A 166,284-nucleotide genomic window follows, 5' to 3' on the forward strand; every position below is an offset into this window, starting at 1 on the left:
TGTGCAACGATCGCGATCCGCTGAGACGACAGTTCGTCCCAGGCCTTCCGCAAGGCCGCCGGATCGGGATGCGACACCAGCATGGCTTCCAGCAGCGTGGCCTGCGCAACACGCGCGGCCAACAGGTCGCTGAGCGCATCGGTCACTGCGCGCATCCATTCCTCGTTACGAGTGTCCATTCCAAGCGTACCGCGAGCATTGAGAGTGCCGCAGCGTAGCGCCTGTACGTCAACGGCAATGTGCAGTGCGCCTGATCAGTCACCGGCCGCGCAATGGCCTGGGCGATGAACACCAGAAATCCAGCGCATTGTCAGTCGGTTTTTCCCTGACAGCGCGGGACAAATACCGGCTAAACGCGAGCTCGGCCGCAGGATTTCAGTTCTGTGGTGGTTGGTCGCTAACCCGTTGCCGAGCCATCACGCGTACTTCACGCGCCCGCGGGTCGGTGCCTTCTTTATGGACACCAGGACCACCCACATGACTGCTTATTTGCAACGCTATAACGTCGGCCGCCGCCTAGGCGCTGCATTTGGAATCCTGATCTTGCTGTCGAGCCTGCTCGTGGCGATCGGCCTGGTCACCATGGCCAACGCCAAGCAGCAATTGGACTTTATCGTTCTGGATCGCATGGCCAAGATCCAGATCGGCAACGGCATGCTGGACGCGAACTCCACAATTTTGATCGCGCTGGGCACGTACGCGATGGCAACCAGCGCGGAGCTCGACGCCGAAGCGCTGGCGACCATCAAGGAGCAACGCCAGCGCTACAGCGACCTGCGCGCCAAGCTCGACACGCTGCCCAGCTCGGAGGAAGGCCGCAAGATTCGCGCAGTGCTGGACGAGCGGCGCACGATCTCGGCCAAGATCAACGACGAGGTCATGAAACTGGCGGCCGCAGACGACAATGCACCGGCGCAGGCGCTGCTGAGTGCGAAGGCACGCCCGGCCACCATGGCGTGGCAGGACAAGATCCGCGAGCTGGTTACCCGCCAGGAAGATCAGAGCCATCAGGCCTATACCGAAGCGGTTGCATCGATGAAACGCGGCAAGCTGCTGATCAGCCTGGGCGGCATCGCTGTTGTGGCGATCAGCAGCCTGCTGGCCTGGCTGATCACCCGCAGCCTGACCCAGCCGCTCGCGCGTGCGACCAAGGCAGCCGAGGCCATCGCCAATGGTCAGTTGGATAACAACGTCCAGACCGATGCAAAAGACGAAACCGGCCGCCTGCTGCGCGCCATGAGCGGTATGCAGACACAGCTGCAAGCCTTGCTCAGCGCACAGGGCGACATGGCCAAGCGCCATAACGAAGGGCAGATCAGTTTCCGCATCGATGCCAATGCATTTCCCGGCGACTACGGCCGCATGGCGCAGGACACCAACACCCTGGTCGCCTCGCATCTGGCCGTGCAGACCACGCTCGCGCGTATCATGGGCCGCTATGCCATCGGCGACCTGAGCGAAAGCATGGACGCGCTGCCCGGCGAAAAAGCCGTGCTCACCCAGACCATGAACGAGGTCAAGGCCAACCTGTCGGCGATGAATACCGAGATCAAGCAGCTGGCGCAGTCGGCGGCCAACGGCGATTTCAGCGCGCGCGGCGATGCCGACCGCTTCCAGTACGACTTCCACATCATGGTCGACAGCCTCAACCAGCTGATGGCTACCGCCGATGGCAATCTGCAATCGCTGTCGTCGCTGCTGCAATCCATCGCCGCAGGCGACCTGACCGCACGCATGAGTGGCGACTTCAAGGGGGTGTTCGCACAGATGCGCGACGACGCCAATGCCACCGCCACACAGCTGGCCGAAATTGTTGGGCGCATCCAGCACTCGGCCGTGTCGATCAATTCGGCCGCCAGCGAAATTGCCGCCGGCAATCAGGATCTGTCGCAACGTACCGAGCAGCAGGCCGCCAACCTGGAAGAAACCGCCGCATCGATGGAAGAACTCACCTCCACCGTGCGCCAGAACGCCGAACATGCGCGCCAGGCCAATCAGCTGGCGATCGGTGCCGCAAGCGTCGCCTCGCAGGGCGGCGACATCGTCAGCAAGGTCGTGGGCACCATGACCGGCATCGAAGCCTCGTCCAAGAAGATCGCCGACATCATCAGCGTCATCGACGGCATCTCCTTCCAGACCAACATCCTGGCACTCAACGCAGCGGTCGAAGCCGCACGCGCCGGCGAACAAGGCCGCGGTTTTGCGGTGGTCGCCAGCGAAGTGCGCACCCTCGCCCAGCGCTCCACCGCTGCGGCCAAGGAGATCAAGAGCCTGATCGACGATTCGGTCGAGCGTGTGGCCGAAGGCTCGGCACTGGTGCACAGCGCCGGCACCACGATGGCCGAGATCGTGGCCAGCGTGCAGCGCGTCACCGACATCATGGGCGAAATTTCCGCCGCTTCGCAGGAGCAGTCGGCCGGTATCGAACAGGTCAACCTCACCGTCACCCAGATGGACGAAACCACCCAGCAGAATGCCGCGCTGGTGGAAGAGGCCACCGCCGCCGCTCGCTCGATGGAAGAGCAGGCCGTGCAGCTCAGGCAGGCGGTGTCGATCTTCAAGATCGAAGCCGAACGCCCGTCAGGTGTGCGCGCAGCTGCACCGACCGTGCTGCATCCCAAGAAGCCGGCCGGCGTTGCCGCAGCGAAGCCACGCGTTGCCGCGACATCGATCAAGCGTCCAGCCAGACCGGCGGTGGTCGCCAGCGCGTCCAGCAATGGTGCGGATTGGCAAGAGTTCTAAGACGGCGTTTTTAGCAAGAAATGGCGCAATACGAAGGCCGGCTGCGTGAGCAGCCGGCCTTCTGCATTGCATCCGATTGCCCTCCAGTCAATGACGACGAGACAGCGATCAGCTCCACTCGGCCAGCAACTGCGCCATCCGCGCCAGACCCAGCTCCAGTTCCGCAGGCGACACCCCGCCCGCCCCCAACCGCAGGTGCTGCGGGCATGCATACGCACCACCGGACATCACAAATGTCTTAAACGGCGGCGCAAGCAACCGGCGACTGAAGGCATCGGCGTCGATCGGCAAATTGAGATGCGCAAGACCGAGCAGGCCTGCCTGCGGCCGCTGCCATGTCAGTGCCGGCTGCTCGGCGACAAAGCGATCCAGCAGATCAATTCGCGCGCGCCCCATCGCACGCGAGTGCTCGACCGTCGCATCGAAATGTTCCGGTCGCAACGCGACCTCGGCGATGCGCTCCCCCAGCACGTTCATGATCTCGCTGGTGTTTTCGCGCAGCACCATCGCCGCATTGAGCAAGGCTTGGTCGCGCGTCACCATCCAGCCGGTCCGCAAGCCCTGCAGGCCGAGCAGCTTCGACACGCTGCCGGTACTCACTCCGCGGTCGTAAAGGGTTGCGATGCGTGGCGTCTCTTGCCGGTCCCACTCCAGGCCGCGATAGACCTCGTCGGAAAGGATGTAGGCCCCGACACGCTCTGCCGCAGCCACAATGCGCTGCAGCGTCGCCAGGTTCTCCACGCGTCCAGTCGGATTGTTGGGATTGCACAGGAAGATGAGCTTGGTCTTGGGCGTGACCAACGCTTCGAGCTGGTCGATATCCAGTGCCCAGCCGGATGCCTCCGAACGCGTTACCAACTTGGGCACCGCACCGATTTGCTGTGCCAGCACCAGCGGTTGCTGCCACCCCGGTGCATCGATGACGAACTCATCGCCGGCAGCGAGTAACTGCGTCAGCACCAAATAGTTCGCCTCCTGCGCGCCGGCGGTGATCAGCACATCCTGCAACCCGCATGTGCTGGCATACCCATACTGCGCCAGCACCCGTTCGCGCAGCAGTGGCAAGCCTTGATAGTCCTCGCCGGTCCAATCCAGCGACTGCGCAGGATCCAGCTGCGCCAGATAGCGCTGCAATGGCGGCGAAGGCGACAACGAATAGGTGACGCAGGCATCGGGCTTGGCACGATGCGCGGTGAGCCATTGCTCCCAAAAACTGTTTGACGGCACAGGCATGCGTAAGACTCCCTTATCCCATGACGGCCGGGCACACGCCCAGCCCAAGCGAAGCATCGATCACCGCGCCACGTAGAATGCGTGCCTCATCGCGGCACAGGTAAAAGCACAGGTCGGCAATCTCCCGCGGCGCGATCAACCGCCCGCCGGGCAGCGATGCTTCAAGCGCCTGGCGTTGTTCGGCCGACAAGGCATTCAAGGTACTGGCCTGAAACATCGGCGTGTCGGTGGCGCCAGGACAGACAGTGAAGACATCGATGCCTGTGCAGGCGTAGGTGGCCGCAAGTTGACGCCCCAGAAACGCTACCGCCGCCTTGCTCATGCCATCAGCAGCGCGAAAGCGCGGAAAGTGCGTGATTCCGCCGTCCACCGAGCTCATGAACACGATCTTGCCGTGTCCGCGCGCCAGCATGCTCGGGATCACATCCTCGCTGAGCCACAGCGGCCCCAGCGTATTGACCCGGAAAAACACCTCGTCCTGTTCCTTGTAGCTGGCCGCAGCACGTTCAACGGTCTTGGTGCCGACGCCAGCGTTATGGATCACGATGTCCAGCGGCAGAGACAGTGCCTGCATCAGTTGCGCGTGGCTCTGCTGGTCGCCCACATCCAGCTCCAATGCGTGCACGTACTGATCGCCGACCTCATCGAGCAGCGCCTGCGCCCGTTGCCGGCTCTCCTCCCCCGGGCGGTAGGTAAAGCTCACCCTGTAACCGGCCTGCGCAAAAACGTGCACCAGCTCGACGCCGATACCTCCTGCACCGCCGGTAATCAGCACATGTTGACGATCGATCTCGATTGCATTCATCGCGCAACTCCCGCAGTGACGGCCTGCATCAGCGCATCTCGTTCGTCCAGCGCAGCAAAGGCGCCTTGCAACGCATCGCCCAGTCGGACCACATCCTCCATCGCGGCATATACCTGCATGGAAACGCGCAGCACGTAGCTCGCGTTGTCTGGCCAGGCGTTCACTGCCACGTCGATGGCATGGGTGTCGTACAGCCAGTCCTGCAGCGCGGCCGCATCGGGATATGCCGCGCAGAGGCGAGGCGGCAACGCGAACGCCACCATGCTTCCCATGTGTTCGTCGGTGGCCAGGCGTTTCAGCGGCAATCGCGCCGTCAAGTAGTGCGCACAGCGCAGCGCCAACGCATGGTGATGTGCGAATAATGCAGGTATGCCGCCAGGCAGCACGTTCTGCAGGAAAACGATCGCTTCGGGAATGCACAGCAACGGCGTCGGGTCGGAGGTACCCAGCCAATCGAATTCCAGATGCAGCCGCGGGCGAGCGCTGCTGTTGTCGCCATAACCGCGACTGATCACCGGCGGATGCACGCCCGCCTGACGATCGCGACGCACATGCAAAAATCCCGCACCACGCGGGCTGCACAGCCATTTATGGCAATCGCCCGCGTAATACGCCGCTCCGATCGCCTGCACGTCCAACGGCAACATACCTGGTGCATGCGCACCATCGACCACCGTATCGATGCCACGTTCGGCCAGCGCCGCGACAAGGGCTTTGATCGGAAATACGATCCCGGTGGGGCTGGTGACGTGATCCAACACGGCAAGCCGCGTGCGCGGGGTGACTCGTTCCAGCACGGCCTGCACGACATGCTGCGAGTCCGACACCGGCACGCCGACCTGCGCAACCACCACGGTGGCCCCGGTGTTGCCGGAGACAAAGTCGAGCAGATTGCGTGCAGACAAATACGCATGGTTGGTGGTCAGAATCTCATCGTCGGGCCCAAAAGAACGCGAGCGCAGCACCGCGCTCAATGCGGTGGTCACATTGGGCAGCAACACCAGGTCGACTGGATCGGCGCCGATGACCCCAGCCAGCGCCTCGCGCGAGGCATCCAGTAAGCGCGGTAAATCGCGCAGGATGAACACAGATGGCAGCCGCTCGATCTGCGCACGAAACGCCGTCTGGCGTTCCAGTACAGCGTTGGGGCATGCCCCCAGCATGCCGTGATTGAGACAGGCGACGCCTGGATCGAGCGAAAAACGTTGCTTCATCCGCACAGCCGGTGCGTCGGATTCCCACGGTGATTGCATCAGACACGTCCTCTCGGCAACGGCAGATCAGGAAACAAGGGTGGGCTCGGCCGCGACGCGGTGCTGAGCGATCAGCTGCAGCAGTGCCTCTCGCGAAGGTGCGGCCGGCGATGGCACGGGATGTGTCGCGGCAAGACTGCGCACCCGCGTTACGACGTCGTGCCGATTGAAAATTGCAGACGGGTCTTCAAGCATTCCCATGCGCCGCGCCAATGCATGCCAGACCACTGCATCATGGCGCGCAGCGGCAGCGATGTGCGGCAAACCGATCGCATCCGGGTACTGAAATGCAGGCGGTTCGCCGGCCCACAGCGCGCTGCGCGTGCGGTCTTGCGCCACGCTATCGACGTACCAGGGCCGCACAAGACGCTCTGCAAGCGCGTCGGCATCGACGGCAAACCGCAGCGGGTCATCCAGTCCTTCGCGATGCGCAAGATCGGCGACGGCATATGCATAGCGCATCGCCAAGGACATACCGCGCGTATAGGTCGGATTGGTGGTGCACAACGCATCGCCGACCGTGATGGTTCCAGCCACGGTCGGCGCGCCGCTCGCCACCGCGGACCGATAGCGGTTTTCGCACACTGGCCAGCGCAGCACATCCGACACCGGCTCGCAGACGCCAGCGTCGAGCCAGGGCGCGATGCCGGCGTGTGCGCATGCGGCTGCAGTGAACACCGCTGGCTCAACCATGGCATGCCATGCGCTATCGCCATGCGGTGCCATCAGCGTGATGGAGACATAGCCGTTATCGGCGGGACACACGATGCAGCCACTGGACGCGGCATAGCCACCCACCGAAAAACCCGCAGTGAGTTGCACATTCGGCCGCTGCCGGCAGCGATACCACCGCGTGAAATATGCGAGCCCGCAGTTGTCCACCAAGGTATCGGGCGTCTGCACACCAGCCTGTCGCAACCATTTTCCGAACGCCGAGCCACGACCCAGCGCATCGATGGTCAGCGCCGCGCGCAGCTCACCGCGCGAGCTGCACACCCCTTCCACCAATGGACCATCGTCGGTGCGAACCAGCAGGCCATGAACGCTGGTCGCGTCGTGCACCTTGATGTTCGGCTCTGCCAGCACCGCCGCACGAACGACGTCCTCGATCAACGAGCGGCGCGTCGACAGACCGAACAATTCCGGATCGTCGTTGCGAGGCACAGCGCCACCTGGCGCAAGCGTTGCGCCGAACGGCATCTCGACCGCACCGGCATCCAGCAACGCCTGCCAAATATCCGGCGCGCGTTCGCGCAACACCAGCCGCCCCAGCGCGGCCAGCGCATGCGTATGACGCGCGTGCGGCACGCCTTTGCGCCACCAGCGCGGTGTGGGCAGATGGGCATCGCGCGCCAGCGATGACGCGCCGACGACCCCGTCGCGTTCAAGCACGGTCACCTGGTAGCCGTGTCTGGCAAACGCCAGTGCGCTCATCAAGCCGGCGATGCTGCCGCCGACCACCAGCACCTGCGACGTATCGGTCATGGCGCACACCCTGCGCCCATATCGATCAGGCATGGCGACAGGTCGTACACAAACAGCAAACGGGTGGCGACGACAAACCCCGGCATCATCGGCCGCCCTCCATCGCGAATCCATACCCATCCGGGTTGTCGAGCACAGGCACGCTGGCGGTGCGCAGCAACAACGAGCGCGCCGTCCACAGTTCGGCAAAAATTCGGTAGCGCAGCGCGGTCTGATCCAGGTAGTCCACACCGGCGGAACCGCCGGTGCCAACGCGACGGCCGATGAAGCGCTCCACCATGCGCGCATGCCGTTGCCGCCAGATCAACATCGCCTGTTCCAGCTCGACCACGCTTTCCAGCAGTTCGCGCGGCCACGCAAGCTGCGGCAACTCACGATGACTTTCGACAAACACCAAGGCCGCACGTACCGCACGGTGTGCGTCGTGGGCGGGCGCGTCGAGCTGCGCGTGCTCGTCTGCCAGCAGGAATGCTTGGGCGCTCTCGTCTTCCGCCGCATGCCGCGCACGCAGCCGCTGCAGCTCTTCTATGCTGCTGCCACGCTCAGCGGCCAGACGCCAGCGACGCTCGCTGTCGGCGCGCATCGCCTGGATGTAGCGCCGTGCGAAGCGCTCCTTCGCTGTTGGCGTCGTGGCGCCATCGATCGGTAGCCGAGTCAACCATGCATACAAAGACTGCTTGAGGGATGGGCCGGCCTTGGCGCGTGCTTCGACACGTTGCGCAGCAGTCGAGGGACTGCCATCCGGCAGTTTGAGCGCATCGCGATAGGAGCCCGCGCCGATGGAAATACGTTGTGCATCTTCAAGACCCAACAGGATCTCGATCTCGCGCAGTTGCGCCGATTGAAACCCGCTGGCTGGCGTCAACCGCTCGCGAAACTCCAGAAAGTCGCGCGCCGTCATCGTCTCCATCAGTCGAAAATGCTGATTCGCCTGCTCGAATACCGTGATTGCACGACGGAGCGAACGCACCCCGGCAACCACCTGATGCCCGGCCACGTCCGGTGCATTGAGCATGTCACGGGTCAAGGTCAACTCGCGCAGCACCAGCTTGAACCACAGCTCGTGGACTTGGTGCACGCTGATGAACAAGGCCTCGTCGTTGCTGACCGCCGACTCATCGTCGTCAAGTCCTCCCTGCAGGGCCAGCAGCTGCTCGACCTTGATGTAGTCCCAGTAGTTTGCCGTGACCGCCCGCGCGCCTTTCTGGTGCTGCGATGCCAGGTCGGGCTCTGCACTCAACCGGCCAGCATCATCCAAGCAAATGCTCCCTTTTCAGTTGCGTCCACGCGGCAAGATTGGCGTAAGCCATCTTCTCCAGATCGTCCCAGATGGCCGTTTGCGCCACCTCCGGCTTGACGATCAGCTCCAGGCGATGCCCATTCGGGTCGCGGAAGTACCACGACTTGGCCAATTCGGCATGCCGTCCATCCCCGGCCACGTCGTGGATCACCGGCCCCTCCACCTCGACGCCGCTGTCGCGCAAGCGGGCGCAGAGTGCGTCGGCCCGCTCGCTGTCGCGTACTTCAAGGGCAAGATGCTGCGCCCAGTCCTCCTCGACCGGCACCAGCGGCAGCGCACTGCCAAGCACCTCGAAGAAACAGATATAGCTGCCGTCTTCCATTTCAAAGAAGACATTATTATTGGTGGCCTTCAGACCACTGGAAGGAACGTGGTCAATCAATGCCGCCGCAAACTTCAAACCCAGGGTATCTGCATAGAAACCCACTGTTTCTGCCGCATCCCGGCAGCGATAACCTACATGATGAAGTTTACTCAACATACCGCACTCCCATATTCCGCCCATAGAAATTCAACTTTCAATTAAATGAAAGGTCTTCAACACATATTTTCTAGCCAGCGACAACACGCAGCCACGCTTGCGCACAGCTTTATATAGCGACTGCAGCTGTCGGACGCAGTTACCCCTTGCAGCCCATCCACCAGCGATGCTGGCGAAGAGCCGACTGACTGCAAGCGTTCTCATCCACAACGAGATGGAACTTAACACTTATAGCGGGAGATTTTTAGTAATACCTCAACGATTTTTCGAAGGCATTTGCAATCGATCGCGAGTTTTTCCGAGGGCGCCGTAGATCGCTACCGATGGGAAAATTCAACTTTTCACGAGAGTTGCAGGTGAGCACGCAGATCCGTCGAGACATGCATCACAAAGTGGTCCTCTGCAGATCTTCCGAAGATCATCGGAGGTACCTGCAGAAACTTCGAGATTTACATCAATTTCTCGAGACAGATCTCATTCCAGCATAATCACCACATGGTTACTTAAACGGAACCATTATCTATCCCAGATTTCGCGGCAGCCATAAAGAGGCGTGGACTGTCACTGAGATGACATCTTAGAAGCGGATGCATGGCTACTTCACCAGACGACCTCCGCACAAGAATCGACTACGCGTGGCCACGACACCCCGCACGATCATCGCAAGCGGCGCTGGCCCGATTTGCAGCGGATGTCCAACACGGAGCCCGGGCACCCAACCCGCCGCTCTGACCCCATTGGCAGCGCTCCCCTTGTGCGTCTGCCCAGGCGTGCAGCGCTGCACCCTGGATCGCGGTTCCGGCCCGCTCGGCTTAAACTTGTCTTCCCCCGGTCGACCCGACCACCGCAGCCGCCGCACGCGGCGCACCGCAGGCCATTGCCGCACGCCCTGCACGCCATCGCCTGCCCGCCCCTCACCGCGCCCAGATTTCGGAAGACGTTTCTTGCAAAGCACTGACACCAAAGACAAATCCAAGCCCAGCAGCGGGGTTCCCGAGCACACCCCGCTGATGAAGCAATTCTTCGCCGCCAAGTCGGACTACCCCGATCTGCTGCTGTTCTTCCGTATGGGCGACTTCTACGAGCTGTTCTACGACGATGCGCGCAAGGCGGCGCGGCTGCTCGATATCACGCTGACCCAGCGCGGCAGCTCCGGTGGCGCGCCGATTCCGATGGCCGGCGTGCCGGTGCATGCCTACGAAGGCTATCTGGCGCGGCTGGTGGCCTTGGGCGAGTCGGTGGCGATCTGCGAGCAGATCGGCGACCCGGCGCTGGCCAAGGGTCTGGTCGAGCGCAAGGTGGTGCGCATCGTCACGCCGGGCACGGTCACCGACGAGGCGCTGCTGGACGAGCGACGCGACACCTTGTTGATGGCAATCTCGCGCAGCAAGCAAGGTTATGGCCTGGCCTGGGCCGATCTGGCCGGCGGACGTTTTTTTGTCAATGAAGTAGACAGCGTCGACGCGCTGGAAGCGGAGATCGCGCGCCTGGAGCCGGCCGAACTGCTGGTACCCGACGAAGACAACTGGCCGGAATTTTTGCGCGGGCGCATCGGCGTACGTCGCCGGCCGCCATGGTTGTTCGATGCCGATAGCGGGCGTCGTCAATTGCTGGCGTTCTTCAAGCTGCACGACCTGTCCGGCTTCGGCATCGACGACAAGCCGTGCGCCACCGCTGCCGCCGGCGCACTGCTCGGCTATGTGGAAGAAACCCAGAAACAGCGCCTGCCGCATCTGACCTCCATCGCCATGGAAGTGGCCAGCGAAGCGATCTCGATGAACGCTGCCACGCGCCGGCATCTGGAGCTGGACACGCGCGTCGATGGCGATACCCGCAATACCTTGCTCGGTGTACTCGATAGCACGGTCACGCCGATGGGCGGCCGGTTGCTGCGACGTTGGCTGCATCGCCCATTGCGCTTGCGCGATGTGCTGATGCAACGTCACCACGCGGTCGGCAGCCTGATCGATTCCGGCGCCGATGCCGACGTGCGCGAGGCCTTCCGCGCGCTTGGCGATCTGGAACGCATTCTCACGCGCGTAGCATTGCGCTCGGCACGCCCGCGCGATTTTTCCACCCTGCGCGACGGTCTGGCGTTGTTACCGAAGGTACGCACCATCCTGGCGCCGCTGGATTCGCCGCGCCTGCAAACCTTGTTCGCCGAACTGGGTGAGCACGACGCCACCGCGCATTTGCTGATCGGCGCGGTAGCCGAACAACCGCCGCTCAAGCTCAGCGATGGCGGCGTCATCGCCACCGGCTACGACGCCGATCTGGATGAGTTGCGACGGCTGTCCACCAATGCCGATCAATTTTTGATCGATCTGGAACAACGCGAACGCGCCAGCAGCGGTATCGCCACGCTCAAGGTCGGCTACAACCGCGTACACGGGTATTACATCGAGATCAGCAAGGGCCAGGCCGACAAGGCGCCGCTGCATTACAGCCGCCGCCAGACCCTGACCAATGCCGAGCGCTACATCACCGAAGAACTCAAGAGCTTCGAAGACAAGGTGCTGTCGGCACGCGAGCGCTCGCTGTCGCGCGAAAAGCTGTTGTACGAGGGGTTGCTTGATGCGCTGGGCAGCGAGCTGGAAGGCCTCAAGCGCTGCGCCAACGCACTGAGCGAGCTGGATGTGCTGGCCGCCTTCGCCGAGCGCGCGCAGGCGCTGGACTGGGCGCAGCCCGAACTGGAAAGCGCGCCATGCCTGCGCATCGAACGCGGCCGCCACCCGGTGGTGGAAGCGGTGCGCGACCAACCGTTCGAGCCCAACGATCTGGACCTGCACACCGACCGCCGCATGCTGGTCATCACCGGCCCAAACATGGGCGGTAAATCGACCTATATGCGACAGAACGCGTTGATCGTGTTGCTGGCGCATATCGGCAGCTTCGTGCCGGCCAGCCGCGCGGTGATCGGGCCGATCGATCGCATCCTCACCCGTATCGGCGCTGGCGACGACCTGGCGCGCGGGCAATCCACCTTCATGGTGGAAATGGCCGAAACCAGCTACATCCTGCATCACGCCACGCCGCACTCGCTGGTGTTGATGGACGAGATCGGCCGGGGCACGTCCACCTACGACGGTCTTGCCTTGGCCGATGCGGTGGCGCGCCATCTGGCGCACACCAATCGTTGCTACACGCTGTTTGCCACGCATTACTTCGAGCTCACCGCGCTGGCCGACGAATCGCATGCCGGCGGCGCCAGCGGCATAGCGAACGTGCACCTGGATGCGGTGGAACACGGCGAGCGTCTGGTGTTCATGCATGCGGTCAAGGACGGCCCGGCCAATCGCAGCTTCGGTCTGCAGGTGGCCGCACTGGCCGGCTTGCCCAAGGCGGCGGTGACACAGGCGCGGCGTCGCTTGGCCGAGCTGGAGCAACGCGGCGGCGAAAGTCATAGCGCACACATGGCACCCGCTGCCCTGGATGCCCCGCAACAGTTCGGGCTGTTCACCGCACCCTCCTCCGCGGCGCAGGAAGCACTGCAGGCACTGGACCCGGACGAGCTCACCCCCAAGCAGGCGCTGGAAGCGCTGTATCGGTTGAAGGCATTGCTGTGAGGGCGGGGATTGGGGAGTCGGGATTAGGGATTGGGGAGTCGGGATTAGGGATTGGTTAGTCTGAGAGCGGGATTGGGGAGTCGGGATTAAGGATTGGTTAGTCTGAGAGCGGGATTGGGGAGTCGGGATTAAGGATTGGTTAGAGCGGAGTTGGGTGGTTTTATTTTTCGACGCACGGTGTGCAAATACCACAACTCCGCTTCATGACCAGATGCGTTCGCTTCGCCACTTGGCACTGATCGCCGGCAGCCGCCTTGGATCACGCTTCGCGCGCGCCGGTCCGCAGGTGGATTGCTCTGACGCTGCGACAGGCGCACCCTGCCGCAACGCTTTGTCCAACAGGGAACCCGACGCATGACCACCTCTGCCTCGCTGACCGATCAGCTGGCCGCGCAATTGCAAGGCCCGCAGTTGCAACAACTCGCCAGCCGCCTGGGCATTGCGCCCGAGCAGGCCCAATCGGCGGTGCAGACCGCGCTGCCGCTGTTGATGGGCGCGCTGGGGCGCAACAGCCAGCAAGCCGGCGGCACCGATGCCTTGCTGGGCGCCCTGCAGCGCGATCACGCCGCCAGTCCGGACATCGGCAGCCTGTTTGGTGCGTTGCTGGGCGGCTCGGCTGGCGGGCAGCAAGCCAACGGTGCCGGCATCGTGAGCCATCTGTTCGGCGACAAGGCACCGCAGGCGGCGGCCGGCCTGGGCCAAGCCACCGGACTCGAACCCAGCAAGGCCGGCCAACTACTGCAGCTGCTCGCCCCCATCGTGATGGCGTACCTGGCCAAACGGTTTCTTGGTGGCGGTGCGGCAACCAGCACTCAGCTCGGCCCCGCCCTGGCGCAGGAACATCAGCAGGTCCGCAGCACTGGCGGTGCGGGCGGTTTGCTGACCAGCGTGCTGGATCAGGATGGCGATGGCCAGCTGGGTCTGGGCGATGTCATGAAGTTGGGCGGCAGCCTGTTCGGCAAACGCTGACCACGGGGCGATGCACCGAGTGGGCACCGCCGTGCTATCCATAGTGCGACGCTATCGATATGGTTGAATAATTCGAATTCACCAAATGATCGATGCTCTTTATCGTGTGCCAACGCCGCCATGATGAGTCCGCCTGAAGTATCCGCCTGTCTGTTGCGTCTTCCGTCAGCCAGATCGCACTTGCGACGCCAGGCAGCCGCTAGCATCGGCAGGGCCGGCAGCCGTCGTGGAGCGGCTGCCGCATTGTTTTCGTCATCGATGACCCCGCCTCACGCACTGCTCCACTTCGATTCCACCAGCACGTGTCGCGCATCGGCACGCAGCTCCCCAAGTGCTCACGCACATAGGTATTGCCATGACCACCGAAGCAAAGTGCCCGATCAACCACGCCGTCGTCGGCGCCGGAACCACCAATCGCGATTGGTGGCCGCAGCAATTGCGCGTGGATCTGCTCAGCCAGCATTCGACCAAGTCCAACCCGCTGGGCCAGACCTTTAGTTACGCCGAGGCGTTCAAGCGCATCGACCTGCCCGCGCTCAAGCAGGAACTGCGTGCGCTGATGACCGACTCGCAGGACTGGTGGCCGGCCGACTTCGGCCATTACGGCCCGCTGTTCGTGCGCATGGCCTGGCATAGCGCCGGCACCTACCGCATCGGCGACGGTCGCGGCGGCGGCGGTCGCGGCCAGCAGCGCTTCGCACCGCTCAACAGCTGGCCGGACAACGTGAGCCTGGACAAGGCGCGCCGCCTGCTGTGGCCGATCAAGCAAAAGTACGGCCAGGCCATTTCCTGGGCCGACCTGATGATCCTCACCGGCAACGTCGCGCTTGAATCGATGGGCTTCAAGACCTTCGGCTTTGCCGCTGGCCGCGAAGACACCTGGGAGCCGGATCAGGACCTGTACTGGGGCCGCGAAACCAAGTGGCTGGGGGGCGACGACCGCTATGCGCACGGCTCGCCGGGCGTGGACGAAGCGCACGGCGTGCTGGTCAAGGACGACGACAGCCAGGTCAAGCACACCCGCGATCTGGAAAATCCGCTGGCCGCCGTGCAGATGGGCCTGATCTACGTCAACCCGGAAGGCCCGGACGGCAAGCCCGACCCGGTTGCCGCCGCGCACGACATCCGTGACACCTTCGCGCGCATGGCGATGAACGACGAAGAGACCGTGGCGCTGATCGCCGGCGGGCACACCTTCGGCAAGACCCACGGTGCCGGCCCGGCCGATAACGTCGGTGCCGAGCCGGAAGCCGGCGAGCTGGAAAGCCAGGGCCTGGGCTGGCACAACCGTTACGGCAGCGGCAAGGGCGCCGACACCATCACCAGCGGCCTGGAAGTCACCTGGACCACCACGCCCGCGCAGTGGAGCAACGACTTCTTCGATCACCTGTTCAAGTTCGAGTGGGAACTCAGCAAGAGCCCGGCCGGCGCGCACCAGTGGGTAGCCAAGAACGCCGACGCCATCATTCCCGATGCGCACGACGCGGCGAAAAAGCATCGCCCCACCATGCTGACCACCGATCTGGCGCTGCGTTTTGACCCGGCGTATGAAGCGATCTCGCGCCGCTTCCACGCCCACCCGGACCAGTTCGCCGATGCGTTTGCACGCGCCTGGTTCAAGCTCACCCACCGCGACATGGGTCCGCGTGCCCGCTACCTGGGTCCGGACGTGCCGGCCGAAGAACTGCTGTGGCAGGACCCGGTGCCGGCGGTCGATCATGCACTGGTCGATGCGCAGGATGCCGCTGCGCTGAAGCAGACCATCCTCGCTTCCGGCCTGAGCGTGGCGCAGCTGGTCACCACCGCCTGGGCCTCGGCATCCACCTTCCGCGGCTCGGACAAGCGCGGCGGCGCCAACGGTGCACGCATCCGCCTGGCACCGCAAAAGGACTGGCAGGCCAATCAACCCGAACAGCTGGCCAAGGTGCTCGGCACGCTGGAGCGCATCCAGGCCGACTTCAATGCCGCGCAATCGGGTGGCAAGAAGATTTCGCTGGCCGACCTGATCGTGCTTGCCGGTAACGCGGCGGTGGAACATGCAGCGCACGCCGCAGGCCACAGCGTCACCGTGCCGTTCGCGCCGGGCCGCACCGATGCCTCGCAGGAACAGACCGATGTCGAATCGTTCGCCGTCCTCGAGCCGGTGGCCGATGGCTTCCGCAACTTCGCCAAGCGCCGCTACGCAGTGCCTGCCGAAGCATTGCTGATCGACAAGGCACAGCTGTTGACCCTGACCGCACCGGAGTTGACCGTGCTGGTCGGCGGTCTGCGCGTGCTCGGTGCCAACGCAGGCGACTCGAAGAATGGTGTGTTCACCACCCGCCCCGGCGTACTGAGCAACGACTTCTTCGCCAACCTGCTCGACATGCGCACCGAATGGAAAGCGACCTCGGATGCGAAGGAGCTGTACGAAGGCCGCGACCGCAGCAGCGGCGAACACAAATGGACCGGCACACGCGTGGATCTGGTGTTCGGCTCCAACTCCATCCTGCGAGCGGTGGCCGAGGTCTACGCCAGCGCCGATGCACAGGAAAAGTTCGTGCACGACTTCGTCGCCGCCTGGACCAAGGTGATGCAGTTGGATCGGTTCGATCTGGCCTAAGCGCAGCTAACACACCGACTGTGCTCGCCGCGAGGCAAGCCCAGTCGGTGCTCGGAACCGGCATGGACAATCCATGATGGTTCCGAGTGCGCTGTCCACAGCCAACTGACGACTGCTCGCTATGGTTTGTCAGCCGCTCCAAGCCGCAGCAGTAACGCAAACGCCCCGGATATCCGGGGCGTTTTGTTTTGCGGCACTGCAGCCGCAGTGCCATGCGTTCCGACTGCCGTGATGCTGTTGATCAGATGCGTTGCTGCTCAGCATCGCCATCATCCCGAACAACAGCGAGTTTCCTTCGACCGGAGCGCAGGTTTTCAGCTGAATCGCACGCCCGAATAGCCACAGCAATGGTGTGCCATGGTCGGATATGTGCACCGCATGCGTCCCGCATCCACTGATTTTTTACAACGCGTCGATATCGCCCAACGCGTTGATCAACCGGCGGGCACGCTTGTCTGGTTTTCCTTCCGGCGCGCGGTAACCGGTGCGCTCGGCAGCGCGCTGCAGCCGCCATTGCGAACGCGCCTCGCGTGAGGCATCGCCCTCCATATACAGCGCCTGCGCAACCGGCGCGGGGCCGCGCACGTCGCTGAGTGCAGCCACCGTGACCTCAAAGATTTCACCGCCACGGTCGATGCGCAATTGCTCGCCGCTGCGCAGCGTGCGCGACGGCTTGGGTCGCTGACCGGCCACATCTACCTTGCCGGTCTCCACCGCCGTCTTGGCCAGGCTACGCGTCTTGAAAAAGCGCGCGGCCCACAGCCACACATCCAGCCGGACCGTCTTGCCCTGTTCCAGCTCCAGATTCATGCGTCTTGCTGTCTCGTTCTATCAGGTAAGCAATGTTTGGGCAGCCATTCGGGAACTCAAGCTGGACCGTCAACCCTGCGATGCTGATCGATTGCCAGGTCGATGGTCGGCGCGCACCCCCATCCGCCCTGCGGGCACCTTCCCCCGCAGGCGGGGGAAGCGACCTGTTGTGCGTGTGCAACGCCGATCCATCAAACGCTCGCAAACCCCGGACCTTCTCCCGCCTGCGGGAGAAGGTGGCGCGCAGCGCCGGATGAGGGACACGCCCCTGCTCTGCAGCGCATCCCAAACAGCAAGCACAACATCTTGCAAAGGCGGTCACCGCTGGTATCGAACGTGGAGCGTGTCCCAACCCGACATCTGCAGCGCAAACCAAATGGCACTGCATCGGATCTCACCCAGCAATGCTAGTGTGCGCAGCTTCTGCGCGACGATACGCCTGCGATGCCCAAATCCGCTGTCCTGACCGAAGGCCCGATCGGCAAGAACCTGCTGTTGTTCGCGCTGCCGATCATGGCCGGCAACATCGCCCAGTCGCTCAACGGCTCGGTCAATGCGATCTGGATCGGCCGCTATCTCGGCGAAGAAGCGCTGACTGCGGCAGCCAACGCCAACAGCATCATGTTCTTCCTGATCGGTTCGGTGTTCGGCATCGGCATGGCCTCCACCATCCTGATCGGCCAGGCCATGGGCGCGCGCGACATCGCGCAGGCACGCAAGGTGATGGGCACCAGCGCGAGTTTCTTCGGCGGGCTGTCGGCGGTGATTGCCGTGCTCGGCTGGTATCTGGCGCCGCACCTGCTCACCGCCATGGGCACGCCGGCCGCCTCGCAGACGCTGGCCGAAGAGTATCTGCGGGTGATCTTCCTGGCGATGCCAACGCTGTATCTGTTCGCCTTCCTGTCGGCGGCGTTGCGCGGTACCGGTGATGCGCGCACGCCATTCCGGTTTCTATTGTTGTCGGTGCTGCTGGATATCGTGTTCAACCCGTTGCTGCTGTTTGGCATCGGTCCGTTTCCTGCACTGGGTATTGCCGGTGCGGCCTGGGCCACGCTGATCGCGCAGGTCGTGGCACTGGCCGGCCTGCTGCTCTATCTGCGCAAGAAACGCCACGTGTTGTGGCTGGGACGGCGCGATCTGCATCTGTTCCGCATCGACCCGGCCATCCTGCGCGCGCTCATCGTCAAAGGTGTGCCGATGGGCCTGCAGATGGTGATGATCTCGCTGGCGATGATCGCAATGCTGTCGCTGGTCAACGGCTTCGGCACCGACACTGCGGCCGCGTTCGGTGCCGGGCTGCAGCTATGGAATTACGTGCAAATGCCGGCAATGGCCGTCGGCGCCGCCTGTTCGTCGATGGCCGCCCAGAACGTGGGGGCCGGCCTGTGGTCGCGCGTGGATGCCATCGCTCGCACCGGCATCGCCGCCAACTTTCTGATGACCGGCCTGCTGATTGCGCTGTTGATCGGATTCGATCGCTGGACCCTTGCCCTGTTTCTGCCCGAAGGCAGCGCCACGTTGGAGGTTGCGCGGCATCTCAACCACATCGCGATCTGGTCGTTCCTGCTGTTCGGTGTCAGCTTTGTGGTGTCGGGCGTGGTGCGCTCCACCGGCGCGGTGATCCCGCCGCTGTTGATCCTGGCGTTTTCGCTATGGGGCGTGCGCGTGCCGTTAGCCAACGTGTTGCTGCCGCATCTTGGGGCTGATGCAGTGTGGTGGAGCTTTCCGATCAGCTCGACCTGCTCGATGCTGCTGTCGCTGGCGTATTACCGCTGGGGCGGCTGGCGCAAGGCGCGCATGCTGGCCACACCCACGCATCCGTCAGCACTGGCCGCCCCGGCTGAAGTACCCGCACATCCCGCTTCGCCGGTCGCCGATACCGCACCCACCGCCGAGCAGACGCAGACACGATCGCACTGAACGTGCACGTCAAGCGCAGCCAAGCCGTGCGATCAATGCCGGTGCGCGGATGCGTTGATTGGTTTCAAGGTGTCGCGCAGACCCAACGACTGACACGTGATAAATCCAAGCGGCGTCATGCTGTCCGCCGGATGTCGTTATTCGTCGTCATCCAGCAACGCCTGACATCCTGACGACCAAGCAGCATCTGCGCTGCACTTGGCCCGTGCCTGAAACAGTGCAGCGGTTTTACAGCGCAGTGAGTGAGCAGATCCGTGGATTGCTGCATCCATCGCGCGCCCTCTATGTCCCAGACACGTAGAGTGGATCGACATGCGATTGTTTGCTGACGTGCATCCACTCCAGGGACCGGATGCAGCGAGATGCCTTACATCTGCGTCGATCCATCTGAGTCGATGACGGCTAGCGATCTGCACAGCGCGCAATCCGCCACTGCGATGGCATCAGCATCAGCGCATCACCCACTGAGCGCACCATAAAAAAACGCACGCCCTGAGCGTGGTCGACATTTCCCATTCCACAAATTCCATCCCACAAACGCAAACGGCCGCCCGAAGGCGGCCGTTTGGCAAAGGCAGATCTTAACGACCTGCCAGTGTGGCTTACTCGGCGGCCTTGGCAGCAGCCTGGCGAGCGGCCTTGGCCTGTGCAGCGGCGGCCAGATCTTCCTTGATGCGGGCAGCCTTGCCTTCCAGACCACGCAGGTAGTACAGCTTGCCGGCGCGGACCTTACCGCGGCGCTTCACTTCGACCGAGTCGATGATGGCGCTGTGGGTCTGGAACACGCGCTCGACGCCGAAGCCGTGCGAGATCTTGCGCACGGTGAAGGCGGAGTTCAGGCCGGCATTCTTGGTACCGATCACGACGCCCTCATAGGCCTGCACGCGCTCGCGGTTGCCTTCCTTCACCTTGACGTTCACCACAACGGTGTCGCCCTGGTTGAATTCCGGCAGCTTGCGCTGAATCTGGGCGGCTTCGAAGTCAGCCAGGATGGTCTTGTTGAGTTTGCTCATGATGGGCACCGCGTGTCTGGTGATATTGGACCGGCAGTCGCCGCACGGCGATTGCTCGAGGTTCGTAAAGAGGGCCAGACGCAAGGCTGACCAGCAAGCCGCATATTGTACCCCAATCAATCTTGCAAGAGCTAGGGGTGAGCCCTTATTTCTCGTTACCGGGTTTATCGTCGCTTGGGGCGAGTTCGCGGCGAAACTCGTCCAACAGACGGCGATCGTTCTTGTCCAACCCAGCCTCGTCCAACAGGTCCGGGCGTCGCAGCCAGGTCCGGCCAAGCGACTGCTGCCGGCGCCAGCGCGCGATGGCGCCGTGGTTGCCGGAGCGCAACACGTCCGGCACATCGCCCCAGGCATGGGTCGATGGATGGCTGTAGTGCGGGCAATCCAGCAGGCCTTGCGGGCCTTCGAAACTGTCCTGCGCGGCAGATTCGGCGTCGTTCAACACACCGTCCTGCAGCCGCGTCACCACATCCACAAGGACTGCAGCGCCCAACTCGCCACCGGACAACACGTAGTCGCCGATGGAGATTTCCAGATCCACTGCCTGCGCCAGGAAGCGCTCGTCCACACCCTCGTAGCGCCCGCACAACAAGATCATGCGCGGCAACTGTGCCAGCTCGCGTGCGAGCGGCTGGGTGAGCGGCCGCCCTTGCGGGCTGAGGTAGATCACCGGTGCCGGCCGTGCATCGGCGGCTTGCACCGCATCCAGACAGGCCCGCAACGGCTCGATCAACATCACCATGCCGGGCCCGCCACCGAACGGGCGATCGTCCACCCGGCGGTAATTGCCCTGCGCATGGTCGCGCGGATTCCAGCCTTGCAGCTCAAGCAAGCCACGCTCCTGCGCCCGCCCGACCACACCGAACGCCGCGCATTGCGCGATGAACTCCGGGAACAGGCTGATGACGTCGATGCGCACTTAAGAATCGGGAATCGGGATTGGGGAATAGGTAGAGCAAGAGCGAAGCCGAGGCACCGCTTCGATCAGAAATCCGGATCCCAGTCGACCACGATCAGATTGGCCTCGAAGTCCACCGATTTGACGAACTCCGGCAGCACAAACGGGATCAGCCGCTCGCGATCGCCGCGCACGACGACCACGTCGTTGGACCCGGTGGAAAACAGATGCGAGACCGTCCCGAGCTTGACGCCCTCGACGGTTTCCACCTGCAATTCTTCCAGATCCACCCAGTAGTACTCGTCGGGCTTTGGTGGCGGCAAGACGCTGCGGGAGACATAGATTTCGGTCCCGTGCATGGCCTCGACCGTATCGCGGTCGGTCACGTCCGGGAACACCGCAATCAGGTTCTTGCCCTGATCGCGCCCACGTACGCCGCTCACAACCGTTTCCTGTCCCGATGGCGTGCGCACGATCCACGGCTGATACCGAAAGATCGCACTGCGCGGCTCGGTCCAGGATTCGAGCTTGAGCTCGCCCTTGACACCAAAAGCGCCGACAACCCTGCCTAACAGGATGCGGCGCTCGGTCGGCTTCATCTGCGTCGACTCTGGGCCAGGCGGCGACGCCAGGCCCTCAAGATCAGGCCGCAGCGGCCTGGGACTTGGATGCTTCGCGATACAGGTTACGCACCTTGTCGGTCAGCTGCGCGCCCTGGCCGACCCAATGGTCGACGCGTGCAACGTCCAGCACGATGCGCGGTTCTGCACCCTGTGCAACCGGGTTGTAGTAACCCAGACGCTCGATGTTGCGGCCATCGCGCGCGCTGCGCACGTCGGTCACGATGATGTGGTAGAACGGACGCTTCTTGGCGCCGCCGCGGGTCAGTCGAATCTTGACCATGGTGTTGTTTTCCTGAGTTGCCCAGTCGCCAGAGTGGCGCGGTAAGCCGGCGATTATAGCGGGCTCCGGCGGCGAAGCCAAGTCAGCCGGCGCCGGCACACCAGATCGCTCAGATCGCTTGCCAGGCATGGGTTTGCAGGGCCCGCTCCAGCAGCGGCAACTGTGCGGCATGCGGCCCCCAACGCGCCGGCCCCAGCGCCACGATGGCCTGCTGGCCACGCGCGTTGCAGGCGAATGCGCCATCGAAGCGGTTCAGCTCGCTGAACTCCACCGGGCGACTGACCTGCGTGACGCCCAGCGTTTTCAGGCCGGACTGCAGCAACTGCTGCCGGGTGCCCAACAGCGACGCCCCTTGCGGCCAGACCAACCCGCCGCGCTCCCACAGCCCCAGATTCCAGAACGCCCCCTCCAGCACCCTGCCCTGACGGTCCTGCAGCACGACATCGTCATGGTCGGCCTGCATGGCCAGCCGGCGCAGATGCAACAGCGGGAACGTGCCGACATGCTTGAGTTCCGGCCGCTCGCGCACGTAATCGGTGACCTGCACGCGGAGCCCGGTCTCGGGCATGTCCGCCGGCGGCGAGATGGCGACCAGCACATCCAGCGCGACTTCGCGCAACGGGTTGCGAAAATCGTAGTCGGGCGCGAACACGGTGACGCGCAGACTGGCATCGACCATGGCCGATGCCACCAGCGCAGCGTGCAACTGCGCTCGCAGCTGGTCCGCTTCCAGTTCCTGCCCGAACAGCGCGCGGCTGCCCTCTTGGAGGCGCTGCAGATGCAGATCCAACCCCAGCGCTGCTCCGTTGCGCACCTGCAACGTGGTGAAGTGGCCGTAGTTGATCAGCGCGGCGGCACCGAGCTGTTGCGCGCTCGCCGGCGCGCCGTTGCAGAAGATCAGCGACATAGCAGTGCCTGCGCCTGCGTCCACCACTGCGTGACCAGCTCACCGGCCGGCTGCACTGGCGCCATCCACGCCGATTGGCCCGCCCAGGCCTGCATCGACGCCAGACGGTTGTCGCGCGCTGCCGCCTGGCGCATCGGCGCAGTCAAGCCGCGCTGCACCGGATACGGCGCCGGCGGCGCTGCATCCGCAGCCGCCGCCGCACGCACATAAGGCGTGAGCAATGCCCGTCCCAGGCGACCTGAAAACGCGCGGGTTGGCTGGGTGTGTTCCGGCTCGGCGGCCGCAAGCGCATCGGCCCAGGCGCTGGGCAGTGCTGCTTCGGGCGTGCGCAGCAGGCCGGTGCCGATCTGCACCGCGCTGGCGCCCAGCGTCAGAGCCGCGGCAATGCCGCGCGCATCGGCGATACCACCAGCAGCGATGACCGGAATCTCCAGCCGATCGACAAGCCGCGGCAGCAACGCGAACAACCCGGTCATCTGCTGCGCTGCCTGACTGGCATCGAACGCGCCGCGATGGCCGCCGGCTTCAGCACCTTGCGCAACCACCGCGTCGGCACCGGCAGCCTGCGCCGCACGCGCTTCCTCCAGGGTGGTGACGCAGGCGAACCAGGCGATGCCGGCCGCCTTCAGCCGCGCGACCTGGTCGGGCCGGAACACCCCCATGATCGAGGAGGCCACCGCCGGGCGCGCGTCGAGCAAGGCCTCGAACTGTGCATCGAAGTCGGCTGGGGTGGCATCGCCTGCGGTCTCGGCCACCGGCGGGCCCCACTGCGCAAGAAACCCGCGCAGCCGCGCTTCTGCCTCTGCATCGCGCACAGGCGCCGGATCGGGAATCCACAGATTGACCTGCGCAGGCCCGGCACTCGCTTCACCAAATGCGGCCATCCACGCAACGATGTCCTGCGGCTGCGATAACACCGCCCCCATCGCGCCCATACCACCCGCATTGGCGACAGCGACCGACAGCGGCACCGGGCAAGCGCCGGCCATGGGGCTGAGCAGGATCGGGACGCGCAAGCCAAAGCGCTCGCAGAAAGCGTCGACGCTTGAGTACGGGCCATCCAACGCGAGCGACTGTGTCATGACACCCTCAGCGATAGCCTTCGAGCAGTTGCACGATCCTGGGCCACTGCATCTGTCGCGCCAGGTCCAGCGCGGTGTTTCCCGAGGGCGTGCGTAGCGACGCATCGGCGCCGTGCTTGAGCAACAGCGAGACCGGCTGATAATTACCGGCCAGGGCATCGCGCTGCAACAGCGTCCAGCCAGCGTCGTCGCGGAAATGCACCATGTCGGGCTGATCGCGCAGGCCCTGATCGAACTTGGCACCCATGTTCTCGCTCATCGGGTGCTCGCACTCCGATGGGTCCTGCTGCGCTGCGGTGGGCTGAGCCGGCTTGCTGCCGAACAGCTTGCCGAACAAGCCGCTTTTGCGCTCCTGAACGCGCGCAGGCACCAGGCGCACGGCACCCGGACCACCGAAATCCAGGCCCCACGCGGCATCGTGTTCGGCGCGTTCGTCCTGCGGCATCGCGCGACGCATCGCATCGATGGTGTGGCCGCCGTAAGCCAGCCCATCGATGACATACATCCAGTCTTCCAGTTCGCCGATCGGCGCAGAGACGGCGTCGCCGGCGGCCAGCTCCGAGATCCATGCCGGGTCGTTGAGCAGGCTGCCGGACAGCTGCTCGCCATCGAACTGCACGTCCGATACCCACATGTGCTCGTGTGACGGCGCACCAACTGCGGATGCGTCGGTGGCAAACGGTAACTTGATCGCTGCCAGGGACAACGCCGGCACGATCCGACGATATTCCCAGGACAGCTCACGCCAGAAAAACTTGAACGTCGCGCGTGCATCGACATACGCCGCCAACATCGCAGCGTCGTCCTGGGCGGGATACATACGGCTTTCTGTCACGGTTACCTCGACTAAGAGCCGGCAACAAAACTACTTCACGCCAGTCTACTGCAGGCCGGCTGATCTACTGTCTGGCTGCAGGGCCCTTGCGCGCCCACCATCGCGGGACACGCTGCAAGGACGTCCTTGTAAGCGCTTACGTGGCATCCATGCCGCGTAAGGTCCCGCAACGGTGGGCGGGCAAGGACTGGTCGAGATAGTCGGTGCGCATACTTTTGAACAAAGCAACCGACCAACTTTCTGGTGCGGTGCCCTCGCCGCTTGCGGGACCGTGTGGCGGCATGGATGCTGCCACCGAGCCCCCAGGGACGGGTTTACGGCGTGTCCCGCGAGCGGTGAGGACACTGCGCCCTCGACCCACGCAGCGTTTGATATGGACCTCTGACTGCATCCACGCAATCGCACCTGCATCTGCGCGATGCCCTACATTGCCAGTGCGGCGCCGCACTGGCCGCGTCAGCGCATCACTGACCTCAACGGAACGGCATGCCGCCGCGGCCGCCCATGGCGCCCATCATGCCCTTCATGTTGCGCATCAGGCCCTTCATGCCGCCGCCGGCCAGCTTGCCCATCATCTTTTCCATCTGCTGGTACTGCTTCATCAGCTTGTTGACGTCGGCCGGCAACATGCCCGAGCCACGCGCGATGCGGGCGCGGCGCGAGCCGTTGAGCAGGGCCGGGTTACGGCGCTCTTTCTTGGTCATCGAATTGATGATGGCGATCATGCGCGGCACTTCCCTGCCGGTGACCTGCTGCTTGACGTTGTCCGGGATCTGGCCCATGCCCGGCAGCTTGTCCATCAGCCCATGGATACCGCCCATGTTCTGCATCTGCTCGAGCTGTTCTTTCATGTCGTTGAGGTCGAACTTCTTGCCCTTGGCGACCTTGGCGGCGAGCTTGGCGGCCTTTTCCTGATCGACGCTCTGCTCGACCTGTTCCACCAGCGACAGCACGTCGCCCATGTCCAGGATGCGGCTGGCCACACGGTCCGGATGGAATACGTCCAGGCCGTCGGTCTTTTCGCCGGTACCGACAAACTTGATCGGCTTGCCGGTGATGTAGCGCACGCTCAGTGCGGCACCGCCGCGGGCATCGCCGTCGGTCTTGGTCAGCACCACGCCGGTCAACGGCAGCGCCTCACCGAACGCCTTGGCGGTGTTGGCCGCGTCCTGGCCGGTCATGGCATCGACCACGAACAGGGTTTCGGTGGGATTGATCGCGGCGTGCAAGGCCTTGATCTCGTCCATCATCGCTTGATCGATCGCCAGACGGCCGGCGGTATCGACCAGCAGCACGTCGGCGAAGGACTTGCGCGCGTCGCTGATGGCCGCGCGCACGATGTCGACCGGCTTCTGCGAGGCATCGGAGGGGAAGAACAGCACGCCGACCTGTTCGGCCAGGGTCTTGAGCTGCTCGATCGCGGCCGGGCGATAAACGTCGGCCGAGACCACCATGACCTTTTTCTTGCGCTTTTCCTTCAAGTGCTTGGCGAGCTTGCCGACCGTGGTGGTCTTGCCCGCACCCTGCAGGCCCGCCATCAGGATGATGGCCGGCGCCGGCACGTTGAGGTTGAGGTCGGCAGCGGCGGCACCCATCACGGCGGTGAGCTCGTCACGCACGATCTTGATCAGCGCCTGGCCCGGGGTCAGCGACTTGAGCACTTCCTGGCCGACCGCACGCACCTTGATGCGCTCGATCAGCGCCTGCACCACCGGCAATGCGACGTCGGCTTCGAGCAGTGCGATGCGCACTTCACGGGTGGCTTCGCGGATGTTTTCCTCGGTCAGGCGGCCGCGTCCGCGCAGGCGCTCCATGGTGCCGGAGAGACGTTGGGTTAGGGACTCGAACATGCGCAAAGGACCGCGTAAGGGGAAACGGGCACCGATTATAGCGGCACAGGCCAACCGCCCGTCCCGCCGCCCGACCGGCAAAGCCAGACCAGGAAGAAGCCACCCCAACACTCGGCAATGTGCAGAGCCAACCCGCGCGCCAGCGCACCCGCACCAAGAACGGCAGCTGCAGCGCCGACCGGCAAGTCTCCCTGACCCGCTCGCGCGCCGGCCCCACCTGCCAGCCCACCTCCAGCCCCGCAGCTCGCAACCCTGCTTTCCCGATTCCCGATTCCCGATTCCCGATTCCCGATTCCCGAATCACCAATCCCGACTCCCCGCCGCCAATATGCGAAACTTCCACGATGACAATCGTTCTCATCGCGTTCGCCTTGTATCTGCTGGCCGCGGCGCTGCTCACCCAGGCGGTGCTGCGCGATGGCAACCAGGCCCCTGCGCGCTGGCTGGCACCGGCACTTGCCGCCGTTGCGCTGCACGCCGGATATCACGTGCTGGTGGCGTTCCGCACCGCCGGCGGGCCGGACATGCATTTCTTTGCGGCGTTGTCGCTTTGTGGCCTGGGCATGGCCGCGCTAACGGCGGTGTTCGGCGGCCGCGGGCGGATGGCAGCGGTGGGCGTGGTGGTGTTTCCGCTGTCGGCGATCCTGCTGGCCAGTTATCACGCCTACGGCCACGAACCGAGCGCTGACCTGGGCTGGCGGCTGGAGTTGCACGCCTGGATGGCCTTGCTGGCCTACGCCACCCTGGGCATCGCCGCGCTGCTGGCGATCATGCTGTGGCTGCAGGAGCGCGCACTGCGGCGGCGCGACTTCCACACCTGGCTGCGAGCGCTACCGCCGTTGACCGAGCTGGAAACCTTGTTGTTCCGCACGATCACGGTCGGCTTCGTGTTGCTGAGCCTGACCCTGCTGACCGGGCTACTGTTCGTGCAGGACTTCCTGGCGCAACGGCTGTTGCACAAGACCGTGCTCAGCATCCTGTCGTGGATCGTGTTCGGCGCGCTATTGATCGGCCGCTGGCGCAATGGCTGGCGCGGCAGCAAGGCGGTGCATTGGACGCTGACAGCGATGGCGCTGCTGGTGCTGTCGTTCTTTGGCAGCAAGTTCGTGATCGAGCTGGTGCTGGGGCCGCGTTGATGGCGGTGGGCGTGCAACGGTCTTGCACGTCATCTGGGCGGGACGCATGCCAGAGGTGTTACGACGTGGGTCACTGCATGTTGGTGCCAACGAAGTAAATATCGAGCGTCTGCGCGAATACGCGAGCGATGCGCTTCAGAGCGCAGGCCTGGAATTGCCTTGCCACTGCGGCGTTTATCAACAGTCAGGCTGACCTGACTGCTGTGTGGATCGGCGTGCAGTGTGCGCCTGCCGATGTCGCCGCGTCGCTTGCGCCCAGCTCACGAGCGCACTCCATGCTTGCGCGGTGACCAGACGCAGCAACGCCTGTTTCCAGCAGCGGCCGCGCAGCCCCATTGCCTCCCATTGCCCTCACGCATCCAGCGCCGCACTGACCACATCCCATGGCTGGTCCAGGCCGGGGCTGGCGAAGCGATAGACGATGCGGCGGCGGTAAGTCTCGCCAGGGCGCAGGATCGTGGAAGGGAAGTTGGCGTGGTTGGGCGCGTCCGGGTAGTCCTGCGGCTCCAGGCAGACACCGCGCCCCAGTCCGGGATGATGGGCGTCCAGATGCTGCCCTTCGTAGAGCTGCACCGCCGGCGCATCGCTGCTGATGCGCAGCGCCACGCCACTGTGCGGCGAGTACAGTTCGGCCACGCGGTCTGCGCCGTCTGCCAGCACCAGGCACTGGTCGTAGCCCTTGCCGAGCACCACCTGCGGATGCGCAGAGTCGATGCGGTCGGCCAGCGCGGCAGGCGTGCGGAAATCGAAGGGCGTACCCGCGACCGATGCGATCTCGCCGGTCGGGATCGACTCGGCATCCACCGGCAGATAGCGGTCGGCAGGCACCCGCAATACCTGCGCGGCCGCACGCGTCTGCGGGTCGCCCGACAGATTGAAGTACGGGTGATGGGTCAGGTTCAACGGCGTGGCGGCGTCGCAATGCGCTTCGAAGTCCAGCTGCAGGCTGCGCCCGTGCAGCGCCAGACGCGCACGCACCTGCAGATTGCCGGGGTAGCCTTCTTCGCCATCGGGCGAGTCGTAACCCAGCAGCACCTGATCCGAGGTCTGCTCCAGCACGCTCCACACGCGCCGACCGAACCCACGCAGGCCGCCATGCAGCTGGTTGCGCCCTTCGTTGGCCGCAAGCAGGTGCGTCACCCCATCCAGGGTGTAGCGCGCACCGGCGATGCGGTTGCCGAAGCGGCCCACCAGGATATTGAGGCTGTCGCCATCGGCCGCGTAGGCAGGCAGGTCCGGCAAGGCCAGCAGCAACGGCACCACGCCGTGCGCGGTGGTCAGCCGCAGCGCATGCAGGATGCCGCCATACGTCAGCACCTCGACCTCCAGCCCGGCATCACTGCGCAGGGTAAGCGCGTGGACCTCGACACCGTCTGGCAACTGCCCGAACACTCGCTGCATGAATGGCCCCGCCACTGATGGAAGCTGGCGAGCATAGCGGTGTCGCGCATCTGACGACCATGCCCTTGCGCACATCTCCACGTGCGGCACGCGCAGCCGCAGATCGGTGTCCGCGGCCGTGCTCGCCTGCGGCGGTCGCGCTGCAGCACGACAACCGGCCGCGCCACGCACTACGCTAAGCCAGCGCCGCTCCTACAGCAGCGCGTGACCAACCCGACGACCAACACAGGAGCGCCCAGCCCATGCAGTGGATTTCCCTCACGTTGCGGACTTCATGCGAACGGCTGGCGCAGACCGTCGTTGCCGCCGCCCTGGCGACCGCCGTCTGCAGCGTGTCGGCGGCCGAGGTCAAGGTGACCGGGACGCTGCGTGCGGACCAACCGGGCGCGCAGGTCTCGCGGCAGCTCTTTGGTCAGTTTGCAGAGCATCTGGGTACGGGCATCTACGGCGGCGTGTGGGTGGGCGAAGACTCCCCGATTGCCAATACGCGCGGATACCGCAACGACGTGCTCGCCGCGTTGAAGGCGATTGCGGTGCCGAACATCCGCTGGCCGGGCGGCTGCTTTGCCGACGAATACCATTGGCGCGATGGCGTGGGTAACCCGGCCAAACGCCCGATCCGCGTGAATACGCATTGGGGCGGCGTGGAAGAGTCGAACCGGTTCGGCACCCACGAGTTCATGGACTTCACCGAACTGCTCGGCACCCAGGCCTATATCGCCGGCAACGTGGGCAATGCGGCGCCGGACGAGATTGCGCAGTGGACCGAATACATGACCGCGCCCACACGCTCCAGCCTGGCCAACGAGCGCCGCGCCAACGGCCGCGATGCGCCATGGAAGGTGCCCTACTTCGGCGTGGGCAACGAGCTGTGGGGATGCGGCGGCAATATGCGGGTGGAATACGCGGCCGACGTCTATCGGCGCTACCAGACCTTCGTCAAGGCGCCGGCCAACCAGCCGCTGCTCAAGATCGCGCCCGGCCCCAATAACGACGACTACCACTGGACCGAGGTGATGATGCGCGAGGCTGGCACGCTGATGGACGGCCTGAGCCTGCATTACTACACCGTGCCCGGCGGCTGGCCGCCGCGTGCCTCATCGACCGACTTCGACGAGCGCGCCTGGATCGACACGCTGTCGCGCACGCTGGTGATGGACGAGCTGATCACCAAGCACAGCGCGATCATGGACAAGTACGACCCGCGCAAGAAAGTCGCGCTGGTGGTCGACGAATGGGGCACTTGGTACGCAGGTCTGCCCGATGCGAATCCGGGATTTCTGCATCAACAAAACAGCCTGCGCGATGCGCTGGTTGCGTCGCTGAACATCGATATCTTCAGCACGCATGCCGAGCGCGTGCGCATGGCCAACATCGCGCAGATGGTCAACGTGTTGCAGGCGATGATCCTCACTGATGGCGACAAGATCGTACTGACGCCCACCTACCACGTGTTTGCGCTGTACAAGCCCTACCAGGACGCCACGCATCTGCCGCTGCAGCTGCAGACACCGGAGTACCGCCACGGCGACACGCATGTGCCGGCGGTGCATGGCTCGGCAGTCAAGGCGAAGGATGGGCATGTGTATGTCGCGCTGACCAACCTGGATGCCACTGCCGCGGCAAGCGTCAGCGTAGACGTGCAAGGGCTGTCTGCACGCCGCGTCGACGGGAAGATTCTGACCGCGCCGGCGATCACTGCCCACAACACCTTTGTGCAGCCGCGCGTCGTCGAACCGAAGCCATTCAACGGCGCCCGTTTGCAAGCGAAGGTGTTGACGGTGGCGCTGCCTGCGCACTCGGTGGTGATGCTCGAGCTGCAGTAAGCCAGCTATCGCGGAGTTATCGCTTCAAGAACGCGCAACAAAACCATTGCGCGACCACCATGCAAGCCAGGCCGTTGCTGGAAGTCAGCATGTCACGTGCGCACGTCAGGGTGCGTACGCCACCCACACTCGCTTGGCCGGTCGCTGCGTTTGATTGGCCGATCTAAACCGATGTAGGCACCGATGCCGGTAGCGGATCCGGCTCAGCAACGCGCCACTCTAGAGGCAAGCGTTCCAGTACGTGCGCCATGAAAACGCGCACTTTCGGGGTAAAATCACGGCGGTCGGCCACGCAAAGAAACAGACGCAATGGCTCGACGGCGGCCTGCGTTGCGTCGCTGCCATCGGGCACAAACAACGCTTGCAGTTGACCGCGCTGCAGGTAGGGCTGCACCACGAAGGCGGCCAGGCGGGTAATGCCGCCGCCAGCGACGGCCATGGTGGCCAGCGCGTCGACATCGTCGCTGACCATCGCCTGGCCAAGTTGCGGCTGAAACCGCACGCCGTCGCGCACGAAGTTCCAACGCAAAAAGCGCCCGTCCACCGGGTAGCGCAGCAATAGACAGTCGTGATATTTGAGCTCGTCCGGGTGCTTGGGGGTGCCGCAGCGGGCCAGATACTCGGGCGCGGCGCATACCACGAACGGCACATCCGCAATGGGCCGTGCCACCAGGCCATCTTCCAGCTGCGCTTCGATACGCAAACTGACATCCACGCTCTCCTGCGCGTGCTGCACCACTCGGTCGGTGCACAGCAGTTCGATCTTCAACTGCGGATATTGCTGACGCAGCGCAGGCAGCATCGGCGCGAGCACATGGCGTGCGAACGCGGCGGTGCTGGCCACACGCAATCGTCCCGCCAGCGCCTGCTGCGGGCCGGCCACCAGTTGCCGCGCACGCTCCAGGTCGCGCTCCAGTTGCCGCACCTGTTCGAAGTACAGCGCACCGCGTTCGGTCAATGCCAGGCTGCGGGTGGTCCGGTGCAGCAAACGCACGCCCAGGTGCTGCTCGAGCCGCGCGATGTTCTGGCTGACCGCGGCGGCGCTGACGCCCAGCAATTTGGCTCCACCGGCAATGCTGCCGGCATCCACGGTGCAGACGAAACTGCGAATCGACTGAAGAATATTCATTAATTGAGCAAGTATTCCCGAGCGATTCGTAAGATTCTCTTACGTAAGCCGCAAGGTTACGCGATCTACCCGAGCTGCGACGCTCGCCCTAGAGTTGCGCCATGCCGCTGGTTCGCGGCAAGCGAGGCCACCCTATGTCGTCATCCCCCCCCTCCTCCGCACTGGCGCGCTCACGTTGGAAGCTCGGCGTACGCGCCACGCCGTTCGTGTTTGCGTTTTACATGGCCGCGATCATGGCGTTGCTGATGTGCGTCGTGATCACCGGCGCCAATACCGGGCTGACGCCGGGATTCGGATGGCGCGTGCTGGATGCCTACCGCATTGCGATGCCCACCGCGTTTTGCTGCGTGCTGGTGGTGCGGCCGCTGGTAAGCCGCCTGGTTGCGTGGACCGTGCATGCGGGTCAGTGACGAACGCAGGCACGTGCAACGCTGGTGATCGACGGGCGCATCCACATGGCAGTACCTGCGCGCGTACGGCGTAGATGGCACCGCCATGCTGCAAGCGCTTCCATGCATCCTCGACACGTTTGAGGTCTGACTGGCTCGCGCATGCCAGCCGCTGTGCGGCAGTGGAAATTCCCCGAGCATGGGCGATCGCATCAGGCTGCTGCCGCGCAACATGCGGCAGCCGACGTTTGCGACCGTCGTCATACCAATGATTGATTATTCCGGAATGAACACCACGGAACGGAAACACGCCGAACAATTGCTTTGACTCTGAACCAGGCGCTGCGCAGCGTCGTCTCTCCACGGACCCGGGTCCATCATCGGAGAGGCGCATGAGCGTCGTACGCAGCGTCACCATGCAGTTCGCTGTTTTGCTGGGCATCGCACTGGCCCCCTGCACGCAAGCGCAGACCCTGGTGTGGGAAGACAACTTCAACGGTCCATCGATCGACGGCACCAAGTGGACGTACGACGTCGGCAACGGGTGTCAGATCAGCTTGTGCGGTTGGGGCAATGGCGAGATGCAGTACTACACCAGTCGCCCCGACAACGCGCGCATCGAAAACGGCCGGCTGGTGATCGAAGCGCGCCGCGAAGCGTTTGGCGGCATGCCCTTCACCTCGGCACGGCTCAAGACCGAAGGCCGCATGCATTTCACCTACGGCACGCTCGAAGCGCGCATCAAGACGCCGGTGGTCGGCAATGGGCTGTGGCCGGCGTACTGGATGCTGGGCACCATCGGCGTGTGGCCCGGGCGTGGCGAAATCGATCTGATGGAAGCCGGCATGGCTGCGGCGATCGCCAACGGCACCGCCAATCGCCGTATCGGTGCTGCAGTGCATTGGGACTACAACGGCTCGCAGGCCGACTACGACACCAGCTACACCAGCCCGGTGAATCTGCACACCGATTTCCATGTGTACCGCATGACCTGGGACCCGCAGTTCATCCGCATCTCGATCGACGGGCAGCAGTACTTCGAATTTGCGATTTCCAATATCGAAGGTGCCTCGCTGCACGAGTTCCATCAGCAGCAGTATCTGCTGCTCAATCTGGCGGTGGGTGGCACCTACACCGGGGTGACCTCACCGGCCGCGGTGACCGCGCCGCTGCCGGGCAAGATGGAGATCGATTACATCCGTCTGTATCAAAACCCCGGTTCGCAATTGTATGTGGGCAGCCAACACGCCATGCCGGCCGGACGCTTCGGTGTGTTCACCGACCAGGCCGATACCAGCGCGCGATTGACCTTCGGCCAGGATGCCGAACTGTATCTCTGGAACAACCTCACCCCGATCGCGCAAGCGCCGTTCGAAGGGGCCAATGTCATGTCGTATCGCGCCAACGCGGGGGCCTGGTATGGACTGGAAATCCAGAGCGATTACCGCAATCTGGCTGCCTACGCAGGCGGCGCGCTGAAGCTGCAGGTAAAGACCACCACCGCATCGACATTCAAGATCGGCATCAACACCAGCTTCGGCGATAGCTGGGTAGATTTTGCGGCCGGCGGCAACCAGTACGGCCTGGTGCGCGATGGCGCCTGGCACGAGGTGAGCATTCCGTTCAGTGCCTTCTACGACCTGGATCTGCAGGCGGTCAAACAGCCTTTCATGCTGGTGGCCGATCCGCCGGGCGCGCCGGTGGAGATCGCCATCGACAAGGTCTACTACCAGAGCCGTTGACGCCGCAGCGGATGCAACCTGCGGCCAGCGCTCAGGCGTTGGCCGCAACGCCCTTCAACATGTCGATAAGCTGACGCAAGCGATAAGGCTTGGGCAGGAAGTCGACCCCAGCCGGCAGCGGCGGCAGCTGCGCTTTCGCAAACCCCGAGGCCAGGATGACGCGCGCCTGCGGCAACAGCTGCGCCACCTGCTCGCTCAATTCGATCCCCGACATACCGTTGGGCATGCGGATATCGCTGAACACCACATCGTAGGGGCCGCTGTCGCGCAGCATGCGCAAGGCGTCATGGGCATCATCGGCGGTGTCGACGGTGATGCCTGCATCGCGCAATGCCTCCCCGATCAACTCGCGCAATTCTTCTTGGTCTTCCACCATCAGCAGGCGCAGGGGTTCAGTCATGCTCGGCCTCCTCGATGGCCGGGAGAAACAGGGTGACGGTGGTGCCGCACCCAGGTGCGGTCTCCAGATCGACAAAGCCACCGGATTGGGACGCAAAGCCATACACCTGGCTCAATCCCAGGCCGGAGCCTTTGCCGACATCCTTGGTGGTGAAAAACGGCTCGCTGGCGCATTGCGCCACCTGTGCCGACATGCCGGGGCCATTGTCGCGCACTGCGATGCTGACGTAACGACGCGTGGCGCCCTGCGGCGCAGACGGTGCAACGCGCTGCTGCACGGCGGTGATCACGGTGATGGCGCCACCGGCCGACATCGCATCGCAACTATTGAACACCAGATTGAGCAGCGCCGCTTCCAGTTGGCCGGGGTCCACGCATACATCGGGCAACGCATCGGCGAAGTCCAGCGAGAGCGTTACCGCGGTCGGGCAGGCGCGGCGCAATAGTTCAAGCGTGCGCGTCACCACCGCATTGGCGGCATGCCGCTCCGGAACCAGGCGCTGCCCACGTGCGAAGGCGAGCAGCTGGCGTGTCAGCAAGGTGCCGCGATCCACCGCGGTCTGCGCCGCTTCCACCAGCATGCGCGTGCGCGCATCGTCGCCGGCACGCAGCGCGATCAGATCTAGGCTGGTCACCATCACCGTCAGCAGATTGTTGAAGTCGTGCGCCATGCCCAGCGTCAACCGACCCAGTGCCTCGACTTTCTGCGAATGCAACAGCGCGTGCTGCGCCTGCTGCAATAGACGTTGCGCGTCATGGCGGTCGGTGACATCGCGGGTGATCTTGGCAAACCCGACCAGCACGCCGAACTCCAGTACCGGTTCGATCACCACGCTGGCCCAGAAGCGGCTGCCGTCCTTGCGTACGCGCCACCCTTCAGCAGCAAGACGCCCCTGCCGCTTGGCAATGTCCAGGTTCTGCATGGGCTCGTCGCGTTGCACATCTTCGGGCAGATAGAAACGCGAAAAATGCGAACCAAGCACGTCAGCAGCGGTATAGCCCTTGATGCGCTCACCGCCGGGATTCCAGCTGCGCACATAGCCGCCGGTGTCGAGCATATAGATCGCGTAATCGGAGACGCTTTGCACCAACAGCTGGCACTGCCGGCTGTCGTGCGACAGCGGCCCTGCGTTGTCGATGGTCGTTTCCGTCTCCATCGCACGATGTTCCCCCGGAAAAGCGCGCGACCATAGTGACGTTGCCGTGAAGGCTGCGTGCAAGCCAACCCGGCTGGAAAAGCGTCAAAAACCCGGCGATTGGCGCGTGAAAGTTATCGGCTACCATGACCGCCCTCTCAGTTTGGTGCGCGCGCCTCATGCAGAACATCTCGACCACACGCGACCGCTGGATCTGGGTCATCGCGGGGGCCTTGATGGCTGGCACGTTGAGCGTGGAGTTGGTCACGCCGCTGGGGTATGCGGTATGGCTAACCTACTTCGTGGCGGTCGGCGTGACGGTCTTTCAGAACCGCCCGCAGGCGCCGCTGGTAGTCGGCGTGCTGTCGTGCGTGCTGCTGGCGATCGGTTTTCATCTGGCGCCGCCCAGCACCAATTCGAGCTTCTCATCGATCAACCGCAGCATTGGCGGCGTCTCGTTTCTGGCGATGGCGTTGGTGGTGACGCAGGCGATCCGCGCACGTCGTCAGGCCGAATTGGCGTTGTGGCTGCAGCAGGCCGAAAACACGGTCGAAGCCAGCCTGCGTGGCGATCAAAGCCCGGAAAACTTGGCCGATGCCGCGCTGCGCGCGCTGTGCGACACCTTGGGCGCACAGGTCGGTGCGCTGTACCGCATCGAAGGCGAGCGCCTGCGGCTCACCGGCGGCGCGGCGCTACCGGTCGACATGCCCAAGACGCTGCCCAGCAATGCCGGCCAATGGGGTGAGGTGTTGCAGCGTGGCACGGTGCGCCGCGTGCGCGGCGTGGATGCCGGGCATCTGCAGATTGCCTCCGGCCTTGGTCAAAGCGCCTGCCAGGAATTGCTGCTGGCCCCGGTGACTGCCGATGGCCGGGTAATCGGTCTGCTGGAACTCGGTCGGGTCACCGACGCGCAGACATCCGGATCGCGCGAGCAAGAATTGCTGGCACGTTGCGGTGAAAACATCGGCCTGGCGCTGCGCACCGCGCTGCTGCGCGCGCAGTTGATGGCCCTGCTGGAAGAAACCCAGCGGCAGAGCGAGGAACTGCAGACGCAGCAAGAAGAACTGCGCGTGGCCAACGAAGAACTGGAAGAACAAAGCCGCAGCCTGCAGCAATCGCAAAGCGATCTGGAACAGCAGCAGGCCGAGCTGGAACAAACCAACGTCCAGCTGGAAGAACGTACCCAGGCGCTGGAAGCGCAGAAGCAGGCGCTGCTGGTCGCGCAAGGCCAGCTGGTGCGCAATGGCAACGAACTGGCCACCGCTTCGCGCTACAAGTCGGAATTTCTGGCCAACATGTCGCACGAGCTGCGCACTCCGCTCAACAGCGCGCTGATCCTGGCCAAGCTGCTTGCCGACAACAAGGACGGCACGTTGAGCGCCGACCAGGTGAAGTACGCGCAGGCGATTCTGTCGTCCAACAACGACCTGCTCGCGCTGATCAACGACATCCTGGATCTGTCCAAGATCGAAGCCGGGCACGTGGAACTGACCGACGATACCGTCGCCACCAGCTCGGTGCTGCAGCGACTGCGCGACACCTTTGAACCGCTGGCGCGACAGAAGGGCCTGACCCTGGAGATCGGAACCGAGGCCGACGCACCGACGCAGCTGGTGGTCGACAACCAGCGTCTGCAGCAGATCCTTAAGAACCTGCTGGCCAACGCGATCAAGTTCACCGAACGCGGCACGGTCAGTCTGTCGATCCAGGCGAGCGCGCCGGGACGGGTGCTGTTCAAGGTCGACGACACCGGCATCGGCATCGCACGCGAACAGACCGATGTGATCTTCGAAGCGTTCCGGCAGGCCGATGGCAGCACACGGCGTCGCTATGGCGGCACCGGCCTGGGCTTGTCGATCTCGCGCGACCTGGCACAACGCATGGGCGGCGGCATCAGCGTGGACAGCGAACCCGGGCGCGGCAGTTGCTTCACCCTGGAATTGCCGACCGACGGTGCACCAGCAGAAGCGATGCGCGCCGCCGAGGCGACATCGACGTCGAGTGCAATCAACGCGCCCGCGCTATCGCGTCACCACACCGGCATGACGATGACAGCGCGGCCTGGCAAGCACACCGGCGTTGTCTCCGCTGCAGTGCCGCTGCCGATTCCTGCGCCCAACGCGGCGCCACAGCAATGCGCACAGGACGACCGCGATCAGCGCACCCGTCCCGGCCGGCTGATCCTGGCGGTGGAAGACGACACCCGCTTTGCGCAGGCCCTGGTGGACCTGGCGCACGAGTTGGATTTCGATTGCGTAGTCGCCCCCAGCGCCGAAGAAGCGCTGCGATTGGCCGCCGAGTTGCGCCCCAGCGGCATCCTGCTCGACATCGGCTTGCCGGATGCCTCCGGCCTGAGCGTGCTCGAACGCCTCAAGCGCGACCCTGCCACCCGTCACATCCCGGTGCACGTGGTGTCTGCACTGGAACGCAGCCAGATCGCGTTGGAATTGGGTGCGGTGGGCTATCTGATCAAGCCGGCAACGCGCGAGTTGCTGGCCGGTGCGATCCGTCAACTGGAAGACACCAACGCGCGTGCGGTGCGTCGCCTGCTCATCGTCGAAGACGACAGCGCCTTGCGCGAAAACCTGCAGTTGCTGCTGGCGCGCGACCAATTGGACATCGTTGCGGTGGGCAGCATTGCCGAGGCGATGGCGCAGTTGGCCGGCTCGACCTTCGACTGCATGGTCACCGATCTCACCTTGCCCGATGGCAGCGGCTACGACCTGCTCGAACGCATGGCCGGCAACGACGCAGTGGCGTTCCCGCCGGTGATCGTCTACACCGGCCGCGCGCTCACCCGCGACGAAGAACAGCGCCTGCGCCGGTATTCCAAGAGCATCATCATCAAGGGCGTGCGCTCGCCCGAACGGCTGCTCGACGAAGTGACCCTGTTCCTGCACAGCGTGGAAGCCTCGCTGCCCAGCGACCAGCAACGCTTGCTGCGTGAAGCACGTCGCCGCGATGCGGTGCTCGATGGCGCCACCGTGCTGCTGGCCGAAGACGACGTGCGCAACATCTTTGCGCTGTCCAGCGTGCTCGAACCGCTGGGCGTGACCCTGGAGATCGCACGCAATGGCCGCGAAGCGCTGGAACGCCTGGCCGAGCGTGAGGTGGACCTGGTATTGATGGACATCATGATGCCGGAGATGGATGGCATCACTGCGATGCGCGAGATCCGCGCCAATCGCCAGTGGCAGGATCTGCCCATCATCGCGCTGACCGCCAAGGCCATGGCCGACGACCGCGAACGCTGCCTGGAAGCCGGTGCCAACGACTACATCGCCAAGCCCATCGACGTGGACAAGCTGGTGTCGCTGTGCCGGGTCTGGTGCTCGCGGCAATGACGCCGGTTGAACTCTTCGATCTGGAGTTGCGGGTGCTGCTGGAAGCGGTGTACCAGCGCTATCACTACGATTTTCGCGATTACGCGGTGTCGTCGTTACGGCGGCGCATGCGCCATGCCATGGCGCGTTTCGAGTGCGCCCGCGTGGCCGATCTGCAGCATCGGCTGCTGCACGAACCGGAGACGTTTGCGCAGGCGATGCAGTTCTTCACCGTGCAGGTGTCGGAGATGTTTCGCGACCCGGCGTACTTTCGCGTGTTGCGCGAGCATGCGGTGCCGGTGTTGCGCACCTATCCGTCGATCAAGTTGTGGGTGGCCGGCTGCAGTACCGGCGAAGAGGTCTGGTCGCTGGCGATCCTGCTGCACGAAGAAGGCTTGCTGGAAAAGGCCGTGATCTACGCCACCGACATCAATCCCGAAGCGTTGAACATGGCCGAAGCCGGCGCGTACGGCATCGATCGCATCGCACAGTTCAGCCGCAACTATCTGGATGCCGGTGGCCGTGGGTCGTTGTCGGACTACTACACCACCGCCTACGACGGTGCGGTGTTCGACCGCCGCTTGAAGCGCAATATCGTATTCGCCGATCACAGCCTGGCCACCGATACGGTGTTCTCCGAAGTGCATCTGGTGTCGTGCCGCAATGTGCTGATCTATTTCAACCGCGGCCTGCAGGACCGTGCCGTGGGCCTGTTCTTCGACGCGCTGGTGCACCGCGGGTTTCTGGGCCTGGGCAGCAAGGAATCGCTGCAATTCGGCGCACATGCGCAGGCCTTTGAAACCTGCGCACGCGAACAACGCCTGTATCGGAAGGCCGCATGAGCAGCACTCCTGCGTACCGGCAGTTCGACGCCATCGTGATCGGCGCCTCCGCCGGTGGCGTGATGGCGCTGCAGGCGCTGTTGTCCCACCTGCCCGCCGATCTGCCGATGCCAGTGCTGGCGGTGCTGCATCTGCCGCGCGACCGCACCAGCCATTTGGCCGAGCTGATGGACGCGCGTTGCGCGTTGCCGGTGCGTGAGGCGGACGACAAGCAGCCATTGCGCCCCGGCACCGTGACCATCGCCCCGCCCGACTATCACCTACTGGTGGAAACCCGCGACAGCCTGGCCCTGTCGATGGATGCGCCGGTGCTGTTCTCGCGCCCGGCGATCGACCCCTTGTTCGAATCGGCTGCGGACGTGTTTGCCGAGCGTCTGTTGGCGATCCTGCTCACCGGCGCCAGCAGCGATGGCAGTGCCGGCGTGGCCGCAGTGCGCGCAGCAGGCGGCACCGCCTGGATCCAGCTGCCCGATGATGCCGCGTCTCCGCTGATGCCCGCCTCTGCCCTTGCTCACGCCGGTGCCGATGCGGTGCTGACCCTGCAGGCGATCTGCAACCGACTGGAAGTCTTTCACCCATGAATCTCACCACGACCGGCCTTGCTGCGCACGGCGACGAACCCGCCAAGCTCCTGATCGTGGACGATGTGCCGCAAAATCTGGTGGCGATGGAAGCGCTGCTGCAGCGCGATGGTATCCAGGTGCTGTGCGCATCCTCCGGCGCGCAAGCGCTGGAACTGCTGCTCGAACACGATGTGGCGCTGGCCCTGCTCGACGTGCAGATGCCGGAAATGGACGGCTTTTCGCTCGCAGAACTGATGCGCGGCTCGCAGCGGACCCGGCATGTCCCGATCATCTTCCTGACCGCATCGCCAAACGATCCGATGCGCGCGTTCCAGGGCTACGAAAGCGGTGCAGTGGATTTTTTGCACAAGCCCATCGAGCCCCACGTGATCCTGAGCAAGGTCAATGTGTTCATCGAGTTGTACCAACAGCGCCGGCTGCTCAAGGCGCGCAATGCCTCGCTGGAACGCGCGCTCACGCTCAACGAAACCATGATGGCGGTGCTCACCCACGATCTGCGCACGCCGCTCTCGGTGATCCTGTTGTGTGCGGACAAACTGAGCCTGGACGTCGATGGCGACGGCTCGGCCGCACGCACGCTCGGACATTTGGAAACCAGCGCGCGGCGCATGGCGCGCATGGTCGAACAACTGCTGGATTTCTCGCGCCTGCGCACCGACGGGCTGTCGATGCAGTTCGGCCCGTGCAATCTGGGCGAAGTGGCGCACAGCGTGGTCGGCGAGGTGGCGCAGGCCAACCCGCTCACCACCATCGACCTGCGCACCGAAGGCGACCTGGACGGCGACGGCGACGGCGATCGGCTGGCGCAGGTGGTGTCCAACCTGGTCGGCAATGCGGTGCTGCATGGCGGCAATCATCCGGTGCAGGTGCATCTGGACGGCCGCGAGCGCGACGTGCTGCGGCTGTCGGTCCGCAACACCGGGCACATCCCCGACAGCTTGATGCCGCGCTTGTTCGAACCGTTCAAGGCCAGCTTCCATGCCAGCCAGGGACTGGGGCTGGGATTGTTCATCGCCGATCAGTTCGTCAAGGCGCACGGCGGCACGCTGCAGGCGCGCAACGAAGCCGGCGATGTGGTGTTCGAAGCAACACTGCGGCGGCACAACCTGGCTGCATGATCGCAGCACGCGCGGGCGGCCAGGCAACGCGCTGGCGGCCTGCGACAACGCATGTGGCCACGCTGCGCTGTGCGGCTCGACGTCCGCGCAATGCCCGGCGCAGGCGCACGGCGCACCCCGCACCGCTCACCACCAGCCCATCTGGGCGTTGCAGCATCGCAACCGCACCTGGCGTGCGCATCCAACGTGGATCGCACGTCATCGGCGCGCCCTGTGACGCATCGCCGGACTCAACCGCAGCCGATGGGGTCATGCGAGCGCAAGCAGTGCCAGTCGCCGAAATGCACCGTATGCTCCGCTCGATGCCCTGGTGCCACGCGCCTGAACACGGCTCTCTACGTTCTTCGATCGCACCAACATCTGTTCGTCATCATCAGGCGCACGCCGTGCGTCATGTCAGCGGAGGCGGTTATGTCGTATGTCGATGGGTTTGTCCTTGCAGTGCCCAAGGCCAACAAGGACACGTTTCAGGAGTACGCCCGCATGGGCGATACGATCATCATGGAGTACGGCGCACTGCGCGTGATGGAGTGCTGGGGCGACGATGTCCAGCAGGGCCAATGGACCGACTTCCAGCGCGCGGTAGCGGCCACCGACGACGAGATCGTGGTGTTTTCGTGGATCGAATGGCCGGACAAGGCCACCCGCGATGCGGGCATGCGCAAGATGATGGACGACCCGCGCATGGACCCGGCCGTCAACCCGATGCCGTTCGATGGCAAACGCATGATCTACGGCGGCTTTGTCCCGATCGTGGCGCTTGGGCAATCGGCCTGAGCGAAGCAGCGCGCGATTGCCCGCGCGCTGTCGCCTGGCCGCCGCAGGCATCATGCGCGGCGGCCGGCCTCCCGACACAGGGCCTTCTGCCGTGGTCGCTACACTGACCACATGCAGCCGCATGTGCCGTCGGTGATGTCCGGGCGTCGCGACTGCATTGCCTGTCCACCGGAGACCACCGCATGACCGACGCACCGCTCCTGATCGCCTGCCCGAACTGCGCCGCCATGAACCGCGTTGCGCGCGCACGCCTGCACGATGCGCCCAACTGCGGCAGTTGCCATCGGCCGCTGTTTCTGAGGGCGCCGATAACCTTGTCGGCAGCGGATTTCGACAAGCATGCCGTGCGCAGCGAACTGCCGCTGGTGGTGGATTTCTGGGCGCCGTGGTGCGCGCCGTGCCTGAGCATGGCACCGCAATTTGCGGCCGCCGCCGCGACGCTGGAGCCGCAGGTGCGGCTGGCCAAGGTGGATACCGATCTGCATCCTGCGCTGGGCACGCGTTTTGGCATCCGCAGCATCCCCACCCTGCTGGTCATCCGCGGCGGCCATGAGATCGGCCGTCATTCCGGCGCGGTGAGCAGTGCGCAGATCGTCAGCTGGGTGCGCTCGGTGCTGGACGGTCGCTGATAAAAAAGCCAGCTGCGCATGCACGCAGCTGGCCTTCTTCGATACAGGCGCGGCTGCGACGCGTACGCCGCAGCCCACCGATCAGCTGGCGATCACTGCCAGTTGACGTTGACCGACACGCCCACGATGCGCGGCTCGTTGTACACCGCCGCCATGTAGTTTTCGATCACGCCCTTGACGTTCTTTTCGTTGGTGATGTTGCGCGCGAATGCCGCCACTTCCCATGCACCGTAGCCGCCGGTGTAGCCCAGCTTGAGGCCACCTTCGAAGTTGCCGTCGGCACGGAACTCGGTGGAGTCGTACAGCACAAAGCTGGTCTCGCCCTGCTTGTTCCAGTCGGTGGACACGAAAAACGCGCCGTCGTTGCCCATCGGAATGTCGTAGCGCGCGGCCAGGTTGAGGTTGTACTTGGGCGCGTTGGGCAGCGGGTTGCCGTCGATCTGCGCGAAGGTGTTGGCGCCGACGCGGATGGTGGGGTCGTTGACCGTGCACACCACCACGCCATTGAGCGCGCAGGCCTGCGCAAACACGCGTTTGTCGTTGATTTCGCTATGCAACAGGCTCAGGCCCGCGGTCAGCGACAGGTTGGAGATCGGGCGCCAATCCAGGTCTGCTTCCAGACCGTAGGCCTTGGCCTTGTCGGCATTGAACAGCACGCCATTGCCGTCCGAATCGTTGCCGTTGAGCTGGATGTCATCGACGGTGTAGGTGAAACCGCTGACATTCAGGCGTAGCCGGTTCTGGAACAGGCTGCTCTTGATGCCGGCTTCCCACGACAGAATGGTTTCCGAATCGGCAGTGGTGAAATCCGAATTGAACACCGCGCTGCGGCCCTGGATGGTGGGACCGCGGAAGCCGCGTGCCACGCGTGCATACACGCTCAGGTCCGGGTTGAGTTCATACATCGCGCTCAGATCCCAACTGGGCTGGGTGTCTGACATGCGCACATCGCGACGGCCGCGGTAGGTCACCGCACCGGCCGCGGTGTCGGCGGTCTTGAGCAGACGGGTTTCCTTGGTGTCCTTGGTCTGGCGGATGCCGGCAGTCAGCGTCAGCGCATCGGTGGCTTTATAGCTGAGCTGACCGAAGCCGGCCCACGAGGTATTGGTGTTGCGCAGCCGTACCCAATTGTTGGGATTGCGCGCAGCAGTGCGCAGGAAATACGCACGCTGATAAAAATCGGTGGTGTCGCGGCCATCGAAATAGAACGCGCCCACCTGCCACTGCAGCGCGTCGTCGCCCTCGCTGGCCAGACGCAGTTCCTGGGTGTACTGATCCAGATCGCGAATCTGCCCCATCGATTGGCCGAACCCGTTCGGCACGCCATTGACCGGGTAGTTGGCCGCCGCACCGCCATCGGTGTCGCCACGGCTATAGCCGGAGGTGGTTTCGTAAGCGGTGATCGAGGTCAGCGAGACGCCGCCGAAATCGTAGATCGCCTTGATCGAGCCGCCATCGGTCTTGTAGGCCTGCGGGTTGTCGTTGGCTTCGTCGTAGGCCACGCGATCGCGCGGCACGTCGACCTTGTCGCTGCCGCGCGTCACCGCATTGCGCAAGAACAGCGTGGAGGTGCCGTCGTAATCGCGGGTGTGCACCGAGCCCAGCAGCGAGAACACATCGTTGGGCTTCAACAGCACCTGCAGGCGCGCATTGCGGTCGTTGTAGCCGCCCATTGCATCCTTGCGCGGGGTGCGCGTGCCATCGGCGCTGCTGCCGGCAAAGGTGTTGTCCACCCAGTCGTCGCGGTGCTGGTACAACGCCGACACGCGGAACGACAGCACGTCGTTGATCGGCCCGCCGAAGCCGCCATCCAGCGACACCGTGTTGTAGCTGCCGTAGCTGGCGTCGACGCGGCCGGTGTAGGTATCGCCGGGCTTGACGGTGTCGAACTTGACGATGCCGGCGGTGGTATTGCGGCCGAACAAGGTGCCCTGCGGGCCGCGCAGCACTTCGACCTGGTCCACGTCGTAGACCGGGTTGGACTTGAGCACCACGTGCTCCAGCACCACGTCGTCCTGGATGATGGAAACCGGCTGCGAGGCACCCAGATAGAAGTCGATATTTCCCAGGCCACGGATATAGAAGCGCGGGAAGATGCGCCCGGTGGTGGTCTCGGCGTAGAAGCCCGGCACGCGGCCGGACAGCGCCAGCAAGGTGTCGTCGCCGCCGGCGGTGTACTCGCGCATCGCCGTGCCCTGCACCACGCCCACCGACACCGGCACCTCCTGCAGGTTCTGCTCGCGGTGCTCGGCGGTGACGGTCACCGCATCCAGCGCAGTAGGGCTGCCCTCGTCCTGGCTGGCCGGCGCTTGCTGGGCCGATGCGGCAGCGGCCATCGAGGCGAGCAGCAGACCGGCGCAGGCGCGTGCCAGCGGCGTACGTTGCGGTGCACGCGCATCCAGATGCGCAACAACGGACCTCAGCGACGGAGAAACAGACGAGTACAACGACATGCGGGTTGATCCTTGGGTAAAGACGCGAAGATGAGTCCGTTCGGCATGGGTCTGCCAGAAGGGGGCGCCGCATGGCGCCGCGCGCACGATATGTCAGCAATGTTGCAGCGAAGTGGCAGGCGTGCCGATCCGCGCCCATCGGCCACGTTGCGCACAGCCATGCCACCACACGCGTGCGGCATGGCAAAACGGCATGCCCTGCCCGGCGGCGAGCTGTCATGCTGCCGCGAGGCTGGCGCTACGCCAGTAGCGCGCATCGGGGGACCTGTCGTGAAACCAATCGGATGGATGCTGGGCCTGATGGCCGCGGTGAGTTGTCAGCTGGCCTACGCCGGCAGCGCACTGATCACCCAGGTGGATTACCAGGGCGATGACGGCGGCCCGTTGCCGACCGAGGCGCAGTACCGCAATCCGGTGGTGGCCGGGTTTTATCCGGACCCGTCCGCGATCCGGGTCGGCGACGACTTTTATCTGGTCAATTCCACGTTCGGCTATTTTCCCGGCCTGCCAGTGTTCAAGAGCAGCGACCTGGTGCACTGGAACCAGATCGGCAACGCGATCGATCGCGCCGACCAAGTCGACTACGGGCGCGACGAACTGACCCGTGGCCTGTTCGCCGCCAGCATCAGCCACCACGACGGCACCTTCTACATCGCCAACACCTGTTTTTACTGCGATGGCGGCAACTTCCTGATCACCGCCACCGATCCGGCCGGGCCGTGGTCCGATCCGATCTGGCTCGACGCCAAGGGCATCGACCCGTCGCTGTTTTTCGATGACGACGGCAGCGCCTGGCTGGTCAACAACGATGTGCCCGCCGGCAAGTTGCGCTACGACGGACACCGCGCCATCTGGCTGCAGCAGCTGGACCTGACCCGCATGAAGCTGGTCGGCACGCGTCAGGCGATCGTGGATTCGGGCTTTCAACCGGCCACCAATCCCGAGCACATCGAGGGCCCGCATCTGTTCCGCCGCGATGGCTATTACTACCTCACCGCGGCCGAAGGCGGCACCGGCGAGCAGCATGCGCAGATGATCTACCGTAGCCGCCAGATCACCGGCCCCTACGAGCCCTGGAGCGGCAATCCGGTGCTGACCCAGCGCGACCTGGACCCGAGCCGCAGCGCACCGATCACCTCCACCGGGCACGCGCAGTTCGTCGAGCTCAAGGACGGCACCTGGTGGGCGGTGTTCCTGGGCACCCGCCCGTATCAGGGCAACCACTACGCGCTTGGCCGCGAAACCTTTTTGTTGCCGGTGCAATGGCGCGACGGCTGGCCGCAGGTAGTGCCGCACGGCAGTGCTGTGCCGCCGGTGGCCACGCGTCCCGCATTGCCGAGCGGCACCCAGACCCTGCCCACCAGCGGCCCGATGCAATGGAGCGAGCGCTTCCAGGAAGCGCGCGTGCCGATGCAATGGATGACCATCCACCCGCCCACCCAACCGTGGTACCTGCCCGGCCCGCAGGGGTTGCGCATCACCCCATCGCAGGTCGCGCTGGGCGACATCGGCCGCGGCCAACCCGCGTATCTGGGCCATCGCCTGCAGCATCACCACGCCACGCTGGCGGCCAGTGTCGATGGCAGCGCGCTGGCGGCCGGCGAACAGGCCGGTCTTGCACTCGTGGCCAAGGAGAGCCACTTTCTGGCAGCCATGCTGGTGCGCGATGAGGCTGGCGCGTCGGTGGTGCTGTATCGCCGCGCCGGCCTGCAGGACCCGAGCACCGGCACCGTGCTGGCGCGTGCGCCGCTGCCCGATGCAACGCAACCGGTGCAGCTGCGCTTTGCGCTGGACGGCGCGCGCGTGCATGTGGATTACGCGGTGGGCAGCGGCCAGTGGCAGACGCTGCTCGAACAGGGCGACGCCACCCTGCTCAGCACCGAGACGGCCGGCGGTTTTCTGGGCGCCACGTTCGGGCCGTACGCGTATTCGCGTTGACTGCCGACACACTTACACCGCACTGCCGTGCAATCAGCTCCATGCAGTGCACGCGAAAACTGGCGCGCTCTGTTGCTTGCGGTGTCTGCGCCTGGCGCAGGCCTGATCGAACGCGCTACTGCGGATGCGATTTATTGCATCCAGTGCCGCAACAGCAGCGTCGTGCCGCAGCGTCGTCGTATCCGACGTCGCATCCACCCACACCAACATGCAAATCACTGCGCCTTATGCGCGCGCCAGCACGCTGCTGTCGAGCATCTGCCCCACCGTATTGAGCAGATCGTTGAGGCTGAAGGGCTTGGGCAGCAAGGCCATGCCGTCGGCCAGGAACTCCTGCCGCGTGATCGCGTTTTCGGCGTAGCCGGTGATGAACAAAATCGGCAACCCCGGACGCAACGTACGCGCCACGTCGGCCATGTCGCGCCCGTTCATGCCCGGCAGGCCGACATCGGACACCAGCAGATCGATCTGCACATCGGTACGTAACTGCTCCAGTGCACCGATGGCATCTTCGGCTTCGATCACCTCATAGCCGGCGTCGCTGAGCACCTCGCTCACCATCATGCGCACCACGTCGGTGTCGTCCACCAGCAGGATGCGCGCGTTGCGCGCCCGCGGCGTTGTCGGCGCCGGTGCCGGCGGCAACGCGCTTGCCGACAGTCCGCGCGGCAGCAACAACGCCACCGTCGTGCCCTTGCCGATCGCACTGGTGATACGCGCGGTACCGCCGGATTGGCGCGCAAAGCCGTAGGTCATCGACAACCCAAGGCCAGTCCCTTCGCCGATGGGTTTGGTGGTGAAAAACGGCTCGAACACCTGGTTGAGGACGGCAGGTTCGATGCCGCTGCCATTGTCGATGACGTTGACCGCCACGTATTCGCCATCGTCCAGTTCCGCGTCGTTGTGCGCGGTGTAGGCCGCGGTCTGCACACAGATCGTGCCCTGCCCGCGCAAGGCGTCGCGGGCGTTGATCACCAGGTTGAGCACCACGTTCTCGAGCTGGTTGGCATCGGCAATGGCCACCAGCGAGGTATCGGCAAGCTCCAGCTCCAAGGCGATGTTCTCGCCGATCGAGCGTTGCAGCATGTCTTCCAGCGAACGCACGCGAAGATTGACGTCGAACGGCTGCGCATCCAGCGATTGCTTGCGCGCAAACGCGAGCATGCGCTGGGTCAGCGCTGCAGCACGATGCGCAGAGCCGGTGGCAATCTCGGCCAGGCGCGGCACACGTTCGATACGGTTGGATTCCACCGCCAGCTGGATCATGTCCAGGCCGGAAATGATGCTGGTCAACAGATTGTTGAAGTCGTGCGCAATGCCGCCGGTGAGCTTGCCCAGCGCTTCCATTTTTTGCGCCTGCAGCAGCTGGATTTCGGTGCGCTGGCGTTCGGCGATCTGGTGCGCCAGTTCGGTGGTGGCGGTATCCAGCTCCTGGCGCTGCTCGCGCTCGCGCTCGCGCCGCTCGGTGACGTCTTCCACCATCAGCAGGCCCAGATCCGGCTCGCGGTACGGCGACACCCGCCATTCGGTTTCGCACAGCTTGCCATCGCGCAGGATCGACAGCGTGCCGCTCCAGCGCTCGCGCTGCGCCAATGCGCTGGTCAGCGCCTGCACGGTGGCCGTTTGATCCAGCCCGGCGGCATGGATCGCATCGCCCGGCGTGGCGTCGCCGATCAGGCGCTGAAACGCCGCGTTGAGTTCATGCGTGTGCAGGGCGGCATCGACCACCGCGATCGGCGCGCTGATGTGCTCGAAGATCTCGCGGAAGCGGGCCTCGCTGACACGCAATGCTTCTTCGGCATTACGCGCGCGCAACAGCGTACGCAAGGTGGCGACCAGCACATTGGGGTCGACCGGATGAATCAGGTACGCATCGGCGCCGGCATCCAGGCCGGTGATCATGTCGCCGGTGGCGATCGATGCGGCAGACACGTGTACCACCGGCAACAACGCGGTGCGCGGCTCGGCGCGCAAGCTGCGCACGATGTCGAAGCCGCTCATGTCCGGCAGGTTGACGTCCAGCACCACACCGGCAAAGGTCTGCGTCGCCAGCTTGCTCAGGCCTTCGGTACCGGTGCCGGCTTCGTCGACCACAAAACGGTGATGCTCAAGCACGCGCCGCACCGAATAGCGCGTCACCGCGTTGTCATCGACGACCAGAATGTGCTGCTTACTGCTCAAGTGCCTTCTCCGCTGCCAGCGTCACCGGCAGGACTACGAAAAATTCCGAGCCTTGCCCGACCACGCTGTTGATGCCCACCCGTCCGCCAAGCAATTCGGCAAACCGCTTGCAGATCGCCAACCCCAGCCCGGTGCCGGTCAGGCGCTTCTGCAGCGGCGAGTCCACCTGTACAAAATCTTCGAACAAAGCATCGTGAAGCTCGGGCGCGATCCCGATACCGGTGTCCTGCACACTGAAGCGTACGTGCTCGTCGCCTTCCAGCTGCGCCAGCACGCGCACCTGGCCCTGCGGGGTGAATTTGAGCGCATTTGAAATGAAGTTGCGCAGGATCTGCGCCAGCTTCTTGTCGTCGGTGTAGAGCATCGGCAGCACCGGCGGATCTTCGAAAATCAAGGTCGTGCGGCTGGCATCGGTCAGCGGGCGGAACATCCCGCGCAACGCTGCGAACAGGTCCATCAGATCGAACCAGCCCGGCGAAATGGTGACCCGCCCAGCTTCGATCTTGGCCAGATCCAGCAGGTCATCGACCATCTCGGTGAGCTCGCGCGCCGACGCGCTGACAAAGCGTACCTGCTTGAGTTGCTCGTCGTTGAGCGGTCCGTCCATGCCGTCCTCCAGCAGCCGGGTGATGCTCAGGATCGAACCCAGCGGCGTGCGGAACTCATGGCTCATGTACGACAGGAACCGACTCTTGAGTTCGGATACCTCGCGCAGCTGTTCGGCCTGCTGGTCGAGCTCGGCATACAGTGCCAGCACGCCCTGATTGGTTTCTTCCAGCTCCTGGCGCAACGCCTGGTTCTGCTGGCGCAGGGTTTCAAGTTCGGCGATCGAAGCGCTGCCGGGCGCTGCATCGGATGCGTTCATTGCATGCCTCCCAGGCGCATGACGAAAACGCACGCATCGTCGCGGCCGCGCGCATAATCGCGCAGCAGCACCGCCGCAATGATGCGTGGATGGCGCGACAACAGCCCGGCGTGATCGCGCAGGTTCCAGCGTGTCTGCAGACCGTCGCTATGCATGACCAGCAGCTTGCCCGCAGCCTGCGGAAAATCGAAAGGGTTGGCCTTGCGAAACTGCACGCCGACGATGCCCGGGTGCGACGGCATGCCGCGCACACCATCGCCGTCGCACAGCATTGCGCCGATATTGCCAACGCCGGCAAAGCGCACCTGCCCACTGCTGCGGTCGAACTGCATCACCGCCGCAGCACCGCCACGGCTACCGGACATGCCGGCATGCAGTCGTGCGACACGTTCATCGGGGTAGCCACTGGCAGTGGCGGCAACGCGGGCGCCGGCATCGGCGGCATCGGCCGCGCCCGGCCCGTGGCCCAGGCCATCGATCAGGGTGACGGTGACGCGCTGCGCATCGATTGCCAGATGCCAGGCATCGCCACACACCACTTCGTTATGCAGCGGCAGCCGGATCGCGCCATAGGGCAGATCGCGCGTGGCGCGTGCATCGGCATAGACGCGCGCCAACACGACCGCCCCGGTGCGGTCCGAATACGCATCCAGCAGCGCCGCATTCCGGTGCACCGTACCCAGGCCGTTGCCTGGCGTGCTGCCGGTGGAATAGCCGTCGGGCAAACAATCGGCGAGTACAAAGCCCGGGCCCTGGTCTAGCGCACACAGCTCCACGCCGATGCCGTCGCGACCGGCCACGCTGCACAGCTGGATCTGCCCGCCGCCACCGTGGTTGAGCAGATTCGTACACAGCTCGGTCGCAACCAGGGCAACGCGGCCGCAAGCGTATTCGTCGAACCCAATGGCCTGCGCAAGCGCCACCGCATCGCGGCGCACCTGCCCTACCTGGCTCACTTCCTCAACGCGGATGACCTGGGTGAGTGCGCCGGCGACATTCACTTCCATTTGGTGATGGTGATGCGCGTGCCCTTGCCGGCCGCAGTGTCCAGCACAAAATCGTCCACCAGCCGTCGACTGCCGGACAGGCCCAGCCCCAGCCCGCTGCCGGAGGTCCAGCCGTCGGTGAGCGCAAGATCCAGATCCGGGATGCCCGGACCTTCGTCGCGAAAGGTCAGCTGCACGCCCTTGCGGATACCGCTTTCCACCAGTGCCCAATCCATGTCGCCGCCGCCGCCGTAGATCACGGTGTTGCGCGCCAGCTCGCTGGCTGCGGTGACCAGCTTGGTCTGGTCCACCAAGCGCAGCCCGCACTGCACCACCAGCTTGCGCACGGTCTGCCGCGCCATCACGACGTCCTGCTCGGTCCGCACCGGCTGCGAGCCGGTGGTCATGATGCGGGGTCGGGTTGCTGCAACAGCCGCATGCCGCGTTCGACGTCGAGCGCCGTACGCACAGAGGGCAAGGTCAGCCCCAGTTCCACCAGGGTGATCGCCACCGCCGGTTGCATGCCTACCACCACGGTGCGGGCGCCCATCAGCGTCGCCAACCCGGAGATGGTGCTGATCATGCGCCCGATGAACGAGTCGACGATATCCAGTGCGGAGATGTCGATCAGCACCCCACGCGCGGAGGTGACGCTGATCTTTTCCGACAAGTCTTCCTGCAGCTGCAGCGCGAGCTGGTCGTGCATGTCCACCTGGATGGTGACCAGCAACAGATTGCCCATCCGCAGGATCGGGATGCGCTCCATGTCAGCCTGCCTTGTTAACGGTCACGCCGGTGCGCTTGAGCGCCAGCGCCAACGCATCGGCCAGGTTGGCCTTGGTCACGATGCCCTGCAGATCCAGGCCCAGATGCACGATGGTTTGCGCAATCTGCGGGCGCACGCCGCTGATGATGGCATCGGCGCCCATCAGCCGGATCGCGGTGACGGTCTTGAGCAAATGCTGCGCCACCAGCGTGTCCACGGTAGGCACGCCGGTGATGTCGATGATGGCGATCTCCGAGCCGGTGTCGACGATGCGCTGCAGCAGCGATTCCATCACCACCTGGGTGCGCTGTGAATCGAGGGTGCCGATCATCGGCAATGCCAGCACGCCGTCCCACAACTTCACCACCGGCGTGGACAGCTCCAGCATTTCTTCCTGCTGCCGCACGATGATGTCTTCGCGGGTCTTCTGGAATGCCTTGACGGTGTACAGCCCCAGGCGGTCCAGCAGTTCGGACAGCGCCCACAGCTGCTGGGCGAGGTCTTCCGGCGTGCTGGCGTATTCGCGCTGCACCAGCTCGAACAGCACGCGCTTGAGCGAAAAGATGAAGTTGGCGGTTTCCTGCGAATCGAAGCCGCGGGTGGCGCGGTCGCGCGATAGATTTTCCAGGAAGCGACGCACTTCGCTCCACTCGGCACTGTCCAGACTGCTACCGTCGTCCTTCAAGGAAGCGACCAACAGCCGAAGAAAGTCCGCGCCCTGGGCCTGCAGATCCTGCCGGGAGATGCGCGCATCGTTGCCGAGGCCTACGTCCAGCCATGCGGCCAACAACGCGGCTTCTTGGCCACGGATCGCGTCGATTGAGCGCTGCTGCAATGCCACCATGAGATCACCCGCCAAAGTTAAGAGGAGACACTGGGCATGCAGGTTGGCCTGCGCCATGACTGACGCGGCGCCCCCACGCCGATGCGCAGCAGAGTAAAGCAATTCAGATTCGGCAACCAGCGACCAAACCTGTAGCAGTCAGAGGACGCTACTGGCGGCAGTTTGACATTGCAGCGCAAGCGCCGAACGTGCACCGGGACACGTCGTTGGAATTGGGAATTGGGAATTGGGAATTGGGAATTGGGAATTGGGAATTGGGAATCGGGAATCGGGAATCGGGAATCGGGAATCGGCATTAGGGTGCTTGGTGTTGGTCGGGAGTGCGCAGGCGCGGACTGCATGTGTGTGATTGGCTGCTGATATGTGTGCCTGAGCAACCGCGAGTGCCGGTCTCTTGCAAGCTGCATGTCCCGGGCTGCTAGGGCTGCTACGGTTGCTACGCGTTGTCGCGCGGGTCTTGCGTGTGCGCGCACGCGCCGGGAGCGCGCGCGTGGCGCCATTGCGCCGCGCATCTGCCCTTTGCTTCTGCACCCACCACGCCATGGCACTCAAGCAACCGCTACCGGCCTCGGCGGTGCATCCCCAAGCCGCTGCAACGCGGTGTGCTACTGGCAGTGTTTTGATCCGGCCGTCGGCGTGGTCTGATCGCCAACCGCTTTTTCCAAGGTTCCTTCCCCGCAATGTCGTCGCTTTTTTCGCCTTACCAGCTCAAGGATGTCGCGCTGCGCAATCGCATCGCGATCCCGCCGATGTGCCAATACACCGCCGTCGACGGTTTTACCAACGACTGGCATCAGGTCCACTACGCCAGCATGGCGCGCGGTGGCGCCGGGCTGGTCATCGTCGAGGCGACCGGCGTATCGCCAGAAGGTCGCATTACCCCAGGCTGTCTCGGCTTGTGGAACGACGCGCAGGCCGAAGGGCTGGCACGCATTGCCGCCTCGATCACCGCAGCAGGTGCGGTGCCCGGCATCCAGATCGGTCATGCCGGTCGCAAGGCCAGCGCCAACGCACCGTGGGAAGGCGACGACCATATCGCCGACGGCGATGCGCGCGGCTGGGACACGTTGTCGCCGTCCGCAGTCGCCTTCGGTGGCGGCCTGTCCAAACTGCCGCGGGCAATGACGCTGGACGACATCGCCCGTGTGCGTGGCGATTTTGTCGCCGCCGCGCAACGTGCACGCGATGCAGGCTTCAAGTGGCTGGAACTGCACTTCGCCCACGGCTATCTGGCACAGAGTTTCTTCTCGGTGCACGCCAACCACCGTGAGGATCGCTACGGTGGCAGCGTCGAAGGCCGCGCGCGCTTTCTGCTGGAAACGCTGCAGGCCGTGCGCGCGGTGTGGCCGGAACATCTGCCGCTCACTGCACGCTTCGGTGTCATCGAGTTCGACGGCCGCGACGAACAAACCTTGGCCGAAGCGATCGACTTGACCCGCGAGTTCAAACGCAGCGGCCTGGACCTGTTGAACGTCAGCATGGGCTTCAGCACGCCGAATGCGCAGATTCCATGGGGCCCGGCGCTGCTGGCACCGATCGCCGAACGCGTCAGCCGCGAGGCGCAATTGCCGGTCGCCTCGTCCTGGAACATCGACGCCCCCATCGAAGCCAACCGCGTGGTCGCCGATGGGCAGATGGAGCTGGTGATGGTCGGACGCGCGCACCTGGCCAACCCGCATTGGCCGTACCAGGCGGCACTGGCACTGGGCGAAGCGCGTCCGTCCTGGTTGCTGCCGCCGTCATACGCGCATTGGCTGGAGCGCTACGGCAACCGCAGCTGATCGCACACGGACGGCGACGTTGCCGCTAGCGCGACAACGTCTTGCTCAAACAAAGACATATCCCGCCCCGCCACGATCGTTGCAAGCACGGGAGGGACAGTTACCTCGCACGTCCGCGCAGACTGCACGGACGGCACGCAGAACAGCACGACGATCCCGAATTCCCAATCCCTGCGGCGACCAGCGACACACCGGTCGCACGAAGCATTGGGACGGCGCGCTAAGAACCGAAGTGTGCGAGTGGCACAGGACCACGCTCAGTAGCGTTGCACGCGCGAGAACCGACGCACCTTCGCACGTCACCGCAGACCGCATAGACGGCGTACAAAGCAGTACGCCAATCCCGAACTCCTAATCCCCAACCCCTGCGGCATCAGCCGCTCTAAAGCCCGTAGCGCTCCACCGCCTCCAGATGCGGACGCGTGTCCTGCTCGCAGGCTTCGGCCAACCGCAGCCAGCACATCGGATGCGACCAGCGCGAGGTCGTGCACCGCAGTACGCGATGCAGTTCCTGCGGCGCGACGTTTTCCGGAAGCGCCACGGTGAACAACACGCCTGGCAGCCCGGACGTCGCATCCTCCGGGTCGAATGCATCCGGGTGCTCCGGGTCGACCACGCGATAGTCGTCGCGACTATGCAGCCACGCCTTCCAGCCGCGCGTTTCCATATCTGCACGCAGCGCCTCGATCACCTCGTCGCCAGGGTGGACGCCGTCCACCAGCCAGCTGCTGCCATAGCCACCTGTCTGCAGCACATGCACCTGCGCATAGGTCGGTACGAACCGCGCACGCTCGGCCTCGTCCTCCGGCGCCGGATACAGCAGTTCCGCATCGAACACCACCCAGTCGCCGACATGCTGACGGCGGTGGGCCGGTGCGTTTTCGATGATGCGTGCAGTCACCGGACCGGTGCGACGCGCGTAGTACTCGCCCACTTCGCCGTCGTCCACGCACCGCACGATCACCCAGCCCCAATCTTCTTCGACAACCCCGCTGGTGCTGCTCAGCTCCATGCCGATCGCGGCTGCCGACACCCGCACCGCATCCCAGTCCTGCGCGGCACTGGCGGCGGTCATATGGTCCCAATGCGCCGAACGCGGCTCGTCCATCAGCGCGATCAGTTGGCGGTAGACATCGGCCGCTTCGGCAAAGCGGCCGGTGTTGAGATACATGCGCGCCAGCAGCCCGCGCGCGCCGTGCGAGCCGGGCGAGAGCTCCAGTAGCGCGGTACAGGCCTGTTCCAGCGCCGGCCAATCGCCCAAGCGTTGCGCAAGCTGGGCCTCGCACCACAACGCCGCCACCGGTACCTGCGGGCGATACAGCAACGCCAGTCGGCGCACGCCAGCGTCATCGCCGCGGCCCAGCAACAGATTCATCAGGCGGAAGGTGGGGCTGGTTTCGCGGTCGGCATGCCGCTGCACGAAATCCCACAACAGCGCGATCGCCTGCTCGTCTGCCGCGCAGGCACTCAATGCCGACGCCGCGGTATCGACCAGCTCGGCATCGTCCGGACGCTCGGCCACCGCCTGCAGCAACCATTGCGCTTCGCGCTCGGGATTGCGCACCGCCTCCTCGCCCTGCGCGTTCAACCATTCCAGCAACTGCGCCGCAGGTACAGGCGCGTCCTCGCCCGCCGATGCGGATGCGATGCGCGCAGCCCACCCATCCAGCGCCTGCGTGGCGCCACGGTCCTGCCGCAACTTGGGCGCATGCGCGCGCGCCAGTGCCAGGTGCCGGCGTGCGGTCCACACCGCACCGCGCTGCAGCGCCAGATCCATCGCGAGCTCGGCGGCCTCGATCAGGATGCGATGCGCACCGACCTGCGCGTAATGATCCAGCATAACCTGCAGGCGGCTGCCCAGATCCCAGGTGTTGCGCTCGGGTGCGCGCGAGGTCAGCACCGCCACCGCGCGTAGCCAATGCAGGCGATAGCGCGGCGCCACTTCGCGCCACGGCAGCAATGCCTCCATCGCTTCGTCATCGCGCTGCAACAGCGCCAGCGCGCGTGCCTTCTGCAGGCGACGCGGCTGACTGCAGTTGGCCCACTCCGCGCCCTCGCGCGCGGCCTCGACTTCGCGCTGTTCGATCAGCGCCAGGGCATCGGCTGCACGCCCCAACGACAGCAGGATCGAGATCCGCATGTCCGGCACGCCGTCGTAGATCTGGCCGCCGTGCGCCACGATGGTCTGCGACTGCTGCTCCAGATAGCTCAGCGCCGCGTCGCCACGGCCGTCGTCGAGCAAGGCATCGGCTTTTTCGCAGCTCAGGCACTGGTAGCACGACCAACTCGGGTCGATGCGGCCCAGGGTTTCATCGCAGACCTCGATGCGCTCTTCCACCCAGCCCGGGCCATCGATGTTGGCGTAGCACGCCGCCAGATCCTGGGTGACACACACCGATTGCGGGCACTCCACCGCATCGGCGCGATGCGCGCGCTCGAACAGTGCCACCGCATCGCCCAGCGCGCGCTCGCCTTCGCATAGATTGCCGACCCGGTTACGCATTTCCCAATGGCCGACGAACACCTCCAGCCAGGGGTTGGCCAGCGTCTTGCCCAGCGCACGCGCCTCGGGCAACAAGGCTTCGGCACGCTCGATCTGCAGATCGCAGATATGGTCGGTCAGGCGTGTCAGCAGCTGCGCATTCTGCGGTTGCCCGGCTTCGCCCAGGTCGTCCTGCAGCTTCTCCACCCAGTTCCAGATTTCCATTGCGTTGTTCCTTGAATGCGGCGCTCAGCGCGCCAGCAATTGGGTCACGGCCTCGGCAAGATCGCCGAAGGCCTTGTTGAGATCCGAACCGCCCGACTCCGCGCCACCCGCCTGCGGCTGCGCGCGCCCTTGCGCAGAGACAATCACCTTGAGCGAGCGCAGCAAGCGCGCGGCGACCGCGGCCTGCGGGTTGCCGGCACGTTGTGCGGCCAGCAATGCCTGCAGCGCGGGATTGTCGAGATTGAGATACAACCGCTGAGTCTGGCGCGCTTCGATCCGCGCAGTGAACTGCCGCGCCAGGCGCAGCGCTGCAGTGGACACCCGCTTGTCGTTTTCGTCCTGCTCCAGCCGGCGTTTGAGTTCCGCCTCGCGGTCGGGCACCACCACCAACGGCAGCTCTTCGGGGCTGAAGCGCGCCGGCACCAGCGCTTCGCCATCGCCCAGATGCTGTTCCAGCCACGCCAGTTCGTCGGCCGGCAACGTATCGAGATGGAACAATTGGCGGTTGCCATGCTCGGTGCCCAGCTCGACCAGGCGCACGCCCTTCGCCTGCGCCCACCGACGCAAAAACGGCACTACCGCGTAGCGGTTTCCATACGCCACCGGCACGCCCATCGCGCGGAACAACATTTCTTCGAAACCGCTGTCGCTGTCCAGGATCACATGCACCGCGCCACGCGCCGGTAGCTGCTGGGCCGGCAGATCGCCTTGCGAGGTCGGCACGCGCACATGTTCCAGCAGCAAGTCGAACAGACGCTCATCGCACAGCGCCGCACCCAACAAGGCCTCGTTATGCCGCAACAGAATGCGACGCCAGGCTTCGGGCTGTTGCCGCGCCACCTCCGCCAGGCCCTGCACCAGGGCTTCGGACAAGGCGTGCTGCACCGAGCTATAGACCGTATCGCGCTGCAGATCCTCGCGGCTCGCGGTCGGCGTCAACCGGTTGGATTCGATCACTCCGCCGATGAAACCGGCCCACGGCGGCAGCAATTCGCGCGCATTGTCGTCCAGCAACATGCCGCGCAAGAACACCGACAGATTGCGGTTGTCGCTGGTGCCGTAGGTGGCCCCGTCCTGCACCCATAACAGGCCGACCGCATCGCTGCCGTCGGCCGCACGCACCGGCATGCAGCACAGCGGTTCGAAATTGCGTTCGAAGCGCGCCGCAAACTCGCGTTGCCGGCGCCATGCCTGCACCGGATGCAGCGGCACTGCGTCGTCCATGCGCCACGGCGGCGGCTCCGGATTGATCGGCTGCGCATCGGCACCGACCCAGATCGGCTCGCGCAACAAGGCGCAGTAGCGCGACAGAATCTCGTGCAGGCGCGCGTCCTGCGCCAACGACAGATACTGGTCGTGCAATTCCAGCACCACCTCGGTGCCCACCTGCGCGCGCGCCGGGATCGGGCTGACCGTGTACTGCTCGGCATTGCTGGAGATATAGCAATGCCCCAGCGTCGGGCTCTGGTACGAGGTGGTGCGCACGGTGACGCGCCGCGCCAGTACGAAGGCCGACAAGAAACCCAGCCCGAACATCCCGATCAGGCCGCTATCTTCGTGGCCTCCCTGGCGCAGCCCGCGGGTGTAACCCACGCCTACGGTGGCCAGATAATCGTGAATTTCCTGCTGGGTGAGCCCGGCCCCGGTATCGGTAATGCGCACGATGCCCTGCGCCGGATCGGCATGCACATGGATGCGCGCTTCGCCTTGCCAATCGGGCTGTTCCAGGCGGCGCCGCAGGATTGAGTCGTGCGCGTTCTGCACCAGCTCGCGCAGCGCGACCACCGGCGTGGAATACAGATGCTTGCTGAGAACGGACATCAGTCCATTGAGATCGACGCCGGCGCGGCGGATCTGTGAGGCGTCCGTCGCCTCGGAGATATGATCTTGCATGATCGTCGTCGTTTCCTTGGCGGCCACGCCCGTCCTCGGACGCGCCTCCTGAGTGGCAGTGCGAGCCGGCAAGGATAGCCGCAAGCCATCCTGGACGCACGTCTCACTTCGGCTTCTGCGCCAGCGTGCGTACAGCTGCATACGTCCCGCGACCAGCCCGTATCCAGTCGTCGGAAACGACGCGCCACGGCCCGGCGTACATGCCGGGCCGTGGCGCTGTCGGCTAACGTTGCAGGGTTTCCATCGGCGCTTCATTGAAGTGCTGGCGATAGCCTTTGGCCAGCGCTGAACGACTGCCAACGCCCCAGCGGCTGGCCGCCTGCAACACGCTGCCGCAGCCGCCTTCGGCCAGCAGCTCGTCGCGGATGCTCTGCATGCGATAACGCCGCAGCACCTGGGTCGGCGACAGCCCGGTGGCCGACTTGAACGCCTGCTGCAAGGCACGCCCGGTCACACCGATCTGCGCGGCCACTTCATTGATCGACAGGTCCGAGCGGTGGGCATTGGTGATCATGTAGCCGTAGGCACGGCGGTACTTGGCCGGCAGGCGCGCGGAGATATCGTCGCTGACGTGCGCCGGGGTGCCGCTTTCCAGCAGACGCGGTGCCTGCACTTCGCTGCGCAGGCATTGCACCGCACCCAGCGCGTAGCGGTTGTACAGCAGCAAGGCCTGTTCGGTACGGCCCAGCGCCTGGCTGATCTTGGCCTGGCAGTACTCGAACTCCAGATTCCAGCGCGGCGCATGATGCCGGCCGGCCCCGGCTAGGGCACGCTCGGCCAGATCGGCGCGGCCTACCGCCAGTGCAGCCAATGCCAGCTCCACCTGCGCATCCTGCCGCGCGCAGGGCGGGCAACCGGTTGCCGCAGCCGGCAGCGCATCGATCTGCGCGTCGAACCCAAAGGTGTCGCCGCCAGCGATCCGCAGCAGGTTGCGCACGTGGCGCATCCGCTGCGCCAGCACCGGCATGCTCTCGGCCAGATCGGCGATACAGGCGCGCAGTTCGCTGGGCTCGAAGGCATGCGCGGCGTCTTCCTGGCGCAGCGTGGCCTGCCAGAACACGTGGTCGCTCATGCGGTCGGCGCGACGGATGCGCAGCTGCGCAATCATGTCCAGGCGCAGCGCGGTGGCAATGCGCAACCAGTCCGAGGCACCGGTTTCCAGCTCGGACAGCGACTCGCGCGCACGCTCCAGCGTCTGCAGGGCCAACGTGCTCTGGCCGAGGTGAAAGTGGGTCAGCGCCTTGCCAAGCAGACCTTCGCCGCATAGGCAGGCCGGCGTATCGCGGTCCATCGCAAGCTGCGCGAAGCAGTTCAACGCCGCACTCAGACGACGCTGGCTCAGCATCAACCAGGCGGTATTGCGGCACGAGAGCAGCCGCAGCTGCCGCTGTTGGCCGCGCATTGCCTTCAGCGCATGGCGGTATGCATCTTCGGCTTCTTCCTGGTATTCGAGAATCAATAGGGCATCGCCGCTGGCGCCCAGCAGGCTGACCTCATCGTCGGGGCCATCGGGTGTTCCCTGGCCATCGCGGCGTTGTTGAAGATGTTGCAGACCTTGCGGCCAGGCACCAACCAGCATCCTGCTTGTATAGGTAGGAAGACGATCTGCGTAAGACAACGCAGAAATCGCTGCGAAGTAGGTTGAAAGGATCATGCCGGGCTCTCTCTTGGGGGGACGAGCAAAAACAAACAATGCGCAGCTCTCACTGGCGCAAACGATTGTATGCAGCGGATCCAATGGAATTTCCCACCTGCAAGCACCGCAAAAATCAAAAAACCTCACTCTGTCTTCCAACGCTTCTGCCGTGCGTTTTGCATATGCGGCATTCTTTTCTGCAGAGCGTGCGCATTGTCTAGCGCAGGACATTTCCCACCATCCGAACACGTACGGACGTCGCGCTGCGCCCGGACAGCGCAGCGCCGTCCTGCAACGTCTGCCAACGCACGGTCTCGATGCGGATTCTGGGGTGTTTGAGTCGATTTCGGCATGCGCGACAGGCGCACCGTAGTCACGCCGCTGCGGGCACGTCCCGCTCATAACAAAAGTAACTTTCGTGTTACCTGCCCAGCTGAACCTATTCCCTAAGCGCGGCGGCTTCGCCGTAATCGCAATACCTTGGTCTAGACCTTTCCAAACCAATTTTCTACTGCCCATCCGGACAAACATGTCCAGACACGGCGCGTGGATATGCATGCATCGGCTTATACATACCCAATATGTAAGAGCTGCGTTGCGTATAGATGAGCGCAAGCTAAAGCGCACCGACCCAAACCCGAAGAAAAGTGCGTAGCAGTGAAACTTTCTGCCGCTGGAATGGTACATACCATTCGTCCGACCTCGGTCAGACCCTCCCCCCCCCCCCCTTCGCAGCCGGATGGTATGGCAATGCACTTATCTCTCTCTGTGGATTTTGTGGCGACGCCTGCGGCCCGTGATCGGCACCGCACGCACGACTGGTACGTGTGCCGTCATGGGAAGGCTGGCTGATGCACGGTAATCCTCCCGGCAAGCATGGATCGGCTTTCCTGTTGACGCAGGACGCGCGTCTGGCATCGCAGGTCAACGCGAGCCTTGCCCCGCTGGGGCCGCAATTTGCAGTGTTTTCCGATGAGCTGGAGCTGTTGCGCTCCTTGCGGCATTCGCCCTGCGAACTGCTGATTTTCGATGCGACCTGCGTCGCCTCGGACGATAGCTCGGTCCTGGCCTGGCAGCGCTGCCACAGCGGTCATCCCACGCCGCTGATCGTGCTGGGACGTTTCGACTGCCCTGACGACATCCTGGCCTGGTACCAAGCCGGCGCACAAGAAGTGTTAGCGCTCCCATTCAATTCGTGCGAACTCCAGGTGCGCGCGGCATTGGCGATTACCCCTGCACCCCAGACCTGCCAGGAATCGCAGCACCTCACCGTCGGCCCGTATCAGCTGATACGCGAAGAAAACACCGTCTATCTGCACGGCAAGCCGATCGTGCTCACCGCGCGCGAGTTCTCGATTGCCTGGATGCTGTTTTCCAGCCCCGGCGTCTGTTTCCGCCGCTGCCAGCTCGCCAAGGCGGTCTGGGGTAGCCACACCGAGTTCACCGATCGCACGATGGAGCAACACATCTACAAGCTGCGCAAGAAATTGCAGCTGTGCAACCACAGTGGAGTGGTCCGCATCAGAACCGTGTATTCGCATGGCTACAAGCTTGAGCTCGCGCTGCAGGACAGGGACCCGCCAATGCTTGGCAAAAGCGTGGGTTCGAGTACCGGACATCACGCCGCCGCCTGCTGAACGCTGCTCTCGGAATCAGGCCAGACCGATGCACGTATCGAAGTAACAGCATTGCGGATAGCGACGGTAGCGACGTGCATTCACTAGCGACGGCGTCATGCGGTCTTAGTTGCGATTTTCAGCGCACTTGAGTTATCCGATTAACTTCATTTTCGAACTATTTAGGCTGACTTAAACAGGAACCGACAGGGTTCCATCGGCGCAGATAGACTGCAGGCCGCTGCGCTGCTCATGCGCTACCCCACGCTGGAAATCAGCCAAGTGAGGCGCTTTGCAGGCTTGCTGCCTTGTCCTCTTGTGGAATGCAGTTCGCCCGGTTGCATGCGCAATAAGCACCTGCATTGGCCGAGGTACAACCGATTGCGCTTAGGGCCGCTCCGCTGGAGCAGCTAGCCCAGTGCAGACGCCAAAGGGCAGCTGACAGAACGACTGCACAACCATCGGGCGGCAACCGGCTCGATGCGGCCACAGCGCGTCGCCGTGATTGCGCCCGGCGATGGCGTGCTCGGTACGCCATGCGATCAACGCGGCAGCGCAGCCCGTGCTAGAGATCGGCAGGTACCACGCGACATTGCGACTTCTTCGCGCCGTCCAAGCGAACTGACCTGAGCACCGCTCGCGACGCTTGCCTGGTCGCTCCAAGCCGCATAAACGACGATGGCGCAGGAATTCCTGCGCCATCGCTCAATCCACTTTGTGCAAAGCGATTACTGCTTCGGGCTCTCGCCGTACTGGTTCGGGCCCGGGGTACCGTCCAGACACATGAACACGAGCACGACAAAGCCGCCGACGTAGGGGACGAAGCTGATCAGGTAGAACCAACCCGACTTGCCCTGGTCATGCAGACGGCGCACGGTCACTGCAATGCTGGGCACGATCAGCGCCAGCACGAAGATTGCCATGATGGCGCCGACCACCCATGCCAGCGGACCGGGGCCGTTCTCGCCCCCCATCACCGCCGCTGCGATACCAAACATGATGCCCAGCACGACCAGAACGATCACCTGCAGCAGCATGAACATCCAGTATTCCTTGCGACGCGAACGACCTTCGAAGTCGGCGTAACGCTTGAGCGGCAACAACATCCATTCCATCGTGGTTCTCCAGTACGAGCAGTCAGCAGTGTTTGTGATCCGGTGCACAGTGCAACGGGCCGCGCATGGTGCCATAGCCGTACTCTGGTGAAAACGTTTTCTTCACGCCCACATGCAAATTGCCGGGCGCCAGCCGACGGACGGTCGCCGGCTCCGCTGGGGAGCGTCAGGCGATGGCAATGTTTGACGCTGCCTGCTGGCAGCGCCCACTGCGCGAACCCCGCGCTTGGCCGGACAGTCTGCCCCGTCCCTGCCCCCCGGCGCAGTCGCAGTCGCACACCTCAGTCGGCCGCGGCCTCCAGCGCCTGACTCAGCCGCTCCACCGCGATGATCTCCATCCCCTTGATGCTGGCCGTCTTCGGTGCGTTGGCACGCGGCACGATTGCGCGCTTGAAGCCATGGGTGGCGGCTTCCTTCAGACGGTCCTCGCCATTGGGCACCGGACGGATCTCGCCGGACAACCCGACTTCGCCAAAGGCAATCGTCTTCTCGGACAACGGCCGGTCGCGCAGCGAGGACAGCACCGCCAGCAACACCGGCAGATCGGCCGCGGTCTCCTGCACGCGAATGCCGCCGACCACGTTGACGAACACGTCCTGGTCGCCCACCACGATGCCGCCATGCCGATGCAGCACCGCCAACAACATTGCAAGCCGGTTCTGCTCCAATCCCACCGCCACCCGGCGTGGATTGGACAGCGGCGAGGCATCCACCAGCGCCTGCACCTCCACCATCAGCGGCCGGGTGCCTTCGCGGGTCACCATGACGCAACTGCCGGGCTGCTGGGTACTGCCGCCAGACAGAAAGATCGCCGACGGGTTGGAGACCTCCTTGAGGCCCTTCTCGCCCATCGCGAACACGCCCAGCTCGTTGACTGCGCCGAAGCGGTTCTTGAACGCGCGCAGCAGGCGGAACCGGCTGCCGCTTTCGCCTTCGAAATAGAGCACCGCATCGACCATGTGCTCAAGCACGCGCGGGCCGGCGATGCCGCCTTCCTTGGTCACGTGCCCGACCAGGAACACGGCCGTACCGGTCTCCTTGGCATAGCGCACCAGCCGCGCCGCGCTCTCGCGCACCTGGCTGACCGACCCAGGTGCTGCGGTCAACGATTCGGTCCACAAGGTCTGTACCGAGTCGGCCACGATCAGTTTCGGCCGCGCCACGCTGGCGTGCTGCAGGATGTTTTCGATGCCGGTTTCGGCCAGGGCGTTCAAGCCTTCCAGCGGCAGATCCAGCCGCACCGCTCGCCCGGCTACCTGCGCCAGCGATTCCTCGCCGGTGACGTACAGCACTGGCAGCGTTGAGGCCATGCTGGCCAGCGCCTGCAACAGCAGCGTCGACTTGCCGATCCCCGGGTCGCCGCCGATCAGCACCACCGCACCTTCGACCAGGCCACCGCCCAGCACGCGATCGAACTCGCCGATGCCGGTGGACACGCGCGCTTGTTCGGACTGCTGCACATCCTTGAGCGCAGTGATCTTGGGTGCCTCGGTCTTGCCGGCCCAACCACTGCGACGCGACGCCGCAGGCGAGGCCTTGCCGCCAGGGGTGGCACTTTCCAGCACGATTTCGCTGAGCGTATTCCACACACCGCATTCGGTGCATTGCCCCTGCCATTTGGAGTACTCGGCGCCGCACTCGCCGCAGACATAGGCCGTCTTCGCCTTCGCCATCGTCGTCTTGCCTGTTGTCGTTGATGCGACAGGATAGTGGCTGACGGTCTCAGCATGCGCGACGGCGCCGCAGCGCGCGGCCGACCTGCGATCGGGAAGTTCTGATTCTGCAGCACAAAAAAGCCGCAGGATCGACGTCCGTCGTCCCTGCGGCTGCGTTGTCGACATGCGCCTACGCGCACACATCAGCCATGCACTTACCTGGCCTTGTACAACTCACTCAAACGGTCAGGCGTGCCGGCGATGCGTTCCAGATGCGGATACAGCAGACCACCGTGGTAATCGATGCGCACGGTGTCGTAACGATCGCCGCGCTTGACCAGCAACTCGATCGGCGCGGTGGTGCCCTTGGCCGCCTTGATCGCGTCCTTGATCACCTCACTGCTGAAGGCGCGGCCGTTGACCGCCACGATCGTGTTGCCGGCGATCAAGCCGGCGTTGAAGGCCGGGCCGTCCCACAGCACATCGCTGATATCGCCTGAGGCCTTCAAAGACAGTCCAAGCGAATAGGTCAGGCTGGCGTCCTTGTCGTCGCTCTCGTCGGCCTTGGTAGCCAGATTCGGCTCCTCGTTGTAGACCAGCTTCCAGCCGTTGGCTTCGATGCCGCCGTTCAACGAACCATGCCCGTCCATGCGACTGCGCAACAGGCTCGCCCAGTCGTAGGCGGCCACGCCGTTGAGGGTGGCGACGATGTCGTCGAAGGTGTACGGATTGACGTCCCAATCGCCGTTCTTCATGCCGAAGAACGCCTTGCCGAAATCGTCGATGGAGCGCTTGTTGTTGGTCAGCGCGCGCAGTTTGCTGTCCACTTCCAGCCACATCATCTGGCCGCCGGAATAATAGTCTTCGGCCATCTGATAGCTGCGGTATGCCTTGGGACGGCGCATCGACATGGTCGGGTCGTTGGTGGTGTCCTGCACCGTACGCCAGGCCATGCCGGGGCGGCCGCGCTCATAGCTCGCCGCCACGCCGGCCAGCATCTCGCGCGCCTGATCCTGCGTCCACAGGCCCGAACGTGCGGACATCACTTCGCCCCAGAACTGGGTCTGGCCCTCGTACAGCCACAGCAGGCTGTCGCCCATTGGCACGTTGAAGTTGGGCGTGGCCAGATCGGCGCCGCGGCGGTACTTGCCGTTCCAGGAATGGTTGAACTCGTGTGCGAGCAGGTCGCGTCCGGTCCAGCTCTTGTCCCACTCGGTGAAGTAAGTGGGCACGCCGCTGTTTTCGCTGGAGCGGTGATGCTCCAGGCCGATGCCGCCCAACCTCTTGGTCAGCGCCAGCAGGAATTCGTAATGATCGAAATGCCGCGCGCCGTACAGCTTGTCCATCTGCTGCACTAGTGAGGCATGCGCCTTGATCTGCTCGGGCTTGGCGTCCAGCGACTTGGCTTCGTCGGCGAACACGTTGAGGTAGACCGGCTGCTTGCCGGCGCTTAGCTCCACGCGCTTGTAGTACTTGCCGGCGAACATCGGCGAATCGACCAGATCATCGAAATCGATCGGCTTGAAGGTCACCGTGTCGCCGACGCGGCGCTCGGTTTCCAGCGCCGTGGCATAGCTCCAGCCAGCTGGCAGCGTCACGCTGGCCTGCGCCTTGATGTTGCGTGCGAAAACGCCGGCCGGATACAGCGCCGTAGTGTTCCACTGCAGGTTGAGCATCTCCGGGGTCATCATCACCCGGCCCTGGTTGGGGGCCTGCGGCGAGAGGAACTTGAACTCGGCCACCAGCTCGGTGGCGCCCTGCGGTACGTCCACCTTGAACGCATAGACGTCGAATTGGTCGCGAGTCCATGGCACCACCTTGCCATCGACCTTGATCACCAGACCGGCCAGCTTGTCGATCGGACCGGTGGGCGAGTGGTTGCCGGGAATCCACTGCGGATACAGCAGCGTCATCGGGCCCGGCTTTGCCGGCATGGTGGTCTTGACCTTGAAGATGCGGTGCGCCAGGTCGGTGGCATCGACGTCGATCTTCAAGGTGCCGTCGAACGGCACGTCCTGCGGCGGCGCGGTTTGCGCGGCAGCGGGCAACGACAGTGCTGCCAGCAACGACACGGACAACAGGGTGGGCATCTTCATCGCAACTCCGCGGGTGACCTGAAACAGGCAAGCCCACGATGCTAAGCGCCCACCACGGCTTCCCCGTATGCCATTGGTCATGCCGCAGGCAAATTCATGCGCAAAAAAAAGCCGCCAATCGCTGGCGGCCTTCTTCATAACAGCATGACGCGATCCGGCGTGGCGCCGTCTCAATGCATCATGTTGACGTTCATGTTGTGCAGCACCCACAGCGAACCGACGATCACGATGCCGATGATCAGCAGCGAGAACAGGCCCACCTGCACGTTGGAGCGCTGCTCGGGTGTGCGATCCATATGCAGGAAGTACACCATGTGCACCAGCATCTGCACCGCGGCCATGACCGAGATCACGACGATGGTGACGCCCTTGGAGAACGCCCCGCTCATCACCATCGCAAACGGGATGACGGTGAGGATGACGGCCATGACGAAGCCGATCAGATAGGACTTCAAACCGCCGGCATGCGCATCGGCCGCGGTCTCGGTGTGGTGGTGATTGGCCATTACAGCGCTCCCAGCAGATAGACGACGGTGAACACACCGATCCAGATGATGTCCAGGAAGTGCCAGAACAGGCTCAGGCAGGCCAGACGCGTACTGTTGCGCGCAGTCAGGCCGTTCTTGGAGATCTGGATCACCAGCACTGCCATCCACAACAGGCCCGACGCCACGTGCAAACCGTGGGTCCCGACCAGGGTGAAGAAGGCGGACAGGAACGCGCTGCGCCCCGGGCCGGCACCTTCATGGATCAGGTGATTGAACTCCCAGACTTCCATGCACAGAAAGCCGATACCCAGCAGCGCGGTCACGCCCAGCCAGCCATACAGGCCGGTCATGCTGCGCTTGTGCGCAGAAATCATCGCAAAGCCGAAGCTCAAGCTGCTGAACAACAGCAGGAAGGTTTCCACCAGCACGAACTTCAGATCGAACAGCTCCTTGGCGGTCGGCCCGTCCACCGTGGCGCCGGAGAGCACCGCATAGGTGGCGAACAGACCGGCAAACAGCAGGCAGTCGCTCATCAGATAGACCCAGAACCCGAAGACGGTGTTGCCACCGCCGTCGTGATGCTCGTGGTCGTGATCGTGGCCGCCCGCGTGGGCGGCGTGGTCAAGCGTGGTCGAGGAAGCCATGGTCATACCACCTTCGCGGCCTGCGCCGCCTGTTGCTGTTCGAGCAGGGCGAAGCGCGCGTTTTCGATGCGCTCCACTTCATCGGCCGGCACCCAGTAATCGATGTCGTCGTCGAAGGTGCGCACGATGAAGCTACCGATCATGCCCACCAGGCCGAGGATGGCCAGCCACCAGATGTGCCAGATCAGACCGAAGCCCATCAGCACGCTGAAGGCACCCATGTACACGCCTGCACCGGTATTGCGCGGCATATGGATCGGCTCGTACTTGGACGGACGCACCCAGCCCTTGCCATTCTGCTTGTCGGCCCAGAACTGATCGCGGTCGTCGATGTGCGGCAGCACGGCGAAGTTGTAGAACGGCGGCGGCGAAGAGGTTGCCCACTCCAGCGTACGGCCATCCCACGGATCGCCCGTGTAGTCCATGTGCTCCTTGCGCTTCCACACGCTGTAAACGATCTGCAGCAGATTCAGGAAGATACCCATGCCGATGATCGCAGCACCGGCCGCAGCGACATACAGCCACGGCGCCCACTCGGGATGGTTGTAGGTGCTCATGCGACGGGTCATGCCCATGAAGCCGAGCACGTACAACGGCATGAAGGCCACGAAGAAACCGATGATCCAGCACCAGAACGAGGCCTTGCCGATCTTCTCGTTGAGCTTGAAGCCGAACGCCTTCGGGAACCAGTAGGTCAGACCTGCCAGGTAGCCGAACACCACGCCGCCGATGATCACGTTATGGAAGTGCGCGATCAGGAACAGGCTGTTGTGCAGCACAAAGTCCACGGCCGGAATCGCCAACATCACGCCGGTCATGCCGCCGATGGTGAAGGTGATGATGAAGCCGATGGTCCACAGCACCGGTGAGGTCATGTGCACGCGACCGCGGAACATGGTGAACAACCAGTTGAAGATTTTCACGCCGGTCGGAATCGAGATGATCATCGTCGTGATGCCGAAGAAGGCATTGACGTTGGCACCCGAGCCCATGGTGAAGAAGTGGTGCAACCACACCACGAACGACAGCACGCCGATGCACGAGGTGGCGTACACCATCGAGGTGTAGCCGAACAAGCGCTTGCGGCTATAGGTGGCGATCAACTCGGAGAAGATGCCGAACGCCGGCAGGATCAGGATGTAGACCTCCGGGTGACCCCAGATCCAGATCAGGTTGACGTACATCATGGCGTTGCCGCCACCGTCGTTGGTGAAGAAGTGCGTGCCCAGGTAACGGTCGGCACCCAGCAGCGCCAGCGCCACGGTGAGGATCGGGAACGCAGCGATGATCAGGATGTTGGTGATCAACGCGGTCCAGGTGAAGATCGGCATGCGCATCAGGGTCATGCCCGGCGCGCGCATCCGCATGATCGTCACGAAGAAGTTCACACCGGTCAGCAACGTGCCTAAGCCGGAGACCTGCAACGCCCAGATGTAGTAGTCGACACCGACCCCTGGACTGTATTCCAGCCCCGACAACGGCGGATACGCCAGCCAACCGGTCTGCGCGAATTCACCGACGCCGAGCGAAATGTTGATCAACGCTGCGCCGGCCACGAACAGCCAGAAGCTCAGCGAGTTCAGGAACGGAAACGCCACGTCGCGTGCACCGATCTGCAGCGGCACGATCAGGTTCAACAGGCCGGTCATGAACGGCATGGCCATGAAGAAGATCATGATCACGCCATGCGCAGTAAAGATCTGGTCGTAATGGTGCGGAGGCAGCACGCCTTCGCCACCGTTACCCGCCAGTGCCTGCTGGGTACGCATCATCGCCGCATCGGCAAAACCGCGCAGCAACATGACCAGCGCCACGATGATGTACATCACGCCGATGCGCTTGTGATCCACCGAGGTGAACCACTCCTTCCACAGGTAGCCCCACAGCTTGTACTTGGTGATGGCGCCCGCGATTAGCAGGCCGAGCAGGCCTGCACCACCCAGCGCGATCATGATGATCGGCTCGTGGTACGGAACCGCCTCGATGGTAAGTTTGCCTAGCATCACTTGTCTCCAGAAGTGCACATGGCGACCGGCTCTACAGCCGATGCCTCATGGTCGCCATGGCCCTTGCTATGGCCCGGACCATTCATGTATTTGTCGACCAGCGACCGGAACATGCCGTCCTGCACCGACGAGTAGTAGGTGACCGGATACTGTTCTTTGTCGTTGCGATTGGCAGCCAACACCTGATATTCGGCGGCATTCAAGGACGTCGGCGATGCCTTGACCTTGGCCACCCACGCGTCGAAGCCGGCCTGATCGACCGCATGCGCCTTGAAGCTCATCTTCGAAAAGCCGTGACCGCTGTAGTTGGTCGACAGGCCGAAGTATTCGCCGGGCTCGTCGGCCACCAGATGCAGCTTGGTTTCCATGCCCGCCATTGCGTAGATCATGGTGCCCAGGTGCGGAATGAAGAACGAGTTCATCACCGTATCGGAGGTGATCTTGAAGTTCAGCGGCGTGTGCACCGGGAACGCGATCTCGTTGACGGTGGCGATGTTCTGATCCGGGTAGATGAACATCCACTTCCAGTCCAGCGACACCGCTTCGATGTTGAGCGGCTTGACGTCCGAATCCAGCGGCCGGTACGGGTCCAGCGCATGCGACGAGCGCCAGGTCAGCACCGCCAGCACCAGGATGATCACGCACGGGATCGACCACACCACCACTTCGATGGCGGTGGAGTGCGACCAATCCGGCTCGTAGCGCGCCTTCGTGTTGGATGCGCGATATTTCCACGCGAACGCAATCGTCATCACGATCACCGGGATGACCACGATCAGCATGAGCACCACGGAGGTGATCAGCAGTTGCTTCTCGTCGTGGCCAATCTGGCCTTTCGGATTGAGGATGGCCGAGTTGCACCCTGCCAACAGCAGGAAGGGCAACATCAGACCTGGACGAAGTAAACGCCCGAGATGTTTCAGCGGAATCATCGGTCGATCCAAGTGCGAAGGAACGCCAGCCGCGCGCATCGTCTCCGGCAAGGGAGATGTCCGACGATGCCCTTCCCTGTTGAAGGCGGGCCCGCGCAGACCGAAGACACGAGTTAGCGCGCTAATTTTAGTCTTTGCTGCACCTGCACGAAACCCATTGGCAATGATCTGCCGCAATAAATGCGCGCAAAATCGTGCGACATGTTGTCGCAGCGCAGCGTAAGCCAGGATGGGTGCCGTGATGGCCGTCGTTGCGGCCTGCAATCGCACTGAAATGCATGCGACAACTGGGTGAAATTGCGCCTACAGAGGCCAAAAACGCAACTGGGCCGGCCAAGGGCCGACCCAGTGCTGAAGCGATGGTGCCGGAAATAGGAATCGAACCTACGACCTACGCATTACGAATGCGCCGCTCTACCAACTGAGCTATTCCGGCGAGCCGTGCATTGTAGGAGCGGAGCCGGGGGCTGGTCAATCGCCCCAGGGGCGGGCGGCTACCGTGGCCGGCGCCAGTGACGTGGCGGTACCCAAACGCTGCTCACTCTGCCGCGGGCAACATTGGCCACCGCCGCGCAGTCAGCTGACCAGACGCAGCCGCAGTTCCTTGGGCAGTGCGAACACCATCGATTCGGGCTCACCTTCCAGTTCGGACACGCTACCCGCACCCAGCTCGCGCAACCGGGCCAGCACGCCATCGACCAGTACCTGCGGCGCAGACGCACCGGCGGTGAGGCCAATATTCTGCTTGCCGACGATCCAGGCCGGATCGATCTCGCTGGCGTTGTCGATCAAGTACGACTCCACCCCGTCACGGCGGGCGAGTTCGCTCAGCCGGTTGGAATTGGAGCTATTGGGCGAGCCGACCACCAGCACCAGATCGCACTGCCGCGCCAGATCGCGTACCGCGTCCTGGCGGTTCTGGGTGGCGTAGCAGATGTCGTCGTGCCGCGGCCCCTGCATCGCCGGGTAGCGTGCGCGCAGCGCCTCGATGATGCCCATGGTGTCGTCGACCGACAGCGTGGTCTGGGTGGTGTACGCCAGATTTTCCGGCTGATTGATCTGCAGCGTAGCGACCTGATCGATGTCTTCCACCAGATAGATCGTGCCCGGGCCGCGCTCGCGGCTCCACTGCCCCATGGTGCCTTCCACTTCCGGATGCCCGGCATGGCCGATCAGCACCACATCGCGGCCGGCCCGGCAGTGCCGCGCGACCTCGAAATGCACCTTGGTCACCAGTGGGCAGGTGGCGTCGAACACCTTCAAACCACGGCGCTCGGCCTCCTGGCGCACCGCCTGCGAGACGCCGTGTGCGCTGAAGATCACCGTGGCGTTATCGGGCACCTCGTCGAGTTCTTCGACGAAGATCGCGCCACGTTGCTTCAGGTCGTCGACCACAAAGCGGTTGTGCACGACTTCATGGCGTACATAGATCGGCGCGCCCAGCGTCTCGATCGCGCGCTTGACGATCTCGATCGCACGGTCGACACCGGCACAAAAACCACGGGGATTGGCGAGCAGGACATCCATGGCGAGCATTCTACGGGAATGGAGAAAGAGGGTCGGAGCAAGCGGGGCGCGTCGGCAACCGGGCTTCAGGGGCGATTCCCGATTCCCGGCTCGCGCTTACTGCCCTTGTCGAACAGCCCGAACACGGCAATCCCGATGGCACCGCCCACGATGGCCGAGTCGGCGATATTGAATGACGGCCAGGTATGGCTGCCGATGTACCACTGAATGAAATCGACCACGTGGCCGTGCATCAGCCGGTCGATCACATTGCCGATCGCCCCCCCGATCACCAGCGCGTAGGGCAGCGCACTGCGCCATTCGCCGCGGGCGGTGCGCGACAGCCAGAACGCCAGCAGGCCGCTGATGCCCACCGCCAACGCGGTGAAGAACCACAGCTGCCAGCCGCCGGCATCGCTCAAGAAGCTGAAGGCTGCGCCGGTGTTATAGGTGCGGTACCAGTTCCAGAAGCCGTCGATGACCGGAACCGGGGTGTACTCGGGCAGGCTGGACAGCACCCAGGCCTTGCTCCACTGGTCCAGGCCGATTACGACGGCCGACAGCACGAGCCAGATCAAGGCAGAGGGTTTGGGGCGTGGACTCATGTTGAAAGATCGCAGTTGGGGTTGCTTCTCCTGCGAAGGAGAAGATGCCTGGATGGCAGATAGAAATGGTGATGAGACGCAAGCATGGCAGGGGCGATGACTCCATCCGCCCCTGCCATGCCTTGCTCTGCCGCGCGCGGCATGTCTCAGCAAGCGAACGTCCGCAGGTGAGTGCTGAGCGCAGCAACGTGACAGCGCGCTGCTGACGGCGGCGGCGAAGCCCGCCACGCCGTGCAGCCGGTTCACACCGGAGGAATGGCAACACGCGGCGGACATTCTCCGCCACGCGCGGTCAACGCCCCCTCCTCAGAACCAGCGACGCTCCTCGCCAGGGCCTTCGATATTGCTGACGCAACGGCTGCACAGTTCCGGGTGACGCGCATCGCTGCCCACGCTGGCCTGGTGGTGCCAGCAGCGCACGCACTTGGCCTTGGTGGTCGGCTGCGCGCTGACGAAGATGTCGTCGGTACTGGCCGCAGTCACGGTGACGTCGCCACTGATGAACAAAAAGCGCAGCTCCTCGGCCAGCGGCTGCCAGCGCGCGGCGGTCTGCGCATCGGCGGCCACGGTGATCTCCGCTTCCAGCGCCGCACCGATGGCGCCATTGGCACGCATCGGCTCCAGCACCTTAGATACCTGCTCGCGCAGGGCCAGCAACTTGTCGACATCCGCACTGGTGAGCGCGGCAGCGGCAGGCAGCGGCGCCAGCCCGTCGTACCAGGTGGCGAACAACACGTTGCCGACATGCTCGCCCGGCAGATACGCCCACAACTCTTCGGCAGTAAAGGTCAGCACCGGCGCCACCCAGCGCACGAACGCTTCGGCCACGTGATACATCGCGCTCTGCGCCGAGCGGCGACCGCGTGCGTCTTCGGCCATCGTGTACAGACGGTCCTTGGTGACGTCCAGGTACAACGAGCCCAGGTCCACGCTGCAGAAATTCAGCAGCGCCTGCACGATCTCGGCGAAGTCGTAGCGCGCATAGGCAGCGACGATCTTTTCCTGCAGCTCATGCGCGCGATGCACGATCCAGCGGTCCAGCAGCACCATGTCGTCCAGTGCCACCAGATGCTGCAAGGGGTCGAAGCCATGCAGATTGCCGAGCAGGAAGCGCGCGGTATTGCGCAGGCGGCGATACGCATCGGCGTTGCGCTTGAGGATCTCCTGCGACAGCGACATCTCGTTGCTGTAATCGGCCGATGCGATCCACAGGCGCAGGATGTCCGCGCCGAGGGTCTTCATGATCTCCTGCGGTTCGATGCCGTTACCGGACGACTTGGACATCTTGCGGCCGTGCTCGTCCACGGTGAAGCCATGGGTGAGGCACTGCTTGTAGGGCGCCGCCTTGTCCATCGCCACGCCGCTCAGCAGCGAGGACTGGAACCAGCCGCGGTGCTGGTCGGAGCCTTCCAGATACAGGTCGGCCGGCTTGGGCAGGCCGCGGTCCACCAACACTGCTTCATGCGTCACGCCGGAGTCGAACCACACATCCAGGATGTCGGTGATCTTGTCGTAGTCGGCCGCTTCATCGCCCAGCAGTTCGGCCGCGTCCAGCGTGTACCACACGTCCACGCCGCCCAGCTCTACGCGGTCGGCCACCTGACGCAGCAGTTCGGTGCTGCGCGGATGCGGCTCGCCGGTTTCGCGGTGCACGAACAAGGCGATCGGCACGCCCCAGGTGCGCTGGCGCGAGATGGTCCAATCCGGGCGGCCTTCGACCATGCCGGCAATGCGCGCCTGGCCCCACGCCGGGTACCAGGTCACCTGCTCGATGGCCTTGAGCGCATCGGCACGCAGGTTGGCCTGCTCCATCGAGATGAACCACTGCGGCGTGGCGCGGAACGCGATCGGCGTCTTGTGGCGCCAGCAATGCGGGTAGCTGTGCTCCATCTTGCTGGCCGCCAGCAACACGCCGGTGTCGCGCAGCGCCTCGATGATGACGTCGTTGGCCTTCCAGATATGCAGACCGGCCAGCACGGTGTCGCCCAGCGGCGGCGTGGAGGGCAGATACACGCCACGCCCGTCCACCGGATTGATCTGCGCGGCGCTGTAGCGCTCCAGCAGGCCGTACTGCTTGGACACCTGATAGTCCTCCTGACCATGACCGGGGGCGGTATGCACGGCGCCGGTGCCTTCCTCGGCAGAGACGTGCTCGCCCAGCAGCAGCGGGATCTCACGCTCGGCATAGAAGGGGTGATTGAGGAGCATCTGGTCCAGCACCGCGCCCTTGGCATGGCCATGCACCGTCACGTCGTCCACGCCATAGCGCGCCAGCACCCTGGCCGCCAGGGCCTCGGCCACCACCAGCCAGCGCGGCTGACCGCGATCGGCCGGGCCTTCGACCAGCACGTAATCGAGCTCTGCGCCCAGGCTCACCGCCAGCGATGCCGGCAACGTCCACGGCGTGGTGGTCCAGATCGGCACCGCCACGCTGGTGCCTGCCGGCAGGCTGGCGCCGAACGCAGCAGCGACCGCCGCCGGATCGCGTGCCGGATAGGCCACATCCACGGTCGGCGACACCTTGTCGGCGTATTCGATCTCGGCCTCGGCCAGTGCCGAGCCGCAATCGAAGCACCAATGCACCGGCTTGACGCCGCGGGTCAGATGGCCGTTATCGACCACCTTGGCCAGCGCGCGGATTTCGTTGGCTTCGAAGCGGAAATCCAGCGTCTTGTACGGGTTGTCCCAATCGCCGACCACGCCCAGGCGCTTGAAGTCGCGCCGCTGCAGATCGATCTGCTCGGTCGCGTATTCGCGGCACTTCTGGCGGAACTCGGCCGCGTCGAGCTTGACGCCGACCTTGCCGTACTTCTTTTCGATCGCAATCTCGATCGGCAGGCCGTGGCAGTCCCAGCCGGGGATGTACGGCGCATCGAAGCCAGCCAGATACTTCGACTTGACGATGATGTCCTTGAGGATCTTGTTGACCGCATGGCCCAGATGGATCTGGCCATTGGCATACGGGGGGCCGTCGTGCAGCACGAACAACGGGCGCCCTGCCGCGTTGGCGCGCAGCTGCGCATACAGCCCCTCGCGCTCCCAGCGGTCCAGCATCGCCGGCTCGCGCTTGGGCAGGTCGCCGCGCATCGGAAATTCCGTCGCAGGCAGATGGAGAGTGGCTTTGTAGTCTTGGGTCACAGGAATCTACCGTTGCGCTGCATGAGGTGATGGACGGGGATGGTGCGAGGGAGTGGCATCGGCGGCGTCTGCGTCTACAGAGCGGTGCGAAGAACCGCCGTGCTGCCCCTCCATGGAAAGACCTGCGGAGCGTGCAACGCTTTCATCGGCAGCACGCAGTCGCGAGGGGCTCGCCTTGAGCACGGCGCGCGCCTGCTCGGCATCGCGGTGCATCTGCACGGTTAGCGCATCGAGCCCATCGAACTTTTCTTCGTCGCGCAGCTTGGCGACGAATTCGACTTCGATATGCCGGCCGTACAAATCGCCCTGAAAATCGAACAGGTGCGCTTCCAGCAACGGCTCCACACCGGCCACGGTGGGCCGCGTTCCGAAGCTGGACACCGATGGCCACGGCCGCTCGGCTACGCCATGTACCCAGGTCGCGTAGATGCCCGACAACGCCGGGGTGCGCGGAAAACGCAGATTGGCAGTCGGGTAGCCCAGCGTGCGCCCCAGTTGCTTGCCGCGCACCACCCGCCCACCGATGGCATACGGGCGGCCGAGCAATTCGCCGGCAGGAACGAACTCGCCGGCACCCAGCAGCTCGCGAATGCGCGTGGCAGAAATCCGTTCACCATGCAGGTGCACCGGCGTGATTTCGCCAGCCACAAATCCATGCTGCTCACCCAGCGCACGCAGCAAAGTGATATCGCCGCCACGCCGATGACCGAAACGGAATTCCGGGCCGATCCACACTTCGCGCGCACACAGCCGGCCAACCAGTCCCAGGCGTACGAAATCTTCTGCACGCATGGACGACAAGCGACCGTCGAAACGGATCAGGCCAACGCTGTCGGCACCGAAGTCGTACAGGCCTTCGATCTTGGCGCGCGCCAGGGTCAGGCGCGGCGGCGGCGCGGCCGGGGCGAAAAACTCACGCGGCAGCGGCTCGAAGCTCAACGCTACCGCTGGCACGCCCAGCGCACGCGCACGCGCGACGGCGTGCTGCACCAACGTCCGATGCCCCAGGTGCAGGCCATCGAAGGCGCCGATGCAGACCACGCTTCCGTGCGGGAACAGCGTCCCGCCCTCGACGTCTCTAAACAGCCTGCTCATTCCTCGATCCAAACAGATGCCGGCTTGGCGGCCGACCCTCGCTGATACATAACCTGTAAGTATAGCCGTGCCTGTCAAGCCGCATGGCTCGCACCGAGCGAGCGCAGCGTTACCAACACGCGCGGCCTAGGCAGGCGGCGGCTGGCAATCGGTCCCTGGCCGCAATGTCGGCGCAGACCGCGGCAGACCTGCCACGGCTGTGCGGCCCTTGCCGACTGCAGACACCGGCGGCACTCGCCCGCGGGCATTGAAGCGTTCGACATCTGCGACTCAGCTCTCGCGCAGATGCCGCGGCCGCAAGCCCAACGCCAGTTGCGCGACCACATAGGTCAGCCCGCCACTGCCGACCAGCACCGCCAACCAACCGATGCGATCCCACTTCTCCATCACGGTGAACGATGGCAGCCACCACAGCAGGCCCAACAGCACCGTCACCATCGCCGCGCATGCCAGCAGCAGGCGTGCTGCATAGCCGCCCCACCCTGGCCGGCGCTGGTACACCCCGGACTTGCCGAGCCAGTACCACAGCAAACCCAGGTTGAGATAACTCGACAGCGCGCTCGCTATGCCCAGCGCCAGGTGCAGACCCGGCTGCTTGCCCAGCGCCTGCATGACGCCCTGCGCCTTGAGTTCGGGCGGCACCATGATCTGGTAGACCACCGCCAGCAACGCAAAGTTGAACACCATGTTGGCGATCAGCGCCGCCACGCCGGCACGCACCGGGGTGCGGGTGTCCTGGCGGGCGTAGAACGCCGGCAGCACCACCTTGAGCATGGCGTAGGCCGGCAGACCAAAGCTCAGGCCGTAGACCGACATCGCGGTCATCCGCGTATCGAAGGCGGTGAACTGGCCGTACTGGAACAACGTCGCCACCAGCGGCTCGGCCAGCAGCAGCAAGCCGAGCATTGCCGGCACTGAGATCAACAACGTGGTGCGGAAGCCCCAGTCCAGCGCACCGGAAAACGCGCTGCGGTCGGTCTTGACGTGATGCCGCGCCAGCGCCGGCAGGATCACCGTGCCCAGCGCCACCCCGAATACACCCAGCGGCAGCTCCAGGAACCGGTCGGCCAGCGACAGCCACGACTGCGAACCATCGGTCAGTTTGGCGGCGATGACGGTGTCCAGCAGCAGGTTGATCTGCGCGATCGATGAGCCGAACAGGGTCGGCACCATCAGCGTCAGCACCTTGCGCACGCCTGGATGTTGCCAGCCCCAGCGCGGCAGGGTCAGCAGGTTGATGCCTTTCAGCGAAGGCAGCTGGAACAGCAACTGCAGCATGCCTGCCGCCAGCACCGCCCAGCCCAGCGCGAGGATCTGCTTTTCCGGCGTGCCGCCCAGCTTCGGCGCCAGCCACACGGCGCCGGCGATCATGCACAGGTTGAGGATCACCGGGGTCAGCGCCGGCATGGCGAACTTCTGGAAACTATTCAGTGCCCCGCCGGCCAGCGCGGTCAGCGAGACGAAGAGCAGGAATGGGAAGGTCAGACGGAACAGATCCACCAGCAGGCCATGCTTGGCCGGGTCGGTGTCCACGCCGCTGGAGAACAGCGTGGCCAACTGCGGCGCGAAGATCAGCGCCAGCGCGGTGACCAGCAGCAGCACTCCTCCCAGGGTACCGGCCACGCGCGACATCAGTTCGCGCAGATCGGCATGCGGCCGGGTTTCCTTGACCTCGGTGAACACCGGCACGAAGGCGGTGGCGAAGGAGCCTTCGGCAAAGAGCCGACGCAGGAAATTGGGGACCCGGAACGCCGTCCAGAACGCATCGGTGATCGCATTGGTGCCGAAAGTGGTGGTGATGACCTGGTCGCGCACCAGCCCCAGCACCCGCGACACCATGGTCATACTGCTGAATGAGAGCAGGCCTCTCAACATGCCAGGCTTGCTCACGCTGCATCCCTCTTGACAACTGACTTGACGTACATATCTAGGTCCATCATACTTTCGCGCTTGCTTTTTCCACCATACCGATTCTTCAGGAACCCACCACCGTGGCCAATATCAAGTCCGCCAAGAAGCGCGCCAAGCAGACCGTTGTGCGCAATGAGCGCAACACCGGACAGCGCTCGATGCTGCGCACCGCCGTCAAGAAGGTGATCAAGGCCCTTGACGCCAACGATGCTGCAGGCGCCGAAGCTGCTTTCGCCGTTGCTCAGCCCATCCTCGACCGTTTCAGCGCCCGTGGCCTGATTCACAAGAACAAGGCTGCGCGTCACAAGAGCCGTCTGACCGCTCGCATCAAGGCCATCAAGGCCGCGTAAGCGATCAGCTGCGACGTTACCGGAAGCCTGGCTTCCGGTAGCACAGAAAAACCCGGCCTCGGCCGGGTTTTTTGTGTGCCTGTCCGTGCACTCAGCCCGCATTGCGCGCCTCGAGCTCGTCCTCGCGCTGGCGGTCGAAAAATGCCATGACGTCCTTCATGATCGGGAAGGTGCCATCGCGACCCAGCGCGGACACCAGGTACCACGGCGCGGTCCAGCCCAGTTCGGCCACGATGGTTTCGGCAGCGGCACGCGCCTCGTCCTCGAACATCAGGTCGGCCTTGTTGAGCACCAGCCAACGTGGCTTCTTCAGCAGCTCGGGGTCGTGGCGCTCCAGCTCACGCTCAATGGTGCGCACCTGATCCACCGGCGACGCATCCACACCGCCATCCATCGGCGAAATGTCCACCAGATGCAGCAGCAGGCGCGTGCGCTGCAGATGGCGCAGGAACTGCGTGCCCAGGCCGGCGCCGTCGGCGGCACCTTCGATCAGGCCCGGCACGTCGGCGATCACAAAGCTGCGGTAGGCCTCGACGCTGACCACACCCAGATTCGGATACAGCGTGGTGAACGGATAGTCGGCCACCTTCGGCGTTGCCGAGGACACCGCGCGGATCAGCGTGCTCTTGCCGGCATTCGGGAAACCCAGCAGGCCGACGTCGGCCAGCAGCTTGAGTTCCAGCTTGAGCAGGCGCTCTTCGCCCTCTTCACCGGTGGTGGACTGGCGCGGCGCACGGTTGACCGAGCTTTTGAAATGCATGTTGCCCAGGCCGCCCTTGCCGCCCTTGGCGACCAGCAGGCGATCGCCGTGCTGGGTCAGGTCGCCGATCACTTCATCGGTCTGCACATTGACGACCATGGTGCCGACCGGCACTACGATGACGCGATCCTCGCCACCCTTGCCATAGGCCTGGCGGCCCATGCCGTTCTCGCCGCGCTGCGCCTTGAAGGTGCGCTCATGACGGAAATCGACCAGGGTGTTGACGTTCTCGTCAGAGACGATCCAGACGCTGCCACCGGCACCACCGTCGCCACCGTCGGGCCCGCCAAGCGGAATGAACTTCTCGCGGCGAAAGCCGACACAGCCATTGCCGCCGTTACCAGCGGTCACCAGGATTTCTGCTTCGTCGACTAACTTCATGAGCTTACAACCGGGAATTGGGAATAGGGAGTGGGGAATCGGCCAACGAAAAGCGGCGTGACTCCTGCCAGCGAGCGCACTCACCGGCACGACAGCAGAGAGCGAAACGGAGTCAGGAGCCGGCTTTTCCGATTCCCCATTCCCCATTCCCGATTCCCAGCCGTCAAACGAAAAACCCCGCCGAAGCGGGGCTCTCCGTGTCGTTCGCAACCGCGCTGGCGCGGCTACGAACTGGCCTGCATGGAGCGGGCGATTACGCCTCGGCAACCACGCTGACGGTACGACGCTTCTTCGCACCCTTGACCGAGAACTCGACCTTGCCGTTGACCAGCGCAAACAGCGTGTGGTCACGACCCAGGCCGACGCCGGCGCCCGGATGGAACTGGGTGCCGCGCTGACGCACGATGATGTTGCCGGCGTCGATGGCCTGGCCACCAAAGATCTTCACGCCGAGGTACTTCGGGTTGGAATCGCGACCGTTGCGCGAGGAACCTACGCCTTTTTTATGTGCCATGACTGGTTCTCCTTACTTCTTGTCGCCACCGGCGATGCCGGTGATCTCGATTTCGGTGTAGTACTGACGATGTCCCTGACGCTTCATGTGGTGCTTGCGGCGACGGAACTTGATGATGCGCACCTTGTCGGCGCGGCCATGAGCCACGACCTTGGCGGTGACCGAAGCGCCCTTCAGCGCATCGCCCAGCTTGATGCCATCGCTATCGCCCAGCATCAGGATGGTGTCGAACTTGATCTCGTTGCCTGCTTCGACTTCGAGCTTTTCCACGCGGAGCGTTTCGCCCTGCGCGACGCGGTATTGCTTACCGCCGGTTACCAGAACTGCGTACATGACCAGGTTTTCCTCTGTAGTTATTATGGTCGCACTGACGTGCCCTAGGGCAGACAGGAGCGGGATTGTACTGGCTTAGCCGGTTTCGGGTCAACCTGCAAGCAGGTCAACCGCCGCGCACCGGAATCGGGCCGGTGCAACGCATCATCCGGTCGCCACAACGGCCCGGTCAGACTGGCATTTGGGGCAATTGCCCTCACCTAGGTCGGCGGGTAGGCTGATCGACTGCCACTCATTCCTGCTGAGCACGCTCGCACCACTGCCGGTTCGCCGGCCCGACATCGGATCCCCCATGGCGATGGATTTCATCCGCATCCGCGGCGCGCGGACGCACAACCTCAAGAACATCGACCTCGACCTGCCTCGCGACAAACTGATCGTGATCACCGGCCTGTCCGGCTCGGGCAAGTCGTCGTTGGCGTTCGACACCATTTATGCGGAGGGCCAGCGCCGCTACGTCGAGTCGCTGTCGGCGTATGCGCGCCAGTTCCTCAGCGTGATGGAAAAGCCGGACCTGGACCATATCGAAGGGCTGTCCCCGGCGATTTCGATCGAACAGAAGTCCACCTCGCATAACCCGCGCTCCACCGTGGGCACGATCACCGAGATCTACGACTACCTGCGCCTGCTGTATGCACGCGTCGGCCAGCCGCGTTGCCCGGATCACGGCTTCCCGCTGGAAGCGCAGACCGTCAGCCAGATGGTCGACCACATGCTCACCCAGGATCAGGAACAGCGCTACATGCTGCTGGCGCCGGTGATCCGCGACCGCAAGGGCGAGCATGCCCAGGTGTTCGAACAACTGCGTGCGCAGGGCTTCGTGCGCGTGCGCGTGGATGGCGAGTTGTACGAGATCGATGCGGTGCCGGCACTGGCGCTGCGCCAGAAGCACACCATCGAAGCGGTGATCGACCGTTTCCGTCCACGCGAAGACATCAAACAGCGGCTGGCGGAAAGTTTCGAAACCGCGCTCAAGCTCGGCGAAGGCATGGTGGCGGTGCAGTCGCTGGACGACCCGGCCGCAGCCCCGCATCTGTTCTCGTCCAAGTACAGCTGCCCGGTCTGCGATTACTCGCTGCCGGAGCTGGAACCGCGACTGTTTTCGTTCAACGCACCGGTGGGCGCCTGCCCCAGTTGCGATGGTCTGGGCGTGGCCGAATTCTTCGACCCGGACCGGGTGGTGGTGCATCCGGAACTGTCGTTGTCTGCGGGTGCGGTACGCGGCTGGGATCGGCGCAATGCCTACTACTTCCAACTAATCGCCTCGCTGGCCAAGCACTACAAGTTCGACGTGGATGCGGTGTGGAACACGCTGCCGGCCAAGGTGCGCCAGGCGGTCTTGTTCGGCAGCGGCGATGAGGTGATCAGCTTCACCTACTTCACCGATGCGGGCGGGCGCACCACGCGCAAGCATCGCTTCGAAGGCATCCTGCCGAATCTGGAACGGCGCTACCGCGAAACCGAATCGCCGGCCGTGCGCGAAGAGTTGACCAAGTACGTCAGCCAGCAGCCCTGCCCTGCCTGCAACGGCACACGCCTGAATCGCGCTGCGCGCAACGTGTTTGTGGCCGACCGCCCGTTGCCGGAGTTGGTGGTGCTGCCGGTCAACGAAGCGCTGAACTTTTTCCGCGGCTTGTCGCTGCCGGGTTGGCGCGGCGAGATCGCCAGCAAGATCGTCAAGGAGATCGCCGAGCGCCTGGGCTTCCTGGTCGATGTCGGCCTGGATTACCTCACCCTGGAGCGCAAGGCCGACACTTTGTCTGGCGGCGAAGCGCAGCGCATTCGTCTGGCCAGCCAGATCGGCGCCGGCCTGGTCGGGGTGATGTACGTGCTCGATGAGCCGTCGATCGGCCTGCATCAGCGCGACAACGAACGCCTGCTCGGCACGCTGACGCGGCTGCGCGACCTGGGCAATACGGTGATTGTGGTCGAGCATGACGAGGACGCGATCCGGCTGGCCGATCACGTGCTGGACATCGGCCCCGGCGCCGGCGTGCACGGTGGCGAAATCTGCGCACAGGGCACGCTGCAGGACATTCTGGATTCGCCACGCTCGCTGACCGGCCAATACCTGTCCGGCAAGCGCCGCATCGAAATTCCCAAGCAGCGCCACAAGCCCAACCCGAAGATGATGCTGCATCTGCGCGGGGCGACCGGCAACAACCTCAAGAATGTCGATTTGGAGATTCCGGCCGGCCTGTTGACCTGCATCACCGGCGTGTCCGGTTCGGGCAAGTCGACACTGATCAACGATACCTTGTTCACGCTGGCCGCCAACGAGATCAACGGCGCCTCGCATACGGTGGCACCGCATCGCGAAGTAGAAAATCTGGACCTGTTCGACAAGGTCGTGGATATCGACCAGTCGCCGATCGGGCGCACCCCGCGCTCCAATCCGGCGACGTATACCGGTATGTTCACCCCGCTGCGCGAGCTGTTCGCACAGGTGCCCGAGTCGCGTGCGCGCGGCTATTCGCCGGGGCGTTTCAGCTTCAACGTGCGTGGCGGCCGCTGCGAGGCGTGCCAGGGCGACGGCATGATCAAGGTGGAGATGCACTTCCTGCCCGACGTGTACGTGCCGTGCGATGTCTGCCACGGCAAGCGCTACAACCGCGAGACGCTGGAGATCCGTTACAAGGGTTTCAACATCAGCGACGTGTTGCAGATGACCGTCGAAGACGCGCTGCGCTTGTTCGAGCCGGTGCCCTCGATCGCGCGCAAGCTGGAAACGCTGATCGATGTGGGGCTGAGCTACATCAAGCTGGGCCAGAGCGCGACCACGCTGTCTGGCGGTGAGGCGCAGCGTGTGAAGCTGTCCAAGGAACTGTCGCGCCGGGATACCGGGCGCACCTTGTACATCCTCGACGAACCGACCACCGGCCTGCACTTCCACGACATCGAAGCGCTGCTCGGCGTGCTGCACAAGCTGCGCGACGAGGGCAACACGGTGGTGGTGATCGAACACAATCTGGACGTGATCAAGACCGCCGACTGGATCGTGGATCTGGGCCCGGAAGGCGGCCATCGTGGTGGCACCATCCTGGTGTCCGGCACACCGGAAGACGTGGCCGCACACGAGGCGTCCTACACCGGGCAGTTTCTGGCCAAGATGCTGCCGTCGGTCAAGGCACGCGAGACCCGCCCGGCCGCAATGGCCAACAAGCCGGATGCGCGCCCACCGCGCAAGGTCAAACCGGAGAAGGTGGCCAAGGTCGCCAAGTCCGCCACCAAGAAAACTGCAAAGAAGAAGGCAAGCTGATGAGCGAACACAAGATCCTGGCACGCATCCCGATCAGCGTGCGCTGGCGCGACATGGACAGCATGGGCCACGTCAACAATGCCAAGTACATTTCGTATCTGGAAGAAGCGCGCGTGCGCTGGATGCTTGGCGTACAAGGCGTCTCGATGACCGACCGCATCGCGCCGGTCGTTGCCGCCACCAACGTCAACTACAAACGCCCGCTGGTGTGGCCCAACGACATCACGGTGGAGTTGTTTGTCGAGCGTCTGGGCAGCAGCAGCATCACCATCGGCCATCGCATCGTCGACCAGAAGGACGAGGGCGTGCTGTATTCGGACGGCAACGTGGTGGTGGTGTGGATCGATACGCAGACCGGCAAGAGCGCCGCGCTGCCGGAGCCGGTGCGCGCAGCGAGCAGCTGACGCAGACTTGCGAAGACGCAGGTCAGTGATGCACGGCGGCTTCGTTAGCGGAGCCGCCGTTTTTTGGTGGCGTCCACGGCTGCGAGTGACTGCAAGCCTTGGGGCTCTGGATGCGACGTGGGCGCGTACGATTTCGTCGGCGCCTGGCTTTACTTCGCGCTGCACTTACGTACTGCAAGCACACAGCGCAGGTTGCTGTGCAGCGCCCGATCCGCAACTCGGGGCGAGACGGTTACTACTTCGGCGCGCGCGTCCGTGCCTGTAGCGTGGCCTGTACCTGCCGGCCATCCTGCAAGAGAAATACCACCGGCACCTGTGCGCCCTCCTTCAGCGGCGCCTGCGCCTGCGTCAGCATCAGGTGCAACCCGCCTGGCGCCAGCGTCACCACCGCACCAGGCAACAACAACAACTCGGGCACGGCACGCATGCGGCTGACCCCATCGGTCTGCAGGGTCTGGTGCAGCGACACCTCGCCAAAGGCGGCGCTCTTGATCCCGGTCATCCGCACTGCATGCGGGCAGTCGTTGTGAGAGCTGCCAAATCCTGCCGCCATGCCCATAGCACCGGGCGGCGGAATCCGCACCCAACCGTCCTTGAAGGTCGGCATGCATTGCGCAGATGCGCCTGCACTGACCAGTAGCGCCAATGCACCAATGACGCTGCGCCGCACGCGCCGCCCGCTGTCACTGCCGTCTATCATGACCCGACCTCCAGGAGCCCCGAATGAGCATCCAGATCTTAGACCACGGCCGAATTCGTGAAATCCGTCTGGCGCGCCCGCCGGTCAATGCACTGGATACCGCGCTCTGCCAGGCACTGAGCGCGGCCGTGCAGCAGCTGGATGCCACGGTCGACGGCGTGGTGCTGTCGGGCAGCGCACGCATTTTTTCCGGTGGCATGGATGTACCTCACCTGCTGTCGCATGGCGCCGACCGCGCTGCACTGCTGGCCAGCTGGACCGCCTTCTTCAATGCGGCACAAGCACTGGCCAACTGCCCGGCGCCGGTGGTCGCGGCAATCGGCGGCCATGCGCCGGCCGGTGGCTGCGTGTTGGCGCTGTGCTGCGACTACCGGGTGATGGCGCGCAGCGCCGATACCGCCCGGCCGTACACCATCGGCCTGAACGAAGTGCAAGTGGGGTTGGCGGCGCCGGAAGGGATCCAGCGGCTGTTGCGCCGCGTGGTCGGTGCGCATCGTGCCGAACGCTTGTTGATTTCCGGGCAATTGCTGCCTGCCGAACAGGCCGCCCAGATCGGCCTGGTGGACGAGCTGGTGGACGGCGAACTGGTCACCGCGCGCGCGGTGGCGTGGCTGCAGGAGCTGCAACAGTTGCCGCGTCAGCCGATGCTGGCCACGCGTGCGGTGGCAAGAGCCGATCTGCGCGCGGCGCTGGCGCCGGAGCTGATCCAGCTGGAGCGCTTCGTCGACGGCTGGTACGCGCCCGATGCCCAGGCCGCGTTGCATGGCTTGGTCGAACGCCTGCAAAAGGCCTGAACGGTGGTACGCAGGCGGCCCGCTATAATCGTGGTCCGTCGCACGCCCAGGCCAGCCCCTTGTCCGCCACCGCCGAACCCGTCGTCTCCGAACTGATCAGCCTGCTATCGCTGGAGCGCCTGGAAGACAATTTGTTTCGCGGCCAAAGCCGCGACATCGGCACCAAGTACGTGTTCGGTGGACAGGTGCTGGGCCAGGCCCTGTCGGCCGCGCAGGCCACGGTGGAAAACGGCCGCCAGGCGCATTCGCTGCATGCCTATTTTCTGCGTGCCGGCAATATCGACCACCCGATCGTCTACGACGTCGACCGCACCCGCGATGGCGGCAGTTTCTCGGTCCGCCGGGTCACTGCGATCCAGCACGGCAAGGTGATCTTTTTCTGCGCGGCCTCGTTCCAGGAACACGAAGACGGTGCCGAGCATCAATCGGTGATGCCAGTGGTGCCGCCGCCGGAAGACATCGAACCGGCCGCACCGCTTGCGCCGGAGGTGCTGGCGAACCTGCCGGCCAAGGTGCAGCGCTGGCTCTCGCGCGGTGGCCCATTCGAGTTTCGCCACGTATTTCCGCGCGACGAACTCAAGCCACCCAAGCGCCCACCGTTCCAGCAGATGTGGCTGCGTCTGAACGACCCGATCGGCGACGATGTCGGCCTGCACCAGGTGCTGCTGGCCTACGCTTCTGATTTTCAGTTGCTGGGCACCTCCACGTTTCCGCACGGCATCAGTTATTACACGCCGAATGTGCAGATGGCCTCGCTCGACCATGCGCTGTGGTTCCACCGCCCCTTCCGCACCGACGACTGGTTGCTGTACTCGCTGGATAGCCCCACCGCGCAAGGCTCACGCGGCCTGGCACGTGGGCAGTTCTTCACCCGCGATGGCGTGCTGGTCGCCAGCACCACGCAGGAAGGACTGATCCGTGTGGTGTCCGAAGGCAGCGCGATTGCCGTGCCGGCCAAGGGCTAGGCGTAGGCCGTCGTGTCGCGGACTCACCAATCGATGGCGCAGGTGGCGGGCATGCGGCCGGTTCGTTGCGCAGCACGCAAGCGACGCGCCGGCCAGCTCGCCGGCGCGCGTGCGGCTACTTAGTTGCAGCCATCACCCACATCTTTCTTTTCATCTTGAACCGGCGCAGCACTGGCGCCATTTGTTCGGGACCCAACGGCGGTTTCCATCAGCATGCGCAAGATCTTCAGCAGTCAACGTATCGAAACCGCCGAGGGCGTGGCCAATTTATTGCGCAACGCCGGCATCGATGTGCGCATGAGCAATGGCCGCTCGTATGAGAGCAAGCGCACCGGGCAGTTCAGCTATCTCGAGCAAGGCAACGCGCAGGCGTATCCCACCGTGTGGATCGTGCACGCCGACGACCAGCCGCGCGCGCGCGACCTGCTGCGCGATGCACGCCTGCTCGACACCACCCGCCGCGATCTGCCGAATGTGGAATACACCTTCCGCGAGGGCGAAAACGGCTCCAGCACCACCGCGCGCAGCTGGGCCTGGCGCATCCGTCTGGTGCTGTTGCTGGTGATCGGCGCGGTGGCCATGTTTGTGGTGATGCGCCATCGCAATGCGCCGGCGCCAGTGGCTCAGCCGGCATCGCAGCAAGCGGCGCCGGCCACCGCGACACCGCCTGCGGCAGAGGATGAAGAAGTGCGCGTGCGGATCCAGCCGGTACGCTGAGCAGCTGACGTCAGCACCTGCATCAACCGGCATCGCAGCAGTCACATCCGCCGCTCCCATGCGTCATGCTGGGACCAGGACAGGGATTGCGCCGATGCACACCGACACGCTGGACCTGATGTTGCAACGCGAACTGCCGCATGCCGCGGCCGGCTGCCAGCAGGCATACGGCCGCATCGTGCGCGCCTGCCAGAACACGGTAACCGCCATCGCGCTGGCGATCACCCGCGATATCGCCGCCAGCGAGGACATCGCCCAGGAAGCCTTTCTGCGCGCCTGGCAGCGGCTGGCGCAACTGCATCAGCCGGCCAGCTTCCTGCCGTGGCTGCGGCAGATTACCCGCAACCTGGCGCGCGACTGGCTGCGCGCCAACCGGCACCGCGCGCTCAACGGCGAAGCGGCCGACCTCGCCATCGCGATGGCGGCCGACCCGGCCCCCTCGCCCGCAGACCGCCTGCTGCAGGTGGAAGAAGAGATCGCCGCACTCGACATCATTTCTGCATTGCCCGAAGAAAGCCGCGAGACGCTACTGCTGTACTACCGCGAAGGCCAGAGCTCGCAGCAGGTGGCCTCGCTGCTCGGTCTGAGCGATGCGGCCGTGCGTAAGCGCCTGTCGCGCGCACGTGCCAGCGTGCGCGGCGAGCTGCTGCGCCGGTTCGGCGAGTTCGCCCGTGGCAGCGCGCCCAGCGTTGCCTTCGCCACCGCCGTCACCTCGGCAACGATGCTGGCAGCGCCGGGAACCGCGAGCGCGGCCATCGCATTGGGCGGCATCGGTGGCGCGAGCAAACTGGGCATGGGCGGATTGACCGGCTCTGCCGTCAGCGGTGGCAGCGCGGCGGGCGCACTGAGCGTCTGGCTCGGCATGCCGGCGCTGTTCGCTGCTGGCGCCGTGCTGGTTGCTGGATTCGGCACGTACTGGTCGTGCTGGTATCTGCTGCGCTTTGCGCAGATCGCCGCCGAGGCAGCCGCGATTCGTCGTTTCATGCGCATCGCCACGCTGACCTCGGTGCTGATGGTGGGCGGCACGCTGCTGTTGAAACATCTGGATGCGGGCGCCTGGGCATCGCTGCTGATGCTCTTCGCGGGCATGGCGGTGCTCAACTATCAATCCCTCCGGGTGCTGCCACGCGTCATGCGCCCCATGCTGGAACGCGATGCGAAACGACGCCGCGCCACACGGGCACCGCTGCTGTATCGCTGCATGTTCAGTCCAGGCGCGACGCTGGTGAGCACCGCGGCCCTCATGCTGCCCATCGTGCAGCACTACATGAAGCTGGGCATGCTCTGATTCTGGCGTAACGTCACCGGCGCAAGCACCAATCGCGAACACTCCGATCAACAAAAAACGGCCTCCTGCTTGCGCGGGAGGCCGTTGGTCGATCGGCGCCTTGTTGCGTGTTGCTGTTTACCTGCTGCATATGACGACAGCGCTGCCCCGTTCGCAGCACGGCGACCGGGTAACGCTCCAGCCACTACAGGAACTCAGTTGCCCGCGGCAGGCTTGGCCGGCATCGGACGCTTGCCGTGATCGCCACGGTCGCCGTGCTCACCCGGGCCACGCGGACCATGCTCGCCGCGCATCTTGGATGCGGCGTCGAACTCGGCCTTGCTCAGCTTGCCGTCCTTGTCGGTGTCGGCCTTGGCAAACCACGCATCGCGATGCTGCTGCATGCGTAGCTCACGGTCGGCGCGATCGACAAAGCCGTCCTTGTTGACGTCCATCTGATCGAAGCGCGCGGCAAACTTCGGGTCGGCCTTGGCTTCCTCGCGACTGATGCGGCCGTCCTTGTTGGTGTCGAATTTAGCCATCCACTCGCCACTTCCCTCGCGACCCGGACCGCGATGACGCGGGCGCTCATCGCGTGAAAGCTTGCCATCCTTGTTGGTGTCCAGCATGTCGAACTGCGCGGCCAGCTTGGGGTCGGCGGCGGCTTCGCTACGATCGATGACGCCATCGTTATTGCTGTCGAGCTTGCCAGGACGCGGCGCATCGCCGGCAGCAGGCGGAGTGGCGGCGAACACGACGCCGGTGGACAGCGCAGCCAGCACGGCCAGGGCGAGGAAAGGTTTGCGAGACGTCATGAGAAACTCCTGATTGTGGGAACCACACGCGGCACCTGCATGGGCCGCATCGCGTGGGTGGCGCATCCGGAGAGGCCGTGCGCTGCCACCAACACCCACATCAACGAGCCATCGGCGCACACGTTGACGCGCACACCTGGCGTATTCATCCGGCGGACAGTCGCCGCTGTTGCGACGCACAGGCGCTATCCTGCGCGCATGGCCATCCACGCCGACACCCACGACGACCTGCGCCTGTTCCAGACCGGCGAGCATGCCTGCGGCTACTGGCCCGAGCGTCGTGCGCGCGATCTGGTGCTGGATCCGCACGACGCGCGCCTGGGCACGATCTATCCGCAGGCATTGGCGTGGGGGTTTCGTCGCTCCGGCGATCTGGTCTACCGGCCGCATTGCGAACGCTGCCGCGCGTGCGTGCCGGTGCGCATTGCAGTGGATGCGTTTCGACCCGATCGCAGTCAACGCCGTTGCCTTGCGCGCAATCAGGATCTGGTCGTACGCGTGGTCGCAGCCGAACGCACCGACGAGCAACTCGCCCTGTATCGCCAGTACCTCAAATCCCGACACCCCGGTGGCGGCATGGACGAGCATGGCGGCACCGAATTCGATCAGTTCCTGATCGGCGGCTGGTCGCATGGGCGGTTTCTGGAGATTCGCGAACCGGCGGTGGCGCACGCACCGGGGCGGCTGCTCGCCGTTGCGGTCACCGACGTCACCGAGCATGCGTTGTCTGCGGTCTACACGTTCTACGCGCCGGAGGCGGCCGCGCGCGGCCTGGGCACTTTCGCGATCCTGCAGCAGATTCAATGGGCTCAGCGCGAGCGACGCGCGCATGTGTATCTGGGCTACTGGATCGACGGCCATGCAAAGATGAATTACAAGCGTCGTTTCAGCGCACTGGAAGCCTACGACGGCCGCCAGTGGCGCGGATTATCCGCGACCGCATCGGCGCCGTGAATCGCAGCGCGCGACATCGGCCTGTCGCATCCAGCATGCGAGAATCGCGCGATGATCAGACCTCTTTTGTTGCTTGTGCTGACCGCGCTCTGCGCTGCCTGTACCCATCGCACGCCGGCATCGGCCGCTACCTCCGATAGCGCCACCGGCGACCCTGTGCCGACACAGCTGCGCATCGCCACCTACAACACCTCGCTGTACTCCGACGAGGCCGGCGGCCTGGTGCGCGAACTGCAGGGCGACAGCGCGCATGCACGCAAGATCGCCGCGGTGCTGCAGCGCGTGCGTCCGGATCTAGTGTTGCTCAACGAATTCGATTTCGACCCGGACCACCGCGCTGCCGATCTGTTCCAGCAGCGCTACCTGCAGGTCGCCCAGCCAGGCGGCGGCGAGCCGTTGCGTTATCCGTATCGGTATCTGGCACCGGTCAATACCGGCGTGCCGAGCGGCCTGGATCTGGACAGCAACGGCACCGTCGGTGGCGATGGCCGCTCGCGTGGTAACGATGCCTGGGGCTATGGGCTGCATCCTGGTCAGTACGGGATGCTGGTGCTGTCGCGGTATCCGATCGATGCGCAGTCTGTGCGCAGTTTTCAATTGCTGAAATGGAGCGCACTGCCCGGCGCATTGCGGCCGCTGGATCCGGGCACCGGGCGGTCGTTCTATAGCGACGCGATCTGGTCGCAACTGCGCCTGTCGTCAAAATCGCATTGGGACGTACCGGTGCGCACGCCGCTCGGCGTCGTGCATGCGCTGGTCTCGCATCCGACGCCACCGGTGTTCGATGGCGCGGAAAAGCGCAACGCTGCACGCAACCACGACGAGCTCGCGCTGTGGCGTGCGTACCTGGACAACGCCGCCGACAGCAAGCGCTGGCTGTGCGATGACAAGGGGATTTGCGGCGGCCTGGCGGCCGATGCGCACTTTGTGATCCTGGGCGATCTGAACAACGATCCGATCGATGGCGCCGGCCGCCACGACGCAATCCGCGCACTGATCAATCATCCGAGCGTGCTGCAATACCCCACCCCGCGCAGCGACGGCGGCCCGGAAAAGACCGCCGAATACGCCGCGCAAGGCATCGTGCACACCGGCGACCCGCACCAGGTCACCGGCGACTTCGGCCCGCAAGCCGGCACCATGCGTCTGGACTACGTGCTGCCATCGCACCAGTTCACCCTGATCGGCAGCGGCATCTTCTGGCCGGCCAGCACCGCCCCGGAAGCGGCAATTGCCGATGGCAGCGACCATCATGCGGTGTGGGTGGATGTTGGTTTGTAGCCGGGATGAGGGAGTTGGGATTGGTAACGTCGCGTTCTGGAATCTGCCGTACTTTCCAAGCCTGCGATGACAGGTCCATGGACGCAGGCATCGCTTGCGCTGGCCTTGTAGAGAGCTGACGACAGCTGCACTTCGGCGAGTGACTGCTCACACAGCTTGCCATCGCTGTTGATGGCAAGCGCGTCGACACATGCTTGCAGCTGGCGTTCCGAAAGAAGTGCAGCACCAAACTGCACTCTTTCAAGCAAGGCGCTGCTCAGTCTTTCAACTGAATCGTCAACGCCGCAGCCGCTACGCGCGCTTTCTCGCGTGCTGCATCGATGCTGTCAGCACGCGCCAACGTGACGCCGACACGGCGGTGGCCGTCGACGCGCGGTTTGCCGAACAAGCGCAGCGCGGTGTCCGGATCGCGCAATGCATCGGCAACGTTGTCGAACACCGGCACGCCATTGCCGTGCGCAAGCAGCGCACAGGACGCCGACGGGCCGCTCTGACGGATGACGCCGCCGTTTTCAGCACCGACCGGCAGGCCGAGGATTGCGCGGGCGTGCAGCGCGAATTCGCTCAACTCCTGCGACACCAACGTTACCAGCCCGGTGTCGTGCGGGCGCGGCGAGACTTCGCTGAACCACACGTCGTCACCCTTGACGAACAACTCCACGCCGAACAAGCCCCAGCCGCCCAGATCGTCGGTGATGGCTTTCGCAATCTCCTGCGAGCGCTGCAATGCGGCAGCCGACATCGGTTGCGGCTGCCAGCTTTCGCGGTAGTCGCCATCCTGCTGCCAGTGGCCGATCGGGTCGCAGTACGAGGTGCCGCCCGCGTGCCGCACGGTCAACAAGGTGATCTCGTAATCGAAATCGATGAAGCCTTCGACGATGCAGCGCCCGGCGCCGGCACGTCCACCGGTCTGCGCGTAGTCCCATGCCGCATCGATGTCGGCCTCGCTGCGCAAGGTGCTCTGGCCTTTGCCCGAGGACGACATCACCGGCTTGACCACGCACGGCAGGCCCACCGCGGCGATCGCATCGCGGTACTCGGCGGCGGTGTCGACAAAGCGATACGGCGAGGTCGGCAGGCCCAGGGTTTCGGCAGCCAGGCGGCGGATGCCTTCGCGGTCCATGGTGAGGCGTGCGGCGCGCGCGGTGGGAATCACGCGCTGGCCCTGATCGCGCTCCAGCGCCACCAGGGTTTCGGTATGGATGGCTTCGATCTCCGGCACGATCAGGTGCGGTTGCTCGGCGGCGATCAGCGCGCGCAGCGCGGCAGGATCGAGCATGTCCAGCACGTGCGAGCGGTGCGCCACCTGCATCGCCGGTGCATTGGCATAGCGATCGGCCGCGATCACTTCCACCCCGAAGCGCTGCAGTTCGATCGCTACTTCCTTGCCCAGTTCGCCCGACCCCAGCAGCAGCACCCGGGTGGCGGAAGGCGATAACGGCGTGCCGAGAGTAGTCATGAGCGCGGGTCCAGATCGGAAGGGGGCGGCCATTCTAACTGGGCCTTCCGCTCGAACGCTGCCCGCAAACCTTGCATCACTTGATATCAATTTGATATCTTCATTCCAAACTCAAGGACATCCGCTCATGAAAGAGAAGCCGATCAACTCACTGCCTGGCATCCCCGTCATCATCGCCGTCGGTGCGGCGTTCGCAGCCAGCGCCTGGATGCTGCTTACCGTGGCGGCCTCGGCCGAGGCGATTCCGCTCGCGTTGATCGCCACCATCGTGGTGGTTGCCGTCGGCATCTTTTTTCTGGCCGGGCTGTACACCCTGGAACCCAATCAGGCCGCCGTGCTCAGCCTGTTCGGCAAGTACGTAGGCACGGTCAAGGACCCTGGCCTGCGTTGGAACAGCCCCTTTTACGCCAAGCGCCGGGTCAGCCAGCGTGTGCGCAATTTCGAAAGCGGCCGGCTCAAGGTCAACGAACTGGATGGCAGCCCGATCGAAATTGCTGCCGTGATCGTGTGGCAGGTCATGGACGCGTCGGAGGCGGTGTACAACGTCGACGACTACGAAAGCTTCGTGCATATCCAGTCCGAAGCGGCGCTGCGCGCCATGGCCACCAGCTACCCCTACGATCAGCACGAAGATGGGCAGATTTCGTTGCGTAGCCATCCGGCCGAAATCAGCGAACAGCTCAAGCGCCATCTCGACGAGCGCCTGACCCAGGCCGGCGTGGATGTGATCGAAGCGCGCATCAGCCATCTCGCCTATGCACCGGAAATCGCGCAAGCCATGCTGCAGCGCCAGCAGGCCAATGCAGTGATCGCCGCACGCACGCGTATCGTGGCGGGCGCCGTGGGCATGGTGGAGATGGCACTGGCCGAGTTGCAGAAAAACGGCGTGGTGCAGCTGGACGAAGAGCGCAAGGCGCATATGGTCAGCAACCTGCTCACCGTGTTGTGTTCTGATCGCGGCACCCAACCGGTGGTCAACGCCGGCTCGCTCTATTGAGGTGAAATAATGAATGTCATGGTGCCGCTGGTGGTCGCTCTGTCCGGTTTGCCCGCGCTGGCGATCGCCGCCTCCATCGGTGCGGACGACGACGACCGCGCACGCGGTCTGGGCCTGCGCTGGGCGCTGATCAGCATGGTGATCCTGATCGGCGCTGCCTGCCTGTACTGGGCCGGCGACAACCGCGCTGGTATCTATGCGGTGGTGATCGGCATGATCATCGGCGTCAACGTATTGATCGTCTCGATGGTCATGCACCTGCGCCGCCACAGCGGCCGCGGTGAGCGCGAGTGAGCGAAAAGAAGGCCTATCCGCTGCGCATCAATGCCGATGTACTGGCTGCCGTGCAGCGCTGGTCCGACGACGAACTACGCAGCCTCAACGCGCAGATCGAATACGTGCTGCGCGATGCGCTACGCAAGGCAGGGCGCTTGCCGAAGCCGCAGGGCGACAAGGAGCCGCAGACATGAGTAGGCGCTGCAACGTGCGAAGCGTCGCCGCATCGCTGTCATGTCTCCACGCCGTCAACGGCGATGACATCCAGGTCGCGGCGGCCATACCGAACAACCCCGGCATGCTCGCTGTCAGGCGCCCATACGTATCGCCAAGCGTCACGCCGCAGGTGCCGATCAAGGAAGCCCGATGACGACGCGATCCGGCCAACGCCACGGCAACGTTTCACAGCACACGGCACACACCGGTCACCGCCAGCCACCGCACCGGCGCGAGTATGCCGTCGCTCCGGTCACGCCCTGGAGGCTTGCGCTGTGGCTATGGCTTCCGTTGCTGGCTGTCGCGTGCGTGATCGTCGTGGTACATGCGGACAATGTCCGTCATGGGCATCCTGCCGCCCTGTACGCCCACCTGGCACTGCTGCTGGCAATCGCAGTGAGCTGCACCGCCGCGCATGCGCGACGCGGTCTCCGGCTGCAGGACGACCGCTTGATCGTGCGCTCGACACTGTTCACCAAGCAGGTACCTGTCTACCAGATGCGGCTGGACATGGCGCGCGTGGTCGATCTGGCAGAGCACCCTGCCTTCAAGCCAGGCCGAAAGTCGTTGGGCTTTGGCTATCCCGGTTTCCATTCCGGGTACTACCGCAGCAGACAGGCAGGCCCGGGGTTCTATCTGATCACCCAAGCGGCCCGCGTGCTGACCCTCCCACTCAAGGACGGCAGCGTAGTTGTGCTCAGTCCCGAACAGCCGCGCCAGCTGCTGCAAGATCTACAGCAATTGGCCGCGCAACGCGCTTAGCCCTACCCTGTCGCGATGCGCCTAAGACTGTCCCTGCTGCTCAACACCACCGCCATCGAACTGGTGCCAGCTGCCCTCTTGCGCGCGCGCAGCAATGCCGATGCGCGCGTCCTGGCGCAGGCCGACTGGCTACTGCGGCGCAAACGCGATGGGCGCTATCTGGCCGCGCAGCTGCCGCACGGGCTGATGCCGCTGGTGCCGCGACTGGCGCACGAAGCTGGTCTGGACGAGGCACTGGACCGGCTGCAGGGCGCCACTGCGCGTTCCAGCCAAGGCCACGCGGGCATCCTGGCGGTCGACGGCTTGCAGCATCGCCTGACCCAGCTCGGGCTTGTTGCAGATGACTATGTAGAACAGACCGGCCTGCGCCTGATCGCCGAACCGGCAACGTTGCAGTTCGCCGGGCGCGATCGCTTCGGCCGGCCGCTCTGGCTCAGCGCAGGTGCCGTGCGTGCGTGGCAGCAAATGCGTGCGGCTGCGCTGCGTGCGGACATCGTGCTCGATGCGATCTCCGGCTACCGCAGCCACGATTACCAACTGGGCATCTTCGAACGCAAGTTCGCACGCGGGCTGACGCTGGAGCAGATTCTGGCGGTCAATGCCGCACCGGGCTTCAGCGAACATCACAGCGGCGATGCGCTCGATATCGGCACTCCGGGCGAACCACCGGCAGAAGAATCGTTCGAGGCCACCACCGCGTTTGCGTGGCTGCGCAGTCACGCGCCGCACTTCGGCTACCGCCTGAGTTATCCGCGCGACAACCCGCACGGCATCGTCTACGAACCCTGGCATTGGCGTTGGCATGCGGCCTGATGCATGCCGCAATCCGGCGCGCACCGAGCGCGTCTATTCCTGCGAGCGCGGGGTCGGCACTTTCGCCGCGACGCTGAAGTCGGCGATCTTCCATAGATAGAACGCGGCGTAAGTGCGGTATGGGCCCCAGCGTTGCCCGCGCTCGGCAAGTTCCTTCGGCGTGGGCATCTGCTTTTGTTTGTCCACGCGCTGGGCGCCCTTGCGCACGCCCAGGTCGTCGATGGGCAGCAGGTCCGGGCGGCCCAGGCGGAACATCAGCATCATCTCCACCGTCCAGCGGCCGATGCCGCGTACCGGCACCAAGGCGTCGACGATGGCGTCGTCTTCCATGAAGGCGAGTTTGCGCAGCGAGGGGATTTCACCCAGCGCTTCGCGCCGGGCAAGGTCGCGCAGTGCCAGCGCCTTATTACCGGACACGCCGCAGGCGCGCAGGGCGGCATCGTCCACGCGTCCCAGGGTGTCGGCATGCAGCCGGCTCGATCCGATCGCCACCTCCACCCGCGCCACGATCGTGGATGCGGCCTTGCCGCTGAGTTGCTGAAACAGGATGGCACGCGCCAGCGCGTCCACCGGGTCGAACGGTTTGCGCCAGCCCGGCTGCGGGGCGATGGGGCCGATGCGCTTCATCCACGCACCCAGCGCGCGGTCGCGCCGGCTCAACTGCGCGAACGCTGCCTCGACATCAAATCCGCGGGCATGCCGTGGCATCTCAACGCCTCAATGCGCCGATCGCCAGCACCACCCAGCCCAGCATCAGGCCGACCCCGCCGATCGGTGCCAGGCTGGTCGGCCAGTGCAGCAAGGCGCCACCGACCAGGCTGCCGGCAAACAGCAACGTGCCCAGCAATAACAGATACAGCCCGACGCGCGCGAGCGCGCGCGTCTCGGTGGCGCCCAGCACGACCAGCACAGCGCCATGGCCGAATGCATACGGCGATGCCAACTGCAGCCGCGACTGCACCAGCGCGTCGGTCACGCCGTGCGAAGCATAGGCCGACAACCCCACCGCGATGGCGGCCAGCAAGCCGCCGCAAAAGGCCAGCAACGAGGGATGTTTCTTGCGACGTTCGATTAAAGACATGCGGGCATTTTCCGTTGCGGCGCCGTGGCGCAAAAAAAAACGCGCCGCTAGACTGCGGCGCGTTTTCGTCTGGATCAGATCATCGTGGTGAAACGATTACTTGATGGCCCAGTAGACGTCATAAGTACCGTCCTGCGTAAACGACTTGTCCACGCCGCCCTTCCAAGACTCGTACGGACGCTCGGTCACGTCGTTGCCGCTGGTGGCAGCCCAGGCGCGCAGGGAGCTACGCACTGCATCCAGGCCGGCCATGTGGCCTGCGTAGGTTGCAAATGCCGAACGGTGCGGCTTGGTGCGCTCGTACTTCACCGGTGCTTCGGACGGGATATTGAGCTTGAGCTCTTCGCCCGTTGCGGCAACCGGCGTCGCATCGACCGGCGCAGCAGCCGCTGCGTCGTCCTTCTTGGCATCGGTCTTGGCGATGTCGGTCTTGGCATCGGCCTTCGGCGCGCCACCGGCACGCTTGCGGACCGGCTGCACGACGTCGAACGCGTACTTGTCGCTGGCAAAGTCGGTGGTGACGATCCGGACCGGACCAACAGCTTCCAGGCCATTGGCGTCCATCACGCGCTTGATCCACTCCTGGTTGTCCTTGATCGACTTCTTGATCGTCTCGTTGTCACGATCAATGTTGCCCGCGGTGACGACCAGCAGGTCCTCGGCCGGCACATCGACGATCTTGAGATCGCTCAACACCGGCTTGCCATCCAGCTGCGCGCGGTAGTCGAAGTTCGGCACGGTGGCCAGTGCGGTTGCAAGACGCGACAGACCCAGCTTCAGGTCGTCGCCCACATGGCGGCTCACATACAAGCCTGCATAACGACCGAACAGGTTCCAGCCGTATTTGACGCTGTAATCCTGGGTGATCTTGACGTTCTTGTTGTTCTTGCCGGTCGGAGCCAGAGTGAAATTGGTGACCTTGTCGTAGCCCTTGGTGGGATCTTCGATCGCGATCTCAACACGCTCGTTCTTGACGGTGTTTTTAATTTCCCAGCTGCCGCTGCCGATATAGCCCTCGGTGGAGCTGTATTCGACGCGTGCACCCTTGCCCTCTTCCGGGCCGGCCAGCTTCAGCTGAATCTTCGGGTCACGCAGCACAAGCGGGTTCCAATCCTTGAAACGACGGAAGCTGTTCACGGTGTCGTAAACAATCGTCATTCTGCGGTTGGTCTCAACACTCTCGGACATCTGCCGCTCCGAGGGCAACACCAAGCCCACCACGACAAACAAGCCAGCCACGATCCCCAAGGCGATCAGGAACTCGATAATACGGGTCATTCAGGAGGTCTCCGGGGCCGATCCCACGGCCGGGTTGAGTGAAGCGAAGCCACCATCCTAGCAGGCTTCGAGAAAGATGTTCAGTTGTGCGACGGGTAGCGCGGTCTTGCGGTGTCATCCAGCGCGCGAAACGCCGTTGCGAAACCGCGCAATCCCAGCCTGCGCAAGGGTTTGCGCCGATTGCGCGCAGTCATGATGCACATCGTGCGCTGCGTGCGTGTGATGCCGCGTCCGTTAGAGGTATGCACGGCCGTATCACCGTCCTATTCGGCGCGGCGCAACTGCGTAACAGAGTGCGTGCAGGATCGCGATGCCGCGTCACGCAGCAATCGCTGCGCGCCGGCATCGCATTACGACAGCACGGCCGTCAGACAAGCTTCAGCTCGAAGGCCTTGAGTACCGCGCGGGTGCGGTCGCGCACGCCCAACTTGGACAGGGTGAGCAGGCGCTGCCTGCAAGCCGCAGGCTTGCGCGCCCGCGAACGCCCGGCGCGCTGCGCCGGGCGGGACATCCTGCTGTCAGACCAGCTGCAGCTCGAACGCCTTGAGCACCGCACAGGTGCGGTTGCGCACGCCCAGTTTGGACAGGGTGAGCAGGCGCTGCCTGCAAGCCGCAGGCTTGCGCGCCCGCGAACGCCCGGCGCGCTGCGCCGGGCGGGACATCCTGCTGTCAGACCAGCTGCAGCTCGAAGGCCTTGAGTACCGCGCGGGTGCGGTCGCGCACGCCCAACTTGGACAGGATGTTGGACACGTGATTCTTGATGGTGCCCTCGGCCACGCCCAGCGAATTGGCGATCTCCTTGTTGGAAAAGCCACTCGCCATCAACCGCAGGATCTCGGTCTCGCGATCGGTGAGCGGATCGGGCCGGTCCAGGCTGACGAACTCGTTGCGCATGTGCTCCAGGCCCGAGAGCAGGCGCTGGGTCACCGCCGGCTGCACCAGCGAGCCGCCGTCGGCCACGGTACGGATCGCGCCGACCAGCTGTTCCAGCGAGACATCCTTGAGCAGATAGCCCTTGGCGCCGGCCTTGAGCCCGGCCAGCACCAGTTGGTCGTCGTCGAAGGTGGTCAGGATGATGGTCGGCGGCAGGGTGCCGTTGCGCGAGAGCATCTGCAGGGCTTCCAGGCCGGACATCACCGGCATGCGCATGTCCATCAGCACCACGTCCGGCTGGATCTGCGGAATCTGCTCCACCGCCTGCTTGCCGTCCGAGGCCTCGGCCACAACTTCGATGCCGTTGTCCAGCGCCAGCAGCGAGCGGATCCCCTGGCGCACCAGGGTTTGGTCGTCGACCAGGCACACACGGATCATCAGAACACTCCTTGAGTAACGGCCGCAGGCATCAGTGCCGGCGCGCCTGGAACGCAGATGCGCAGGCCGAAGCCGTCGCCGCGCCGGGTTTGGATTTCCAGCTTCCCACCATACTGGCTGAGCCGCTCACGCATGCCGCGCAAGCCGTTGCCTGGCGCCACCGCATCGGCGCCATGGCCGTCGTCGCGGGCGTCGATCAGCACGGTGTCCGCGTCGCGTCGCACCTGGATCCACAGATTGCGCGCGCCGGCATGGCGCACCGCGTTGGTGATGATCTCCTGGGTGCAGCGCAGCAGCACGTGCGCACGCTCGGGGTCGTCCAGGGTCAACGGTTGGGCGATATCCAAGTGGATGTCCAGCGAGGGGACCTGGGTCACCAGCGGGCGCAGCGCCGCCTCCAGATCGATGGCGCCGCTGTCGCGCAAATGGCTGACCGCCTCGCGCACATCGGTGAGCAGCAGCTTGGCCAGGGTGTGCGCCTGACGCACGTGTTCCTGCGCCTGGCCTTCGGTGATGTGACCGGCCACTTCCAGGTTGAGGCTGAGCGCGGTGAGATGGTGGCCGAGCAGATCGTGCAGTTCGCGCGAGATGCGGGTGCGCTCGTTGATGCGCGCGCTTTCGGCCAGCAGCGCGCGGGTGGCACGCAGTTCGGCGTTTAGCCGGCGCTGTTCTTCGCGTGCCTCGGTCTGCTGCCGGGCGACCAGGCTGGTGACGAAGATGAACATCGAAAAGCCGCCGTACAGCAGCGATTGCATCAGCGCGCCTGAGACCGGGAACCCCAGCAGCAGATGGTAGACCGGCAGCACCGCCAGCTGGCTCAGCACCAGCCACACCACGCCCACACGTAGCGGCAACAGCCAGGGGATCACCCCGGCCGCCACCATCATCAGAATGCTGCCGAGGCCGGTTCGGGTGAGATAGCTGACCGCCAGCGCGCAGATCGTGAGCAGTAGCAGGATCAGGCGATCGTACCAATGCGCGTGACCGCCACTGTTCAAGCCGCGCGTCAACCAGAAATAGCTGACACCGAAGCCGATGAAGAACGCCGACATCGTGGCGGCCTCCAGCACGCTGCGGTGGTCGCCATCTTCGGCAGGCGCCCAGTAGATGAACACCAACGGCATGGCGATCATCGCCCAGGTGAACAGGCCGGCGAAGCGCAGGACGCGCGTATGACTGAGGTATCCCAACATGCTGGCATCTTAGGCCCAAGCGCCGCCGCTGCCCTCTTGCCGGAAGTCATGCATGCACGTGTTCGCCTGCACGCACCTGCCGGCCAGGCCGTATTTGCGCATGCGCGTTGCCCTGCGCGAAGGCGACTTGCGCTCCGGGGCGCACGCGGCGGGTCGCCGCTTCAGGCCACGCATGTAATAATCCGACGCAGATCCGATTTCGGATCGAGAGCGTTACCCCACGGAGTCCCAATGTCGATCGTCATCCGCGACGTGCGCGAGCACGAGCTCGATTCCGTCCTGGCCCTGAACAACAATGCCGGACTGGCGATCCTGCCGCTGGATTCAAACAAGCTGCAACGCTTCTACGAACAGGCCGAATATTTCCGCGTCGCCGAGCGCGACGGCAACCTGGCCGGCTTCCTGGTCGGGTTCGGTAGCGGCAGTGCCCATGACAGCAGCAATTTCGCCTGGTTCCGGGATCGTCATCCGGAATTTTTCTATATCGACCGCATCGTGGTCGCCAGCCGCCGTCGCGGCGGTGGCGTCGGGCGGGCGTTCTATGCCGATGTGCAGAGCTATACCGAGTTGCGCTACCCGCAGCTGGCCTGCGAAGTGTTCCTGGACCATGGCGCCGATGCGGCGTTGCTGTTCCATGGCAGCTTCGGCTTCCGCGAGGTCGGCCAGAACACCATGCCCGACGTAGAAGTGCGCGCGAGCATGCTGATGAAAGACATGAGCAGCTATCCGTGGGTCAAGGAGACCTATGGCGGCAAGTTGCCCGAAGAATTGCCGTGGGTCGGCCGGCCGCGGCATGCCGCCGCCACCGACAACCCATCGACGGGGAGCTGAGCGTGTCGAGTGTGAATGTAGATTTTGAACAGGCCGGCGAACTCAAGATCGGCCAGGTGGGCATTGCCAACCTGCGCGTGCGGACGCTGGATGTGCCACGCCTGGTGCAGGAAATGCGCGAGCGCGTGACCCGCGCGCCCAAGCTGTTCGGCCGGGCGGCGGTGATCCTGGATTTCGGCGGCCTGTCGCAGGTGCCGGACGTGGCCACCGCCAAGGCGCTGCTCGATGGCCTGCGCGATGCCGGCGTGCTGCCGGTGGCGCTGGCTTACGGCACCAGCGAGATCGACCTGCTGTCGCAGCAACTCGGCGTGCCGCTATTGGCCAAGTTCCGCGCACAATACGAGCCGACCGCGGTCAGCCCACCGCCTCCACCGCCGCCGGCGGCACGCGCCGACCCCGCAGCGCCGGCCGCGCGCCCGGCGCCGGGCCGCATGCAACGCAATGCGGTGCGTTCGGGCCAGCAGCTGTACGCTGAAAACTGCGACCTGACCGTACTCAATACGGTCGGCGCCGGGGCGGAGGTCATCGCCGACGGCAGCATCCATATCTACGGTACCCTGCGTGGCCGCGCTCTGGCCGGCGCGCAGGGCAACCCGGACGCGCGCATCTTCTGCCGCGACTTCCACGCCGAACTGGTCGCCATCGCTGGCCACTACAAGGTGCTGGACGATGTTCCCATGGACCTGCGTGGCAAGGCCGTCCAGGTCTGGCTGGAGCAGGATCAGATCAAGATCGCTGCGCTTGATTGACGCGGCCCAACCACAGAAATATTCGGAGAAATCCTTTGGCTGAAATCATCGTAGTCACCTCCGGCAAGGGCGGCGTCGGCAAGACCACCACCAGCGCGAGCCTGGCCTGCGGGCTGGCACGGCGCGGCAAGAAGGTCGCCGTCATCGACTTCGACGTCGGTTTGCGCAACCTGGACCTGATCATGGGCTGCGAGCGGCGCGTGGTGTACGACTTCGTCAACGTCGTGCATGGCGAAGCCACGCTCAAGCAGTCGCTGATCAAGGACAAGCGGTTCGACAACCTGTACGTGCTGGCTGCCTCACAGACCCGCGACAAGGATGCACTGACCCAGGACGGCGTGGAGAAGGTGCTCAAGGACCTGGCCGCCGACGGCTTCGAGTACATCGTCTGCGATTCGCCGGCCGGTATCGAAAAAGGCGCGTTCCTGTCGATGTATTTCGCCGACCGCGCCGTAGTGGTGGTGAACCCGGAAGTGTCCTCGGTGCGCGACTCCGACCGCATCATCGGCCTGCTCGATTCCAAGACCCGCAAGGCCGAAGAAGGCAAGACGGTGCCGGCGTTCCTGTTGCTGACCCGCTACAGCCCGGGCCGCGTGGAAGGTGGCGAGATGCTCAGCATCACCGACGTGGAAGAAGTGCTGGGGCTCAAGGCCATCGGCGTGATTCCCGAATCCGGCGACGTGCTCAACGCCTCCAACAAGGGCGAGCCGGTGATCCTGGACGGCGAGTCCCCGGCCGGCCAGGCCTACGACGACGCGGTCGCCCGCATCATGGGCGAAGAGCGCCCGATGCGATTCATATCCGTGGAGAAGAAAGGCTTCTTCAGCAAGCTGTTCGGAGGCTAAGCATGGGCCTGCTCGATTTTCTCAAGAGCAAGAAGAACACCGCCGAGACGGCCAAGAACCGCCTGCAGATCATCATTGCGCAGGAGCGCAACCACCGTGGCGGGCCGGATTACCTGCCGCTGCTGCAGCGCGAATTGCTGGAAGTGATCAAGAAGTACGTCAACATCGACGCCGATGCGGTGCGGGTGGATCTGGTCAAGGACGGCGAGCACGACGTGCTGGATATTTCAGTCGCCTTGCCGGAAGACGGCGACAAGTAACGCGGTCATTGCCGCCGGCGTGCAGCCCGTAGACGCTTGCGCGCTGTGTGGCGGTCGCCGCATTGTCCTCCTGACGGTACCGTGTTCGCACGGTGCCGTTTTGGTTTCTGCCCCACTACGCGCCATTGCGGCGCGCCCGACCGCGAGCCACTGCGCGTGATTCCACATCCTGCTTCCGCATCCGATGCTTCCGCTGTGCTGTGCGTGGCCGATATCGGCCTGGACGCACCGGCAGCCTTGCTGGGCCGGTATGGCCTGCGCCTGCATCGCGTGGACGCTGACGCGCCGATTCCTGGCAGTTTCTGGGGCGAACCGGAAGCGGGCATCATCGGCTGCGATGTCTATGTGCGCGACGACACGCCGGTGCATTCGATGCTGCATGAAGCCGGGCACCTGATCGTGCTGCCTGCCGACAAACGCGCCGCCGTACATACCGATGCCACCGATTCGGTGGATGAGGAAGACGCCACCTGCTACCTGCAGATTCTGCTGGCCGCCCAGTTACCGGGTGTGGGCAGTGCGCGGCTGATGGCCGACATGGATGCCTGGGGCTATACCTATCGACTGGGGTCCACCCGCGCCTGGTTCGAGCAGGATGCGGAGAACGCGCGCAGCTGGTTGCACGAACGCGGGCTGCTGCCGGTCTGAGCTGGCTGCATGATGGTGCGGTGCGCGCTGTGGCGCCCACCAAGGGACAAGATGCTTGCATGGCTTGGGGTGCAGGCTGAGGACTATCGCCTGTGCCTGCAGATCACCGTGCGCGATCAACATGCCGTCGCAGCGTGCGCCGTGCACTGCACCGTCTTGCGATGCAGGCAGTGCGCACGCTGAGGCTATGCGTGTGTGGGCTCGATCGCGGCCACGGCACCGAACAGATCCAGCGTCGCGACAGTGCCCTGCCCTGCATCGGATTCCAGGCTCAGTTTCCAGCCCAGGTGCTCGCACAGCCGCCCGATCAGTTCCAGACCGATGCCGTTGCCCTGCCGTGCATTGCCGCGCGCCAGGCGTGCGTAGATCGCGCTGATTTCTTCCGGCGTCATGCCGTGGCCCGGGTCGGCGATGCGTACCATGCCGGGCGCCGATAGGGTGATGCGGATAATGCCGCGGTCGCTGTTTTCGATCGCATTGCGTAGCAGATTGCCGATGGCGGTCTGCACGATGGCGACCGGGGCGGTGAGGCTGCACGGCGGCAGCGGGTCGATGACCAGCTGCAGATCCTTGTCTGCGCACAGATGCGCGTGGTCGGCGACGATGTCCGGAATCAGATGATCCAGCCGCAACGTATCGCTGCTACCCACCAGCCGGCTCGGGTCTTTCGCCAGCACCAGCAACAAGGTGATCAGTTGCTCTACCGATGCGCTGGTCTGCGCGATGCGCTGCAACTGATGGCGCACCGCCGGCGGCGTGCCGGGTTGCTCCAAGGCCAGTTCCACCGCATTGCCAATCACCGCGATCGGCGTGCGCAGCTCGTGGCTGGCGCTGTCGATGAAGGCGCGTTCGCGCTCGACGAATTGGCCGTTGCGCTCCAGATAATCGTTGAGCGCATCGGCGATGACGTACAACTCGGCGCTGCCCTGCGCGCCCACGGCAATCTGTTGCGCACGGCGTTCCGGACGCAGCGCACCGATGTCGCGGGCCAGCTTCACCAACGGGCTCACCAATCGGGCCATTGCGTAAGCGCCCATCAGCAAGGTGATGCCGATCAGCGCGATACCGGCGGCCAGCATCCAGCGGGTGAGGAATTTTTCCAGCGCTTCGAAATCGGTGATATCCAGCACCAGCACGAGGCGACCGGCATGCGGCGTGTCGCGCACCATCAACGCGCTCGGGCGGCCATCGATGTCACGCTCGTGCAGGCCGGGATGCAAGGTGCGTAACACCGGCGGCACGGGCTTGCTGCCATCGAGGCGATACAACCGCAAGGTGTCCGAATCCTGCCAGTGATAACCGGGACTTTGCGCGCTGCTGTCCAGGATGCTGTCCAGTTCCGAGTTGAGCAGCGAGCGCCACACGCCATGCTCGGCGCGCTCGTGCAGGTATTGCGCGGTGCCGAACACCGCCAACGTCATCAGCAAGGTGTAGCCGAACAACCACACCATGACCCGACGTCCCAACGGGCGCGGCTTAGCCATCGGCGCGATCGCTGCTCGTCGGTTCGCTGGCGCCATCGAGTTCTGCCAAACGGTAGCCGAGCCGTGGCAGGGTATGGATGAGCTTCTGCGCGAACGGGCCGTCCACGCTGCGGCGCAATTCGTAGATATGCGAGCGCAGCATGTCGCCGTCGGGCGGGTCGTCGCCCCACAACGATTGTTCCAGGCGCTGCCGGGTGACGGCGGCCGGGCTGGCCTGCATTAACACTTCCAGCAATTTGCGGCAGGCCGGGTACAGGTGCAGCACTTGCCCGTCGCGGGTGGCCTCCAGTGTGGCCAGATCCAGGCGCAGATCGGCCACCTGCAACAGCTTGCCGCGGCGGCGGCCATGTGCACGCGCAAGCAAGGCCTCGATGCGCACTTCGAGCTCGGGCAGCGCGAACGGCTTGGTCAGGTAATCGTCCGCCCCGGCGCGGAAGCCGGCGATCTTGTCCGGCAATTCGTCGCGCGCGGTCAGCATGATCACCGGCAGTTCGGACTGGTACTGCTCGCGCAGGCGGCGCAACACCTCCGGTCCGTCCATGCGCGGCATCATCCAGTCCAGCACCAGCACGTCGTACTGCTGGGTGGTGGCCAGATGCAGGCCGGTAACGCCATCGGGCGCTGCGTCCAGGGTATGCCCGCGCGCTTCGAAATAGTCGAACAGGTTGGCAACCATGTTGCGGTTGTCTTCGATGACCAGCAGCCGCATGGCGGTTTCCAGAACAGCCCGACAGGGACGGTGTGCGCATCCTAACCGAGCCGAGCCGAACCCGACCGCTCCAGGCGGCTCGGCGCGCGTTCCGACAAAACTCCGACCTGCTTGCCAGCTATCGTTCGGCCCCTTTTAATCGGGGCATGCACGTGTCGCTTGCCAGCTCTGCCTCTCTCCCTCATCGGCGCGCGCTGCTTGCCGCGTTGCTGCTGATCGTCGTCAGCCTGCTGGCCGGGCTCGGGCTACGCCAACCCAATCCGCCGGACGAGCCGCGCTTTGTGCTGGCGGCACGCACCATGGTCGAAAGCGGCCATTGGCTGCTGCCGCACCGTGGCAGCGAGCTGTACGCGGAAAAGCCGCCGGTGTTCATGTGGCTGCAGGCGGCGAGCTATGAGCTGGTGCCGCACTGGTCTGTCGCGTTTCTGTTGCCCTCGCTGCTGGCCGCGCTGGCAACGCTGTGGCTGACCTGGGACATGACGCGCCGGCTGTGGAACCGGCGCGTGGCCGGCTACGCGGTGCTGGCGTTATTTGCGGTGCTGCAGTTCGGCCTGATGGCCAAGCGCGCGCAGATCGACATGGTGCTGGTGGCGCTGACCACGCTGTCGCTGTGGGGGTTGCTACGGCATGTGCTGCGCGGGCCGGACTGGCGCGCGTGGACGCTGGGCTTGTTCGCCGCCGGCGTCGGCACGGTGACCAAGGGCGTCGGCTTCCTGCCGCTGCTGCTGTTGCTGCCGTGGATGGCGCTGCCGCGCCGGCACTGGAGCGTGCTGCCGGCGCGTGCGCAGACCGGGCGCAGCTGGCTGCTGGTACTGCCGGCGTTTCTGGCTGGCACCGCAGTCTGGCTGGGGCCGCTGGGCATCGCGCTGCTGCACAGCGACGACCCGCAATTGCACGCTTACGCGCATGAGCTGCTGTTCAAGCAGACCGGCACGCGTTACGCGCACGCCTGGCATCACGTCAAACCGTTCTGGTACTACCTGCAAGTGATCGCCACGCTGTGGCTGCCGGGCTGCCTGTTGTTGCCGTGGCTGCTGCCGGCGTGGTGGCGGCGGCTGCGTCGCGGCGACCCGCGCTATGTGCTGCTGCTGGCGTGGAGCGTGCTGGTGCTGCTGTTCTTCAGTGCCAGCCCGGGCAAGCGCGAGGTCTACATCTTTCCAATGCTGCCCGCGCTGTGCGTGGCAGCGGCGCCGTTGCTGGCCGGGCTGCTGCGCCGTCGCGGTGTCCGCGTGCTGCTCACCGGCTATGTGCTGCTGCTCGCACTTGCCGGCCTGGTCCTGGGTGCCGGCATTGCGCTGCATCTGCACTGGGCCGAAAACACCGCGCTGAAGCGCGGCATGGAGCTGGCGTCGTTGCAGTCGGTGGGTTTCTGGCTGATCGGCCTTGGCATCGTCGGCATGGCGGCGCTGGCGTGGTCGCGCGGTCGTCGCGCTGGCACTGCGGTGGTGGTCATGACAGCGGCGCTGTGGAGCGTGTACGGCCTGGGCTTGATGCCCGCGCTGGACCCTTACAGTTCGTCTGCGCGGCTGATGCAGCGCGTCGGCCAGCGTATCGGCCCGGATGCCGAGCTGGGCATGCTGGCCTGGCGCGAACAGAACCTGCTGCAAGCCGATCGTTCAGTGACCGATTTCGGCTTCAAGGCGAGTTGGCAGCAGCAATGGGACAAGGCAGGCCCGTGGCTTGCGCAGGCACCAGAAAAACGTTGGTTGTTCGTGCTCAAGCAGGCTGTACCGGCGTGTATCGATCCGGCGCAACGCATCGATATCGGCGAATCCAATCGCAATCAATGGCAATTGGTGCCAGGCACCGCGTGGCACGCCGGTTGCATCACCACGGCGTCCGACAGCGAACAAACCGGTAGCGACGGCGACACAGACTGAACGCTTGGTGTCGGGTTAACGGCTGGGCAACTTCAGTCCGACCGCTCTCCGACATCCGGGTTTCGAAGATGCCGGGCAATGACACAGACCGACATCTCGATGAGCACGCTTCCCGTCCATGCGCCAGTTTTGGCGCGCACCGCCCGTGATGTGCAGGCGCGCTTCTTCGTTCGCCATCTGTGGATGCCCCTGGCGGCTGTGCTGTTGGTCAGCGCGTTGTTGATGGGCGCAGGCGGCGACCGGTGGATTGCCGATGCGCTGTATCGACTGGAAGGCGGCCACTGGCTGCTCAAGGACCACTGGTTTACCAGTGGCGTGATTCATCGCATCGGCAGAGGGCTGAGTACCTCTGCGGGTGTCAGCGTCGTGATTCTGGCGGTGGCTGCCTGGTGCAGGCCGCGTTTGCGCGTGCTGCGTTGGCCGCTCACCTATCTAGCCGCATCGATCGCGTTGTCGACCTCGCTGGTGTCGTTGCTCAAGTCGTGGACCGCAATGGATTGCCCGTGGGATTTGAGCCGATATGGTGGCACGCAGGCGATGATCGGCTTGTTCGAATCGCGCCAGGGCATTGCCGCGTCCGGTTGTTTTCCGGCCGGCCATGCCAGTGCCGGGTATGCGTGGGTCGCACTGTATTTCTGTGCGTTGTCGCTGCGTCCTGCGTGGCGCTTCCCAGGTTTGTTTATAGGGTTGGTGGCAGGTCTCATTTTCGGCGTTGCGCAGCAACTGCGCGGCGCGCATTTCCTCTCGCACGATGTATGGTCGCTGGCAGTGTGCTGGCTGACGGCACTGGGGTTGTACTGCGTGATGCTGGCTCGGCCACATCGCACGTCTGATTCGATGTTGCCATCGGGGGATGCAGCATGAGCACCTGGTTACCGGAACCGCGCGGGCGCACCAGCGCGCGCGCGCTGACATGGAGTACTCGGCCGATCGTGTCGACCGAAGCGCTGGTGTTGCTGTCGAGCGTGTTTTTCGCGTTGGTATGCAATCAGCTGTTCTGGCGCACGGCGATGGCCACGCACCCGGGCAGCATCGGGTTTGCCATTTCGCTGATGGCGCTGCTGGTCGCCGTGCACGCGCTGTTGTTGGGTCTGCTGGTGTGGCGCTGGAACGCCAAACCGCTGTTGACACTGCTGCTGTTCACCACCGCGCTGGCTGCGCACTACATGGACAGCTACAACGTCTATCTGGATGCGGACATGCTGCGCAACGTGCTGCATACCGACCACAAGGAATCGCGTGAACTACTCACGCCGGGGCTGATTTTTCCGCTGCTGTGCTACTTCCTGATTCCCGCCGTGCTGCTGTGGCGTACGCGCTTGCGTGCACGCAGCACGGGCAAGACGTTGCTGGTGCGGGTCGGCTTCTTGCTGGCGGTGGCGGTGGTGGGTGCCGCCGGTACCATGCTGTCGTCGCAGGATATTTCGGCGTTGATGCGCAATCACCGCGAAGTGCGCTACCTGGCCACGCCGATCAACTACATCGTCGCACTGCGGCAGAACCTCAAGTCCGATTCGCCGATCAAGCATGCGCCCAAGCAGCCGATCGAACACGACGCCATTGCCACGCCGCGCGCTGCTGGCAGCCGCCCGCGTCTGTTGCTGCTGGTGCTGGGCGAGACCGCACGTGCGCAGAATTGGGGCCTCAGCGGCTATGCGCGCCAGACCACACCGGAGCTGGCGCAGGCGGGCGTGATCAATTTCCCGGACATGCATTCGTGCGGCACCAGCACCGAAGTGTCGGTGCCCTGCATGTTCTCGCCGTTCGGCCGCCGCGATTACAACGAAGACATGATCCGCGGCCACCAGTCGTTCCTGCACGTGCTTGAACACGCCGGCATCTCCACGCTGTGGCGCGACAACCAGTCCGGCTGCAAGGGCGTGTGCGAGGGGCTGGAGATCCAGAAGCTGGACGATGCCACCACGCCGGAGCTGTGCGCCGATGGCCGTTGCATGGACGAAATCCTGCTGCGCGATCTGGCGGCGCAAGTGCGTGCCAAGCCCGGCGACCGCGTGGTGGTGTTGCATCAACTCGGCAGCCACGGGCCCAGCTATTTCGAACGCTACCCGGCGCAGTTCGAGCGCTTCAAGCCGGTGTGCAAGACCGCCGACCTGGGCAGCTGCAGCCGCCAGAGCATCGTCAACGCCTACGACAACTCCATCGGCTACACCGATCACTTCCTCAATCAGGCCATCCATACATTGCGTAGCTTGTCCGACTACGACACCGCGATGATCTATCTCTCCGATCACGGCGAATCGCTGGGCGAGAAGGGCCTGTATCTGCATGGCGTGCCATATGCCATCGCACCGAAGGAGCAGACCCACGTGCCAATGGTGATGTGGTTCTCGCCGGAGTTTGCGCGCGATCGCGGACTGGATGAGGCCTGCCTGCGCCATCGCGCCGGGCAATACACCGATCAGGATGCGCTGTTCCCCTCGGTGCTGGGCCTGATGCAGGTCAAGACCAGCGTATATGCACGCGAACGCGACGTGTTTGCGCAGTGCACGGGGAAAGGCTGAGCGTTCCGGACCGCCAACAGCGGGATCGATTGCCGCTGCGTGGCATCCGCACCGGCACCGCTTGCCCATGAAGCACCGCTTGCCCTGAAGCCTCGCGCGCTCTAGCCTTCGCCGGACTTCACTGCAAGGACCACCCGTGAATCCTCGTCTGCTGTTGCTGGCATTGGCTGTGGCCGCCGGCACGTTATCGCTGTCGGCCTGCCGCAAGGATGCCCCGCCGCCAGCCAAACCGGCCGCGACCAACACCGCGCCTGCCGAAAGCGCCGACCAGTTCGTCGCGCGCATCAGCGCCGAGTACAAGGCCGCCTACCCGGAAGTCACTGCCGCGCAGTGGCTGTCGTCGACCTACATCAACGGCGATTCGCAGCTGCTGGCCGCCAAGGCCAACGAGCGTTCGCTGGCGCAGCTGGATCGCTGGATCGAACAATCCAAGCAGTACGTCGGTACGCCGATGTCGGCAGACAGCGCACGCGCACTGCAGCTGCTCAAACTCATGAGCGCCCTGCCCGCGCCGCGCGACCCGGCCAAACTGGCCGAACTCACCCGCATCGCCGCCAAGATGGAAGGCGACTACGGCGCCGGGAGTTACTGCGTGGGCGATGGCGAACAACGCCGCTGCCGCCAGCTCGGTGAGCTGGAACAAGTGCTGGCCAGCAGCCGCGACTACACCGAACAACTCGATGCCTGGCAGGGCTGGCATAGCACCGCCCAGCCGATGCGCAAGGACTACCAGCGCTTTGTCGAGCTGGCCAACGAAGGCGCGCGCGGCAACGGCTTTGCCGATGTCGGGGTGATGTGGCGCAGCGGCTACGACATGCCGCCGGCGCAGTTGGCCAGCGAGACCGACCGGTTGTGGGAGCAAGTCAAACCGCTGTATGCGCAGCTGCAGTGCTACGCGCGCGGCAAGCTCGATACGCAGTACGGCAAGGCCAAGGGCGAAGTGGCCGGCGGCCTGTTGCCGGCGCATTTGATGGGCAATATGTGGCAGCAGGACTGGAGCAATCTGTGGGATCTGCTGCAGCCCTACCCCGGCGCCGGCGATCTGGACATTACCTCCGCGCTGGAAAAGCAGTACCAGGGCAATCTGAGCGCGGTACTGGCGCGTAACACCGGCGGCGACGGCGGGACGGCGGCACGCTTCAATGCCGAGCGCGAGGCGCAACTGCGTACCGCCAAACAGATGACCGAGCGCGCGCAGGATTTCTACACCTCGCTGGGTATGCCCAAGCTTCCCGACACCTATTGGCAACGCTCGCAGTTCATCAAGCCGCTGGACCGCGATGTGGTCTGTCATGCCAGCGCGTGGGACATGAACATGGGCGGCGAGCCGACCCAGAACATCGGCGCCGATGTGCGCACCAAGATGTGCATCAAGCCCACCGAAGAAGACTTCACCACCATCTATCACGAGCTCGGCCACATCTATTACGACCTGGCCTACAACCCGCTGCCGCCGCTGTTCCAGAACGGCGCCAACGACGGCTTCCACGAGGCGATCGGCGACACCATCGTGCTGGCGATGACGCCCAAGTACCTGCAGTCGATCGGCATGGTCGGCGAACAGCAGGCCGGGCGCGAAGCGTTGATCAATTCGCAGATGCGCATGGCCTTGAGCAAGGTCGCCTTCCTGCCGTTCGGCTTGATGATCGACCGCTGGCGCTGGGGCGTGTTCGATGGCTCGATTCCGCCGGAGCGCTACAACCAGGCCTGGTGGGAACTCAAAGCCAAGTACCAGGGCGTGGCGCCGGTAACCGCACGCGGCGAAGAGTTCTTCGATGCGGGCGCCAAATACCACGTGCCGGGCAATACGCCGTACACGCGCTATTTTCTGGCGCATATCCTGCAGTTTCAGTTCTACAAGGGCCTGTGCGATGCGGCCGGGCATCAAGGCCCGCTGTACGAGTGCAGCTTCTACGGCAACAAGGATGCAGGGCAGAAATTCTGGTCGATGTTGCAACGTGGATCGAGCCAGCCCTGGCAGACCACGCTGAAGGAACTCACCGGCAGCGAGAAACTCGACGCCGGCCCGATGCTGGAGTACTTCGCACCGATGAGCGAATGGCTCAAACAGCAGAATCAAGGCCAATTGTGCGGCTGGCAGGCAACCGCGCCTGCTGCCGCGAGCAACACGCCTGCGCCTGCCGCATTGCACTGACGCGCCACTTTGCCTGTGGCATGCGGCGGCCATCACCCAGGCCGCTGCATAACATTCCTTTGATAAACGCCTGAAACGCTGCCGATATACTGCGCGCCCGCTGCACAGGCGCAGCATGCAGGAAGCATCCCAATGAGCAACGCCTCCACCGGCCCGGACGCGCGCGATGTGGACCGCAACAAGCAGGTCATCGACGACGCGAACGATCGCGCATTCAACCCGATCTATAGCAGCTCCAATAGCGAATACGCGGCGAAAGTTGGGAGCGGCACCGTCTCGGTCAACCCGGCAGAACAGTCGGCCAAGTATGCGCAGACCAGCGAGCAGAACAGCGGCAGCCCGACGCAGCCGTTAGGCCAGACCAGCCTGCGTGGCGGTGGCTCGCTGAGCGCAGGCAGTCTCAGCGATGCCGACGCAAAGACCACCACTTTCAGCCTGGAAGCCGACGCGCAGACCGGCCAGCAACAACGTCTGCAATCCACGCTTGGCGACAGCAAGCTAAGCATCGAGGCCGGCGCCAGTGCCGGGCAGCGCATGCGCTACGCACTGACGCTGCCCGGTGTGGACCAGCCGCTAGAGGCCGCCAGACAGGTGAATCCGCTGCAGCCGGAGAGCCTTCCGATCGGCGCGCGCGCAGTGATGGACACCCAAACCTTTGTGCAAAGCGAATCTTCGGCGAGTCTGCGAGGGCTCACCACGCAGAGCAAAATCACCGAAGCCAGCGGCCGCAGCTACATGATCGAACGCGTCGACGAGCGCCACGTGCGTGTGGTGACCGGGCCGAATGCGGCCATCGAGGCGGTGAATGCACTTGGCGTCAAAGCCGGACCGGCGCAAGCCCTGCTCGGGCGCGCCGACTCCCTGGGCCAGTCGCAAGTGAACAGCGCGCAGTTCGATCTGGCTGATCCGCGTGCGCGCGCGGCCATGGGCGAATTCGTACGCGAAGGCAAGCTTGCACCGGGCGTGCCCGGCGTCGATGAGATGCAGACGCTGGAGCGCATCAATTTCAGCTCGCAGCAGCGTCTGCAGCTGGAACTGGGCCCGCTCAGCGCCGATGTTGCCGGCAACCGCAACCAAGGCAGCCAGGTGCGCATCAGCACACCGGGCCAGGACGGCTACGCCGTGGTGCAGCAGCTGCAATACGGCGACAACGTGCCGCTGACGATCGTGCGCCAGTACGACGGCAACGCTGCCGAACGCGTGGAGCAGCGCAGCTACCGTTTCGAGATCGATGGCGACGTGGCGGCGCCGGGCTTGTTGCAGCGCCTGGGCGGGCGCAACGAGGCCAGTGAGGAAAAGGCGATCGCGCAGACGCTTAACAGCGCGTTGAGCGGCGAGATGACGGGCACCGGCGCGATCGCGCCAGGGCAGAAGACCACGCTGGAATTCAGCGAGGTGCAGATGCAGGCGCTGCTGGAACAGACGCGCACCAGCGCCGGCGCCAGCAAGATCGGCGGCAGCGCGCTGACCTCGCTGGTCGGCGACAGCAACGCCCCGGCGCAGTCGCCCGAGCAGTTTGCGATCGCGATGGCCCGCAATGTGGGTGGATCGCCCTATGGGTTCGCCGAGCGGCTGCAGCGTATCGCCGACGGCGCCGACGGGAAATACGACGGCCAGCTGCAGCGTGTCGATGCCACCGTGCTGCCGCGGCCGGCGGACGTCGCCCTAGCGCTCCCGGACCCGCGCAATCCAGCGCATGCGGATCATGCCCTGCTGCAGCAATCCACCGCGGCAGTGGAGCGCTTGCAAGCCGCACCCGGCCCAGCCGCAGGAATGGACAGCGAACGCCTGGCCTTAGGGGCGGTGGTGGCCGCGCGCGAGCATGGCTTGCAACGGGTCGATCACGTGGTGCTCGGCAACGATCCGGCGCGTGGCTTCGTGGTGCAGGGAGCACTCGACTCGCCAGCGCATCTACGGGGCAGCTTCGATGCCAAGGCGGCGCAGGAAGAGCCCGTGGCCGCCAGCCTGCAACGCCTGCAGGCGCTGGAACCCGGCACGGAGCGCGATGCTGCTGCGCAGGCGCAGGTGTCGCAGCAGGAAACGCAGCGACAGGCGCAGGCGCGCTGAGAACGCGCTGGGTGGTTGCACCTGAATTCCCAGATCGAACGCGTTCGATCACATATGTGGCCGACCACTGAGTTGGCCACGTGCGCTGGATCGGGAACGATGGGCGCATGGGTAGCCAGTGATGATGCGCGACCCACCTACCGGGCAGCGCGTACGCACAATACCGAAGGCTTACCTGCTGAACACCCTTGGCAGGCACCGCAGCTCGGTGGTGGCCGCCCAAAACGCCGCGTACGTCCACGCGCCAGCCAAGGCACGCCGCGCGGGTGACTCAATTGAGCTTCGCGCCACCCTGCAAGCGCTCGCTCAACCGGGCCTTGAACTGCTCGAATTCCATGCCATCGGCCTGGGCCTCGGCATGCGCGGCATCTTTCAGCGCGTCCGAGTAGGTCAGGCGCACGGGGGTGCCCTGGCGTTCGTGCAGTTCGGCGGCGCGCATGATCAGCGTCAACACCTGCGCGGCGCTGGTGCTTTCGCCAGCGATGCGGCCGTCCATGCCCAGCACCCATTCGCCGTCGCGGCGGACGATGCCGGCCAGCAGCGTGCGTTGCTGGTCGCGCAGTTCGGCATGCGCTTCGATCGGCGATTCGGCCGTGGCCTTGGCGGCGGCCTGGTTGCGCTGGCGCTCGGTTGCACGCTTGCGGGCATCGCGGCGCAACTTGGAATCGGTGGACATGCAGGCTCCTGTAGGGTCAAAGATGGTTGGCCGGCTCCAGAGGCACTGCCTCGGTGGCCTGGCGGTGCCGCAGACGGCGGCCGCTGCGGCGCTCCCAGCGCCAGAATAGCCAGCCCAGCAGGAAAAAACCGGTCATGCCGATCGCCAGATGCCGGGGGTGTTCACTGAGCAGCGGCGACAACACGCCGGCCACCACCGTGTTGGTCATCAACTGGGTGAAGGCCTGCAGCGACGACGCCAGGCCGCGCTGCTGCGGGTACATGTCCAGCACCGCCAGCGCCAGGATCGGGAAGATCAACGCCATACCGACACCGGCCAGAAAGATCGGCAGCACCGCCCATGGCAGCGCGATCTGCGCTACCGACAAGGTGTAGCCCAGGTTGGCGAGCGCGGCCACGCCGCAGCAGATGAAGCCGATGCGGATCTGCCGCACCGGGTTCATCTGGCCGGCCATGCGCCCGGACAGAAACGAGCCCAGCGTCATACCGCCGATGGTGGGAATGAACAACCAGGCAAAGTCGCCTTCGCCCAGATGCAGGTGCTGCATGATCAGCACCGGCGCCGAAGCGATGTACAAGAAAATGCCGGCGAAGTTGAACGCACCGGCCGCCGCCAGGCGCTGGAAGCGCGGGTTGAAGCCGATCCGCACGTAGTCGTGCAGCAAGCGCTTGAGCTGCAGCGGCGTACGCGCTTCCACCGGGTGGGTTTCCGGCAACCAGAGCATGGTCGCGATCAGCAGCACCAGCCCGAACACCATCAGAAACCAGAAGATCAGTGGCCAGCCGGCGCCGCTGAGCAGGATCCAGCCGCCGATGATCGGCGCGATGGCCGGCGCAATGCCGAAGATCATCGACACCTGGCTCATCAGCCGTTGCGCGTCCGGGCCATGGAACAGGTCGCGGATCACCGCACGGCCAACGATCATGCCCACGCCGGCCGACAGGCCCTGCAACGCGCGGAAGGCCAGCAGCGTGGGCAGATCCTGCGACAGCGCGCAGCCGATCGAGCCGGCAATGAATAGCACCAGCCCGCCCAGGATCACCCGTTTGCGGCCCCAGGCGTCGGAGAGCGGCCCATGCGCGATGCTCATCACCCCGTAAGCCAGCAGGTAGACGCTGATGGTCTGCTGGATCGCCACCTGGTCCACCGCCAGGCTGCGGCTGAGCCGCGAGAACGCCGGGAAGATGGTGTCGATGGAGAACGGGCCGAACATCGCCAGCCCGGCGAGCAGCAGCGCCATGCGACGGGTGGAAGGCGTGGTGGGGGTCATGCAGGAATCCGAAACGTGGTGCATCGGGGGACGCACGCCGGCATCCGCGAGTTGCGGCGCCGGGATGAGCACAAGGGAGAAGATGATAGGCGCTCGCCGTTGCAAGGTTAAGCAGACGCAAGTGCGGCAGCCCAGGTGCGATCGGCCCGGCGGGTGCGCCAGGCGGCGCAGCCCCACGCTATAATCGGCCCGGCAACACGGTGGGAGAAGCGGCACTGCCGCTGCCGAAGGCGCAACAGCCCGTAATCGCTCAGGCCCGATACCATCCGCAGTACAACTCTGGAGAGACCGGCCGATGCCGGCGCCGAAGGGGCACGGAACGCAGGCAGGCCAATGGCCAGGCCGCGTTTTTAAACTCTCAGGCAAAAGGACAGAGGGGCGCGAGGAAGACCGTCGCTGCGGCGGGTCGTGGTGCGCTGTGCGCGCCGGGCCGGCCAGGAGACGTGTCGACCATTCGTCTGCCCCCTGACCCGGATGCCCGCCATGTCCCAGACCTCGTCTTCCCTGCGCGACCTCGAACACCACAGCGCGTTCGTCGAACGCCACATCGGCCCCAATGACGCAGAAATCGCGCAGATGCTGGACGTGGTCGGCCACGCCTCGCTGGATGCGCTGACCGACGCCATCGTGCCGGGCAACATCAAGTCGCCGGCTGCGCTGGCGCTGCCCGAGTCGATCACCGAAGAAGAAGCGCTGGCCAAGATTCGCGCCATCGCCAGCAAGAATCAGGTGCAGCGCACCTTTATCGGCCAGGGCTATTACGGCACCCACACGCCCAAGGTCATTCTGCGCAACATCCTGGAAAACCCTGCCTGGTACACCGCGTACACGCCGTACCAGGCAGAGATTTCGCAGGGCCGCATGGAAGCGTTGATCAACTTCCAGACCCTGTGTGCGGATCTGACCGGCATGCAGATCGCCAACGCCTCGCTGCTGGACGAAGCCACCGCTGCGGCCGAAGCGATGACGCTGGCCAAGCGTTCGGCCAAATCCAAATCCGACATCTTCTTCGTGCACGACGCGGTGCACCCGCAGACGCTGGAACTGTTGCGCACGCGCGCCGAGCCGCTGGGCATCGTGTTGCGCGTCGGCACCCCGGACGAAGCCTTGCAGGCCGAGTGCTTCGGCGTGCTGCTGCAATACCCGGACAGCTTTGGCCAGCTTCACTTCGACACCATCGGCGGCCACGCCGCGCTGGCCGATGCGGTGCATGCGCAGGGCGGCCTGGTGGCGGTGGCCACCGATCTGCTCGCCCTGACCCTGATCGCCTCGCCCGGCGAATGGGGCGCAGATATCGTGGTCGGCAACTCGCAGCGTTTTGGCGTGCCGTTCGGATTTGGCGGCCCGCATGCGGCCTTCATGGCCTGCCGCGATGCGTACAAGCGCTCGATGCCGGGCCGCTTGATCGGCGTATCGATCGATGCCGCCGGCAACCCCGCATATCGCCTGACCCTGCAGACGCGCGAGCAACATATCCGCCGCGAAAAGGCCACCTCCAACATCTGCACCGCGCAGGTGCTGCTGGCAGTGATGGCCTCGATGTACGCGGTCTACCATGGCCCCGATGGCCTGACCCGCATTGCCCGTCGCACCCATCGCCTGACCGTGATCCTGGCTGCTGCGCTGCGTAGCGCTGGCGTGAGCGTCGGCGAACATTTCTTCGACACGCTGCACGTCAAGGCGATCGATGCCGATGCCATCCATGCACGTGCGCGTGCGGCCGGCATCAACCTGCGTGCCATCGACAGCGAAGCGGTGGGTATCAGCCTGGACGAAACCAGCACGCGCGCCGATGTGGTAGCGCTGGCGCAGTTGTTCGGTGCCCAGGCGGACATCGATGTGCTGGATGCGGCCACCGCCGATGCGTTGCCGCAAGGCCTGCTGCGCACCAGCCCGTTCATGACACACCCGGTATTCAACACCCACCACAGCGAACACGAACTGCTGCGTTACATGCGCTCGCTGGCCGACAAGGATCTGGCGATGGATCGCACCATGATCCCGCTGGGTAGCTGCACCATGAAGCTCAACGCCACCGCCGAAATGATCCCGGTGACCTGGCCGGAATTCGGCGCGATCCATCCGCTGGCGCCGGCCGAGCAGTCGGCCGGCTATGCGCAGCTGATCGAGGAACTCGAAGCGATGCTGGTCGAGTGCACTGGCTACGACGCGGTGAGCCTGCAGCCCAACTCCGGCGCGCAGGGCGAATACGCCGGCCTGCTGGCGATCCGGGCCTATCACCGTTCGCGTGGCGAGGCGCATCGCGACATCTGCCTGATTCCCGAATCCGCGCATGGCACCAACCCGGCCTCTGCACAGATGTGCGGCATGACGGTGGTGGTCACCAAGTGCGATGCCAACGGCAATGTCGACGTCGAAGACATTCGCGCCAAGGCGGAGAAGTATTCCGATCGTCTGGCCGCGCTGATGATCACCTACCCGTCCACGCACGGCGTGTTCGAAGAAGACGTGGTGGCGATCTGCGAAGCGGTGCATGCGCATGGCGGCCAGGTCTACACCGACGGCGCCAACATGAATGCCCTGGTCGGCGTGGCCCAGCCCGGCAAATGGGGCTCGGATGTGTCGCACCTCAACCTGCACAAGACCTTCTGCATTCCGCACGGCGGCGGCGGCCCGGGCGTGGGCCCGTGTGCGGTCAAATCGCATCTGGCGCCGTTTTTGCCGCGCACGCTGGGCGGCGAAGGGGATGTGGGCATGGTCAGCGCGGCCAGCTATGGCTCGGCCTCCATCCTGCCGATCAGCTGGATGTACGTGACCATGATGGGCAGTGGCGGCTTGCGCAAGGCCACGCAGGTGGCATTGCTCAACGCCAACTACATCGCCAAGCGGCTGGCACCGCATTACAAGACGCTGTACACCGGCCGTAATGGCCTGGTGGCGCACGAGTGCATCCTGGATGTGCGGCCGCTGGAAAAGACCAGCGGCATCGGCGCCGAAGATATCGCCAAGCGTTTGATCGACTTCGGCTTCCACGCGCCGACGCTGAGCTTCCCGGTCGCCGGCACCTTGATGGTAGAGCCGACCGAAAGCGAATCGCAGCACGAACTGGACCGTTTCATCGACGCGATGATCCAGATCCGCGAAGAGATCAGCGCCATCGAAGACGGCCGCCTGGACCGCGACGACAACCCGCTCAAGCACGCACCGCACACCGCCACGCAGGTGTCGGCCAGCGAGTGGACCCATGCCTACCCGCGCGAGCTGGCCGCCTTCCCGCTGCCGAGCCTCAAGCAGCAGAAGTACTGGCCGCCGGTGGCGCGCGTGGACAACGTCTATGGCGACAAGAACGTGATGTGCGCCTGCATCCCGGTGGATGCGTACAAGGAAGACGCCGAGGTCTGAGTGGCATGACAGACGCGGTAACCATCAAACCCGGCTGGTGAAACAGCCGGGTTTTTTTGTTGCGTCATGCGATGCGGGCCAGCTGCGCGAGAGGGGCGACATTCATGGCGACTGCACGCCGGTTGCAGCACGACCAGTGAGCGTGCGGTATCGACATGCTGGCAGCGACACGCTCGCTACCAGAGCCGCTGCTGGAGCTACCGCCCTTCATTGAAACTGCACTTGCAGAGTGTGTGCGTCTGCATTGTTTTGCTTCAGAGGCATCGCCGATCGCAGCTACCAACCGATGCCACGCACGCCCTGCGCGCGCGTTTGCCTCGCCTACACATGCGCTGGGCATGATGGCGAACGCCTCCCCTTATGGCAGAACCTTGCGCATGCTTGCACTGAAACATCTCGGCACCTTGTTGTTGGCAGCTACCCTGCTACTCGGCTGCGCGCCACGTCGCCCCGGTGAGGTACCTGCGCTGGTGCATGCGCCCGATGCGCGTGCCGAGCTGGTACAGACCGATGCGGGCGTGGTGCGTGGCGTGGCAAGCGCACACGGCAAGGCGTTTTTGGGCGTGCCGTTCGCAGCGCCGCCGGTGGGCGCGCTGCGCTTCCATGCACCGCAACCGGCAGTGGCCTGGAAGGATGTTCGCGATGCCACGCAGGCCGGGCCCGCCTGCCTGCCGCGGTATCGCTTCGGGCAAAAACACCTCTCCGAAGACTGCCTTACGCTGAACATCTACGCACCGCCCGGGCCTGCGCCGGCACACCCGCGCGCGGTCATGGTGTGGATCTACGGTGGAGCATTGGAGCTGGGCAGCAATGCCGACTACGACCTGAGTGCGTTGGCGGCGCGGCAGAATGTCATCGTGGTGGCCCCCAACTATCGGCTGGGGGTCTTCGGATTCTTCGCGCACCCGAGTCTGCGTGGCGAAGGCGAAGGCGCGTATGCGCTATTGGATCAACAGGCCGCATTGCGCTGGGTGCAACGCAATATCGCTGCCTTCGGCGGCGATGCGCACAACGTCACCGTGTTCGGTGAATCCGCCGGCGCGTGGAGCATCTGTTACCAGCTCGCGTCGCCAGGCGCGCGTGGCCTGTTTCAGCGTGCGATTCTGCAGAGCGGTAGCTGTCTTGCATCCGATTCGAGCGTGACGCGCGCCGAGGCAGAGCGCGGCGGTACGCGCATGGCACAGACGCTTGGCTGCGAGCGGGCAAGCGATGTGGCCGCGTGCCTGCGCACACTGCCTGCCGAGGCATTGGCCGATGCAACACCGCAGCGCCGCGGCTTGACCGGCAGCGATGCCTGGGCGCCGATGGCCGGCGGCGATGTACTGCCGGTAGTGCCCGCCGAAGCGATTGCCAACGCGCAGCATGCGCAAGTCCCGGTCCTGATCGGCAACAACCGCGATGAGGGTCGCCTGTTCGCCCAACTGCTGTCCTACATCGGCAAGCTCACGCTGCGCAGCGGTTATGAAGCGCGCATCCGGCGCATGTATGCGGCACCGGCGCCGATCATGGCGCACTACGCAGATGTCGCGGCGCAGTCGCGCTGGGAGGCCTTTGCCGACATCGTCACCGACGGCGGCTTCGCCTGCCCCACGCGCCGGCTTGGGCAAGCCTTGCGCACTCATGCCGCGGTGTATGCGTATGAGTTCGACGACCCGCAGGCGCCTTACGGCCTATGGCGCTTGCCGTTCTCGCGGCCATTGGGCGCGTTTCACGCCTCCGAACTGGCATATCTGTTTCAACGCCCCTGGGTACTCAGTGGCGACCCGCAGTTCAATGCCGCGCAACAGGCGTTTTCCGACACTTTGCAGGACTATTGGGGCGCGTTTGCCCGTACTGGCGACCCCAATGGTGGCGGGCGACCGCCGTGGCCGCGCTTCGATGGCGACACACCGTTGACGGTGTCGCCACACAGGATCGGTACCACACCCGACTTCGTACAGCGCCATCGCTGCACGTTCTGGGATGCACAGGCGCAAGCCGCTGCAGCTCCGCCACCTGCGCGTTCGCAACAGCATCAGCAAGACCTCACACGCGATGGTCAACGATGAGCCTGTCCTAGACGAGGCCGCAGCTGCATCCAGACACGCCGATGACGCAGATGCCGCTGGCCCCAGGTGCCGGCCTTCGCTCAGTTACATGCAATCAACGTTACAGGAGTGCTCCATGTCCACATCCACGTCATCCCCTTGCCCCGAGGTGCTGCTGCGCACCGGGCGTCGCGTCGCAGCGCTTGGCCTGGGCTCCTGGAATCTGGGCCAGGGCCGGCATCCGCCGCAGCAGGAGATCGAAGCACTGCTGACCGGCCAGCAACTAGGCATGCGCCTGATCGACACCGCCGAAATGTACGGCAACGGCCGTTCCGAGCAATTGATCGGCCAGGCCATCGACAGCGCACAACCGCCGTATCTGGTGTCGAAGGTGTTGCCGAGCAATGCAAGCGCACGTGGCATCGCACGCGCCTGCGAAGCCAGCCTGCAGCGGCTTGGCGTGCGCACCCTGGATCTGTATCTGCTGCACTGGCGCGGCGGGAGCGATCTTGCCGAAGTGGTCGCTGCGTTCGAAGCTTTGCGCGACGCCGGCAAGATCCGCGATTGGGGCGTGTCTAATTTCGATGTGGACGATATGCAGGATCTGTGGCGCATCGATGGCGGGCAGCGCTGCCTGGTCAATCAAGTGCTGTATCACGCCGGCAGCCGCGGGATCGAATTCGATCTGCTGCCGTGGTGCGCCGCTAATGAGGTGACGGTGATGGCGTACTCGCCACTGGGTAGCCGCGCATTGCTCGATCACCCGGTATTGCATGCCATCGGTGCACGACGTGGCGTGGCCGCCACCGCGGTGGCTTTGGCGTGGGCGATCCGCAGCGGCCAGGTCATCGCCATTCCCGAATCGGGTACGCCCGCACATGTGAGCGCGAACGCGGCGGCGTGCACTTTGCAACTGGACGCGCAGGATCTTGCAACGCTGGATAGCGCGTTCCCGCCGCCCATGCGCAAACAGCCGCTGGATCTGTTGTAGATCAAACACCACACGCGGCCTAATGCACATCGCGGATGTGGCGATGTTCGCAGCATGCGCGTGGTGTGTTTGGCATTGCACAGAGCGCGGTAGCGCACGCTTTGCGTTGCGCGACGTGTGTGTGTGTGAGTGTTCGTTCGCATGTAGACACACTCGTTTAACAGCGCCACTCCCAGGCTCGGTTGGATCGCTAGCATCCCAGCCCGCCAACGTGGAGTCCCCCATGGCCAAGTCCCCAAGTAAAGCCGCACAGGTTCCTTCTGTCGGCAGTTCCGCCAGCGCGCAGGAACTGCGCGGCACTGGCGACGAACTGCATCAGAAAGCCGGCGGCTCGCATCCGCAATTGACCACCAACCAGGGCATCCCGGTTGGCGATAACCAGAACTCGCTACGCGCTACGCCGCGCGGGCCGACATTGCTGGAAGACTTCATCCTGCGCGAGAAGATCACCCACTTCGATCACGAGCGCATCCCCGAGCGCATCGTGCATGCACGCGGCAGCGCCGCGCATGGCTACTTCGAGTTGACCAAATCGCTGAGTCAGTACACCACCGCCAAGATCTTCACCGAAGTGGGCGAAAAGACGCCGTTGTTTACGCGCTTTTCCACCGTTGCAGGCGGTGCCGGCTCGGTGGACACGCCGCGCGATGTGCGCGGGTTCGCGGTGAAGTTCTACACCAAGGAAGGCAATTGGGATCTGGTAGGCAACAACATCCCGGTGTTCTTCATCCAGGACGCGATGAAGTTCCCGGACCTGATCCATGCGGTGAAGATGGAGCCTGACCGCGGCTTTCCGCAGGCTGCCAGCGCGCATGACACGTTCTGGGATTTCATTTCGCTCACCCCCGAATCGATGCACATGATCATGTGGGCGATGAGCGACCGCACCATCCCACGCTCGCTGCGCATGATCGAAGGCTTCGGCATTCACAGCTTCCGCTTCCTCAACGCGGCCGGCGACAGCACCTTCGTCAAATTTCATTGGCGCCCGAAGCTGGGCCTGCAATCGACCATCTGGGACGAGGCCGTGAAGCTAGCCGGTGCCGACCCGGATTTCCAGCGCCGCGATCTGTTCGAGTCGATTCAAAACGGCGACTTCCCCGAGTGGGAGCTTGGCGTGCAGCTGTTTACCGAAGCGGAGGCCGAGGCGTTTCCGTTCGACCATCTGGATTCGACCAAGGTCATTCCGGAAGAACTGGTGCCGCTGCAGATTGTCGGCCGCATGGTGCTGGACCGCTGGCCGGACAACTTCTTTGCCGAAACCGAACAGGTGGCGTATTGCCCAGCCAACATCGTTCCCGGCATCGATTTCAGCAACGACCCACTACTGCAAGGACGCCTGTTCTCGTATCTGGATACGCAGTTGAGCCGTCTGGGCGGGCCGAATTTCCATCAGATCCCGATCAACGCACCTAAGTGTCCGTTCGCTAACAATCAGCGCGATGGGCATATGCAAATGGGTGTACCGAAGGGCCGCGTCGCCTACGAACCCAGTTCGCTGCAGGCGGATGCACCGCGCGAAGCGCTACGTGGATTCCCCAGCCATGCAACGCCTGCCGAAGATGGCGCAAAGGGCCGCGTGCGCGCAGAGAGTTTTGCCGATCATTACAGCCAGGCACGGTTGTTCTACCGCAGCCAGACCGCACCGGAACAGGCACATCTGGCCTCGGCGCTGGTGTTTGAACTGTCCAAGGTCGACACCGCGCACGTGCGCGAGGCCATCGTGGGTCATCTGCGTCATGTCGACCCGGCACTGGCGCAGCGCGTGGCTGACGGCATGGGCATGAGCAAACTACCGCCCGCACCTCCGGCAGCGGTTGCGCCCACCGACATGCCGTTGTCGCCCGCGCTGCAATTGATCGGCAAGATGAAGGACACCCTGCAGGGGCGCACGGTGGGCATTCTGATCCATGACGGCTCGGATGCCGCAGCGATCAAGGCCGTGCGCAAGGCTGCCGAAGCAGCTGGCGCAACAGTAAAAATCGTCGCACCCAAACGCGGTGGCGCCAAGCTCAGCGATGGCAAGCAGTTGGCCGCCGATGGCCAGCTGGCCGGCACGCCGTCGATCGTGTTCGATGCGGTGGCCGTGCTGCTGTCGTCGGAAGCGGCGAAGTTGCTGACCAACGAATCGGCGGCACTGGACTTCGTCAGCAATGCCTGGGCGCATCTGAAAGCGATTGCTTTCGACGACGGCGCGCAACTGCTGCTCAAGGCCGGCAATGTTGGCAAGGATGCAGGCATTGTCCCCGCGGCCGATACCAAGGCCTTCATCGCCGCAGCAAAGACCCGCCAGTGGGCGCGCGAGCCGAAGGTGCGCATGTTGGCGTAAGCGCGCAAGCGCAAACAGCGCCCCTGGACGCGAGCGACGTTACCGACATCGTTCGCGCCCAGGGCATCATGCAGAGAAACATCTATCGCTGTTTCGTTTGTCGGTAGAGAGTGTTCGAACAACGATGACGGCCGCTAGAAAGTGCGATGCATTTCGATGCGACACCCTACCGTCAAGCAACCCGCAGGACTGCTGGAAGTTCGGTTTTTGAGGGGATCGACGTGGGATCTATAACCTGAGAACGATCAGTAATCCTCAGGTGCAGCAAGCATCCCGATCGACCTCAGCCAGATGTACCAGAGCTATCAGGCACGAGGCGATGAATCAAAGCGCAGATCTTCGAAGATGGCTGAAAGACCGCGCTTGCAAGCGAAAGCCGCGGCGTCGCCAGCGTGACCACCATTGATTCAGACCTGTGCGCATCCACCTGCGCACCAGGTGCCGCCGAATCGAACATAAAGTGCGTGCCAGGACGCGTCGAAAAAATACCTGCCGCAGCGAATTCAAGCGTATGCAAAGCATTGCGCAACGCCGACAGCAAGGCATCTTCCGACGGCGCCCAGCGCAATCGGACAATGAACACCGCCTCATCGCGTTCGATCAGCGACGTCCGATCAGGCTCATCGCCCAACACCAGCGCGCACCCGGGACCGGCTGTCACCAGACCAAGTTCGTCATCGATCGCACACGCACGCGCGTAGTCGGTTGTGCCGCTATCGCACAGGGAGGGCTCAATTCCCGACCAGTCTGGCAAATCCACCGCATGCAGCAGAACAAGCGGCCCACCACCTGATTCAATCCATCGCAGCTGTGTCATTTCTTGTCTCGATAGCACATGAAAACAGGCACACCGGCGCGCGACGGCGGGGGGGGCCGTCAGTCGATCGCAGGCAGCGGCACGTGTTGCTGCGCAGTCGCCAGCGCGCGGTACTCGCGCGGCGTCATACCCACCGCTTGCTTGAACTGCCGCGCAAACGCGCTCTGGTCGCTGAAGCCGCAGGCATGGCCGATTTCGGTCAGGCTCTTTTTTCCGTGCAGCAAATGCATGGCCATCTGCAAACGCAACTTGGCCAGCACCTGCTGCGGGGTGAGCTGGAACACCTTGCGAAACGAGCGTTGCAGCTTGGACATCGAAAACCCGGTGATCTCCACCAATGCCTGCATGCGCACGTTTTGCGCGTAATTGGCGTTGAGGTACGCCAGCGCAAGCCTGAGTTTTTCGTACTGCGATTCGTGTCCGTCCTGCGGGCCGAGATCGCGCGAGATACCGATGATGCCCTGTACCTTGCCGTCGACCAGCAGCGGACGTTTGCAGGTAAGGCACCAGCCCGGCTCGCGGTTGGCGAACAGATGCAGTTCCAGCAGGTTGTCGATCACCTCACCCGCCAGCACCTGTTCGTCCTGATTGGCGTAGTTGGCGCCAAGACCGCTCGGGTAGACCTCGGCGACACGCTTGCCGATCAGTTCCTTGCGCGACTTCAGGCCCAGGCGCCGCAGCATGGTCTGGTTGACGTGGGTGTAGCGACCCTCGCGGTCCTTGACGAAAAACAGCACGTCCGGCACGGCATCGAACAACGCTTCCAGATCGGCAGGATCGATGCTCTTCATGCGAGAGGATTCATGCAGTGCGAGGGACTCGGGGCCAAGAGAGGCGCAGCGGTGCAGTGACGCATCAGCGTCTGCACACACCACCGGTGCGCAACGTCATGATACGCCGCGCCTGTCGCTTGGTTTGCAGGCGCTCAGCGCGGCTGTTCGGCCACGGTAGCGGTGACTGCAGCCCCGCCGTCCTTGGGAGCGTCGATGGAAGCACTGGTGGCGCCCATGCGATCGGCCGGCGTGCGCCGCGCTGACCAGGTCTGCACCACTGCCGCACCCGATTGCGACCCCACTTGTACGCGCAGACGCGCACCGGCAGTGGGCGCCACGAATTCGATTTCGCAATCGCCTGCGGCCATGCAGCTGTCCGCTGCCAACGGGTCGACCGGCTGCCAGCCCTGCTCGGCGATCGCCTGCGAAAACGCGCGATAGCTCATGCCTGGCTTGAGGGTCGCCGGCAACGGCACCAGCAGCTCGCTATTGGCGGCGTCTGTCGCGCTGGCAGTCACAGGCGCAGTGGCCACCGGCGCACGTGCAGGCACAGCCGCCGTGGGCCGCGGCGCGGCGCTCCAGGCAGGGCTGAAAATGAGGGCAAGCCCAAGCAAGGCCGGGCGGACGAACGTGCGCATGCGAAAGATCCTTGCGATCCTGGCAGGGATTGGGAAAGTTAAAGAAGCGCTATTTTGACACGTCGACATGACGCCCGGGCGATGATGCCGGCGCCCGATCAGCCGCCATTTCATCGCCGGTTATCCAACGGCACACCGCAAGCGCACTCGACTACGTGATTATCGGCGGCACACCGCGTTACTTGAGCGAGCGCGACAACAACGCGTATTTCCAGCTAGCTTGCGCAACACCATGCGTCTCCGCGCGATGTGCAGTTGCCGAATCTTCGATCGCCCTCAGCACGCGCCTGCTGCCGACCGAAGAACGCCACACAAAAAAAAAACGGCACGCCGCTGCAAGGCGGCGTGCCGTTTTTTCTAATGCATTACTGCCCGATATGCTGCTTCAACCAGCCGTTGACGGTGTCGTGCCACAGGATGCTGTTGTCCGGCTTGAGCACCCAGTGGTTCTCGTCAGGGAAGTACAGGAACTTGGAATCGATGCCCTTGCGCTGTAGCGCGGTGAAGGCAGCCAGGCCTTGTTCGACTGGGATGCGGAAGTCCTGCTGGCCATGGATTACCAGCATCGGCACCTTCCACTTGTCTACGTGCAGCACCGGATTGAACTTCTCGTAGCCGGCCGGGTTCTGCCATGGCGTGCCGCCGTTTTCCCACTCGGAAAACCACAACTCTTCGGTGGCGTAGCCCATGGTGCGGTTGTCGAATACGCCGTCGTGATCGACCAGGCACTTCCACGGGTGGTTCCCGTCTTTATCAAGCCACGTCCCTGCCATCCAATAGACCATGTAGCCGCCATAGCTGGCACCTAGCGCACAGGCCTTGTCGCCGTTGAGGAAGCCGTACTGCTTCTGCGCGGCAGTCCAGCCTTTTTGCAAGTCTTCCAGCGGGCGGTCGCCCCAATGCTGGCTGATCGCATCGGTAAATTCCTGGCCGTAACCGGTGGAGCCGTGGAAGTCGATCATCACCACCGCATAGCCCTGGCCGGCGTAGGTCTGTGGATTCCAGCGGTTGCTCCAGCCATTGCCGAAGCTGCCCTGCGGCCCGCCGTGGATCAGGAACGCCACCGGGTAGGTCTTGCCCTCCTGGTAGTTGTACGGCTTGACCACATAGCCGTGCACGGTGTCGTTGTTCCAGCCCTTGAACTGAAACTGCTCGTAGTCGCCGAACTGCACGTCGGGCAGTTGCTCGCCAGCGGTCTGGGTGATGGCACGCAGGTTCTGGCCCTGCACATCGCTGACGAAGATCTGATCGCCGCTCTTGAGCGAGTTGCGGGTAAACGCCAGCGTGCTGCCAGCCAGCGTCGGTGCATGCACGCTGCCCTCGCCCACCAGCTTGGTCGCTTCGCCACTGGCGATGTCGATCTTGAACAGCGGGTGTTCGCCCAGGTCATCGGCACTGGTGTAGATGCTACTGCCGTTATCGCCCAGCACGATTTCGCCGGCCGAGCGATCCCACTTCGGCGCGATCTCGCGCGTCTTGCCGCTGGCCACGTCCATCGCCATCAGGCCGAAGCGGTCGGCCTCGAAGCCGGGGCGCTTCATCGCGCGGTAGTACAGCGTCTTGCCATCGGCACTGAACACCGGGCCGGCATCCCAGGCCGGGTTGGCGGCGGTCAGATTGACCGGCGCGGATTTGCCGGCCGCATCCAGGCGATACAGGTCGAAGTTGGTCTGCCACGGCTCGTCGTTGCCGGTCGGCTTGGTGGCGGCCTTGGCGTTCTTACCTGCCTCTGGGCCATGCGGTTGCGGGATACGCACACTGGCGACCACGCTGGTGCCATCGGGCGACCAGGTGTAATCGTCGTTGCCACCGAACGGCTTGGACGGCGCATCGCCGGCCAGCGTGGCACTGATCGCCGAGGCGCCGACTACCGGTTTGGCGCCGGTTGCGGGCAGCTCGGAGACGAACAAGGTGTTGCGACGGCCATCGTTCCAGGTGTCCCAATGGCGCACGAACAGCTGGTCGTACACCACGCCGCTGGCCTTGGCATTCTTCACGCTGGCGAGCTTTTTCTTGGTGCAGTCCAGGTCAGAACCGCAGTCCTGAAACACGCCCGCACTGAAGGCGATGCGCTTGCCGTCTGGCGAGAGCTTGTAGCTGTCCAGGTCCACCGCAAACGCGGTGAGCTGCTGCGGAGTGCCGCCGGCCAGCGGCTGCGCGTACAGCTGCTGGATACCGGATTTGCTGCTGAGGAAGTACACCGTCTTGCCATCGGGCGACAGCGCCGGGCTGTTGACGTTCCAGCCTTCCGGGGTGAGCCGCTTGGGCGGCGACAAATCACGGGTGCGCAGGTTGCGCATCCACAGGCCGGTGGCCGGCTTGCCATTGGCGGTCTTGGCCTGGCGCTTGGCGAAGATCACCACGCCGCCATCGGGGCTGAGCGTGGGCGAGGACACTCGATCCAGCGCGACCATGTCGCGCACATCGAAACCGCGCGCGGCGGCAAGGGTTGGCAAGGCGGCCAACAGACACAGGGGCAGCACGGCGTGACGCAGCTTCATAGAGAGTTCCTGCAACGGCAAAACGTCGATGGTAGGCGTTGCTGCAGCGCACGCGCAAAGGCTTGCGCTTGCGCCTGCCTGCGCGGTTGCGTGGGCGTCGCCTCGTGGATGAAATTGCGCGTCGCAATACGGCGACCAGAACCTGAGGCACGTACTGTCAAACGCGGATGGCCGGCGCGTGTGGCGGCATGGCTCATGCGGCCAGCAAGGCGGATCACACCGCCCAGGTCCGCTTGAGGAATGCGCGCTGCGTTGGACAGATGATTGCACCAGTGTGCCCACCGGTCGTCGCTACGCCGAGGCAAGCTTCCCATGCGGCGACAGCAGCTCAGCGTTGCTCACGTATCCGCCACGCTTGGCGTGCCGCGGATGGACGTTGCGAGGCACCAGTCGACCTGACGCCTCGCAACCTTGGCCACTCTCTGCAAGGCGGGGCGTGCATGTACGACAGCACACCCTGCCCTTGGCTCACCACACGACTCAGAAGCGGTGCGCCATGCCCACATACACCTGCGCGTCCGGGGTACGGTCGTTGAGCCCAAAGTTGGCGCCCACGTCCAGTTGCAATAGCGGATTGATCAGATACGCAGCCGCGATATCGGCCGAATATTGTTCGATGGTCTCGGCCGGGTCGCGATTGATCGAAGACCACACTTCCACTGCCATCGATAACTTCGGCGTCAGCGGACGTGCCAGGTTGATCGCATTGACGATGGCGACATGCTTGCCGCTGCCATCGCTGTCGGCCAGCCAATCCACCTCCGGGCCGAAGGTCAGCGAGAAACTATTAGGCAATACGAAATTGATCGGCAACGCGACGCCGCCTTCCCACTCGTCGTTGCCCAGACCGGTGCGGGCGGTCGGCGCCTTGACGAACGGCAGCACCGCGACGGTGGCGGTGTCGCTTTCGTAGAAACGCGCCTTCATGCGTAGATAGATGTCGCCACCGCCACTCAGGCTGCTGCGTGCGCCAGTAGCGCGATCGGTGGTTTTGACCTGCAGCTGCGGCGCCCAGTTGAGCTGCAGATCGATGCGGTCGCTGACGCCGTATTTGAGCGTGGGATTGGTGAACACCGAGGTTTCGATGCGTGTGCCGGGCTGGCTGTCGCGGGTGTAGCTACCGATGTCGGTTTCCAGCTGCCAGGCGCCGGTCGGCACGGTACAGGTGGAATTGGCCTTGGTCGGCCGATCGGTGCACAGCGCCGCTTCGGTGGCGTCTTGTGCCTGCGCTTGCGTCGCCAGGCCGCACAGCACGCCGGCCATGGCGATGGTCAGCAGGGGGATACGCCGTACACGGGACGGGAAACGGGGAATAACAGTCAGCATTGCAGTAACTCCATGGCAGAGCGCTGGACCGATGACACGACAGGCCAGCAGTGAGGGAGGGGGAATGCGCGTGGAGAGGTGGATCGACTGCATGACGCTGGAATATCGGCGTCTGCTCGATCCTATCGAACTGTCGAGCTCGCCAGACAAAAAGCGACCGCAACCGCACTTTGGAAGCGGCGCAGTGTGATTGGGCTAACGTTTTTGTCGGCAGCAGCGGCGGCGCGATGGCCTAGAGCGCGGAGATCAGCGGGGTCGATCGAGGCATGCGGCAGCCGTAACGCATCATCCGTGCGGGAGACGGCACGATACGGAGCGGCGGCATAAAGGCGCTATGCATGAGCGCTGGACCTGGCATAAAGCCGGCGCAAAGACGGGCTGCAGACAAGGAAGTGCCGTCACGGACGGTCGACGGGGTCTGCAGCGGCGATGCGTGGGGATGGTGCAGATGGCAGCGGCGTGCGCTGCGGGCAGGTCGCCTTGCGCGCCTGCCAGAACGGCGCATGCATCGCATGCGCCGTGTCTGTCGCCAGGCTCAGGCCGCCTGTTCGCCGCGCTTGCCGACGCGATACAGCAGCCAGCCGACCACGGCGAGGATGGCCAGGCCAACCCACTGATTGAGTTGCAAGGCAGCTGGCAGTGCCAGCACATCGGCGCGGCTGGACAACACGATCGGCACCGCGATGGCGATGCCCATCAGCGCTTCGCCGGTGATCAGGCCGGCGGCAAACAGCACGCCCGGACGATGCACCCGGTCGCGGCCATCTTCGTCGTCGGCGCGGATGTTGTGGAAGCGCTCGACCAGATGCGCGATCAGGCCACCGACAAAGATCGGCACCATCAGCTCCAGCGGCAGGTAGATACCGATCGCTGCGGCCAGCACCGGCACGCGGAAGCGCTTGCCGGTGGCCTTCAACCATTCGTCCAATGCGATGATCGCCGCGCCCACCACCGCTCCGATGGCGATCATGGTCCACGGCAACTGGCCGCCGAACAGGCCCTTGGCCACCGAGGCCATCAAGGTGGCCTGCGGCGCGCCCAGCGAGTTGGGGTGCTGCGGAGTGGCCGGGCCGATGCCATACGCCTGCGCCAGCAAGTTCAGCACCGGCGCCATGATCAAGGCACACGAAAACGCACCGATGCCGAGCATCAGCTGCTGCTTCCACGGCGTGGCGCCGACCAGATAACCGGCCTTGAGATCCTGCAGGTTGTCGCCGCCCACCGCCGCCGCGCAGCACACCACCGCACCGATCATGATCGCCGCCACCGCGCCCAGCGGTGCGGCGCCGATGCCCACCGGCACCAGCCCGTCCTTACCCAGCAACAGCACCAGCACCGCCGAGGCGAACAGGATGGTGGAGATGGTGATGCCCGACACCGGGTTGTTGGACGAGCCGATCAAGCCAGCCAGATACCCGGACACCGACACGAACAGAAAGCCGGCCACGATCATGATGATGGTCATCGGGATCGACACATGCCACTGCTGCACGATGGCCTGATACAGGCCAAGCAGCGGCAAGGTGCACAGCACCAGCGCCACCAGCATCCACTTCATCGGCAGATCGCGCTCGGTTTCGGCGACCACGCCGCCCCCGCTCTTGCGCGCGGCGGCAAAGCCGCTCTTGACGCCGGAAAACAGCGATTTGCGCAGCGAGAACAAGGTCCACACGCCGCCGATCAGCATCGCACCGACGCCGAGGTAGCGGATCTTCGCGCCCCAGATGCCGAAGGCCGCATCGGCCGCTGGCGCACCGACCAGGCTCTGCGCCAGGGCCGGGTCCGAGCCCATGAAGAACTGCTGATACAGCGGGATGGCGATGTGCCAGGACAGGATCGAACCGGACAACACCACGATGCCGACGTTCAAGCCGACGATGTAGCCCACGCCCAGCAATGCCGGCGACAGGTTGGTGCCCAGATACCCCACCAGGCGGCTGCTGCCCAGGTAGGTGGCCTGTGCCCAGGTGTCCGGGATCACCCGCAAGCCGCTGGCGGCAGCGAGTTTGACCAGCGCGCCGATGGCACCGGAGGCGGCCAGGATCTTCAGGCCCGGGCCGGGGTTTTCACCGGCCTTGAGCACTTCGGCGGCGGCCTTGCCTTCGGGGAACGGCAGCGGGTCTTCGACGATCATCGAGCGCCGCAGCGGCACCGAGAACAGCACGCCCAGCAGCCCGCCCATGCCGGCGATGCCCAGCACCCACCAGTATTTGAAGTCCGGCCAGTAGCCCATGATCACCAGCGCGGGGATGGTGAAGATCACCCCGGCGGCGATCGACGAACCGGCCGAGGCACCGGTCTGGACGATGTTGTTCTCCAGAATGGTGCCGCCCCCCAACAAGCGCAGCACGCCCATCGACACCACCGCTGCCGGGATGGCCGTGGCGATGGTCAAACCGGCAAACAGGCCGAGGTAGGCGTTGGCGGCCGAAAGCACCACCGCCAGCACGATGGCCAGCACGATGGCGCGAAAGGTGAGCTGGCGCGGTTGCGCGTCTTGGCTCATTGGGCATTCCCCTGTGGGCAAAAAATCCGTACCACGCTAGCGCCTGCGCCGATGCGAGTCCAGCTGCGGCGCGGCGTGACAGTGCGGCTGCCATGGCGTGTGGTGCGACGGGTTGACCGCGGTGCGGCTCCATCGGTGCGTTTACGTCAGCATCAATGCGCTTTAAACCTCACCAAGATCATGACGACCACGCATCCTTGTTACATCGCCGCGCACTACGGGGAACGCGCCCCCGTGTTCAGTCTTTTTGTCTGTGCTGAGTAAAGCCCATGGGCAAGCGCCATACACACACAAGAGCGGCTAACAACGCGTGGCGAGCAGGCGTCAGTTGGATGTGGACGGCGCGGAGGAACCGGCGTGTACGAGGGGACCATGCCGCACCGAGCACCCGCCACGCCCGCCTGGCAGCCGCACAGTCGTTTTGTTAGCTGCTCTAAGACCGCCATGTAACCAGAGGTGCAGACCATGCAACATCCACTGACCGCCGCCCTGATGGCCGGCATGCTGCTGTCGTTATCGTCAGCCGCCACATTCGCCACACCACCCGCCGAGCACGGCGCGCAATGCCCTGACCCGGCAGAGGTGCGTTACGAGGCGGACCGCTATCGCGCCAACGTACGACTCGGGGTGGCGTCAGGAAGCGGGGCTTGGTCCAGCACACTACAAGCCAACAATGGCAAGCCGCGGCACTTGGCCTCGGTGCTCTATTACGGCGAGTCACCCGAGACAGCGTCCAGCATGGGCGTGCTGGTCAACTGCACTTACTCCATGCGCGGCGGCAAGGAAGTGGATCTGGCGTATTTCGACAGTCGCACGCCACAGATGCAACGCAACCTGTTCGTCACCCCCAGACACCCGACGCACTGGCAACTCGATCAGCCGCCGGTAGCAGGAACGGTCCAGTTCTACACATGCACTCGGAGTGCAGAGGACTGCGCGTTCGAACCGCTGCGTCTGGAGGAATGACGCAGCGGTACGCACTGTGTAGCGTCAGTGCAGCAGTTCGGCGAATGCGCGATCGGCTTCGATGACGTCCGGCAAGGTGGCGAACAAGCCTTCCAGGTCGACGCCGTCCATCAGTGGTGCGCGCAGCGCGTCCAATGCCTGCGGGGTGGCACCGCCGTGCGCGTGCAGCGCGTCGGAAACCTGCACCGCCTGGGCCACCAGCAACGGCATCCGTGCGCCTTCGGGCGCGGCGGCCGGGCGAACCTGGTAGGCGATGGCTTCCTGGATCACCACCGGCAATTGCCAGCGACGCACCAGCTCGGCGCCCACTTCCGGGTAGCCGAAGCCCAGTTGCAGGGTTTCTTCGGCGGCATGGCCGGCCGATGAGGTGTCGTGATTGATGCGACTGGCGTAATCCGGTGCGCCGGACTGGATCAGCAGTTCGCCGATGTTGTGCATCATCCCGCAGGTAAAGGCGGTTTCCGGGTCCAGGCCGTGCTGGCGCGCCAGCAGACGGCAGATGCCGGCCACCTCGAAACTGTGCCGCCAGAAGGCCTTGAGATCGAAGCCCGGGCCGGCGCGGAAGGCACCGGTCATGGCCGAGGCCAGCACCAGGGTGCGCAGCGTGTTGAAGCCCAAGCGCATCGCGGCGTCTTCCACGCTGGTGGAATCGCGCAAGCCGTGGAATCGTGCCGAATTGGCCAGGCGCAACACCTTGGCAGCGATCACCGGATCGCGCTCGATGGTGTGCGCCAGTGCATCGATATCGGTTTGCGGATCGTCGAATTGACGGATCAGGTCCTGCGCCACCTTGGGCACGGTGGGCAAGGTGTGCAACTGGTCGAACAACGCCTCCAACTTCATGATCGCCTCGTGGGTGAACGGATAAGCCAGCGCGGTTGCGCAGACCTGCATGGTGTAGCACAGACCGGTTGGCTGTCGGTGACCGAGGCCGGGCTTATTTATGCATGCGTGTGGATTTTTGCGCTTGAGGCGGCATCCCGCACGCCGCCGGGCGATGATCATGGCCGCCAGCGAACTCGACAGTGATGCGCAGGCGATTGCGCAGATGCCAGTAGGAATGCGGTTTGGCTGTGGATCAGCGGGGGTGACAGGCGCGCAGCGATGCACGGTTGTACTGCGCGCAGCCGCATCAGGCGCATGGACATGACGCATCGTTGCATTGTCGCTGCGTGCTTGCTTCGGCAGCGCTAATGAAAGTCGCGCGATGGCAGCTGCATCTCGCCGAGCAGATCGCTGAGGTCGTACACGTCGCCGGCAATCAGATGCTCCACATCGTCCACGCGCTCCCAGCGGCCACGCACCGCGAGCAGGCGCGATTCGAGCAATGCGCGGCGTCGGCGCAGCGCCAGGTGCGACCAGACGATGACGTTGATCATGCCGTGCTCGTCTTCGAGGGTGACGAAGATGGTGCCCTTGGCAGTGGCCGGGCGCTGCCGCTGAGTAACCAGCCCGGCCACATGTACGCCGCTGCCGTGGCGACGGCCCTGCAGGTCGCGCAGACCCAGGATGCGCCGTTGCTGCATCTGCGGGCGCAGCAGCGCCATCGGATGCAGGCGCAGGCTCAGGCCGACCGAGCGGTAGTCGGCCAGAATCTCTTCGCCCATCCGTGGCGCTGCGAACTCCACCGCGCGTTCTTCCGGACTGCCGGGCAGCAAGGGCCGGCGCGCTTCCACGCCAGCCATCGCCCAGCGCGCGGCATTGCGATTGCCGACCAGGCTTTGCAAGGCACCGGCTTCGGCCAAGGCCAGGCGCGCCTTTTCGTCGAGTGTCGCGCGCAGGCACAGGTCGCCGATGTCGGTGAAGGCGCGTTGCGTGCGGGTGGCGACAATCCGATTGGCCGCCACTTCCGATAAGCCAGCGACCTGGCGCATGCCCAGCCGGATCGCCGGTTGTTCGCCAGGGTCGGCATCGCTGCACCACGCCCGGCCGCCCACCAGGGTGTTGTCCCAGTCGCTGTGCAGCACATCTACCGGCAAGACCTCCACGCGCGCGCGCTCGGGGCTGCCGCGACGTGCGTCCTGCACGATCTGGCTGGCCGAATAAAACCCCATCGGCTGCGCATTGAGCAGCCCGCAGGCAAATGCCGCCGGTTCGTGGCGTTTGAGCCAACAGCTGGCATAGACAAGCTTGGCGAACGAGGCGGCATGACTTTGCGGAAACCCGTAGGAGCCGAAGCCTTTGATCTGTTCGAAGATCTGGTCGATGAAGCTGGAGGCGTAGCCTTTGCCCTGCATGCGCTCGCGCACCCGCGCGCGATGCTGTTCCATGTCGCCACCGCGTCGCCAGGCGGCCATCGATCTGCGCAGATTATCGGCTTCGCTTTCGGTGTAATCGGCCGCATGCATCAGCAGCTCCATCACCTGCTCCTGGAACAGCGGCACGCCGAGGGTCGGCTTGAGGATGTCTTCCACCTCCGGCGAGGGATAGTTGACCTCTTCGCGGCCCTGTCGCCGGCGCAGATACGGATGCACCATATCGCCCTGAATCGGCCCGGGCCGCACGATCGCCACTTCGATCACCAGGTCGTAGAACACCGCAGGCTTGAGCCGCGGCAACATCGCCATCTGCGCGCGCGATTCGATCTGGAACACGCCCACGGTATCGGCGCGCTGGATCATCTTGTAGGTGGGCGCATCCTCGCCCGGCAGCGTAGCGATGCTGTAATCGCGCCCACGCTGCCCGCGTACCAGGTCCAGCGTCTTGCGGATGCAGGTCAGCATGCCCAGCGCCAGGCAATCGACCTTGAGCAGCTTCATGGTTTCCAGATCGTCCTTGTCCCACTGGATGATGGTGCGGTCGGCCATCGCGGCGTTTTCCACCGGCACCAGCATCGATAAAGGCTCATCGGAAATCACGAAACCGCCGACATGCTGCGACAGATGACGCGGGTGATCGCGCAGGTGCTCGGTGACCGCAAGAATCTTGTTGATCAGCGGGTTGGCCAGATCGAAACCGGCCTCTTCGATGCGTTGTTCCATCGGCGTGTCGCCATTGCCCCAGCCATAGCAATTGGCCAGCAAGGCGATCTGATCCGGTGGCAGGCCGAACGCCTTGGCCACATCGCGCACCGCGCTCTTGCCGCGGTAGCAAATCACCGTAGCGGCAAGCGCGGCACGCTCGCGGCCGTATTTGCTGTAGACGTACTGCAGCACTTCTTCGCGGCGCTCGTGCTCGAAGTCCACGTCGATGTCCGGTGGCTCGTCGCGTTTTTCGGAGAGGAAGCGCGCCATCAGCAGACGGGTTTCGTCGGGATTGACTGCGGTGATCCCCAGCGCATAGCACACCGCCGAATTGGCCGAGGAGCCACGCCCCTGGCAAAGAATGTGCTCTGACCGTGCAAACCGCACTACATCCTGCACGGTAAGAAAAAACGCCTCGTAGTTTTTCTTGGCGATCAGCGCCAGTTCTTTTTCGATGTCTTCGCGCACCTTGGCCGACACTCCCTCCGGCCACCGCTCACGCATGCCGGCTTCGGTGAGCTGGCGCAGATAACTGGCGGGAGTATGGCCTTCGGGCACCAGTTCGCGCGGATAATCGTATTTGATGGTGGAAATATCGAAGGTGCAGCGTGCGGCCAACTCCACCGTGGCTTGCAACAACGCACCCGGATAGATGTTGCCCAAGGCGCGCCGCGTGCGCAGGTGGCGCTCGCCATTGCGGAACAGATGCGCGCCGCACTCGGCCAGCGGGGTGGTGTGGCGGATGGCGGTCAAGGTGTCCTGCACGATGCGCTCGCGGCGCTGCGCCATGTGCACATCGCCGCTGGCCAACGCGGTCATGCCCAGTTGCTGCGCCAACTGTTGCAAGGCAAGCAGACGCGCCGCGTCGTCCTGCTCGCGATGCAGTTCCACTGCCAGAAACGCGCGCGCGCCGAACACCTGTTGCAACCAGGCGCCCTGCTCTGCCTGCGGCTGCGCGCCAGGCAACCACAGCGCAAAGACACCGGGCACAACATCGTGAAACTGCGCCTGCACCTCCGCACGCCCCAAACGATAATCACCCTTGCCCGCTGCGCGTCGTGCGGTGGTGATCAAGCTGCACAACTGTGGATAGCCCTGCGCATGCTCCACCAACAGCACAAAGCGGGTGCCATCGACGAGGGTGAATTCACTGCCGACGATCAGCCGCACGCCGGTGGCGCGCGCCGCTTCCAGGCCACGCACGATGCCGGCCAGCGAACATTCGTCGGTGATGGCCAGTGCGCTGTACCCGCAGTGTTGCGCGCGCACGAACAACTGCTCGGCACTGGAGGCGCCACGCAAAAACGAAAAGTCCGACAGACAATGCAGCTCGGCATAGGCAGGCAGGCCATCGGCGAGCTGCGCATGGGTAATGTCGTCGTTGGCCGCGCGCAGCCGTGCTGCGACATTCCAGGCGCGCGGCATGCGCCCGCCCGGCGTGTCGCGGTCCACGCCATCGACAGCGTCATCCCAGCTCATGCGCGCATCCCTTCAACCATCGCGCTGCCAGCGCAGCGTCTTTGCAATGCGCGGCAGATCGCCTGGTTGCAGCAGCGCCCTCGCGTCATGCTGCATCGGACGCTTGCAGCAGCGCTGCGATGACCCGCCAGGCACCCCACGCTGCGCTCTGGCAGTGGCATGCGCCGGATCACGCAAACCACCCATGCAACATCCAGCCTTGGACATGGCCAGGCGCGGCAAAGACCCAGCCGCGTCGGCCGCGCGCGGTCTCCACCACGTAGTAATCGCGACGCGCCTCGTCGTCGTCCCACCAGCCGCTTTCCAGCCGCTCGGGGCCGGAGACGATGCGCAGGTGCGGATCGTGCAGAGGCACCGGCTGCGGCAGCAACCAGGTGGGCCGCGGCGGACGTGGCGGCGCGGCGGCTTCGCGCACCGTATCGCCGATGGCGCGGCGCCAGGCGCGTTCCGGGCGCGGGTCGTCGGCCGGCAGCACGCGGTACACCGCCTCATCGCCCAGGCGCGCACGCAGCCGTTCGCGCAGTTGCGGCCAGTCCACCGACTGCTGCGCACGTTGGTCGAACAAGTCGCGCATCGCCGGCACGAACGGCGGCAGCTGGCGCGCCAACAGCCGCATCGCCACCACCGGCCGTGGAATCTCCACCCGCTCCAGCCGGTTGCGGGCCAGCTCGAACAACAACGTGGGCGCACGCTCCGGTGTCAGCAGACCGATCTCGACATCAGTGGCGCCTTGTTCGTGTTCCAGACGCAGCAAAAAGCGTTGCACGCCGCCATCGCGAATGGACAGATAGGTGCACAGATCGCCGATCAACCTGCGCAGCGGGAACAGCAAGGCCGGATGGGTTTCCACCTCGTAGCCCAGCTCCACGCGTTGGTCGAAGTGATCCGGGGGCGCGTAGTACTCCAGCGTGTCATCGACGTTGCCGTAGAGCCGATCCAGATGATCGAGCAGGCCGGCACCGAAACGCCGCTGCAGCCCGTCGCGCGGCAAGGCACGTACCGCGGCGAGCGTGCGCACGCCCATGTGCTGCAGGCGCTCGCCAGCATCGCCGGGCAAAGCGGCACGGCGCACCGGCACCTTGTCGAGGGTGCTGTGCAAGTCCGGCAATTGGGTCACCACCATGCCATCGCGCAACCCGGCCAGCACGCGCGCCGCGCGTGGCGTGGGTGCCAGCGCAAGCCGGTGCTGGAATCCCAATGCCTGCAACTCGTCGCGCAGGCGGCGCTCGAAACGTGGCCACGGGCCGAACAAGCGAAAACTCGCACCCGCCTCCAGCACGATGGCGCGCGACCATTGCTGGCTCACCAACGAACTGTGCCGGTACGCCCAGGCCGCAAGAAAGCGTTGCGTGCGCGCTTCGTTCTGCGCGTCGTAATCGATCGTGCGTACCTGCGCCATCAAGGCATGCGCCGCAGACAGGCGCATGCCCGGTTTCAATCCCGCAGCGGCAGCGGCGGCATTGACCGAATGCAGGCTGCGCAGCTGTGCCGGCCCCTGCACCAGCACCAGCGGCGCCTGCGGCTCTTCAAGCCGCCGTAGAACGGCGTCCAGTGCCAGCTGCGGCAATAAGATGCAGGCCCACAACATGCGCGCGGCTCAATGCGCCAGCCGCAACGGCTGCGAAGGCACTTGGCCGCCGCGGCACTTGCGCACCTGCCAGGCATCGCGCTCAGGCAGAAATTCCAGCCGCAAGGCCGCCGGCGATGCATTGACCGCGTGGCGACGATCGCGCAACGCAAACGCGCAGCAATTGCCGCTGTCGGCCGCGACCTGCAGCCGCCGCAAGGCGCGCGCATCGCCGGTCTGCGGCCAGCCCAACACCGCCGCGCAGGCGCCGCTGCGCAGGCATTGTTCAAATGCCCACAAGGCGTCGCGCGGCTCGGCCTGCACCACTTCCAGATGCTCCAGCACCACCCCGCCCGCCTGCCAGGCCGGCGCGTACGGGATGAAGGGCGGCGCCACCAGCACCACCCGGCTGCTGGCGCCGGTCATCCGCGCCAGCGTGGGCAACAACAAGGCGATCTCGCCGATGCCATGTGCCGGCAACAGCAACTCGGTGAGCGCTCGCCGCGGCCAGCCGCCATCGGGCAGCAGCGCATCCAATGCTGCATGCCCGGTGGATTCGCCGCCATTGGCCGTGGCGGTGCCGTGGCCTGCACGCCATACCGTGCGCGCGGCCAGCAAGGCATCCAGCGGCATGGCCAGCGCGGCATTGCCGTGGTGTCGCAGCTGCACGGGCTCGCTCATCTCAACCCTGCCGAATCAGGCCGCAGTACAGTCCTTCGATCGCGAAGTCGGCGTCGGCCGCCACCACGATCGGCGCATGCGCGCGGTTGCGCGGCAGCAGCCGGATGCGCTCGGCGCCGCGTTCCAGGCGTTTGATGGTGATTTCGCCATCCACCCGCGCCACCACGATCTGCCCATCGCGCGCGTCGTTACTGCGATGCACGCCGACCAGGTCGCCATCCAGGATGCCGTCGTCGATCATCGAGTCGCCCTGCACTTGCAGCAGGTAATCCGGGCGCAGCGAAAACAGCGTGCGGTCCAGCCACAGCTGCCGCTCCAGCCCGATATCCGCCCCGATCGGCACACCGGCCGCCACCCGCCCCAGCACCGGCAAGGCCAGCAAGGCATCGCGCCCGGCGCCGCCTGGCACGCGGATGCCGCGCTTCTGGTTGGGCAGCAATTCGATCAACCCGGCCTCGGCCAGTGCCTGCACGTGCTTTTGCGCGGCATTGCGCGAGGCAAAGCCGAACGCCTGCGCGATCTCGGCCAGGCTGGGCGACACGCCGGCCTGGGCCTGCTGCTGCAGGAAGGCCAGCACCGCAGCACGTTTGGGGGACAAGGGCGTCATGGAGAACAAGGACTGTGCGGGACAAGGTGTACATTTGTACACTTATCGGTCGCAGCAGGCGAGATTGGCTGGTGCAGGTTGCTGAGCCGCTCAGCACGGCTGCTTGCGAGCGTACGATCAAAGAGTTATAACTTACGTAATAACGCGAAAGGGCTGCCATGAAACTCAAGATCACTGCCATCGGCAACTCCGCCGGCGTCATCCTGCCCAAGGATCTGCTTGCGCGTTTGCGCCTGGGCAAAGGCGACGAGCTGTATGCGCTGGAAACGCCCGACGGCATCAAGCTGACCGCTTTCGACCCCACCCTGGCCGCGCAAATGGAAGTGGCCGAGCAAGTGATGCGCGAGGATCGTCAGGTGCTCAACAAGCTGGCCAAATGAACACGCGCATGGTCGTGTGGATCACGCGCGGACTTGCCTCGGCCATCCATGAGCGTCAATTGAGCGAACACGGCGGCGCTGCTGGCGTGCGCGACGAGGCATTGCTGGATTCGGCCCTGGCACGTCCGCAACAGCTATTTTCCTACGGCGATCCCCCACCGGACCTGGTGGAGTTGACCGCAAGCCTGGCCTATGGGCTGGCGCGCAATCACCCGTTCGTCGATGGCAACAAGCGCACTGCCCATGTCTGCTATCGCGTGTTCCTGATGCTCAATGGTGCCGAGCTCATGGCGTCGCAGGAAGAGAAGTATGTCGCCATGATGGGATTAGCAGATGGTGCGTGGAGCGAGGCCGAATTTGCCCACTGGTTGCGCCCACGTGTGCGCTTGCGCGCGGACACGCAGGTGCATGAGCCGCAGGGTCAGTACGGTTGATGCGTTGTCGGCGCCATGCGGGTCGCATGCGATGGGTGTACTGACCTTCCCTACAGCTGCGACGTCTTGCATGCACAACTGTATCTCTCTACACAACAACAGCGACGCCGCGACCCATCGCCTGCGGCATCGCTTGGCAGCTTGAGCATCGTGGCCCTCAATGGCCGTGCATCGCTAAGTTGCAGCTGCGTGATGTCTGCCTGACAACGCGCCGAAGAGCGGCTCAAAAAACGTAGCGAGCAGTCGCCAGGTGGGCGTGGACAGCGCGCTCAGAAGCGGCGTGTACGCGTGGTACATGCCGCACCAAGCACCGGCCAGGCCCGCCTGGCGGTGAGCACAGTCGTTCTGTTGGCTACTCAATCCTTCGCATACACCACACCCAACTGATCGATCTCGTCGCCGGCACGGCCGGTGAAACCGGCGATGTGCCAGCCGTTGGGAGCGGTCAGCGTATAGCGCTCGTTGCTCGGGGTGCCTACCTGTACGCTGCGGCCGGTGTTGGTGCGCAGGCTCAGCGAAAATACGCGGGTGCTGTCGTTGTACTTGCCCACGCTGAAGGTGGCCGAAGACAGCGTTTCGTTGGCACCCAGCGACAAGGTCGTTGCCTGCCCGCCACTGCCGCCATGCGCCAGCAGTTTGCCGCTGTCCAGGATCACACCCACGCCATCCAGGCGCTCACCGCCGCGCAAGGTCACGCCACTGAGTCGGCGCGCGCCGGGATTGCCGGCCAGGTCGTTGAACGGAATGCCGTGCGGGCCACCGAACTGATCGCTGGTGCGCAGTTGATCGCCCACCGCCCAACCGAACTGCGTATACACCGGGTAATGATCGGACAAGGGCTTGCCGGCGCTGTCATAGAAGCCGCCAGCATCGAGCTGATAGCGATTGGCCACCAGGGTCAGTTGCGGTGCATCGCGGTACAACATCTTGTCGACCACCTCGCAGCTATTGGTGGGCGGCGTGCCGCAGAGCAGCGGCGTGGCGCCGGGCGCCGGTGCGCTGCCCTTGATCAATTCCACCCACGCATCGGTGAGCCCATTGGAGGCGATCAGTTCGCGGATGTTGTCGTCGCTGCGGGTGTAGCGCGTGTTGGAATCCATCATCACCAACACCGCGTTACCGGCCGACCAGGTCTGGATGAACTGCGAGAGCTGACCGATGTTGGCGCGACGTGCAGACAGATCGCCCGCTTCGACACCGGCATTGGGGTGCGCGTTGTAGACGTCCAGCAACACGCCATCGGCCAGGCGGACGCGCATGTAGCTGAAACCTTTCGGGGTCAGGCAGTCGGTGCCGTTGCACTGCTTCCACTTGACCCGCGTGAAGTCGCTGAAGGGATAGTTGCTGAGCGTATTGAGCCCATCGCCCAACGCGGCGCCACCACTGGTGGCGGTGCGATACGGATGCGCATCGCCGGCGTAGAGCGCGGCATGGTAGTTGAAGTCTTCCTGCACATGGATCAGGCCGTAAGGCGCCAGTTTTGGTGCCAGCAGTGCGGTGTTGGTGGCCGGCGTTCCGCTGGACAGCCCTTCGGGCAGACCGGCGACGTTGTAGGTCAGCACGTCGAGCACGCCGACGGTTGTTTGTGCCTGGGCAGTGCTGGCGCAGGCAAGGCTTAGAGCGATTCCGAGACTGACGAGTGTGCCTAAATGCTGGAGCATGGATCACCTCTTGCAGAAAGGAAAAACGGCTGGCACGGCGGCCAGAAAAGCGGCGTCCACGACGCCGATGCGACCACGTGCGACGGCCATCGGCCGGCGCGCGCAGCGTCATTCGCTCAGGTACTGCGGGTCGATCGCCGCGTCGACCAATGTCGCCAAGGTCGGGAGCGGGCAGTCGTACTCCGGCGTGGCATTGCTGCAGCCGGGAATGAAGACCGGCGAGGACGGCGGTGGCGCCTGCGCTGTGAGCGCGCGGCGTTCGCGCAGTTGCGCCAGGGTCTGCGCGGTGTAGCGCACGCGGATCACGCGTTGCCCGTCGGCACGCCGCCAACGCTCGAACACCAACGCACCACCGGGCACGGTCTGGTCGGGCTGATACCCCGGCAGCTGCCAATGCAGATCAAACATGCCGGCCAGCAAGGTCAGCGTGCCGTCGTGACCGGACAGCACCACCAGCCGTGCATCCCCACCAATCGGCGTGGCGTGCGCGGCATGGGTGTATGCGCTGCGATTGGAATCGCTGCCTTGCTGCAAAGTTGCCAGCAGCCGCGCCGCCAATGGCGAACTGGCCATACGCGCTACCGTCGGCGCACGCAGGCGCAACGCGAACTCGGCCTGATGCGGTGCAAATGCGCGCAGCAGGCTGGCTTCGTCCAGGCCTTGCCAACCCAGTGCGGCAAAGTCCTGGCCGTCGGCCCAGCCCATCAACAGACTCTCGCTGATGCCCGATGCGGTCGGTGCCGGGCCTTCGACTCCGGCAATGCCGTCATGTGCATCGCCCATGCGTGCGGGCACTGCATCCAGGCGTCGCTTGCCGGCACCGGCATGCGCCGGGCACGGCCGTTGCGCGCACTGCAATAGCAGTTGTTGCAAGGTGTCGATCGCATCGTGCTGGGCCGCATTCCAGCCCGCGACATCGCCACCGACGCGGCCGGCGATGGCCGCGCGCATCAGGTCGGCGGCAGCGGGTTGGCGCACCGCCGGCGCGCCATCGAACAACGGATCGGACGCACCATCGGCAACGTGGTGCACCGTGTTCGTGCACCCCGGCGTGAGCGTACGTGCCAGCGCCTGTGCCGAGGCGATGGTGCGCTGGGTGCGATTTGCCCAGTAATACACGCTGTCGCAGCCATCGCCATCGAACAGGCCGAGCGGTGCGTAATGGGCGCGATAGTAGACACCGAACAATGCTTCAAGACGTGCACCGTTCTCGGTCAGGTGACCGGCCGGCACGCCGAAGCGTGGCCAGGGACGTGCGGAATAGCGGCCCAATGCTTCCGGGCTGGACATCGCCGCACGCACGCCGTGGCGTTTGAGGATGACGACTTTTTCAAGCGTGTCCGGCACTGCGGCGGCGTGCACGGTTCCCAGTGGAACCAGCGCAACAACGACAGCAGCAAAAAATCCGAAACACAGACGCGGCAGTGGTGACATGCATTCGATCTCGATCGTGGCGCGCCCCGTATGACGCGATAGGGCGCGGCGTGCAGTGGCAACAACGCCACAGCGGGCGCCGTTGCAGGTGCAGAGGACGCCTTGCTGGAAGGCACCCGGTTGTGGCCTCAGTCGTTGCCGGCAAGGCTGGATCGGCGATCGGAACGGCTGCGCCACCAGACGGCGGCCGTAGCATGTCGCGCTGCACCCATGCCAGATCGAGCGCAGCGTCCTCGCCCCCATTAATTCCAGCGCACCGGCCTGCCTTGGCCACACTCAGAAACGCGCGCGCAGCCCCAACGACCAGGTGCGGCCGTAGTCGGTATAGCCCCCGAACAAGTGATCTCCGACAAACTGGCGCTGCACTTCGCCAGTGAGGTTGATCGCGTTGACGAACACCGACAGCGTGTCGTTGACCTTGTAAGCCACGTTGGCATCCAGGCTGCCGAACTTGTCGCTGTTGAGCGTGGCCACATTGGCGGTGCCGACGGCATTGAGAATCTCGTCGCTCCAGCTGTAACTGACACGCGCCATCAACGGGCCCTTCTCGTAGAACAGCACGGCGTTGTAGGTATTTTTGGCCACGCCTTCCAGGCTGTCGGTAAAGCTGCTGTTACCGTCGTGATAGGTCGCCTTGCTGTCGGTCCAGGTGTAGTTGAGCTGCATGCCCAGGCCATCCAGCGGCGACGGTAAGCCGGTAAACACCTGCTGATACGCCACTTCCGCACCCTGCACCATCGCCTTGCTGCCGTTGGTCTTGGACGACAGCAGATAGGTCTGGCCTTCGTAGACCAGGTTGGACATCTGGGTCTGGATGAAGCTGGAAATATCCTTGTAGAACAGCCCGCCGGTCAGCGCCGAGGTCCCATCGATATACCACTCGAAGGTCAGGTCGTACTGCCATGCTTCGAACGGTTGCAGCGCAGGATTGCCGCCACTGGCGGTGAGGATTTCGCCACTGGAATTAAAGGTGAGCTTGGACGACAGGTCGGTGAGGTCCGGGCGCGTGATCACCTTCGCTGCGGAGGTGCGCAACACCATGTCATCGCGCACATCCCAGGCCGCGTTGAACGACGGCAGCACGTTGGTATAGCTGCGCTCGAAATGCACTGGCTGGGCTGTGCCGTTGACGTCGGCATGACCATCGGTGGCCTGCTCGGTGCGCACCACGCGCGCACCGAGGTTGCCGCGCAGCTCGCGGCCGGTCAGATCGGTGCCGAAATCGGTCATCGCGTAGGCCGAAGCGATCTTTTCCTGCACCTCATAGGAATTCTGCAGATCCGCGCTGTTGGGCGTATTGCGCAGATCGGCGCTGGTGGGCCAATTGCCCCAGAACGCGGATTCGACCGGTGCCAGCCACTGCCGGGGCAGGTTGCCGTTGGCGTCGGCCAGCATGTCGTTGACCGGCAATGCGGTGAAGTTGCTGGCCGGGAAGCGCACCCCGGCGATGCTGTTGAGCAGCAGGTCGGCACGGTCGTAGGTGCGCGAGCGCTCCCGATACTTGGCGCCTACCTTGATGTCGCGGAAGAAGTTGCCGTCGAGCGTACGTTTGGCATCGAACTGCAATGCGTCTTCCTTGTCGCGCGCATCGATCTGCCGCCATTCCAGGCGGCGTCCTGCCACGGTGGCCGGGTTGGTCGGATCGAAGCCGTTGGTGAAGCTCCAGTCCGGCACGTTATCGCCATCGGCTTGCGGCATGTCCACGCGCATCGCCAGGTTGGTGCCGCTGCGCAGGCGTGTGCGTCGGATCGGGTCCGAGTCGTAGCTATGCGCCTGCGAGTGGAACGCCACCGCGCCCAGCGTCCACTGGTCGCCGCTCCAGGTGCTGGACAGGCGCGCACTGCGGTTGTCGTCGGTGATACCGGAGGTTTCGCGCGAGATCTGCACCTGGCCATTGCGGTAGTCGAAGCCAGTGATGCCGCCGTTTTCCACGCGCAGGTTGCTCATCCTGGACAGGTTGTCGAAGCCGACACCCATGCTGTATTCGTCGTAATGCACGGTCTGCTTGGCGTAGAGCAGATCCAGCGTGGTTTCCCACTGCGCGCTGGGCTTCCATTGCAGCGACGCCGCAACGCCGGTGCGTTCGCGCTCTTCCAGCTCCAGCGTCGGGCGCAGACCGGTCGGCACGTAATTGGCACCAGGCACCCCCGGCACACCGCTGCGGTAGTAGTCCCAGCTCACCTCGTTGACGCGGTCCTGGCGCAGCGTGCGTTGCGCATACGCGCCAGAGATCAGCATGCCGAAGGTGCCTTCGGCATTGACCCAGTTGAACAGGCCGGACACGCGCGGATCGTTGGCATGGGTGCGTTGCGCCTGGCTCGATTCCAGCGACACATTGGCCAGCGTCTTGCCCAGTTCCAATGGGCGGAACGTGCGCACATTGACGATGCCGCCGATGGCGCCTTCATCCAGATCCGCAGTGGGACTCTTGATCACGTCCAACCCGGATACCAGTTCGGCCGGCAGCGTGTCGTAGCGAAACTGTCGCCCGGTCTGGCCGGAGGTGCGCACGTTTTCGTTGACCGCCATGGTCTGGCCATTGAGCGTGGTGACCTGAAAGTTCGGGCCCAGGCCGCGCACGCGTACATACACGCCTTCGCCGCGGTCACGCACGATCGACACGCCAGGCACCCGCTGCAACGCTTCGGCGACGTTTTGTGCCGGCAACTTGCCGATGTCCTCTGCCGCAATCACATCCACCACGCTGTCGGCATAGCGCTTCTGCCGCAACGCGGCGCTGAGGCTGCCGGCATAACTGCCAAGCACCTGGATGCTGTCCAGCTCCTGCACCGGTGCGTCTGCGCGTGGTACTGGCGCGTTCGCCACTGCCGCCGACGTCGGAGACACCTGCGGCTGCGCTCCAGGCGCGTCCTGGGCTGTTTCGATGGTCACCGTAGTCGGATTGAGATAGCGATAGCGCAGGCCGGTACCGGCAAGCAATTGCTGCAAGGCCTGCTCCGGCGCGATGCCGGCAGTGGTGGCACGGGTCTGCGGGTTGCCTGCAACGCCTGCGGCATACACGAATTGCAGGCCGGTCTGACGCGACAAGGCATTGAGTGCACGTGCCAACGGCTGGGCGGGAATCGCATCGACCGACACGGCCACCGGCGTGGTCTGGGCAGCGGCAGTACCGGCATGCAACGCGAGAGCAATCGAAAGAACCAACGTACGACGCATCGTGGAATCCAGTAGGGGAGGAAGCAATGCGCAGCGCCACGCACAGGCGGGAATGCTGCGTTGTACCCGGACTACGAGGGACGACAGCGAGGATCGGGCACCGGTTTTTGATGAATTTTCTGTGACACGTGCGTGGTGGCAGCGCGCATGCACGCAAGTGCACGACACTGAGTGAGCGATACGGGTGCATCTGCGCGCGTGCGCAGGCTGGCCAGTCTTGAGAGGGACATGGCTGCTGTCGGAGCGCGGCATGCACACGACGCCGCTCAGCCGGGCGCGCCTGGCTCGGGGATGTCAGCTGGGCAACGACGGTGCCATGCACCGCCGCTGTCGTCAGTGCGCAGCGGCGCCCTGCGCTGGTCGGCTGCTCACGCGCAACACGCCCGGCGCAGCGACCACGCGCAGGTTGGGTTGGTCGTCGAGAAACGCGCGCAGGGATGCGACATCGTCGCCGCGCAGGTTACCGGTGAGCCGCAACGCGCCGGCGGCGGCATCGTCGATGAGCAGGCGGGTGCGATTGAGCCGATTGAAATCCTCGGCCACAGTGGTCAGCGGTGCATCGCGGAACACGATGCGCCGCTGCCACCACGCATGCATCGCGGCGACATCCTCGTTGGACACGTCGACCCGGCCGGACACAGCGTCGATTCGTGCGCTCTGCCCGGCGCCCAGGTTCGCCAGCATCGGCTGCTGCTTGCGGTCATCGCGCCACACGTACACGCGGCCCTCGGTGACTTCGATGCGCGCCTGCTGCCGATACAACGCAATATCGAAGGTGGTGCCGATATCTTCCACACGCAGACGGCCCGCATACACCTGCAACCGACGGCGGTCCTGGGCCACTTCAAAGCTGGCCTGACCCTGCAGCAATTGCAGGCGACGACTCCACGGCGTCATGGTCGCGCGCACGCTGCTGAGCGCGTTCAGATGCACCACGCTGCGATCGGTTAATTGCACGCGGCGCTGCTCGCCATGCGCGGTGGCATAGGTCTGCGTGCGCGGCCACGCCCAGCCGGTCAAGACCGCCACACCGCACATCGCTGCGGCCAAACCCAGACTCCAGCCGCGGACACGCGCACTGCGCTGACCATCGGTGCGGCCCGGCGGCGGCGTATGTCGAGGCTGTTGTGGGAGTTGTTGTGGCAATCGCGACGGCAACGGCAACACGATCACGTTGCGCGAGGCTGCAGCCGCACGCGTGCGGCGATCGTCATCGAGCAAGACATCCACATCCAGCTGCATGCCACGCAAGGCATCGCCCAGCTCACCCGCCACGCGCAGCACGGCCATGTATTCGCGCACATGCAGCGGAGATGCGGTCAGCCATTGCATGAAGCTGGCTTGCTTCTGCGCATCCAGCGCCTGCATGCGTTGCAGCGCATGCCAGTGCCCGGCCTCGCTGGCAGCCCTGCGGGTGGCCCAAAGACGCGTGCTCACCAGCTCTCACCGCTGTCGGCAACCGCCTGCCTGCACGCCGACAACCCACGTATCACATGTTTCTTGACCATATGTGCAGACACGCCCATGCGCTCGGCGATCTGTTTGTAGCTGAGCCCATCGCGGTACTGCATCACCAGCACCGCGCAGGTGCGCTCGGGCAAGGTGGCCAGCAAGGCCTGCAATCGTTGTTGGCGCTGCTGACGGTGCGCGGCGTCTTCCACATCCTCGCCTGCGGCCAGCAATTGCGAAAACTGTTCCATTTCGTCGATCTGCAACGGCGCCTGCTTGCGGCGCACCGCCTGCTCGCGCGCAAGATTCAGCGCCACCGTGTACAGATAGGCTTCCGGATTGGCGATGCCCTCGCCCTGGTCCTGCTGCGCGCGCAACAGGCGTAGATAGGTTTCCTGCACCAGGTCCTCGGCGTCCTCCTTGGCACCGCGGCGCACAAAAAAACCGCGCAGCACAGATCCGTGCTGCGTGAACACCTGGGTCCACGCGCGGCTGGCGTTGGCTTTCATCGTGCGCGCTCCCCTTGCGCTGGGTGGGCTAGCCTGGCCAATTCAGGTGACACCACGATGACGCGCAACGCGCAACGCACCTGCAAAGCGTGCCACTGCGCTACGCAACCGATTGCCCATTGCACGCCATCGCAATGCAGCTGAGCGAACGCCACAGCATTACGATTGGCATGCGCAAGCGCGATCGAGCATCGCTACATCTACACCGTCCCTACACCGCACCTTGACCCTAGGCGCGTCAAGGTGAGCCCCTCCTCCCAGCCATCGCCACGGGGTTCGCATGAATGCCACGCCCGCCACTGCCGATCACACGGCGCCGGCAATCGCCACCACTGCGCCGACTTACCCGGTCAACCTGCGCATCAATGGTCAGCCCTATCAATTGCAACTGGAAGCCTGGATCAGCTTGCTCGATCTGCTGCGCGACCGGCTCGATCTCACCGGCACCAAAAAGGGCTGCGATCACGGCCAATGTGGTGCATGCACGGTGCTGGTCGACGGCCGCCGCATCAACAGCTGCCTGACGTTAGCGGTGATGCAGGACGGCGCCGACATCACCACCGTCGAGGGTCTGGCCGATGGCGAACAGCTGCATCCGCTGCAGCGCGCCTTCATCGCGCACGACGCGTTTCAGTGCGGGTATTGCACGCCGGGGCAATTGTGTTCTGCCGTTGGCCTGCTCAATGAAGGAAAAGCGCACGACCGCGATCAGGTGCGCGAGCTGATGAGCGGCAATCTGTGCCGGTGTGGTGCGTATCCGCAGATCACCGATGCGGTGATGGAAGTGATGGGCAAGCCTAGCGACAGCAGCGACAGCGCTGCCAGGCCGTGGACGCCCGGGACGGTGCCGGCATGATCCCGCTCAGCTACGCGCGCCCGCTCAGCGTGGATGCCGCACTCGCTGCCATCGCATCGCGCAGCAACGACCCGCAGCCGGTGCCCTCCGACGCACCCGTGCGCCTGATCGCCGGCGGCACCAACCTCACCGACTTGATGAAGCTGCAAGTGATGCGGCCCAGCAGCCTGGTCGACATCAATCGCCTGCCGTTGGACAGCATCAGCGTGCTGCCCGAGGGCGGCCTGCGCCTGGGCGCGCTCGCACGCAATGCCGACACCGCGTACCACCCTGAGGTCGAGACGCGTTACCCGTTGCTGAGCGCGGCAATCCTGGCAGGCGCGTCACCGCAGATCCGCAACATGGCCAGCAACGGCGGCAACCTGTTGCAACGGACGCGCTGCCTGTATTTCTACGATCACGCCACACCTTGCAACAAGCGTGCACCGGGCAGCGGGTGTTCGGCCATTGGCGGGCTAACCAAGTACAACGCCATTCTCGGCACCAGCGCGCACTGCATCGCCACGCATCCGTCGGATATGTGCGTGGCATTGGCCACGCTGAATGCAGTCGTCCATGTGCAAGGCCCGCAAGGCGAACGCGACATTGCCTTTGCCGATTTTCATCGGTTGCCTGGCGATCATCCGGAACTGGACAGCACGCTGGCGCCGGACGAGTTGATCGTGCATATCGATCTGCCCGACGCGCAGCGCTTTGTCGCCCATAGTGCCTATCTGAAAATCCGCGAGCGCCTGTCGTATGCGTTTGCACTGGTGTCGGTAGCTGCTGCGCTGGATTTGAACGATGACGGCAGCATTGGCGAGGTGCGTGTCGCATTAGGCGGGGTGGCGCATAAGCCGTGGCGCAATCCAGATGCAGAAGCGCAACTGGTGGGATTGCCAGCGACCGCAGACACGTTCGCAGCTCTGGCCGATGTCTTGCTGCAAGGTGCACAAGCGCAGGGCGAAAACGCCTTCAAGCTGCCAATGGCGCGCCGCGCCATCGTGCGCGCACTCGAGGTCGCACGCGAGGGCACCACTGACAACCGCGGGCGCACCAGTGCGCTGGAGCAAGCGCCATGAACGCACGCAGCACCGATCTGTCCAACAGCGAGTTGACGCCACCGGTCGCCGATCAAGGCACCGGCTTCCGCCCCACCGGCACTGGTGTGCCGCGCATCGATGGGCGTGCAAAAGTCACCGGCCAGGCGCGCTATGCCGCCGAATGGCCGGTGCCGGATCTGGCCTATGGCGTGGTGGTCAGCAGCACGATCGCCAAGGGCACGATTGTCGGCTTCGATCTGGCTGCCGCACGCGCGGTGCCGGGTGTGCTGGAGATCGTCACCCACGACAATCGCCCGCACATGCGTGGCATGGATCTGTTCTACAAGGACATGACCGCGCCGGCCGGCTCGCCGTTTCGCCCCCTGTACGACAACACCGTGCGCTACAGCGGGCAGCCGGTGGCGCTGGTGGTGGCAGACACGTTCGAGGCTGCGCGCCATGCAGCGCATCTGGTGCAGGTGGAGTACGCGCAAGAGCCGCACGCAACCAACTTGATGGCCAATCTGGAGCGTGCGCACAAACCCAAGGCATTGAAGGCAGGCTTTTCGCCACCGCCCAAGGACAGGGGCGAACCGGACACCGCCTTCGTCAATGCCGCCTGTCAGGTACAGGCCGATTACTACAGCGGTGTGGAGCACCACAACCCGATGGAGTTGTTCGCCTCCACCGTGATCCGCGAGGAAGACGGCCACTTCACCATCTACGACAAGACCCAGGGCTCGCAGAACAGCCGTTGGTATGTGTCGCATGTGTTTGGCCTGAGCAAGCGCAAGGTCACTGTGCGCAACCCGTATGTAGGCGGCGCGTTCGGCTCCGGTCTGCGGCCGCAATATCAGCTGGCGCTGGCGGTGATGGCATCGATCAAGCTGGACCGCTCGGTGCGTGTGGTGATGACGCGGCAACAGATGTTTACCTTCGGCCATCGCCCGGAAACCGTGCAGCGGCTCAAGCTCGGTGCAGACCGCGATGGCAGCTTGCGTGCCATCTGGCACGAGGCCATCGCTGAGACCTCGCGCATCGAAGATTACGTCGAGGTGGTGGTCAACTGGAGCGGGCAGCTGTACGCCTGCGACAACGTGCATCTTGGCTACAACCTGGTCAGCCTGGATCAGTACAGCCCGATGGACATGCGGGCGCCCGGTGCCACCCATGGCATGCATGCACTGGAAGTGGCGATGGACGAGCTGGCCTACGAGGTCGGCATCGATCCGCTGGCGCTGCGGCTGAAGAATTATGCCGAGGTCAATCCAGCCGACGGTAAGCCGTTTTCCAGCAAGGCGTTGCGCGAGTGCTACCAGCAAGGTGCCGAGCGCTTTGGCTGGGCACAGCGCCCGCTGCAACCGCGTGCACGCAAGGAAGGCCGCGAGTGGGTCGGCTGGGGCATGGCCACCGGGCAATGGGATGCGATGCAGATGTTTGCGCGCGCCCACGCCGTGCTGCACGCCGATGGCCGACTGGTGGTGAGCAGTGCCGCCAGCGATATCGGTACCGGCACCTACACAGTGATGGCGATGATCGCTGCCGAAGCGCTGGGCCTGCCGCTGGAACAGGTGACCTTCCAGCTTGGTGACTCGACGCTACCTGTCGCACCGATTGAAGGCGGCTCCTCGCATGTCACCACGATCGGCTCGGCGGTGGACGGTGTATGCGGCAAGTTGCGCACGCGCCTGCTGCGCCTGGCTCAGGCCTTGCCCAATTCGCGCTTTGCGCGGGTCAAGCTGGACGATGTGGTGTTTGCCGATGGCACGATTGCATTGCGTGCCGATGCCAGCAGCGCGATTGCGTTACCTGCATTGTTGCGTGCAGCCGAACTGGAGCAGATCGAAGACAAGTTCCTGCTGCTGCCCAACGTGCTCAAACAGCGCAAATACACCCGTGCCACGCACGCTGCGGTGTTCGTGGAAGTACGCGTGGACGAAGAGCTGGGCAGCGTGCGGGTGACGCGCGTGGTCAGCGCGATTGCTGCGGGGCGCATTCTCAACCCGACCACCGCGCGCAGCCAGATCATCGGCGGTGTGGTGTGGGGCATCGGCCAGGCCTTGCACGAACATACCCAGGCCGATCACCGCTTCGGCCGCTTCATGAATCACGATCTGGCGCAGTACCACGTCTCCGCCAATGCCGACATCCACGACATCGAGGTGATCTTTGCCGACGAAGACGACCGCGTGGTCAGCAGCCTGGGGGCGAAAGGCGTCGGCGAGATCGGCCAGGTGGGTGTGTCGGCAGCCATCTGCAATGCCATCTTCCACGCCACCGGCAAACGCATCCGCAGCACGCCAATGACGCCGGACAAGGTGATGGCAGACTAAGCGAGCTGCTGCGGGTTCTCAGGATCTCGCAGTCAGGGTTGATGGGGTCTCCCCACGGGCTCGACATCGCACGATGTCGGGCTCGCTGCGTGATTACGAACGCGCCGTGCAAGCACAAGCTAACCCGGCTCAATCACTCAAACAGATGCACACCGCATAGCTCGCCGACATCCAGCACGCGCCATCTATCGCCGTTGAGCACACGACACAGTGCCGCTTGACGACTGACGTCAAAACACGATGACCAATCCAGATCAACACGCCGCACCAACCCTCTCACCTGTACGCCACCAGCATCACCGTCCGCGCACGGTCTTCTTCTTGCCCGGCGTCTGCGCACTGCCCGCCTGCACCGTGGACAAGGCCATGGTGATCAGACCGGCGATCAAACGGCGCAACACCGCTTCGTTATCCGCCGATGCCTTGAGGCTGGTGGTGGCAAGCCGCAGGATGTAGGCAAGATCGGCTGCCGACATCGCGCTGTTGTCGCGCACATGCGGGCGCAGCAACTGCACCAGGGTGTCTTCCATCTGCTGGTACAGCGCATCCAGCGCATCGGGCGCATACACACCGCAGTTGGCAACCAGATCCAGCCCGTTTTCGGAATCGATCACCGCAGCCACCGGCTCCAGCACCCAGATATCGAACAACTGCCGTAACTGGGTCTGCAGGTCCTGCGTATCGCGTACGCGCTGCGCCGTTGCGGCCGCGCAAATGTCGCGCTGACGCACGACCTGCGCGGCAAAGATCGCCTCCTTGTTGGGGAACGCGGCATACAGCGACGGCCGCGACATCTGCGCAGCCTGGGCGATGTCGCTCATGCTCACCTTGCGGTAGCCATGCCGCAAAAACAGCTGCAGCGCGGTCTCCATGACACGCGCCTCCTTGCTGTCGGCAGGCGCTGTGGCGGGGATAGCCGCCTTCTTCGATGACTTTACACTTGACATTATTTGTAAATACGTAAATCTTACACGTTCCGCCAATTGTAAAGCACAGCGACCGCCATGACCTCCGCCAACCCGCACACCAGCGGCGCCAGCCGCACAACCCGTGCCTATGCAGCGCTCGAAAAAGAAGGCGCCATGGTGCCGTGGCAGTTCGAACGCCGCGCGGTACGCGCCACCGATGTCGCAATCAAGGTGTTGTTCTGCGGCATCTGCCATTCGGACCTGCACTCGGTGAACAAGTGGGCAAGCGAATACCCGCTGGTGCCGGGCCATGAGATCGTTGGCGAAGTGATCGAGCTGGGCGCGGAGGTCGAAGGGTTTACGCTGGGCCAGCGCGTGATGATCGGCACCATCGTCGATTCCTGCCGGCACTGCGCGCCGTGTCAGGCGCATGACGAAGTGTATTGCCACGCTTTCCCCACCCTGACCTTCGATGGCGTGGATCGCGTGGACGGCAGCCGCACGCGCGGCGGCTATTCGGAGTACTACGTGTCCGACGCCCGCTTCGTCTACCCATTGCCCGACGGCCTGGACCCGGCGGCCGCCGCGCCATTGCTGTGCGCCGGTATCACCTGCTTTGCGCCGCTGCACCGCTACGGCATCGGCCCCGGCCACACCGTCGGCGTGGTCGGCATCGGCGGGCTTGGCCATCTCGGCATCAAGTTCGCCCGTGCCATGGGCGCACATGTCGTCGCCTTCACCACCTCGCCCAAGAAGGCCGCCGAAGCGCACCGCCTGGGCGCGCACGAGGTGGTGGTCTCCACCGATGCGGCGCAAATGCAGGCGCAGGCCTACCGCTTCGATTTCATCCTCGACACCGTCTCGCGCAGCTATCCCATGAACGACATGCTCAAGGCGCTCAATCTCGACGGCACGCTGTGCACGCTGGGCCTGCCCGACCAACTGGATTTCCGCCCGGTCTTGCTGGCCATGGGCCGCCGCAAGGTCACCAGCTCGGGCACCGGCGGTACCGCCGACACCCACACCATGCTCGCGTTCTGCCAGCAGCACGGCATCGTGGCCGATATCGAATTGATCAAACTGCAGGACATCAACGCTGCATTCGAGCGCGTCCACAACAACGATGTGCACTACCGCTTTGTGATCGATCTACAGGCATCGGCTTTGTAAGCCGACACCCGCGGGATGCCGGCGCGGCCGGTGCGCGTGCCTGCATTGCATCGCTGCGTTGCAACCTCGGCCCGATGCGCAAACCCGCCTTCCTCAAGCCCTACATCCGATGCGAACCCAACCGGCCGCAGGGCATTACGCTGAGGTAGCGTGAGCGCATCTTCCGCCCAGCAAGGTTCCCGCATGCCTGCGCGCACTACACGTCGTGAGTTGCTTCGTGGTGTGGCCACGCTCGCGGTGCTTTCTTGCATTCCCAGCGGATAGGGGCTGCCGCCGGGGCCATTACGTGGGCCGGTCTTTATCGAGGCGTTGATCGCGCGCATGAGCGTGGAAGAAAAGGCCGGCCAGCTCAGTCTTTTCAGTTCTGCAGAACAGGTCGACAAGGCGATTAACGCCAACCCGGCGAGCAAGGATGGGGCCGGGCGCAACCAGTTGGCCGCGGCGCGGGCCGGGCAGCTAACCGGCGTGTTCAACGGCGCCAACGTGCGCTGGCATCGGCAGCTGCAAGAGGCTGCGCTGACTGGCCGCAGTGTGCCACCGGCACGCCGGTCGTGCTGCTGAGCACCGGCCGTACGCTCGCGCTGCAAGGCCCGGCCCTGCAGAGCGCGGCGATCCTGGTCACCTGGTTTTTGGCCTCGGAAGCCGGCAATGCAATTGCCGATATCGTGTTCGGTGTGCAGGCGCCCTCTTGGCCGCTTGCCGGTAAGTTTTCCGCATGCCGCAGGCCAGGTGCCTTACACCTATGCGCACCCGCCCAGCGGCCGCCCCAACCTGGATCCGCACGGCTTGCAGCGGTACACCACGCATGACCGCGACGTGCCCAACACGGCCGTGTTCCCGTTTGGCCATGGCCTGACCTACGGGCGCATCGCCTACGCCGATCTGCAGCTAAGTGCGCCGCAGATGACGGCGACCGGCAGCCTGCAAATCACCGCGCGCGTCAACAACCATGGCAGCCGCGACGCCGACGAAGTGGTGCAGCTCTATCAGCGCGACCGCACGGCCAGCGTTGCCCGCCCGGTGCGTGAGCTCAAGGACTTCCGCAAGGTCAGGGTACCTGCCGGCGGTAGCGTCAGCGTGCAGTTCGAGCTGCGTCGCGCGCATCTGGTTGTTTGTCGGGCAGGCAATGACCCCGATCGTGGAGTCGGGCCTGTTCGACGTGTGGCTTGCGCCATCTGCCGAAGCCGATGGCGTGCATGCGCAATTCGAGTTGTTGGGCTGAGTCACCAACAAAGCGCAGCGGGCCGCTGCCAATCGAGCATGGATGGCGCACAGGCGCCACGGGGCGGCCGAGGTGCATGGCACCGTCGAGCACAGGCAGCGCGCGTTCGCTGCCGGCGCAGTCGCTTCATCGGTTGCTCCAAGCGCGCCGCTGCGGAGACCACCGATGCGCCGGCTGATGTTGCGAGTGCTGGACAACCTTGGCGCATCGGATGTCGCTGCGTGCTATTCCCCGGCCAGCACCTGTGCCAGGAACGGCGCGGTGCGGCTGGCACGGTACCGCGCCACCGCATCCGGCGTGCCGGCAACCACCACGTTGCCGCCGGCACCGCCCGCGCCCGGCCCCATGTCCAGCACCCAATCGCTGCTGGCGGCCACGCGCATATCGTGCTCGACCACGATCACCGTATTGCCGGCGTCCACCAGTCCTTGCAGCTGGGTCATCAAAGTATCCACGTCGGACGGATGCAGGCCGGTGGTGGGCTCGTCCAGCACGTAGACGGTGTCGCGCCGCTGGGCGCGTTGCAGTTCGGTAGCCAGCTTGATGCGCTGCGCTTCGCCACCGGACAACTCGGTGGCCGGTTGGCCCAGACGCAGATACCCCAGCCCCACTTCGCGCAACACCTGCAACGGCCGCAACACGCTGGCGTCGTCGGCAAAAAATGCCGCCGCCTGATCCACCGTCATCGCCAACACCTGCGCGATGGTGTGCCCGCGCAGTTCGATCTCCAGCGTCTTGGCGTTGTAGCGCGCGCCGTGGCAGGTGGGGCACGGTGCATACACGCTGGGCATGAACAGCAACTCCACCGACACCGAGCCTTCGCCTTCGCACGTGGCGCAGCGGCCCTTGGCGACGTTGAACGAAAATTGCCCGGGGTCGTAGCGACGACGGCGCGCAGTGGGCGTGGCCGCAAACAACTTGCGCACCGGATCGAACAAGCCGGTATAGGTGGCCAGGTTGGACCGTGGCGTGCGGCCGATCGGTTTCTGATCCACCCGCACCAGCCGGCGCACGCGATCGAGCCCGCCGACAATCGCACCACCCAACGGCACCTGCGTGCCGCGCTCCAAGGGGTCCAGTGCGTCGTCCTCTTCAGACGCTGCATGACCAAGATGCGCGGCCAGCAATTCCACCAGCGCCTGGCTCACCAGCGACGATTTGCCCGAGCCAGACACACCGGTCACCGTGGTGAACACGCCCAACGGCAGATCCACATCCAGCGCGCGTACGTTGTTGCGGGTGATGCCGCGCAGCTGCAGCCAACCGGTCGCGGCGCGCGCATGGCTTAGCACCGCCGGTGGCGTGCCGAACAGATAACGCCGCGTGGACGATGCCGCCACCGCGTCCAGACCCGCTGGCGGCCCGCTGTAAAGCACCTGCCCGCCATGGACGCCGGCCGCAGGGCCCACGTCCACGATCCAGTCGGCGTGGCGGATCACATCCACCTCGTGCTCCACCACGAACACCGAGTTACCCGCCGCCTTCAACTGGTCCAGCGCCCCCAGCAGCGCCTGCGCATCGGCCGGATGCAAGCCCGCCGATGGCTCGTCCATCACATACACCACGCCGAACAACTGCGAGCGGATCTGCGTGGCAAGCCGCAGGCGTTGCAGCTCGCCCGGCGACAGCGTGGGCGTGCTGCGCTCCAGGCTGAGATAACCCAGGCCCAGCGCCTGCACCACGGCGATCCGCGCGCGTAAATCCTCGGCAATGCGTTGCGCGGCGATCACCTGTTCCGGGTGCTGCGTGGCGCCCTTCTTCTTTGCCTGCGTCCGCACATCGGCATCGGCAGCCGGGCGCAACAGCTCGGCGACTTCATCCAGCGGCCTGCGCGACAACTCGCCGATATCCAGCCCGGCAAAGGTCACCGACAACGCCTCGCGTCGCAGCCGCTTGCCATCGCATTGCGGGCACAGCGTGCTGACCAGATACTGCGCCACGCGCTTTTTCATCTGCGCGCTCTGCGTGCTGGCAAAGGTGTGCAACACATAGCGCCGCGCACTGGTAAAGGTGCCCATGTAGCTGGGCTCTTCCTTGCGTTTGAGTGCGCGCTTGACCTCGTACAGGCTGTAGCCGGCATACACCGGCACCACCGGTTGCTCATCGGTGTACAGAATCCAGTCGCGGGTTTTCTTCGGCAGCGTGTGCCACGGCACATCTACATCGTGGCCCAGCGTGGTGAGGATGTCGCGCTGGTTCTGCCCATGCCAGGCGCCCGGCCAGGCGGCCACCGCGCGCTCGCGGATGCTCAGGCTGCGGTCGAGCACCATGGTGGCTTCGGTGGCGTCGTAGATGCGGCCCAGGCCGTGACAGGTGGGACAGGCGCCGGCCGGCGTATTGGGCGAAAACCCGTCTGCATAGATGATCTCCTGCCCTGGCGGATAACTGCCCGCACGCGAATACAGCATGCGCAGCGAGTTAGAAATGGTGGTGACGCTGCCTACCGACGAGCGCGCGCTCGGCGCGCCGCGTGCCTGCTGCAGGGCCACCGCTGGCGGTAGCCCATCGATGGCATCCACTTCCGGCACGCCCACCTGGTCGATCAGGCGACGCGCATACGGCGAGATCGAATCCAGATAGCGGCGCTGCGCCTCGGCAAAAATAGTGCCGAACGCCAGCGACGACTTGCCCGAACCAGAGACGCCGGTGAACACCACCAGCGCATCGCGTGGGATGTCCACGTCCACATTCTTGAGGTTGTGCTCGCGCGCACCACGCACGCGTACCAGGCCGGAGGAAGACGACATTGCGTTAGACATGACTAGCGAACCGACATTCGACAGCGGGCTAGCCTAGCGCGGCATGCATGCAGCCGATGTCGTTGCAACATCGTAGCGTCGTTTAGATGCAGGCAGATGCTCGGATCAAAAGTCTGGTTAGTCGAAGGCGCGGTGCCCTCACCGCTCGCGGGACACGCCGTGAATCCTTCGGTGGAGGCTCGGTGGCGGCATCCATGCCGCCACACGGTCCCGCAAGCGGCGAGGACACCGCACCAGAGAGTTGGTCGGTCGCTAGATGAAAAGCGGGCCATTTCGCGACCTGCGTTGGCTTGCTGGTACGAGTCGCACAGCTGCATTTGAGCCAGCGAGTTAAGAGCGGCTAACAAAACCTAGCGAGTAGTCGTCAGGTGGGTGCGGACGGCGCGCAGGAACCGGAGTGTACGAGTGGTACATGAGGATTCCGAGCACCGGCCGCGCCCGCCTGGCGGTGAGCACAGTCGTTTTGGTAGCTGCTCTAAAAGCACACCATGCATCTTGCGACTCTGCACACCGACCATCTCCGGTGGTCCTTGCCCGCCTACCGTCGCGGGACCTTACGCGGCATGGATGCCGCGTAAGAGCTTACAAAGACGTACTTGCAGCGTGTCCCGCGATGGTGGGCGGGCAAGGGCCCTGCAGCCAGGCCGCCGATCAGCTGCTCTACAACGCGCTCATCCCAACGCATGCGCCGGCACCGGCTGCTCGCCGGTATCGGCCAACGCCTGCATGCGCGCCACCACACCACTGAACAGCCGCGCGGTGGCGGCATCGCGCGTGCGAAAGATGGCTTCCAGCTCACCGTAGTACCACAACGTGCCCTCGCGCCCGGCAGTGAACACGTTGAAGATGTGCTGACCCACGGCGGGGTTTTCCAGGTCTTGCACAATGGTGCGCGCGTTATAGAGCTTGTCGCAGCCGGACACCAGCAGCGCACGCTCGGGTGTCTTGCGCAGGTGCTCCAGGTAGGCCTGCTTGCGCTCGCGCCAATCGCGTTTGCGCGCACGCTCGGTGTTGTCCACCTCCGCCTTGTCTTCGGCAGTGGCATCGGTACACGCCATCACGATGTCGGCCACGGTATCGCCGAACTGCGCGCGGATCGAGGCCTCGTGCCCGCCGCCGCAGTCTTCCACCACATCGTGCAGCAAACCGGCAATGGCCTGCTCTTCATCGCCACCGCATTCCAGCACCAATGTAGACACGCCGAGTAAATGGCTCAGGTATGGAATCTGCGTGCCCTTGCGCACCTGTCCGGCATGGGCGATGCGCGCGTAATCCACGGCCTGGGCGTAACGTTCGGTGAGAGCGGTCATTGGGCGTCCGATGCGAGCGATGGCACATTATCGCCGAGCCCGACCACGCGCAGGGTGAGGATGCTGCGATGCGCAATTTAGGCTCAATGACGCGCCATTGCGGCCGATAGCATCAAGAGCAGCCAACAAAAGGATTGTGCAGCCGCCAGGCGGGCGCGGCCGGTGCTCGGAATCAGCATGTACCACTCGTACACTCCGGTCCTGGGCGCGCGGTCCACATCCACCTGACGACTGCTCGCTATGTTGTGTTGGCCACTCTAAGCTCGATCCACGCCGTACGATTTTCTCTACGCCATGACCCAACTTCCTGTTTGCAACGCCTGCCGCGACGGCCACGACTTTCCTACCGCCATCACCATGGCCTTCCAGCCGATCGTGGACGTCTCCACGCGAAACATCTATGCCGGCGAGGCACTGGTGCGCGGCGTCAACGGCGAGTCGGCCGGCAGCATCCTGGCCGCCGTGGATGAGCGCAACCGATATGCGTTCGACCAGGCCTGCCGTATCAAGGCGATTGAGTGCGCCGCGCAGATCGCGCTACCGGCACTACTGTCGATCAACTTCATGCCCAATGCGGTCTACAACCCCGAGCACTGCCTGCGCGCCACGCTCTCGGCCACTGCGCAACATGGCTGGCCGCTGGACGCGATCATCTTCGAGGTCAGCGAGCAAGAACATCTCACCGACCCCGCGCATCTGCTGGACATCCTGCGCACCTATCAAGCGCGCGGCATGAAGACCGCCATCGACGACTTCGGCGCCGGCTATGCCGGCCTCGGCCTGCTGGCCGACTTCCAGCCGGACCTGCTCAAGCTGGACATCGCCCTGATCCGCGGCATCGACACCGACCGCAGCCGCCAGGCCATCGTGCGCCACGTCACCCGCATGTGCGAAGAACTCGGCATCGCCGTGATCGCCGAAGGCATTGAAGAACCCGACGAATACCGCACCCTGCGCGACATGGGCATCCACCTGCAGCAAGGCTACCTGTTCGCCAGACCGCAGATCGGCCTGCTACCGCAGGTGCAGTGGCCGGAGTGAGTGCGTGCAGGCGTGCGCATGAGTGAAACGAAACAGAACGCTCATCATCCCGCCTAACCAACCATCAGCAACACACCACCCAAACACGTAAGAACCTGTTCACGATCTTTTGAGTAATAGCGCCAGGAAGGCCAAATGGATGAACTGCAGGCTGGTGTTGAGTTTGC

134 protein-coding genes, 1 tRNA gene, 5 other RNA genes, 2 pseudogenes and 1 riboswitch (1 of these 143 cut by a window edge) are annotated in these 166,284 nt (G+C 64.5%); of the genes and pseudogenes, 60 read left to right on the plus strand and 82 right to left on the minus strand.

The annotated features are described in order from the left end of the window. On the minus strand, positions 1 to 179 hold the 5' portion of the coding sequence (locus tag VC212_RS02045; RefSeq protein WP_055845404.1) for a hypothetical protein. The gene continues 115 nt to the left of window position 1, outside the view; the window shows 179 of its 294 coding nt (coding positions 1-179); its start codon is at positions 177 to 179; its stop codon lies beyond the left edge, outside the window. 298 nt (positions 180 to 477) lie between these two features. On the opposite strand from VC212_RS02045, the gene VC212_RS02050 reads away from it, so the two are divergent. Beyond that, positions 478 to 2,742 carry a methyl-accepting chemotaxis protein gene (locus VC212_RS02050; RefSeq protein WP_323514207.1) on the plus strand — a complete coding sequence of 755 codons (2,265 nt, stop codon included), beginning with the start codon at positions 478 to 480 and terminating at the stop codon, positions 2,740 to 2,742. Positions 2,743 to 2,850: 108 nt separating this feature from the next. Here VC212_RS02050 and VC212_RS02055 read toward each other — a convergent pair whose 3' ends face one another. The 6 genes from VC212_RS02055 to VC212_RS02080 form a co-directional block, all read right to left on the minus strand. Next, entirely contained in the window at positions 2,851 to 3,975 is a 1,125-nt protein-coding gene (locus VC212_RS02055) for a pyridoxal phosphate-dependent aminotransferase (protein ID WP_323514208.1), read from the minus strand. 13 nt (positions 3,976 to 3,988) lie between these two features. Continuing rightward, a complete protein-coding gene (locus tag VC212_RS02060; RefSeq protein ID WP_311240413.1) occupies positions 3,989 to 4,780 on the minus strand; it encodes an SDR family oxidoreductase in 792 nt (263 codons plus the stop codon). Beyond that, positions 4,777 to 6,033, minus strand: coding sequence for an aminotransferase class V-fold PLP-dependent enzyme (locus tag VC212_RS02065; protein ID WP_323514209.1), 1,257 nt, complete (start codon positions 6,031 to 6,033; stop codon positions 4,777 to 4,779). The genes VC212_RS02060 and VC212_RS02065 overlap by 4 nt, the downstream gene beginning before the upstream one ends. A 27-nt stretch (positions 6,034 to 6,060) precedes the next feature. After that, complete coding sequence (locus VC212_RS02070) at positions 6,061 to 7,518, minus strand: FAD-dependent oxidoreductase (RefSeq protein ID WP_323514210.1); 1,458 nt, start codon at positions 7,516 to 7,518, stop codon at positions 6,061 to 6,063. Positions 7,519 to 7,603: 85 nt separating this feature from the next. Continuing rightward, on the minus strand, positions 7,604 to 8,776 hold the full coding sequence (locus VC212_RS02075) for a tryptophan 2,3-dioxygenase family protein (protein ID WP_323525940.1): 1,173 nt from the start codon (positions 8,774 to 8,776) through the stop codon (positions 7,604 to 7,606). Beyond that, positions 8,769 to 9,299, minus strand: a complete 531-nt coding sequence (locus tag VC212_RS02080; protein ID WP_115561629.1) for a VOC family protein — start codon at positions 9,297 to 9,299, stop codon at positions 8,769 to 8,771. The genes VC212_RS02075 and VC212_RS02080 overlap by 8 nt, the downstream gene beginning before the upstream one ends. A gap of 944 nt (positions 9,300 to 10,243) precedes the next feature. Here VC212_RS02080 and mutS point away from each other — a divergent pair. The 4 genes from mutS (at position 10,244) to VC212_RS02100 (ending at position 16,571) form a co-directional block, all read left to right on the plus strand. After that, positions 10,244 to 12,865, plus strand: coding sequence for a DNA mismatch repair protein MutS (gene mutS, locus VC212_RS02085; protein WP_323514212.1), 2,622 nt, complete (start codon positions 10,244 to 10,246; stop codon positions 12,863 to 12,865). Positions 12,866 to 13,219: 354 nt separating this feature from the next. Continuing rightward, positions 13,220 to 13,834: a DUF937 domain-containing protein gene (locus VC212_RS02090; RefSeq protein WP_115553299.1), complete on the plus strand. Its 615-nt coding sequence runs from the start codon at positions 13,220 to 13,222 to the stop codon at positions 13,832 to 13,834. A 355-nt stretch (positions 13,835 to 14,189) separates the two neighbouring features. Next, the gene (katG, locus tag VC212_RS02095) at positions 14,190 to 16,436 is read left to right on the plus strand and encodes a catalase/peroxidase HPI (RefSeq protein WP_323514213.1); all 2,247 of its coding nucleotides are present in this window, start codon (positions 14,190 to 14,192) and stop codon (positions 16,434 to 16,436) included. A 62-nt stretch (positions 16,437 to 16,498) separates the two neighbouring features. Then, a non-coding RNA gene (locus VC212_RS02100) (sX9 sRNA) lies at positions 16,499 to 16,571 on the plus strand. A gap of 267 nt (positions 16,572 to 16,838) precedes the next feature. Here the strand turns inward: VC212_RS02100 and VC212_RS02105 are convergent. Then, the gene (locus VC212_RS02105; RefSeq protein WP_323514214.1) at positions 16,839 to 17,246 is read right to left on the minus strand and encodes an RNA-binding S4 domain-containing protein; all 408 of its coding nucleotides are present in this window, start codon (positions 17,244 to 17,246) and stop codon (positions 16,839 to 16,841) included. Positions 17,247 to 17,690: 444 nt separating this feature from the next. Here VC212_RS02105 and VC212_RS02110 point away from each other — a divergent pair, with 444 nt between their 5' ends. Continuing rightward, positions 17,691 to 19,166, plus strand: a complete 1,476-nt coding sequence (locus VC212_RS02110) for an MATE family efflux transporter (protein ID WP_323514215.1) — start codon at positions 17,691 to 17,693, stop codon at positions 19,164 to 19,166. Positions 19,167 to 19,768: 602 nt separating this feature from the next. On the opposite strand, the gene rplS is transcribed toward VC212_RS02110, so the two are convergent. The 8 genes from rplS to ffh all read right to left on the minus strand — a co-directional run bounded on the left by rplS (position 19,769) and on the right by ffh (position 26,654). Beyond that, the gene (gene rplS / locus VC212_RS02115; protein ID WP_055845430.1) at positions 19,769 to 20,179 is read right to left on the minus strand and encodes a 50S ribosomal protein L19; all 411 of its coding nucleotides are present in this window, start codon (positions 20,177 to 20,179) and stop codon (positions 19,769 to 19,771) included. Positions 20,180 to 20,324: 145 nt separating this feature from the next. Further along, positions 20,325 to 21,098: a tRNA (guanosine(37)-N1)-methyltransferase TrmD gene (gene trmD, locus VC212_RS02120; RefSeq protein WP_055845432.1), complete on the minus strand. Its 774-nt coding sequence runs from the start codon at positions 21,096 to 21,098 to the stop codon at positions 20,325 to 20,327. A gap of 65 nt (positions 21,099 to 21,163) precedes the next feature. Next, positions 21,164 to 21,676, minus strand: coding sequence for a ribosome maturation factor RimM (gene rimM, locus VC212_RS02125; RefSeq protein WP_115512231.1), 513 nt, complete (start codon positions 21,674 to 21,676; stop codon positions 21,164 to 21,166). Positions 21,677 to 21,719: 43 nt separating this feature from the next. Continuing rightward, a complete protein-coding gene (gene rpsP, locus VC212_RS02130) occupies positions 21,720 to 21,980 on the minus strand; it encodes a 30S ribosomal protein S16 (RefSeq protein WP_005989876.1) in 261 nt (86 codons plus the stop codon). A gap of 109 nt (positions 21,981 to 22,089) precedes the next feature. Next, the gene (locus VC212_RS02135) at positions 22,090 to 22,887 is read right to left on the minus strand and encodes an aminotransferase class IV family protein (RefSeq protein ID WP_055845438.1); all 798 of its coding nucleotides are present in this window, start codon (positions 22,885 to 22,887) and stop codon (positions 22,090 to 22,092) included. Continuing rightward, complete coding sequence (locus tag VC212_RS02140) at positions 22,878 to 23,969, minus strand: nitronate monooxygenase (RefSeq protein ID WP_323514216.1); 1,092 nt, start codon at positions 23,967 to 23,969, stop codon at positions 22,878 to 22,880. Before VC212_RS02140 ends, VC212_RS02135 begins: the two co-directional genes overlap by 10 nt. A gap of 7 nt (positions 23,970 to 23,976) precedes the next feature. Further along, a complete protein-coding gene (locus tag VC212_RS02145; protein WP_055845443.1) occupies positions 23,977 to 24,804 on the minus strand; it encodes a DUF2314 domain-containing protein in 828 nt (275 codons plus the stop codon). Between the two features lie 473 nt (positions 24,805 to 25,277). Beyond that, positions 25,278 to 26,654, minus strand: a complete 1,377-nt coding sequence (gene ffh, locus VC212_RS02150) for a signal recognition particle protein (RefSeq protein ID WP_323514217.1) — start codon at positions 26,652 to 26,654, stop codon at positions 25,278 to 25,280. A 344-nt stretch (positions 26,655 to 26,998) separates the two neighbouring features. Here ffh and ccsA point away from each other — a divergent pair, with 344 nt between their 5' ends. Next, positions 26,999 to 27,790, plus strand: coding sequence for a cytochrome c biogenesis protein CcsA (gene ccsA, locus VC212_RS02155; protein WP_055845453.1), 792 nt, complete (start codon positions 26,999 to 27,001; stop codon positions 27,788 to 27,790). Between the two features lie 351 nt (positions 27,791 to 28,141). Here the strand turns inward: ccsA and VC212_RS02160 are convergent, their stop codons facing one another. Continuing rightward, entirely contained in the window at positions 28,142 to 29,191 is a 1,050-nt protein-coding gene (locus tag VC212_RS02160; protein WP_323514218.1) for an aldose epimerase family protein, read from the minus strand. Between the two features lie 242 nt (positions 29,192 to 29,433). On the opposite strand from VC212_RS02160, the gene VC212_RS02165 reads away from it, so the two are divergent. After that, complete coding sequence (locus VC212_RS02165; RefSeq protein WP_323514219.1) at positions 29,434 to 31,017, plus strand: alpha-L-arabinofuranosidase C-terminal domain-containing protein; 1,584 nt, start codon at positions 29,434 to 29,436, stop codon at positions 31,015 to 31,017. A gap of 163 nt (positions 31,018 to 31,180) precedes the next feature. On the opposite strand, the gene VC212_RS02170 is transcribed toward VC212_RS02165, so the two are convergent. After that, positions 31,181 to 32,146, minus strand: a complete 966-nt coding sequence (locus VC212_RS02170) for a LysR family transcriptional regulator (RefSeq protein WP_323514220.1) — start codon at positions 32,144 to 32,146, stop codon at positions 31,181 to 31,183. A 134-nt stretch (positions 32,147 to 32,280) separates the two neighbouring features. On the opposite strand from VC212_RS02170, the gene VC212_RS02175 reads away from it, so the two are divergent. From VC212_RS02175 to VC212_RS02185, 3 genes are all read left to right on the plus strand, one after another. Further along, the gene (locus VC212_RS02175; RefSeq protein WP_055845463.1) at positions 32,281 to 32,556 is read left to right on the plus strand and encodes a DUF2798 domain-containing protein; all 276 of its coding nucleotides are present in this window, start codon (positions 32,281 to 32,283) and stop codon (positions 32,554 to 32,556) included. A gap of 178 nt (positions 32,557 to 32,734) precedes the next feature. Next, the gene (locus tag VC212_RS02180; protein ID WP_323514221.1) at positions 32,735 to 32,863 is read left to right on the plus strand and encodes a hypothetical protein; all 129 of its coding nucleotides are present in this window, start codon (positions 32,735 to 32,737) and stop codon (positions 32,861 to 32,863) included. Between the two features lie 64 nt (positions 32,864 to 32,927). Beyond that, positions 32,928 to 34,277: a glycoside hydrolase family 16 protein gene (locus VC212_RS02185; RefSeq protein WP_323514222.1), complete on the plus strand. Its 1,350-nt coding sequence runs from the start codon at positions 32,928 to 32,930 to the stop codon at positions 34,275 to 34,277. 31 nt (positions 34,278 to 34,308) lie between these two features. Here the strand turns inward: VC212_RS02185 and VC212_RS02190 are convergent, their stop codons facing one another. Both VC212_RS02190 and VC212_RS02195 read right to left on the minus strand, forming a co-directional pair. Then, positions 34,309 to 34,677, minus strand: a complete 369-nt coding sequence (locus VC212_RS02190; RefSeq protein WP_055845468.1) for a response regulator — start codon at positions 34,675 to 34,677, stop codon at positions 34,309 to 34,311. Further along, complete coding sequence (locus VC212_RS02195; protein ID WP_323514223.1) at positions 34,670 to 35,833, minus strand: PAS domain S-box protein; 1,164 nt, start codon at positions 35,831 to 35,833, stop codon at positions 34,670 to 34,672. The genes VC212_RS02190 and VC212_RS02195 overlap by 8 nt, the downstream gene beginning before the upstream one ends. Before the next feature lie 158 nt (positions 35,834 to 35,991). On the opposite strand from VC212_RS02195, the gene VC212_RS02200 reads away from it, so the two are divergent. The 6 genes from VC212_RS02200 to trxC all read left to right on the plus strand — a co-directional run bounded on the left by VC212_RS02200 (position 35,992) and on the right by trxC (position 43,085). After that, complete coding sequence (locus VC212_RS02200; RefSeq protein ID WP_323514225.1) at positions 35,992 to 39,156, plus strand: response regulator; 3,165 nt, start codon at positions 35,992 to 35,994, stop codon at positions 39,154 to 39,156. Further along, positions 39,129 to 39,977, plus strand: coding sequence for a CheR family methyltransferase (locus tag VC212_RS02205; protein WP_193552536.1), 849 nt, complete (start codon positions 39,129 to 39,131; stop codon positions 39,975 to 39,977). Before VC212_RS02200 ends, VC212_RS02205 begins: the two co-directional genes overlap by 28 nt. After that, positions 39,974 to 40,558: a chemotaxis protein CheB gene (locus VC212_RS02210; RefSeq protein WP_323514227.1), complete on the plus strand. Its 585-nt coding sequence runs from the start codon at positions 39,974 to 39,976 to the stop codon at positions 40,556 to 40,558. Before VC212_RS02205 ends, VC212_RS02210 begins: the two co-directional genes overlap by 4 nt. Further along, complete coding sequence (locus VC212_RS02215) at positions 40,555 to 41,679, plus strand: hybrid sensor histidine kinase/response regulator (RefSeq protein WP_323514229.1); 1,125 nt, start codon at positions 40,555 to 40,557, stop codon at positions 41,677 to 41,679. The genes VC212_RS02210 and VC212_RS02215 overlap by 4 nt, the downstream gene beginning before the upstream one ends. A 411-nt stretch (positions 41,680 to 42,090) precedes the next feature. Continuing rightward, positions 42,091 to 42,456 carry a DUF1428 domain-containing protein gene (locus VC212_RS02220; protein ID WP_055845481.1) on the plus strand — a complete coding sequence of 122 codons (366 nt, stop codon included), beginning with the start codon at positions 42,091 to 42,093 and terminating at the stop codon, positions 42,454 to 42,456. A gap of 182 nt (positions 42,457 to 42,638) precedes the next feature. Further along, the gene (trxC, locus tag VC212_RS02225) at positions 42,639 to 43,085 is read left to right on the plus strand and encodes a thioredoxin TrxC (RefSeq protein ID WP_323514230.1); all 447 of its coding nucleotides are present in this window, start codon (positions 42,639 to 42,641) and stop codon (positions 43,083 to 43,085) included. Positions 43,086 to 43,177: 92 nt separating this feature from the next. Here trxC and VC212_RS02230 read toward each other — a convergent pair whose 3' ends face one another. Further along, positions 43,178 to 45,538: a TonB-dependent receptor gene (locus VC212_RS02230; protein ID WP_323514231.1), complete on the minus strand. Its 2,361-nt coding sequence runs from the start codon at positions 45,536 to 45,538 to the stop codon at positions 43,178 to 43,180. A 288-nt stretch (positions 45,539 to 45,826) separates the two neighbouring features. Here VC212_RS02230 and VC212_RS02235 point away from each other — a divergent pair, with 288 nt between their 5' ends. Next, positions 45,827 to 47,476 carry a glycoside hydrolase family 43 protein gene (locus VC212_RS02235; protein WP_323514281.1) on the plus strand — a complete coding sequence of 550 codons (1,650 nt, stop codon included), beginning with the start codon at positions 45,827 to 45,829 and terminating at the stop codon, positions 47,474 to 47,476. A gap of 225 nt (positions 47,477 to 47,701) precedes the next feature. Here VC212_RS02235 and VC212_RS02240 read toward each other — a convergent pair whose 3' ends face one another. The 6 genes from VC212_RS02240 to VC212_RS02265 are packed head-to-tail and all read right to left on the minus strand — an operon-like array spanning position 47,702 to position 53,118. Further along, entirely contained in the window at positions 47,702 to 49,657 is a 1,956-nt protein-coding gene (locus tag VC212_RS02240) for a response regulator (protein WP_323514233.1), read from the minus strand. Next, positions 49,647 to 50,522: an ATP-binding protein gene (locus VC212_RS02245; protein WP_323514234.1), complete on the minus strand. Its 876-nt coding sequence runs from the start codon at positions 50,520 to 50,522 to the stop codon at positions 49,647 to 49,649. Before VC212_RS02245 ends, VC212_RS02240 begins: the two co-directional genes overlap by 11 nt. Further along, a complete protein-coding gene (locus VC212_RS02250; protein WP_323514235.1) occupies positions 50,519 to 51,529 on the minus strand; it encodes an ATP-binding protein in 1,011 nt (336 codons plus the stop codon). The genes VC212_RS02245 and VC212_RS02250 overlap by 4 nt, the downstream gene beginning before the upstream one ends. Beyond that, a complete protein-coding gene (locus tag VC212_RS02255) occupies positions 51,520 to 51,915 on the minus strand; it encodes an ATP-binding protein (protein WP_055845503.1) in 396 nt (131 codons plus the stop codon). Before VC212_RS02255 ends, VC212_RS02250 begins: the two co-directional genes overlap by 10 nt. Further along, positions 51,912 to 52,274: an STAS domain-containing protein gene (locus VC212_RS02260; RefSeq protein ID WP_055845505.1), complete on the minus strand. Its 363-nt coding sequence runs from the start codon at positions 52,272 to 52,274 to the stop codon at positions 51,912 to 51,914. The genes VC212_RS02255 and VC212_RS02260 overlap by 4 nt, the downstream gene beginning before the upstream one ends. Before the next feature lies 1 nt (position 52,275). Further along, a complete protein-coding gene (locus VC212_RS02265; protein ID WP_323514237.1) occupies positions 52,276 to 53,118 on the minus strand; it encodes an STAS domain-containing protein in 843 nt (280 codons plus the stop codon). Positions 53,119 to 53,798: 680 nt separating this feature from the next. Here VC212_RS02265 and VC212_RS02270 point away from each other — a divergent pair. Beyond that, entirely contained in the window at positions 53,799 to 54,899 is a 1,101-nt protein-coding gene (locus tag VC212_RS02270; RefSeq protein WP_323514238.1) for an NADH:flavin oxidoreductase/NADH oxidase, read from the plus strand. Between the two features lie 382 nt (positions 54,900 to 55,281). Here the strand turns inward: VC212_RS02270 and VC212_RS02275 are convergent, their stop codons facing one another. The 3 genes from VC212_RS02275 to VC212_RS02285 form a co-directional block, all read right to left on the minus strand. Next, positions 55,282 to 57,606, minus strand: a complete 2,325-nt coding sequence (locus VC212_RS02275; RefSeq protein WP_323514239.1) for a bacterial transcriptional activator domain-containing protein — start codon at positions 57,604 to 57,606, stop codon at positions 55,282 to 55,284. A gap of 24 nt (positions 57,607 to 57,630) precedes the next feature. Beyond that, positions 57,631 to 59,499, minus strand: a complete 1,869-nt coding sequence (locus tag VC212_RS02280; RefSeq protein ID WP_055846260.1) for an ATP-binding protein — start codon at positions 59,497 to 59,499, stop codon at positions 57,631 to 57,633. A 223-nt stretch (positions 59,500 to 59,722) separates the two neighbouring features. Beyond that, a complete protein-coding gene (locus tag VC212_RS02285) occupies positions 59,723 to 61,078 on the minus strand; it encodes a helix-turn-helix transcriptional regulator (protein WP_193552548.1) in 1,356 nt (451 codons plus the stop codon). Between the two features lie 908 nt (positions 61,079 to 61,986). Here VC212_RS02285 and VC212_RS02290 point away from each other — a divergent pair. Then, the gene (locus VC212_RS02290) at positions 61,987 to 62,772 is read left to right on the plus strand and encodes a response regulator transcription factor (protein ID WP_311239486.1); all 786 of its coding nucleotides are present in this window, start codon (positions 61,987 to 61,989) and stop codon (positions 62,770 to 62,772) included. A gap of 707 nt (positions 62,773 to 63,479) precedes the next feature. On the opposite strand, the gene VC212_RS02295 is transcribed toward VC212_RS02290, so the two are convergent. The 13 genes from VC212_RS02295 to murJ all read right to left on the minus strand — a co-directional run bounded on the left by VC212_RS02295 (position 63,480) and on the right by murJ (position 79,906). After that, positions 63,480 to 63,866 carry a DUF805 domain-containing protein gene (locus VC212_RS02295; protein WP_055845522.1) on the minus strand — a complete coding sequence of 129 codons (387 nt, stop codon included), beginning with the start codon at positions 63,864 to 63,866 and terminating at the stop codon, positions 63,480 to 63,482. A 281-nt stretch (positions 63,867 to 64,147) separates the two neighbouring features. Further along, positions 64,148 to 65,539 carry a DNA repair protein RadA gene (gene radA, locus VC212_RS02300; RefSeq protein ID WP_115527328.1) on the minus strand — a complete coding sequence of 464 codons (1,392 nt, stop codon included), beginning with the start codon at positions 65,537 to 65,539 and terminating at the stop codon, positions 64,148 to 64,150. A 197-nt stretch (positions 65,540 to 65,736) separates the two neighbouring features. Continuing rightward, positions 65,737 to 67,617: a tetratricopeptide repeat protein gene (locus VC212_RS02305; RefSeq protein ID WP_323514240.1), complete on the minus strand. Its 1,881-nt coding sequence runs from the start codon at positions 67,615 to 67,617 to the stop codon at positions 65,737 to 65,739. A gap of 170 nt (positions 67,618 to 67,787) precedes the next feature. After that, a complete protein-coding gene (gene cyoD, locus VC212_RS02310; protein ID WP_005989936.1) occupies positions 67,788 to 68,123 on the minus strand; it encodes a cytochrome o ubiquinol oxidase subunit IV in 336 nt (111 codons plus the stop codon). Further along, positions 68,123 to 68,755: a cytochrome o ubiquinol oxidase subunit III gene (gene cyoC / locus VC212_RS02315; RefSeq protein ID WP_181112921.1), complete on the minus strand. Its 633-nt coding sequence runs from the start codon at positions 68,753 to 68,755 to the stop codon at positions 68,123 to 68,125. Before cyoC ends, cyoD begins: the two co-directional genes overlap by 1 nt. Beyond that, positions 68,752 to 70,752 (minus strand): cytochrome o ubiquinol oxidase subunit I, encoded by a 2,001-nt coding sequence (cyoB, locus tag VC212_RS02320; RefSeq protein WP_055845528.1) that lies wholly within the window; start codon positions 70,750 to 70,752, stop codon positions 68,752 to 68,754. Before cyoB ends, cyoC begins: the two co-directional genes overlap by 4 nt. Then, entirely contained in the window at positions 70,752 to 71,687 is a 936-nt protein-coding gene (gene cyoA / locus VC212_RS02325) for a ubiquinol oxidase subunit II (protein ID WP_055845531.1), read from the minus strand. Before cyoA ends, cyoB begins: the two co-directional genes overlap by 1 nt. A 360-nt stretch (positions 71,688 to 72,047) precedes the next feature. Next, positions 72,048 to 72,123, minus strand: a tRNA-Thr gene (locus VC212_RS02330). A 140-nt stretch (positions 72,124 to 72,263) separates the two neighbouring features. After that, a complete protein-coding gene (ispH, locus tag VC212_RS02335; protein WP_115528229.1) occupies positions 72,264 to 73,214 on the minus strand; it encodes a 4-hydroxy-3-methylbut-2-enyl diphosphate reductase in 951 nt (316 codons plus the stop codon). 65 nt (positions 73,215 to 73,279) lie between these two features. Next, positions 73,280 to 73,798 carry a signal peptidase II gene (gene lspA, locus VC212_RS02340; protein WP_323514241.1) on the minus strand — a complete coding sequence of 173 codons (519 nt, stop codon included), beginning with the start codon at positions 73,796 to 73,798 and terminating at the stop codon, positions 73,280 to 73,282. Between the two features lie 306 nt (positions 73,799 to 74,104). Next, positions 74,105 to 76,936: an isoleucine--tRNA ligase gene (ileS, locus tag VC212_RS02345; RefSeq protein ID WP_323514242.1), complete on the minus strand. Its 2,832-nt coding sequence runs from the start codon at positions 76,934 to 76,936 to the stop codon at positions 74,105 to 74,107. A gap of 6 nt (positions 76,937 to 76,942) precedes the next feature. Then, positions 76,943 to 78,031, minus strand: a complete 1,089-nt coding sequence (locus VC212_RS02350) for a bifunctional riboflavin kinase/FAD synthetase (RefSeq protein WP_323514243.1) — start codon at positions 78,029 to 78,031, stop codon at positions 76,943 to 76,945. A 270-nt stretch (positions 78,032 to 78,301) separates the two neighbouring features. After that, entirely contained in the window at positions 78,302 to 79,906 is a 1,605-nt protein-coding gene (gene murJ / locus VC212_RS02355) for a murein biosynthesis integral membrane protein MurJ (RefSeq protein WP_323514282.1), read from the minus strand. A gap of 116 nt (positions 79,907 to 80,022) precedes the next feature. On the opposite strand from murJ, the gene rpsT reads away from it, so the two are divergent. Further along, positions 80,023 to 80,292: a 30S ribosomal protein S20 gene (gene rpsT / locus VC212_RS02360; RefSeq protein ID WP_002807888.1), complete on the plus strand. Its 270-nt coding sequence runs from the start codon at positions 80,023 to 80,025 to the stop codon at positions 80,290 to 80,292. A 91-nt stretch (positions 80,293 to 80,383) separates the two neighbouring features. Here rpsT and obgE read toward each other — a convergent pair whose 3' ends face one another. From obgE to rplU, 3 genes are all read right to left on the minus strand, one after another. Continuing rightward, entirely contained in the window at positions 80,384 to 81,433 is a 1,050-nt protein-coding gene (gene obgE, locus VC212_RS02365) for a GTPase ObgE (protein WP_115553270.1), read from the minus strand. 253 nt (positions 81,434 to 81,686) lie between these two features. Further along, complete coding sequence (gene rpmA / locus VC212_RS02370; RefSeq protein WP_002807880.1) at positions 81,687 to 81,947, minus strand: 50S ribosomal protein L27; 261 nt, start codon at positions 81,945 to 81,947, stop codon at positions 81,687 to 81,689. Between the two features lie 12 nt (positions 81,948 to 81,959). After that, positions 81,960 to 82,280, minus strand: a complete 321-nt coding sequence (gene rplU / locus VC212_RS02375; protein ID WP_005989959.1) for a 50S ribosomal protein L21 — start codon at positions 82,278 to 82,280, stop codon at positions 81,960 to 81,962. Positions 82,281 to 82,572: 292 nt separating this feature from the next. Here rplU and uvrA point away from each other — a divergent pair, with 292 nt between their 5' ends. Both uvrA and VC212_RS02385 read left to right on the plus strand, forming a co-directional pair. Beyond that, a complete protein-coding gene (gene uvrA, locus VC212_RS02380; RefSeq protein WP_055845551.1) occupies positions 82,573 to 85,539 on the plus strand; it encodes an excinuclease ABC subunit UvrA in 2,967 nt (988 codons plus the stop codon). Next, positions 85,539 to 85,943 (plus strand): thioesterase family protein, encoded by a 405-nt coding sequence (locus tag VC212_RS02385; RefSeq protein ID WP_055845555.1) that lies wholly within the window; start codon positions 85,539 to 85,541, stop codon positions 85,941 to 85,943. Before uvrA ends, VC212_RS02385 begins: the two co-directional genes overlap by 1 nt. A 235-nt stretch (positions 85,944 to 86,178) precedes the next feature. Here the strand turns inward: VC212_RS02385 and VC212_RS02390 are convergent, their stop codons facing one another. Beyond that, the gene (locus tag VC212_RS02390) at positions 86,179 to 86,643 is read right to left on the minus strand and encodes a copper chaperone PCu(A)C (protein ID WP_323514244.1); all 465 of its coding nucleotides are present in this window, start codon (positions 86,641 to 86,643) and stop codon (positions 86,179 to 86,181) included. Between the two features lie 23 nt (positions 86,644 to 86,666). Between VC212_RS02390 and VC212_RS02395 the strand changes: the two genes are divergently transcribed. The 4 genes from VC212_RS02395 (at position 86,667) to VC212_RS02410 (ending at position 90,407) form a co-directional block, all read left to right on the plus strand. Continuing rightward, positions 86,667 to 87,437, plus strand: coding sequence for an enoyl-CoA hydratase/isomerase family protein (locus VC212_RS02395; protein WP_323514245.1), 771 nt, complete (start codon positions 86,667 to 86,669; stop codon positions 87,435 to 87,437). A 59-nt stretch (positions 87,438 to 87,496) separates the two neighbouring features. Then, entirely contained in the window at positions 87,497 to 88,402 is a 906-nt protein-coding gene (gene tesB, locus VC212_RS02400) for an acyl-CoA thioesterase II (RefSeq protein WP_323514246.1), read from the plus strand. 213 nt (positions 88,403 to 88,615) lie between these two features. Further along, on the plus strand, positions 88,616 to 89,119 hold the full coding sequence (locus tag VC212_RS02405; protein ID WP_323514247.1) for a pathogenicity-like protein: 504 nt from the start codon (positions 88,616 to 88,618) through the stop codon (positions 89,117 to 89,119). A gap of 94 nt (positions 89,120 to 89,213) precedes the next feature. Then, on the plus strand, positions 89,214 to 90,407 hold the full coding sequence (locus VC212_RS02410) for a sigma-70 family RNA polymerase sigma factor (RefSeq protein ID WP_323514248.1): 1,194 nt from the start codon (positions 89,214 to 89,216) through the stop codon (positions 90,405 to 90,407). Between the two features lie 194 nt (positions 90,408 to 90,601). Here the strand turns inward: VC212_RS02410 and VC212_RS02415 are convergent, their stop codons facing one another. Beyond that, positions 90,602 to 91,201, minus strand: a complete 600-nt coding sequence (locus VC212_RS02415; protein ID WP_323514249.1) for an EF-hand domain-containing protein — start codon at positions 91,199 to 91,201, stop codon at positions 90,602 to 90,604. A gap of 39 nt (positions 91,202 to 91,240) precedes the next feature. Here VC212_RS02415 and VC212_RS02420 point away from each other — a divergent pair, with 39 nt between their 5' ends. Together VC212_RS02420 and VC212_RS02425 are read left to right on the plus strand one after the other, a co-directional pair. Next, positions 91,241 to 92,155 carry an arginyltransferase gene (locus VC212_RS02420; RefSeq protein ID WP_323514283.1) on the plus strand — a complete coding sequence of 305 codons (915 nt, stop codon included), beginning with the start codon at positions 91,241 to 91,243 and terminating at the stop codon, positions 92,153 to 92,155. A gap of 51 nt (positions 92,156 to 92,206) precedes the next feature. Then, positions 92,207 to 93,436, plus strand: coding sequence for an endonuclease/exonuclease/phosphatase family protein (locus VC212_RS02425; protein WP_323514250.1), 1,230 nt, complete (start codon positions 92,207 to 92,209; stop codon positions 93,434 to 93,436). Positions 93,437 to 93,692: 256 nt separating this feature from the next. On the opposite strand, the gene purT is transcribed toward VC212_RS02425, so the two are convergent. Then, entirely contained in the window at positions 93,693 to 94,895 is a 1,203-nt protein-coding gene (gene purT / locus VC212_RS02430; protein WP_055845573.1) for a formate-dependent phosphoribosylglycinamide formyltransferase, read from the minus strand. Positions 94,896 to 95,022: 127 nt separating this feature from the next. Here purT and VC212_RS02435 point away from each other — a divergent pair, with 127 nt between their 5' ends. The 5 genes from VC212_RS02435 (at position 95,023) to VC212_RS02455 (ending at position 97,959) form a co-directional block, all read left to right on the plus strand. Beyond that, the gene (locus tag VC212_RS02435) at positions 95,023 to 95,892 is read left to right on the plus strand and encodes an SPFH domain-containing protein (RefSeq protein WP_115527315.1); all 870 of its coding nucleotides are present in this window, start codon (positions 95,023 to 95,025) and stop codon (positions 95,890 to 95,892) included. Positions 95,893 to 95,901: 9 nt separating this feature from the next. Further along, positions 95,902 to 96,186 carry a hypothetical protein gene (locus tag VC212_RS02440; RefSeq protein ID WP_323514251.1) on the plus strand — a complete coding sequence of 95 codons (285 nt, stop codon included), beginning with the start codon at positions 95,902 to 95,904 and terminating at the stop codon, positions 96,184 to 96,186. Beyond that, positions 96,183 to 96,362 carry a hypothetical protein gene (locus VC212_RS02445; protein ID WP_055845582.1) on the plus strand — a complete coding sequence of 60 codons (180 nt, stop codon included), beginning with the start codon at positions 96,183 to 96,185 and terminating at the stop codon, positions 96,360 to 96,362. The genes VC212_RS02440 and VC212_RS02445 overlap by 4 nt, the downstream gene beginning before the upstream one ends. Positions 96,363 to 96,534: 172 nt before the next feature. After that, a complete protein-coding gene (locus VC212_RS02450; RefSeq protein ID WP_323514252.1) occupies positions 96,535 to 97,146 on the plus strand; it encodes a PH domain-containing protein in 612 nt (203 codons plus the stop codon). Between the two features lie 15 nt (positions 97,147 to 97,161). Beyond that, the gene (locus tag VC212_RS02455) at positions 97,162 to 97,959 is read left to right on the plus strand and encodes a M15 family metallopeptidase (RefSeq protein WP_323514253.1); all 798 of its coding nucleotides are present in this window, start codon (positions 97,162 to 97,164) and stop codon (positions 97,957 to 97,959) included. 33 nt (positions 97,960 to 97,992) lie between these two features. On the opposite strand, the gene VC212_RS02460 is transcribed toward VC212_RS02455, so the two are convergent. The 7 genes and pseudogenes from VC212_RS02460 to VC212_RS02490 form a co-directional block, all read right to left on the minus strand. Next, on the minus strand, positions 97,993 to 98,667 hold the full coding sequence (locus VC212_RS02460; RefSeq protein WP_323514254.1) for a DNA-3-methyladenine glycosylase: 675 nt from the start codon (positions 98,665 to 98,667) through the stop codon (positions 97,993 to 97,995). A 1-nt stretch (position 98,668) separates the two neighbouring features. Further along, entirely contained in the window at positions 98,669 to 99,040 is a 372-nt protein-coding gene (locus tag VC212_RS02465; RefSeq protein WP_323514255.1) for a DUF423 domain-containing protein, read from the minus strand. A gap of 96 nt (positions 99,041 to 99,136) precedes the next feature. Further along, on the minus strand, positions 99,137 to 100,318 hold the full coding sequence (locus VC212_RS02470; protein ID WP_323514256.1) for an SRPBCC family protein: 1,182 nt from the start codon (positions 100,316 to 100,318) through the stop codon (positions 99,137 to 99,139). Positions 100,319 to 100,685: 367 nt separating this feature from the next. Further along, positions 100,686 to 100,754 (minus strand): annotated as a pseudogene (locus VC212_RS02475) (DNA-binding response regulator); the annotation flags it as partial. Between the two features lie 82 nt (positions 100,755 to 100,836). After that, complete coding sequence (locus VC212_RS02480; protein ID WP_323525941.1) at positions 100,837 to 100,980, minus strand: transcriptional regulator; 144 nt, start codon at positions 100,978 to 100,980, stop codon at positions 100,837 to 100,839. 7 nt (positions 100,981 to 100,987) lie between these two features. Next, on the minus strand, positions 100,988 to 101,629 hold the full coding sequence (locus tag VC212_RS02485) for a response regulator transcription factor (protein ID WP_005990002.1): 642 nt from the start codon (positions 101,627 to 101,629) through the stop codon (positions 100,988 to 100,990). Continuing rightward, the gene (locus VC212_RS02490; protein WP_323515749.1) at positions 101,629 to 102,822 is read right to left on the minus strand and encodes a sensor histidine kinase; all 1,194 of its coding nucleotides are present in this window, start codon (positions 102,820 to 102,822) and stop codon (positions 101,629 to 101,631) included. Before VC212_RS02490 ends, VC212_RS02485 begins: the two co-directional genes overlap by 1 nt. A 231-nt stretch (positions 102,823 to 103,053) precedes the next feature. On the opposite strand from VC212_RS02490, the gene VC212_RS02495 reads away from it, so the two are divergent. From VC212_RS02495 to VC212_RS02515, 5 genes are all read left to right on the plus strand, one after another. Continuing rightward, on the plus strand, positions 103,054 to 103,653 hold the full coding sequence (locus tag VC212_RS02495) for a GNAT family N-acetyltransferase (RefSeq protein ID WP_055845605.1): 600 nt from the start codon (positions 103,054 to 103,056) through the stop codon (positions 103,651 to 103,653). A 2-nt stretch (positions 103,654 to 103,655) separates the two neighbouring features. Continuing rightward, the gene (gene minC, locus VC212_RS02500) at positions 103,656 to 104,402 is read left to right on the plus strand and encodes a septum site-determining protein MinC (RefSeq protein ID WP_323515752.1); all 747 of its coding nucleotides are present in this window, start codon (positions 103,656 to 103,658) and stop codon (positions 104,400 to 104,402) included. Between the two features lie 35 nt (positions 104,403 to 104,437). Continuing rightward, complete coding sequence (gene minD, locus VC212_RS02505) at positions 104,438 to 105,247, plus strand: septum site-determining protein MinD (protein WP_055845610.1); 810 nt, start codon at positions 104,438 to 104,440, stop codon at positions 105,245 to 105,247. A gap of 2 nt (positions 105,248 to 105,249) precedes the next feature. Next, the gene (gene minE / locus VC212_RS02510) at positions 105,250 to 105,507 is read left to right on the plus strand and encodes a cell division topological specificity factor MinE (protein ID WP_005994583.1); all 258 of its coding nucleotides are present in this window, start codon (positions 105,250 to 105,252) and stop codon (positions 105,505 to 105,507) included. A 150-nt stretch (positions 105,508 to 105,657) separates the two neighbouring features. Further along, entirely contained in the window at positions 105,658 to 106,155 is a 498-nt protein-coding gene (locus VC212_RS02515; protein ID WP_055846266.1) for a hypothetical protein, read from the plus strand. A gap of 185 nt (positions 106,156 to 106,340) precedes the next feature. On the opposite strand, the gene VC212_RS02520 is transcribed toward VC212_RS02515, so the two are convergent. After that, entirely contained in the window at positions 106,341 to 107,639 is a 1,299-nt protein-coding gene (locus tag VC212_RS02520; protein WP_055845613.1) for a HAMP domain-containing sensor histidine kinase, read from the minus strand. Further along, on the minus strand, positions 107,632 to 108,348 hold the full coding sequence (locus tag VC212_RS02525) for a response regulator transcription factor (protein WP_323515755.1): 717 nt from the start codon (positions 108,346 to 108,348) through the stop codon (positions 107,632 to 107,634). The genes VC212_RS02520 and VC212_RS02525 overlap by 8 nt, the downstream gene beginning before the upstream one ends. Positions 108,349 to 108,494: 146 nt before the next feature. On the opposite strand from VC212_RS02525, the gene VC212_RS02530 reads away from it, so the two are divergent. From VC212_RS02530 to VC212_RS02550, 5 genes are all read left to right on the plus strand, one after another. Beyond that, positions 108,495 to 110,228 (plus strand): glycosyltransferase family 39 protein, encoded by a 1,734-nt coding sequence (locus tag VC212_RS02530; protein WP_323515758.1) that lies wholly within the window; start codon positions 108,495 to 108,497, stop codon positions 110,226 to 110,228. Between the two features lie 99 nt (positions 110,229 to 110,327). Next, positions 110,328 to 111,092, plus strand: a complete 765-nt coding sequence (locus VC212_RS02535; protein ID WP_323515835.1) for a phosphatase PAP2 family protein — start codon at positions 110,328 to 110,330, stop codon at positions 111,090 to 111,092. After that, complete coding sequence (locus tag VC212_RS02540; RefSeq protein ID WP_323515761.1) at positions 111,089 to 112,750, plus strand: phosphoethanolamine--lipid A transferase; 1,662 nt, start codon at positions 111,089 to 111,091, stop codon at positions 112,748 to 112,750. The genes VC212_RS02535 and VC212_RS02540 overlap by 4 nt, the downstream gene beginning before the upstream one ends. Positions 112,751 to 112,886: 136 nt before the next feature. Beyond that, a complete protein-coding gene (locus VC212_RS02545; RefSeq protein WP_323515764.1) occupies positions 112,887 to 114,905 on the plus strand; it encodes a M2 family metallopeptidase in 2,019 nt (672 codons plus the stop codon). Positions 114,906 to 115,037: 132 nt separating this feature from the next. Then, a complete protein-coding gene (locus tag VC212_RS02550; protein ID WP_323515768.1) occupies positions 115,038 to 116,972 on the plus strand; it encodes an XVIPCD domain-containing protein in 1,935 nt (644 codons plus the stop codon). A gap of 271 nt (positions 116,973 to 117,243) precedes the next feature. On the opposite strand, the gene VC212_RS02555 is transcribed toward VC212_RS02550, so the two are convergent. After that, the gene (locus VC212_RS02555) at positions 117,244 to 117,648 is read right to left on the minus strand and encodes a hypothetical protein (RefSeq protein WP_055845632.1); all 405 of its coding nucleotides are present in this window, start codon (positions 117,646 to 117,648) and stop codon (positions 117,244 to 117,246) included. A gap of 16 nt (positions 117,649 to 117,664) precedes the next feature. Then, positions 117,665 to 118,918, minus strand: a complete 1,254-nt coding sequence (locus VC212_RS02560) for a multidrug effflux MFS transporter (protein ID WP_055845634.1) — start codon at positions 118,916 to 118,918, stop codon at positions 117,665 to 117,667. Positions 118,919 to 119,187: 269 nt separating this feature from the next. Further along, positions 119,188 to 119,302: riboswitch (glycine riboswitch) on the plus strand. Positions 119,303 to 119,392: 90 nt separating this feature from the next. Here VC212_RS02560 and gcvP point away from each other — a divergent pair. The 4 genes from gcvP to VC212_RS02580 all read left to right on the plus strand — a co-directional run bounded on the left by gcvP (position 119,393) and on the right by VC212_RS02580 (position 127,628). Then, complete coding sequence (gcvP, locus tag VC212_RS02565; RefSeq protein WP_323515771.1) at positions 119,393 to 122,281, plus strand: aminomethyl-transferring glycine dehydrogenase; 2,889 nt, start codon at positions 119,393 to 119,395, stop codon at positions 122,279 to 122,281. Positions 122,282 to 122,658: 377 nt separating this feature from the next. After that, entirely contained in the window at positions 122,659 to 124,329 is a 1,671-nt protein-coding gene (locus VC212_RS02570) for a carboxylesterase/lipase family protein (RefSeq protein WP_323515775.1), read from the plus strand. Positions 124,330 to 124,444: 115 nt separating this feature from the next. After that, on the plus strand, positions 124,445 to 125,299 hold the full coding sequence (locus VC212_RS02575) for an aldo/keto reductase (protein WP_323515777.1): 855 nt from the start codon (positions 124,445 to 124,447) through the stop codon (positions 125,297 to 125,299). Between the two features lie 223 nt (positions 125,300 to 125,522). Beyond that, a complete protein-coding gene (locus VC212_RS02580) occupies positions 125,523 to 127,628 on the plus strand; it encodes a catalase (protein WP_323515779.1) in 2,106 nt (701 codons plus the stop codon). A 283-nt stretch (positions 127,629 to 127,911) separates the two neighbouring features. Here the strand turns inward: VC212_RS02580 and VC212_RS02585 are convergent, their stop codons facing one another. The 7 genes from VC212_RS02585 to VC212_RS02615 all read right to left on the minus strand — a co-directional run bounded on the left by VC212_RS02585 (position 127,912) and on the right by VC212_RS02615 (position 136,563). Continuing rightward, positions 127,912 to 128,445: an Imm21 family immunity protein gene (locus tag VC212_RS02585; RefSeq protein WP_323515781.1), complete on the minus strand. Its 534-nt coding sequence runs from the start codon at positions 128,443 to 128,445 to the stop codon at positions 127,912 to 127,914. A 59-nt stretch (positions 128,446 to 128,504) separates the two neighbouring features. Continuing rightward, positions 128,505 to 129,236, minus strand: coding sequence for an AraC family transcriptional regulator (locus VC212_RS02590; RefSeq protein ID WP_115512290.1), 732 nt, complete (start codon positions 129,234 to 129,236; stop codon positions 128,505 to 128,507). Between the two features lie 134 nt (positions 129,237 to 129,370). Next, a complete protein-coding gene (locus VC212_RS02595; RefSeq protein ID WP_323515784.1) occupies positions 129,371 to 129,856 on the minus strand; it encodes a hypothetical protein in 486 nt (161 codons plus the stop codon). A 365-nt stretch (positions 129,857 to 130,221) separates the two neighbouring features. Next, complete coding sequence (locus VC212_RS02600) at positions 130,222 to 132,357, minus strand: S9 family peptidase (RefSeq protein WP_323515787.1); 2,136 nt, start codon at positions 132,355 to 132,357, stop codon at positions 130,222 to 130,224. A 480-nt stretch (positions 132,358 to 132,837) separates the two neighbouring features. Then, a complete protein-coding gene (locus VC212_RS02605) occupies positions 132,838 to 133,620 on the minus strand; it encodes a transporter (protein WP_238155952.1) in 783 nt (260 codons plus the stop codon). A 598-nt stretch (positions 133,621 to 134,218) separates the two neighbouring features. Next, positions 134,219 to 136,189: an oligopeptide transporter, OPT family gene (locus VC212_RS02610; protein ID WP_323515790.1), complete on the minus strand. Its 1,971-nt coding sequence runs from the start codon at positions 136,187 to 136,189 to the stop codon at positions 134,219 to 134,221. A 298-nt stretch (positions 136,190 to 136,487) separates the two neighbouring features. Continuing rightward, a non-coding RNA gene (locus VC212_RS02615) (sX9 sRNA) lies at positions 136,488 to 136,563 on the minus strand. A gap of 91 nt (positions 136,564 to 136,654) precedes the next feature. Here VC212_RS02615 and VC212_RS02620 point away from each other — a divergent pair. Further along, positions 136,655 to 137,155 carry a DUF3757 domain-containing protein gene (locus VC212_RS02620; RefSeq protein WP_323515791.1) on the plus strand — a complete coding sequence of 167 codons (501 nt, stop codon included), beginning with the start codon at positions 136,655 to 136,657 and terminating at the stop codon, positions 137,153 to 137,155. 24 nt (positions 137,156 to 137,179) lie between these two features. Here VC212_RS02620 and VC212_RS02625 read toward each other — a convergent pair whose 3' ends face one another. The 5 genes from VC212_RS02625 to lexA all read right to left on the minus strand — a co-directional run bounded on the left by VC212_RS02625 (position 137,180) and on the right by lexA (position 144,452). After that, positions 137,180 to 137,998, minus strand: a complete 819-nt coding sequence (locus VC212_RS02625; RefSeq protein WP_055846276.1) for an HDOD domain-containing protein — start codon at positions 137,996 to 137,998, stop codon at positions 137,180 to 137,182. A gap of 347 nt (positions 137,999 to 138,345) precedes the next feature. After that, on the minus strand, positions 138,346 to 141,597 hold the full coding sequence (locus tag VC212_RS02630) for an error-prone DNA polymerase (protein ID WP_323515794.1): 3,252 nt from the start codon (positions 141,595 to 141,597) through the stop codon (positions 138,346 to 138,348). Positions 141,598 to 141,766: 169 nt separating this feature from the next. Next, entirely contained in the window at positions 141,767 to 143,185 is a 1,419-nt protein-coding gene (locus tag VC212_RS02635; protein ID WP_323515796.1) for a DNA polymerase Y family protein, read from the minus strand. A 9-nt stretch (positions 143,186 to 143,194) separates the two neighbouring features. After that, positions 143,195 to 143,845 carry a translesion DNA synthesis-associated protein ImuA gene (gene imuA, locus VC212_RS02640; protein WP_167455829.1) on the minus strand — a complete coding sequence of 217 codons (651 nt, stop codon included), beginning with the start codon at positions 143,843 to 143,845 and terminating at the stop codon, positions 143,195 to 143,197. Between the two features lies 1 nt (position 143,846). Further along, complete coding sequence (gene lexA / locus VC212_RS02645) at positions 143,847 to 144,452, minus strand: transcriptional repressor LexA (RefSeq protein ID WP_115514427.1); 606 nt, start codon at positions 144,450 to 144,452, stop codon at positions 143,847 to 143,849. 158 nt (positions 144,453 to 144,610) lie between these two features. Here lexA and VC212_RS02650 point away from each other — a divergent pair, with 158 nt between their 5' ends. Further along, positions 144,611 to 144,832 carry an AbrB/MazE/SpoVT family DNA-binding domain-containing protein gene (locus VC212_RS02650; protein ID WP_055845667.1) on the plus strand — a complete coding sequence of 74 codons (222 nt, stop codon included), beginning with the start codon at positions 144,611 to 144,613 and terminating at the stop codon, positions 144,830 to 144,832. A gap of 8 nt (positions 144,833 to 144,840) precedes the next feature. Continuing rightward, the gene (locus tag VC212_RS02655) at positions 144,841 to 145,266 is read left to right on the plus strand and encodes a type II toxin-antitoxin system death-on-curing family toxin (RefSeq protein WP_055846280.1); all 426 of its coding nucleotides are present in this window, start codon (positions 144,841 to 144,843) and stop codon (positions 145,264 to 145,266) included. A 220-nt stretch (positions 145,267 to 145,486) separates the two neighbouring features. Here VC212_RS02655 and VC212_RS02660 read toward each other — a convergent pair. The 6 genes from VC212_RS02660 to VC212_RS02685 all read right to left on the minus strand — a co-directional run bounded on the left by VC212_RS02660 (position 145,487) and on the right by VC212_RS02685 (position 153,496). Beyond that, positions 145,487 to 145,563, minus strand: a non-coding RNA gene (locus tag VC212_RS02660) — sX9 sRNA. 59 nt (positions 145,564 to 145,622) lie between these two features. Beyond that, positions 145,623 to 146,927: a jacalin-like lectin gene (locus VC212_RS02665; protein WP_323515797.1), complete on the minus strand. Its 1,305-nt coding sequence runs from the start codon at positions 146,925 to 146,927 to the stop codon at positions 145,623 to 145,625. 108 nt (positions 146,928 to 147,035) lie between these two features. Beyond that, on the minus strand, positions 147,036 to 148,361 hold the full coding sequence (locus VC212_RS02670) for a histidine-type phosphatase (RefSeq protein WP_323515799.1): 1,326 nt from the start codon (positions 148,359 to 148,361) through the stop codon (positions 147,036 to 147,038). A gap of 276 nt (positions 148,362 to 148,637) precedes the next feature. Next, positions 148,638 to 151,538 carry a TonB-dependent receptor gene (locus tag VC212_RS02675; RefSeq protein WP_323515801.1) on the minus strand — a complete coding sequence of 967 codons (2,901 nt, stop codon included), beginning with the start codon at positions 151,536 to 151,538 and terminating at the stop codon, positions 148,638 to 148,640. A 333-nt stretch (positions 151,539 to 151,871) separates the two neighbouring features. After that, entirely contained in the window at positions 151,872 to 152,975 is a 1,104-nt protein-coding gene (locus VC212_RS02680; RefSeq protein WP_323515804.1) for a FecR domain-containing protein, read from the minus strand. Then, a complete protein-coding gene (locus VC212_RS02685) occupies positions 152,972 to 153,496 on the minus strand; it encodes an RNA polymerase sigma factor (RefSeq protein WP_323515808.1) in 525 nt (174 codons plus the stop codon). The genes VC212_RS02680 and VC212_RS02685 overlap by 4 nt, the downstream gene beginning before the upstream one ends. 280 nt (positions 153,497 to 153,776) lie before the next feature. Here VC212_RS02685 and VC212_RS02690 point away from each other — a divergent pair, with 280 nt between their 5' ends. From VC212_RS02690 to VC212_RS02700, 3 genes are read left to right on the plus strand one after another with little or no spacing between them, the layout of a single operon-like run. Then, positions 153,777 to 154,352: a 2Fe-2S iron-sulfur cluster-binding protein gene (locus tag VC212_RS02690; protein ID WP_323515811.1), complete on the plus strand. Its 576-nt coding sequence runs from the start codon at positions 153,777 to 153,779 to the stop codon at positions 154,350 to 154,352. Further along, complete coding sequence (locus VC212_RS02695) at positions 154,325 to 155,413, plus strand: xanthine dehydrogenase family protein subunit M (protein WP_323515813.1); 1,089 nt, start codon at positions 154,325 to 154,327, stop codon at positions 155,411 to 155,413. Before VC212_RS02690 ends, VC212_RS02695 begins: the two co-directional genes overlap by 28 nt. After that, positions 155,410 to 157,707 (plus strand): xanthine dehydrogenase family protein molybdopterin-binding subunit, encoded by a 2,298-nt coding sequence (locus VC212_RS02700; RefSeq protein WP_323515815.1) that lies wholly within the window; start codon positions 155,410 to 155,412, stop codon positions 157,705 to 157,707. The genes VC212_RS02695 and VC212_RS02700 overlap by 4 nt, the downstream gene beginning before the upstream one ends. A gap of 296 nt (positions 157,708 to 158,003) precedes the next feature. On the opposite strand, the gene VC212_RS02705 is transcribed toward VC212_RS02700, so the two are convergent. After that, positions 158,004 to 158,579, minus strand: a complete 576-nt coding sequence (locus VC212_RS02705) for a helix-turn-helix domain-containing protein (protein WP_323515818.1) — start codon at positions 158,577 to 158,579, stop codon at positions 158,004 to 158,006. A 132-nt stretch (positions 158,580 to 158,711) separates the two neighbouring features. On the opposite strand from VC212_RS02705, the gene VC212_RS02710 reads away from it, so the two are divergent. From VC212_RS02710 to VC212_RS02725, 4 genes and pseudogenes are all read left to right on the plus strand, one after another. After that, the gene (locus tag VC212_RS02710; RefSeq protein WP_323515820.1) at positions 158,712 to 159,785 is read left to right on the plus strand and encodes an NAD(P)-dependent alcohol dehydrogenase; all 1,074 of its coding nucleotides are present in this window, start codon (positions 158,712 to 158,714) and stop codon (positions 159,783 to 159,785) included. A 321-nt stretch (positions 159,786 to 160,106) separates the two neighbouring features. After that, positions 160,107 to 160,346, plus strand: a complete 240-nt coding sequence (locus VC212_RS02715; RefSeq protein WP_323515822.1) for a hypothetical protein — start codon at positions 160,107 to 160,109, stop codon at positions 160,344 to 160,346. Then, positions 160,274 to 160,594, plus strand: a complete 321-nt coding sequence (locus tag VC212_RS02720; protein WP_323515838.1) for a glycoside hydrolase family 3 C-terminal domain-containing protein — start codon at positions 160,274 to 160,276, stop codon at positions 160,592 to 160,594. Before VC212_RS02715 ends, VC212_RS02720 begins: the two co-directional genes overlap by 73 nt. A 94-nt stretch (positions 160,595 to 160,688) precedes the next feature. Next, a pseudogene (locus VC212_RS02725) lies at positions 160,689 to 160,838 on the plus strand (fibronectin type III-like domain-contianing protein); the annotation flags it as partial. 393 nt (positions 160,839 to 161,231) lie between these two features. Here VC212_RS02725 and VC212_RS02730 read toward each other — a convergent pair. The 3 genes from VC212_RS02730 to VC212_RS02740 all read right to left on the minus strand — a co-directional run bounded on the left by VC212_RS02730 (position 161,232) and on the right by VC212_RS02740 (position 165,076). Beyond that, entirely contained in the window at positions 161,232 to 163,766 is a 2,535-nt protein-coding gene (locus VC212_RS02730; protein ID WP_323515827.1) for an excinuclease ABC subunit UvrA, read from the minus strand. Positions 163,767 to 164,104: 338 nt separating this feature from the next. Beyond that, positions 164,105 to 164,180: non-coding RNA, sX9 sRNA (locus VC212_RS02735), on the minus strand. A 257-nt stretch (positions 164,181 to 164,437) separates the two neighbouring features. Further along, positions 164,438 to 165,076 (minus strand): HD domain-containing protein, encoded by a 639-nt coding sequence (locus VC212_RS02740; protein ID WP_323515830.1) that lies wholly within the window; start codon positions 165,074 to 165,076, stop codon positions 164,438 to 164,440. Positions 165,077 to 165,253: 177 nt separating this feature from the next. On the opposite strand from VC212_RS02740, the gene VC212_RS02745 reads away from it, so the two are divergent. Together VC212_RS02745 and VC212_RS02750 are read left to right on the plus strand one after the other, a co-directional pair. After that, positions 165,254 to 165,330: non-coding RNA, sX9 sRNA (locus VC212_RS02745), on the plus strand. 40 nt (positions 165,331 to 165,370) lie between these two features. Then, a complete protein-coding gene (locus VC212_RS02750; RefSeq protein WP_323515832.1) occupies positions 165,371 to 166,117 on the plus strand; it encodes an EAL domain-containing protein in 747 nt (248 codons plus the stop codon). Positions 166,118 to 166,284 lie beyond the last annotated feature (167 nt).

The sequence above is a fragment of the Xanthomonas sp. WHRI 8932A genome, from assembly GCF_035012785.1.
In the GTDB taxonomy this organism is placed as follows: domain Bacteria; phylum Pseudomonadota; class Gammaproteobacteria; order Xanthomonadales; family Xanthomonadaceae; genus Xanthomonas.

Coding starts and splice junctions, on each gene's coding strand:
- VC212_RS02060 (WP_311240413.1), bottom strand. CDS start 4,780: ATGAATGCAATCGAGATCGATCGTCAACATGTGCTGATTACCGGCGGT.
- VC212_RS02575 (WP_323515777.1), top strand. CDS start 124,445: ATGTCCACATCCACGTCATCCCCTTGCCCCGAGGTGCTGCTGCGCACC.
- VC212_RS02390 (WP_323514244.1), bottom strand. CDS start 86,643: ATGATAGACGGCAGTGACAGCGGGCGGCGCGTGCGGCGCAGCGTCATT.
- rplU (WP_005989959.1), bottom strand. CDS start 82,280: ATGTACGCAGTTCTGGTAACCGGCGGTAAGCAATACCGCGTCGCGCAG.
- VC212_RS02180 (WP_323514221.1), top strand. CDS start 32,735: ATGGGCGATCGCATCAGGCTGCTGCCGCGCAACATGCGGCAGCCGACG.
- VC212_RS02395 (WP_323514245.1), top strand. CDS start 86,667: ATGAGCATCCAGATCTTAGACCACGGCCGAATTCGTGAAATCCGTCTG.
- rimM (WP_115512231.1), bottom strand. CDS start 21,676: ATGAAGCCGACCGAGCGCCGCATCCTGTTAGGCAGGGTTGTCGGCGCT.
- VC212_RS02080 (WP_115561629.1), bottom strand. CDS start 9,299: ATGTTGAGTAAACTTCATCATGTAGGTTATCGCTGCCGGGATGCGGCA.
- VC212_RS02620 (WP_323515791.1), top strand. CDS start 136,655: ATGCAACATCCACTGACCGCCGCCCTGATGGCCGGCATGCTGCTGTCG.
- VC212_RS02570 (WP_323515775.1), top strand. CDS start 122,659: ATGCTTGCACTGAAACATCTCGGCACCTTGTTGTTGGCAGCTACCCTG.
- rplS (WP_055845430.1), bottom strand. CDS start 20,179: ATGAGCAAACTCAACAAGACCATCCTGGCTGACTTCGAAGCCGCCCAG.
- VC212_RS02655 (WP_055846280.1), top strand. CDS start 144,841: ATGGTCGTGTGGATCACGCGCGGACTTGCCTCGGCCATCCATGAGCGT.
- VC212_RS02455 (WP_323514253.1), top strand. CDS start 97,162: ATGCGCCTAAGACTGTCCCTGCTGCTCAACACCACCGCCATCGAACTG.
- VC212_RS02165 (WP_323514219.1), top strand. CDS start 29,434: ATGCAGTGGATTTCCCTCACGTTGCGGACTTCATGCGAACGGCTGGCG.
- VC212_RS02250 (WP_323514235.1), bottom strand. CDS start 51,529: ATGGAAGTGAATGTCGCCGGCGCACTCACCCAGGTCATCCGCGTTGAG.
- VC212_RS02410 (WP_323514248.1), top strand. CDS start 89,214: ATGCACACCGACACGCTGGACCTGATGTTGCAACGCGAACTGCCGCAT.
- ccsA (WP_055845453.1), top strand. CDS start 26,999: ATGACAATCGTTCTCATCGCGTTCGCCTTGTATCTGCTGGCCGCGGCG.
- VC212_RS02305 (WP_323514240.1), bottom strand. CDS start 67,617: ATGAAGATGCCCACCCTGTTGTCCGTGTCGTTGCTGGCAGCACTGTCG.
- VC212_RS02470 (WP_323514256.1), bottom strand. CDS start 100,318: ATGACCCGTATTATCGAGTTCCTGATCGCCTTGGGGATCGTGGCTGGC.
- VC212_RS02160 (WP_323514218.1), bottom strand. CDS start 29,191: ATGCAGCGAGTGTTCGGGCAGTTGCCAGACGGTGTCGAGGTCCACGCG.
- VC212_RS02520 (WP_055845613.1), bottom strand. CDS start 107,639: ATGGCTAAGCCGCGCCCGTTGGGACGTCGGGTCATGGTGTGGTTGTTC.
- VC212_RS02630 (WP_323515794.1), bottom strand. CDS start 141,597: ATGAGCTGGGATGACGCTGTCGATGGCGTGGACCGCGACACGCCGGGC.
- cyoA (WP_055845531.1), bottom strand. CDS start 71,687: ATGATTCCGCTGAAACATCTCGGGCGTTTACTTCGTCCAGGTCTGATG.
- VC212_RS02535 (WP_323515835.1), top strand. CDS start 110,328: ATGAGCACGCTTCCCGTCCATGCGCCAGTTTTGGCGCGCACCGCCCGT.
- VC212_RS02235 (WP_323514281.1), top strand. CDS start 45,827: ATGCTGGGCCTGATGGCCGCGGTGAGTTGTCAGCTGGCCTACGCCGGC.
- VC212_RS02675 (WP_323515801.1), bottom strand. CDS start 151,538: ATGCGTCGTACGTTGGTTCTTTCGATTGCTCTCGCGTTGCATGCCGGT.
- VC212_RS02750 (WP_323515832.1), top strand. CDS start 165,371: ATGACCCAACTTCCTGTTTGCAACGCCTGCCGCGACGGCCACGACTTT.
- VC212_RS02175 (WP_055845463.1), top strand. CDS start 32,281: ATGTCGTCATCCCCCCCCTCCTCCGCACTGGCGCGCTCACGTTGGAAG.
- VC212_RS02105 (WP_323514214.1), bottom strand. CDS start 17,246: ATGAATCTGGAGCTGGAACAGGGCAAGACGGTCCGGCTGGATGTGTGG.
- VC212_RS02195 (WP_323514223.1), bottom strand. CDS start 35,833: ATGGAGACGGAAACGACCATCGACAACGCAGGGCCGCTGTCGCACGAC.
- VC212_RS02295 (WP_055845522.1), bottom strand. CDS start 63,866: ATGGAATGGATGTTGTTGCCGCTCAAGCGTTACGCCGACTTCGAAGGT.
- VC212_RS02690 (WP_323515811.1), top strand. CDS start 153,777: ATGAATGCCACGCCCGCCACTGCCGATCACACGGCGCCGGCAATCGCC.
- cyoD (WP_005989936.1), bottom strand. CDS start 68,123: ATGGCCAATCACCACCACACCGAGACCGCGGCCGATGCGCATGCCGGC.
- rpmA (WP_002807880.1), bottom strand. CDS start 81,947: ATGGCACATAAAAAAGGCGTAGGTTCCTCGCGCAACGGTCGCGATTCC.
- murJ (WP_323514282.1), bottom strand. CDS start 79,906: ATGTTGAGAGGCCTGCTCTCATTCAGCAGTATGACCATGGTGTCGCGG.
- VC212_RS02425 (WP_323514250.1), top strand. CDS start 92,207: ATGATCAGACCTCTTTTGTTGCTTGTGCTGACCGCGCTCTGCGCTGCC.
- VC212_RS02650 (WP_055845667.1), top strand. CDS start 144,611: ATGAAACTCAAGATCACTGCCATCGGCAACTCCGCCGGCGTCATCCTG.
- VC212_RS02450 (WP_323514252.1), top strand. CDS start 96,535: ATGACGACGCGATCCGGCCAACGCCACGGCAACGTTTCACAGCACACG.
- VC212_RS02555 (WP_055845632.1), bottom strand. CDS start 117,648: ATGTCCACCGATTCCAAGTTGCGCCGCGATGCCCGCAAGCGTGCAACC.
- VC212_RS02480 (WP_323525941.1), bottom strand. CDS start 100,980: ATGTCCCGCCCGGCGCAGCGCGCCGGGCGTTCGCGGGCGCGCAAGCCT.
- VC212_RS02465 (WP_323514255.1), bottom strand. CDS start 99,040: ATGTCTTTAATCGAACGTCGCAAGAAACATCCCTCGTTGCTGGCCTTT.
- VC212_RS02710 (WP_323515820.1), top strand. CDS start 158,712: ATGACCTCCGCCAACCCGCACACCAGCGGCGCCAGCCGCACAACCCGT.
- VC212_RS02600 (WP_323515787.1), bottom strand. CDS start 132,357: ATGAAGCTGCGTCACGCCGTGCTGCCCCTGTGTCTGTTGGCCGCCTTG.
- VC212_RS02530 (WP_323515758.1), top strand. CDS start 108,495: ATGCACGTGTCGCTTGCCAGCTCTGCCTCTCTCCCTCATCGGCGCGCG.
- VC212_RS02440 (WP_323514251.1), top strand. CDS start 95,902: ATGAATGTCATGGTGCCGCTGGTGGTCGCTCTGTCCGGTTTGCCCGCG.
- obgE (WP_115553270.1), bottom strand. CDS start 81,433: ATGAAGTTAGTCGACGAAGCAGAAATCCTGGTGACCGCTGGTAACGGC.
- VC212_RS02190 (WP_055845468.1), bottom strand. CDS start 34,677: ATGACTGAACCCCTGCGCCTGCTGATGGTGGAAGACCAAGAAGAATTG.
- VC212_RS02540 (WP_323515761.1), top strand. CDS start 111,089: ATGAGCACCTGGTTACCGGAACCGCGCGGGCGCACCAGCGCGCGCGCG.
- VC212_RS02275 (WP_323514239.1), bottom strand. CDS start 57,606: ATGGAAATCTGGAACTGGGTGGAGAAGCTGCAGGACGACCTGGGCGAA.
- minE (WP_005994583.1), top strand. CDS start 105,250: ATGGGCCTGCTCGATTTTCTCAAGAGCAAGAAGAACACCGCCGAGACG.
- ffh (WP_323514217.1), bottom strand. CDS start 26,654: ATGTTCGAGTCCCTAACCCAACGTCTCTCCGGCACCATGGAGCGCCTG.
- VC212_RS02595 (WP_323515784.1), bottom strand. CDS start 129,856: ATGCGCACGTTCGTCCGCCCGGCCTTGCTTGGGCTTGCCCTCATTTTC.
- VC212_RS02245 (WP_323514234.1), bottom strand. CDS start 50,522: ATGAACGCATCCGATGCAGCGCCCGGCAGCGCTTCGATCGCCGAACTT.
- VC212_RS02585 (WP_323515781.1), bottom strand. CDS start 128,445: ATGACACAGCTGCGATGGATTGAATCAGGTGGTGGGCCGCTTGTTCTG.
- VC212_RS02635 (WP_323515796.1), bottom strand. CDS start 143,185: ATGTTGTGGGCCTGCATCTTATTGCCGCAGCTGGCACTGGACGCCGTT.
- VC212_RS02670 (WP_323515799.1), bottom strand. CDS start 148,361: ATGTCACCACTGCCGCGTCTGTGTTTCGGATTTTTTGCTGCTGTCGTT.
- VC212_RS02685 (WP_323515808.1), bottom strand. CDS start 153,496: ATGAAAGCCAACGCCAGCCGCGCGTGGACCCAGGTGTTCACGCAGCAC.
- VC212_RS02350 (WP_323514243.1), bottom strand. CDS start 78,031: ATGAGCAGGCTGTTTAGAGACGTCGAGGGCGGGACGCTGTTCCCGCAC.
- VC212_RS02270 (WP_323514238.1), top strand. CDS start 53,799: ATGTCGTCGCTTTTTTCGCCTTACCAGCTCAAGGATGTCGCGCTGCGC.
- VC212_RS02705 (WP_323515818.1), bottom strand. CDS start 158,579: ATGGAGACCGCGCTGCAGCTGTTTTTGCGGCATGGCTACCGCAAGGTG.
- VC212_RS02200 (WP_323514225.1), top strand. CDS start 35,992: ATGCAGAACATCTCGACCACACGCGACCGCTGGATCTGGGTCATCGCG.
- VC212_RS02255 (WP_055845503.1), bottom strand. CDS start 51,915: ATGACCACCGGCTCGCAGCCGGTGCGGACCGAGCAGGACGTCGTGATG.
- VC212_RS02065 (WP_323514209.1), bottom strand. CDS start 6,033: ATGCAATCACCGTGGGAATCCGACGCACCGGCTGTGCGGATGAAGCAA.
- VC212_RS02220 (WP_055845481.1), top strand. CDS start 42,091: ATGTCGTATGTCGATGGGTTTGTCCTTGCAGTGCCCAAGGCCAACAAG.
- ispH (WP_115528229.1), bottom strand. CDS start 73,214: ATGGATGTCCTGCTCGCCAATCCCCGTGGTTTTTGTGCCGGTGTCGAC.
- cyoC (WP_181112921.1), bottom strand. CDS start 68,755: ATGACCATGGCTTCCTCGACCACGCTTGACCACGCCGCCCACGCGGGC.
- VC212_RS02055 (WP_323514208.1), bottom strand. CDS start 3,975: ATGCCTGTGCCGTCAAACAGTTTTTGGGAGCAATGGCTCACCGCGCAT.
- rpsP (WP_005989876.1), bottom strand. CDS start 21,980: ATGGTCAAGATTCGACTGACCCGCGGCGGCGCCAAGAAGCGTCCGTTC.
- VC212_RS02610 (WP_323515790.1), bottom strand. CDS start 136,189: ATGAGCCAAGACGCGCAACCGCGCCAGCTCACCTTTCGCGCCATCGTG.
- VC212_RS02420 (WP_323514283.1), top strand. CDS start 91,241: ATGGGCCGCATCGCGTGGGTGGCGCATCCGGAGAGGCCGTGCGCTGCC.
- VC212_RS02215 (WP_323514229.1), top strand. CDS start 40,555: ATGAATCTCACCACGACCGGCCTTGCTGCGCACGGCGACGAACCCGCC.
- VC212_RS02525 (WP_323515755.1), bottom strand. CDS start 108,348: ATGCGGCTGCTGGTCATCGAAGACAACCGCAACATGGTTGCCAACCTG.
- trxC (WP_323514230.1), top strand. CDS start 42,639: ATGACCGACGCACCGCTCCTGATCGCCTGCCCGAACTGCGCCGCCATG.
- VC212_RS02170 (WP_323514220.1), bottom strand. CDS start 32,146: ATGAATATTCTTCAGTCGATTCGCAGTTTCGTCTGCACCGTGGATGCC.
- VC212_RS02285 (WP_193552548.1), bottom strand. CDS start 61,078: ATGCTGGTTGGTGCCTGGCCGCAAGGTCTGCAACATCTTCAACAACGC.
- VC212_RS02560 (WP_055845634.1), bottom strand. CDS start 118,918: ATGACCCCCACCACGCCTTCCACCCGTCGCATGGCGCTGCTGCTCGCC.
- gcvP (WP_323515771.1), top strand. CDS start 119,393: ATGCCCGCCATGTCCCAGACCTCGTCTTCCCTGCGCGACCTCGAACAC.
- VC212_RS02415 (WP_323514249.1), bottom strand. CDS start 91,201: ATGACGTCTCGCAAACCTTTCCTCGCCCTGGCCGTGCTGGCTGCGCTG.
- katG (WP_323514213.1), top strand. CDS start 14,190: ATGACCACCGAAGCAAAGTGCCCGATCAACCACGCCGTCGTCGGCGCC.
- VC212_RS02290 (WP_311239486.1), top strand. CDS start 61,987: ATGCACGGTAATCCTCCCGGCAAGCATGGATCGGCTTTCCTGTTGACG.
- VC212_RS02210 (WP_323514227.1), top strand. CDS start 39,974: ATGAGCAGCACTCCTGCGTACCGGCAGTTCGACGCCATCGTGATCGGC.
- uvrA (WP_055845551.1), top strand. CDS start 82,573: ATGGCGATGGATTTCATCCGCATCCGCGGCGCGCGGACGCACAACCTC.
- VC212_RS02110 (WP_323514215.1), top strand. CDS start 17,691: ATGCCCAAATCCGCTGTCCTGACCGAAGGCCCGATCGGCAAGAACCTG.
- VC212_RS02230 (WP_323514231.1), bottom strand. CDS start 45,538: ATGTCGTTGTACTCGTCTGTTTCTCCGTCGCTGAGGTCCGTTGTTGCG.
- VC212_RS02605 (WP_238155952.1), bottom strand. CDS start 133,620: ATGGCCGGCGTGCTGTGCGGCCTGGCGACGCAAGCGCAGGCACAAGAC.
- VC212_RS02625 (WP_055846276.1), bottom strand. CDS start 137,998: ATGAAGTTGGAGGCGTTGTTCGACCAGTTGCACACCTTGCCCACCGTG.
- VC212_RS02385 (WP_055845555.1), top strand. CDS start 85,539: ATGAGCGAACACAAGATCCTGGCACGCATCCCGATCAGCGTGCGCTGG.
- VC212_RS02580 (WP_323515779.1), top strand. CDS start 125,523: ATGGCCAAGTCCCCAAGTAAAGCCGCACAGGTTCCTTCTGTCGGCAGT.
- VC212_RS02485 (WP_005990002.1), bottom strand. CDS start 101,629: ATGATCCGTGTGTGCCTGGTCGACGACCAAACCCTGGTGCGCCAGGGG.
- VC212_RS02730 (WP_323515827.1), bottom strand. CDS start 163,766: ATGTCTAACGCAATGTCGTCTTCCTCCGGCCTGGTACGCGTGCGTGGT.
- imuA (WP_167455829.1), bottom strand. CDS start 143,845: ATGAGCGAGCCCGTGCAGCTGCGACACCACGGCAATGCCGCGCTGGCC.
- VC212_RS02280 (WP_055846260.1), bottom strand. CDS start 59,499: ATGCAAGATCATATCTCCGAGGCGACGGACGCCTCACAGATCCGCCGC.
- VC212_RS02135 (WP_055845438.1), bottom strand. CDS start 22,887: ATGTCGCTGATCTTCTGCAACGGCGCGCCGGCGAGCGCGCAACAGCTC.
- lexA (WP_115514427.1), bottom strand. CDS start 144,452: ATGACGCCCTTGTCCCCCAAACGTGCTGCGGTGCTGGCCTTCCTGCAG.
- VC212_RS02260 (WP_055845505.1), bottom strand. CDS start 52,274: ATGGAGCGCATCCCGATCCTGCGGATGGGCAATCTGTTGCTGGTCACC.
- VC212_RS02090 (WP_115553299.1), top strand. CDS start 13,220: ATGACCACCTCTGCCTCGCTGACCGATCAGCTGGCCGCGCAATTGCAA.
- VC212_RS02460 (WP_323514254.1), bottom strand. CDS start 98,667: ATGCCACGGCATGCCCGCGGATTTGATGTCGAGGCAGCGTTCGCGCAG.
- VC212_RS02495 (WP_055845605.1), top strand. CDS start 103,054: ATGTCGATCGTCATCCGCGACGTGCGCGAGCACGAGCTCGATTCCGTC.
- VC212_RS02405 (WP_323514247.1), top strand. CDS start 88,616: ATGCGCAAGATCTTCAGCAGTCAACGTATCGAAACCGCCGAGGGCGTG.
- VC212_RS02050 (WP_323514207.1), top strand. CDS start 478: ATGACTGCTTATTTGCAACGCTATAACGTCGGCCGCCGCCTAGGCGCT.
- lspA (WP_323514241.1), bottom strand. CDS start 73,798: ATGAGTCCACGCCCCAAACCCTCTGCCTTGATCTGGCTCGTGCTGTCG.
- VC212_RS02185 (WP_323514222.1), top strand. CDS start 32,928: ATGAGCGTCGTACGCAGCGTCACCATGCAGTTCGCTGTTTTGCTGGGC.
- VC212_RS02740 (WP_323515830.1), bottom strand. CDS start 165,076: ATGACCGCTCTCACCGAACGTTACGCCCAGGCCGTGGATTACGCGCGC.
- VC212_RS02140 (WP_323514216.1), bottom strand. CDS start 23,969: ATGACACAGTCGCTCGCGTTGGATGGCCCGTACTCAAGCGTCGACGCT.
- VC212_RS02665 (WP_323515797.1), bottom strand. CDS start 146,927: ATGCTCCAGCATTTAGGCACACTCGTCAGTCTCGGAATCGCTCTAAGC.
- VC212_RS02435 (WP_115527315.1), top strand. CDS start 95,023: ATGAAAGAGAAGCCGATCAACTCACTGCCTGGCATCCCCGTCATCATC.
- VC212_RS02590 (WP_115512290.1), bottom strand. CDS start 129,236: ATGAAGAGCATCGATCCTGCCGATCTGGAAGCGTTGTTCGATGCCGTG.
- VC212_RS02070 (WP_323514210.1), bottom strand. CDS start 7,518: ATGACCGATACGTCGCAGGTGCTGGTGGTCGGCGGCAGCATCGCCGGC.
- VC212_RS02700 (WP_323515815.1), top strand. CDS start 155,410: ATGAACGCACGCAGCACCGATCTGTCCAACAGCGAGTTGACGCCACCG.
- radA (WP_115527328.1), bottom strand. CDS start 65,539: ATGGCGAAGGCGAAGACGGCCTATGTCTGCGGCGAGTGCGGCGCCGAG.
- cyoB (WP_055845528.1), bottom strand. CDS start 70,752: ATGCTAGGCAAACTTACCATCGAGGCGGTTCCGTACCACGAGCCGATC.
- VC212_RS02265 (WP_323514237.1), bottom strand. CDS start 53,118: ATGGTGGCATTGCAGCAGCGCTCAATCGACGCGATCCGTGGCCAAGAA.
- VC212_RS02715 (WP_323515822.1), top strand. CDS start 160,107: ATGAGCGTGGAAGAAAAGGCCGGCCAGCTCAGTCTTTTCAGTTCTGCA.
- VC212_RS02490 (WP_323515749.1), bottom strand. CDS start 102,822: ATGTTGGGATACCTCAGTCATACGCGCGTCCTGCGCTTCGCCGGCCTG.
- purT (WP_055845573.1), bottom strand. CDS start 94,895: ATGACTACTCTCGGCACGCCGTTATCGCCTTCCGCCACCCGGGTGCTG.
- VC212_RS02550 (WP_323515768.1), top strand. CDS start 115,038: ATGAGCAACGCCTCCACCGGCCCGGACGCGCGCGATGTGGACCGCAAC.